Raw genomic sequence first — 223,549 nt, 5'->3', positions numbered from 1 at the left:
CCGCAGGAAGACGGCATCGGGCACCTGCGCCTGCGGGCGCGTGCGGCGCGTGCCGAGGATCACGTCCAGGATTACGCCGCCCTGCGCGTCCACCACGCGCAGCCGCGTGGCGGTGCTGCCCGGCGAGGTGGGGTCGTCCACGCCGAGGCGCGCATGCAAGGCCGGGTCGCTGGTGCGTTCCTCGACGAGGCGCAGTTCGCTCACGCCCGACAGCAACTCCCGCAGCTTGGGCACGCGCGCCGGGTAGAGGGCCAGTTCCTCCACCACCCAGCCCTCGCCCACGCGGAGCATCGTGCTGCGCTCGGCATTGCGGATGATCTCGACGCGAGCCGCCTGGGGCAGCCGCGTGGCCAGGTCCGGGAAGGCCGGCGCGCCGGGCGTGAAATGCCCCGGCCGCTCGCCCGCCGGTGCCAGCAGGATGGCGGTCGCCACGGCGGCGGCGCCAAGCCCGCCGATGACGAGGACGCTGCGCCGCCGCATCACGCGCGCGCCGCCGCGCGACGCCGCGCGCGCAGCAGCCCCAGCACGATGGCCAGCACCGTCAGCAGCAGCGGCACGGCGACGATGTTCAGGAGGCGCAGGTTGCGGTCCAGCGCCTCGATGTCCCGCCGCAGTTCGAGCTGCACCGCGCGCAGCTGTCGGCGCGTGGCCGCGATCTCCTCGCGCGCGTGCTCGATCTCGGCGCGCTGCGCCTCGGTGATGACCACCTGGTTGGTGTTGCGGGCCCCCTCGCCCGGCGTGCCCTGGCGGAGTTCGCGCAGGCGCCGTTCCGTGGCCTGGAGGCGTTCCGTCAGTTGCCGCTCGGTCTGGCGGAACTGCGCGTCGGCGCGGCGGCGGATGTCCTCCACCACCTCGAAGGGCCGCTGGCTTTCCCCGCGCGAACGCAGGCCGATCATGGCGTCGCTGCCCGAGAGGCTGTCGGCCAGGTTCACCACGAAGGGCCCGTTGTTGGAGAAGGGCGCGATGCTCTGCTGCCCGAAGAATTCCTGCACGCGCACCCAGAAGCGGTCTTCCAGAATGTCGCTGTCATGGATGACGACGAGGTTCGCGGGCCCGTTGCTGCGCGCCAGATGGGTGGGGAAACCCTCCGGCCGCGTGGCGCCTTCCGGCAGGGCCGGCGGCCCGTCCTGGAAGGCCGAGAGCAGATTGCCCCGGATGCGCGCCGCGATCACCCGGCGTTCCCCATCGGCGCGGAACTCCGCCAGGATGCGCGTGGGCGAAGGCTCGCGCCGCACCTGCGCCGCGTCCACCAGCATGGATTGCGCGGAGCTGGTCAGCAGCGGGATGAACTCGATGCCCGCACCCTGCCGCGGGCGCAGATGCCCGGCCGAGGCCACGCTCACCTGTTCCAGCAGCGCGGTGGATTGTTCCTCGCGGTTCAAGCTGTCGCCCTGCAGGTTGAACCAGGCCACATAGTCCACCGCCTGCACGCGCTCATTGGGGCCCGCGCGCACGCGCCAGGCGCCGCGCAGGTCGAGCACCACCTGGTCGGCCGGCGCCTCCACGCCCCAGGCTTCCAGCAGCCGGTCGAGGCGCGAGGCGGTGTCGGTCGGCGGCTGGCCGGTGGGGCCGGGGCGGGTCGCCTGCATCTCGCTGTGCGGGTCGATCATCACGATCAGCCGCCCGCCGCGCATGACGAACTGGTCCACGGCGTATTGCGCGGCCTCCGGCAGGTTCTGCGGATGGGCCAGCAGCAGCACCTGCACCTCGGCCGGGATCACCTGGGCGTCATAGCCCAGCTCCTGCACCGTATAGGCCTCGCGCAGCTGGCGGATCACGATTTGGGGTTGGGCGAGCTGCGGCTGGCGCATCATCATCGCGCGCGGATCGCCGCTCAGCGGCAGGGGCGACAGCACGCCCAGAACGGGCTTGGTCGGGTTCGACAATTCAAAGACCAGCCGCGTCAGATCCGCTTCCAAAAAGCGCTCGCGCTCGGGCTGGAAGAAGGGGATGGCGCGTTCGGTGTCCACGAGGTTCGCGCCGGCCACGCCGAAGAAGACCTGCTCACCGCCCTGGTCCAGCGGCACGCCTTGCAGGCCCAGCGCGATGGCGCGGTCCTCCGTCTCGGAGAAGGGCTCGGGGTCGTAGAGTTCCAGTCGCACCATCCCGCGCGAGGCGGCCACATATTCGCGCAGCATGTCGCGCACGCGCTCGGCATAGGCGCCGTATTGCGGGATCTCGGCGCCCAGGCGGCGCGAATAGAAGAAGCGCAGCGTCACCGGGTCGCGCAGCCCCTCCAGCACCTGCCGCGTGCCGGGCGAGAGGGTGTAGAGGCGGTTTTCCGTCAGATCGAGACGCGCGGAGGACAGCAGCCGGTCGGCCAGCAGATTGACGCCCACGGCCAGCAGCAGCGCGGCCAGCACGCCCAATGTCGAGAAGGCAAGACGGGTGCGGCGCATCAATCGGCCTTCCTGTGTTCGAGGATGGCGGCGTTCAGCAGCAGCCAGACCGCGATGAAGCTCGCGAAGAAGATGACATCCCGCGCCGCGATCACGCCGCGCGCGAAGCCCGAGAAACGCTCGGCGACACTGAGCGACCGCGCCACCTCCGCCAGCCAGGGGAGGTTGGTGGAGAGGAACTCCGTCACGATGGTCGAACCCGCCGCGGCGAACAGGAAGCACCCCGCCACGGCGAGGACGAAGGCGATGACCTGGTTGCGCGTCATGGCCGAGATGGCCGCCCCCACCGCGAGATAGGCGCCCGCCACCATCAGGCAGCCGAGATAGCCGGTCAGGATCACGCCATTGTCCGGCTCGCCCAGGTAGTTGACGGTGAGGACCAGCGGGAAGGTCAGCGCCAGCGCCACGGCGCAGAAGGCCCAGGCGGCGAGGAATTTCCCCACGACAGCCTGCCCGGCGGTGATGGGCAAGGTGAGCAGCAGTTCCACCGTGCCCAGGCGACGTTCCTCGGCCCAGAGCCGCATGGTCAGCGCCGGCACCAGGAACAGGAACAGCCAGGGCACGAAGTTGAAGAAGGGCAGCAAATCCGCCTGGCCGCGCGCGAAGAAGCCGCCCACGGTGAAGGTCAGCGTGCCCGACATCACCAGGAAGATCACGATGAAGACGGTGGCGACCGGGGTCGCGAAATAGGCGGCGAATTCGCGCCGCGCCACAGCCAGCATGGCCCTCATGCCGCATCCCTCATGGTCAGGTCCCGGAACACCTCGTCCAGGCTGCGGCCATCCGCCACCAGTTCGGCGGGCGTCGCATCGGCCAGCACCCGGCCGCGCGCGATGATGATGGCGCGGGTGCAGAGCGCGCCGACCTCTTCGAGAATGTGCGTCGAGATGATGATGGCCTTCTGCGGCGCCATCTCGCGGATCAGGCCGCGCACCTCATGCTTCTGGTTGGGGTCGAGGCCATCCGTCGGTTCGTCCAGCACCAGCACCGGCGGGTCATGCAGCAGGGATTGCGCGAGGCCCACGCGGCGCTTGAACCCCTTGGACAGCGTCTCGATGGGCTGGAGGCGCACGCCCTCCAGCTGCGTCAGCGCCATGGCGCGGTCCACCTCGGCCCGGCCCACGCCGCGAATCCGCGCGCAGAAGCGGAGAAAATCCTCGACGGCCATCTCGGGATAGGTGGGCGCGCCCTCCGGCAGGAAGCCCAGATGCCGCTTGGCGGCGACGGGGCGTTCCACCACATCCTCGCCGCAGATGCGCGCCGTGCCCTCGCTGGGCAGCATGAAGCCCGCCAGCATCCGCATGGTGGTGGATTTGCCGGCGCCGTTGGGGCCGAGGAAGCCCACCACCTCGCCCCGCGCCACGTTGAAGGACACGCCCTCCACGGCGGTGAAGCCACCGAAGCGTTTCGTCAGGCCCTCGATCTCGATCAGTGCGGTCACGATGCCCCCTGCATACTCCGGCGCCTCGATTTAAAAGCCTGGGGCGGCAATGCAACCCATGCGGCCGGCCTCACCCCGCGGCCAGATAGGCCGCCGCCTCCTCCTTGCCGAACAGCGCCAGCAGGGTGCGGGCGGCCTGGCCGCGCGGGGTGGTCAGGCCGGGGTCGCGGTGCAGCAGCAATTCGGCGTCCTGCGCGGCCATGGCGATCAGGTCCCGCATGCGGGAGGCGGCGCGCTGGGCCGCGGCCTCGTCCTCGCCGCGCAGGGCCAGTCGGTAGAGAAGCTGGCCGGCCTGGCGGGTGCCCAGCGCATCGCCGCCGCCGCGAATCCGCAAATCCTCCTCCGCGATCACGAAGCCGTCCTCGGTGTCGCGGAGGATGAGCAGGCGTTCCTTCTCCCGCTCGGACAATGCCTCGGAATGGACAAGCAGGCAGGAGGAAGGCCGCGACCCCCGCCCCACCCGTCCGCGCAGCTGGTGCAGGGCGGACAGGCCGAAGCGTTCCGCCTGCTCGATGAGGATGATGGTCGCCTCGGGCACGTCCACGCCGACCTCGATGACGGTGGTCGCCACCAGGATCTGCGTGCGCCCGGCCGCGAAATCGGCGAGCGCGCCTTCGCGGAGCGGCATGTCCAGCTCGCCATGCGCCAGGCCCACGCGGCCCGGAAAACGTTCGGAAAGTTCCGCGAAGCGGGTTTCGGCGGCGATGCTGTCGTCATGCTCGCCGCCGGTGATGGCGCGGACCACCCAATAGGCGCGCTCCCCCCGCGCGAGCGCGGCGTCGAGGCGTTCGATCACGTCAGGCAGCCGGGCGGCGCTGACGACGCGCGTCGCAATCGGCTGCCGCCCGCGCGGCTTTTCCGAAATGCGCGAGACCTGCATCTCGCCCCACATGGTCAATTGCAGGGTGCGGGGGATGGGGGTGGCCGTCATCACCAGCATGTCCGCCCGCACCCCCTTGGCGGCCAGTTCCAGGCGCTGGGCCACGCCGAAGCGGTGCTGTTCGTCCACCACGGCCAGGCCGAGGTCGTGGAACTCCACCCCCTCCTGGAACAGCGCATGGGTGCCGATGGCGAGCTTGATGGACCCGTCCGCGAAGCCGGCCAGCACCCGCCGCCGCTCCGCCCCCTTCACGCTGCCGGCGAGCAGGGCGACGGGCACGGGGCTCAGCGCCTCCAGGGTGCGGAGGTGCTGCCGCGCCAGGATTTCCGTGGGAGCCATCAGCGCGGCCTGGGCCCCGGCCTCGACGGCCTGGAGCATGGCCAGCACCGCCACCAGCGTTTTCCCCGAGCCCACATCGCCCTGCAGCAGGCGCAGCATGCGGTGCGGGGCTTCCATGTCGGCGCCGATCTCGGCCAGCGCCATGGCCTGCCCGGGCGTGGGTTCATGGCCGAAGCGGGCGAGGGCCTGGGCGCGGAGACTGCCATCCCCCCGCAGCGCGCGCCCCGGCACGGCACGGTTGCGTCGCCGCAGCAGGGCCAGGGCCAGTTGGTCCGCCAGCACCTCGTCATAGGCCAGGCGTTCCCAGGGGGCCGCGCCAGGACGGCGCTCGGGCAGGTGCAGGGCGCGGAGGGCAGAGGCAAAATCCGGCCATTTCTCGCGGGCCAGCAGGGGGGCGTCGTGCCATTCGGGCAGGCCGGGCAGCAAGGCGAGCGCGGCACGGATCGCGGGGGCCAGGTGGCCGCGCTTCAGCCCCTCGGTCAGCGGCCAGATGGCCTCCAGGGTCGGCAGGGCGGCCGGGTCCGCCGCCACCTCGGGGTTGATGCAGGAAAACCCCTCCCCCTCCGGCCGGATTCGCCCCGCGATCCAGCGGGGCAGGCCGCGCGGCAATTGCCGCTCCACCGTGCCCAGGAAGCCGCCCATGAAGCGCAGGGTGACGCCCTGTTCGGTGCGGACCTCGATATAGCGGCGGCGGGTGGCGCGGCTTTGCGCGGCGCGGGCGGCCAGCGGCGTCACGGCCAGGATGGCGTCCACCCCCTCCGGCGCCTCCTCCGGCCGGGCCACGGCCACACGTTCGGTGATCCGCTCCGGCAAATGGAACACCAGGTCCAGCACCCGCCCGCCGCCGGCCGCCTTCTCGATCAGCGCCGCGCGCGCGGGCCCGACCCCGGGCAGCGAAGCCAGGGGCGCAAACAGGGCAGAGAGGCTGACAGGATTGAGCACAGGGTCCTATATGCCACCCGTGACCCCGACTGACGAAACCCCCGAGCTTCCGCCCCGCGAACGCCGCCTCCTGTTCCGCGCCTTGCACCGCGGCACGAAGGAATGCGACCTGATGCTGGGCGGCTTCGTCCGCCGCCATATCGCGAGCCTGGACGCGGCCGCGCTGGAGGAGCTGGAGGCCATCCTGGAAATGCCCGATGTGGATTTGGCGGACTGGCTCTCCGGCCGCCGCCCCATCCCGGCCGAGGCCCAGGGGCCGCTGCTGCTGCGAATCGCCGCCGAATCGGCCACGCCCGGCGCCGGCAAGCCGGACCATCTGCGATGACGCTGGACGTCCATGGCACGCCCGAGGGCTATGACGCCCTGCTGATCCGGGCGCGCCGGGCGGAAAGCCAGGCGCCGGTCCTGCATGTGTGCCGGGACGACGCCCGCATGGCGCGCCTCGCGGACGCCTTGGGCTTCTTCATGCCCGAGGCCGAGATCCTGCGCCTGCCGGCCTGGGATTGCCTGCCCTATGACCGCGTCTCGCCCAACCCCGAGATCGTGGCGGAACGGGTGGCCACCTTGGCCGAACTGGCGGCCCCCGCCGCCCGCCCGCGCATCGTGCTGACCACGGTGAACGCGCTGGTGCAGCGGGTGCCGCCCCGCGCGGTCTTCGCGGGTGCCGCGCTGAACCTCCGCAAGGGCGGGCGCGTGGCGATCGAAGCCGTCACGGGCTTCCTGGAAACCAATGGCTACAACCGCACCGGCACCGTGATGGAGCCCGGCGAATACGCGGTGCGCGGCGGCATCCTGGACCTGTTCCCCTCGGGCGAGGCGGAGCCGCTGCGCATTGATTTCTTCGGCGACGAGATCGAGAGCCTGCGCCGCCTCGACACCGGCACCCAGCGCTCCGGCGCCCAGGTGGACCGGCTGACCTTGCGCCCGGTGGGCGAGGTGTTTCTGGACCCCGCCTCCATCGAGCGCTTCCGCGTCGGCTACCGGGAATTGTTCGGCAACGCCTCGGCCGAGGACCCGCTCTACGCCTCCATCAGCGCCGGGCGCCGCCACCCGGGCATGGAGCATTGGGCCGGGCTGTTCCATGACGGCATGGAGACGCTGCTGGACTACCTCCCCGGCGCCAGCGTCAGCCTGGACCACCAGGCGGAGGATGCGCTGGCCGCGCGCCTGGAAATGATCGCGGACCATTACGAGGCCCGCCGCACCCCCTCGCGCCTCAACGAGAACGAGGTGCCCTACCGGCCCGCCCCGCCGCGCCTGCTGTATCTGGACCGGCGCGGCTGGGACGCCATGCTGGACGGGCTGCAGGTGCTGCGTTTCTCGCCCTTCGCCCAGGCCTCGGGCGCCGCGGGCATGGATGCCGGCGGGCGTCCCGGCCGCCTCTTCGTGGACATCCGCCAGGCGGGGGAAAACGTCTTCCGCGCCTATGCCGCCCATGCCGAGACCGAGCAGGGCCGCGGCCGCCGCCCCATGCTGGCCGCCTGGACCCGCGGCTCGCGCGAGCGCCTCGTGACCCTGCTGCGCGAGAACCGCGTGGCCGCCGAGCCGGTGGAGGATTGGTACGCCTTCCAGAAGCTCGCCCCCGGCGTGGTGGGCGTCGGCATCCTTGGCCTGGAACGCGGCTTCATCGCGGATGGCCTCTCCATCACGGCCGAGCAGGATCTGCTGGGCGAGCGCATCGCCCGCCCCGCCCGCCGCCGCAAGCGCGCCGACCAGTTCATCGCCGACGCCACGCAGATCGAGGTGGGCGACCTGCTGGTCCATGCCGACCACGGCATCGGCCGCTATGACGGTCTGGCGACACTCGACGTCGGCAACGCCCCGCATGACTGCCTGCGGCTGATCTATGATGGCGGCGACAAGCTGTTCGTCCCCGTCGAGAACATCGAGATCCTCTCGCGCTTCGGCACCGAGACGGCGGGTGTCGCGCTGGACAAGCTGGGCGGCGCCTCCTGGCAGGCGCGCAAGGCCAAGGCCAAGCAGCGCATCGCGGACATGGCCGCGGGCCTCATCCGCATCGCCGCCGAACGCCAGACGCGCGAAGCCCCCGTCATTGCGCCCCCCGAGGGCAGCTATGACGAATTCTGCGCCCGCTTCCCCTATGCCGAAACCGAGGACCAGGGCCGCGCCATCGCCGATGTGCTGGAAGACCTCGCCGCCGGCCGCCCCATGGACCGGCTGATCTGCGGCGATGTCGGCTTCGGCAAGACGGAGGTGGCGCTGCGCGCCGCCTTCACCGTCGCCATGGCCGGGTCGCAGGTGGCAGTGGTGGTGCCGACCACGCTGCTGGCCCGCCAGCACTACCGCACCTTCACCGCCCGCTTCCAGGGCCTGCCCGTTCGCATCGCGCAGCTCTCGCGCATGGTGACGGCGAAGGAGGCGGCCGAGGTGAAGGCCGCACTCGCCGATGGCACGGTGAACATCGTCGTCGGCACGCACGCGCTGCTGGGCAAGGGGATCACCTTCGCCGATCTCGGCCTCGTCATCGTGGATGAGGAGCAGCATTTCGGCGTGAAGCACAAGGAACGCCTGAAGGAACTCGAAGCCGGCGTGCATGTGCTGACGCTGACCGCCACCCCCATCCCGCGCACCCTGCAACTGGCGCTGTCCGGCGTGCGCGAGATGAGCGTGATCGCGACCCCGCCCGTGGACCGCCTGGCCGTGCGCACCTTCATCATGCCCTGGGACGGGCTGGTGCTGCGCGAGGCCATCCAGCGCGAACGCTTCCGCGGCGGCCAGATCTTCTGCGTGGTGCCGCGCATCGAGGACATGGCCCGCATGGCCGAACGCCTCGCGGAAATCGCGCCCGAGACGCGCGTGGTCCAGGCGCATGGCCGCCTTTCCGCCACCGAGCTCGAACAGGTGATGACCGAGTTCGCGGATGGCAAATACGACATCCTCCTCGCCACCAACATCGTGGAATCCGGCCTCGACATGCCGGCGGTGAACACGCTCATCATCCACCGCGCGGACATGTTCGGCCTCGGCCAGCTCTACCAGCTGCGCGGCCGCGTGGGGCGCGGCAAGCAGCGCGGCTATGCCTACCTGACCTGGCCCGCGCATCATCGCCTGGCGCCCACCTCGCAGAAGCGGCTGGAGGTGATGCAGACGCTGGACAATCTCGGCGCCGGCTTCACCCTCGCCAGCCACGACCTCGACATCCGCGGCGCGGGCAATTTGCTGGGCGAGGAACAGTCCGGCCAGATCCGCGAGGTCGGCATCGAGCTCTACCAGGAGATGCTGGAGGAGGCGGTGGCCGATCTGCGCGCCGGCTCGCGCGCCAAGCGCGAGTCCGAGGGCAATTTCACGCCGCAGATCAACCTCGGCCTCGCCGTGCTGATCCCGGAGAACTACGCGAATTGCCGCTTGGCCTCTACCGCCGCATCGGCAGCCTCGCCACCGAGGGCGAGGTGGAGGCCATGGCCGCCGAACTGGCCGACCGCTTCGGCCCCATCCCGCCCGAGGTGGAGAACCTCTTGCAGGTGGTGGCGCTGAAGCTCGCCTGCCGCGCGGCGGGCGTGGAGAAGGTGGATGCCGGCCCCAAGGGCGTGGTGCTGGCCTTCCACAAGGGCCGCTTCGCCAATCCGGGCGGGCTGGTGAACTGGGTCCAGGCGCAGAAGGGCGTGGTGGTGCTGCGCCCGGACGGGAAGATGGTGCTGGCCCGCGAACTGCCCTTCGACGCGCGGATCAAGGCCGCGCGCGGGCTGGTGTCCAACGTGCTGAAGGTGGCGAAGCAGGCGGCGTAGCGGCCGATCGCCGGAGGCGTAAATCGGCCGCCACGAGGCCGCCCGCGCGCCCTCAGCACTCCAGCTTCGCCGCCAAATCCACGAAGCTCTCCGCCACGCAATCCCACGGGTCCTCGGCCACGAGGTCCGTGCCCTGCGCCGGCCCATGCTCCGTCGGCCGCGCCACAAAGGCGGTGGCGAGGCCCGCCTTCCGCGCCGCGCGCAGGTCCCCATTGTGCGCGGCCACCAGGCAGACCTGGTGCGGCGCCATGCCGAGGATTTCGGCCGTGCGCGTATAGGCCTCGCGCTGCGGCTTGTAGGCCTGGGTGGCCTCGGCCCCCAGCACCGCATCCCAGGGAATGCCGGCGCGCTTGGCCATGTTCGCCAGCAGCAGGATGTTCCCGTTGGACGCCGGCGCCAGGAAGTATTTGCGCCGTAGCCGCGACAGACCGAGCAGCACATCCGGCCAGGGGTCGAGCCGATGCCAGGCGCGGTTCAAATGGTCCAGGTCCGCCTCCGAACAGGAAGCGAGGTCGATGCCATGATCCTTCAGCACCAGCTCCAGGTTTTCCCGGTGCAGCACGTCCAGCCGCGTGAAGGGGCGGCGCCCGGCGCGGCATTCCTCCATGGCGGGCTGGTAGCGGCGGCGCCAGGCATCGGCCACCGCGAAGGGGTCGAGATGCGCGCCGCCCCGCGCGGGCAGGAAATCCGCCAGCGCGCGGGCCACGCCGCTGCGCCAGTCCACGACGGTGCCGAACACGTCGAACACCAGGGCCTGCACCTCCTTCATGGCGCGTTCTCCGTCACGGGTGGGCGCTGGTCGAATGCCGCCTTGGGGGCTGGTTGGGCCATGGGTGTTCCTCCTGCGGGGCATACTCCCCCGTCATCCCCGCGTGCGGAAGCCCCGCGGCTGTGGCAAGCTGCGCGCAACACGACAGGAGGACACGATGCCCGAAGGTTCCATGACCCTGCCCGCCCTCGCCGCCATCGAGGCCGTGGTCCGCACCTATCTGGACGGGTTGCATGAGGGCGATGCCGACAAGATCGCCGCCGCCTTCCACCCCTGCGCCCATCTCTACAGCGCGCCCAAGGGCGAGGTGGTGGACTTCCCCCGCGCCGATTGGCTGAAAGCCATCAAGTCCCGCCCCTCGCCGCAGTCGCAGGGGCTGGCGCGGGAGGACCGCATCCTCGCCATTGACATGGCGGGCGATGACGCGGCCTGCGTGAAGGTGCATTGCTGCATCCCGCCGCGCTACTTCACCGATTTTCTGCTGCTGCTGAAGACCAGCGAGGGCTGGCGGATCGTGGCCAAGAGCTTTCACACGGAGCTGCGCTCCTAGTTTTTTTGCCCTCAAGCGCCGGGCGCGGCCTCCGGCCGCTTGGCTTGCGCGCCGCCACGGGGGCGCGGGCCGTGCGGTTGGTCTGGGCGCGGCGCCGGCCTTGCCGGCGCATTCTCGCAGGGCGGCAGTGATTTTTTGCGCCCTCAAGCGCCGGGCGCGGCCTCCGGCCGCTTGGCTTGCGCGCCGCCACAGGTGCGCGGGCCGTGCGGTTGGTCTGGGCGCGGCGCCGGCCTTGCCGGCGCATTCTCACGGGGCAGCGCCGCCATGGGGCGAAGGCGGCCACAGGCCGGTCTAAATTTTCTTGACTTTTCAAATGCTTTCTGGCATGTGGCTAGGCCCTGCGGGACGGCCGCCTGCGACTGAACCTCCTCTGCGGTAAGATAGTAAGATGGTAAGATAGTAAGACGGCAGCGATCGTCCCCCGCCCTCAGGCGCCCGGTGCCGCCTCCAGCACAAACGGCACTCCCGCCCGCGCCGCGATCTCCCGCACATGCCGCTCCAGGCTGGCCGGAATGGGGATGCCCGTCTCCAGCCGCTCCGCGCGGGAAAAATCCTCCGGGTCGCCCGGGATCAGGACGGGTTCGTCCGGATTGGCGGGGCGGGCGCCGCGCAGCACCTCCACCACGCCTTCCATGTCGGCCGTGTAGGCGTCCATGTCGCGGAAGGCGCGCGGATCCAGCGCCAGCATCATGTGGCCGATATTGTTGGGCTCGTCCGCGCGCTGGCTCCGGTTGCGGATGGGCGAGAAGCTGGCCCCCACCATCGTCCCCGCCAGGATATGGACCATCAGCGCCAAGCCGTAGCCCTTGTGCTCGCCCAAGGGCGTCAGCCCGCCTTCCTTGCGCTTGAAGACGTAGTCGTTGGCCGCCGCGTGGTCGGTCACGGGGTTGCCCGCGCCATCCACCACCCAGCCGGGCGGCACGTCCTTCTCCTTCAAGTGATAGACCTTCACCTTGTTCGCCGCGACGGTGGTGGTGGCCATGTCGAGCACCACCGGCTGGCCTTCCCCGTTGGGCGCGGCGAAGGCGATGGGGTTGGTGCCCAGGATGGGCTCGGCGGCGCGGGGCGGGACCATGCTGATGCCGCGCGTAGAGGAGAACACCATCCCCACGAAGCCCGACGCCGCCGCCATCCGCGCGTAATAGCCCGCCGCGCCGAAATGGTGGCTGTTCACCACCCCCACCGCGCCGATGCCATGGATGCGCGCCTTCTCCACCGCCATCCGCATGGCCATGACGGCGGGCGGGTGGCCCAGCGCGTCGCCGCCATCCACCAGGGCCGTGGCACCGAATTCGCGCACGACGCGCGGCTGGCCGGCGATGCGCAGCTGCCCGAGGCGCAGCAATTCCTCATAGCCCATCAGCATCGAGATGCCGTGGCTGTCCACGCCCATCAAATCCGTCTCGGTCATCACCTCGGCCGTGGTCTCGGCCAGCGCGGCGGGGCTGCCCCAGGCGAGCAGGATGGCGGTGATCTGCGCGCGGACGGATTGGTGCGTGGCGTTCATGGCGTGTCCCCTTGTCCCTGCATGGACCTTCCGCGCGGTGGGCGGCCGGGTCAACGGCTTCACGCGCGCGCGGCTTTGGGCAAGCATCCCTCCCATGGAACCTCCGCAACATGTGATCATCGTGGGCGCCGGCATCGTCGGCCTCTGCGTGGGCTGGCACCTGGCGCGCGGAGGGGCCCAAGTCACGCTGCTGGACCGTGATGGACCTGGCGAAGGCACCTCCTCCGGCAATGCGGGGGCCATCTCGGCGGGCTCGGTCGCGCCGCTCGCCATGCCGGGGGTGCTGAAGCAGGTGCCGGGGATGCTGCTGGACCCCAAGGGCGCGCTGCACATCCCCGCCCGCTACTGGCCCGCCGCCTTGCCCTGGCTGTGGCGCTTCGTGCTGAGTGCGAAGCCCGAGCGCGTGCGCGAGATCGCCGCCGGCATGGCCACGCTGCTGCACGGCGCGGAGGAACGCCACCGCGAAATCCTCGCCGCCGAGGGCGCGCTGGACCTGATCCAGGACCACGGCCAGCTCTACCTCTACCGGGATGCGGAGCACCTCGCGAAGGACGACGCCGCCTGGGCGCTGCGCCGCGAATACGGCCAGGTGACGCAGAGGCTGGACCGCGCCGGCATCCTCGCCCTCGAACCCGGCGTGGCCGAGGCCTATCAGGTCGGCATCTTCCTCCCCGACCAGGGGCATTGCGTGAACCCGCTGCGCCACGCCCGCACCGTGGCGCGCGGGATCGAGCGCATGGGCGGCACGATCCGCCGCGCGACTGTCGAGGCGCTGGCCACCGAAGGCCCGCGCGTGGTGGGCGTGCGCGCCGGCGGCGAGACGCTGCTGGCCGACCGCGTGGTGCTGGCCGCCGGCGCCTGGTCGGCGCGGCTGCTGGCGCCTTTAGGCATTCGCATCCCGCTGGAGAGCCAGCGCGGCTATCACGTCATGCTGCCCGACCCCGGCATCATGCCGACGCGCCCCCTGGTCCCCGCCGACCGCAAGGCCTTCATCACCCCCATGGAGGGCGGGCTGCGCATCGCCGGCACGGTCGAGTTCGGCGGCACCGAGGCGCCCCCCACCGCGGCCCGCGCCGCCCTGCTGCTGGAGGATCTGCGGAAGGTCTACCCGCAGGCCCGCACGGAGGGCGCTGAGCCGCACTGGATGGGCCACCGCCCCTGCCTGCCCGACACCTTGCCCGTGATAGGGAAGGTGGCCGCGCATCCCGGCCTGTGGTGCGCCTTCGGGCATGGGCATCTGGGGCTGACGGCCTCGGCGCCCACCGGCGCGCTGATCGCCGGGGCCATGCTGGGGCCCAGGCCGAACACAGACCTCTCGCCCTTCGCGGCCGAGCGCTTCCAGTGAGGCCCTCCGCGCGCGAACTGGCCCGGCGCATCCTGGCGCTGGCGGCGCCGACCACCCTGCTCTCGGCGCTGCAGGTGGTCGCGCTGCTGATCGAGACCTGGATCGCGGCGCGGCTGGGGCGCGAGGCGCTGGCGGGCTGGGCGGTGGTGCTGCCCTTCGCGCTGCTGCTGGGACAGATGTCGGCGGGCGCGATGGGCGGCGGCGTGGTCAGCGCCATCGCCCGCGCGCTGGGGGCGAAGCAGCCGGAGGAAGCGGCGGCGCTCGCCTTGCACGCGCTGCTGATCGCGCTGGGCTTCGCCATGATGTTCGTGGTGGTGCTGGCGGTGTTTCCCTGGACGGTGCTGGGCTGGATCGGCGGGCCTGTCGCGGCCGCGGCCGGCGCGCCCTATGCGGCGGTGATGTTCGGGCTGGGGGCCGTTCCGGCTTGGCTCGCCAATACGCTGGCCTCCATCCTGCGGGGCGGCGGGCGGCATGGGCTGGCGGCGCGGGTGCTGAACCTGGCCTGGCTGGCCTACCCCGCGCTGGGCTTCCTGCTGGCGGACACGCTGGGGATGGGGCTGGTGGGGCTGGGGCTGTCCTTCGCGCTGTGCTTCTGGGTGGCGGCGGGGGTGATGGCGGCGGTGGTGGCGAGCGGGGCCGCGGGCTTCGCCGTGAAGCTGCGGGTGCCGCTGCGCTGGGCGCGGTTCAGGCGCATCCTGGCGGTGGGGGCCACGGCCTGTTTGCTGGCCTTCGTGGCGAACATGACGACCATCCTCGTCACGGCGCAGCTGGCGGTGCATGGCGCGGCGGCGGTGGCGGCCTATGGCGTGGCGGCGCGGCTGGAATTCATGATGATCCCGCTGGCCTTCGGCGTCGGCTCGGCCTTGACCGCCCTGGTGGGGCGCGCGGTGGGCGGGGGCGATTGGGAGACGGCGCGGCGCACGGCCTGGGTGGGCGGGGGCATGGCGCTGGCGCTGTGCTCGGCCATCGGAGTGAGTGTCGCGGTGTGGCCGATGGGGTTCGCGATGCTGTTTGCCTCGGACGCCGAGGTGGCGCGCATCGCGGCGGAGGCGCTGCGCTGGATCGGCCCGGCCTTTGGCGGCTTCGGCCTGGGCATGGCGATGTATTTCGCCGCCATGGGCGCGGGGAAGATGGGCTGGCCGGTGGTGGCCGGCTTTTCCCGGCTGGGGATTGCCGTGGTGGGCGGCTGGCTGCTGAGCGACGTGCTGGGGATGGGGATGGCGGGGCAGTTTTTGGCGGTGGCGTTGGGAATCACGGCTTATGGGGTGTTGGCGGCGGGGGCGGTGAGGAGGGGGGTTTGGGGGTGAGGCGCAACATCTGAGTTAAATTTTCTGGACTTTAAAATTTTTGATATGCATTCTCCGTGGTATCATAATTTCGGCAGGCATCCCGTGACCAAACAAATATGCCTTTTTAACCACAAAGGCGGCGTGAGCAAAACAACGTCGGCGTTTAATCTCGGGTGGATTTTGGCGTCACGCGGGAAAAAGGTAATACTAGTTGATTGTGATCCCCAATGCAATTTGACCGGCATGTTCTTTGGGTTGAGCGGAGTTGACGATTTAGAATCAATTTACCTTGGTGATGGAAATTCAATAACAAATATTAGAGATGGTCTATCACCAGCCTTTGATTCGAAGCCCATTCAAATAACCCCTGTAAATTGTCCACCAATGAAAGGACAAAAAAACCTACGCATCTTGCCTGGTCACATCGGCTTATCTGAGTATGAAACCACACTTGGAATTGCTCAGGAATTATCTGGTTCAGTTGTTACCCTTCAAAATCTTCCTGGAGCAATGCATCATCTCTTTCAGGTTACCGCCAGCAAGTATAAGGCGGACTACATATTAATTGATATGAGTCCGAGCTTGGGACCAGTAAATCAAAACATCCTTGCGACAAGCGATTATTTCTTGGTGCCCATGGCTCCTGACTATTTCTCAGTTATGGCCCTAGATTCTTTGAGTTCTGTATTGCCAAAATGGAAATCTTGGGCAAATAAAGCGTCATCTCAAGATATTCTTAAGAACGCAACTTATCCTTTACCCAATTGCGACCCCAAATTTCTAGGCGCCATTATTCAGCGATACAGAATTCGCAAAAAAGGAGTGCCTGCCGCAGCATTTCAAAAATGGATTAGTGATTTAAATGTAAAAACAGAGAATACATTACTTCCAGCCCTGCGCGATGCTGGCATGCTTTTGCCAGAAGAAAAATATGCAGCAGCTAAAAGCAGGCCAGAAGTTCCGCTTTTACAAATGTCTGATTTTAATGGCTTAATTGCGCTATCGCAAAAATTTAGCGCTCCGGTGTTCGCCCTTACTGATGACCAGTTAGGCCAAACAGGAATCGTTCTTGAAAGAACAAAGAAGTCTATGCACGAATTTCGACGCTTATTTGATGACGCGGCAACAAAAATAATAGCGCTCACAAAATAATGTCGGACGCTCTGGCTGCATTCAAGGAAACAATGTCTCGCCTGCGCGCGATGCATGGAGTTTATCTGAGTATTAGATCATCGACAACATCTGCGCTTGATCTTTCGGATTTTTTACGAAGTGAGATTGTATTAGCAGTATCTGCCCTAGATTTTTTTATTCATCGAATAGTGTTGGAAGGAATGTTGGAGATATTTGATGGAAATCGTCCAAATACAAGTGGTTATTCAAAGTTTGGGATGCCTATTTTGTCGGTTAGAAATAAAACAGACGAAGAAATTAGATCTTCATTTAGTATAGAAGTTCAACAATCTCATTCTTTCTTGTCGTTCCAGCGGCCTGATAAAATTGCAGACGCGGTTCGCAAGTTCAGTTCAATTGAACTCTGGAATAGTGTTGGTGTCTATCTCGGCAAATCCCCTAAAGATGTAAAAATGTCTCTTGAATTGCTTGTCGACAGAAGAAATAAAATTGCTCATGAGGCTGATATTGACCCTACATTTGGCGCGAGTCGCTGGACTATTTCAGAGGAAGACGTGACTCGCTCGATTGATTTGGTCGAAGAAATATGTGTCGCCATTTATCAAGTTACTCGATAGATAAACTAGTTCGAATGTTATCAATCAACCTCACACTCCCCAACCAAGCCGCCCCCAACACCCGCGCAGCCCCCTCCAACCGCTCCAACTCCGAAAAATCCCCCTCCCGCCGAACCGCCACATAATCCACACGGTCAAACCCCGCCTCCAGCAGCCGCTTCTCCGCCGCCGCGCAGGCCTCGCCCGCCGTCTCGCCCGCGCGCATCCGCTCCGCCGCGAAGACCAGCGCCGCATGCAGCGCCACCGCCTTCGCCCGCGCGCCCGCATCCAGGTAGGCATTGCGCGAGGACAGGGCCAAGCCATCCGCCGCGCGCACGGTGGGCACGGTCACGATCTCGATGGGCAGCGCCAGGTCCGCCACCACGCGGCGGATCACCATCACCTGCTGCCAGTCCTTCTCGCCGAAGACGCCCACATCCGCCCGCGTCAGGCCGAACAGCCGGGTGCAGACCAGCGCCACGCCGCCGAACATCTGCGGGCGGTGCGTGCCCTCCAGCCCCAGGGCCGGGCCTTCCATGGCAATGCGCGTGGCGAAGCCGGGCGGGTAGACCACCTCCACCGGCGGCGCGAAGAGCAGGTCGCACCCCGCCGCCTCCAGCTTCGCGATATCCCCCCCTCGTCGCGCGGATAGCGGCCGAGGTCCTCATGCGGGGCGAATTGCGTCGGGTTGACGAAGATGGTCGCGACCACGCGCGGGGCCAGTTCCCGCGCGCGCGCCACCAGGGCCAGGTGCCCTTCGTGCAGGTAGCCCATGGTGGGCACCACGGCCACGCGCTGCCCCGCCTGGCGCCATTCCCCCACGGCGGCGGCCAGCGCCGCCGCATCCCGCACCACCTTCATGGCGTCCTCCCCAGCGTGTTGATGGGGGGCGGCCCACGCCGCCCCGGTAGCTCAGACCGTCAGCGACATGCCGATGGGCGGCACCGCATCCTCGGGCAGCGGGCAGTGATAGACGCCGCCCGTCTTGGCGTGGTGCTCGGCCTTGGCGGCGGCGATGATCTCGGGGCGCTTCAGCGCGTCCACCGCCGTGCCGGCCATCACCTTGGCCACATGCACCATGCCCTTGTGGGCGTGGGGCAGCTTGCCCTGCGCCGTCGCCTGCCAGGAATGCAGCGCGGTGCCGATGGCGTGGGTCGCGCCGCGCGCCTGCACGGTCGGCACCTTCCAGGACACATCGCCCACATCCGTGCTGCCCACCATGGGCGCGCGCGGGCTGTCGAGCGGCACGATGCGGTCGGCCAGCGGCGAATCGGTGCGCGGCATGCCCACCTTGCGATAGGCGCTCTCGATGTCCTCCTCGCTCAGCGTCGCCTGGAATTCCGCGGCGCGCTTCATGTCCTCGGCGTCGAAGGGGGGCGGGCCGAGGCGGTCCAGGCTGTCCTGCATCAGCCGCTCCAGCGGCGTGTTGCCGAGCAGGTTGGACACGGCGGAGATCACCTGCGTCTCCACCCGCGTCTCGGTCATCAACGCGGCCCCGTCCGCGATCTTGCGGACGCGCGTCACCAGGCGGTTCAGGCTCTGCACATCGGCGGCGCGGATCAGGTAGCGCACCTTCGCCTTGGCCTGCACCACGTTGGGCGCCACGCCGCCGGCGTCGAGATAGGCGTAGTGGATGCGGCTTTCGGAGGGGATGTGCTCACGCAGGTAGTTCACGCCCACGCTCATCAGCTCCACGGCATCGAGGGCGGAACGGCCGAGATGCGGCGCGGCGGCGGCGTGGCTGGCGCGGCCGTGGAAGGTGAAGTCAATGCGCGTGTTGGCGAGCGAGATGGGCTCATTCACCCCGGCGAAGGCCGAAGGGTGCCAGGAGATGGCGATGTCCACATCGTCGAACAGGCCGGCGCGGGCCATGAAGCCCTTGGCGGCGCCGCCTTCCTCGGCCGGGCAGCCATAGTAGCGCACGCGGCCCTTGATGCCGTTGGCGGCGAGGTAGTCCTTCACGGCGGTGGCGGCGAGCAGGCTGGCCGCGCCGAGCAAATTGTGGCCGCAGGCATGGCCGTTGCCGTCGCCGGGGACGGGCTTGTGCTCGGCGATGCCGGCCTCGTTGGACAGGCCCGGCAGCGCGTCGAACTCGCCCAGGATGGCGATGACGGGGCCTTCCTCGCCGGCCTCGCCCATCATGGCGGTGGGGATGCCGGCGAGCTGCTCCGTCACGCGGAAGCCTTCGGCCTTCAGATAGGCGGTGTGTTCGGCGGCGGAGCGGTGCTCGTTGTAGGCCAGCTCGGGCATGCCCCAGACGCGGTCCGACAGCTCGATGGCGGGGCCCGCCTTCTCATCCACATGGCGCCAGACGGGTTCGCTGTTCTGCATCGGTCAAATTCCTGAGACGGGTGGTAGAGTGGCCTGGAAGGCGGGGCGTCGTGCCGCCGCCTCGAACCAGGGCGCCAGCGATGGGTTCGCCGCGCGCCAGTTCCAGACGGTGTGACGGCGTTCGCCATAGCCCAAGGTGGCGGCGAGGGCGATGCCCTCGGGGCTGCCTGGATCATGCTGGGCGGGGTCGAGGCTGGCCAGGATGCGGTCGGCGCGGGTGGCTTCCAGCGCGATGACGCCGGGGGCGCGTTCGGTCGGGACGCGGCGGAGTTCGCGGTTCCACACCGCGATGCCGTCCAGCATGCCCATGATGCGGCCGAGGCGGGCCATGCCGGCATTGTCGCGCGGCAGCCAGCCCTGGTGCGCGAGGATCAGCAGGGTTTCCGACAGCAGCGTGCCATCGGCCAGCAGCAGCGAGGGCACGCGGCCCACCGGGTTGTGCGGCAACAGGGCGGAGGCGGGGTCGCGCAGCGTCACTTCCTGTTCGGTCAGCGCCGGCCCGCGCTCGCGCCACAGCATGCGGATGATGCGGGCATAGGGGCTGCCCGGGTGGAAGAAGAGGGTCATGGCCGCAGCGAGGCGATATAGGCCACCAGCGCGTCCAGCTCGGCGCGGGTCAGGTTGTGGTCGGGCATGTTGGCGTGGGGCTGGCTGAGGAAGGCGCGCAGGGCGGCGTCGGTGGCGCCGCGGCGTGCCACGGCGGGCAGGCTGGGCGCGGCATCGCCCATGGGCGGCTGCTGCCCGGGCGCGATGGCGTGGCAATTGGCGCACCATTGCTGGGCCAGGCGGGCGCCCTCCTCGGCCAGGGGCGTCGGCTGGGCCAGCGCGGGCATGGCCATGGCGGTGAGGGCGCAGATCAGGAATGCCCGGCGCATCGTCTTCTCCCTTGCGGTGGCCGAAGGGTGGACCCGTCGCGCGCGGCTGGGCAAGCCCGGGGCTGAGAGGGCGATTCACCGCTCCGGCGCTGCCGCCTTCGCGAATCGCGCTCTACCGCCGAAAACTGTCCCGCACGTCGCGCGAGAGGCGGCGCAGCGTGGGCGCCAGCCAGCCGAAGCTGGCGACATGGCGCAATGGCGTGGTCATGTTGAACCCCGCCCGGATGCGGGCGGCGAGGCCAGGGTCTGGCGCCACCACCGCCTCGCCACGGGCATAGACGCAAGTGGTCCGCTCGCGCGGGAAGCGAGGGTCGGGCACCAGGCCGGCCTGGGCGGCCAGCAGGTCCAGCGTTTCGGGCACGAAGCCATGGACATGGGCGAAGTGCAGCCGGTCGAAGGCGGGGCGGCGGTTGGGGCCCATGTCAGGTACCGAGAGATAGACCACCCCCTCCGGCTTCAACGCCGCGACCAGTTCGCGCAGCACCGCCAGCGGGTCGCGCAGATGCTCGAAGACATGGTGCGCGGTGATGGCGTCGAAGGGGCCGGCCTCGGGCGGCAGGCGGGGATGGACCACGGCGCCCTGGCCGCGGGCATGGGTGGAATAGGCCTCGCCGGGCTCCACGCCTTCCATGCGCCAGCCGGCGCGCGCGCCCGCCTCCAGGAACTCGCCCGAGCCCGAGCCATAGTCCAGCACATGCGCCCCCGCCGGCAGGCCCAGCAAGGCCACGCGGCGGGCGGCCTCGGCCCGGGTGCGGGCCAGGTGGCGGCGCGGTGGCTTCGTGCCCACCAACTGGTAGTCGGCGCGGTAATGGTGGCGGTAATAGTCGGCCAGCTCGGCCTCGGTGGGCATGGGGTCGGTGCGAAGCAGCCCGCAGCCCGCGCAGATGACGGTGGTGAGGCGCTTCAGCCGCCGGTCATGCGCCGAAAGGGGCAGGGTGTCCCGGGCGCCGCACAGGCAGCACGCCTCGGCGCGGCCCTGATAGGCATAGGGGGTGAAGGGGACGAAACCGGCGGCGAGGCGCGCGAGGGAGGCCATGCGCGCTGATACCGAACTTGCGGTTGCGCGCAAAGCGGCCCTTGATGATAATGCCTCGCAATATCATAATGAAGAAATGGTCATCCCCCGCCGCGCGGCCCTGGGCGCCGCCCTCCTTCTCCCCCTGGCCGCGCCCGCGCTGGCGCAGGGCCGCCCCATGCGCCTCATCGTCGCCTCGGCGGCGGGGGCCAATGCGGATGTCGTCGCCCGCCTGCTCGCCGCCGAGGCCGAGGGCGTGCTGGAACGGCGCATCCTGGTGGAGAACATGCCCGCCGCCTCGGGCATGCGCGCCGTGGAGGCGGTGGCCAACGCCGCGCCCGATGGCGAGACGCTGCTCTTCGGGACCGCCTCGCAACTGGTGATGAACCTGGCGCTGTTCCCGAACCCGCCGGTGGACGTCGCCACGGCCATCCGCGGCATCGCCATGGTGAACCGCGTGCCCATGGTGCTGTGCGTCTCGGGCACCGACCCGGCCCGGAACCTGCCCGAATTGCTGGGACGGCTGCGCCAGGGGGGCCCCGTGCAATATGGCTCCGGCCCCATCGGCACCACCACGCACATCGTGGGCGCGCGCTTCGTCGAACAGGCGGGGCTGGCGCGGGGCGACCTGGTGCATGCGCCCTACCCCTCCAGCGCCCAGGCTCTGACCGACCTGATCGCCGGGCGGCTCACCTTCATGTTCGACGCGGCGCTGACCGCCCTGCCGCATCACCGTGCCGGGCGCATCCGCATCCTGGGTGTCGCGGCCGAGACGCGGCTGCCCGCCGCGCCCGACTTGCCCACGATGATCGAGGCCGGGATGGACGGTTTCACCGGCAGCACCTGGAACAGCATCGCGGGGCCGGCCGCCTTGCCCGCGCCGCGCCTGGCGGCGCTGGCCGAGGGCTTCAACACCGCGCTCGCCCGCCCCGGCCTGCGCCAGCGCCTGGCCGAGATGGGCAGCGAGTTGCCCGACGGCCCGCCCAGCCCCGAGCAGGTGGACGCCTTCTACGCCCGCGAACGCGAGACCTGGCTGCCCCTGCTGCGCGCCACGCCGATGAGCAACTAATCAAGCCGCAAGGCCGCCCGCATCTCGATCGCGCCGGCCGGGTCCAGCTGGAAGGCCAGGCGCTGCGCCGCCAGCCGCGCCACGCGCAGCGTCAGGGCCTTGCGGCGCGCGGCCGGCAGTGGCGCGCAGGCGCCGTCACGCAGCAGCGCGGCCTCGCGGTCATCGGTGAGCAGCAGGCCGACCTCGGGCGGGATCAGCTCCCGCGGGAAGTCGGCGTCCACGGCGAAGAGGAAGGCGTCGGCCCAGGCGCAGTAATCCTGCCATTTCGCATCCGTCAGGTAGTCCCGCGCGCAGGACTTCACCTCCAGGATGACGATGCCGCCATCGGGGCGCAGCGCCAGTACATCGGCGCGGCGGCCATCGGGCAGCGGCACCTCCGTCACCGGCGCCCAGCCTTGCGCCAGGCAGAAGCGGGTGGCGGCGCGGGTGACGCGGAGCGTGCGCTGGGGGGCGTCCAGCGTCAGCACAGCGCGTCAATGCTCCGCGCCAGCTTCACATCGCGCGCGGACAGCCCGCTTGCGTCATGGGTGGTGAGCGTGATCTCGACGCGGTTGTAGACATTGGACCATTCGGGGTGGTGGTCCTGCGCCTCGGCCAGCAGGGCCACGCGCGACATGAAGCCCCAGGCCGCGCTGAAATCCTGGAAGCGGAAGGCGCGGGTGATGGCGTCGCGCCCCTCCACCAGGCGCCATTCGGGCAGTTCGGTGGCCAGCGCGGCACGCGCCGCGGCATCGAGCTTCTCGACCATGCATCCCTTCCTGTGCCAAAGCGGGCGCATGCGCCCCACCACGCCCCCGACGACCGAGGACATCCTGGAAATGGCGGAGGATGCGCTCGCGGCCATCCCCCAGCCGCTGCGCGACATGGTGCGCGGCACCGCCATTGTGGTCGAGGAGGTGGCCGATGACGAGACCATCTCCGACATGGAACTGGACAGCCCCTGGGAGCTGACGGGCCTGTATCGCGGCGTGCCGCTGACGCAGAAATCGAGCCTGGACACCCCGCGCGAGCCGGACACCATCTTCCTCTACCGCGAACCCATCCTGCTGGAATGGATCGAGACGGGCGAGGATCTCTTCGCCCTGGTCCGCAACGTGCTGATCCATGAGATCGCGCATCATTTCGGCCTCTCGGACGAGGACATCGAGAGGCTGGAGGGCGAGGAGTAGCGTCCTTCCGCGATCGGGATATCGTGGCGGTTCCTCGAAGGGAACCGACCGCCATGCGCCGCCTGATCCTGGCCGCCCTCCTGCTGCTGGCGGCCCCCGCCGCAGTGGTTCCCTTGGCGGCTTCCGCCGCGGCGGAGCCCGCCCGCGCCACACGCCAGATGGCCGCCACCGCCAGCCCGCACGCCACGGCGGCGGCGCTGACGATGCTGCGCGCCGGCGGGTCCGCGGTGGATGCGGCCATCGCGGCGCAGGCGGCGCTCTCCGTGGTGGAGCCCCATGCCAGCGGGCTGCTCGGCGGCGCCTTCGTCATGGTCTGGGACCAGGCGGCCGGCCGGCTGCGCTATTACGAGGGCATCGCCAGCGCGCCCGCCGCCAGCGCGGACCGGCTGGTGGCGGGCGGCATCGGCCCGGCCACCGCGGCACGCTCCGGCCGCGCGGTGGCGGTGCCCGGCGCGGTGGCGGCGCTGGCCATGGCCCATGCGGCGCATGGCCGCCTGCCCTGGGCCGACCTCTTCGCCCCGGCCATCGCGCTGGCCGAGAACGGCTTCCCGCTGCCGCCCTATCTGCACCAGGTCTTGCGCAACCGGGCGGCGGAACTGGCCCGCGTGCCAGCCATCCGCGCCCTGTATTTCGACGCGGAGGGCCAGCCGCTGCCCGCCGGCGCGCCCTTCCGCAATCCGGAGCAGGCGCGGGCGCTGCGCCTGCTGGCCAGCGAAGGCCCCGCCACGCTCCATGGCGGCACGCTGGGCCGGGTCGTGGTCGAGGCCGTGCAGGCCCATGCCGTGCCGGGCTGGATGACCCTGGAGGACCTGGCTTCCTACCGCGCCATGGAGCGGGAGCCGCTTTGCGCCGAGGCCTTCGCGCGGCGCATCTGCACGGCCTCGGCCCCTTCCTCCGGCGGCATCGCCGTGTTGCAGACACTGGCCCTGGCGGAGCGGCTGGGCATGGCGCGGGCGGAGCGGGACAGCGCCGCCGCCGCGCACATCTTCATCGAAGCCAGCCGCATGGCGGCCGCCGACCGGCGCCGCTGGGTGGGTGACCCGGACAGGGTGGCGGTGCCCCAGGCGGGCCTTCTGGCGCGCGACTACCTGGACGCGCGCGCCGCCCTGGCCAGTCCGGCGCGGGCGATGGAGAATGTGGCACCCGGCACGCCGGCCGAACGCCACGGCGCCCTGCCCGCGCCCGGCGACCCCTGGGCGGAGGCGGCGACGACGCATCTCTCCATCATGGACGCCGCCGGCAATGCGGTGGCCTTCACCACCACCAACAACCTGAATTTCGGCGCCGAGCTGCTGGCCATGGGCGTCACGCTCAACAACGGCATGACCAATTTCGCCGCCAATCCCGGCACGGCGGAAGCGCCGGCGCAGAACCGCATGGCGCCCGGCAGGCGGCCCGTCACCACCATGGCGCCGACCCTGGTGTTCGGCGCCGATGGACGGCCGGAACTCGTCCTCGGCGCGGGCGGCGGTTCACGCATTCCGGATGCGGTGGCGGCCGCGGTGATCGAGGTGCTGGTCTTCGGCGGCGACGCGCAACGCGCCACGGCCCGCCCGCGCCTCGGCGCGCAGAACCAGGCGGTGGAGCTGGAACAGGGCACTCCGGCGGCGGAGCTGGCGCCGGCCCTACAGGCGCTGGGCCATGCGCCGCGCGTGGTGGTGATGAACACCGGGTTGCAGGTGCTGCGCCGGCTGCCCGACGGCACGCTGGAAGGGGCCGCCGATCCGCGCCGGGACGGAACGGCGGCGGGCGACTGAGCCGGTCAGCCCGCCAGGAACTCCATCATCACGGGGTTGAAGGCATCGGGGTCTTCCACGGTGCAGGCATGGGCGCCGTGGTCGGTCAGCCAAAGGGTCGCGTTGGGCAGGCCGGCGGCCAGGGCTTCGGAGGCCGTCCAGGGCACCAGCAGATCATCCTTCGCGGCCGCCACCAGGGTGGGGGCGGTGATGCGCGGCAAATCCGCCGTGGCGTCGAAGGCACGCAGGGCCGCGATGCGCTTCTTCAGCGTGTCCTCGCCCTGGAAGCTTTCCGTGCCATGGGCGATCTCGGCCAGGATTTTTTCGTGATGCGCCGAGGCATAGGCCGCGCTGTGCAGGAAGAGCGGCTGCGCGGCCACATAGGCGGCCGGCCCCTGCGCGGCCAGGATGCCCAGCCGCACGTCGAAGCAGCGCGCCGTGTGGCGGTCGGCCTTGGCCCAGGCATTGACCAGCACCAGCTTGCCCACGCGCTCCGGCACGCAGCGGGCCATTTCCAGCCCCACCAGCCCGCCCAGCGCATGGCCCAGGATGTGCGCGCGGGCGATGCCGGCCTCGTCCATGATCTCGGCCACGTCGCGCGCCATGTGGGCGATGCTGTAGCTCTCGGGCAGCGCCTCGCGGTTGGCGCCGGTGCCGCGGTGGTCGTAGTGCAGCACGCGATAGCACTGTTCCAGCGCGGGCACCTGCGGCGCCCAGAAGGCGGCGGCGCCGCCGAGGCCGGCGGAGAGGACCACGACCTCCCCGCCCGCCTGCCCGGTGAGGCGATACTTCACTTGGCGATATGCGCGATGGAGGCGATCTCGACGACCGCGCCGGGCTTCACCAGGCCGCATTGGATGCAGTAGCGCGCGGGCTTGTCGCCCGGGAAATACTCCGCATAGACGGCGTTCATGGGCGCGTAGTGCTTCCAGTCGCTCAGGAAGATGTGGTTGAAGGCGACGTCCGCCATGGAACCGCCCGCCGTCTCGAGCACCGACTTGATGGTCTCCAGCACATGGCGCGTCTGGGCCGTGGCGTCGTCGGGCGCCACGACGTCATTGTTCTTGTCGAGCGCCAGCGTGCCCGAGACATAGACCACGCCATCGGCGGTGGCGCCGGGGGAATAGGGGGCGAGCGGCTTGCCGGAACCGGCGGGGATGACGGGCTTGAAGGGCATTGAGCTATTCCTCGCGTTGTCCGATGGCGCCGCAGAAATCCGCGACGGTGGAGACCCATCCGAAGAAGGTCTCGATGTTGTAGAGCGCGGCCTTCTGGGCGAAGTCCGGGCCGGCCGCGTGGGTCGCATCCTCCAGCACGATGCCGAAGTATTCCAGGTGGAAGGCGTCGCGCAGCGAGGATTCCACGCAGACATTGGTGGCGATGCCGGTGAAGACGATGTTGCGGATGCCGCGCGCGCGCAGCAGGCTGTCAATGTTGGTGTTGAAGAAGCCGGAATAGCGCGTCTTGGGCACCACGATGTCGCCGGGCTGGGGCGCCAGCGCCTCCACCAGCGCATAATCCCAGCCGCCCTTGGCCAGCAGCTTGCCCTGGAGTTCGGGCTTCTTCCGCATGGTCTTCAGCGCGTTGGACTTGTGCCAGTTGGGCGAGCCGGGGCCACCGGCCTCGGTGTATTCGGGGTCCCAGCCATTCTGGAAATAGAGCACCGGCATGCCGGCCTTGCGCGCGGCGTCGGCCGCGGTGGCGATGCGGCTGATGCAGGCGGCCGCCCCCGCGATGTCGAAGCCCGCGATGTCCAGATACCCCCCGGCGAGGCATAGGCGTTCTGCATGTCCACGATGATGAGCGCGGTCTCGGCCGGGTTCAGCCGGATGGGCTCGGGGCGGGCGGGCAGGATGAAGGGGCTGCGCGTGGGGGCGGCGGGGGCGTAGCCGGCGGGTGAATCAGTCATCACGCGGCCTCCTTCGCGATGTGCTGGCGGCAGCGCATCAGCGGTTGGATGCGCGTGCCGAAATCCTCGACCCCCTTCAGGAAGTCGTCGAAGGTGAGCAGCACGCCGCCCGTGCCCGGCACCTCCGCCACCTCGTCCAGCATCCGCGCCACGCTGGCATAGCTGCCGATGAAGGTGCTCATGTTGATGTTCACCGCGCTGGTGGCGTCGGCGAGCTGGCGGACATTGGTGTCGGCGTTGGGGCGGGCATCGGCGGCGGCCTGGCCCTGCATCCAGCGGATCGCCTCATGGTCGGCGCCGGATTTGATGTGTTCCCAGCGCGCCCAGGCCTCCTCATCCGTCTCGGCGGCGATGACCATGGAGAGGACGAAGGTCTCCACCGGCCGTCCCGTCTCGGCGGCGAATTCCTGCATGCGCGCGGCCACGGGCGCGAAGGCCGTGGGGCTGTTGATGCCCTTGCCCAGGCAGAAACTGTAGTCCGCGTGCTTGGCCGTGAAGCGCAGCCCCTCGGTGGAGGAACCCGCGCAGATCATCTTGATGGGCACGGAGGGGCGCGGCGACAGGACGCATTTGTCCATGGTGAAGAAATCGCCCTTCAGGTCGCTTTCGCCCTTCTCCCACAGCTCGCGCAGGATGGTGGCGTATTCGTCCAGCATCTCGTAGCGGCGGGAGAAATGGCTCTCGCCCGGCCAGAGGCCCATCTGGTCATACTCGGCCTTCTGCCAGCCGGTGACGAGGTTCAGCCCGAAGCGCCCTTTCGAGATGCTGTCGATGGTCACCGACATGCGCGCCGCGATGGCGGGCGGGATGGTGAGCGTGGCCACGCTGGCGAACAGCTTGATGCGCGTGGTGACGGCGGCGAGGCCGGCCATCAGCGTGAAGCTCTCCAGCCCATGGTCCCAGAATTGCGTCTTCCCGCCGAAGCCATGCAGCTTGATCATGGACAGCACGAAGTCCAGCCCATGCCGCTCCGCCGCCAGGGTGATGTCGCGGTTGAGATCGAAGCTCGGCATGTATTGCGGCGCCGTTTCGGACAGCAGCCAGCCATTGTTGTTGATGGGAATGAACACGCCGATCTGCATGGGCACCAACTCCTCTCCGGCCCCTTTATGTCGCAACCCCCGGCGCGGCCTGCCACGGGTGAAGCGCGACGCGCGCGGCGGCGCGGCGCGATGAACGCCTGATCAAGAGGCAAGCGGCGGCGCATCTGCCCGCGGAAGCGGCGAAGCGGCGCGCGCGGCCGCGCGCGGGCCCGCCTTCGCCCTTGCCGCGCCCCGGTCCACCTCGCCAATTTCCGGGACAGTCGCGCGGCTCGATCACGGGCCGGAGAACAGGAGCATTTCATGACGCTGCGTCTCACCCGCCGGGCCGCGCTCGGCGCCGGCACGGGCCTGTTGGCCGCCCCGCATGTGGCGAAGGCCCAGGCGCGCCCCACCGTGCGCTTCGCCTATGACTGGATCCTGAACGGCCCCTACGCCTTCGGCATCGCGGGTGAGCGCCAGGGCTTCTTCCGCGAGGCGGGCATCGACATCACCATCCAGCGCGGCTTCGGCTCGGCCCGCATTCCGCTGGACATGGCGGCCGGCACCTTCGACATCGCGATGTGCGACCCCACGCCCACGCTGCGCTTCATGTCGCAGAACCCCAACAACGACCTGATCGCGGTGGGCCTGCTGTGGGACCAGGCGCCGACGGCCGTGACCGTGCGCGCCGATGGCCCCATCAACAGCATCGCCGACCTGGCGGGCAAGACGCTGGCCGCGCCGGAATTCGACGGCGGGCGCCAGGTCTTCCCGGCCTTCGCCGCGGTGAACAACATCCCGCTCAGCTCCATCACCTGGATGAGCGTGGCGCCCGAGCTGCGCGAGACCATGCTGGTGCAGCGCCGCGCCGACGGCATCACGGGCTTCGTCACCTCCACCGCGCTGTCGCTGCGCGCGCTGGGCATGGACCTGCCGGCGCAGCGCATCTTCCGCTACCGCGAGCATGGGCTGGACTTCTTCTATGGCTCGGTGCTGCTGACCACGCGGCGCTACATGGACGCGAACCCCGACGCGGTGCGCGCCGTGGTGCATGGCATGATCCGCTCGCTGCGCTGGTCCTTCGCCAACCGCCCCGCCGCCATCCAGGCGCTGCGCGCGCGGGAGGCGCTGACGGATGTCGCCATCGAGACCATTCGCCAGGACATGGCGATGGCCGAGCTGGTGGACAGCCCGAACGTCCGCCGCCTGGGCCTGGGCGTGATGGAGGCCCCGCGCTTCCAGCGGCAGATCGAGGCGGTGAAGGCGGCCTTCAGCCTGGGCGACATGCCCACGCCCGACCGCTTCTTCACCGACCGCTTCCTGCCGCCGGCGGCGGAGCGCCAGCTGGGCTGAGGCGCCCGCCGCGCCCGGGAGGTGTACTGTTGAGCGGCTGATTCACGGCTTCGGTTCCACCGAAGCCGATCAGACGCTAGCCGAACATGTCCCGGGTGATGCTGGCATACCAGGCATCGGCGTACAGCGCCTCGAGCCGGCGCTGCTCCGGGTGGTGGCCGCGTGGCGAGACGCCGCCCGATTGCGGCGTCTCGACGAAGCCGCTGCCATCGGGGTTGGGGCGGAACACGCCCACGATCGAGATGCCGTAATCCTCGCCCACATGGCTGTAGCAGGTGTTGAAGTAGACGGGCGCGGGCGGCGGCGCCTCGCCACGCAGCAGGGCGGCCACGCTCGTCACCGCCTGCTTGGCCGTGCTGTTCGCCACATAGCCCGACTTGGGCATGGGCGGCGCGATGTTGGCATCGCCGATCACATGGATGCCCGGCGCCTGGCGGGATTCGAAGGTCAGCGGGTCCACGGGCACCCAGCCGCTGGCATTGGCGAGCCCCGCCTCGATGGCGATGCGCGCGGCCGATTGCGGCGGGATGACGTTGCCCACATCCACCTTGTGGCGCGTGCCGAACTCGCTTTCGAACTCGCGCGCGCCGGGGTCCACGCGGGTGATGCGGCCATCCTGGTTCGCCGGCACCCATTCGATCATGCCGGGATAGAGCTCATTCCAGGCGTCCTGGAACAGGCCCTGCTTGCTGAAGGCGTTCTTCGCGTCGAAGGCCAGGATCTTGGCGCGCGGATTGTGCCGCTTGAGATGCGCCGCGATCATGCTGATCCGCTCATAGGGGCCGGGCGGGCAGCGGAAGGGGTTGTCGGGGATGGCGAGGCCCACCACGCCGCCCTCGGGCAGGGCCTCGATCTGGCGGCGCAGCAGGGCGGTCTGCGCGCCCTCGCCGGGGACCCAGGCATGGGGGAAGATTTCGGACGCGGCCTCGTCATAGCCGGGCAGCGCATCCCAGCGCAGGGCGATGCCGGGCGAGAGGATCAGCCGGTCATAGGAGAGGGTGGCGCCGCCCCGCAGGCGCAGGCTGCGCGCGGCGGGGTCGATGCCCGCCACCCAGTCATGCACCACGTTGATGCCGCGCGCGCGCAGCCCGTCATAGCCATGGCTGATCTGCTCCAGCCGGCGCGCCCCGGCCAGGACCAGATTGCCATAGGGGCAGGTGACGAAGCGCGTCTTGGGCTCGATCAGCGTGACCTCGAGCCACGGGTAGGTCATGCGCGCGAAGCGGGCGGCGGAGGCGCCGCCGAAGCCGCCCCCCACCACCACGAGGCGCGCCTGGCCCTGGTTCTGCGCGAGGGCGGGGGCGGCGATCAGCGCCGGGGCGGCGCCCAGCAGGGCGCGGCGGGTGGTCTGGGTCATGGTCGGGACGCCTCTCAGCGGGCTTGGGCGAGATAGGCGGCGACGGCCGTGATTTCCTCAGGCGTGTAGCCGCGGGCGATGCGGCCCATGATGGTGCCGGGCCGTTCATTGGCGCGGAACTGGGTCATCTGCGCCACCAGCTCCGGCGCCGGGCGGCCGGCGATGGCGGGCACGCCATCCTGCCCCGCGGCACCCGGCCCATGGCAGCCCAGGCAGGCCTGCGCCAGCAGCGGGCCATTGGCGGCGGGCTGCGCGAGGGCGGGCCCGGCCAGCAGCAGCGGCAGGGCCAGGGTCAGGCGACGGAGGCTTGGCATGGGATGGTGGTTCCGGCTGTCAGGCGATGGTGACCCGCGCGGTGGCGCGCACGCTGCGGCCCCCCTCGTCGGACCAGATGAACTCGATCTCGCTGCTGCGCTCCAGGCGCAGGAAGAAGACGTGGTAGGGGTTGGCGGCGGTGCCGTTGCGCAGCGTGGCGTCCAGCGCGACCTCGCCCTCCACCCGCACCAGCAGGCGGTTGAGCATGTCGCGGGGCGGGGCATCCGGCCGCAGCCCCGTCTCCATGGGGTGTGTCATGAGGCAGCGGATCTCGAAGGCCTCGCCGCGGCGGGCGCTGCGGGGCACGCGAAGCCGCGGGGTGGCCAGCGGCGCGCTCATGACAGGCACCCCCCGGTCGAGACCCGTGCCTCGGCCACCGCGCGGCGGCGGGTGCCGTCGCTCATCACCGCGATGGCGATGACCTGCTGATGCTCGGCCAGGCGGATGCGTGTCTGCAGCTCGGCCCGGGCCACGAGCGGCGTCAGGCGGAAGCTGGCCACGCCCGGCGTCGGGTTGCGGGTGGCGAAGAGGTGGATGGCGGTGACGTGCAGCGCCGGCGTCTGGGGGCTTTCCACCTGGACGGTGAGTGGAACCTGGCCGCCATTCTCGGCGGTGGCGGGCAGGGTGAGGGTGATGCCGGATTCGGTGAATTCGCCCTCGCCCACCGCGTCGCGGATGGCGTCCTGCAGGCCGGAGGCCATGGCTGGCCAGGGCAGGGCGATCAGGGCGAGGATTGCGCGACGGCGGAGGCGGGAATTCTGCATGACCCTGCCGTCGTATTTGAACGATTTTATCTTGTCAATTATGCGTTCAGCTATCCACGAATTTCATGAGTTTGAGTCCCACCCAATTCCCAACCAGGGCCGGCACAATCCACACCCAGCCATGCAGGCTGCCCGAGGCGATGCCCGCCACATAGGCGCTGATGTTGCACCCCGTCGCCAGCACCGCGCCCACGCCCAGCAGCAAGCCGCCGGTGATGGCCGTGGCCACCTCGCGCGGGCGCGGCAGGCGCCAGCCGGCGGCGCGCCCGGCCAGCCCCGCCGCCAGGAAGGCGCCGGCCATGAGTCCCAGGTTCATCAAGGTGATACGGTCGGTCCACACGGGGCGCAGCCAGGCTTCGACGCGGGTGGGGTCTTCCCAGTAGGTCCAGAAGGAGGGGTCGTCCCAGCCCAGCGCCTCGACCAGGCTGGAACCCCAGAGGGGAAAGGCCGCGGTGATGGCCCAGGGCCGCCCCGCCGCCACCAGCGTGGCGATACCCAGCACGGCCAGCACCACGGCGCCCCAGGCCAGGGGCCAGGGGCCGCGCAGCGCATCACCGCCGCGCCAGACCAGGGGTTCCACGCGGCCATGTCGGGATTTCTCCACGCGGCGCGAGACCCACGCGACCAGCCCCAGCACGGCCAGGCTCAGCGCCAGCGCCGGCCAGAGCCCCAGCGTGGCGGGAAGCGAGAAGGCCGGCAGCGCCGCCCAGCCCAGCCAGAGATCGGCCTGCCAGGCCGCCAGAGTCGCGCCGGCCACGAAGGCGGCCAGCGTGATCCACATCCGCACCGCCCCGCCGCCCGCCGTGTAGAGCGTGCCCGAGGCGCAGCCGCCCCCCATCTGCATACCCACGCCAAAGAGGAAGGCGCCCAGCAGCAGCGCCCATCCCACGGGAAAGACGAAGCCGCGCACCGGCGCGCCCAGCACTTCGCCAGCGTCCAGCGCCGGCAGGAAGAAGATGACCAGCAGGGCCAGCAGCAGCATCTGGGCGCGCAGCCCGGCGCCCTTGCCCTCGGCCAGCAGGCGGCGGAAGGCGCCGGCGAAGCCGAAGCTGGCATGGAACAGCGCCACGCCCAGCCCCGCGCCGATCAGCCAGAGCAGGGCCACCCGGCCGCCCTGGGACATCCCCAGGGCCACGGCACCACCGCCCAGCAGCAGCAGGCCCAGCAGCACATTCACGCGCAACGACATACGGCCCCGCCTCGGAATATCCGGGCGGGGCATATGCACATTCTTATCGCGTGAAAAGGGGGCGGTCAGTCCGCCCGGATACCCGCCACGCGCACGGTCTCGCTGAGGCGCGCCACCTCGGAGGCGATGAAGGCGCGGAACTCCGCCCCGTCCATGGGGCGCGGGATGCTGCCACTGCCGCGGATGCGCGTGGCCACGGCCTCGTCGCGCACGGCGGCCAGGGCCTCACGCTCCAGCACCGCCACGCGGTCCGCCGGGGTACCGCGCCCGGCGAAAAGGCCGAACCAACCGACCGACACCAGGTCCACCCCCGCCTCGCGCAGGGTCGGCACCTCGTCGAAGCCCGGCGCGCGTTCGGCGCTGGTCACGGCCAACGCCTTCATCCGGCCCGAGCGCACCAGGTCGGCGGCGGCGGCGATGGTCTGGAACATGACCTCCACCCGGCCCGCGATCACGTCGGTATTGGCCGCGCCCGTCTCGCGGTAGGGCACATGGTCCATCTCCACCCCGGCCGCGATGGCGAATTGCGCCCCCGCCAGGTGCAGCGAGGTGCCATTGCCGATGGAGGCGTAGTTCAGCCGCCGCGTGCGCGCCAAGGCCACGAATTCCGCCACGCTGTTCACCGGCAGGCTGTTGGGCACCACCATGATGTTGGGCGACAGCGCGATCATCGCCACCGGCACGAGGTCCGCATCGGGGTCGAAGGGCAGGCGGGCGAAGAGGAAGCGGTTCACCGCCACCGGCACGCCGTTCAGCAGCAGGGTGTGGCCGTCGCGCTCGGCCGCCAGGGCGGCGGCGGTGCCGATATTGCCGCCAGCGCCGCTGCGGTTCTCGATGGTGACGGGCTGGCCCACCCCGCGCGACAGGCGCTCGCCCACCACCCGGCCCAGGAAGTCGGCCGCGCCGCCGGGCGGGAAGGGCACGACGAGGCGCAGCGGGCGGTCGGGGAAGGATTGGGCCCGCGCCGCCGCGAGGGGCAGCACAGCGGGCAAGGCCAGAATACCACGACGAAGCATGAAAAACCCTCCGGTTCCCAGAGGGTTATGCAAGCGCCATGCCGCCCGTCTTTGCCATGGACTCCCGCCCCGCCGGGCGCCACGCTTCGGGCAATCATAAACCGGAGCGTCCATCCATGTCCGTCATCACCCGGCGCAAGGCGGCCCGCCTCGCCGCGCCGCTTCTCCTGCTGGGGCCCGGCATCGCCCGGGCCCAGGCCTGGCCCGCGCGGCCCGTGCGCTTCGTCGTCGGCTTCGCGCCCGGTGGCGTGAACGACATCATGGCGCGCCTCATCGCGGCCAAGCTGACCGAGAAGATGCAGGGCGCCAGCTTCATCGTGGAGAACCGCCCCGGCGCCAGCACCCAGGTCGCGGCCGACCATGTGGCGCGGGCGGCGCCGGACGGGCTGACCTTCCTCTACACCTCGCCCTCCACCCTCATCAGCGTGCTGGTGAACCGCACCGCGACCATTGACCCGATGCGGGCGCTGGCGCCGGTCATCATGGCGCAGTCCGCGCCGCTCGCCCTCATCAGCCGGGCGGATTTCCCGGCGCGGACGGTGCCGGAATTCCTGGAACTGGCGCGGGCGCGCGGCCAGGCGCTGACCGTCTCCCACCCCGGCACCGGCGCCATCAACCACCTGGCCATGGTGCTGCTGGCGCGGCAGACGGGCATTGACCCGACGCTGGTGCCCTATACCGGCAACCAGCCTTCCATCACGGCGCTGATGCGCGGCGAGGTGGATTTGGCGCATGACGGGCTTTCCACCCCGCGCCCGCAATTGCTGGAGGGAAGGCTGCGCGCCATCGCCGTCACCAGCGCCGAACGCCTGCCGACGCACCCGGACATCCCCACCTTCGCGGAGACCGTGCCGGGGCACGAGGTCATCTTCTGGGGCGGTCTGCTGGCGCCCGCCGCAACGCCGCCCGCCATCCTGGACCGCCTGGCCGAGGAGGTGGAAGCGGTGCTGCGCCAGCAGGATGTGATTGACCGCATCCGCGGCTTCGGCGGCGAGCCCGGCCAGGGCGGCCGCGCCGCCTTCGCCCGCGCCTATGCCGCCGACTGGGAGAAATGGGGCCGCGTGGTGCGGGAAAATGGAATTCAGACGGGGTAAGCCACGGCGGGGGCCGGAGCGGCTGATTCACCGCTCCGGCGTTCCGCCTCCGCGGATCAGACGCTACAGCCCAGCGGCTGATTCACCGCTCCGGCGTTCCGCCTCCGCGGATCAGACGCTACAGCCCCGCCTGCTCCAGCCGCAGCACCGCCCGCGCCATCGCCTGGGCGCGGGGCACGAAGCTGCTGATTTCCAGGTATTCCTCCGGGCTGTGCGCCAGCCCGCCCACCGGCCCCACGGCGCAGATGGTGGGCGCGCCCTGCTGGGCGGTGAAGCCGCTGTCGGCGCAGCCGCCCGAGAACTCGCCCTCCACCTTCAACCCGGCCTCGGCCGCCGCGCCCTGGTAGAGGCCGAACAGCTTCTTCGCCGCCGCGTCCTGCGTCAGCGCGTTGAACTCGCCCTTGATCGTCAGCTTCGCCTTGGTGCCGGGGACGTAGCTCTTGCCGATGATCTCATGGATCTTGGCCATCACCTCCTCGCGGTCCTCGGGCTTCACATAGCGCAGGTCAATCTGGCCGCGCGCCCAGGGGGCCACGGTGTTCACGCTCTGCCCGCCCTCGACGAGGCCGACGTTCAGGGTGATGCCGCGCTCCAGGTCGGTCAGGGCATGGATGGCCACGATCTTGTGCGCGAGTTCACCGATGGCCGAGATGCCGGCCTGGAAATTGCCGCCGGAATGGCTGGCCTTGCCCTCGATGTCGAACACCATGAACACGCCGCCCTTGCGGCCGGTGACGACATTGCCGGAGGGGCGGCCCGGTTCGGAATTGAACACCACGCGGGCGCCGCGCGCCTCCTCCTCGATCACGGCGCGGCCCTCGGGGCTGCCGATCTCCTCATCGCCGGTGAACAGGCCCACCATCGGACCCGGCGCCCCGCCGAACTTCGCGAAGGCGGCCAGGACGAACATGTTCATCACCAGCCCGGCCTTCATGTCGGCCACGCCGGGCCCATAGGCCCGGCCATCCTTGATGGTGAAGGGGCGGCGCTCCGGCTCGCCCTTGGGAAAGACGGTGTCGCGGTGGCCCATCAGCACGATGTTGGCGGCGTGGTTGCCGCGGGTTGGCGCGGTGCCTTCGTGCGGCAGGATGGCGCGGAGGCAATCGCCGAAGCGCTCGCCCTTCACCGTCTCGACCTTCAGGCCGTGGCTTTCGCAAAATGCCTTGATGCGCGCGCCGACCGCGTCCACGCCCGCCTTGTCGTAGCTGCCGCCATCGGTGTTCACGAGGTCGGCCAGCACATCCAGCATCGCCTGCTGCTGGGTGGCGAGCCAGGCGGTGATCTTGGCTTCGATGCTTTCGGTGTTCATGCGCGGGCTCCATCCCTCAACAAGGCGATGAGGGATGCGACCACGGGAAAGGGCCGCCCGCAACCACGGGCGGCCCCTTTTGTCAGCGCGACGGCGCCGGCGCGGCCAGGCGCAGCGGCACGAAGCGCTGGCCCTGCTGGCTCTCGATTAGGAACAGGGCGGTGGCGCGGTTCTGGCGGCGCAGCCGCTCGATCCGCTCCTGCAGCTCCTGCGCCGTGGTCACGCGCTCCTGCTGGACTTCCAGCACGATGTCGCCGGGGCGGATTTCCCGCTCGGCGGCAGGGGAGCCGCCGGTGACGTCCACCACCACCACGCCGCGCGCCTCGGGGCGGAGGCGGAAGCGTTCCCGCAGCTCCGGCGTCACGCCGGCCACCCGCATGCCGAGGCCGGCCAGTTCCACCGGCTGGTCGGGGCGGGCCGGCTCCGGCGTCGCGCCGGCCTGGGCCTGCTCCGAGGGCAGTTCGCCCAGCGTGACCTCGACCGTCACCTCGCGGCCATCGCGCCACACCACCACCGGCACGCGGCTGCCCACGGCGGTGTCGGCCACGATGCGCGGCAGGGTGCGCATCTCGCGCACCTCCTGGTTGTTGAAGCGCAGCACCACGTCGCCGGCGCGCAGGCCCGCGGCGGCGGCGGGGCCACCTTCCTGCGCGCGGGCGATCAGCGCGCCGCGGGTGCCGTTGCGCAGCTGCAGGCTCTCGGCGATCTCATCCGTCACCTGCTGGATGTTCACGCCCAGCCAGCCACGCCGCACCCGGCCCCCATCGGCCAGCTGCCGCACGATGCCGCGCGCCAGGTTGGAGGGGATGGAGAAGCCGATGCCGATGGAACCACCCGTCGGCGAATAGATGGCGGTGTTGATGCCCACCACCTCGCCGCGCAGGTTGAACAGCGGGCCGCCCGAATTGCCGCGGTTGATGGCGGCGTCGGTCTGGATGAAGTCGTCGAAGGGGCCCTGGCGGATGTCACGGCCGCGCGCCGAGACGATGCCCGCCGTCACCGTGCCGCCCAGGCCGAAGGGGTTGCCGATGGCCAGCACCCAGTCGCCCACCTCGGCCGTGTCGGAATCGCCCCAGGCCACATAGGGCAGCGGCGCGGAGTGGCTGACGCGCAGCACGGCCAGGTCGGTGCGCGGGTCGGTGCCCAGCAGCGTGGCGCGCAGCGTCGTGTTGTCCTGGAGGATGACGTTGATCTCGTCCGCGCCCTCGATGACGTGGTTGTTCGTGATGACGATGCCCGAGGCATCCACCACGAAGCCCGAGCCGAGCGACTGCGCGCGGCGCTGCGGCCCGCCCTGGGGCGGCCGGCCCGGGGCGGGCGGCGCCTCACCCTGGGGGCCGGGGCGCTGGCGGTTGAAGAAGTCGCGGAAGAATTCCTCGAAGGGCGAGCCGGGCGGGGCCTGGGGCGCGGGCGCGTCCGGGCGGCCGCCGGGTCCGGGGCGCGCCCCCACATTCTGCGTGGTGGAGATGTTCACCACGGCGGGCAGCAGGCGGCGCACCAGCGGCGCGAAGCTTTCGGGCGCGCCGGGGGCGGGCTGGCCGGGCCGGTCGTGCCCGGGGCGGGGGTCGCCTCGGGTGCCGGTGTGGCCTGCGGCGCTGGGGTGGGCGCCTGCTGCGCCGCCACTGGCAGCGCGCCCAGGAGGAAGATGGCCAGGAAGAGACGACGCATGCGGCGGAACCTCATCATTGTTCGGCAACGGGGGGCCGGGCCGGGAGCCCAGGATGTGTCACGACGGCACCGCACCGCAACAGCCGTGGGGTGGGGAAGTTGCGAGGGTTGCAACTTGTCCCCTTCGGACACCGGCGGTTACACGCCGCCGGTGCCGCAAGGCCAGCGCGCAATCAGCGCTGGACCGGGGTCATCCCGGGCATATCCCGGAAGAAGCGGAAGAAATCGCTGTCCGGGGTGAGCACGAGGCGCGCCTCGCCCTCGCCGAACACCGTGCGATAGGCCTGCATGGTGCGCCAGAACTGGAAGAATTCCGGGTCACGGCTGAAGGCCTCGGCGAAGATGCCGATCGCTTCCTGCTCACCGGCACCGCGGAGGATGGCGGAATTCGCCTCCGCCTCGGCCAGCAGAACGGTGCGGTCACGCTCGGCCTGGGCGCGGATGCGCTGGGCCTGTTCCGCGCCTTCCGCGCGGGCCTCGCGCGCCACGCGCTCACGCTCGGACTGCATGCGCGCCAGGATGGCCTGGGTGTTCTCCTCCGGCAGGTCGGCGCGGCGGATGCGGACATCCGTCACCACGATGCCGAAGCGCGAGGCCTCGTCATTCACCTGGTCGCGGATGGCGGCCATGATGCGCGGCCGGTCGGCCGAGAGCATGGACAGCAGCGACTCGCTGCCCAGCACGCGGCGCATGGACGATGACACGATGGAGTTCAGCCGGCCCCGGATGCCCTGTTCGGTGGCACCCACCGTCTGGAAGAACAGCAGCGGGTCGGTGATGCGGTAGCGGGTGAAGCTGTCCACGATGACGCGGCGCTGGTCACCCAGGATCACCTCCTCGCCCCCGCCCTCGAAGTCGAGCAGGCGGCGGTCGAAGGTGATGACGTTCTGCACGAAGGGCAGCTTCACGTTCAGCCCCGGCTCGCGGATCACGCGGACGGGCTCGCCGAACTGCGTGATCAGCACCTGCTGGGTCTGGTGCACGGTGAAGAGCGTGCTGGCCAGGGTGATGAGGGCGACGAAGACGACGCCGCCCAAAATCGCGAGCCGGTTCATCGGGTGCCTCCCTGGTTGGCGGGCCTTTGCTGCGGGTTCATCATCGGCGCCATGACGGCCGGCGAGAGCTGCTGCTGCGCCTGCGGCGGACGGGTGCCGCCCTGCCCGCGCGCCTGCTGCCCGCCTTCGAGCTGAAGGAAGGGCACCAGGCCCTGCAGCCGGTCATCCACCAGGATCATGTTGTTGCGACGGAGGATTTCCTCCATCGTCTCCAGATAGATACGCCGCGTCGTCACGTCCTGCGCGAGGGTATAGGCACCGAGCACGGCGTTGAACCGGCCGGCCTCGCCTCGGGCGCGGGCGATCTGGCTGTCACGGAAACCGGTCGCTTCCTGCACCATCCGTTCGGCCTCGCCTCGGGCGCGGGGGATGATGTCGTTGCGGAAGCTCTCGGCTTCGTTGCGCAGGCGTTCGCGGTCGGTGTTGGCGCGCTGCACGTCGCGGAAGGCCTCGATGACGGCCGCCGGCGGGTCCACCTTCAGCAGCTGCACCTGGGTGATTTCCACGCCCGAGCCATACTGGTCCATCATCGCCTGGGTCAGGCGACGGACCTCCTGCTCGATGGCGGCGCGCGCCTCGGTCAGGGCGGGCTGGATGGGGGTGCGGCCGATGACCTCACGCATCACGCTCTCGCCGGCGGACTTCACCGTCTCTTCCGGGTTGCGCGTGTTGAAGAGGAACTCGCCCGCGTCGCGGATGCGCCAGAACACCGAGAAATCCACGTCAATGATGTTCTCGTCGCCCGTCAGCATCAGGCTTTCGGCCAGCACGTCGCGCGCGGGGATGATGCGGCCCGTGTTGTCCGCCCCGGCGCGGAAGCCCACATCGGCGCGGTTGATGCGGGTGACGCGCGGCGTGGACACCTGCTCGACCGGCCAGGGGATGGCGTAGTTCAGGCCGGGCGGGGTAGTGCGGTTGAAGGCGCCGAAGCGCATGACCACGCCCAGCTCATCCGGCTGCACACGGTAGAAACCCGATGCGCCCCAGATCGCGACCACGATCAGCAGCACGGCGCCGATGGCGCGCCCGCCGCCCGTGCCGCGCGGCAGGAAGCGCCGCACCGCATTCTGGGCGTTGCGGATCATGTCCTCGATGTCGGGCCCCTGGCCGGGACCGCGGCCACCGCCGCCACCCCCGCCACCGCCCTGTGGCGGACCGCCCCAGGGCCCCCCGCCGCCGGGACGGGGATTGCCCCAAGGGCTGGGGCCGCCATTGTTCCACGCCATCTCTGTGGTGATCTCCCGTCTGGCGCGCGACTGTGCGCGCGGCCTCCTTATATGTCCTACAAATGCCCCGCAGGGGGTGGCTGCACAACCCGCCTTGTCCTGCATATGAGGACGCGAAGGGCTCAAGGAAAGGTCAACCGCATGTCCGAAACCATCGTGGATGGGGTGAAGCGCGCCCTTCGCGCCGTGCGTGACCCGAAGACCGGCCAAAGCGTGATCGAGAACGGAATGGTCGAAACCGTCAGCGTGCGCGACGGGCTGGTGCAGTTCGCCCTGGCCGTGCCGCGGGAGCGCGCGCGGGAACTGGAATCGTTGCGCCAGGCGGCCGAACGCGCCGCCGCCACGGTGCCCGGCGTGCTGTCGGCCACGGTGGTGATGACGGCGCACCGCGAGGTGCAGACCCCCGCCGGCCCCGCCACCGCCACACGCCCGCCGCCCGGCCCGGGCGGCCAGGTGCTGCTGCCGGGGGTGCGGCGCATCGTGGCCGTCGCTTCCGGCAAGGGCGGCGTGGGCAAATCCACCACGGCGGTGAACCTCGCCGTGGCGCTGGCCGCGCAGGGGCTGCGCGTGGGGCTGCTGGACGCCGACATCTACGGCCCCTCCCTGCCCTTGATGCTGGGCACCCAGGAAAAGCCCCGCGCGGTGGAGAACCGCATCCAGCCCATCGCGCGCTGGGGGCTGAAGGCCATGTCCATCGGCTTCCTGGTGGAGCAGGAGACGGCGATGATCTGGCGCGGCCCCATGGTGATGGGCGCGCTGGAACAGATGATGGGCCAGGTGGAGTGGGGCGAGCTGGACGTGATGGTGGTGGACATGCCCCCCGGCACCGGCGACGCGCAGCTCACCATGTCGCAGCGCGTGCCTTTGGCCGGTGCGGTCATCGTCTCCACCCCGCAGGACATGGCGCTGACCGATGCGCGGCGCGGCGTGAAGATGTTCGAGAAGGTGAATGTTCCGGTCCTGGGGCTGATCGAGAACATGAGCTTCTTCTGCTGCCCGCAATGCGGCCACCGCAGCGACATCTTCGGCCATGGCGGGGCGCGGGCGGAGGCCGCGCGGCTCGGCCTCGACTTCCTGGGGGAATTGCCGCTGAAGCTGGCCATCCGCGAGACTTCGGATGCCGGCACGCCCATCGTGCTCGCCGCGCCCGAAAGCGAGGAGGCGGGCCTCTACCGCGCCATCGCCGCGCGCCTCTGGAACAAGCTGGAGGCGGGCGTGGCCCCCGCCGGGCCGCGCATCGTGATGGAATGAGGGCACGGCCTCAGGGCCGCAGCAGGCCCTCTTCCATGGCGCGGGTGTAGAGCGCCTCGATCATCGGCGCGAAGGGCGGGCCGAGGTCGAGCGCCGGCTGCATCCGCTTCAGGCTGCGCGCGCGGGTCAGGCCCACTTCCTTCCAGGCGGGCGCGCCGCAATCCACCTGCTGCGCGAAGCCCTGCAGCCGGTCGCAGCCCATGGCGAATCGGGCATCGGGGGTGTCCTGGGCCTCGAACTCGGCCCAGAGGATGGAAAGCCGCGCGGCGAGATCGGGCGGCAAAGTGCCGAAGATGCGCGCCGCCGCCGCCTGTTCGCGCGCCTGCTGGGTGAGGAGGCCCGCCTCGTCGAAGGCGAAGGTGTCGCCGGCCTCGATCTCGATCACGTCATGCACCGCGATCATGGACAGCACGCGGGCCAGGTCGGGGCGGGGGTCCACCTCCTCGGCCAGCAGGACGGCGATCATCGCCACATGCCAGGCGTGTTCGGCGCTGTTCTCCAGCCTTCCCTGGGTGCGGGCGGCGCGGTGGACGTGCTTCAGCCGGTCGCACAGGTTCAGGAAGCCCTGGATGGCGGCCAGCCGGTCAGCCATCCGCGCGGCCCAGGGTTTCCATCAATTCGCGCCATTCGCGCTTGGACAACCCGCTGGTGGGCTGCGTCACCGCCTCGCCCGCCAGCATGCGCTTCACGATGGCCAGCATCTGCGCCGAGAGCGTGACGGCGCCCATGCGGTAGTCCGCGAAGGCCTCATAGCTGTGCGGCACCCAGGCGCGCACCGTGTCCAGCATGGCCTCGGCATAGACGCGGATCTCATACTGGGCATGGGCGTCGGCGCGCAGGCTGAGGAAGTGCAGCAGATTGTGCAGATCCGTCTTCCAGTACCACTGGGTGTAGGCGTTGAGGGTGAGGTTCATCCGCGCCAGTTCGCGGGCGAGGCCGGAGCGGGATTCGTCCTGGACGTTCCCCGCCTCGTCCTCGTTCAGCATCCAGGCATAGTGGTCGTAGTTGCGGGCGGCGTCCTCGCGCAGCAGGCGCAGCACTTCCTCAGCCTCCGCGCCTTGCAGCACGTCGCCGCGGCCCTGGCGGTTGCTGGAGGATTGCGCGGCGAGCTGCTCCGGCGCCGGGATGTAGAATTCCCGGTCCATCACGGAATAGCGCGCCGAATACTCATTCACATTGGCCGTGCGGTGCCGGATCCATTGCCGCGCCACGAAGATGGGCAGCTTCACGTGATATTTGATCTCGCACATCTCGAAGGGGGTCGAGTGGCGGTGGCGCATGAGGTAGCGGATCAGCCCGCGGTCCTCATTGGCGGCCTTGGTGCCGCGGCCGTAGGAGACGCGGGCCGACTGCACCACGGCGCCGTCATCGCCCATGTAGTCCACGACGCGCACGAAGCCGTGGTCGAGCACGGGGATGGGCGTGAAGAGCATGGCCTCCAGCGCGGGCACGGTGGCGCGGCGCGTCTCGTGGCGCGCGGCCTGGGCTTCCGTCAGTTCGGCCCGCTGGGCCTCGGTCAATGGCATGGTTCGCCCTCAAATCCCGCAGGGATTTGAACGGAGGAGCCGAGGGGCGCAAGGGTGCGCCTGCGCGCATGGGTGCGTCTGCTGCGGCGCATGCGCGCACCCTGGCAATCACAGCCCCGATGGCCTACATATCGAGGTGCCGCTTGCGGCTATGGCGATAAACGTTGCGTGGAATAATCGTTACGGACCCGGGGGCAGTGCCCGGCGTCTCCACCACTCCAACCGCCTTTATCGGGGCGCGTGGCACGGGGACGAAACAGGCTCGACGTGCGTGGTAAAGACGCAGCTTTTGCCCGGCATTGTACCGCCGTTATCGGGCTAAATCACAAGTGCCAACGATAACGTCCGCGAGGACGTGGCGCTCGCTGCCTAGGAATAGGTAAGCGCGGTTTGGGGGGCACCGGGCAACAGAAGCCCCCCGCCTGACCCAGGGATCGCAGCCCAGCGGGCTGCGATCCCTGGGTCAGGCTTTTTTTGTGCCCTCAGGCGCCGGGCGCCGCCTCCGGCGGCTTGGCTTCCGGGCCCTGATCGGGCCCGCCGGCCGCCGTGCGGCCGGAGCGTGGGGAAGGCGTATGATTGCCCTCAGGCGCCGGGCGCCGCCTCCGGCGGCTTGGCTTCCGGGCCCTGGTCGGGCCCGCCGGCCGCCGTGCGGCCGGATACTCGTGCGGCGGCACTGACCGATCAGGGCGCGCTTGCGGCCCGCTCCCCTCCCCTTCCTTCCCTTGCGCCCTCACCCGCCATATGGTGCAGCGCCAGGAATAGCCGATGACAGACACGAACACCCCCAGCCTGCTCCCCTACGAAGCCTGGGCCACGCGCGCGCTGCGCTCGGTGGCCGTGGACGCGCTCGAACACGCGGCGCGCGAAGGCCTGCCGGGTGAGCACCATTTCTACATCTCCTTCCGCACGGACCACCCGGGCACCTCGGTCCCAGCGTTCCTGAAGGCGAAGTACCCGCATGAGATCACCATCGTGATCCAGCACCGCTTCTGGGACCTGAAGGTGGACCGCGTCGCGCAGCGCTTCTCGGTGGGGCTGTCCTTCTCGGGCATTCCGGCCTCGCTCGTCGTGCCCTTCGCGGCGCTGACCGCCTTCCAGGACCCGCACGCCCAGTTCGGCCTGCGCTTCCAGCCCGAATATGACGGCGAGGAGGACGCGGCCGACCTGCCGCCGCCCGAAACCGCCGCCACCGCGGCCGCCGAAGAAGACCCCGCACCCGCCCCCCAGCCACAGGTCGTCAGCCTCGACGCCTTCCGCCGCAAGCGCGACTGACACCCCGCCCGGAGCCCCGCACCTTGCTCGACAGCGCCACCCCCGCCCGCCCCGAAGGCTTCCACTACAGCCCGACCTTCCCCCTCGCCGAGGACAAGACGCCCTATCGCCGCCTGCCCATCGAGGGCGTGAAGGTCATCGAGGTGGACGGCAAGCGCGTGCTGAAGGTGCCGCCCAAGGCGCTGGAGGAGCTGGCCTTCGCCGCCTGCCGCGACGTGTCGCACCTGCTGCGCCCCGGCCACCTGGCGCAGCTCTCCTCCATCCTGAAGGACCCGGAGGCCAGCGCGAATGACCGCTTCGTGGCGCTGGACCTGCTGAAGAACGCCAACATCGCCGCCGGCGGCAAGCTGCCCATGTGCCAGGACACCGGCACCGCCATCGTCTTCGGCAAGAAGGGCCAGCGCGTCTGGGTCGAGGGCAATGAGGAGGAGGCGCTGTCCTACGGCGTCGCCCGCACCTACACCGAGACCAACCTGCGCTATTCCATGATGGCGCCGCTCTCCATGTTCGACGAGGCGAACACCGGCAACAACATGCCGGTGGAGTTCACCATCCTGGCCTCGCCCGGCGAGGACCATGCCGACGAATTCCACCTGATGTTCGTGCTGAAGGGCGGCGGTTCGGCGAACAAGACCTTCCTCTACCAGCAGACGCGCGCGGTGCTGAACAAGCCCAAGCTGCTGGCCTTCATCGAGGAGAAGGTGAAGACGCTGGGCACCTCCGCCTGCCCGCCCTACCACCTGGCCATCGCCATCGGCGGGACGAGTGCGGAGGCCAATCTCAAGGCCGTGAAGCTGGCCTCCACACGCTACCTGGATGGGCTGCCCGAGACGGGCGACAAATCCGGCCACGCCATCCGCGACCGCGCGCTGGAGGCCGAGATCCACAAGCTGACGCAGAATCTCGGTATCGGCGCGCAGTTCGGCGGCAAGTATTTTTGCCATGACGTGCGCGTGGTGCGGATGGCGCGGCATGGGGCGTCGCTGCCCATCGGTATCGGCGTCTCCTGCTCCGCCGACCGGCAGATCAAGGCCAAGATCACGGCGGACGGCGTGTTCCTGGAGGAGCTGGAGCACGACCCGGCGAAGTATCTGCCGGAAGCCACCGACGAGATCCTGGGCGGGGAGGTGGTGAAGCTCGACCTCAACCGCCCCATGGACGCCATCCGTGCGGAGCTGTCGAAGCATCCGGTGAAGACCCGCGTCTCGCTGACCGGCACCATCGTCGTCGCGCGCGACATCGCGCACGCGAAGCTGCAGGAGCGGCTGGACCGCGGCGAGGGCCTGCCCGACTACATCAAGAACCACCCCGTCTATTACGCGGGCCCCGCCAAGACGCCGACGGGCATGGCCACCGGCAGCTTCGGCCCCACCACGGCCGGGCGCATGGACAGCTATGTCGCGGCCTTCCAGGCGGCGGGCGGTTCGCTGGTGATGCTGGCCAAGGGCAACCGCTCCCGCGCCGTGCGCGAGGCCTGCCAGAAGCATGGCGGCTTCTACCTCGGTTCCGTGGGTGGCCCGGCGGCGCGTCTGGCGCAGGACTGCATCCGCAAGGTCGAGGTGCTGGAATACCCGGAACTCGGCATGGAGGCGGTGTGGCGGATCGAGGTGGAGGATTTCCCGGCCTTCATCGTGGTGGACGATAAGGGCAACGATTTCTACGAAGGCCTCGAGTGACCGACCGACGCCTGCCCGCCCGCTACACCCTGCCGGTCACAGGCTTCTTCCTGACGGCGATCATGACCTTCGTGATCTCCGGCATCTCGACCCTCATGGCGCTGGGGCCCACCCAGGCCATGTTGGCCGCCTGGCCGCCGGCCTGGCTCACCTCCTGGGTCTTCGCCTTTCCCACCGTGCTCGTCGTGCTGCCGCTGGTGCGGCGGCTGGTGGCACGCCTCGTCGCCCCCGTCTGAGGATCACTCCCATGACCCGTCGCCTCATCTCCTCCGGCTCGAAATTCGAGGAAGAGATCGGCTATTCGCGCGCCGTGGTGGATGGGGACTTCATCTTCCTCTCCGGCACCACCGGCTATGACTACGCCACCATGACCATCCAGGACGACGTGGCCGCGCAGTGCGAGCAGACGCTGAAGAACATCAGCGCCGCCCTCGCCCAGGCCGATGCCACGCTGGCCGATGTCGTCCGCATGCTGGTCATCGTCCCGCGCCGCGAGGACTGGGCCCCCTGCTGGCCCATCCTGAAAAAGTATTTCGGCGAGACGCGCCCCGCCTCCACCCTCATCCACGCGCAGCTGCAGACCGATGCCATGCGCATCGAGATCGAGGTCACCGCGCGGCGCCAGCCCCGCCAGTAAGGACCGCACAGCATGCGCTTCGCCGTGGACCGCCTCGACCACCTGGTCATGACCTGCAAGGACGTGGAGATCACGGCCGCCTGGTATCAGCGCGTGCTGGGCATGGAACGGGCCGAATTCGGCCCGCACCGCCGCACCACCCTGCGCTTCGGCGGGCAGAAGATGAATTTGCGCCCGGTCGAGGCCACGCAGTCCGAATGGTTCTCGGGCGTGGCGACGGCGCCGGGCGGGCAGGATCTCTGCTTCATCGTCACCGTCAGCGCCTTGCAGGTGGTGGAGCATCTGCACCGCTGCGGCGTCATGGTGGAACAGGGGCCGGTGCCGAAGGATGGCGCGCTGGGGCCCATCACCAGCGTCTATTGCCGCGACCCGGACCAGAACCTGATCGAGATCGCCACCTACTCCGACTGAAAACCGGCGCCTGCCGTCATCCGCGCGCCCCTCTCGCGCGTTTGGCGCGCGGGTGGGGGTGCCGTGCTATTCTCCGCCCCACCACAAGGGGTTGAGGCCATATGACCACGCGCACCGAAACCGACAGCCTCGGCACGGTCGAGATTCCCGCCGAGCGCCTCTGGGGCCCGCAGACCGAACGCGCCCGCCACCTCTTCGCCATCGGAACCGAGCGTTTTCCGCCCCTGCTGCTGCGCGCGCTGGGCCAGCAGAAATGGGCGGCGGCGGAGGCCAATGCGCGGCTAGACGAATTGCCGCGCCATTTGACGGACGCCATCCAGCAGGCCGCGCAGGAGATCATCTCCGGCCAGCGCGACGCGGATTTCCCGCTGACCATCTGGCAGACGGGCTCCGGCACGCAGACCAACATGAACGCGAACGAGGTCATCGCGAACCGGGCCAACCAGCTGCTGGGCGCGAAGCTCGGCGCGCGCGCGCCGGTGCATCCCAATGACCATGTGAACCGCGGCCAATCCTCCAATGACAGCTTCCCGACGGTGATGCACCTCGCCGCCGCCGAGGCCGCGCAGCGCCGCCTGAAGCCCGCGCTGGAACTGCTCGCCGCCAGCCTGAACGCGCGGGCCGAGCAATGGGCCGGCATCATCAAGATGGGCCGCACCCATCTGATGGACGCGGTGCCCGTCACGCTGGGCGGTGAATTCGCCACCTGGGCGCGGCAGGTGATCCATGGCGTGGCGCGGCTCGATGCCGCCATGCCGCGGCTGCTGCAACTGCCCCAGGGCGGCACCGCGGCCGGCACGGGGCTGAACCGCCACCCCGATTTCGACCGCGTCTTCTGCGAGGTGGTGGCCACCCGCACCGGCCTGCCCTTCACGCCCAACCCCGACAAGTCCGAGGGCATGGCCGCGCATGACGCGCTGCTGGAACTGCACGGGGCGATGAACACCATCGCGGCCTCGCTGATGAAGATCGGCAATGACATCCGCCTGCTGGGCAGCGGCCCGCGCGCGGGGCTGGCGGAACTCATCATCCCCGATGATGGGCTGTCTTCCAGCATCATGCCCGGCAAGACCAACCCCACCCAGAGCGAGGCGCTGACCATGGTCTGCGCGCAGGTCATGGGCAATCAGGTGACCGTCACCATCGGCGCGTCCCAGGGGCATCTGGAACTCAACACCTTCAAGCCCGTCATCATCCAGGCCGTGCTGCAATCCGCGACACTGATGGCCGAGGCCGCCACCAGCTTCGCCCACCACATGGTGGACAAGCTGGAACCCAACCATGCGCGCCTGGCCGAGAGCCTGGCGAAGTCGCTGATGCTCGCCACCGCGCTGAACCCGCATATCGGCTATGACCGGGCGGTCGCCATCGCCAAGCGCGCCTTGCATGAGGATGTGACGCTGCGCGAGGCCGCCGAACGCGAAGGCGTGGCGGGCGAGGATTTCGACGCCTGGGTCAAACCCGAAGCGATGCTGAGGCCGTGACGGGGCATCTGGTCAAACGCAGCCTGCGGCTGGCGGGCCACGGCACCTCCATCGCGCTGGAGCCCGCCTTCTGGGCCGCGCTGGAGGAGGAGGCCGCGCGCCGCGCCATGCCGCTGGCCGCCCTCATCGCCGAGCAGGACGCGGCGCGCGCCGATGCGGCGGAACCGCTGACCAGCCGGCTGCGCGTCTTCGCCCTGGAATGCGCGCGGCGCGCGGCACGCGGCTGAGACGGGGCGCCTGGAGCGGGATGCGTTGAGGTGGAATCACCGAGGACGCAGAATCCCGCTCTCAACAAAGGTTAGAAACGCATGTGAACGCAGCATGCTCTAGGTGCTGTAGGTGCGGGGCCCGCTGCCGCGGCCCCGGCCCACCGGGTCATGCGGGTCGCTGTCGGTCGGGCCTTGCGGCCGCTGCCCGCCGCGGCCGCGTCCCGGCGGGTCATTCGGATCGGCATCGGTCACGCCGCCACGCCCGCCACCGCGCCCACGCCCCACCGGATCATCGGGGTCGGAATCGGTCACGCCACGCCCGCCACCGCGCCCACGCCCCACCGGGTCGTCCGGGTCGGAATCGGTCACGCCACGCCCGCCACCGCCCCGCCCGCGCCCCACCGGGTCATTGGGGTCGGAATCGGTCACGCCGCCGCGCCCGCCGCCTCCCCGCCCCTGGCCGTGCGGGTCGGACGGGTCGGAATCGGTGACCGGCGGCGGGGCGCGCCGAGGCTCCGGCGGCGCCTTCGGCGCGGGCTCGGGCGGGGCCGGCGTCTTCTGCGCCAGGGCCGCGCCGGCCGGCAGCAGCAAGGCGGTCGCGACCGGCACCCGCAAGATCAGCAGCCGCCGCTTCAGCCGCCCGTGTTCATCCATGTCCGTTCCCTCCGCGTTCCGGAGCGCCAGGGGCGGCGCCGTCCCGGCCCGATCCTCGTCAACGCCGCACCACCATCATCGGATGGAGGCCGCGCGGTCCAGCGCCGCGAGCGCATCGGCCGCGCCCAGCAGCCGCACCTGGCCCTGCAGCCGCAGGCAGACACCCAGCACCAGGCCGCGCGCCAGCAGGCGTTCGGCGCAGGCCTCGCCGTGATCCAGCGCCTCGGCCACCAGCGCCGGGGGCAATTCGCCCACATGCGTGGTCACGGGCAGGTCGCGCAAATCGCTGTCGGGGTCCAGGCTTTCCGCCGGGGCGCGGAGGATGGCCGGGTGGTCCACATCCACCGCATTGGCGATGATGGTGGCGGCGGCGTCGGCCTCGGGCGCGCGGTCGGCCAGCACGGTCACCGCATCGGCGATCCCGCGCGAGAAGCTGCGGCCGCGCCAGCCGGAGGTCGCGATGCCCCGCACCCCATCCCGCCCGCGGATCACGGCCAGCCCATCGGGCACGCCCGCCTCCGGCCCTTCCACCAGCCCCACCCGCAGCGTGCTGGCGGGGGAGAGATGCAGCGCGATGTCGCCGCCATTGTTCACATGCGCGAGCTGCACGCCCGGCACGGCCGCGATGGCGGCCAGCACATGCTCGGCCACGGCACCCGCCACCGCCGCCATGGGGGTGATGAAGATGGCGCGGTGCGGCCAGGCGGCCTCGGCCATGCGGCGGGCGACGGGGTGGCGGAAGCTGGGCATCCGGCCCAGCAGGGGTGTCCGCAGCAGCGGCAATTCCAGCGCCAGGGCGGGCAGCAGGCCGGTCAGCGCCGCGGCCGCGGCCTCCCGCGCCTGGAGCACGGCGGGGCGCAACCCCTCGATGCCGATGACGAGGTCTATGGGCCCGTCCTGCAGATGCAGCCGCCCATCGGGCAGCATGGCGCGCCGGGGCGCGGGCCAATCGCTCATGAAGGCGCGTCGGGCCAGGGGTTGGCGCGGGGCCAGGGGGCGTTCACCGCAGCTTCCGCATGGCGGGAGAGCAGGGTGTCGAGGGCGATGGCCTGGTCCACATGCCCTCCAAGTGCGGCGTAAAGCCCCGCGCGCAAGGTGAATTCGATGGGCGCCACCAAGGCGGGCGTGGGGACATAACCAAAGGCGTTGTCCGGGATGGCCAGCACATCGGCCATGATGGTGATGCCCCCGCCGGGCCAGAGGGTGCAGGGGGCCCCGCCCATGGTCACGCGCACCTCGCCCGCCTGGACGCTGCGCGTGAGCAGGATGGGGTTTTCCGTGACACCCGCGCGCAGCGACCCGCCGGCACCCGCCATGAAGAGGATGGAGGTCAGCGCCGGTTCGCAATTCTCGCCGATGCGGGCGACCGTCTGGGCCACGGCGTCGGGCATCGGCGCCGCCACGGGGCGCAGCGCCTCATCCAGTTCCAGCCAGAGGCTGTCCTCGCCCGTGGTGCTGGTCATCAGCACGCGCATCCCGGGCCAGGCGAGCTTGGCGTCAATGCTCTCGATCAGCGTCAGCGGGTCCGTCACATCGGTCCCGCCCCAGCCGGTGCCGGGGTGGGCCACCTGGAAATAGCGGCCGGGGGTGGAGCGGCGGCCGCGCACGCGCAGGCCGGAGGGGCGCATGTTCAGGCAGCGCCCCGCCTGGTGTTCGGTGAGAACCCCGGTGATGTGGTCGTCCACCACCACCACCTCATCCACATGGCCCTGCCATTGCTGGGCGAAGATGCCGACCGCGGCGCTGCCGCAGCCCACCCGCATGCGCGTCTCGGCCACGCCGTTCACGATGGGCGCGGCCCCGGCCTGGAGCGTGACGCGCGAGCCGCCCGGGATGGTCACCTCGATCGCCTGCTTGCGGCACAGCGCCAGCATGGCCGCGCAGGTGACCTGCCCCTCGCGCTTGGAGCCGCCGGTCAAATGCCGCACCCCGCCGAGGGAGAGCATCTGCGAGCCATATTCGGCGGTGGTGACATGGCCGATCTGCTCGCCCTCATGCATCACCGGCGCGCATTCGGGGCCGAGGTGGCGGTCGGTGTCGATCTTCACCTTCAGCCCGCAATAGCTGAAGATTCCCTCGGTCACGACGGTGACGGTGTCCACGCCCTCATGCTTCTGGGCCACGATGAAGGGGGCGGGCTTGTAGTCCGGATAGGTGGTGCCGGCGCCGATGGCCGTCACGAAGACCTGGGGCGCGGGGGTGACGCCGCCCGCCCAATCCTCGGCGGCGTCGAGGAAGGGCACGATCGGCGCGCCCTCCTCCACCGCCTGGTGCAGCAGCACCAGCGGGTCGGTGCGGATGAGGCGGCCATCCTCATTTGCGTAACGGTGGCAGGCCCCGGCGCGGCCGGGGCGGATGCGGCAGAGCACGGGGCAGGCGTCGCAGCGGACGATGCCCTCATTCCCCTCGCGGGCGCCGAATTGCTCGGTCCGGTCGGTCATGGGCGGGCCGCCAGGTGGGGGTGTCGCAAATCCTGCCTCCGTCATCGCAACGGATTGTGCTTTCCCTTGGCGACACGCTCAATCGGAAACTAGGCTGGGATATCAGGCGCAAGGGGGATTGGATGGCGCGGGTTCTGGTGCGTGGCATTGGAGTTTTCTTCACGGGCGAGATGGAGACCCCCCTCCGGGACGCCGACGCCCTGCTGATCGAGGGCGGGAAGGTGGCCGGCATCGGCCGTGCGGCGGATTTCGACGCGGAAGGCGCCACGGTCATTGACGCCAAGGGCTGCGCCGTGATGCCGGGCCTGATCGACAACCATGTCCACCCCGCATTCGGCGACTGGACGCCGCGCCAGAACCAGCTGGGCTGGATCGAGGCCATGGTGCATGGCGGCACCACCACCCTGATCTCGGCCGGCGAGGTCCATCTGCCCGGCCGCCCCAAGGACCCGGTGGGGGTGAAGGCGCTGGCCATCGCGGCGCAGCGCTGCTTCAGCGCCTTCCGTCCCATGGGCGCGCGGGTGCTGGCCGGCGCCCCGGTGCCCGAGCGCGGCCTGACCGCCGCCGACTATGCCGAGATGGCCGCCGCCGGCGTGCGCTTCGTGGGCGAGTTCGGCCTGGGCACCGTCAAGGACGAGGCCGAGGTGGTGGAGGTGATGGGCCATGTCCGCGCCGCCGGGCTGAATGCCATGATCCATTGCGGCGGGCCCTCCATCGCGGGCTCGAACCTCATGCAGGCGCCGGTGGTGATCGCGGCCGATGCGGACATCGTGGCGCATATCAATGGCGGGCCGACCAGCCTGCCGGCGGCGGAGCTGACCAAGGTGATCGAGGGCACGAAGCGCGCCATCGAGGTGGTCCACAACGGCAACCCGCGCAACGCCATCCACGCCATGAACGTGCTGCGCGAGATGGGCCGGCTCGACCGGCTGGTGCTGGGCACGGACAGCCCGGCGGGGTCGGGCGTGCAGCCCTTGGGTGTCATGCGGACCATCTCGCTGCTGTGCAGCCTGGGCGGGCTCGATCCGGCCGTTGCGATTGCCGCCGCGGGCGGCAACACGGCGCGCTGGCGGGGCATCGAGGCCGGGACCATCGCGGTGGGGCGCGCGGCGGATTTGGTGTTCCTGGACGCCCCCATCGGCGGGGCGGGCAGCGATGCGGCCCAGGCCTTCAGCTTCGGCGAATTGCCCGGCATCGGCATGGTGATGGTGGATGGCGAGGTGAAGACCGGGCGCAGCCGCAACACGCCCCCCGCCGCGCGCATCCCGGAGGTGCTGGCATGATCATCCGGAAATACCTCTCGCTGGTGGAGGAGGTGGCGCTGGAACAGGGCCGGGAGGTCACGCCCCCCATCCGCCGCGCCGTCGCCGCCTGCGTGCTGCAGAACCCCTTCGCGGGGCGCTATGTCGAGGACCTCGCGCCCCTGATCGAGGCGGGAGAGGCGCTGGGCGCCGAACTCGCCGCCCGCGCGGTGGCCGCGCTGGGCATTCCGGGCGAGGCGGTCCACAGCTTCGGCAAGGCCGCCGTGGTGGGCGAGGGGGGCGAGCTGGAACACGCCGCCGCCCTGCTTCACCCGAAGATGGGCGCGCCGGTGCGCGCCGCGCTGGGCAAGGGGCCGGCGCTGATTCCCTCGGCCAAGAAGCGGGGCGGGATGGGCACGGCCATTGATATCCCGCTCGGCCACAAGGATGCGGCCTTTGTCCGCTCGCATTTCGACGCCATCGAGTTCCGCTGCACCGATGCGCCCATGGCCGGCGAAATCCTGCTCTGCCTCGCGCTGACCACCGGGGGGCGGCCGCTGCCGCGCATCGGCGGGCTCGAGGTGAAAAACATTGTGGGGATGGATGGTTTGCGATGACACTGGAGGAAGGTTGAACTCCCGCCGGCCACACCATGGATGACCAGCTTCGCCTCGTCCTGAACGGGGCGCCCCGCACCCTGCCCCGCCACCAGAGCCCCACCACCACCCTGCTGGACTGGCTGCGCGCCGAAGGGCTGACCGGCGCCAAGGAAGGCTGCGCCGAGGGCGATTGCGGCGCCTGCACCGTGGTGCTGGAGGGCTCCGATGGCGCCCGCACGCCCGTGAATGCCTGTCTCTGCGTGCTGGGCCAGCTGCATGGCCGCGCCATCCGCACCGTGGAGGGGCTGGGGCCGCAGCACACCGTCCCGCGCGCCCTGGCCGAGGCGGATGCCACCCAATGCGGCTTCTGCACACCCGGCATCGTCATGTCCGCCTGGGCCCATACGCGCGAGGGCGGGGACCCGCATGAGGCGCTGGCGGGAAATCTCTGCCGCTGCACGGGCTACCGCCCCATCCTGGACGCCATGGCCCGCATGCAGGATGACGGCGCGGCGCCGCCCGCCCTTCCGGCGCCGGACAGCGCGAAATTCGGCGGGTTCCACTTGCCGGCCTCGCTGGACGAGGCGCTGGCGCTGCGCGCCGTGCGGCCGGAGGCCGTGGTGCTGATGGGTGGCACCGATCTCGGCCTGCGCTTTTCCGAGCATCGGGAGCATCCGGCCCAAGTGCTCTGCCTGCTGAACGTGGCCGAGATGCAGGGGGTGGAGGTGCGCGCCACCGGGCTGCGCATCGGCGCCGCCGCAAGCTATGCCGAATGGCTGCGCGCCTGCCGCGCCGACCCTGTCTGGGCGCCGCTGGTGCCCTATCTGTCGCGGCTGGGCTCACGGCAGATCCGGGGGCTGGGGACGGTGGCGGGCAATCTCGGCACGGCCTCGCCCATCGGGGATGCGCTGCCGGTGCTGCTGGCCTTGGGCGCGGTGGTGGAGGTGGCGCAGTTGCGCGGCGTGCGGCACATCCCGGTGGGGGAGTTCCTGACGGGCTATCGCCGCAACGCCCTGGCGCCGGAGGAGCTGATCGTCGCCATCCACCTGCCCCGCCCGCCGAAGGGCGCCTTCCTGGCGGCGGAGAAGCTCTCGCGCCGGCATGACCAGGACATCAGCGCCGTGTCCCTCGCCGCCCTCATCACCTTCGAGGACGGCGTGGTGCGCGAGGCGCGGCTCGCCTTCGGCGGCATGGACGCGACCGCCCGCCGCTGCGCCCCCGCCGAGGCCGCCTTGCGCGGCCGGGTGCTGGATGACGGCGCGCTGGCCGGCGCGGGCCAGGCGCTGGACTTCACGCCCATGGCCGATTGGCGCGGCAGCGCCGAGTTCCGGATGGAGGCCGCGCGCGGGCTGCTGCGGCGCCTGGCACTTCGCCATGCCGGGCTGCCCGCGGAGGTCTTCGCATGATGGACGGCAGCAGCTTCCGCCTGAAGCATGCTGGCCAGGCCATGCGCCATGACAGCGCGCTGAAGCATGCGACGGGCGAGGCGCGCTTCCTGGACGACATGCCCGAACCCGCGGGGCTGCTGCATGCGGCGCTGGTGCTCTCGCCCGTGGCGCATGGGAAGCTGGACGCGCTGCACATGGCCGCCGCCGTCGCCATGCCGGGCGTGGTGCGGATCATCACGCCCGCGGACATTCCGGGCGAGAACGACATCGCCCCCATCGCGGCCGGTGAAGTGATGCTGGCCGAGGAATTGGTGGAGCATCATGGCCAGGCGCTGGCCATCGTGGTCGCCCACACCCGCGACGAGGCGCTGCGCGCGGCCGCCGCCGTCGCGGCCGCGATCACGCCCCTGCCGCCCGTGCTCAGCATCGAGGAAGGGCTGGCGCGGGAGGCCTGGATCGTGAAGCCGCAGACCATGGTGGCGGGCGATGCGGCCGCCGCGCTGGAGGCCGCGCCGCACCGCCTTTCCGGCGAGTTCCATGTGGGCGGGCAGGAGCATTTCTACCTGGAAGGGCAGATCGCGCTGGCCATCCCGGGCGAGGAGGAGGAGATGCTGGTGCATTCCTCCACCCAGCACCCGACCGAGGTGCAGCACATCGTGGCCCGGGTGCTGGGCGTGCCCTATCACCGCGTCACGGTGCAATGCCGCCGCATGGGCGGCGCCTTCGGCGGCAAGGAGAGCAATGCGAGCTGGATCGCCGCCGCCGCCGCCGTGGCCGCCCGGCTGACGGGCCGCCCCGTGAAGCTGCGCCTGCCCCGCCGCGCCGACATGGCGGCCACGGGCAAGCGCCACCCCTTCCTCTATCGCTGGCAGGTGGGGTTCGACGATGCGGGACGGCTGCTCGGCCTCGATGCGCTGCTGGCGGGGGATGGCGGGCATTCGGTGGACATGTCGGCCGGCGTGGTGTTCCGCGCCCTGACCCATGCGCTGAACTGCTATGGCGTGCCGGCGCACCGCATCACGGCCTGCGCGGTGAAGACCAACCATGTCAGCAACACCGCCTTCCGCGGCTTCGGCGGCCCCCAGGGCGCCTTGCTGATGGAGGAGGTGCTGCACGCCGTGGCCCGCCACCTGAGCCTGGATGTGGATGCGGTGCGCGACGCCAACTTCGCCAGCCGCACCCCCTATGGCCAAGCGCTGGACCCGAGCCTGACGCGCCGCGTCCTGGCCGAGGCGAAGCAGGATGCGGGCTGGGAAGCGAAGCGCGCCGAGATCGCGGCCTTCAACGCCGCCCATCCCACGCTGCGGCGGGGGCTTGGTTCCTTCGTCTGCGCCTTCGGCATCAGCTTCGGCATCGTCCACCTGAACCAGGCCGGCGCGCTGGTGCATGTCTACACCGATGGCTCCATCCGCCTCGCCCATGGCGGGACGGAGATGGGCCAGGGGCTGTTCATCAAGGTGGCGCAGGTGGTGGCGGAGGTGTTCTCCGTGCCGGTCGAGAGCGTGGGCATCAGCGCCACCTCCACCGCCGAGATCCCCAACACCAGCGCCACCGCCGCCAGCACCGGCAGCGACCTGAATGGCTGGGCCGCGCACGCGGCCGCGACCACGCTGCGCGAACGCATGGCGGAGGTGGCGGCGCAGCATTTCGGCTGCCCCGTGCAGGAGGTCGTCTTCGAGGATGGCCAGGTCTTCCCGGGCGGCGCCGGCAGCAACAAGCGCCTGACCTTCGGGGAGCTGGCGAAGCTGTGCTGGAAGGCCCGCGTCAGCCTTTCCGCCACCGGCTTCTACAAGACGCCGGACATCCACTGGGATGCCGAGTCGCTGAAGGGCGAACCCTTCCATTATTTCACCTATGGCGCCGCGGTGGCGGAGGTGATGCTGGACACGCTGACGGGGGAGCATCGCTGCCTCTCCGCGCATCTGGTCCAGGATTGCGGGCGCAGCCTGAACCCGGCCATCGACCTCGGCCAGATCGAGGGCGGATTCGTGCAGGGTATGGGCTGGCTCACCACCGAGGAATTGTGGTGGGACGCCCAGGGGCGGCAGCGCACGCTGGGGCCCTCCACCTACAAGATTCCGGGCTCCCGCGATGTGCCGCCGGTGCTGCACACGCGGTTGCTGGCGGGCTCCGCCGGGCGGGCGCGGACGCTGTTCCGCTCCAAGGCCGTGGGGGAGCCGCCCCTGCTGCTGGCCACCGCCGTGGTCAATGCGCTGCGCGACGCCGCGGGGCTGGTCCACCTCGATCTGCCGGCCACGCCGGAGCGGCTTCTGCTCAATTTGAAGGCAATAAAATCGGGTCCGTAAAGGCGCTTGCATGTCGCTGCGGGCTTGGCCATACAGGCATGGCTGGGCTGCGCAATAAGCAACCCGGCAGGGACAGAAGCCGCCGGGGCCAACCCCGGATCAACAATGGCGTGGGGGACGGATCCGGGTGAGCGACATCATCCTTCAGACGGAGAATCTGACGAAGGAGTTCCGCGGCTTTCTGGCCGTCCAGGACGTCAACATCAATGTGCAGCGGGGCACCATCCATGGGCTGATCGGGCCCAATGGCGCGGGCAAGACCACCTGCTTCAACCTTCTCACGAAATTCCTGATCCCGACGCGCGGGACCATCACCTATGACGGGCGCGACATCACGCGGATGAAGCCCGCGGAGGTGGCGCGGCTCGGCCTCGTGCGGTCCTTCCAGATCTCGGCGGTCTTCGCGAACCTCTCGGTGCTGGAGAATGTCCGCATGGCGTTGCAGCGCCAGCGTGGCGCCAGCTTCGACTTCTGGCGCTCGGAGAAGGTGCTGCGGCAATATGACGACCGCGCGCATGAATTGCTGGCCGATGTGGGGCTGACCGAATACGCCGATCTGCGCGCCGGCCAGTTGCCCTATGGCCGCAAGCGCGCGCTGGAGATCGCCACCACGCTCGCGATGGACCCCGCGATGATGCTGCTGGACGAGCCCACCGCCGGCATGACGCATGAGGATGTGGACCGCATCGTCACCCTGGTGAAGCGCGTCTCGGCGGGCCGCACGGTGCTGCTGGTGGAGCACAACCTCAAGGTCGTGGAGGGCCTCTGCGACCGCATCACGGTGCTGGCCCGCGGCCAGATCCTGGCCGAGGGCGACTACGCCGCCGTCAGCCGCAACCCGGAGGTGCAGGCGGCCTATCTCGGCACCGACCCCTCCTCCGTCGGCGTTCCGGAGGGCGCGCACCATGGCTGACGCGCCGCTGCTCCAGGTGAAGGGCCTCGAGGCCTGGTATGGCGAGAGCCACGTGCTGCATGGCGTGGACATCCACATCAATGCCGGCGAGGTGGTGACACTGCTCGGCCGCAACGGCGCGGGCAAGACCTCCACGCTGCGCTCCATCATGGGGCTGGTGGGGCGCCGCGCGGGCTCGGTGAAGTATGAGGGGCGGGAGCTGATCGGCGCGCGCTCCGACATCATCGCGCGCGCGGGCATCGGCTATGTGCCGGAGGAGCGGGGGATCTTCGCCTCGCTCTCGGTTTACGAGAACCTGATGCTGCCGCCCGAGGTGCTGCCGGGCGGCCTCTCCGTGCCCACCATCTATGAGCTGTTCCCGAACTTGCAGGAGCGCCGCAACAGCCCGGGCACCAAGCTCTCGGGCGGCGAGCAGCAGATGCTGGCCATCGGCCGCATCCTGCGCACGGGTGCCAAGCTGCTGCTGCTGGACGAGCCTTCGGAAGGGCTTGCCCCCGTCATCGTGCAGCAGATCGGCCGCACCATCCGCGAGCTGAAGAGCCGCGGCTTCACGGTGCTGCTGGTCGAGCAGAATTTCCGCTTCGCGCAGACGGTGGCGGACCGCCACTACGTCATGGAGCACGGGCGGGTCGTGGACATGGTCAGCAATGCGGAGCTGAACGCCTCCATGGACCGCCTCCACGAATATCTGGGCGTCTGAGACCGACAAGAAGCGGCCGGACCGGAAACCCCAAGGAAGGAAACCCAAGAAAATGACCACCACCACCCGCCGCACCTTACTCGGGGCCGCCGCCACCGCGCCGGCCTGGGGTGCGCTGCCGATGTCGCGCGCCCGCGCGCAGGCGGCCAACACCATCCGCATCGGCGTGCTGACCGACATGTCCGGCACCTTCCGTGACCTGAACGGGCCGAACACGGTGGCGGCCACGCGGCTCGCCATCCAGGAATTCGCGGGCCGCGGCTTCAACGTGGAAATGGTGGTGGCCGACCACCAGAACCGCCCCGATGTCGCCACGGCCACCGCCCGCCAGTGGTTCGACCGCGACAATGTGGACGTGGTCAGCAGCCTGGCCGCCTCCTCCGTGGCGCTGGCCGTGGCGGACCTGGCGCGCGAGCGCAACAAGGTGGCCATCGCCACCTCCACCGCCACCTCGGACCTGACGGGCCGGGCGTGCAGCCCCAACACCGTCCACTGGGTGTATGACACCTACATGCTCTCCAAGGTGGCGGGTGCCGCCATGGTGCGCGCGGGCGGCGACACCTGGTTCTTCCTGACCGCGGACTACGCCTTCGGCCATGCGCTGGAACGCGACACCACGGGCTTCGTGCGCGCCGCCGGCGGCCGTGTGCTGGGCAGCGTCCGCACGCCCTTCCCCGGCACGACCGACTTCAGCTCCTTCCTGCTCCAGGCCCAGGCCAGCCGCGCGAAGGTGATCGGGCTGGCCAATGCCGGCGTGGACACCATCAACTCCATCAAGCAGGCGGCGGAATTCGGCATCACGCGGCGCGGCACCAAGATCGCCTCGCTGCTGCTGTTCATCACCGACGTGCACGCGCTGGGGCTGGAGGTGGCGCAGGGCCTGGTCTGCGCCAACACCTTCTACTGGGATTTGAACGACGGCACGCGCGACGTGTCGCGGCGCATCCTGGCGCTGGCCGGCGGCGACATGCCGGTGGCGATGAGCCATGCGGGCGACTACGCGGCCAACCTGCACTACCTCAAGGCCGTGGCCGACATGGGGGTGGCCGCCGCCAAGGCCAGCGGGCGCGACGCCGTGGCGCGCATGAAGGCCATGCCGACCAATGACCTGGCCTTCGGCGAGGGCCGCATCCGCGAGGATGGCCGCAAGCTGAACCGCGCCTACCTCTTCGAGGTGAAGACCCCGGCCGAAAGCCGCGGCCGGCACGACTACTACAAGCTGCTGCAGTCCACCGACGCCGAGGAGCCCTGGCGGCCCCTGGCCGAGGGCGGCTGCGGCTTCATCCGCAGCTGAAGCGGCCAAGCGCAACAGAGGAAGGAGTTCCCCCATGAGCACCACTTCCCGCCGCACCCTGCTCGGAGCCGCCGCCACGGCGCCCGTGTGGGGCGCGCTGCCCTATCGCTCGGCCCGCGCCCAGGCGGCCAACACCATCCGCATCGGCGTGATGAACGACCAGTCGGGCCTCTACCGCGACCTCTCGGGGCCGGGCTCCACCCAGGCCGTGCGCCTCGCGGTGCAGGAAAGCGGCATCACCCAGCGCGGCGTCACTGTCGAGGTCATCCAGGCGGACCACCAGAACCGCCCGGATGTCGGCTCCACCGTGGTGCGGCAATGGATCGACCGCGACAATGTGGACGTGATCGTGGACGTGCCCACCAGCTCGGTGGCGCTGGCCGTCAACACCATCGTGCGCGAGCGCAACAAGGTGTTCCTGAACAGCGGTGCCGCGACCTCCGACCTGACGGGCGCGCAGTGCAGCCCCAACACCATCCACTGGACCTATGACACCTGGATGCTGGCCAACAGCACCGGGGGCGCGATGGTGGCCGCCGGCGGCCAGACCTGGTTCTTCATCACGGCCGACTACGCCTTCGGCCATGCGCTGGAGCGCGACACCGGCGCCTTCGTCCGCCAGGCCGGCGGCCGCATCCTGGGCAATGTCCGCACGCCCTTCCCCGGCACGACGGATTTCAGCAGCTTCCTGCTGCAGGCCCAGGCCTCCCGCGCGCAGGTGATCGGGCTGGCCAATGCGGGCGGCGACACCATCAACTCCATCAAGCAGGCCGCCGAATTCGGCATCACGCGGCGCGGCGTGCGGCTGGCGGGGCTGCTGGTCTTCGCGACCGACGTGCATGCGCTGGGCCTGCAGACGGCGCAGGGCCTCGTGCTGACCGAGACCTTCTACTGGGATCTGAACGACAAGACCCGCGCCTTCACCCAGCGCCTGGGCCCGATGCCCAATGACACCCGCCCCTCCATGGTGCAGGCCGGCTGCTATTCCTCCGTGCTGCACTACCTGAAGGCGGTGGGCGAGATGGGCGTGGCCGCGGCCAAGGCGAATGGCGCCGAGGCGGTGGCCCGCATGAAGGCCATGCCGACCAGCGATGACGCCTTCGGCGAGGGCACCATCCGCGCCGATGGCCGCAAGCTGCACCCCGCCTACCTGTTCCAGGTGAAGACGCCCGAAGAGAGCCGCGGCGCCTGGGACTACTACAAGCTGCTGCAGACCGTGCCCGCCGACCAGGCCTTCCGCCCCATGGCCGCCGGCAATTGCGCGCTCGTCCGCAGCTGAACTGACGCGTGAGGGGGCGGGGGCAACAACCCCGCCCCCGCCTGCCTTGCCTGCACCTCCCGGGAGAAACGAAAAATGTCCCAATTCCATCGCCGCGCGCTGCTGGGCGGCGCGGCCGCCACCGCCGCCTTTGGCGCCCTGCCCGCCCATGTGGCGCGGGCCCAGGCCGCGAACACCGTCCGCATCGGCATCCTCAACGACCAGTCGGGCCTCTATCGCGACGTGAACGGCCCGGGCTCGGTCGCCTGCGTGCGCCAGGCCATCCAGGATTCCGGCGTGGCCGCGCGCGGCGTCAATGTCGAGGTGGTGGTGGGTGACCACCAGAACCGCCCCGATGTCGGCTCCACCATCACGCGCCAATGGATCGACCGCGACAATGTGGACGTGATCCTGGACGTGCCGACCAGCTCCGTCGCGCTCGCCGTCAACACCATCGTGCGCGAGCGGAACAAGATCTTCCTCAACTCCAGCGCCGCGACCAGCGACCTGACGGGCGCGCAGTGCAGCCCCAACACCATCCACTGGACCTATGACACCTACATGCTCGCCAAGAGCACGGGTGGCGCCATGGTGCGGGCGGGGGGCGACACCTGGTTCTTCATCACGGCCGACTACGCCTTCGGCCATGCGCTGGAGCGCGACACGGCGGGCTTCGTGCGCGCGGCCGGCGGGCGGGTGCTGGGCCAGGTCCGCACGCCCTTCCCGGGCACGACGGATTTCAGCTCCTTCCTCGTGCAGGCGCAGTCCAGCCGCGCCAAGGTGATCGGGCTGGCGAATGCCGGCGGCGACACCATCAACTCCATCAAGCAGGCCGCCGAATTCGGCGTGACGCGCCGCGGCACCAAGCTCGCCGCGCTGCTGATGTTCATCAGCGACGTGCACAGCCTGGGGCTGGAGACGGCGCAGGGCCTCGTCTGCACCGAGAGCTTCTACTGGGACCTGAACGACCGCACCCGCGCCTTCACCCAGCGCGTGCTGCCCTCGATGCCGGGCGGGCTGCGCCCGGGCATGGGCCAGGCGGGCTGCTACTCGGCCATCATGCATTACCTCAAGACGGTGGCGGAGATGGGCGTGCCGGCGGCGCGCGCCAGCGGCGTCGAGACCGTGAACCGCATGAAGGCCCAGCCCACCAATGACGACGCGATGGGCGAGGGCACGATCCGCCCCGATGGCCGCCGCATCCAGCCCGTCTACCTCTTCGAGGTGAAGACGCCGGCCGAAAGCCGCGGCGCCTGGGACTACTACAAGCTGCTGCAGACCACCCCGGCCGCCGAGGCCTTCCGCCCGGTGGGCGAGGGCAACTGCGCCCTGGTCCGCAGCTGAGGAATACCCCCGGGCCGGCCGGCCCGGGGGCGCGTGTGACTTCACCGGGGCACGGCCGCCCCGCCCTGCCCGGCACGGTTGCGCCGGGCGTGGTGGGGCGGCCGAACCCTTGCCAGGGATGACTGATTCCGATGGACGAGATCTTCGGCATACCCGCGCCATTGCTGTTCGGCCAGCTTCTGCTGGGGCTGATCAACGGGGCCTTCTACGCCCTGCTGTCGCTCGGCCTCGCCGTCATCTTCGGCATGCTGAACGTGATCAACTTCACCCACGGCGCCCAGTTCATGATGGGCGCCTTCGTGGCCTGGATGCTGCTGCACTATCTCGGCATCGGCTACTGGTGGGCCCTGCTGCTGGCGCCATTGATCGTGGGCTTCACCGGCGTGGTCATTGAGAAAACAATGATCAGTCGATTGTACAAACTGGACCACCTCTACGGGCTGCTGCTGACCTTCGGCGTGGGCCTCATCATCGAGGGGCTGTTCCGCAACCAGTATGGCAGCTCCGGCATGCCCTACCGCATCCCGCCGGAATTGCAGGGCGCCTGGGACCTCGGCTTCATGTTCATGCCGGTCTATCGCGGCTGGGTCGTGATCGTGGCCATCGTCGCCTGCCTCGCCACCTGGCTGGTCATCGAGAAGACCAAGCTCGGCTCCTACCTGCGCGCGGCGACCGAGAACCCGGCGCTGGTGCAGGCCTTCGGCATCAACGTGCCGCGGATGATGACGCTGACCTACGGCGCGGGCGTGGCGCTGGCGGCCTTCGCGGGGGTGCTGGCGGCGCCGATCTACTCGGTGAACCCGCAGATGGGCGCCAACCTCATCATCATCGTCTTCGCGGTCGTCGTCATCGGCGGCATGGGTTCCATCCTCGGCTCCGTCGTCACGGGCTTCGCGCTCGGCGTCATCGAGGGCTTCACCAGGGTCTTCTATCCGGAGGCATCCGCAACCGTGATCTTCGTCGTCATGGCCATCGTGCTGCTGCTGCGGCCCGCCGGCCTGTTCGGGAGGGCCTGAGCCATGGCCGGTCCCGGTTTCTCCGGAGGGGATTTCAAGCACGAGGAACAGGTGTTCTTCGGCTTCACCCGCACCCAGCTCATCGCCTTCCTGGTGATGGTGGCGCTGGTCGTCATCAGCCCCTTCTTCCTCTACCCCGTCTTCCTGATGAAGGTGTTGTGCTTCGCGCTCTTCGCCTGCGCCTTCAACCTGCTGATCGGCTATGTGGGGCTGCTCAGCTTCGGGCATGCGGCCTATTTCGGCATGGGCGGCTACCTGGCCGGCCACGCGGCCAAGGAATGGGGCCTGCCGCCCGAGATCGCGATCCTGATCGGCGGGGCCACGGGCGCGATCCTGGGCCTGGTCATCGGCGCCATCGCCATCCGGCGCCAGGGCATCTACTTCGCCATGATCACCCTGGCCTTCGCGCAGATGGTCTACTTCTTCTGCCTCCAGGCGCCCTTCACGGGCGGCGAGGACGGCATCCAGTCCATCCCACGCGGGGTGCTGTTCGGGGTGTTCAACCTGAACTCCGACATGACGATGTACTGGCTGACGGCGGGCGTCTTCCTCATCGGCTTCCTGCTGGTGCACCGCATCGTCCACTCGCCCTTCGGCATGGTGCTGAAATCCATCCGCGAGAACGAGCCGCGCGCCACCTCGCTCGGCTACCGCACGGATGACTACAAGCTGATGGCCTTCGTTCTGTCCGCCGCGCTGTCGGGCGTGGCGGGTGGCACCAAGTCCATCGTCTTCGGCATCGCGACCCTGACCGACGTGTTCTGGACCATGTCGGGCGAGGTGGTGCTGATGTCGCTGGTGGGGGGCCTGGGCACCATCTTCGGCCCGGTGATGGGGGCCGTCGTCATCATCACCATGCAGAACTACCTGGCCGAGTTCGGCGCCTGGGTGACGGTGATCCAGGGCGTGATCTTCGTGCTCTGCGTGCTGGCCTTCCGGCGCGGCATCGTGGGCGAGATCGGCAACTGGCTGAAGGTGCGGCTGTAGGCCCCACCTCAAGGCGCCGCCCCGTGCGGGCGGTGCCACCCGCCGGCTGTTGCCGCCCTTCCCGAAAACACGACACATTGCGCGCCGGCCCGCCACTTCAGGCAGGCCGGAGATGAGGAACCCCATGCCCACCCGCCTCTTCGCCGTCGCCCTCTGCGCGGCCCTCGCCATCCCCACCGCCCTGCCCGCCCAGCACGCGGGCCATGCGGGGCACACCGAGCTCACCACCATCAACGGCGTCGCGCCGCGCGGCGTCTATCGCCCGCTGGAGGAGGTGGTGGTGCTGCTCGACGTCACGGCCTCGGACGGGCAGCGCCTGGTGGTCACGCGCGGCATCCGGCGCGCGGGCACGCGGGCGCCCATCCATGTGCACGAGCATGGCGGGCACACCTGCGTGCTGTCGGGCACCATCACGGATTTCGTGGAAGGCCACCCGGACACGGTCTGGCCGGCCGGCAGCTGCTACTACATGCCGGCGAACACGCCGATGACGGCGGCCAATCTCGGCACCGAGGACGCGGTGCTGATGGACACCTTCAAGCTGCCGCCCGGCGCGCCCACCATCACCATCGTGGAGCAGGGCCTGCCGCGCTGAGCGGCCCCTTTGCTCAGCCGAACCCAGGCGCGCGGGATGGCGCGCCCCAGCCCTGCACAATCTTCTCCACGGCCCGGCCCGCGCGCAGCACCAGCGCGTCCTCGAAGGGCCGCCCGACAAGCTGGGCGGACAGCGGCAGCCCCTCCGGCGACAGCCCGGCCGGCATGGAGAGCGCCGGGTTGCCCGTCACGTTGAAGGGCATGGTCTGGATCTGCGCGGGCCCCGGCATGTCCGGCGGGAAGGCGGAGAAGGGCGGCGCGGGCGTCAGCGCGCAGGCGGTCAGCAGCAGGTCATGCTGGCGCAGGGCCACGCGGTTCACCGCCTCCGACAATTCGCGCCGCAGCCGCTGCGCCTGCACATAGTCGGCGGCGCTGAGCGTGGCCCCCACGGCGAGGCGCATGAAGAAGATCTCGCCGTAATCCTGCGGGCGCGCGCGCAGGTCCTGTTCATGGATGGCGAAGGCCTCGGACAGCAGGATCACGCGGCCGCAGGCGTTGAACAGCGCGTAGTCCGGCAGGGTCACGTCCTCGACGATGGCGCCCGCATCGGCCAGGGCCTCGGCCAGGCGGTCCAGCGCGGCGATGGTCTCGGGCGTCACGCCCTCGGCCTCCAGGTAGAAATGGCGCGGCCGGCCGATCCGCAGCCCCGCCACGCCCTCCTCCAGCCCCGAGAGGAAGTCCGGCACCGGCAGCGTGGCGCTGGCGGGGTCCGCGGGGTCGTGCCCGGCGATGACCTGCATGGCGATGGCGGCATCCTCCACGGTGGCGGAGAGCGGCCCGCAATGGTCCAGCGTGTAGGAAAGCGGAAAGACGCCGCGCCGGCTGACCAGCCCATAGGTCGGCTTCAGCCCCACCGTGCCGCAATAGGCGGCCGGCCCGCGGATGGAGCCGCCCGTGTCCGACCCCATGGCCATCCGCACCAGCCGCGCCGCCACCGCCGCGCCCGAGCCGGAGGAGGAACCGCCCGTGACATGCGCCGTGTTCCAGGGGTTGCGGGCGGGCGGCCAGGGCAGGTCGAAGCTCGGCCCGCCCATGGCGAATTCATGGGTGGCGAGCTTGCCCAGCAGCACGGCGCCGCCCTGGGCCAGCTTCTCGGCCACCACGCAATCCTCGGCGGGGATGTGGTCCCGCAGCAGCCTGGAATGGCAGGTGGTGGCGATGCCGGCCGTGCCGTAGATGTCCTTCAGCGCATGCGGAATGCCGTGCATGGGCCCGCGATCCCGGCCCGAGGCCAGCTCCGCATCGGCCCGCGCCGCGTCCTCCAGCGCGCGTTCCTTCGTGACCAGGATGAAGCTGTGCAGCGCCCCGTCATGCGCCGCGATGCGCGCCAGCGCGTGCTCGGTGAGCTGGACGGAGGTCAGGCGGCCATCGCGCAGCCGCGCGCCGGCCTCGGCGATGGACAAATCCTCCAGCGCCGTCATGCGCCGCGGTCCCGCGTGATGTTGTCGAAGCTGTAGATGCCCGCGGGTTCCGCCGCCGCATCGCGCGGGCCGCGCAGCAGGGGCAGCATCGGCCGCAAATCCCGGTAGGCCGCCAGCAGGCCGCGCATCCGCCCGGGTGGTGGCGTGATGCCGGCGCGGGCCAGCGCCGCCTCGAGTTCGCGTTCATCGTCTTCGGGCATCTCTGCGTCCTTCGCTTACCCATCGCCGCGCGCGAGCGTGGCGATGATCTCGTCGGCCGTCTGCACATCGCCGAAGGCCAGGTAGAAGCTGATGAGGGCGGCGTTGTGCTCGGCATCGGTCATGGCGGCATTGGCGTCGGCCACCATGATGGTGCGGAAGTTCAGCATCATGGCGTCGCGTGCCGTGGACTCGCAGCACACATTGGTCAGCGTGCCCGTGATCAGCAGCGTGTCGATGCCGCGCGCGCGCAGCCTCTCCTCCAGGTCGGAGGCGCCGCGGATGAAGGCGCTGTAGCGATACTTGGCCACCACCATGTCGGCCGCCCGGATGTCCAGCTCCGGCCAGAAGGCGTGGCCCTCCGTGCCCGGCGAGACGGAGCGGATGCGCGCGGCGCGGCGCTGCGGGCTCGCCTGCTCCTCCAGCACGGACCATTCCCGGCGCGAGCGTTCGTCCGTCGCGTTCTGCACCCAGGCCACATGCCCGCCCGCCCCGCGCAGCGCCGCGGCGAGGTCGTTGATGGCGGGCACGATGCCCGGCGCGGTGGGCACGCAGGAATGCCCCACATCGGCGCGCATGTAGCCATTCTGCATGTCAATGACGAGCAGCGCCGTGCGGGCGGGAACCAGCGCCGCGAAGGGATGCGGCGTGCCGCAGCGCGCGACGACGCGGCGGATGACATCCTCGGGGATGTGGATCGCGTGGCGCATCAGGCGGGTTCGGCCACGGGCGCGGGCACGCGCAGGCAGCGCACCTGCCGCCCCGGCGCGGGCGCCACCGGCGGCGGCGGCCCCACATCGCAATCCGGCCCGGCCAGGGCGCAGCGCGGCGCGAAGCTGCAACCGGGCGGCAGGCGCCGCATGTCCGGCGGCGCGCCGGGAATGGTCGGCAAATCCTGGTCGCGCGGCTGGTCATGCACGGTGGAGGTGAGCAGCCCCGCCGTGTAGGGGTGCAGCGGCCGGCGCAGCAAATCCCGCACCGGCCCCGTCTCCACCACGCGCCCCGCATACATCACCGCCACGCGGTCCGCGACCTCGGCCGCCACGCCGAGGTCATGCGTGACGATGATCACGGACATGCCCAGCTCCTGCTGGAGGCGGCGCAGCAGGATCAGCACCTGGATCTGCACTGTGGCGTCCAGCGCCGTGGTCGGTTCGTCCGCCAGCAGCAGCTTGGGCTCGCAGGAGAGCGCGAGCGCGATCATCGCCCGCTGCCGCAACCCGCCCGAGAGTTCGTGCGGATAGGCATCGAGGCGGCGCTGCGCGGAGGGAATGCGCACCAGGTCGAAGAGTTCCAGCGCCCGCTGCCGGCCCTGGCGATGACTCACCCCGCGATGCAGCGCCACCACCTCCGCGATCTGGTCGCCCACGCGCACCACGGGATCGAAGGCCGTCATCGGCTCCTGGAAGATCATGGAGACGGTGCTGCCGCGCATGCGGCCGAGTGCCGCGTCGTCCATCGCCAGCACATCCTGCCCCGCGATGCGCACGCGGCCCTGGATCACGCTGCGGCCGCGCGGCAGCAGGCGCATCAGCGCGCGCATGGTGACGCTCTTGCCGGAACCGCTTTCGCCCAGCATGCACATCACCTCGCCGGGCATCATGGTGAAGCTGACGCCGTTCACCGCACGGACATTGCTCTCGCGCGTGACGAAGTTGACGGAAAGGTCCTCGACCTCGACCAGCGGCGTCATGCGGTGGCCCTCGCCTGGCTGTGGCCTGATTTCGGGTCGTGCATGTGGCAGGCCACCAGGTGCTCGCCCGCGAAGGGGTCGGCCAAACTGGGGGCGCGGGTGGCGCACATGGCCTCGGCCATGGGGCAGCGCGTGTGGAAGCGGCAGCCGGAGGGCGGGTTGATGGGGTTGGGCGGGTCGCCGCTGACGGGGGGTTCCTCGCGCCGCCGATCGGGGTCGAGCGCAGGGCGCGAGGCGAGCAGCGCGCGCGTGTAGGGATGACGTGGGGCGTTGTAGAGATCGTCGGCGGGGCCGATCTCCACGATCTCGCCCAGATACATCACCATCACGCGGTCACTGATCCAGCGCACCACGCCGAGATCGTGGCTGATGAACACATAGGTCAGGTTGAAGTCGCGCTTCAGCGCCTGGAGCAGGTTCAGCACCTGCGCCTCCACGCTCTTGTCCAGTGCCGAGACGGCCTCATCCAGGATAATCATGCGCGGGTCCAGCGCCAGCGCGCGCGCGATGTTCACGCGCTGCTTCTGCCCGCCCGAGAGCTCATGCGGGTAGCGCCCGCCGAACAGCGCGGGGTCGAGGCCCACCTTCTCCAGCAGCGCCCGCGCCTGGGCGATGGCCGTCTCGCGCTTCGTGCCGAAGGCGATGGGGCCGAAGGCGACGGAGCCCTGCACCGGCATGCGCGGATTGAGCGAGGAGGAGCTGTCCTGGAACACCATCTGCACCTGGCGGCGCATCTGCGGGACGCTGATGCCGCCCTGCTCGCCCACCGCGTCGCCGTCGAAGACCTGCTCGCCGGCATCGGGCACGACGAGGCGCATCAGCAGCCGCGCGAGGGTGGACTTGCCGCAGCCGGACTCGCCCACCACGCCCAGCGTCTCGCCCTTGCGCACGGTGAAGGAGACACCGTCCACCGCGCGCACATGGGCCGAGACGCGGCCGAAGATGCCGCCGCGGATGGGGAAGTGCTTCCTGAGGCCCTTCACCAGCAGCAGCGGCTGTTCGGGCCCGCCGCGGTCGCGCGGGTCCATGGCGAGGGTCCTGGGGCTTCGCATGAGCATGGGCGTCAGCTCCGCACATCCATGGCCGCGCGCAGCCCGTCGCTGACCATGTTCATGCTGATGGAGGTCAGAAGGATCGCGACACCCGGCATCGCGGCGATCATCGGGTTCACGTAGATGGCCTGGCGCAGCGCGTTCAGCATCAGGCCCCAGTCCGGGTCGGGCGGTGTCACGCCCAGCCCCAGGAAGGAGAGGCCCGAGGCCAGGATGATGCAGACCGAGACCAGGCTGGAGGCGTAGATCAGGATCGGCCCCAGCACATTGCCCAGCACATGGTGGCGCAGCACCAGGAAGAAGGGCGCGCCCGTCGCGCGCGCCGCGTCCACATAGTCGAGGTTGCGGACCTGCGTCGTCGCCGTCTCCGCCACGCGGCAGAGCGGCGGGATGAAGACCAGCGTCAGCGCCACCATCCCGTTGAAGGCGCCGCCGCCCATCGCGCCCGAGATGGCGACGGCCAGCAGCACGGAGGGGAAGGCGTAGAACACGTCCATCGTCCGCATGATGAGGGCGTTCACTAGCCCGCCCGCGAAGCCGGCCACGATGCCCAGGCCGCCGCCGATCAGCGTGGCCACCAGCACGGGCAGGATGCCCATGGTCAGGGTGATGCGCCCGCCATGCAGCAGCCGGCTGAGCATGTCGCGCCCCAGCTCGTCGGTGCCGAGGGGATAGCCCGGATGACCGACCGGCCGCAGGCGGCGGATGATGCTTTCCTGGAAGGGGTCATGCGGCGCGATCCAGGGCGCGAAGATCGCCGAGAGCAGGATCAGCAGCAGCAACGCCCCGAAGAAGAGCGTCACCGGATCATGCCGCAGGCGGTAGCCCACGGTGCCCCAGTAGCCGCGCTGCGGCGGGAGGGCGGGCAAGGCGGCGGCGGTGCCGAGAGTGGCTGACATGGGCGCCTCCTTTCGTCTCAACCGCGCCGGATGCGGGGGTCGAGGGTGGACTGGAAGAGATCCACGAGCAGGTTCGTCAGCACGAAGATCATGGCCAGCACGAGGATGGTGCCCTGCAGCACCGGGATGTCGCGCGTCAGGATCGCGCGGCTCAGCAGGAAGCCGCTGCCGGGCCAGGAGAAGACGGTCTCCACCAGGATGGAGCCGCCCATCAGCGTGCCGAACTGCAGCCCCATCACCGCCAGCACGGGCGGCAGCGCGTTCTTCAGCACGTGCTTCAGCACGCGCCATTCGGGCAGGCCGTTCGCGCGCAGCGTCACCACGAATTCCTGGTTCATCACCTCCGACACCGCCGAGCGCGTGGTGCGCGCGATAATGCCCACCGGAATCAGCGACAGGGTGAAGGCCGGCAGGATGAGGTATTGCAGATGTTCCCAGTTCGTCGGGTCGAACTGGTCATCGGCCATGCCCGAGGCCGGCAGCAGCATCAGCTCCACCGAGAAGATGATGACCAGCACGATGCCCAGCCAGTAGTTCGGCACCGAGACGCCCAGCACCGCCGTGCCGGTCACCACCCGGTCCAGCCAGCTGCCCGGCTTGCGGCCCGCGATGGTGCCCATGACGAAGGCGATGCTGAAGGCGAAGAGAACCGACACCGTGGCGAGCAGCACCGTGTTGCCGAGCGAGCGGAAGATCTCGTCCGCCACCGGCCGGCCATTGGCGATGGAGCGGCCGAAATCCCCGCTGATCACGCGCCAGAGCCAGTCGAGATATTGCAGCACCAGGGGCCGGTCGAGGCCATAGAGGCGCATCAGCCGGTCCACGGTCTCCGCATCCGCATCGGGCGGGAGCAGCGTCTGGATGGGATCGCCCGGCGCCAGGTAGACCAGCGCGAAGCAGACGATGGACACGCCGAGCGCGATGGGCACCGCGGACAGCAGCCGCCGGACGACATAACCGAACATGCTCCCGCTCCGCCTCAGCGCGCCGCGACGGTGACGGGCGTCAGGTCCTGGAACCAGCTCTGCGCCTGCACGAAGCCGCGCACGCGCGGCGACATGGCACGCGGGTTGAGGTCATGCACCACCCACAGCATCACCGCGTCCTCGCTCATCAGCTCATGGATCTGGGTGAGGATGGGCAGGCGCTCGGCCGGGTCGAAGGTGGCGAGCGCGCGGTCAATCAGCGCGTCCATGGCCGGGTTGCTGTAGTGCCCCCAGTTGGAGCCACGCGGCGTGTGCTGCGCGGTCCAGGTGAAGCGCAGCATCCCGTTGAAGGGGTCCTGGAGCGAGCGGCTGATGTTGATGCCGTGCACGCCGCGGTGGCGTTCCCGCCCCTCCCGGCCCACCTGGAGCAGCGCGTTCCAGTCCATGGTCTGGAAGGTCACCTGGAAGCCCGCCGCCTCCAGCTGCGCCTTCACCAGCTCGTTCATCGGCAAGGGCTGCATCTGGCCGGAGCCGGAGGTGGAGATGGCGAGCGTGATGCGGCAGGGCAGGCACCCGGCCTCCTGCAACAGGGCACGGGCGCGGGCGGGGTCGAACTCATACCGCCGTGGGTTGCCGAAATAGGCGGTGGAGGGCGGCATGTTGGCGTACCCCTCCAGCGCCAGCCCGCCCAGCATCTCGCGGAAATCGGGGCGGTTCAGCGCGTGGTTGGCCGCGCGGCGCACCCGCACATCGGCGAAGGGGCCATCCACGAAGTTCAGCTGGTAGGCCCAGTTGTGCGGGTAGGAGTTGGTGACGATCTGCATGCGCGAGGAGCGCAGGCGCGGAATGGCGTCGGGCGCCGGCGCCTCGATCCAGTCCACCTGGCCCGAGAGAAGCGCGGCCGTGCGGGTGGAGGCCTCGGGCATGGGCAGCAGCACCAGCCGGTCATGCCGGGGCACGCGCGCCTGGTCCCAGTAGTCGGGGTTGCGCACCAGCTCCAGCCGCTCGCCCGGCACCATGCGGCCGAAACGGTAGGGGCCCGTGCCGGAGGGGTTGCGCGCGAAGGCGTCGGCATCGTGGTTGACCTCGGCCGAGCGGCGCGGGCTCACCATCATCAGGAAGCTGACATTGTAGGGGAAGAGGCTGTCCGGCTGCCGCGTGGTCAGCGCCACGGTGTAGTCGTCCACCACCTCCGCGCTTTCGAAATTGCCGAGATAGGCGCGGGCGAAGGCGAATTGCCGCGCGTTGAACTGCGGCGCGCTCTCCTTGGTGAAGCGGTCGAAGTTCCAGACGATGTCGGCGGCCGTCAGCGGCGAGCCATCATGGAAGCGCACGCCGCGGCGGATGGTGAACAGCCAGCGGCGGTTGTTCCCGGGGTCTATGCGCCATTCGGTGGCGAGGCCGGGGCGGATGTCCGCCACCACGTCGCTGCGCGAGAGATCCCACAGCGTCAGCGAGTCGTAGAGGTTGTAGCCGACGAAGCGCCAGCCCTCGAAACCCTGGTCGGGGATGCCGGCGGTGAGCGGGATGTCGCCCGCCGTCATCGCGACACGCAGCACGGTTTCCCGCTGCGCCAGGGCCGGCGTGGCCATCATGAAGGAAAGGGCCGCGAAGCCGGCGCACAGCGAAGCGAGGCGTCTCTTCATGTCATCTCCTCAACGACCGCCGTCCGGCGTGCCGATGATTGGGTGGAGTGACTGTCGGCCCTTCCCACTGCCCCCTTTGACGGGGCTGGGAGGAAGCCTAGGAGCCGCGCGCGCTGCGGCGCAACATGAAAATCAATGGCGCCGGAATCATGGGGGTGACCCGGCGCGCGTCCTCACCCGCGAAGGGGTCCCGCAGCGCGATGGTGTCGTCGCGGTCGGGCGAGGTGGAGAGCATCATCACCGGCGCCTCCACCAGCTCCTCGATGCGGCGCACATACTTCACCGCCTGGGCCGGCAGGTCGGCATAGCTGCGCGCACCGCGGGTGGAGCCGGACCAGCCCTCCATCACCTCGAAGATGGGCTCGGCGCGGGCCTGGGCGCGCATGGCGGCGGGCAGGCGCTTCATCACCTCCCCATCCACGCGGTAGCCGGTGCAGAGCTTCAGCTCCGGCAGCCCGTCCAGCACGTCCAGCTTGGTCAGCACCAGGCCCTGCACGCCGCCGATCTTGACCGCCTGGCGCACCATGGCGGCGTCGAACCAGCCGCAACGACGGGGGCGGCCGGTGACGGTGCCGAATTCATGCCCGCGCTCACCCAGCAGGCGGCCCGTCTCGTCATGCAGCTCCGAGGGGAAGGGGCCGGAGCCCACCCGCGTCGCATAGGCCTTGGCGATGCCGAGCACGAGGCCCACCGCATCCGGCCCCACGCCCGCGCCGGCGGCCGCATTGCCGGCCACGGTGTTGGAGCTGGTCACATAGGGGTAGGTGCCGTGGTCCACATCCAGCATGACCGCCTGCGCGCCCTCGAACAGCACGCGCTTGCCCTCGTGGCGGGCGGCGTCCAGCCTTTCCCAGACGGGTTCCGCATAGGGCAGCAGCTTGGGCGCGAGCGCCAGCAGCTGGTCCAGCAGGGCCTGCTTGCTGAACTCCTCGGCGCCCAGGCCGCGCAGCAGGGAATTGTGGTGCAGCAGCAGCTCATCGAGCTTGGCCGACAGCGTCTCCGGCTCGGAGAGATCACAGAGACGAACCGAGCGCCGGCCCACCTTGTCCTCATAGGCGGGGCCGATGCCGCGCCCGGTGGTGCCGATCTTGTCCTCGCCGCGCGCCGCCTCGCGCGCGCGGTCCAGGGCCGGGTGCAGCGGCAGGATCAGCGGGACGTTCTCCGCGATGCGGAGATTGTGCGGGCCCACGTCGAGGCCCTGCGCGCGCACCTTGCTGATCTCGGCCAGCAGCGCGTCCGGGTCCAGCACCACGCCATTGCCGATGACGCCGAGCTTGCCGCGCACGATGCCCGAGGGCAGCAGCGACAGCTTGTAGGTGTTGCTGCCCACCACGAGCGTATGGCCCGCATTGTGCCCACCCTGGAAGCGCACGACGATGTCGGCCCGGCTGGCCAGCCAGTCCACCACCTTGCCCTTGCCCTCATCGCCCCACTGGGCGCCGATCACGGTGACATTGGCCATCAGACGGAACTTTCCTCGGTAACGGGAACGGGCGCGGTGCCGTCCCAGACATGGCTGCACCGCAGCGCGGCCGGCGCGTCGGCGGCCGAGAGGGCGGCGATGGTGGCGAAGCCCTGGCGCCGCAGCCCCTCGCCCACCGCGGGCGCGGTGCCGATGGGCAGGAAGCAGCGCGGGCGGCTGGCGGGCTTGGGCGCGGCGCGCAGCACGGCGTCGGGGTAGAGCGTCATGCCCGTGGCCGGCTCGTCATTCGCGGATTGGTAGCGGCCGCCGCGCGCCATCTCGCCCGTGGCACCCGGCCCGTAGATGGTGAAGGCCACGCCCACATGATAGCGGAAGCCGCGGAACTCCACGGGGTCCAGCGTGACGCGCAGCGAAGGCGCGCGGGCGGCGATGGCGGCGATGACCAGCGCCGCGTTCTCCGCGATGGCGCGCGCGGCCATGGGCAGGTCGAGGCCACGCAGGACCGCCAGCGCGCCCTCGGCCGGGCCGGCGGCGGCGAGCAGCGGCGGCAGCAGCGCGGCCACGGGGCCGGCGTCGCGCGCCAGGGTGGCCACGGCGGCGGCGTCCTTGCGGTCCAGCGCGCGGATCAAGCGGCGGGCCACCGCGTCTTCCAGCCCCGCCGCCTCCAGCAGGGCCTGGGCCATGCGCGGGAGCGTGATGTCCAGGGTAATGCCGGTGACGCCCACACGTGCCAGGGCCTCGGCGGCCACCAGGGCCACTTCCGCATCGGCCTCGGGTGCCGCGCCGCCAATGAGTTCGATGCCGGCCTGGGCCAATTGCCGCGCCGGCGCCAATTCGCTGCCGCGCACGCGCAGCACCGGGCCTTCGTAGCAGAGGCGCAGCGGGCGGGGCTGCGCGCCAAGGCGCGTCGCTGCGATGCGCGAGACCTGGGGCGTGGTGTCCGCCCGCAAGCCCATCATGCGCTGGCTGACCGGGTCCATCAGGCGAAAAATCTGTTCGGAGACGGCGGCCCCCGAGCCGGCCAGCAGCCCGTCCTCGAATTCCAGCAATGGGGGCTTCACGCGCTCATAGCCGTGGCGGGCGAAACCCTCCATCAGCGCCTCGACGAGCGCGGCCTCGCGCTCCGCCGCCGGCGGGAGCACGTCCATCAGGCCCGCGGGCAGCAGCCCGGGCGGAGGGGAGAAGGCGTCGTTCATGCCCCGGCTGTGTGGCAGGGGGGCGGGGTGGGGGCAAGATGGGGTGGGCTTGTGGCGCCATGCGCCCAGGGCCATCTGCGCCGCCATGATGGATGCCAAGACGCTGCTCGAACAATTCCTGGGAAGGGGTGGCCCCGCGCAGGGCGGCAGCCCCTGGCAGATCCCGCCCGGCAAGGCGCCGGCAAAGGCACAGTCGCCCTGGCCCGCCCAGTGGCCGAGCGCCCCTCCGCAGACCAAGCCCGCCCCGCAAGGCCAGGGCAGCCTGACCGACCGTGCGCGGGACCTGCTGGCCGGCGCCGGGCCTGGCGGGGCGGCGCTGGGCGGGCTGGCCGCCGGTGGCCTGCTGGGCACGCTGTTCGGCGGCAAGCGCAGCGCGGCACGCAGCGTGCTGACCCATGGCGGGGCGGCGGCGCTGGGCGCGCTGGCCTATCGCGCCTGGCAGAACTGGCAGGCGGGGCAGCAGCCGGCCTCGGCGCCCCCGGCGGCGCCGCCCGATGCCGCGGCCGATGCCGCCTTCATCCCTGGCGCCACCGAGGCCGCGGCGGGCGAGCCCTTCGAGCTGTCGCTGATCCGCGCCATGATCGGCGCCGCCCAGGCCGATGGGCATATTGACGCCCCCGAACGCGCGAAGATCTTCGAACAGGTGGAGCGTTCCTCGCTGGACCCCGCCGCCAAGGGCTTCGTCTTCACCCTGCTGAACCAGCGCATCGGCGTGGAGCAGGTGGCGGCTGCCGCCAATTCGCCCGAGCAGGCGGCGGAACTCTGGCTGGCCTCGCGCCTCGCCATGGACCCCGACCAGCCGGCCGAGCGGGTCTATCTGGACGCGCTGGCCCACAGGCTCGGCATCCCGGCCGAGCTGGTGGCGCATCTGGAACGCCAGGTGGTGGCGGCCGCCGCCACCTGAAGCGGCCGATTCACGCCTCCGGCGATCCCGCCGAAGGCGATCGGACGCTAGCAGGCATGAAAGCCGCCCCCGGGGATAGGGGCGAATTCCACGATGCCGTGCAGCCGAAAACCCTCAGGGCCCAGCGGCTCCACCACCAGCGCGCCGCCTTCGGGGAAGGCGCGCCCGGCCACCGGGTCGCCCATGATCATGATGGGGGGCGTTCGGTGGCCCACCAGCACGCGGTTCAGCCCCGGCGGCGGGATTTCGGCCAGCAGGCGGCGGTGCTGGTCCAGCACCCAGGCGAGGCGCGGTCCGGAATAGTCATCGGCCAGCAGGCCTTCCGTCACCACCACGTTCTCGGCGCCGAAGGCATGTTCCGCCGTGTCGCGCGCGCGATAGACGGGGCCGGCCAGCACGGGCAGGGCCACCGGCACGCCCAGTTCTCGCAACCTTTCACCGATCCGGGCCGATTGCGCCCGGCCGCGCGGGGAGATGTTGCGCTGCCCCGCCCGGTCGCCCACGCGGAAGCTCCGGTCGCAGGGTTCGCCGGCGGTGTCGGCGTGGCGGAAGAACAGGGTGTGCCCGCCGGCGCGCAGCCGGGCCAGCAGGGGCGCGGCCTCTGGCGAAGTGGCCTCCAGCGGCGAGAGGCGCTGGGCCAGGGCCGGGGTTGCGAGCAACAGGGCGGGCAAGGCGCGGCGGACGATCATGCCCGGCAGATAGGGCCGCCCTGCCCCATCCGGAAGGTTCAGCCGCGCTTGGCGGCACCCCAGGCCGCGTCCAGCCAAGGCAGGACCGCCGCCACGTCGGATGCCTCGACCGTCGCGCCGCACCACAGGCGCAGCCCCGGCGGTGCGTCGCGGTAATGGGCGGCGTCCAGCGCCACGCCCTCGGCCTCCAGATAGGTCACCATGCGCTGCGCGATCTCGGCCTGGTGCTCGGGCGCCAGGTCCCGGAAGCGCAGGCAGATGGAGGTGCAGGAGCGCGTGGCGGGGTCTTCGGCCAGGAATTCCGCCCATTTGCTGCGCGCCACCCAGTCGGCCACCAGCTTGAGATTGCCCTCGGCCCGCGCCACCAGCCCCTTCAGCCCGCCCACGCTCTCCGCCCAGCGCAGCCCGTCCAGCGCATCCTCGACACAGAGCATGGACGGGGTGTTGATGGTGTCGCCCTTGAAGATGCCCTCGATGAGCTTGCCGCCCTTGGTCAGGCGAAACACCTTGGGCAGGGGCCAGGCGGGCGTATGGCTTTCCAGCCGCGCCACGGCGCGGGGCGAGAGCGCCAGCATGCCATGCGCGGCCTCACCCCCCAGCACCTTCTGCCAGGACCAGGTCACGACATCGAGCTTGTCCCAGGGCATGTCCATGGCGAAGGCCGCCGAGGTGGCGTCGCAGATGGCCAGGCCCTCGCGGTCGGGCGCGATCCAGTCCCCATGGGGCAGCCGCACGCCCGAGGTGGTGCCGTTCCAGACGAAGACGCAATCCCGCGCCCAGTCCACGGCGCCGAGGTCGGGCAGCTTGCCATAGGGCGCCTTCAGCAGCCGCACATCGGGCAGCTTCAGGGCCTGGGTGATGTCATTCGCCCATTCGGCGGAAAAGCTCTCCCAGGCCAGCACATCCACCCCGCGCGGCCCCAGCAGGGACCACAGCGCCATCTCGACCGCCCCGGTGTCCGAGGCGGGCACGATGCCCAGCCGCCAATCCGCCGGCATGCCGAGGATGGCGCGGGAGCGTTCGATCACCTCGGCCATGCGGGCGCGGGAGGCGGGGGCGCGGTGACTGCGCCCCAGCAGCGCCCCCTCCAGCGCGGACAGCGAGAAGCCCGGCCGCTTCGCGCAGGGGCCGGAGGAGAAATACGGGCGTTCGGGCTTCAGCATCGGCGGGATTCTCAGACGGGGGCGGCGCGGGCGATGGCCAGGAAATCCTCGGCGACGAGGCTGGCGCCCCCCACCAGGGCGCCGTCCACCTCGGGCAGGGCCAGGATGGATTTCGCGTTGCCCGGCTTCACCGAGCCGCCATAGAGCAGCCGCGTGGTCCGCGCGGCGGGGCCGAAGCGTTCCACCAGGGCGGCGCGCATGGTGGCGTGGATGGCCGTGATGTCGTCCTCGGTCGGCGTGCGGCCGGTGCCGATGGCCCAGACGGGCTCATAGGCCACGATGCCGCCGGCGGTCACGAAACCATAGGGGATGGACCCCTCCAGCTGGCCGCGCACCACCGATTCCGCGAGGCCGCCCAGGCGCTCGGCCTCGGTCTCGCCCACGCAGACGATGGGAATGAGGCCCGCGGCCAGCGCCGCCTTGGTCTTGGCCAGCACGACGGCGTCATTCTCGGCATGGTCGGCCCGGCGCTCGGAATGGCCGAGGATGACATGGGTGGCGCCCACATCGCGCAGCATGGCCGCGCTCACATCGCCGGTATGGGCGCCCTTGGCGGCGGCGTGGCAATCCTGCCCGCCCACCGCGACGCGCCCGCCCAGCAGCACCACCGACACGGTGTGGAGATGGGGGAAGGGCGGGCAGACCAGCAGGTCCACGCCCTCCACCCCCTCGCGCACCGCCTCGGCGAGGCGCGCGGCCTCGCGCACGGTCCCGTGCATCTTCCAGTTGCCGGCGATGAGGGGACGAATCCCTGGGGTCATGGGCCTGCTTCCTTCTTTGCGGGGGAGGGATAGCCGAGGCCGGTGTTTGGCAACAGCCCGTGGGCGCGCTATGCGCGCGGGATGATCACCTTCATGCGCCGCATGGCCGCGACCTGGGCCGCCAAGGTCCTTTTCATCCTCCTGATCCTCTCCTTCGCCGTCTGGGGGATCGAGGACATGATCCGCGGCATCGGCCGGGACGACAGCGTCGCCCGCGTCTCGGGCCAGGCCATCGAGGCGCCCGAGGCGCAGGAGGCCGCGCGGCGCGAGTTGCAGCGCATCAGCCGCGCGCTCCAGGGCCGGTTCGAGCCGGACGCCGCCATGCGCCGCGCCGTGGCCGAGCAGGTGGTGGAGGGCCTGGTCCTCGACCGCGTGCTCCAGCAGGAGGCGGCGCGGATGGGCGTGGTGGTGCCCGATGACGCGGTGCGCGACTATGTGTTCCGCATCCCCGGCTTCCAGGGGGCGGATGGCCGCTTCTCGCGCGAGATCTTCAACAGCTTCCTGCGCAACAACGACATGAGCGAGCCCTTCTTCCTGGGCCTGCTCCGCACCGACCTCGCCCGGCAGCAGATGTCGGGCGCGGTGCGGGCGGGCGCCGCCCTGCCGGAGACGGCCGGGCGCCGCCTGCTGGGCTGGTCGCTGGAACGGCGCAGCGTGACGCTGGTGGAACTGCCCTTCGCCCAGGCGCCGGAGCCCGAGGCGCCGACCGAGGCGCAGCTCGCCCGCTTCCACGAGAACAACCCGGCCCTGTTCTCCACCCCCGAATTCCGCGACGTCAGCGTCATCACCATGAACGCCGAGCGGCTGATGGCCGCGGTGGAGGTGAGCGAGCGCGAGATCGAGGACGCCTACGCCGCCGCCCGCGACCGCTTCGAGGTGGCCGAGCGCCGGCGCATCCAGCAGGTGATCGTGCAGGAGGAGGCCCAGGCCCGCGCCCTGGCCGAGGCCTGGGCCGCCGCCCCCGACTTCGCCACCTTCCAGGCCGCCGCCCGCGCCGAGGGCGCCGCCGCCAGCGAATTGCCGCCCACCACCCAGGCCGAGCTGCCCATCGCCACCCTGGGCGATGCCGCCTTCGCCCTGGCGCCGGACACCATCTCCGCCCCCATCCAGTCGCCCTTCGGCTGGCATGTGCTGCGGGTGGTGGAGGTGACGCCGCCCAGCCGGCGTGAACTGGCCGAAGTGCGGGACGAACTCCGCAACGAGATCGCGGCCGAGCGCGCCGCCGATGTCGCCTTCGACCGCGCCAACCGCATCGAGGATGCGCTGGCCGGGCGCGTGGGGCTGGCCGACATCGCCCAGCGCTATGACCTGGCCTATGCGCGCGTGCGGATGGACGCGACGGGCCAGACGCCCGAGGGCACGCCCGCCGAACTGCCCGTGGCGGACGCGGCGCGCGAGGCCGCCATCCGCGCCATCTTCGCCCAGGCGCCCAACGCCGATGTGCGCCTGCAGGAGGGCGATTGGGGCTTCATGGCCGCCCAGGTGAACGAGGTGATCGCCCCCAGCCTCATCCCGCTCGAGGAGGTGCGCGAGGAGGTGGTGGCGGCCTACATGGCCGATGCCCGCCGCCGCGCCCAGGATGCGCGCGCCGCCGCCCTGCTGGCCGCGGTGCGGGGCGGCCAGACCCTGGCCGCCGCCGCCGAGGCCGCCGGCATCACCGCCGAGGCGCTCGGTCCCTTCGGGCGCGAGCCGGGCGGCGGCAACCCCATGCCGCGCGACCTGCTGGCGCCCACCTTCGAGCTGGCGGCCAATGGCGTGACCATGGTGGAGCTGCCGCAATCCTTCGCCGTGATCCAGCTGACGGGCGTGACGCCGGCCGACCTGACGGGCCAGGAGCAGCCCATCGCCGCCGTGCGCGCCACGGGCGCCCAGCGCATGGCCGACGACATCGAGCGGCAATACCAGGCGGCGCTGCGCGCGCGCGCCGATGTGCGGATCAACCCGCGCATGATGGACCGCGTGGCGGGGAATTCGCTGCCATGAGCGGCCCGGACAGCGCCTTCCGCGACGCCTATGCGCGCGGCGAGAACCAGCTTCTCTGGCGCGAGCGCGTGGCGGACCTGGAGACGCCTGTGGGCGTCTTCCTGAAGCTTGCCCACGGCAAGCCGCATTCCTTCCTGCTGGAGAGCGTGGAAGGCGGGGCCGCGCGGGGCCGCTTCTCGGCCGTCGGCATGGCGCCGGACCTGGTGTGGCGCTGCCGCGACGGGGTGGCGGAGTGCAACACCCAGGCCCTTTCCGCGCCCCATGCCTTCGTGCCGGAGGAGGCGCCGGCGCTGGAGGCCCTGCGTGCCCGCGTCGAGGCGCTGCGGATGCCCCTGCCCCCCGGCATGCCGCCCATCGCGGCGGGGCTGTTCGGCTATCTCGGCTACGACATGGTGCGTCTGATGGAGCGCCTGCCCAGCACCAACCCCGACGTGCTGGGCATCCCCGACGCCATCATGATCCGGCCCACGCTGGTGGCCGTCTTCGACCATGTCCGCGACGCGCTGACGCTGGTGACACCCGTCTGGGCCGAGGCCGGCGGCGATGCCGAAGCCGCCTGGTCCGAGGCGCAGGCGCGGCTGGACGAGGCCGAGGCCGCCCTGGCCCGCCCCCTGCCCCGCCCCGCGCCCCCGCGAAGCTGGCGCCGCAGCCCGCCCCCGTGTCGAACTTCACGCCCGAGGGCTACATGGCGGCCGTGGAGCGCGCGCGGGAATACATCCGCGCGGGTGATGCCTTCCAGATCGTGCCCTCGCAGCGCTTCACGGCGCCCTTCGCCCTGCCGCCCTTCGCCCTCTATCGCGCGCTGCGGCGGATCAACCCCGCGCCCTATTTGTTCTTCTTCGACCATGGCGGGTTTGCCGTGGTGGGGGCCTCGCCCGAAATCCTGGTCAGCGCCAAGGATGGCGAGGTGACGATCCGCCCGCTCGCCGGCACGCGCCGCCGCGGCGCCACGCCCGAGGAGGATGCGGCGCTGGAGGCCGAGCTTCTGGCGGACCCCAAGGAGCGGGCGGAGCATTTGATGCTGCTCGACCTCGGGCGGAACGATGTGGGGCGGGTGGCCGCCATCGGCTCGGTCCGCGTCACGGCGCAGTTCCGCATCGAGCGCTATTCCCAGGTGATGCACATCGCCTCCGAGGTGCGGGGGCGGCTGCGGCCGGGGCTTTCGGCGCTGGACGCGCTGCAGGCGGGCTTCCCGGCGGGCACGCTGTCGGGGGCGCCCAAGGTGCGCGCCATGGAGATCATCGAGGAGCTGGAGCCCTCGCGCCGCGGCCTTTACGCGGGCGGCGTGGGCTATTTCGGCGTGGACGGCAACATGGACATCTGCATCGCGCTGCGCACGGCGCTGGTGAAGGAAGGCCAGCTGCACGTCCAGGCCGGCGCCGGCGTGGTGGCCGACAGCGACCCCCGCGCCGAGCATGAGGAATGCATCGCCAAGGCCCGCGCGCTGTTCCGCGCGGCGGAGGAGGCGGTGAGGTTCGCGGCGGGGGGCGGGTAGGCCCCCCGTCCGATCGTCGTCGGCGCAGCCGGCGGCGTAAATCGGCCGGGTAGCGCCGTCCGATCGTCCCGGCGCAGCCGGGGCGTGAATCGGCCGGGCGGAAAAGCTACCTCCGCTTTTCCTCGATCGCGTCCCAGATGGCGCGTTCCAGGTGGATGCCGTCGAAGCGCGCCAGCTCCTGCAGGCCGGTGGGCGAGGTGACGTTGATTTCGGTGAGGTAGCCGCCGATCACGTCAATGCCCACGAAGATCATCCCGCGCTTCTTCAGCTCCGGCCCGATGCGGGCGCAGATTTCCCGCTCGCGGTCGGTCAGCTGCGTGGGTTCGGCGCGGCCGCCGACGTGCATGTTGCTGCGCGCCTCGCCCTCGGCGGGCACGCGGTTGATGGCGCCCATGGCCACGCCGTCAATCAGGATCACGCGCTTGTCGCCCAGGCGCACGGCGGGGAGGTATTGCTGGACCACCAGGGGTTCGCGCGAGCGTTCGGTGAACATCTCCACCAGCGAGTTCAGGTTGGGGTCATCCGGGCGCAGGTGGAAGACGCCCGCGCCGCCATTGCCGAAGAGCGGCTTGACGATGATGTCGCCATGCTTCGCGCGGAACTTCGCGATCTGCCGCGTGTCGGCCGTCACCAGCGTCTCGGGCATCAGCTCCGGGAAATGGGTGACGAAGAGCTTTTCCGGCGCGTTGCGGACCTGGGCGGGGTCGTTCACCACCAGCGTCTTGGGGTGGATGTGTTCCAGGATGTGCGTGGCCGTGATGTAGGCCATGTCGAAGGGCGGGTCCTGGCGCATCAGCACCACATCCACGTCGCGGCCGAGGTCGAGTTCCACCGGCTCACCGAAGACGTAGTGGTCGCCCTTGGCGCGCTTCACCGTGACGGGGTGCGCCTGGGCCAGCACGCGGCCCGCGTTCAGCGAGAGGTGGCGCACATGGTAGTGCCAGAGCGTGTGGCCGCGCGCCTGGGCTTCCAGCATCATGGCGAAGGTGCTGTCGCCATCGATGTTGATGCTCTCGATCGGGTCCATCTGGACGGCGACGCGCAGCGCCATGGTCAAGCTCCTTGCTCATTGTCGAGCGGCTGATTCACGGCTTCGGCAAGATGGCCGAAGCCGATCAGACGCTGTGATGTGCCACGCGCGGGCGCGTCAGGCCAGCAGGCTGCGCCCGGTCATGGCGGCGGGCTGGGGCAGGCCCATCAGCGCCAGCAGGGTGGGCGCGATGTCGCCCAGCCGCCCCTCGCGCAGCACCGCCCCCTCCGGCCCGCCCATCAGCAGTACGGGCACGGGGTTGGTGGTGTGGGAGGTGTGCGGGCCGTCATTGGCCGGGTCGCGCATCAGCTCGGCATTGCCGTGGTCGGCCGTCACCATCAGGGCACCGCCCTGGGCGCGGATGGCATCCGCGATGGCGCCGAGGCCGCGGTCCACCGCCTCGCAGGCGCGGATGGCGGCGGAAAGGCTGCCGGTGTGGCCCACCATGTCGGCATTGGCGAAGTTCAGCACGATCAAATCATGCGCGCCGGAGGCGATGGCCTCCACCGCCTTTTCCGTGAGTTCCGGCGCGCTCATCTCCGGCTGGAGGTCATAGGTCGCGACCTTGGGCGAGGGCACCATGATGCGCGTCTCGCCCGCGAAGGCCACCTCCTCGCCGCCGTTCAGGAAGTAGGTGACGTGGGGGTATTTCTCCGTCTCGGCCATGTGCAGCTGGGTGCGGCCTGCGGCACTCACCACCGCGCCCAGGATGTCCTCCATGGATTGCGGCGGGAAGATCGTGCCGATCAGCGGGTTCAGCTCGCGGGCGTATTCCACCAGGCCCAGGCTGGCCGCGAAGCGTGGCGAACGGGGACGGGCGAAGCCCGTGAAGCCCGGGTCCAGCAGGGCCGCCAGGATCTGCCGCACGCGGTCGGCGCGGAAATTGAAGCAGAGGATACCGTCGCCATCCGCCATGCCCCCATGGCCGGGCAGGACGGAGGCGGGCAGGAATTCATCATGCTTGTCGGCGGCGTAGCAGGCGCGGATGGCGGCGTCGGCGCTCTCGGCCTGGTTGCCCTCGGCCAGGACCATGGCGCGCCAGGCCTGCTCCACCCGCTCCCAGCGGTGGTCGCGGTCCATGGCGAAGTAGCGGCCGGTGATGGTGGCGATGCGCGCCCGCTTCAGCGCGCCGAATTCCTGTTCCACCACGGCCAGCGAATCGCCGGCCGCGCGCGGCGCGGTGTCGCGCCCATCGGTCCAGGCATGCAGCGCGACCGGGATGCCCGCCTGGTCCAGGATTCGGGCCAGGGCCAGGGCATGGCGCTGGTGCGAATGCACCCCGCCCGCCGAGATCAGCCCCACCAGATGCGCGGTGCCACCGCTGGCCTGCATGGCGGCGACGAAGTCGGCCAGCGGCGCCATGCCCTCCAGGCTGCCATCGGCGATGGCGGCATCAATGCGCGGCAGGTCCTGCATCACCACCCGGCCGGCGCCGATGTTCAGGTGCCCCACCTCGCTATTGCCCATCTGCCCCTCCGGCAGCCCGACATCGAGGCCCGAGGTGCGGAGGTGGTTGCGCGGGCAGGTGGCCCAGAGCGCGTCGAAATTGGGCGTCCGGGCCAAGGCCACGGCATTGTCCACGCTCTCGGCGCGATGGCCCCAGCCATCCAGGATCACCAGCATCACGGGCTTGGTCATGCGCAACTCCCTCTCCGCGCCCAAGGCCTTACGGCGGAACGGGCGGGCTGTCAGCCGGGGGGGTTGAGCAGGCGGGTGATGAGTTCTTCGTCCGCCGGCAGGGCGCCGTCCAGCATCAGGTGCGCCAGGCCATGCACCATGCCCCAGGCGCGCAGCGCGGCATCGGGTGAGGGCGCGGCGGCGTAGAGCCCCGCCAGCGCGGCGTCGGACGCCTGGGCCAGCGCCGGGTGCTGCCGGGACCGTTGCAGCAGGGGGCCGAACATCAGCCGGAAGCGGCCAGGCCGGGCGAGGGCGAAGCGGAGGTAGGCGGGGCCCATCTCGGCCAGCGGCCGCCCGCCGAGGGCCGCGCCGAACTGCGCGAAGTGTCGCGCGGCGAGGGCGGCCAGCAGCGCCTCCTTGTCCGCGAAATGCCGGTAGGCGGCGGTGGGGGAGACGCCGGCCATGCGCGCCACCTCGCGCAGCGACACCGCGCCATCCCCGCCCTGGTCCAGCAGCGTGTCGGCGGCATCGAGCAGGGCGGCGCGCAGATCGCCATGGTGATAGGGCTTTTCTGATGTTGACACCGCTCACATTCCCGCTATGTTCACATCGTCAACATAAGGGGTGCGGGCGTCATGTCCATGCTGCAAGTGCATCTTTGGTCCTCGCTGCTGGCCGCGGCGCTCATTCTCTCGGTGCTCGCGCTGCCCAAGGGCACGGCGCGGCACCGAATGGCCGGAAGGGTGGCGGTGGGGGCCTGGGCGCTGGCCGCCCTCTCCTCCTTCGGGCTGCCGGCCTTCGGCACCCTCACGCCCATCCATGCGCTGACCTTGCTGACGCTGGTGATGCTGCCGCTGGGCATCCACTACGCGCGGCAGGGGCGCATCGCGGCGCACCGCACCACCATGCTGGCCACCGCGGGCGGGCTGCTGACGGCGGGCGTCTTCGCCACCGTCATCCCGGGCCGCTACCTCTATGGCGTGGTCTTCGGCTGAGCCTCGCGCAGGGCCGCCACCTCGGCCCGCAGCGCGCGGATTTCGCGCAGCAGGGCGTGCTGCTCCTCCTCCACCTCGCGGGTATGGGCGTCGGCCGCGACCGTGGCGGGGTCGCTCGCCTCGCGCTGCTTCCGCAACGTCTGGATGCTGTCCACGATCACGCCGATGAACAGGTTCAGCACCACGAAGGTCGCGATCAGGATGAAGGGCACGAAGAACATCCAGGCCAGCGGCTGGTGCTCCAGGATCGGGCGGACATTGGCCTCGGACCAGGATTCCAGCGTCATCATCTGGAACAGCGTGTAGAGGCTCGATCCCAGCGTGCCGAAGCGGTCTGGCAGGATCTCGCCGTAGAGCTTCGTCGCCATCACCGCGAAGACGTAGAAGATCAGGCCCATCAGCATCACGATGGAGCCCATGCCCGGCAGGGCGTGCAGCATGGCCTCCACCACCAGCCGCATGCTGGGCACGACCGAGACCAGGCGCAGCACGCGCAGGATTCGCAGCGCCCGCAGCACCGACAGCGGCCCCGTGGCCGGCAGCCAGGCGATGGTGATGATGGCCAGGTCGAACAGCCCCCAGGGGTCGCGGAAGAAGCGGCCACGGAAGGCGTAGATCCGCAGCGCCACCTCCAGGGTGAAGATCACCAGCAGCGCCCGGTCCAGCACCGCCAGCACCCCGCCCCAGCGGGCGGAGATGCTGTCGCTGGTCTCCAGCCCCAGCGTCACGGCGTTGAACAGGATCAGCCCGATCACGACCTTCTGGAACAGCGGCTCCATGACCAGGCGCGCGGCGCGCGCGCGCAGGTCGCTGCCGGAATCGGCGCTGGTGAGGGCTTCCTGCATGTGGGGCAATGTCCTGTTGGTGCGCGCATGGAATGGGCGCGCGCCATACCGGGATCAAGCCCCGCAGGTCAAAGGGGAATTGCCGGATATCCGAAGAGCCAGGGATGGGCGATGAGGAAGACCAGCCAGGCCAAGGCCCCGCCCGCCCAGACGACGACCGGGATTTCCGCCAGCACCAACCGGTTCCGCCCCGCCAGGATGGCGCCGAAAGGCAGGATGGAGGTGACGGGGCCGAGCCGCGCCCACATCTCCGGGCTCCGCGCCGCCACCTTCCGGTCAATGGAGGGCATGCCGACCAGCGCCGTCACCAGGAAGGCGCCGAAGAAGAAGACGCCGCCCAGGCTGCCCTTCGCGATCAGGTGGATCAGCCCCCACAGCGCGAAGGACCACAGCATGGGGTGGCGGGTGATGCGCTGGATGCCGCGCGGCTCGGGTGTGGTCAGCTTGCCACCCACCACGGTGGGGTTGGGCGTGGCGACCGAGGCCACGAACAGCACGAAGGCCGGCAGCATCAGCAGCGCCAGCACCCAGCGCAGCCAGTCCGGCGTCAGCCACAACCCCACATAGGGGGCCGCGCCCCAGGCCTGCACGAGCAGGATGATGGCCAGGACCGACAGCAGGGAATAGCCGATGGTGAAGCCGCGCTCGCCCAGCCGCGCGGCCAGCTGCCCGCGCACCGCCGTGCCCGCGATGCCGAAATGCACCCCCACCCAGAGGCAGGAGGCCAGGATCAGGAGGAACATGCTCATCCGCGCAGCTTAGGCGGGTCTCCACCTGCGGTGGTAGGGATGATTCGCGCGGATGCACTGGGCGCGGAACAGCTGTTCGGCCAGCAGCGCCCGCACCAGCAGGTGCGGCCAGGTGAGCGGGCCGAGCGAGAGCACATGCTCCGCCCGCGCGGTGACGGCGCCATCCAGCCCTTCGGCGCCGCCGATGGCGAAGGCGATGGGGCGGGCGGTCTGTTCCCAGCGTTCGGTCAGCGCGGCCAGGGCTTCGGAGGAAGGCGCGGGGCCACCCAGGTCCAGCGCCACCAGCAGGCCATTGGCCGGCAGGACGGCCAGCAGCGCCGCCCCTTCCCGCGCGCGGATCTCGCCCGCGCTGCCGCGTGCCTCGGGCAGTTCCACGAGGTCGAGCGGCGGGCGCAGCCGGGCGTTGTATTGGGCGAAGAGCGCGCCCTCCGCCCCCGACTTGAACCGGCCGATGGCCAGCAGCCGCGCCTTCAAATGGGCGATTGCTCGCCGGGGGCCGCTTCGCCCAGCGGGCTGTCGGGACCCCACATCTTCTCCAGGTCATAGGCCTGGCGCGCTTCGGGCTTGAACAGATGGATGACGAGGTCGCCCGCGTCGATCAGCACCCAGTCCTCGCTGCCCTGGATGGCGTCGCGCTTCAGGCGCAGGCCTTCCTTGCCCAGGTTTTCCACGAGGTGCGCGGCCATGGCCTCGATCTGCCGCTCCACGAGGCCGGTGGCGATCACCATGCGGTCGGTGAAGCTGGCGCGGCCGGTGACGTCGAGCACCACCACATCCTCCGCCTTGTCATCCTCCAGGCTCTTCACCGCGACGGCGACCAGCGCGGCCAGGCGGTCCCGGTCCATCGGCACGCGCTTGCCCGCCTTGCGGCGCGGGGCGATGGGGCGGGGCTTGGCGGCGGCGTCGGGCTTGGCCTCGCCGGCGGCGCGCTTGGGCGTCGCGCCGGAGGCGCGCGGGGCAGACGTCGCGCCGGAGGCGCGCGGGGCGGACGTCGCGCCGGAGGCGCGCGAGGCCGACGTCCCGGAGGAAGAGCGTTTGGGTGACGCAGCGCTGGAAGCGCGCGCGGCGGCACCCGTGGCGCGCGGCTTCACCGTTCCGGCGGCGGCGCGCGGCGTCGCGGCGGAGGTGCCGCGCGGCGTGGCGCGCACATTGGCCGTGGTGCCGCGCTTGGCCGGCATGGGCTCGGGCGTCGCGGCACGGCGACGTGGGGCGGGCTTGGCGGCCGGCGTCGCGGCGGCGCGCCGGGCGGGAGCCGGCGCTTCGGCACGGGGGCGGCGGGCCGGGCTGGCCTCGGCGGGGGCGGCACGCTTGCGCGCGGGCGCCTGTGCCTCGGACCGCGCGGCGCGGGGGGCCTTCCCGGCGGTGGGGGCGCGGGTCGGCGTCGTCTTGCCGCCGGCGCGCGGCTTGGTGTCGCCGCCATCCCGGGTGGCGGTCGTCCGGGCCGCGCCACGCGGGGCCGATGGCTTTGCCGCGCCTCGCGGGGCTGCCGTCCTGGCACCGCCACGCGGGGCGACCGGCTTGGCATCGCCGCGCGGCGCCGCCTTCTTCGAGGCGTCCCGCTGCGGGGCCTTCGCCGCCGCTTCGCGCACCGGGGGCTTGGCCCGGGTGCTGGGCTTCGTCGTCCGGGCCGCGGGCTTGCGGGCGGGCTTCTTCGTGTCGTCGGGTGTCCGCGCCATGTCCTGAACTCTAGCTCCTCGCCCCCGCGCGGATCGCGGTGGCGGAAATGGATCGCTCGGCGGCCGGGATGAAGCACCATGCCCCCTCCCCCGCTTGCAGCAACCCGTCCTGTGGGGTCAACGCCAAAAGCCCGCCGGCGTCGCGGCGGGTGTGGCGCAGCACGCTGGCCGCGCGCCCACGCAGCGCCATCCGGCTGTAGCCCGGACGCGGCAGGACCGCCAGCGCCGTTTGGCGCGCGATCTCCCGCCAGCGCCGCCAGCGCGGCAATTGCAGCAGATTGTCCGCGCCCAGCACCAGCACGAAAGCCACGCGGCGGAAGCGCACACGCAGCAGCGCCAGGGTGCGGAAGGTGTAGCGCGAGCCCAGGCGGGCCTCGATGTCGGTCGCGACCACCCGCACGCCATCGGCCACGCGGCGCGCGCTGGCCAGGCGTTCGGCGAAGGGGGCCATGCCGGCGCTGGGCTTCAGCGGATTGCCGGGCGAGACCAGCATCCACACCTGGTCGAGCCGCAGCGCCCGCAGCGCCACCTCCGCCACATGGCGGTGGCCCTCATGCGCCGGGTTGAAGCTGCCGCCCAGCAGGCCGATCCGCGCGCGACGCCCATCGCCGGCCGGGCCGGGGGCGGCGCGCGAAGGGCGCGCGGGGATGGTCTTGGCGTTCCTCACGCGGGCAGCCTAGCCCGCGCGGCACGGAAAGGAAGCGCGTTCAGCCCCGCACCTGCCCCGTGCCGGTGATGCGATAGCGATAGGTGCAAAGCTGCTCCAGCCCCACCGGGCCGCGCGCGTGCATCCGGCCCGTGGCGATGCCGATCTCGGCGCCGAAGCCGAACTCGCCCCCGTCGCAGAACTGGGTGGAGGCGTTCCACAGCCCCACCGCCGAATCGATCCCGGCCAGGAATTCCTCCGCGGCGGCGGCGTCCTCGGTGATGATGGCTTCCGTGTGCTCGCTGCCGAAGCGGCGGATATGGGCGAGCGCCCCCTCCACCCCGTCCACCACCGCGATGCTCAGCATGGCGTCCAGCCATTCCGTGGCGAAATCCTGCTCGGTCGCGGCGGGCAGTTCGGGACAGATGGCGCGGGCGCGTTCATCGGCGCGGAAGCCGCAGCCCTTGGCCGCCAGGTCCGCCACCAGCAGGGGCAGCAGGGAGGGCGCGATGGCGGCGTCCACCAGCAAAGTCTCGGTGGCGCCGCAGACGCCGGTGCGGCGCAGCTTGGCGTCCAGCAGCACCGTGCGCGCCATGTCCGGGTTCGCCGCCGCATGGACGAAGCTGTGGCAGAGCCCCTCGGCATGGGCCAGCACGGGCACCCGCGCCTCCTCCAGCACGCGCGTCACCAGCCCCTTGCCGCCGCGCGGGATGATGAGGTCCACCAGGCCCGACCCGCGCAGCATGGCGCCCACGAAGGCGCGGTCCTGGGTGGGGGCGAGCTGGATCACATCCTCGGGCAAGCCGACCTCCGCCAGGCCCGCGCGCAGGCAGGCGGCGATGGCGCGGGCGGAATGGGCGCTCTCGCTGCCGCCGCGCAGGATGACGGCGGAGCCGGCCTTGAGGCAGAGCGCCCCGGCATCAGCGGTCACGTTGGGGCGGCTCTCGAAGATCATGCCGATGACGCCGAGCGGCTGCGCCACGCGGGCGAAGCGCAGCCCGTTGGGGCGCGTCCATTCGGCCAGCACGCGGCCCACGGGGTCCGGCAGGGCGGCGACTTCCTCCAGCCCCTTCGCCATGGCCTCGATTCGGGCGGGGTTGAGCACCAGCCGGTCGCGGAAGGCGGCGGTGAGGCCGGGGGCGGCGTCCAGGTCGGCCGCATTGGCGGCGAGGATGGCCGCCGCCTCGGCGCGCAGCCGTGCCGCCGCCGCGCGCAGCGCCGCATCCTTCACCGGGCCTGGCGCGCGCGCGACGAGGGCGGCGGCGGCGCGGGCGGCGCGGCCGGCGGTGTCGAACAGGCGGGCGGCATCATCGGTGACGGCGTTCACGGGACCCTCATCTTTCGCGCGCATCCATGGCAGGCGCGCCACACCTTGTCGGGTGTCGCGACCGTTACGGCAAGGCTTTGCTTGCGCGGGGCTGCCGTGCGGGCATAGTGTCCGGGCGCTGGCGTCCGGCCGGTCCAACTGGCCGGCACGCCGCAGACTAAGTCCGCACGGGGCACCGCCCCGCGTCGGGCACTCGTAATCTTGCCGCTTTCGTCGCGTGCCATGGGGGTGGCTGTGTCGGGGGGCCGGGGTGAAGCCCGGGACGGCAAGGCCGATTGGGGGAGTTTTCGGGGATGATCTTTCAACCCATGGCACGCGCCCGCCGCCTGTCCGCGCCCGTGTTGGCGCTGGCCGCGCTGGGCGTGCTGGCGGCTTGCGGATCGCAGCAGCAGGCGCGCACGCCCGCCGCCAGTTCCACGCAAATCCGCAGCACCACGCCGCCGGGCCCGCCCGGCGACCCCTGGGGCCCCTGGATCCGTGAGGCCTCGGCCCGGTTCGACGTGCCCGAGGCCTGGATCCGCGAGGTGATGCGCCAGGAATCCGGCGGCCGCGCGCATGTCACCTCGCGCGCCGGCGCCATGGGGCTGATGCAGGTGATGCCGGCCACCTATCGCGAATTGCAGGCCCGCCACGGGCTGGGGGATGACCCCTACCACCCCTATGACAGCATCATGGCCGGCACCGCCTATCTCCGGCAGATGTATGACCTCTTCGGCTCGCCCGCCTTCCTGGCCGCCTACAACGCGGGGCCAGGCCGGCTGGAGGGCTTCCTCTACAACCGCCGCGGCCTGCCGCCCGAGACGCGCAACTACGTCGCCCGCGTGGGCCCCGGCGTGATCCGCCACAGCCCGAGCCGCCGCGCGCCGGCCGAGATCTACGCCGCCGCCGAAATCCCGCTGCAGGTGCCGCCCGGCCCGCGCCGGATGGACGCCGCCACGCGCCTCGCCCTCGCCGAGCAGCGCCAGATCCGCGAGCAGGGCGCCATGTTCGCCAGCCGCACGCCCGCCCCGGCCCCCGCGCCAGCGGCCGCGGCGCCGCCGGTGGTGCTGGCCTCGGCGCCCGCCCCCGCGCCGGTGATCTCGCCCAGCGGCGGGCGGGTGCTGCCCGACGGACGCATCGTCGTCGCCGCCATGGACCCCATCCCGGATGGCTCCACGCCCGAGGGCGCGGCGCGGCTGGCCGAGTCGCAGGGCGCGCTGCCGCCGCTGTCGGACTCCACGCCGCCGGCTCTGCCGGTGGCCGCCGCCCCGGCGCGCGGCCTGGGGCTGATCGGCACGGCGCAGGCCAGCACCCTGCCCGCGAGCTTCCGCCAGGCGCCGCGCCCGGCCAGCGCCCTCGTCGCGCCCGTGCTGGCCGCGCCGACCCGCACCGCGTCCACCCTTGCCGCGCCCACCCTCACCGCCCCGGCCCGCGCCACGCCCGTGGCGATGGCCCGCCCCTCCGCGCCGGCCGCGAGCTGGGGTGTGCAGGTGGGTGCCTTCCGCTCGCCCGAGCAGGCGCGCCGCGCGGCCGCGAACGCCCAGACCCAGGCGCGCAGCGGCGGCATGGTGCAGGTGATGGCGGTGCAGGTGTCGCAGGGCACGCTGTTCCGCGCGCGCATCACGGGGCTGAACCAGGCCGCCGCGCAGCAGGCCTGCGCGCGGCTGAGCGGCGGCTGCGCGGTCGTCGCGCCCGAATAAGGGAACCCGGGTAGGGAAATGGCTGCCGGGTTCAGCCCGGCAGCTTCACCTGGCCGCCCCATTCGCTGAGCAGGGCGGTCAGGCGCGGGTCCACATCCCGCGCCATCACCACATCGGGGCGCAGCAGGCGCAGCGTGTCCTCATGGCCGGCGCCGGCGCCCACGGCGACCAGGTCCACCTCCGGCCGCTCGGCCATCTCGCCGGCCCAGATGCTCTCATCCTCGACGCCCACCAGCAGGCGGTCGCACCAGCGGCGCGCCTCCTGGGTGATGGTCTCGGGGCAGGGGCTGCCATTGGCGGGCAGGAAGCCGATGCGCCAGCCGCGATGGCGCCAGCGCTCGATCACCTCGACGGCCAGCGGCAGGGAGACCAGCTTGCGGGCCGCGCCCCGGCCGGGGGTCAGCCCCTCCAGCAGCTCATCCGTGCGGACCACGGCGATGCCGGATTTCCGGCTGACGATGCCGAGCGAGAGCGCCGCCAACCTCGCGCAGCCCGCGAGCGACAGCCCCGAGGCCAGCCCCGCCGCCACCGCCGCCACCACGGCATCGCCGCCGCCCGCGGGGTCATGCACCTCGGACGCCTCGGCGCGGAAATGGCGCACCGTCTCGCTGCCATCGGCTTCCACCTGCAGCAGCGTCAGCCCGTCCGGCACGCGGGGCACCAGCACCGCGCCGAAACCATGCTTGCGGCTGAGGATGGAGGCGGCGATGGCCGCACTCGTCTCGTCATTCACGGCCATGCCGGTCTCGCCCGCCAGCTCATCGGGCTCGGGCATGATGAGGTCGGCGCCGGCGAAGCGCGCATGGTCGCCGCCCTTGGGGTCCACCACCACGCGGCGGCCGGAGGCACGGGCGGCGGCGATGAGCCGCGCGGGAATGTCGCCCGCCAGCACGCCCTTGCCGTAGTCGGACAGCACCACGGTGCTGGTGGCCGCCACCGCGTCGGTCGCGATCTTGATGAGGCGGTCGGCGAGGCGGGGATGGATGGGCTGGGATTCCTCGCGATCGGCGCGGAGCATGTGCTGCCCGCCGGCCAGGAAGCGCGTCTTGGTGGTGGTGGTGCGGCCGCCCTGCACCAGCAGCCAGGGCTCCACCCGCAACTGCCCGCCGATGAGGCCCGTCAGGTCGCTGCCCGCCGCGTCATCGCCCACCAGCGAGACGAAGGCGACGGCCGCCCCCAGCGCGGTGAGGTTGCGCACCACATTCCCCGCGCCGCCGGGAAGCGCCACCTCGCGGTCAATGTTGAGGACGGGCACCGGGGCCTCGGGGCTGACGCGGCCCACGGTGCCGAAGATGTAGCGGTCCACCATGGCGTCGCCCACCACCAGCACGGCGGTGCGGGAGAGGTTGTTCACGGCCTCCGCCAGTTCGGCGGGGCTGACCGCATCGCGTCCGGCTTGGGACATCGGGTCAAAAACCATGGATTTTCCTAACCCGCCGGGAGGTGGCAGCGCAACATATAGTGACGAAACATGTCCGCCGGGCGGCGGCACGTTTCCTTAACGACTTTCGCAGACAAAGGGTGCGGGCAGAAGGCCCGCGCGACGGATGAGCCGCCGCGCCACCGACGGGGCATCCACCATGGCGCCACCGAAATCCGGACGCGACGCCCGCCGCGCGTCGTGGGCATGAAACCCGCCATCAGCGATGTGCGGGCAACGCTGCGCGCGCTGCCGCCGGACAGCCTGGTGCTGGCCATGCCCGACCTGCCCGACCCGATGGCGCGGCGCATCGCCCTCGCCTTCCTGGAGGACGCGGCGGCGCAGGGGGTGGCCATGTCATGCCATGGCCGCGCGCGCAGTTGCTGCTGGGCGCCGCGCCCGGCGCCGCCGCCAGGGCCGGCGAGGCGCTGCACCGGCTCATCGGCACCCGCCCCACCACCTGGACCCTGCCCAGCGAGGCCGCCGAGCTGGACGACTGGCTGGACCGGCTGCCCGCCCCCCTCCCCAGCCCACGAGCCTTGTGGCGCTGGAGGCGCATTGCGCCGCCCTGCCGATGGAGGAGGTCGCGCGGCTCACCTTCTTCGCCGAGGGGCCGGACCCCCGGGCCGTGGCGCAGCGGCTGGCGCCGGCCGACCTGCCCCTGGAAGATCCCGATTTGCGCGCCCAGGCGCGCGCCCTGCTCTGCCGCCGCGTGCTGGCGGCGCTGACGGACCCTGCGCTGCGGAGCCGGCTGCCGGCAATGCGCCCCGGGCTGCGCCTGCTGCTCGACCTGCCACTGGCGGGATTGCCGGGCAGTCGGATGGTGGGCGGCGGCAGGAGTGGGCGGGCTACCCCCATCGCGCTGCTGCCGCTGGCCGCCCTGGCGGAGCCGCGCTTTCCCGCCCTCGCGCAGGGGCTGGCGGCGGCGGGCTGGCACACGGGCTTCGTCAGCAAGGATATGGAGGCGGCGGGGCTGCTCGTGGGCGGCGGATATGTGCTGGCCGCCCCTCCACCCGCGGCGCCGCCAGCCCTGCCACCCCTGGGGGATGCGCCGCGCTTCATCGCCCTCGGCCGCGACATCCCCGCCTGGTGCCGCGTGCCGGGCCAGTTGTGGGAGGTGCCGGCATGAGCATGGCCCTGAGCGGCCCCGAGGTCGGGCCCCAGGCCGAGGCGCTGGCTCTGGCCGCCCTGGTGCGCGACTGCGTGACCTCGGGCGTCGAACGGCGGGTGTTGCATCTGCGCCTCTCCGCCCTGCCCGAGGCGCTGCGCGAAACCCGGCACCGCCAGATGATCGACGAGGTGCTGGCCCCGGTCATGCGCCCCACCCGCGCCCGCCGCTTCGAACTGCCGGGCGGGGACCTCGTCATCGTCTCGCCCCCGCCCGGCCAGCACCTGGAGGAGGTGCACGCCGCCCTTTCCCGCCTGCTGCCGGAGGCGCCGGACGGGCCGCTCTCCACCACGATGCGGCTGCCAGTGGAGGGGGCACGGCTGCTCTCCGTGGTCGAGGGCGCGATGGGGCTGGTTTTGCAACGCGAATCGGCCTCCCCCTCCACGGTCCTGCCGCTGCCCTCCGCCACCGACCTGGACGCCGCCTTGCGCGCCCTGGCGACGGCCGACCTCGCCGCCGCGCTCCGCAACCACCCCATCTGGCGCCTGGGCGATGGCCAGGCCACGCCCACCCCGCTCTGGACCGAGACGCGCGTCCACCTGCCGGACCTGATGGAGCGGCTGCTGCCGGGCGCCTCGCTGGCGGGCGCGCCGGCGCTGGGCCGCCTGTTCCGCCGCACGGCGGAGCGCCGCCTGCTGGCCGAGCTCGCCCGGCCGCAGGTGGCCCGCGCCATGGACCCGGCCTGCCTGCCGCTGAGCCTCGGTTCCGTGACGGAGACCGAGGGGCTGCGCTTCGACGCCGCGCTGGGGCCCGCGGGGCGGGAGCAGCTCGTGATCTGCGTGCCGCTCTCCGACGTGCTGGCCGACCCCGCGGGGGCGGCGCTGGCCGCGCGGCTGGCGCGGGAACGCGGCTGGACCCTCGGCCTGGACGAGCTGGAGCCGTGGCACCTCGCGCGGATTGACCTGCGTGCGCTCGACCCTGGGCTGGTGCGGCTGCGCTTCCGCGCCGAATGGCTGGCGGGCAGCGTCGCCGAACGCGCCGCCCTCGACGCTGCCCTGCCCAAGGACCGCGACCGGGTGGTGCTGATGGGCGCCGACGCGCCGGTGGCCATCGCCTGGGCCTGGCAGCGCGGCATCACGGCCTTCATGGGGAAGGTGCTGGACGCGCGGCGTTGACCTGCGCGGCAAGCATGCCCGGGGGGTGTGCCGCGGAGCATGTCGGCGCATATCTGGGGCGTGACCCATGCCCTCGTCGTCGAAAATCTCGTCAAGCGCTACGCCCCCGGCCGCCCCCCGGCCGTGGACGGGCTGAGCTTCACCCTGACCGCCGGCACCACGCTCGGGCTGCTGGGCGGCAATGGGGCGGGGAAGACCACCACCATCGCCATGCTGCTGGGGCTGCTGCTGCCGACCTCGGGACGTGTGGTGGCTCTGGGGCATGACATGGCGACGGACCGCTTCGCGGCGCTGGCGCGGATGAATTTTTCGTCCCCCTACATCTCCCTGCCGCACAAGCTGTCGGTGCGGGAGAATCTGAAGGTCTATGGGCATCTCTACGACGTGCGCGGGCTGGATGCGCGCATCGCCCGCCTCGCCGAGGAATTGCAGCTGACCGACTTCATTGACCGCCCGGCCGGTGATCTTTCCGCCGGCCAGAAGACGCGCGTCGCCTTGGCAAAGGCGCTGATCAACACGCCCGCCTTGCTGCTGCTGGACGAGCCCACCGCCAGCCTCGACCCCGACACCGGCGACTGGGTCCGCACCCGGCTGGAGCGGTATCGGGACGAGACCGGCTGCGCCATCCTGCTGGCCAGCCACAACATGGCGGAGGTGGAACGCCTCTGCGGCCATGTGCTGATGCTCAAGCAGGGGCGGGTGGTGGATGAGGGCAGCCCGGACGACCTCATCGCCCGCTATGGCCGCGACGACCTGGAACAGGTGTTTCTCGACATCGCCCGCGGCACCCGCGCGGAGGCCCTGGCATGAACGCCGCCTCGCTGCGTCGCGTCTGGGGGCTGGTCTACAGGCACCTGGCCCTGTTCCGGCGTTCGCCGCCGCGCATCATCGAGCTGATGTACTGGCCCGCGCTGCAGATGGTGGTGTGGGGCTTCGTCACCGCCTATCTGGCAGGCCTGCAGAATGACGTGACCAGCATCGCGGCCGGCGTGCTGATCGGCGGCGTGCTGCTGTGGGAGGCGGCGCTGCGGAGCCAGATGGGCTTCTCCATCTCCTTCCTCGAGGAGATCTGGTCGCGCAACCTGGGCCACATCTTCGTCTCGCCCATCCGCCCGGCCGAGATGGTGGCGGCGCTGATGACCATGAGCCTGCTGCGCGCCATGGTGGGCGTGATCCCGGCCATGGGGCTGGCCTGGGTGCTCTACGCCTTCAACATCTTCTCCATGGGGCCGGTGCTGGTGGCCTTCTTCGCCGCGCTGATCCTGATGGGCTGGGCGGTGGCGCTGGGCGTGACCTCGCTGATCCTGCGCTATGGCGCGGGGGCGGAGGCGCTGGCCTGGTCGGTGCTGTTCGGCATCACCCCTTTCGCCTGCGTCTTCTACCCGGTGGCGGTGCTGCCGGTGTGGCTGCAGCCCGTGGCGCTGATCCTGCCCGCCGCGCATGTCTTCGAGGGGATGCGCGCCGCGCTGACCCAGGGCGTCATCGCCTGGGACCATCTGGCGGCCGCCTATGCGCTGAACCTCATCTGGATCACGGGCATGGCGGCGCTGTTCATGGGGCAGCTGCGCGGCGCGCGGGTGCGGGGCGCGCTGCTGAACATCGGCGAGTGAGCCTCACATGCCGATCGTCACCTCGCGGTTCTGGCGCAGGGTCGCCGCCGTCTCGCTGACGGCGCGGCCCACGCGGGCGGCCAGCAGCTTGCGGTCGGGCACGGTCTCAGGCGCGAAGGGCGCGTGCATCACCACCGTGACGCGGGTGCCGGTGCGGCGCAGCAGGCGCCAGGCGTGGCTCGCCGTCTCCATGTCGCCATACCAGGCGAAGAGGGGGCGGTCCCGCCGCCCCACCGGCAGCCCGCCCAGCCGGTCATAGACCAGGGTCACGGGCTGCACCTGCTGCGCCGCATTGGCCACGGCGAAGAAGCTGGAGCGGAAGGGCAGCACGCGGGCGCCGTCGCTGGTGGTGCCCTCGGGGAAGAGGATGAGGCTGTCGCCCGCTTCCATCCGCGCGCGCATCTCCTGCGCCTCGCTGCCCGTGCGGCCGCGGGTGCGGCTGACGAAGACCGTGCGCCCCAGCTTCGCCACCCAGCCGATGACGGGCCAGGTGCCCACCTCGCTCTTGCTGACGAAGCGGGCATCCAGCGTGGCGCCCAGCACCAATATGTCCAGCCAGGAGGAGTGGTTGGACACATAGAGGGTGCGCGGCGCCCCCGCCGGCCGGCCGATGACGCGCAGCTTCAGGCCGATCAGCCAGCACAGGGTGCGGTGGTAGAAGCGCGGAAAGGCGCTCTTGGCCGGACCGGGCAAGAGCAGCAGCACCGCCTGGATGGGCATGCACAACAGGGTGAAGACCAGCGCGGTCACCATCCGGCGCATGGCGCGCAGCCGGCCGCCTTCGGGCCGCTCGCCCAGCACGTCGTTCCAGATCGGCCCGGGAAGGCGCGGGCGGAAGCGCAAGGGGCGGCCGCGCCGCAGCCGGCGCGCGCCCGGGGCTGGCGTGCCGGCGGGGGCGCCGGTGAAGGCCGTGGCGTCGGAGGTCATCCGGGCAGCTATCCGCATCCATGGGGTCAAGGCAATGACGGGATGGCGACAAGATGATGAAGCCTGCCACCGAACCCGGGGTTGTCGCGCCCGGCGCGCAGGCCGCAATGTCGCGCGATGGAACCGGCCGGGAAACCCCTGCGAGTCGCGGTGCTGGGCGCGGGGCCGGCGGGCACCGCCATGGCCGCCCTGGCGGCCGCGCGGGGGCATGAGGCGGTGCTGTGGTCGCCGCGCGGCGGCGGCACGCGGCACATCCTGGGTTCGGTGACGACGCGCGGCGCCCTGGCCGGGCGCTGGCCGGTGCGCGTGGCGGCCGATCTCGGCCGGGCCATGGAGGGCGCCGATGCGGTGCTGATCTGCCTGCCGCCCGCCGTGCTGCCGGGCGGCGTGGTGCGGATCGCGGGCGCGCTGCGGGGTGATCCGGCGCTGATCTTCGCGCCCTCGGGCGGGCTGGCCGCGCTGCTGCTGCAACGGGAATTGCTGGCGCGGGGCGGCGTGCCGCGTATCGGCGCCCTGCCCGCCCTGCCCCTGCTGGCGCAACGCCATGGCGATGGCAGCCTTTTGGTGACGGGGCAGCGGCCGCGCCTCTGGCTGGCCGGGCTGCCGGCCGCCGCGGCGCCGGCCCTGGCGGCGCTGACCGGGCGCATCTTCGCCGTGCCGGTGGACCCGCTGCCCGACATGCTGGCGGCGGGGCTGGCCGACCCCATGGCCTTGGTCGGCGCCGCGCGGCTGCTGGCCCCCGCGCGGATGGAGGAGGCCCCGCTCCGCCTGCTGGCCGCCTTCGGGCGGGAGCGCGACGCGCTGGCCGCCGCCTGCGGGCGCGTGCTGCCGGGCCTCGATGAGCTGCTGGCCGGCACGGGCGCCTTGGCCGACCCGCCCCTGGCCGAGACCTTGCACGGGCTGGAATTCCTGGCCGCCTTGGGCCGCGCCACGCGCACACCCCTGCCGCTGCTGGGCGGGGCGCTGGCCATCCTGAAGGCGGGCATGGGGGGCGGGGCGTCCCCCCACCCGGTGCTGGCGGCGCTGGACGGGCCGACGCTGGCCCGCGCCTTGGGTTAGATGCGGATCGTCGCGCCCTGCGCGATGTCACCGCCCGCGACCAGGGACGCGATGGCCTCGCCCACCGCCTCGGGCTGGCGGATGGAGGCCGGGTCCTCGCCCGGGAAGGCGAAGGAGCGCAGCTTGGTGTTCACCGGCCCCGGGTCCAGCAGCGCCACGCGCAGCGGGGTGCGGGCGACCTCGGCCGCCCAGCAGCCCACCAGATGCGCCGCCGCCGCCTTGGCCGCGCCATAGAGGCCCCAATAGGCCTGGTCCGCCTGGCCGTCGGTCAGGAACAGGGCGCGCCCGGCAGGCGCGGCGCGCAACGGCGGGTCGCAAGTGCGGATCAGGCGCCAAGCGGCGGTGGCGTTCACCGCCAGGCTGTCCGACCAGTCCTTGGGCACGATATGCGCGGCCGGCGTCAGGCGGGCGAGATGCCCCGCCGCATGCACCAGGATGTCCAGCCGGCCGAAGCGTTCCACCAGCGAGGGGCCGATGGCGTCCATCTGGTCGGCCTCGCGGATGAGGTCGAGCGGCAGCAGGGTCGCGCTGCCGCCGATGGCGCGGATGGCGTCATCCGCCTCCTCCAGCGCGCCCTGGGTGCGGGCGGTCAGCACCACATGGGCGCCGCGCGCGGCCAGTGCCAAGGCCGTGGCGCGGCCGATCCCGCGCGAGGCGCCGGTGACCAGCGCCACCTGCCCCTTCAGTGTCGTGTCGTTCATGCGGGGATGGCGGCCTTGGCCTTGGATTCGGGCGCGTTGGACCAATCGGTCAGCGGGATGGCGTAGTCGCCGGTGAAGCAGGCGTCGCAATAGGCCGGGCTCGCGGCGTCACGCCCCGGGCGGCCCAGGGCGCGATACAGCCCGTCCAGCGAGATGAAAGCGAGGCTGTCCACGCCGATCAGCTTGGCCATGGCCTCCAGGTCATGCTGGGCGGCGAGAAGCTGCGCGCGCTCCGGCGTATCAATCCCGTAGAAGCAGGAATGGGTGGTGGGCGGCGAGGAGATGCGCATGTGCACCTCGGCCGCGCCGGCGTTGCGGACCATCTCCACGATCTTCTTCGAGGTTGTGCCGCGCACGATGCTGTCATCCACCAGGATCACGCGCTTGCCCTCCAGCATGGCGCGGTTGGCGCTGTGCTTGAGCTTCACGCCCAGGTGGCGGATCTGGTCCGTCGGCTCGATGAAGGTGCGGCCCACATAATGGTTGCGGATGATGCCGAGCTCGAAGGGAACCCCCGCCTCGATGGCATAGCCCATGGCCGCCGGCACGCCGCTGTCGGGCACGGGCACGACCACATCGGCCGCCACATGGCTTTCGCGGGCCAGTTCGGCGCCGATGCGCTTGCGCGTCTCATAGACGGGCGTGCCCTCGACCACCGAATCCGGCCGGGCGAAGTAGATGTATTCGAAGATGCAGAAGCGCGACGGGGCGGGCTGCATGGGGTTGAGGCTGCGGATGCCCTCGTCGTTGATGACGACGATCTCGCCCGGCTCGATGTCGCGGACGAATTCGGCGCCCACGATGTCCAGCGCGCAGGTTTCGCTGGCCAGCACCCAGCCCTCGTTCAGCTTGCCCAGCACCAGGGGGCGCACGCCCAGCGGGTCCCGCGCGCCGATCAGCGCGCCATTGTGCAGCGCCACCAGCGAATAGGCGCCCTGGACCTGCTTCAGCGCGTCAATCAGCCGGTCCACCACGTTGGAATAGAGGCTGATGGCGATGAGGTGGACGAAGACCTCGCTGTCCGTGCTGGACTGGAAGAGGCAGCCGCGGCGGACCAGGGCGCGGCGCAACTGGCCGGCATTGGTCAGGTTGCCGTTATGCGCCACGGCGAGGCCGCCGAACTCGAAATCCGCGTAGAGGGGCTGGACGTTGCGCAGCGCCGTCTCGCCCGTGGTGGCGTAGCGGTTGTGGCCGCAGGCGGCGGTACCAGGGAGGCCCGCCATCACCTTGGCATCGCCGAAGATGTCGCCCACCAGGCCGAGGCCGCGATGGGAATGGAACTCGCCCTTCTCGCTCAGCGCCACGATGCCCGAGGCCTCCTGGCCCCGGTGCTGCAGCGCATGCAGGCCGAGCGCGGTCAGCGCCGCGGCGTCCTTGCCGTTCCAGACACCGATGACGCCGCATTCCTCGTGGAAATGGTCGTCGTCATTCCCCAGGCCGTGGGGAGAGGAGAGGGTTTCGGCTTGGGGCATGCGCATGACCTTCAGATGCGGTCGCGGGCGGGCGGGCGCAACAGGTCATCCTGCGTGGGCATGCGGCGCTCGGGCGGTTCTGCTATGCGCGGGCGATACTCCTGCGGGAGGCGGTCCGCAAGCCAGCGCGCGCCCTCGACCACATAGGGCAGGGCCATGGCGTCCCGCACCGGCTCCGGCCAGCGGTCCACCGCCGGCACGAAGAGCCCGGCGATGACATAGGCCAGCACCGCCAGGAAGGCGCCGCGCGCCAGGCCGAAGAGGAAGCCCAGCGAACGGTCCAGCCCGCCCAGCGCGCTGTCCTGCACCCGGCCGGCGATGGCGTGGATGACCAGCTTCAGCACGATCAGCACCACCAGGAAGGTGCCGCCGATGACGATGGCATCGGCCAGCCAGTCGGGCTCCACCACGCCGGCCAGCAGGGGCGTGAGGCTTTCCTGGAGCGCGAAGGCCGCGAAGGCCGCGCCGATCCAGGCGGCCACGCCCAGGAATTCCTGCACGAAACCGCGCAGGAGGGAGAGGATGGCGGAAATCACCATCACGAAGAGGAGGACGCCATCGACCCAGGTCATGATGCGGCGCGGTATAGCCGGGGCGTCACCCCGCGTCACCCTTGGCCCCGGAGCGGCGCCGCACCGTCTGCGCCGCGAAGGGCGCGACCAGGTCCGCCAAGTGCCCGATCTCGGTCAGCCGCAGCCCCTCCACCGGGGCGGGCTGCTTGGAACCGCGCGCCACACGGCGCGGCAGCACGGCCTGGCCGAAGCCCAGTTTCTGGGCCTCCCGCAGGCGCTGCTCGGCCTGGGAGACCTGCCGGACCTCGCCGGAGAGGCCCACCTCGCCGAAATAGACGGCATCGGGCTCCGTGGGCCGGTCGGTCATGGCGGAGACCAGGGCGGCGGCCACGGCCAGATCCGCCGCCGGCTCGTTGATGCGAAGCCCGCCCGCGATGTTCAGATAGACATCGGCCTGGGCGAAGGTGAGGTTGCAGCGCGCCTCCAGCACCGCCAGCAGCATGTTGAGCCGCCCGCCATCCCAGCCCACCACCTGCCGGCGCGGCGAGCCGCCCGAGGAAGGGGCCAGCAGCGCCTGCACCTCCACCAGCACGGGCCGCGTGCCCTCCAGCCCCGCGAAGACCGCGCTGCCCGAGATGTTGCCGCGCCGCTCGGCCAGGAAGAGGGCCGAGGGGTTGGGGACTTCCATCAGCCCGCCCTCGGTCATCTCGAAGACCCCGATCTCGTCCGTGGCGCCGAAGCGGTTCTTCACCGCGCGCAGGATGCGGAATTGATGCCCTCGGTCGCCTTCGAAATAGAGGGTGGCGTCCACCATGTGCTCCAGCACGCGGGGGCCGGCCAGGGTGCCCTCCTTCGTCACATGCCCCACCAGCACCAGCGCGAAACCGCGGGACTTCGCCAGCCGGATCAACTCGTTGGAGCAGGCGCGCACCTGGGCCACCGTGCCCGGCGCGGAATCCAGCGTGTCCAGCCACATGGTCTGGATGGAATCGATCACCACCAGCGCGGCCTCGCGCTCATGCTCCAGCGTGGCCGTGATGTCGCGCAGCGCACTGGCCGAGGCCAATCCCATCGGGCTGTCGGTGAGCCCCAGGCGCTGGGCGCGCAGCCGCACCTGCGCCACCGCCTCCTCGCCCGAGATGTAGAGGACGCGCTTGCCCGCGCCGGCCATCCGCGCCGCCGCCTGCAACAGGATGGTGGACTTGCCGATGCCCGGGTCCCCCCCACCAGCACGGCCGAGGCCGGGACGAAGCCGCCGCCCAGCACGCGGTCCAGCTCCGCGATGCCGGTCAGGTGGCGGGGCGGGGGCGCGGTCTCGCCCTGAAGCCCCAGGATGGTGATGCCCTTGCCAGGCGGCGCCTTGGCGCCGGGGCCGGGTCCGGTGCGGGCGGCTTCCTCGACCAGGGTGTTCCATTCGCCGCAGCCATCGCAGCGGCCCTGCCACTTGGGATGGACGGCGCCGCAGGACTGGCAGACGAAGCGGGTGCGTTCCTTCGCCATCAGGCTACCGGGCCGGCACGGGTCGGGGTCGTCGCATCATGCCATGGCTCCCAGGCGTTCGGTTCCAGCATCGCGGAAATTTGCGGATTCGTCTTGGCATGCCGGGCTTGCATCGGCCCTCGCCAGCGGCCAGCCTTCCGGACAATAAACCGGAGGAAAAATCATGTCCTTGACCCGCCGCGCGGCGCTGATCGCGCCTGCCGCCACCCTGCTGGCCGCCCCCGGCATCCTGCGCGCCCAATCGGGCACCATCCGCGTCGTGGTGGGTTTTCCCGCCGGCGGCGGCGTGGACGCCCTGGCCCGCCCCATCGCGCAGCGCTGGAGCGAGCGGCTGGGCCAGCCCGTCGTGATCGACAACCGCGCCGGCAACAATGGCAACATCGCCATGGATTTCGTCAGCAAGGCGCCGCCCGACGGCAACACCCTGTTCCAGGGCAATGTCGGCAACTTCGCCATGACGCATGCGCTGTTCCCCAACCTGACCTTCGACACCTCGCGCGATTTCCGTTTCGTGGGGCAGATCACCCTGGGCCCGCTGGTCTTCGTGGTGAATGCCGACAGCCCCATCCGCACCGTCCCGGACCTGATCGCGGCGGCGAGGGCGCGGCCGGGCGAGCTGAATTTCGGCTCCGGCGGCTCGGGCGGCGTGCCGCATCTGGCCTTCGAGGTGTGGAAGCGCCAGGCCCGCGTGGACATCGTGCATGTGCCCTATCGCGGCTCCGCCCCCGCCCTCCAGGACCTGCTGGGCGGCCGCACGCAGATGATGCTGGACGGCTACAGCGTGGTGCGCGGGGCGCATGAGGGCGGGCGCGTGCGCGTCATCGGCATCACCTCGGCCGAGCGCCACCCGCAATTGCCGGACGTGCCGACGGTGCGCGAACAGGGCATGGACTGGGTCTTCGCCAGCTGGCAGGGCATCGCGGCGCCCACCGCCACCCCGGCGCCCATCCGGCAGCGGCTGGAGGACAACCTCCGCTGGGTCTTCGAGAACACCGACCTGCCGCGGACGCTCACCAGCCTGGGCACCTTCCCGCGCTTCGCCCCGGGGGCGGAGCTGGATGCCAAGCTGCGCGAGGACCGCGCCATGTGGACCTCGCTGGTGCGCGAGGCCGGCATCACCGCCGATTGAGGGCGGCAAGGGCGGGGCATGGCGCCCCGCCCCCACGCATATCAGTCCGCGAACTGGCCCGCGGCCTGGATCACCGGGCGCCAGCGGGCGATGTCCGCCTGCCAGAACTCGCGGTGGGCGGCGGGCGTCGCGCGCTCCTGCGCCACCGGGGCGGTGCCCAGCGCGGCGAAGCGCTCGATCAGCGAGGGCTCGCGCAGCGCGGCCTGCAGGGCCTGGGACAGGCGCTCCACCACGGGCGCGGGCGTGCCGCGCGGGGCATACATGCCGTGCCACACGCTGACCTCGAAGCCCGGCAGCCCGGCCTCGGCGGCGGTGGGCAGGTCACCCAGGGCCGACACGCGCTCGCGCGTCGTCACGGCATAGGCGCGCACCTGGCCAGCCGAGATCTGCTGGGTGGTGTTGGTCGTCTGGTCGCAGAGGATGTCCACGCGGCCGCCCATCAGGTCCGCCATGGCCGGCGCCGTGCCGCGATAGGGCACCGTGGTCAGCGGCACGTTCAGCGCCGACTGGAACAGCAGGCCGCAGAGGTGCGAGGCCGCGCCGATGCCGGCATTGGCGAGGTTGATGCGCTCACGGTCGCGGCGCACCACCTCGATCAGTTCCTGGAGGTTGTTGGCCGGGAAATCGCGCCGCGCCACGATGGTCATGGGCACTTCGGTGATGAGGCCGATGGTCTCGAACCCGTTCACCGGGTCATAGGCCAGGCGGCGATACAGGGTGGGGATGGTGCTCATCCCGATGTGGTGGACCAGCAGGGAGTAGCCGTCGGGCCGCGCCTGGGCCGTGCGCTGGGCACCCAGCGAGCCGCCGGCGCCCGCCACATTCTCCACGATCACGTTCTGGCCGAGATTGGCCGTCATCCCCTGGGCCACCAGCCGCGCCACCGTGTCGGTCGGGCCACCGGCCGCGAAGGGCACCACGATGCTGAGGTTGCGCGTCGGGAAGGACTGGGCCGAGGCGATGGCAGGGGCGGCCAGCCCAAGACCGAGCGCCGGCAGGGCGCGGCGCGTGAATTGCGACATGGAGGTTTCTCCCGGGGGGATTTCGAGGATGACTGGGGATGTTTTGGTTTCGCCCCCCAGGTTTGCAATAGGGCGTTTCGCCGCGCATAGGATGACCCATGAAGATCACGGCCCAAGACCTGCTGCGCCGGGGCGCGGAACGCCACCGCGCCGGCAAGGTGGAGGAGGCGGAGAGCCTCTACCGCCGCGCGCTGCGCCTCGCCCCCGGCCACCCGGATGCGGAGAACCTGCTCTCCGTCTGCGCCCTGCAACGCGGCGACACGGCGGCGGCGGTGGAGCATTCCGCCCGGGCGCTGGCCGTGATGCCCGACAGCGCCATCTACCTGGCCAACCATGGCGCGGCCCTGGCGGCCCATGGGATGCTGCCCGAGGCCGTGGCCACCCTCCAGGCCGCGCTGGAACGCGAGCCCGATGACGTCACCAGCCTGCGGAATCTGGGCCAGGTGCTGACCGCGGGCGGGCAGCCGGAAGCGGCGCTGGGCCCGCTGCGCGAGGCGCACCGGCTCGCGCCCGCCTCGCCCGAGGTGGCGCTGACCCTGGCCCACGCCGCCCACCAGGCGGGCGAGGCGGAGGAGGCGCGCGCCGCCGCCCAGGCCGTGAAGGGGCCGCTCGCCGCCCAGGCCGGCTTCCTGCTGGCCGCGCTGGGCGAGGCCCCCCTGCCCCCGCGGGCCCCCGCCGCCTTCGTGCGCGAGATGTTCGACGCCTTCGCCCCCCGTTTCGACCAGGATTTGGCCGAGGCGCTGGACTACCAGACCCCCGCCCTGTTGGCGGCGCTGCTGCAACCCGGCGCGCGCGGCCGCGTGCTGGACCTGGGCTGCGGCACCGGGCTTTCGGGCGTCGCGCTCAAGCCTTTCGCGAAGCGGCTGGAGGGGCTGGACCTCTCGCCCCGGATGCTGGACCGCGCCCGGGCGCGCGGCCTCTACGATGCTGTGCACGAGGCGGATCTGCTGGACTTCCTGCCCCGCCGCGCCGCGGCCTATGACCTGATCACGGCCGCCGATGTGCTGAACTATTTGGGCGACCTCGCCCCCGCCCTGGCCGCCATCGCGGCCGCGCTGAAGCCGGGGGGCGAGGCGCTGTTCAGCATCGAGACGGGCGCGGCGCAGGTGGAGCTGGGCCAGGGGCTGCGCTTCCGGCACGACCCCGCGCATGTGGCATCCCTGGCCGAGGTGGCGGGCCTCACGCCGCTGCGGCGCGAACCTGCGGTGCTCCGCCAGGAGAAGGGCGCCCCGGTGGAGGGCGCGCTGTTCCTGTTGCGCCGGCAACCTGCCCCGGGCTGATCGGTTAGCTCCCGAGATGCGGCGGCCCTCCGTCGCGCCAATTCATCGGAGGCAGCACATGGCGCGTAAAGCCAAACCCCTGAACCAGCAGGTCATCGTCATCACCGGCGCGACCTCCGGCATCGGGCTCACCACCGCCTGCATGGCCGCGAAGCGCGGTGCGAAGGTGGTCATGGCCGCCCGCAACGAGGAAGCGCTGGAGACCGTCTGCTCCGCCATCAAGGCCGCCGGCGGGCAGTGCACCACGGTCGTGGCCGATGTGGGCGTGCGCGAGGATGTCGCGAAGATCGCGGAGGTGGCCAACACCACCTATGGCGGCTTCGACACCTGGGTGAACAATGCCGGCATCGGCGCCTATGCGAAGCTCGAGGAGATGTCCGACGAGGACCACCAGAAGCTGTTCCAGACGAACTACTGGGGCGTGGTCTATGGCTCCACCGAGGCGCTCAAGACGCTGAAGAAGCGCGGTGGCACGCTGATCAACATCGGCTCGATCTCGTCCGAGATGCCCTCGCCCATCCTCAGCGCCTACACGGCGTCGAAGTTCGCGGTGAAGGGTTTCACGGACAGCCTGCGCCTGGAGATGATCCATGAGGGCAGCCCCGCGCGCATCACGCTGATCCAGCCCTCGGGCATTGACACGCCCTTTGGCGAGCACGCGCAGAACTACATGGACGAGAAGAGCCAGGTGCCGCCGCCGGTCTACGCGCCGGAGGTGGTGGCCAAGGCCATCCTGCACGCCGCCGTCCACCCGACGCGGGACCTGGTGGTGGGCGGCTGGGGCCGCTTCATGATCGCGCTGACGCGCACCGTGCCGCTGCTGGCGGACCAGGTGTTCAGCTTCGCCTTCTTCCGCACGGCGCGGCAGCCGGGCGTGCCAAAGCGCGACACGCCCAAGAACCTGCACAGCGCGGGCGAGGACGGCAAGCGCTATGGCGACCAGGGGCACACCTTCAGCAACAGCCTCTACACCACCGCGAAGATGTATCCCGTCACGTCGCTGGCGCTGATGACGCTCGGCGTGCTGGGGATCGCGGCGCTGTGCCGCGGCACGGCGCGGGAGAGCTACTGGGATTATGCGCGGCGCATGGCGAACCACTACGGGCATGATGCGGGCCGCTATCTGAGCAGCCACGCCCATGATGCCGGGCGCTATGCCAGCAGCCATGCCCGCGATGCCGGCCGCTACCTGAGCGACTATGCGGCCGACCATGGCTGGGGCCGTCAACGCGGCTGGATGCCCCGCTGGGACAACCGAAGCTGGTTCGAACGTGGGTATGACAATGCCCGCGACGCCGCCCAGCGGCTGCGGCACAGCGTCGGGTTGTAACCTTGTCGGGGCGCCTGATTCACCGTGGCGGATCAGGCGCCAAGGCTCAGACCCGGCGCAGCGGCACCCGCCAGGCCATCACGGCGGCCAAGGCCATGATGGCGGCGGCCCCCGCGAACATCGCGCGGTAGCCGCCCGAGAGGCCCGCCGCCATGGCGGCCCTCTCCAGCACCGGCAGCGCGGCGAGTGCCTCCCGCCCGCCGCGCAGCACGGTGGCGAAGCGTTCGGCCAGGACGGCATCGGCCAAGGCGAAAGTGCCGAAAATGATGGTGCCGAGAATGGCCGTCCCGGCCGCCGAGCCCAGGTTCCGCATGAACTGCACCGAGGCAGTGGCGACACCCAGTTGCGCCGGCCCCGCCGCCACTTGCACCGTGGTCTGCACCACGGGGAAGGAGGTGCCGAAGCAGAAGCTCACCACCCCCAGCACCCAGGGCAGCCAGGCCAGCGGGATGTCTTGCCCCACAAAGGCCAGCCCCGAGAGCAGCACGGCCGAGGCCGTCAGCCCGATGGAGGGCAGCAGCATGTTCCGACCCGTGCGCGCCATGAACTGCCCGGAGATCAAGGCGCCCACCCCGCCGCCCACGCTCATCGGCAGCAGCAGCACGCCGACCGTGGCCAGCGGCACATCCCGCACCGCATAGAGATAGAGCGGCAGGAAGGAGATCAGCGCCACCAGTACCCCCTGCACGCAGGCCGACAGGATGGAGAGGCGCCAGATGGCCGGGTGCGCCAGCAGGGGCAAAGGCAGCAGCGGGTCCGGCATCCGTCGCTCGACCACGCCCAGCGCCAGCAGGGCGCCCAGCGCCACGACCCCGAACACCGCCGCCCACACCGCCGCATCCCAGCGCAGGGCCTGGATGCGGTCCAGCATCAGCACCAGGGTCAGCACGAAGACGGCGAAAAGGAGGGTGCCCGGCAGGTCGAAGCGGAAGCCGGCGCCGGAGATGGGCCGGCGCGGCAGGGTATAGGCCGCGACCGCGCCCAGGATCACCAGTGGCAGCCCGGCGAGGAAGACGGCCGGCCAGCCGAAGGCCTGGGTCAGCCACCCGCCCGCCAGCGGCCCGGTGGCCGAGGCGCTCATGAAGCAGGCCACCAGGTAGCCCTGGTAGCGGCCGCGCTCACGCGGGGGCAGGCTCTCGCCGATCAGGGCCATGGCCAGCGTCAGCAGGGCGCCGCCGCCGAAGCCCTGCAGCAGGCGGGCGGCCAGCAGCGCCTCGAAGCTGGGCGCGAGCCCCGCGGCCAGCATGCCCGCCCCCTGCATGACGAAACCCAGCATCAGCATGCGCCGGCGGCCGAAGGCATCGCCCAGCCGGCCAAAGACCGGGGCGGCGATGGTGGCGGCGATGAGGTAGGCCACCACCACCCAGGAAATGCGCTCCACCACCCCGAACTCCGCCGCCATGGCGGGCAGGGCGGTGGCGGTGATGGTGGTGTCGATGGCCGGGATGAAGATGGCCACCGCGATGGTGGGAAAGGCCCGCAGGAAGGACCGCCGGGCTTCGGCGGGGGAGAAGGCGGGCGGGGGGTCATGCCCTCAGGCTACCGCGCTTCGCCCCATTTCGAGAAATTTGTCGCGCCGCCGGGCCTTTAGCGTGGGTCCGTCCAGTTTCAGCAGGGGGTCCAGCGCCGCCGCCACCGCATCGCCCACGCTGGCGAGCGTGGCGGCGGTGTCGCGGTGGGCGCCGCCCAGCGGCTCCGTGATCACGGTGTCGATCAGGTTGAGGCGCTTGAGGTCCTCGGCCGTCAGCTTCAGTGCCTCGGCGGCCTGGGGGGCCAGGGTGGCGTCGCGCCACAGGATGCTGGCACAGCCCTCGGGGCTGATGACGGAATAGATGGCGTGCTCCAGCATCAGCACCCGGTCGGCGGTGGCCAGCGCGATGGCGCCGCCCGACCCCCCCTCGCCGATGATGGTGGCCACGAAGGGCACCGGCGCCTCCAGCCCCGCCTCGATGGAGCGGGCGATGGCTTCCGCCTGGCCGCGCGCCTCCGCCTCGATCCCCGGAAAGGCGCCGGAAGTGTCCACGAAGGAGAGAATCGGCAGGTTGAACCGCCCGGCCAGCTGCATGATGCGCCTGGCCTTCCGGTAGCCCTCGGGCTTGGCCATGCCGAAATTGTGCTTCACCCGGGTTTCGGTGTCATGGCCCTTCTCGGTGCCCAGCACGGCCACCGGGCGGCCACGGAACCGGCCCAACCCGCTGATGATGGCCGCGTCCTCCCCGAAGGCACGGTCGCCGGCCAGGGGCGTCCAATCCTCGATCAGGGCCTCCACATAGTGCAGGCATTTGGGCCGCTCGGGGTGGCGGGCCACCTGGGCCTTCTGCCAGGGGGTGAGCTTGGCATAGGTCGCGGCCAGCAGCTTTTCTGCCTTGTCGCGGAGCTTCTCGATCTCCTCGTGCAGGTCGAGCCCGCCCGCATCCGTGGTGCGGCGCAGCTCCTCGAGCTTGCCTTCCAGCTCGGCGATGGGTTTTTCGAAATCGAGGAAGTGGCGCATGGGGGTGCCGCTTAGCCGAAACCCCGCGCGGCGGAAACTGCCGCCCGCGTGGGGTTGCATTCCCGTGACGCAATGCCCCCGCATATTGGCGCGGCCCCGGCCCGGACCTAGGATGCGCCCGCCTTTCACACCGCTTCAGGAATTGACCATGCCCACCCTCGCCAGTCGCCTCGCCGATGTCCAGGTTTCCGCTTCCGTCGTCATGGGGATGAAGGCGCGGGAACTGGCCGCCCAGGGCATCAAGGTCATCGCGCTGAACTCCGGCGAGCCCGATTTCGCCACCCCCGCCCATGCCATCGAGGCCGCCCACCAGGCGGCGCTGAAGGGCGACACCAAATATCCGCCCCAGGGCGGCACGCCGGCCTTCAAGGCCGCCATCCGCCGGAAGTTCAAGCGCGACAACAACCTGGACTTCTCGGATGACGAGATCCTGGTGACCAATGGCGGCAAGCAGGCCATCTACAACGCGCTGATGGCGACCCTCGACCCGGGTGACGAGGTGGTGATCCCCGCCCCCTACTGGATCAGCTACGCGGACATGGCGAAGGTGGCGGGCGGCGTGCCGGTCACGGTGAACTGCCCGCAGAACAACGGTTTCAAGCTGCGCCCGGAGGATCTGGAGGCGGCCATCACCCCCAAGACCAAGTGGGTGATGCTGAACTTCCCCAACAACCCGACGGGTGCGGCCTGCTCGCGCGCCGAGATGAAGGCGCTGGCCGATGTGCTGATGCGCCACCCGCATGTCTGGGTCATGACCGACGACATGTATGAGCACCTCGTCTATGACGGGTTCGAGTTCTGCACGATCGCCGAGGTCGAGCCCGGCCTGCGCGACCGCACGCTGACGGTGAACGGCGCTTCCAAGACCTATGCCATGACGGGCTGGCGCATCGGCTTCTGCGGCGGGCCGAAGAACCTCATCAAGGCCATGTTCAACATGCAGGGCCAGGCGACCTCGGGCGTCTCCACCATCGGCCAGGCCGCCGCCGCCGCCGCGCTGGACGGCCCGCAGGATCTCGTGAAGGAGCGTGCGGCCGAATACCTGGCCCGCCGCGACTTCGTGGTGGATGCGCTGAACCAGTGCCCCGGGATTGTCTGCCACAAGCCCGAGGGCGCCTTCTACGTCTTCCCGAACGTCTCGGGCTGCCTGGGCAAGACGACCAAGGCCGGCACGAAGATCACGACCGACACCGAACTCGCCATGGCCCTGCTGGAGGAGGCGCATGTGACGGTGGTGCAGGGCAGCGCCTATGGCATGTCGCCCTATATCCGCATCAGCTACGCCACCAACATGGGCGAGCTGACCGAGGCGATGGCCCGCATCAAGGCCTTCTGCGAGGCACTGCGCTGAGCATGGGGGTCGCCATCCGTCCCGGCCGCGATGGCGACGCCGAGGCCTTCATCCGCCTGATCCGCGACGCCTGGGCGGAGTTCCCCGGCTGCATCTTCGACCTGGACGCGGAGCTGCCGGAGCTTCGCGCGCTCGCCACCTATTTCGCCGGCAGCGGCGGGGCGTTGTGGCTGAGCGAGGATGGGCAGGGCATGGTCGCCACCCGTCCGCTGGGCGCTGATGATGCCTGGGAGATCTGCCGGCTTTATGTGGATGCGGGGGCGCGGGGCAGCGGCCTCGCGCACCGGCTGCTGGACACGGCCGAGGCCCATGCCCGCGCGGCGGGGGCCGAGCGCCTGGTGCTCTGGACCGACACGCGCTTCGACGCGGCGCACGCCTTCTACGAGAAGCGCGGCTATGTGCGGTCGGGCGCCATCCGCATCCTGGATGACCTCTCGAAATCGCTGGAATTCCGCTACGGCAAGCCGCTGAAGGGCCTGGTGGTGGAGGCGCTGGACGCGGCCGCCGCCGCCAGCGCGGAACGGCGGCTGGCCGACATCCTGATCGGCTGCGTGGCGGAGGGGGCCTCCGTCTCCTTCCTGCCGCCCATGTCGCGCGAGAAGGCGCGGGGCTTCTGGAAGCGCGTCAGCACCGAGGTCGCGCAGAACCACCGGCTGCTGCTGGTGGCCTGGCTCGATGGCGTGCTGGCGGGGACGGTGCAGCTGCATCTGGAAAGCCAGGAGAACCAGCCCCACCGCGTGGAGGTGGAGAAGCTGCTGGTGGACCCGGCGCTGCGCCGGCGCGGCGTGGGCACCGCCCTGGTGCGCCGTGCCGAACAGGCGGCCGAGCGGCTGGGCCGGAAGCTGCTCACGCTCGACACCCGCGGCGGCGAGGCGGGCGAGGCGCTCTACCGCCGCCTGGGCTGGCGGGAGGCCGGGCGCATTCCACGCTGCGAACTGGATGCGCGGCGCGAGAAGCAGGACGTGGTCTTCTTCTTCAAGGAGGTCCCCGCATGATCAGCCCCGCCCATGTCCGCGCCATGGCGGCCTACAATGCGGAGATGAACCGCCGCCTCTACGACGCGGCCGCCACGCTGACGGACGCCCAGCGGCGCGAGGATGGCGGCATCTTTTTCGGCAGCATCCACGCCACGCTGTGCCACCTGCTCTGGGGCGACAGCATCTGGATGAGCCGCTTCGCCGGCTGGGACCGGCCGGCGGGTGGCATCGCGGAAAGCACGCGGCTGGTCGAGGAATGGGACGCGCTGCGGGCGGCGCGCGCCGCGATGGATGCGCGCATGCAGGGCTGGGCGGCCGCGCTGACGCCGGCCGATCTCGAAGGCGACCTGACCTGGTTCAGCGGCGCCACGGGCCGCGAGATGCGCCGGCCGCGCTGGCTGCTGGTGACGCATCTGTTCAACCACCAAACGCATCATCGCGGGCAGGTGCATGCGCTGCTGACGCGCTTCGGCGCGAAGACCCAGGACACGGATTTGCCCTGGGTGATCGCGGAAGCAGACTGGAGTTGAGCTTGGCGCGTGATTCACGCCTCCGGGCGTGCCGCCCTCCGACGATCACGCGCTACGGCGTCTTCAGCGTCAGCCCGCCATCCACGATGATCTCGGCGCCCGTGACGTATTTCGCCTCGTCCGAAGCCAGATACAGCGCCGCATAGGCGATGTCCCAGGCATCGCCCATCCGCCCCATCGGCGGCTGCGCGTTGCGCTTCGCGATGATGCCCGCCACATCGCCGCCCGTGCGCTGGCCGGCGAGGCGCGCCTCGACCAGCGGCGTGTGCATCAGCCCGGGTGTGACGACATTGCAGCGCACGCCCTGCGGCGCGTAGCGAACCGCGATCATCCGGCTCAGCGCCGTGACACCCGACTTCGATGCCGCATAGGCCATCAAATCATTGCCGATGTTCCGGTGCGCCGCGACCGAGGAGAGGTTCACGATCGCCCCGCCCCCCTGCTTCACCATGATGGGCAGGACCGCGCGGGTGGAGAGGTGCACATAGTGCAGGTTGTGGTGGAACTGCTTGTGCCACATCTCGGGCGTCAATTCCTCAGGCCCGCCGGGCACGCTGCCGCCCACATTGTTCACCAGGATGTCGATGCGCCCGAAGGCGGCCATGGTGGCCTCCATGATGCGCGTGATCTCGGCTTCCTGCGTGACGTCGGCGGCGAGGGCGAAGGCCTGCCCGCCCTCGGCCGCGATCATGGCGGTGGTCTCCTCCGCCGCCTCCATCCGGTAATCCACGCAGGCCACCTGCGCGCCCTCGCGCGCGAAGAGGATGGCCATGGCGCGGCCATTGCCGACGCCCACGCCGACCGAGCCCGCGCCCAGGATCAGGGCGCGCTTGCCCGCCAGCCGCCCGGCCATCACGCATTCCCCCCGCGAAGCCAGGCAATCAGGCGCCCCAGCCCCTCGCGCATGTCCACCTCGGGCTTCCAGCCGATGGCGGCCTGCGCCTTCTCATGCGCGATGCGGAAGGCGCCGCCGGAGGTCAGGCGCACCTTGCCCGGCTCCTCCCCCACGAAGCGCGGCGCGGGGCCGCCGCCGGCCAGTTCCGTCACCAGCTCCACCAGCTCCTTCGTCGTGATGGGCGCGGGGCCGGAGCAGTTCACCGCCACATCGCTGGCCGCACTCTCGAAGGCCATGCGGTTGGCGCGGGCGAGGTCGCCCACATAGACGAAGTGCTTCGTCTCGCTGCCATCGCCGAAGATTTCGGGCGGCTCGCCTTTGGCCAGCTTCTCCAGCGTCTCGATGATGTAGAGGGCGTTGGCGGCGCGGTGGTGCTGGCGCTCGCCATAGACCGTCGAATAGCGCAGCACGACATGCGGCAGGCCGTGCTTCCGCGTGTAGGTGCGGCAGAGCTGCTCGCCGATGATCTTGGTGGCGCCGTAGAGGATGGCGGCGGGCGGCGCGCCCTCGCTGAAGAAGGGCGTGGTCTCGACCAGGTCGCCCTTGATGCCCGGCCCATAGCCATAGACCGCGTTGGAGGAGGCGAAGACCACCTTCTTCACCCCGCGCGCCGAGGCCGCCTCCAGCGCGTTCTGCACGCCGCGGATGTTCACGTCCAACCCGCCCCAGGGGTCGCGGTCCATGTTCAGCGTCATGTAGGCGGCCAGCAGCAGGGCGCCGTCCATGCCCTCCATGGCGGCGAGCAAATCCGCCATGCGCATCACGTCACCGCGGATCACGGACAGGCGTGGGTTGTCACGCAGATGCGCCACGGCCGTCTCGGCGCCCATGGAGAAATTGTCGAAGAGGCGCACCTCGGCGGCACCCGCATCCAGCAGCTCCGCCGCCGTGGCGGACCCCACCAGGCTGCCGCCGCCGATGATCACGAAACGCCCGCCGGACACTGGCACAGAAGCCACGCTCTTCCTCCATCATTCCCTTGCTTGGCGGGAAGGATGGAACCGTTGCGGCCTCAGGGCAATGGCGCCTCGGCCCATTGCACCGCCCAGGAACGGCGGCGCGCGCAGACACCGGGCGCGGCAAAATCATAGAGGATGAGGGCATCGTAATGCTGCACGCTGTCATCCGCCCGCAGGACGTAGCTTGCGCGCCAGCGCACCAGCGCGGTCATGCCGGTGAAGTTCAGCACCTCCGTCATGCCCCGCATGTCGCGCTGCCCGCCGATCTGTTTTTCCAGATGCGCCAGGATGGCCGCGCGCCCACGCAGCGGGGCAAGCTGGGGCGAGGTGTAGTACTCGGCATCCTCGGCGAAGCGGCCCTCGAAGGCGTCCATCGCGCCCTCGGCCACGCCGCGCCGGATGGCGGCGAGGAATTCCTCCACCCAATCCGGCACCATCATCGCCAGTCCAGCGCGGGCAGGGAGACAAGCGGCATGCGCGCGGCCATCAGCCGGCGGTTCCGCAGCTCGATGGGCACGTCCAGGCGCGGCGGCCCGCCCTCGGGCGGGATGCGCGAGGTCAGCATCACCAGCGCTCGCAGCGGCCCCACCATGTCGGGGGACACCAGGCCGGATTCCGACAGCGTGCTGACCGCCTCGGCCGCATGGGTGACGGAGAGGCCGCCATAGCCCTCGGGCTGCAGGCTGCGGTCCAGGTTGAGCTGCCCGCTGAACTGCGCCACCACGCGGCCGCTGCGGAATTCCAGCCGGTCCACGCGCAGCTGCCCGCCCGCCGCCTTCCACTGCGCGGCCGTGCCTTGCAAGGGGACGTTCACCCGCGCCTCGATCCCCGCCTGCTCCACCGGCGGCAGGCCCGCAGCCTCGACACGCCCGGCCGCCAACTCCAGCCGCCCGCCCTCGATCCGCCCCGAGACCGCCTGGGCCGCCATGCCCGGCAAGGCGAGGCTTTCGGCCGCCACATCGGTCCCAGCATAGGGCAGGCGGGCGGAGAGGCGCAGCCCCTCGGTCACCACCGGCGTCACCCCGCCGGCATGGCGCAGCGCCTGCGCCCCCGCGAAATCCGCGCGCAGCACGCCCCAGGGCGTCACGCCGATGCGCAGCACCACCTGCTCGGCCTGCCAGCCCAGGCGCGAGGGCGCGTCCACCACCACGTCGCGCAGCCGCAGTTCGGCTTGCAGGGGAAAGCCGCCGCGCGTGGGGGCGGCGTGGCGGATGCGCCAGCCCTCGGCCTCGCGCGCCTGGCGCCAGGCGGTGAGTTCCGTCTCCAGCCGCGAGGTCGCGAGGTGCCAGGCCCCCGCGACCAGGCCCACCACCAGCACCGGCGCGACAGCGGCGCGCACCCACCATTTTCCTGCCATGGGTTTGGGCTTAACCCGGTCCCGTCCGACAAGCAAAGGCCGCGCCGCGGTGCAACACCTGCCGTTGGATGCCGATGGGCATCTGTATGTCTTCGCCTATGGCTCGCTCATCTGGCGGCCGGGGTTCGACCACCAGGGCGCGGAGCCCGCCCTGCTAAGGGGCTATCATCGCAGGTTCTGCCTGTGGTCGCGGCTGTATCGCGGCACGCCGGAGGTGCCGGGGCTGGTGCTGGGACTCGATCGCGGCGGGGCCTGCCGGGGCGTGGCCTTCCGGGTGGCCGCGGCCCATGCGGCGCCCGTGCTGGACTACCTGGACGCGCGCGAGAACCCGAACGGCTTCTACGTCTATGAACGCCGGTTGCTGCCACTCAGCCTGGCCTCCGGCCGGCAGGTGCGCGGCATCGCGTATGTGGCGGACCGGCGCCACCCCTCCTACGCCCGCCCCTGCGAGGACAGCACGGTGGCGGCCATCGCCCGCGGCCATGGCCAGGCGGGGCCAAACCGCGAATACCTGCTGAACACCGCGGCCCATCTGCGCGCCATGGGACTGCCGGACCGGCGGCTGGAACGCCTGGCGCGTTTGGTGGAACTTCAACTTCGTCCCCACGCGCAGGTGGAGCTGCCGTCCTCAGTGGGAGAAGCGCCGCGTGCCCCCATCCACATGGATGACCTGGCCGGTGATGTAGCGGGCGAGCGGTGAGCACAGGAAGGTGGCGATGACGGCCATGTCACGCGCCTCGCCGATATAGCCCACGGGCACTTCGCGCTCGGCCCAGGCACGGCGGGCTTCCTCGGTGGGCATGATGCGCTGGTCTATCTGCTCCGACCGGATGCGCCCAGGCGGCAGGCTGTTCACCGTGATGCCGTCCTTCCCCAGCACGCGCGACAGCGCCTTGGCCCAGATGTGCACCGCGCCGTTGGGCGCGTTCGCGGCGTTCACCATGAAGGGCTCGTCCTGGCCGGTCAGGTTGATGATGCGGCCCCATTTGTTCGCCTGCATCATCGGCACCAGCGCATGGGTGATGCGGCGGCCGGCGTGGAAGTTGATCTCCATCGCCTCCATCCAGACCTCGTCGCTGCCGAGGTCGGTCTGCGGGCGGCTGCTGCCGGCATTGTTCACCAGGATGTCGCAGCGGCCGAAGCGCGCCTGCATCGCGGCGCGCACCTTCTCGCCGGCATCCTTGGCGGTGAAGTCCTGTTCGATGATCAATGGCTCCGCGCTCGCGGGCAGTTCGGCGGCGAGTTCCTCCAGCAGCGGGCGCCGCCGTGCCAGCAGGGCCAGCTTGCAGCCCTCCGCCGCCAGCTCCTTCGCGATGGCGCGGCCCAGCCCCGCCGAGGCGCCCGTCACCAAGGCCACCTTGCCCGTCAGTTGCAGATCCATGCCGAACTCCCGCCCATGAGGAACGCCGCGGAGGTTACCCCCCGCGGCGTGAATTGCGGAAGCGGTCGCGCCCGCCTACTCGGCCAGCGCCTTGTCCTTGCCACGCCGCACCGCGGGCAGCAGCATCATCACCAGCGCCACCAGGCCGATCGCCAGCATGGTCGCGCTGATGGGGCGCTCCATGAAGACGAACCAGTCACCGCGCGAAAGCAGCATGGCGCGGCGCAGGTGCTCCTCCATCATCGGGCCCAGCACGAAGCCGATGAGCAGCGGCGCGGCCTCCAGCTGCAGCTTGGCGCAGATGTAGCCGAACACGGCAAACGCGATGGTCATGTAGACGTCGAAGACGTTGTTGCTGATCGAGTAGGTGCCGATGCAGCAGAACACCAGGATGGCCGGGAACAGGAACTTGTAGGGCACCTGGAGCAGCTTCACCCAGAGGCCGATCATGGGCAGGTTGATGACCAGCAGCATCACGTTGCCGATCCACATGGAGGCGATGAGCCCCCAGAAGAGGTCGGGCTGCTGCACCATCATCTGCGGGCCGGGCTGGATGCCCTGGATGATCAGCGCGCCCACCATCAGCGCCATCACCGCGTTGGACGGGATGCCCAGCGTCAGCAGCGGGATGAAGGCGGTCTGCGAGGCGGCGTTGTTGGCCGCTTCCGGCCCGGCGACGCCCTCGATGGCGCCCTTGCCGAAGAGGTGCCGGCCCTTCGACATCTTCCGCTCCATCATGAAGGAGCCGAAGGAGGCGAGTGCGGCGCCGCCGCCCGGCAGGATGCCCAGCACCGATCCCAACAGCGTGCCGCGCACGGCCGAGGGGGTGCCGCGCTTCCACTCCTCGCGGTTCAGCCAGAGGGAGCCCACCTTGGTCTTGAGCAGGGAACGCGCCTCGGGCCGCTCCAGGTTCAGCACGATTTCGGCGATGCCGAACATGCCCATCGCGATGGCCACGAAGCTGATGCCGTCCGAAAGCTCCGCGATGCCGAAGGTGAAGCGCTGCTGCCCGGTCTGCACGTCGGTGCCGACCATGCCGAGCCCCACGCCCAGGATCACCATGCCGACCGCACTTGATGGGCGAGCCCTGCGCCAGCACGCTGGCCACGATGAGGCCGAGCAGCATGAGGGAGAAATACTCGGCCGGGCCGAAGGACAGCGCCACGGCCGAGAGCGCGGGGCCCGAGGCCGCGACCAGCAGCGTGCCCACCGTGCCGCCCAGGAAGGAGGCGATGGCGGCCGTGGCCAGCGCGGCCCCCGCCCGCCCGTTCTGGGCCATCTTGTAGCCCTCGAGCGTGGTGACGACGGAGCTGACCTCGCCCGGCAGGTTCAGCAGGATGGCGGTGGTGGAGCCGCCATACTGCGCCCCGTAGAAGATGCCGGCCAGCATGATGATGGCCGTCGTCGGCGGGATGCCGAAGGTGATGGGCAGCAGGAGCGAGATGGTCGCCACCGGCCCGATGCCCGGCAGCACGCCGATGGCGGTGCCGATGAAGGCGCCCAGCAGGGCGAAGAGAAGGTTCTGGCCCGCGAAGGCGATGGTGAACCCGTGCGCCAGGTTCTCGATGAGGAATTGCATGTGGGCGGGCTCTCAGCTCGTCGGCCAGAGGTGGACGCGGATGTCGAGCTGGAGGATGAAGATCCACCAGCACAGGGCCAGCATGAAGACGATGAGGCCCAGCACGCCGAGCGGCTTGCGGAAGTGCTCACGCTCCGCCGCGCAGGACAGCAGGATGGTGCCCGTCAGCGCCGCGAAGAAGCCGATCTGCTCCAGCAGCAGGCCGAACACGGCCACGGAGGCCGAGATGAGCGCGATGAACCGCAGGTCTGGCGAAAGCGTCAGCACCAGCATTCCCGCCACGATCGCGATGCCGACGGCGTTGTAGCCGATCCCGAAGAAAGGAAGGATGGCAGGCGAAACGAGATAGACGACAGCCGATACAATGATCGCCCCGAACAGGCTCGCCAAATTGCGGCGCGACCAGTTGCCCACCGGGTTCGGCCCCGTAAAAAAGGCCGCGAGCGTCACGAAGGCACCAATACCAGTCAATCCAACAAAAGCGAGCATGGGCATGTAGCCTGGCCCCATGCGCCGCGCGGTGCCGATGGCGTGCTCCTGATTGAAATACAGACCCGCCAGACCTAACCCAAGTAAAATTAGTCCGGACAATACATCTCTCGTATTGATCCTATGGCCCACCTATACCTCCCTGCCCTGTATTCGTTTCCAGGGTGGGAACTTATGATGAAGTCACATGGAGGCCGCCCAACACGAAATATTAAAACGAATTTATTCCTAAATTACTTTACAGCTACCCGCGGCACGGCGCCCGGCCGCCCGTGTGGACAAGGGCGGCACCAGCGAGGACCATACGACATTACGTCAAAGAGACCGCGACATGCTCTCCAACAACCCCGAACAGCGCATCCGCGAACAGGCCGCCGCCCTTGAGCCGCGCCTGATCGAGATGCGGCGTGACATCCACGCCCACCCCGAACTCGCCTTCGAAGAGGTTCGGACCGCCGGCATCGTCGCTGCCGAACTCACGCGCATGGGCATCCCGCACCGCACGGGCGTGGGGCGCACGGGCGTGCTGGGCGTGATCGAGGGCGCGCGGCCCGGCCCCACGCTCGCGCTGCGCGCCGACATGGACGCGCTGCCCATCCATGAGGAAACCGGCCTGCCCTTTGCCAGCACCGTGGCCGGCAAGATGCACGCCTGCGGGCATGACATCCACACCGTCACGCTGCTGGGCGCCGCCGAAATCCTGAACGGGCTGCGCGAGAACCTGGCCGGCCGCATCGTGCTGGTCTTCCAGCCGGCCGAGGAGGTGCTGGAAGGCGCGCCGGCCATGATCGCCGATGGCGCGGCGGATGGCGTGGACATGGCCATCGGCTTCCACAACCACCCGGACAAGCCGGTCGGCACCTTCGGCTTCGTGCGCGGGCCGTCGCTCGCCGCCTCCGACCGCTTCGACATCCATCTGCGCGGCAGGTCGGGCCATGCCGCCCACCCCCATGCGGCGGTGGACCCCATCGTGGGCGCGGCGCAGATCGTCTCGCAATTGCAGACGGTCGTCAGCCGCGAGCAGATGCCGCTTCACCCCTGCGTGGTGACGGTGGGCATGTTCCAGGGCGGCACGACCTACAACATCATCCCCGAGCGCGTGCACCTGAAGGGCACCGTCCGCACCCTGCATGCCGAGGCGCGCGACGTGGCGGAGGCCGCCATCCGCCGCCTGGTGGAACACTCCGCCGCCGCGCTGCGGCTGGAGGCGACCATCGAATACCGCCGCATGGTGGCCTCGCTGGTGAGCGACGACCGCGTGCTGGACCCCGCCATCGCCAGCGTCCGCGCGCATTTCGGCGAGGTGGTGCATGAGGGCCAGCCCAGCATGGGCGCTGAGGATTTCGCCGCCTTCGCCGAGCGCGCGCCCGCCTTCCATCTGGGCATCGGCGCCGGGGCGCCTGGCCGTGACGACCGGCTGCACAACGCGAACTACCAGCCGGATGAGCGCTGCATCGCGCTCGGCGTGCAGGCGCTGAGCCGCATCGCGGTGGACATGCTGCGATGAGACTCGCGGAGCTTTCAGCACCCGAGGTCGCGCGGCGCCTCGCCGAGGGCCATGCCGTGCTGCTGCCGCTGGGCAGCCTGGAAACCCATGGCCCCGCCCTGCCCATGGGCGACTACCTGCTGGCCGAGGCCATCGCGCTGCGCATCGCGCAAGCCCATGGCCGCGCGCTGGTGGCCCCGCCCATCCCCTTCGGCGGCGCGGATTTCTTCCGGGGCGTACCCGGGGGCATCGCGCTCTCCACCGCCACGCTGACCGCCCTGCTGCGCGAGGTGCTGGAGGCGTTGGTCGAGGGCGGTGCCACGCGCATCCTCATCATCAACGGCCATGGCGGGAACATCCCGGCCGTCGAGGAGGCACAGCGCGGCCTGCGCGTCTCGCGCGGGCTCATCGCCCCCGTGCTGCATTTGTGGAAGAACGCCGGCGGCTGGCAGCAGGCCTTGGGCGGCGACCCCGCCGCGCTGGGCCATGGGGGCGACCCGGTGGCCTCGGTGGCGCTGCATCTGCGGCCCGATCTCTGCGCGCCGGAGCGCCTCGCGCCGCGTGAGGCACTGCCGCCCTTCCTCGGCCTGCCCATCAGTGGCTTCGGGACGCTGGCCGCCGCCGGCGCGGAGTTCGGTGTGCCGCTGAACCTGGACGAGGTCGCCCCCGGCGGCACCCAGGCCGCCGACCCGCGCGGCGCGAACGCGGCGCATGGTGCGCGCATCGTGGAGCGGCTGATGCAGGCGGGCAGGGCCATGCTCGGCGCCATGGAGAACACGCCATGAAGATCTGCGTCTTCGGCCCCGGCGCCATCGGCAGCCACATCGCCGCCCGCTTCGCCAAGGGCGGCCAGGCGGAGGTCAGTGTCCTGGCGCGCGGCGCGCAGTTGGAGGCCATCCGCGCGCGCGGCATCACCGTGCGCACGCCGGAGGAGGAGTTCATCGCCCGCCCCCGCGCCGAGGCCGATGCCGCCGCCATCGGCCCGCAGGATGCGGTGGTGGTGACGGTGAAGGCGCCCGCCGTGCCGGGCATCGCCGCCGCCATCGGCCCGCTGCTGCGCCCCGACACGCCCGTGGTCTTCGTGCTGAACGGCATTCCCTGGTGGTGGGAGGGCGCGCCGGACGTGCTGGACCCGGGCGGTGCCACCCGCGCCGCGGTGGGGCTGGAGCGCGCCGTGGGCGGCGTGGTCTGGTCCGCCTGCACCGTGACCGAGCCCGGCGTGGTGCAGGTGCAGACGGCGGCCAACCGCCTCATCATGGGCGAGCTTTCGGGCGAGGCCACGCCGCGCCTGCAAGCCCTGGCGGCGGCGCTGGCGGCGGGCGGCATGGGCGGCGTGGTCAGCCCCGCCATCCGCACCGAGATCTGGACCAAGCTGCTCAACAACCTGACCAACGGGCCCATCACCCTCATCACCCGGCAGGACATGCGGACCACCTTCAGCGACCCGGTGGTGATGGCCGCCGCGCGGGCGGTGATGCAGGAGGGCATGGCGATCGCCGCCGCGCTGGGCCACCCGCTCGGCCCGGAGATCGAGAAGAACGTGCTGCGCTCGGTCACGCTCGCGCACCGCCCCTCCATCCTGCAGGATTTCGAGGCGGGGCGCGCGCTGGAATTCGACGCGCTGCTGGAAGTGCCGCTGCAACTGGCCCGCGTGGCGGGCGTCTCCGCGCCCACGCTGGAATTGCTGGTGGCGCTGGCGCGGAAAACGGTGGGGCGGGGTTAGGTTCTACCGAGCTGCAGGTTCGCATCGCGCACGATGCCGCGGAACTTCTCCAGCTCCGCCGCCACGAAGGCGCGCGTCTGCTCGGGCGTGGAAGGGTCGGCGGGGTCAATGCCGGCCTGCACCATGCGGCGGCGCAGCTCAGGCTCGGCCAGCGCCTCCACCGCCGCGCGGTTCAGCCGCTCCACGATGGGCGCGGGGATGCCGCGCGGGCCTTGCAGCACGTTCCAGGTGATGATGTCGAAGCCCTCCATGCCCGTCTCGTGCAGCGAGGGCACGTCGGGCAGGGCCGGGTGGCGCGTGCGGCTGGTGACGGCGAGCGGGCGGGAGGAACCGTCGCGCAGATGCGGCAGGGCGCTGGCCATCACCTCGAAGGAGAAGCCCAGCTCGTTCTTCATCATCGCCTCCAGCACGGCCGCCCCGCCGCGATAGGGCACGTATTCGCCACGGATGCCGGCGCGCTGTGCGAAGGCCTCGCCCGTCAGATGGCCGATGCCGCCCACGCCGGAACTCCCCCAGAGCATGGGCGGGTTGGCCGTCCGCGCGGCGGCGATCAGTTCCGCGACGGTGCGGTGGGGCGAGGCGCGCGGCACCGCCACCACCAGCGGCCCACCGCCGACGATGGCGATGTGGGTGAAGTCCTCCACCGGGTTGTAGCGCACGGTGGCGGGCAGCGCGGCGGGGTTGGTGGCGTGGCCCGAGGCGGTGGAGAGCGTCAGCAGGTGGCCATCGGCCGGCTGGCGCGTGACATATTCGGCGCCCACGGAACCGCCCGCGCCGGGCCGGTTCTCCACGATCATGCGGGCATTGGGGCCGAGGCGCGGCGCCATGCGCTCGGCCAGCAGCCGCGCGCCCGTGTCGGTCGAGCCGCCCGGCAGGAAGCCCACCACGACGTTGATGGCACGCTCGGGGTAGTTGGCCTGGGCATGGGCGGGCAACGCCAGCAGCGCGGGCGCGGCGAGCAGGGACCGGCGGAACATGGTTTCTCTCCCGTGATGGACTTTACGGGAGATTGGCGCGGCCCGTGCGCGCCGTCCATGCCTGGCGCGGCGTTCAGAGCGAGGCCGGCTTCGGCCCGCCCGCCATCCAGTCCAGCAGTTCGACGGTGTGCACCACGGGCAGCGTATCGCCCCCCAGCTGCGTCATGCAGCCGATATTGCCGGCGGCGATGAGGTCGGGGCGCGTGCGCTGGATGTTCTCCAGCTTGCGCGCGCGCAGCTGCCCCGCGATCTCAGGCTGCATCAGATTGTAGGTGCCCGCGCTGCCGCAGCAGATATGACCCTCGGCCGGCTCCTTCACCGTGAAGCCGGCGCGGGTGAGCAGTTGCTTGGGCAGCGCCGTGATCTTCTGGCCGTGCTGGAGCGAGCAGGCGGAGTGGTAGGCCACCGTCAGCCCCGGCGCCTCGCGCGTGGGGGCGTAGCCGAATTTCTCCAGCACCTCGGTCACGTCCATGGCCAGCGCCGAAACGCGGGCGGCGGCCTCGGCCTCGGGCTCCGCACGGAACATGAAGCCGTAATCCTTGATGGTGGTGCCGCAGCCCGAGGTGTTCACCACGATGGCATCCAGCCCCTCGCCCGCCATCTCGGCGCCCCAGGCCGCGATGTTGGCGCGGGCGGCGGCCATGGCGGGGTCGTGCTGGCCCATGTGATGCGTCAGCGCGCCGCAGCAGCCCTGGCCCGGGGTGATGACGACGTCCAGGCCCATGCGCGTCAGCAGGCGGATGGTGGCCTCGTTGATGGTGGGGTTCAGCACCTTCTGGGCGCATCCGGTCAGCAGCCCCACGCGGCCGCGGCGCGTGCCTTCGGCGCGATGCACCTGTGCTTCCTGCGCGGCGCTTTTCGCCGGCAGCGAGGCGGGCGCCAGCTTCAGCATGGCGCGCAGGCGCTGCGCCGTCAGCGACTGGCCCGGCACCAGCGCACCCAAAGGCCGCGCCAGCCGCGCCGCCGTGAGTGCGGCGCGGAACAGGCCCGGCCGCGGCAGCACCGCGCCCAGCACGCGGCGCAGCATGCGTTCGGGGAAGGGCCTGGTGTAGGTCTCCTCGATGTGGCGGCGCGCATGGTCCACCAGGTGCATGTAGTGCACGCCCGAGGGGCAGGTCGTCATGCAGGACAGGCAGGAGAGGCAGCGGTCCACATGCCGGGCTTCCAGCTCGGTCGCGGGCCGGTTGTTCTCCAGCATGTCCTTGATGAGGTAGATGCGGCCCCTGGGGCTGTCCAGCTCATCGCCCAGCAGCAGGAAGGTCGGGCATGTGGCGGTGCACATGCCGCAATGCACGCAGCTGCGGAGGATCTTGTTGCTCTCCGCGGTGTCGGGGTCGCGGAGCTGCTCGGCGGTGAAGCTGGTCTGCAAGGTTCAGTGACTCCCGATTCCCGCCTGCGCCATGCCGACACCCACCAGCACCAGCGCGAGGCCCAGCTGCGCGGCCGCCACCTGGCGCGGCAGCGCCAGCGCGGGGCCGGAGAAGCGCAGCCGCAGCAGCAGGCCAAGCCCCACCACCGCCACCATCGCGCCCAGCACGGCGGCGATCATCAGCACGGCCATGAAGCTCCAGCCCGCCACCCAGGTGGCGAGCTGCCCGGGCCAGGACGCGCCGCCCAGCAGCGCGATGAGCCAGACGGCAATGAGCACGCCGGTCAGCACCGGCATGGCCAGCACCCGCTCCTTCAGCGAGCGCGTGGCCCAGTCCGGGTCCACCTCGTCGAAGAAGGCGGCGATGTAGATCGCGCTCACCAGCACCAGCGCCAGCAGCGCCAGGCCATCAGCCAGGGAACCCATGCTCGTCTCTCCTAGGGCTCAGGCGCGCAGGCGCCCGGGGTTGAGAATGCCGGCGGGGTCGAGCACCGATTTCACCCGCGCGCCGATGGCGGCGAGGGGCAGGGGCTCGGCGGGAAGGACGGGAACCGCGGCGCGCAGCGCGTCGGGCCCGCGGAACAGGGTGAAGCTGCCGCCGGCGGCGGCCTGCATGACGGCGCCATGCGCGGCCTCGGTCGCCGGGCCCGCCACCCAGACGAGGCCGCCACCCCAGTCCAGCAGCAGCTTCGCGTCAAAGGCCTGGCGCAGCGCGGCGCAGGCGGCGGGCGCGCGGGAGGGTGCCAGGGAGAGGCGCCACACCGCCTCCTCCGGCGCGGGGTTCAGCGGCGCGGCGTCACGGATGTCGCGCCACAGCGCCTCGGACGCCTCGCGGCCCAGCAGCGCAGCCTCGCCATGGGCGGCGAGTTCCGCGCGCAGCCGGTCCAGCCGGTAGGTCACGCTTTCGGCGAAATCCTCGATGCGCGCGATGGCGAGGCAGCCCTGCATCGCGCCATGGCCCTCGGGCAGCAGGGCCGCGCCGCTGACGCCATAGGGCGTGCCCAGCGCCGCGCTCAAGGCCCGCACGCCGGAAGCGATATCCGCCACGCGCAGCACCAGGCTGCCGGAGGATTCACCGCGCGGCAGCACCTTCAGCGTGATCTCGGTGAGCACGCCCAGCGTGCCATGCGCGCCGGTCAGCAGCTTGCACAGATCGAGGCCCGTCACGTTCTTGAGCACGCGCCCGCCGGACCGGAACACCTCGCCCGTGCCGTTCACGGCGCGGATGCCCAGCACATGGTCGCGCATGGCGCCCCAGGTGATGCGGCGCGGGCCGCTGAGATTGGCGCCCACCACGCCGCCCAGCGTGGCGGGTTCCTCCACGCCGAACAGGGCGCGCGTATCGGGCGGTTCGGCGATGAGCTGCTGGTTGTGCTCGGCGAGCGCGGCCTCGATCTCAGGGATGGGCGTGCCGGCGCGGGCGGAAATCACCAGCTCGGTCGGGCGGTACAGCGTGATGCCCGTCAGCCCGCGCGTGGACAGGGTGCGCGCGGCCTGCACCGGCCGCAGCATGGCGCGCTTGGTGCCACGCCCCTCGATGGCCAGCGGCTCCCGCGCCGCATGGGCGGCGCGGACGGCCTCGGCCACGCCCGCTTCATCACCCGGCGCGATCAAGCGGCGATCCTCGCATTGCCCTCGAGGGGAAAAACCTTGGCCGTGTTCAGCAGCCAGCCGGGGTCGAAGGCGGATTTGATGTCGCGCTGCAGGTCCAGTTCGCGCGCGGTGAACTGCGCCGTCATCAGGTCGCGCTTTTCCACGCCCACGCCATGCTCGCCGGTCAGGCAGCCGCCCACCTCGACGCAGAGCTTCAGGATGTCGGCGCCGAAGGCCTCGGCCTTGCGGAAGCTCTCGGGGTCGTTCGCGTCGAACATGATGAGCGGGTGCAGGTTGCCGTCGCCCGCGTGGAACACATTGGCCACGCCCAGCCCATATTGGGTGCTCATCTCGCCGATGCGGCGCAGCACGAAGGGCAGCTCGCCCGTCGGGATGGTGCCGTCCATGCAGAGATAATCCGGACTGATGCGCCCCACCGCCCCGAAGGCGCCCTTGCGGCCCTTCCAGATGGCGAGCGACTGCTCCGCGCTTTCGGCCAGCTTCATGGAGATGGGCTTGAACTGCGCGCAGATGTCGCGGATGCGGCCCAGCAGCATGTCCTGCTCGGCCTGGCTGCCCTCCACCTCGATGATGAGCATGGCCTCGGCGTCCAGCGGATAGCCGGCATGGGCGAAGGCCTCGCAGGCATGGATGCAGGGCTTGTCCATGAATTCGAGTGCCACCGGGATCACGCCCGCGCCGATGATGGCGTCCACCGCCTTGCCCGCCACCTCGACACTGTCGAAGGCGGCCAGCATGGCGCGCGCGCCCTCGGGGCCGCGCAGGATGCGGACGGTGACCTCGGTCACCATGCCGAGCTGCCCCTCGCTGCCGGTGATGAGGCCAAGCCAGTCATAGCCCGCGGCGTCCAGATGCGTGCCGCCGATCTCCACCACCTCGCCCTCGATGGTGACGAAGGTGACGCCCAGCAGGTTGTTGGCGGTCACGCCATATTTCAGGCAATGCGCCCCGCCGCTGTTCATCATCACATTCCCGCCGATCATGCAGGCAAGCTGGCTGGAGGGGTCGGGGGCGTAGAAGAAGCCCTCCCCCTCCACGGCCTTGGTGATGCCGATATTGGTCACACCCGCCTCGACGACGGCGTAGCGATCCTCGAAATTGATCTCGCGGATGCGGTTCATGCGCATGAGGCCGATGACCACCGCATCGGCCAGCGGCAGCGCCCCGCCGGAGAGACTGGTTCCCGCGCCGCGCGGCACAACGCGGATTTCGTTGGCGTGGCAGTACCGCAGCACCTCCGCCACCTCCTGCGTGGTGCGGGGCAGCACGACGGCGAGCGGCATCTGGCGATAGGCCGAGAGCCCGTCCGTCTCGTAGGGGCGCAGGCGGATCTCCTCGCCGATCACGGCATCCGCCGGCAACAGCCGCGCCAGATCCGCGAGGATGGAGGCGCGGCGCGCAAGGATCTCGGGCTTGGGCTCTGGCAGGCTGATCATGCTGGCTGTCCGCGAAACGTCCAGCCGCAACATGTCGTCGCACCCCGCCCGCCGCAAGGCGCAACTGCGCGATCAGGGATTCAGGAGGGGCGCGAGAAGCCCAGGCACCCTGCCGGCAGGCCCGGTCCCCCCACCAGCAGGGCGCCCTGCCCATAGAGGCGCCAGGCCTGGCGGGGGCGTGGCAGGTCCATCACCCAGACCTGTCCCGAGGCGTCGGACCAGACCAGGTTGGCCTCCAGCGCCGCCGCCGCGCCGAACGCGTCCGCACCGGAGGCGAAGACCGCCACCACTTGCCGGTCCTGCCCCCAGGGAAAGGCCGCCGCCGGACCGGCCAGGAGGACGGCGAGCACCAGCGCCACGGGCGCGGCACCGCCCCGGCGCGGCCGGCGCAGGAGGAAAGAGGCCGCCATCACGGGCAGCACCCCGAAGGCGATGGCCCAGCCGAGGTCCCACGGCAACGGGTTGGCCACATCCACACGAATGCGGTGCAGCCCCAGAAGCCAATGCACGAATACGGCATCCATCAGATGCCAGACACCGAAGCCCAGTAGCGCACCGCCCCAGAGCAGGCCCCGCGCACCGACCCGGGGCAAGGCCGAACGGCGGCGCCACAGCAGCCAGAGGCCAAGCGCGGCCAGCACATACATCACGGCATGGAACAGCCCGTCCGCCAAAACCTGGGTGCGCAGGTCCATGAAGGCTTCGCCTTCCAACTGGCTGAGCAGATGATGCCATTGGAGGATCTGGTGGAGGAGGATGCCATCGAAGAAGCCTCCCAACCCAAAGCCCAACAGGGCGCCGGGCAGCAAAAGGCCGCGCACCCCTGCGGGTGCGCGGCCCAATGCATCATCCGTCGTCCCGGCCGGAAGAGTAGGCCGGGGCATCGGATCAGTTGCCGACCGGGACGCGGCCGCCCGGCGTGCCAGGGTTGGAGGGGAAGGCGCCCTGCGGCGTGCCCACCATGCCTTGGTCGCGAATGCCGGTCTGGCCGACATTGGTCTGCGGCGAGCGATGCCCGTCCGGCGCCATGTCGCCCATGCCCGTGGCGCCCATGCGGCCACCCCTTGCGGTGGACTGCGGCACGCCATCGGCACGGAAGTCGGACGCCATGCCTGGCGCATCACCCGGCAGCGGCACAGGGCGGCCGTTTTCCAGGATCATGCCACCGCCCATATAGGCGCGGTCGGCGGGGTTGCGGGGCGCATCGGTGCGGCCATGCGCGCCGGCAGTGCCGCCGGCCGCCTGGCGACGCGGCATGGCATCAGCGCGCCCACCCGGGCCGGAACCGCCCGTGACATTCTGGCGAGAGGTGCCACGCTGCTGCTGCAGCCGCGGATCCTGCGCTTCCAGCGTGCGGTCAGGCGTCTGCTGGTTGGGCGAAGCCTGCAGGCCCGGCGGAATCGGCGCGGGCTGGTTCGTATTCTGCCCGGTCGGCAGGCGGCCCTGCGTCAGACGGGGGTCCTGGCCGCGCAGCGTGTTGTCGGGCGCATCGCCCGGCTGGCGCTGGAAGGGGCTTTCGGTCGCGCGCGGCATGGCGGCGCCATGCCGGTCCACGCCGGTGCCATGGGGCGAGGTCATGCCCTGCGCGGCCACGCCGCCGCTGATGAGAACGGCCCCGAGGCCGGCGATCCAAAGAGTTCGCATGTTCGGTCTCCTGTTCGGTGAATGCCGATGCCAGGAGAACCGCCGCCGGAGATGATGGTTGCAAACAAGAAAGCGCCGCCGGGCTTCCCCAGCGGCGCTGTCTTGTCATCGCAAGGCCCGGAGGCCGTGCAAGTTCAGCCCTGGCGGGCCTTCATCCGCGGGTTCTTCTTGTTGAGGACATACAGGCGACCGCGGCGACGCACGACCACGCAGTTCTTGTCCCGCAACTTGGCGGACTTCAGGCTGTTGCGGATTTTCATGGCACGGGACCCACTCGGCAAACGGAAACAGGGCGGCGCGAAGGAAGCCCTCGCACCGGGATGCGGCAGATAGGCGGGAGGGGTGGTTGGAGTCAACTCCCGCCACCATCCCTTCCCGCGCGGCTGCCGCCGCAACCATCTCTTCCCGCGCGGCTGCCGCCGCGCTAGGACCACCCACCGGACCGTCTGGCGCTCCCATGCGGCCCCTCCCCCGCCTTGGAAGGATGCCGCGGGCCCTCCCGACTTCGGGCCGCGCTTGATGACCGGATGCTGGAACGAATCGTGGCGGCCACAATCGCGGCCGCACTGAAGCTGATCGCCTGGGCCAGCCGTGCGCCTCTGCGCGCCGCCTTGCTGGTGGGGCTGGTGGCGGCGGGCGCCTTCCTGCCCGGCTATGCCACCCTGCCGCCCACCGACCGCGACGAAGGACGCTACACCCTGGCCACACGCCAGATGGTGGCCAGCGGCGACTATATCGACATCCGCAACCAGGACGAGCCGCGGCACAAGCAGCCCGCCGGTATCTACTGGCTGCAAGCGGCGGCGGTGCATCTGAGCGGCCAGGGCGATGCCGCGCCCATCGGCGTCTATCGCATCCCCTCGCTGATCGGCGCCGTGACGGGCACGGTGCTGACCTGGTGGGCCTTCCTGCCGTTGATCGGGCGGCGGGCGGCGCTGCTGGCGGGCGCGCTGATGGGGGTGACGCTGCTGCTGGGGGTGGAGGCCCGCATCGCCAAGACCGATGCCGTCCTGTTTGCCACCGTCATGGCGGCGACAGGCGTGCTGTTCCGCGCCTTCCTCGACCCCATGAAGCTGCGCGCCACCTGGCTGCCCTGGCTGTTCTGGGGGGCGCTCGGCGTCAGCAGCATGATCAAGGGGCCCATCGGGCTGCTGGTGGTCGCGGTGGCCGCCGTGGCGCTTTGCCTGCCGGCGCGGGGCGTGCGCTGGCTGGGTGCCCTGCGCCCGTGGCCGGGGGTGCTGCTGCTGCTGGCCATCGCCCTGCCCTGGTACATCGCCATCACCATCCGCACCGAGGGCGCCTTCTTCGCCACCGCGCTGGGCTGGAACGCGCTGGGCAAGGTGGCCGACGCCCATCAGGGCCATGGCGGACCGCCGGGCTTCTACCTGGCTTTGGTCTGGGTCACCTTCTGGCCGGCAGCCTCCCTGCTGGCCGCCCTGCTGCCCTGGATCTGGGCCGAGCGGCGGCGGCGCGAGGTCGTGGTGCTGCTCTGCCTCGTGGTGCCGATGTGGCTGATCTTCGAGATCGTCGCCACCAAGCTTCCCCACTACGTCCTGCCCACCTACCCGGCCCTGGCCGCGCTGGTGGCGCTGGCCGTGACCGAGATCGGCGTGCTGGCGCGCGGCTGGTGGTCGCGCCTGACGCTGCAAGGGCTCTGGCTGCTGCCGCTGGCTCTGCTTCTGGCCGGCGGCGGGGCCTTCTGGTTCTATGAGGGCTGGCTGCCACCCCTCTCCATCCTGGCGCTGCTGGGTGGCGTGGGGCTGGGGATGCTGGCGGTGGTGGTGGCGCATCGCTCCGCCGTGGCGACGGTGCCGGTGGTGGCGGCGGCCGCGCTGTTCACCTGGCTCGGCACCTGGCCGATGGTGGCGCGGATGGACAGCCTCTGGCTCTCCCCCCGCATGGCCGAGGCCATCCGCGCCCAGGCCCATTGCCCGGACCCCGCCATCGCCTCGGGCGGCTACCGGGAGCCGAGCTTCCCCTTCCTCACCCGCACCGACGCCCTGCTGACGGGCGGGCGAGAGGCCGCGGATTTCCTGGCGCTGGAGGGCTGCCGCGTGGCCTTCGTGGATGCGGCCCCCGGCCGGCGCGGCCAGCCCTCGCAGGAGGTGGCCTTCCTGGCGCGGCTGGAGGAGCTGGGCCTGCGCGCCGAACGCCTGACGATGGTGGAGGGCCGCAACATGAATGGTGGGCATTGGCGCCAGATGGTGCTGTGGCGGCGCCTGCCATGAGCCCGCGTCTCACCGTCCTGATCCCGGTCCGCAACGAGGCCGGGAACATCGCCCCCCTGGTGGCGGAGATCGAGGCCGCGCTGACCGGCGTGGTGGAATTCGAGATCCTCTATGTGAATGACGGCTCCACCGACGGCACGGTGGAGGAAATCCTCGCTTTGGCCGGCACGCGCCCGCACCTGCGCCTGCTGACCCTCGACGCCAATGCCGGCAAGGCCGAGGCGCTGCGGGCCGGCGCCCGGGCGGCGCGCGGGGCGCTGATCACGCTGATGGATGGCGACGGGCAGAACGACCCCGCCTATGTTCCCCGGCTTCTGGCCGCGCATGACGCGGCGGGCGCGCCGGTGCTGGTCATGGCGCAGCGCCTCGGCCGCAAGGACACGGCCTTCAAGCGCTGGCAGTCGCGGCTGGCCAATGGCGTGCGCAAGCGCATGCTGGGCGATGCGACGCGCGATGCCGGTTGCGGCTTCGCCCTGCTGCCGCGTGACGTGTTCCTGGCGCTGCCGCAATTCGACGGGCTGCATCGCTTCCTGCCCGCGCTGGTGAAGCGCGAGCGGCTGGGGGTGGTCTTCGTGGATGTGCGCGACCGGCCGCGCCAGGCGGGGGTGTCGAAATACGGCTTCTTCGACCGTCTCTGGGTCGGCATTGACGATATGCTGGGCGTCATGTGGCTGATCCGGCGGCGGAAGCGCGTGCCGGGCGCACGGGAGATGACCGGGGTCAGTCCGGTCCCACCGCCCGCCCCGCCCGGTGCCGGCGCATGAGCCAGATGCCCAGCACGACGCTCAGCAGCAGCAGCACGGCGGAAAGCCCCATTTGCCAGGCGCCGTCCACCCGGATGCCCTTGCCCAGCAGGGCGAAGACCACGGTCTGCGGCAGATAGCCCAGGGCCGAGGCCGCCAGGAAGGGCACCACCGCCACCCCCGTCAGCCCGGCCAGCGCGTTCATGGCCAGGTTGCTGCCCGCCGGGAATAGCCGCAGGGCGAGCGTGGTGCCGAAGGGGTTGTCGCGCATCACCTCCACCAGCGGGCGCAGGCGCGGCCCGAAGCGGCCGGACAGGCGGCGCTCGGCCCAGCCGCGCCCCACCGCGCGCGCCCAGCCATAGGCCAGCAGGCAACCCAGCAACTGCGCCGCCAGCGCCAGCGCGGTCCCCAGCACGGCCCCGAAGGCATAGCCCCCCAAAAAGGCCACGCCCTGCCGCGGCAGGCCCACCGCCGTCAGCGCGGCCCCCACCAGCACGAATACGAAATCGCCCGAAAGCCCCTGGCCGCGCAGGTTCCGGTCGGCCCAGTCGGTGCCGGGCAGCGCACCCCATTCGCGCAACAGCACGCCGGCCAGGGCGAGGCCCCCCACCAGCAGCGCGAGGCGCAGCCAGCCCGCGCGGGTCATGGAAGCCTGGAGGCGAACATGCGGGGGCGGTTACCAGCCGCCCCGTCGCCTCACAACCCCGCGGCGGGCCGGGTTCGCCAATGCGGCGGGACGCCCTATATCGCGCCCATGCCCTTCGACACGCCTCCCGCCGCCGCCCAATCCCGCCTGCGCCCCCGCACCGTGGCCTGGTGGCTGCTGTCGGTCGCGGGGCTGGTCTGGATCATGGTGGCCATCGGGGGGCCACGCGGCTGACGGGCTCGGGCCTGTCCATCATGGAATGGGCGCCGCTCTCAGGCACCCTGCCGCCCTTGAGCGAGGCCGAATGGCAGCGCCTCTACGACCTCTACCGCACCGTGCCGCAATACACGCTGCTCAATGCCGGCTTCGGCATGGAGGGGTTCAAGCAGATCTTCTGGCTGGAATGGCTGCACCGCTTCTGGGGGCGGCTGATCGGGCTGGCCTATTTGCTGCCCTTCCTGTGGCTGTGGGCGCGCGGCGCCATCCCGCGCGAGTTGATGCCCCGGCTTTGGCTGCTGTTTGCCCTGGGCGGGCTGCAGGGGGCCATCGGCTGGTTCATGGTGGCCTCGGGCTTCCAGGCGGACCGCACGGCCGTCTCGCCCTATCGGCTGGTGCTGCACCTCTCCATGGCCTTCCTGCTGTTCGGGCTGCTGGTCTGGACCGCGCTCGGCCTGCTGCGCCCGGCGCCGGCGGCGCTGCCGGCGGCGGAAGAGGCCCGGCGCGGCAAGGTGCGGCGGCAAGTGCAATGGGCCTTCTGGCTTGCGGCGGCCACCATGCTGGCGGGCGGCTTCGTGGCGGGGACGCGGGCGGGCTTCACCTATAATACATTCCCTCTCATGGATGGCGCGCTCATCCCCGCCGGCTACCTGGATCTTTCGCCCGCCTGGCTCAACCTGACCGAGAATCTCGCGGCGGTGCAATTCAACCACCGGCTGCTGGCCACGCTCACGGGGCTGGCGGCGGTGGGGGTCGGCGTGGCAGCCTTCCGCCACCTGCCATCCGGTTTCGCGCGCAGCGCGGCGCTGGTGATGGCCGCTTCGGTGGTGGCTCAATACGCGCTGGGGGTCCTGACCTTGGTCCATGTGGTTCCCGTCTCGCTCGGCACGCTGCACCAGACGGTGGCGGTGGGCGTGCTCGCGGCGGGGCTCTGCGCCTGGCACGGCCTGCGGGCCCCACCCCGATGAACGCCGAGGCCCCGCGCGACCCCCGCCCGGCCATCCTGGCCGCTCTGCCGGTCGCGCTGCTGGCCTTCGACGCCGAGGACCGGCTGATCCTCGCCAACCCCGCCCTGCACGGGCTGGTGGACACCGGCCCCGAGGTGCTGCGCCCGGGCCTGACCCGCGCCGAGGCGCTGCGGATCCTGGCCTTCGCCGGCCTGTTCGGCAGCGGCAACCCGACCGAGCTGGCCGCCCGGATGCTCGACGCCCCGGTGGGGCGCGGGGCCCGGCTGCGCACCGCCGGCGGGCGGCGGATGGAATGGGTGCAGGTGCCGCTCACACATGGCGGCTGCATCATCGCCCTGCCCGAGACGACCGAACTGGCCCAGGCGCTCGACAGCGCCCAGCGGGAGCTGCGCGACCTCAACGCCGTGCTCCAGCGCCTGTCCAGCGGCGTCGCGGTCTATGGCAACGACCAGCGGCTGCGCTTCACCAACACCGCCTTCCCCGCCCTGGTCGGGCTGCAGCCCAGCGAGGCCCTGCCCGGCGCGCACTTCCTCGAACTGAACGAGGCCCAGGCCCGCCGCGGCGAGCATCCGCACAATTGGCGGGAAGTGCTGCTCGAGCGGATGAAGGACCCCGACTGGCGCAACGCCCCGGCGTGGGAGCGGCGACGGCCCAACGGGCAGACCATCCGGTTCCGCAACCAGTTGCTGCCCGAGGGCGGTTGGCTGGCGGAAGTGACCGACATCACGAAGGAACGGGAGGCGGCCGAGGAAGCCCAGCGGCGCATCGCCTTGCAGGACGCGCTGCTGGAGGCCCTGCCCCTGGGGGTGGCGGTGTTCGGTCCCGACCGCGTGCTGCGCTACGTCAATCCCGCCTACCACAAGGTCTATGGCAACACCCAGGTGCGCGTGGGCGAGCATCTGCGCGACATCATGATGCGCCGCGCCCTGGCGGGCGAATTCGGCCCCGGTGATCCGGAGGAGGAGGTGGCCACGCGCCTCGCGCGTGTGACCCAGCACGTCAGCTTCGAGCGCGTCGTCAACGGCCGCACCACGGCCCATCGCAGCGTGCCCCTGCCCGATGGCGGCCATGTCGTGGTGGTGGCGGACGTCTCCGAGCTGAATGCCGCCCAGGCCGAGATCCTGGCGCGCGAGCAGTTGCTGACCACCACGCTGGAGGCCACGCGCCACGGCATCGTGATGTTCGACGACCAGTCGCGCGTGATCCTGGCGAACCGGCTGGCGGCGCATTTCTGCGGGCTGTCTCCGGAGGATTTCGCGCGCGGCACCCATGTCTCGGAACTGCGGCGCCGCCAATACGAGAAGAGCGGCGAGCACCAGCCGCGCGACCCGCAGCTGGCCAAGCGGCAGACCTCGCTGGAGGATTGGCTGAACGCGCCCCTCTTCGGCCCGCACCAGTACCGGCGGGCCGGTGAAAATGGCACGGTGGTCGAGGTCATCACCGACACATTGCCGGGCGGCGGCTTCGTCCGCAGCTACAGCGATGTGACCGCGCTGGCCCGCGCCGAGGCCGAGGCCACGTCACGCGCCGCCATGCTCCAGACCGTGCTGGACAGCATGCGCCACGGCGTCATCCTCTACGACCAGAAAGGCTATGTCCGCGTGGCCAACGCGCTGGGCGCCGCCCTGGCCGGGCTGCCGGTCGAGGCGTTGAAGCCCGGCGTGCATTTCGACACGCTGCGCGACATCCAGGCCGAACGTGGCGAGCACGGCCCCAATCTCAGCCCCGAGGAATACCGCCGCCGCCGCACGCCCGAGCCCTGGAAGGGCGACAGCACCTACACGCGCCAGCGGCCCGACGGCACCGTGGTCGAGGTCCGCACCGACGTGACGCCAGGCGGCGGCTGTGTCCGCACCTTTACCGACGTCACCGCACTGACGGAGGCCCAGGCCGAGGTCTCGCAGCGCAACGTGATGATGCAGGTGATGCTGGAAAACATGCGCCACGGCATCGCGATGTTCGACGCGGAACACCGGCTGCTGGTGGCCAATACGCTTTGCGCCCGGCTGAACGGCATCGAGGGGCTGCTGCATCCCGGCATGACGCGCAGCGAGATGGCGCGGCTGCAGGCCGCACAGGGTGAATTCGGCCCACCCGAACAGGCGGAGGAGACGCTGCGGCAGCTCAACGCCCGGGACTTCGACGCCCCCCAGGCCTGGCAGCGCCGGCGGCCGGACGGCACCGTGCTCGAGATCCGCACGAATCCGGTGCCCGGCGGCGGCTTCGTGCTGACGCTGACCGACGTGACCGAGCGCGTGCGGGCCCAGGAGGAGTCGCAGGCGCGGGCCACCGTGCTGACCGCCACGCTCAATGCCTCGCGCCACAGCATCACCCTCTTCGACGCCAATGGCCGGGTGGTCGCTTGCAACGACATGGCGGCGCAGCTTTCGGGCTTTCCTGACGCGCGGACGCCGGTGGGCCTGACCCATGCGGAGGTGATCGCGCAGGCGCGGCGCGCCCAGGGAGGCCCGCCCGACCTGCCTCCCAGCCTGGCCTTCAACGTCATTGACCGCAGCAAGCCCCATCGATACCAGCGCCGCGGATCGGACGGGCGGGTGCTGGACGTGGCCTCGGACCCGGTGCCGGGCGGCGGCTATGTCGTGACCATCGCCGACGTGACCGAGCTGTTCGAGGCGCGAGAGGAGGCGCAGCGCAGGGCCGGCGTCCTGGCGGCGGCGCTGAATGCCACGCGCCACACCATCACCCTCTACGATGCCGAGCATCGCGCCGTGGCCGCCAACCGCATCGCGGCCGAGCTGGCCGGCTATGCCGATGAGCGCGATCTGATCGGCCTGACCATCACCGAGATCCTGCGGCACCAGGCCGAGGCCCATTTCCCTGGCGACCTCGTCGCGCAGGCCGCCTTCATCGCGCAGTATGCCGGGCTCGATCGCACGAAATCCCTGCGCTACCAGCGCCGCCACCCCGATGGCCGTGTGTTGGATGTGCAGTCCGAGCCCACGCATGATGGCGGCTTCGCGATCTCGGTGGCCGATGTGACGGCGTTGGTGCAGGCGGAGGAGGAGGCGCAGCGAAGGGCCGGTGTGCTCCAGGCCATGCTCGACAACAACCGCCATGGCATCGTGCTCTATGATGCCGACCACCGCCTGGTGGCCGCCAACGCCCTCGCCGGCGAACTGATGGGAGTGGCGGACCTCCTGCAGAAGCCGGGCACCCCCCATGCCGAAATCCTGGCCGCCCAGCGCGCGCGCGGCATGTATGCCGACGAGGAGGACGGCAACCGGACAGAGCGCGACTTCCGCGACCTGGACCGCAGCAAGCCGCAACGCATGCAGCGCACGCTGCCCGACGGGCGGCGCTACGACATCGCCTCCGACCCCACACCCGATGGGGGCTTCGTCATCTCCGTGGCCGACGTGACGGCCCTGGCGCGCGCGGAAGAGGAGGCCGAGCATCGCGCCGGCATCATGCAGACCATGCTGGACAACATCAGCCTGGGCATCCTGCTCTACGACAAGGATCGTCGCCTGGTCGCGCTGAACGACCTGGCCACCAAGGCGCTCGGCCTGCCCGATCTGGCCGAGCTGCGCGGGCACAGCATGGAGGAGATTCTGCGGCGGCAGTTCGAGGCCGGCAATTTCGGCACGGGTGCCGTGGCCGAGGCGCTGCTGCGCCACCTGATCGAGCAGGATCGCAGCGTGCCGCAATTCCACCAGCGCGTGACGGCCGATGGGCGGGTGCTGAACAACGCCTCCCACCCCACACCCGATGGCGGCTATGTCGTCTCCATCACGGATGTGACGGCACTGGCCCAGGCGCAGGAGGAGGCCGACCGCAGGGCCACCATCCTGGGCGTGATGCTGGACAACATCCGCCACGGCATCGTGCTGTTCGACGGCGACGGGCTGCTGGTGGCCGCCAACCCCATGGTGTCGCGCATGCTGGACCTGCCGCCCGGGCTGCTGGCACCCGGCATGACCGTGAAGGACCTGGTGGAGACGCTGCACGCCCGCGGCGAATATGGCGAGGGCGAGGACGCCGAGCGCATCGCCGCATCCATCATCGTCCATCCGCGCGAGGCGCCCCGGCGCCAGGTCCGGCGGCGGCCCGACGGCGCCATCCTCGAGATCGTCTCCGACCCCACGCCCGATGGCGGCTTCGTGCTGACCTACACCGACGTCACCGACGACCGGCGCATCCGCGACGAGCTGGAACGCGCCCGCACCGCGGCCGAGGCGGCGAGCCTCGCCAAGTCGCGCTTCCTGGCCACCATGAGCCATGAGCTTCGCACGCCGCTGAATGCCGTCATCGGCTTCTCCGAGGTGTTGAGCGGCGATGCGCCGCGCGAGCAGACCCAGGAATTCGCCCGCGCCATCCAGGAGGCGGGGCGCCATCTGCTGACGCTGATCGACGACATCCTGGACGTGACCCGCGCCGAATCCGGCCATTTGCCCGTGACGCTGGAAACCCTCTCCCTGCCGCCGCTGCTGGAGGGTGTGGAGCGCATGATGCGGCCGACGGCGGAGGCCGGGCGGCTCACGCTCAGCCTCGTGCCGATGGGCCCGCTGCCGCGTCTGCGCGCGGATGAGCAGCGGCTGCGCCAGGTGCTGCTGAACCTCGTCACCAATGCGGTGAAGTTCACGCCGGCGGGCGGCCGCATCACGCTGACGGCGCGCGTCTGCGACAAGGGCCTGGAGATCGAGGTGCGCGACACCGGCATCGGCATCGCGGCTGATGATCTCTCGCGCGTCTTCGAGCCCTTCACCCAGATCGACAGCCAGCTGGCCCGCCGCTATCCGGGCGCGGGGCTCGGCCTCTACCTCTGCCGCGTGCTGACGGAAGCGCAAGGCGGCACCCTTACCCTCGACAGCGCCGAAGGCGAGGGAACGCGCGCGCTGCTGCGCTTCCCGCACGCCTCCCTCCTTCCCTGAACGGAGCCCCCATGCCCCTCGACAGCCCGCTCTCCATCACCGACCGCCTGTTCCACACCGAGCTGGACCCCGCCGCCGCGCTGGCCCGCCTGCGGGAGGCCACGCTGGGCTGCGAGGATGGCGAGCTGTTCCTGGAATACCGCGAGAGCGAGGCGATCAGCCTGGAGGATGGCCGCATCCGCTCGGCCAGCTATGACACCTCGCGCGGCTTCGGGCTGCGCGCCGTGCAGGGCGAGGCGGCGGGCTATGCCCATTCGGGCGAGATCACCGACGCGGCGCTGGCCCGCGCGGCCGAGACGGTGAAGGCGGTGCGGCAGGGACGTTCGGGCACGCTGGACCTGGCGCCGCGCGCCACCAACACGCGCCTCTACGAACCCGCCAACCCGCTGACCGCCATGGGCTTCGCGGAGAAGACCGCGCTGCTGCTGGAACTCGACGCTTATGCGCGCGCGCTGGACCGGCGTGTGGTGCAGGTGATGGCCTCGCTGACCGGCGAATGGCAGGCGGTGCAGATCGTCCGCCCCGATGGCGAGCGCGTGGCCGATATCCGCCCCCTGGTGCGCTTCGGCGTCAGCGTGGTGGTGGAACAGGATGGCCGGCGCGAGACGGGCAGCTTCGGCACCGGCGGCCGCTTCGCCTATGCCCGCGTGCTGGAGAATGGGGGCTGGCAGCGCGGCGTGGCGGAAGCCCTGCGCCAGGCGCTGGTGAACCTGGACAGCCAGCCCGCCCCGGCCGGCGAAACCGAGGTGGTGCTGGGCCCGGGCTGGCCCGGCATCCTGCTGCACGAGGCGATCGGCCACGGGCTGGAGGGCGACTTCAACCGGAAGAAGACCAGCGCCTTCGCCGGGCTGGTCGGCACGCGCATCGCGGCCCCCGGCGTCACGGTGGTGGATGACGGCACCATCCCCGACCGCCGCGGCAGCCTGACGGTGGATGACGAGGGCACGCCCTCCGGCCGCATGGTCATGATCGAGGATGGCTATCTGCGCGGCTTCATCCAGGACCGGCAGAATGCCCGCCTGATGGGTGTCGCCCCCACCGGCAATGGCCGGCGGCAATCCTATGCGCACAGCCCCATGCCGCGCATGACCAACACGCTGATGATGAATGGCGAATACGCGCCGGAGGAGATCATCCGCAGCGTGAAGCGCGGCATCTTTGCGGTGAATTTCGGCGGCGGGCAGGTGGACATCACCAGCGGGAAATTCGTGTTTTCCATGAGCGAGGCCTACCGCATCGAGGACGGCAGGATCGGCGCGCCGGTGAAGGGCGCCACCCTCATCGGCAACGGGCCGGACGCGCTGACCAAGATCAGCATGATCGGCAATGACACGGGCATGGACCCCGGCATCGGCACCTGCGGGAAGCAGGGGCAGGGCGTGCCGGTGGGCGTGGGCCAGCCCACGCTGAAGATGATGGGGCTGACGGTGGGCGGGACTTCCCTCTGACGCTCACCCGGGACCGGGCAGCCACACCCGGAAGGTGGCGCCCTGCCCCGGCGGGCTCTCGATGACCAGCGTGCCGCGGTGCCGGTTCAGAATGTGCTTCACAATGGCGAGGCCGAGGCCGGTATTCCCCGCCGCCCGCGCCCGCCCCGAATCCACGCGGTAGAAGCGCTCGGTCAGGCGGGGGATGTGTTCGGGCGGGATGCCCGGCCCGTCATCGCGCACCTGGAAGGCGACACCCGGGCGGCCTGCATGGCGGGCGGGGGCGGCCTGCATCACCACCTCCTCCTTCGCGTGGCGCAGCGCGTTGTCCAGCAGGTTGCGCGCCACCTGGGCGATCTGGTCGGCATCGGCGGGGTCGGCGGGAAGCGCGCCCTCGGGGAGGTCGAGACGCAGGCGCACCTTGCGCGCGGCGAAGAGGGGTTCCACCGCCGCCGCCTCGGCGCGCAGCACGGCCTGCACGTCGGCGCGGCCCTGCGGGGGCAGATGCTCCGTGGCCTCGACGCGGGAGAGGCCCAGAAGGTCATCCACCAGGCGGCGCATGCGGTCCGCCTGGTCGGCCATGATGCCCAGGAAGCGCTGCTGCGCCGGCGGGTCGTCGGCGGCCGGGCCGCGCAGGGTCTCGATGAAACCCATCAGGCTGGCCAGCGGGGTGCGGAGTTCGTGGCTGGCATTGGCCACGAAATCCACGCGCATGCGCTCCACCGCGCGGGCGGCGGTGCGGTCGGTCAGCACCACCACCAGCCTTCCGCCATCGGCCAAGGGCGGGTTCATCGGGATCACCTGGGCCGAAAGCTCCCGCGTGGCCTGGCCGGGCAGGGTCAGGTCCAGGGATTGCGGGCGGGCCTCGGTCATCGCCCGGTCCACGGCGCCGGCCAGCAGGGGGTGGCGCAGCAGGGCCAGCACATCGCCCTGGCGCGTCTCACCCTCCGCGCCCGCGATGCCGAAGAGGCGGCGTGCGGCCTGGTTGGCGCGCAGTGGCGCGCGGTCGGGGCCCAGCACCAGCAAGGGGTCGGGCAGGGCCTCGACGATGGCCTCGTCGGCGGCGCGGAGCTGGCCGACCAGGGCGGCGCGCACCTCCAGCGATCGCACCAGCCGCGCCAGCCCTTCCTCGATCTCGACCAGGGCCGGCAGGGGCGGCAGGGGGGGCATTTCGTGGCGGAGCGGCCCCTCCTCCTCCGCCGCCCGCCGCAGCGCGGCCGCGAGCCGCGTCACGGCCGAAATCCACAGCCAGGCCACCGCGAAGGCCGCCCCCAGGCAGATCAGCAGCGCCAGCAGCCCCGGCCCCACCGACACCGCCCCCGTCACCATCAGGACGAGCAGCACCAGCACCGGCGCCGCCCCGGTCAGCAGCGTTGCCGCCAGGAGGCGGGCGGGCGTCAGCTTCCGGCGCCGCCCGGCACCGGGGCGGGCGAGACGAGGCGCGGCTGACCGCCCGGCTGCAGCGCGAAGACCGCAAGCCCACGGCGCGTGACGCCTCCGGCATCGAGCTGGATGGGCCCATCCGCGCCCAGGAAGGCGCTGCCGACAGGCGGCGCCCCCTCGCGCGCGGTGCGCGCGGCCAGCGCCACCGCGTCATAGGCGGGGCCCGCGAGGCGCGAGGCGCGGGCCTCGAAGGCGGCCTCGAACTGCTGGTCGAAGCGGTCGCGGCCCGAGGGGTCCGGCCCGGGGAAGAGCGCCCCGGCCAAAGCGGGTTCATCTCCCAGATTGGGCTCGGCCGCCCAGAGGATCGTGCCCAGGATCAGGGGGCGGCTGCCGCCCTCGGCCAGGGCTTGCGCGGCGGTGCGGGCGCCGGCGCCGGCGAAGGCCACCAGCACCGCCTGCACATCCGCCGCGCGCAGCGCCTCGGCCTGGGCCGCGAATTCCGTCGTGCGCTGCGGCACCAGCTGGATGGCGGGCGCGGGCCAGCCGGCCTGGCGCGCGGCCTCCCGCATGGCGGTGGCGAGGCGCTGGCCGAAGGCGTCATTGGGCGCCAACAGGCCGAAGCGCTGGGCGCCCTGCTCGTTGGCGGCGCTCATCACGCGGCGGGCCTGCTGGGTGGGGGTAATGCCCAGCACCCAGACCCGCCCGCTGGCCTGCGCCTCGTCCGAGGTGAAGGCGAAGACGGGCACGCGGGTGGTCCGCGCCACGGCGGCCGTCTCGCCGAGCGTCAGCGGGCCGGCGATGGCCAGCGCGCCCTGGCTTTCGGCATCGCGCGCCGCCTCGGCCGCGCCGGAAGCGGTGCTGCGGGTGTCGCGGGGCAGCAATTCGATGCGCCGGTCGCCCTGGTCGAAGAGGGCAAGCTGCCCGGCGTTCAGCATGGCCTGGCCGAGGGCCGCATTGCCGCCGGTCAGCGGGAGCAACAGGCCGACGCGGCGCACCGGCTCGGGCTGGGCCTGGGGCATGGCAAAGGGTGTCACGGGGGCGGCGAAAGGCCTGGGCCCGGAAACCTGGGCTTGCGGGGCGCAGCCGATCAGCGGAAGGAAGAGGGCCGCGAGGGCCGCCTGCCATGGAATACGAAACCTCATTGAACTCCCCCCTTCCGGTGGATTGACACTCGTCGCCACCCCGATCGGCAACCTGGACGATTTCCCGCCCCGCGCGCGGGCGGCCCTGGAACAGGCGGCCGCCATCTTGTGCGAGGATACCAGGGTAACGTCCAGGCTGCTGGCCCGGCATAGCATTTCCGCGACAATGATCGCGCTGCACGACCACAATGAGGCCGAGATGGCCCCCCGCCTGGTCGCGCGGATGCAGGCGGGCGAGGCGCTGGCGCTGGTGAGCGATGCCGGCACGCCGCTGGTCAGCGACCCCGGCTACAGGCTGGCGCGGGCCGCCATCGCGGCGGGCGTGCCGGTCACGGCCATTCCGGGGCCGAACGCGGCGCTGATGGCGCTGACGCTCTCCGGCCTGCCGCCGCACCCCTTCCTGTTCCATGGCTTCCTGCCGCCCAAGGCGGCCGCCCGCGCGGCGGAGATCGCGCGGATGGCGGCGCTGGAGGCGGCGGGGCTCTCGGCCACGCTGATCTTCTATGAAGCGCCGCACCGCGCGGCGGAGGCGCTGGCGGCCCTGGCCGAGGGTCTGGGCGCCGACCGCCCGGCCGCCCTGGCCCGCGAACTCACCAAGCGCTTCGAGGAGGTGCGGCGCGGCACGCTGGGCGAACTCGCCGCCCACTACGCCACCCATGAGGCGCGGGGCGAGGTGGTGCTCTGCGTCGGCCCCGCGCCGCCACCGGCCGAGACGGCCGCCGAGACGCTGGACGCCACGCTGCGCGATGCCATGGCACGGATGTCGGTGCGCGACGCCGCCGCCGCGGTGGCCGCCGCCACAGGTCTGCCCCGCAAGCGCGTCTATGCCCGCGCGCTGGAGCTGTCGTCGGAGGCGGGCGGCTCGACGGCGTAGCGCGCCGGAACGGGCTGCACCACGCGCCGGCCCAGCGAGACGGCGCCGGCGGGCAATGCCGCGAACATGTCCTTCTCGGCCTCGACCAGGGCGACACCCGCCAGGCGCCGCGCCGCGACGCGGCCCACGCTTTCCCACAGCCGGGCGCCGCGCAGGGCGAAGCGCCAGGGGAAGGGCGGGACGAAGAGCGCTTCCTCGCGGCGCAGCACATGGAACATGCGGGACTCCAGAAGCCGGCTGAGCTGCCCGCGCGAATAGGGGCGGCCCTGGCCGAAGGGCGTGTGGTCGAACAACGCCCAGGGGCCCAGCCGGTTGGGGGCCACCACCAGAAGGCGCCCATCATCCCGCAATACCCGCCAGCACTCGCGCAGCAGCGGGCGCACATGCTCGCTGGCTTCCAGCCCATGGATCAGCAGGATGCGGTCCAGGCTGCGGTCGGGCAGGGGAAGATCATGGTCATCGGTCAGGGCCGTGCCGTGGACCGGGGTGAAGCAGGCGGGCACCAGGCTGATGCGCCTTCCGCGCTGCCCGGCCCAGATTCCCATATAGGGCGCCGCCCAGCCCAGCCCCAGCACGTCGAGCCCCGTGCAGTCTGGCCAGAGGGCGGAAAGCCGCATGCGGATCAGCCGTATCGCCACCTGGCCCGGGGGGCTGGCGTAGAATTCGGGCAGACCATGGACCTCGCCACTCATGCAGGGGATATAGGGCGGCCACACCGCCAGAGGGAGGCCGCCATGGCTTTGACCGTGAAGCCCATCGCCATTCTCGACGACAATTACGCCTGGTTCCTGCGCGACGAGGCCACGGGCATGACCGCCGTGGCCGATGCCGCCGAGGCCGCGCCCGTCATCGCCTTCGTGGAAAAGGAGGGCGGGCGGCTGGATTGGCTGCTCATCACCCACCACCACGGCGACCATGTGGCCGGCATCCCGGAGGTGCAGGCACGCTTCGGCGCGAAGGTGGCCGGCGCCGCGGCCGACGCGCACCGGCTGCCCAGGCTGGATGTGGCGCTGAAGCCGGGCGACAGCTTCCAGCTGGGCGAGGCGAAGGCACATATCCTCGACAGCCCCGGCCACACGCTGGGTGCCATCGCCTGGCATTTCCCGGACGGGCCGGCCGTGCTGTCGGGCGACACGATGTTCGCCGCCGGCTGCGGCCGCCTGCTGGAGGGCACGCCGGCCGACATGCACGGCGCGCTGCAGGCCCTGGGCGCCCTGCCCGGCGAGACGCTGGTCTGCTGCGGGCATGAATACACGCTGTCCAACATCAAGTTCGCGCTGAGCGTGGAGCCGGACAACGCCGCGCTTCAGGCATTCGCCACGAAGGCCAAGGCGCTGCGCGAGGCGGGCCAGCCCACCGTGCCCACCACCATCGCGGACGAGCACGAATTCAACCCCTTCCTGCGCGCAAGTGACGTGGCGGAGCTTGCGGCCCGGCGCGCAGCGAAGGACAATTTCCGCTGAAGCAACAGGAAACGTCTTCATGAAATTGCACTTTTCGGGCACCAGCCCCTATGTCCGCAAATGCGTGGCCGTGGCCAAGCACCATGGGCTGAGCATGGAGCATGTGCCCGCCAACCCGGCGCAGAACCCGGCCTCGCTGCTGGCGGACAACCCGCTGTGCAAGGTGCCCTCCTTCGTCACGGATGACGGGCTGGCGCTGAACGACAGCCCGGTGATCTGTGAATACCTGGATCACATCGGCAAGGGTGCGAAGCTGTTCCCGGCGCCCGGCCCCGCGCGCTGGAAGGCGCTGGCCATGGCCGTGCTGGCCGATGGCATCCTGGACGCCGCGGTGCCGCGCCGCGGCGCCTCCATGCTGCCGCAGGATGAGGGCCGCCAGGCCGCCGATGCGCGCTTCAAGGCCGCCATGACGCGGGCCGTGGATGCGCTGGAGGGCATGGACCTGTCCGGACCGCTGGATATCGGCAAGGTCGGCGTGGTGTGCGCGCTGGGCTATCTCGACTTCCGCTACGCGCATGAGCCCTGGCGCCCGGGCCACCCGAAGCTGGAAGCCTTCTACGAGGCGCAGATGCAGAACCCCATCTTCGCCGAGACGAAGCCCGGCTGATGAACCTGGCCGACCCCGCGCTGGACGCGCGCGAGATCGTCACCGCCCTCGGCATGCAGCCGCATCCCGAGGGGGGCTATTATCGCGAGATCTGGCGTGACCGGCCGGAAGATGGCGGGCGCGGGGCCAGCACGGCCATCTACTACCTGCTGGGCCCCGGCGATGTGAGCCACTGGCACCGCGTGGACGCCGACGAGGCCTGGCACTGGTATGGCGGCGGGCCGCTGGTGCTGACCATGTCGCCCGATGGGCATGACGCCTCCGCCCACCATCTCGGCCCCGATCTGGGCGCGGGGCAGCGGCCTTTCTTGATGGTGCCGCGCGGGGTGTGGCAGAGCGCCGCCTCGCTGGGGCGCTGGACGCTGGTGGGCTGCACCGTCTCCCCCGCCTTCGACTTCGCGGGCTTCGAGATGGCCCCGCCCGACTGGCGGCCCACGCCGCGCGCCCCTTCGGGCCGATGAGCACCTCGCTCGCCTGGGATGAGCGCTATCGCGGCGGCGGCTTCCAGTTCGGGGAGGCGCCGAATGACTATCTGCGCGCGCAATCCTGGCGCTGGCGGCCCGGAATGTCCGCGCTGTGCCTGGGGGATGGTGAGGGGCGCAACGGCGTCTTCCTCGCGGAGCAGGGCCTCAACGTCACCACCCTGGACTGGTCGGAGGTGGGGGTTTCCAAGGCCCGCGCCCTGGCCGCGCGGCGGGGAGTGGCGCTCGATGCCCGCGTGGCGGATGCCGCCGCCTGGACGTATCCGGAAGCCAGCTTCGACCTGATCGCCTGGATCTACCTGCACCTGCCGCCGGCTGACCGCCACGCCGCCGCCCAGGGCTGCCTGCGCGCGCTGAAGCCGGGCGGGCTGCTGGTGCTGGAATGTTTTTCCCCCGCGCAGGAGGGGCGGCGTTCCGGCGGGCCGAAGCTGCCCGAACTGCTCTGGTCCCGTGCCATCGCGGAGGCCGAGTTCGCCGCGCTGCAAACCCTGGAACTGACCGAGGGCGCCGTCCACCTCGACGAAGGCCCGCGCCACCAGGGCCTGGCCGAGGTCGTGCGTGGGGTCTGGCGGCGATAGCGCCGATGCAGCCCGTCTGCCTCACCTTCGACAATGGTCCTGAACCCGAGGCGACGCCGCTGGTGCTGGAGGTGCTGGCGCGGCGCGGCATCCAGGCGAGTTTCTTCCCCATCGGCACCAAGCTGCGTGACCCGGCGCGGCGCGCGCTGGCGGAACGCGCCCTGGCCGAGGGGCACCGCATCGGCAACCACACCCTGCACCATGGCACGCCGCTGGGCCTTCGCCCGGCCGGGGAGGCGGTGGCGGAAATCACCGGCGCCGAGGCCCTGCTGGATGGCCTGAACGCCCATCGCCTGTTCCGCCCCAATGGCGGCGGGGGACGGATCGGGCCGCATCTGCTCAACCGCGCGGCCTTGGACCACCTGGCGACCGAAGCCTATTCCTTGGTGCTGTGGAATGCCGTCCCGCGCGACTGGGACGACGCGGAGGGCTGGCCCGACCGCGCCCTGGCCGCCGTGCGGCAGGCCCATTCCCCCGTGCTGATGGTGCTGCACGACCTGCTGCCGGGCGCCATGGCCCATCTCGACCGGGTGCTGGGCCAATTGGCCGAGGAAGGCGCCCGCTTCACCCCGGACTTCCCCGCCGCCTGCCTGCCGCTGGTGGCCGGCCGGCCCGCGCCGGGCTACGAACTCACAAAAATCTGCCAGGAGGAAAACGCCACATGAACAGCACCACCCGCCGTGCCTTGCTGGGCGCGGGGCTCGCCGCCCCCGCCGTCATCGCCGCACCGGCCCGCGCGCAGGGCGCCTGGCCGCAGCGTCCCATCCGCCTGATCGTGCCCTTCGCGGCCGGCACCAGCACCGACATCGTGGGGCGGTTGATCGGCCAGCACCTCTCGCGCGGGCTCGACGGGCATGTGGTGGTGGTCGAGAACCGCGCCGGCGCGGGTGGCACCATCGGCGCGGCGGCGGTGGCGCAGGCCGCGCCCGATGGCCACACGCTGCTGCTGGGCGTGATCGGCACGCATGCGGTGAACCCGCATCTGATGCGGGGCCTGACCTATGACCCGGCGCGCGACTTCACGCCCATCCTGGCGCATTCCAAGACCAAGATCCTGCTGGTGGTGCCGCCCTCGCTCGGCGCGCGGAACCTCGCGGATTTCCTGGCGCTGGCGCGGCAGCGCACGATGAACATCGGCTCGGCCGGCACGGGCACCACGGGGCATCTCAACCAGGCGCTGCTGGCCAATCTCAGCGGCATCCCGATGAACCATGTGCCCTATCGCGATGGCGGCCAGGCGGTGACGGACCTCGTCTCCGGGCGGCTGGACGGCATGTTCTACCACACGCAATTCGTGCGGCCGCATGTGCAGCAGGGCACGATGATGGCGCTCGGCATCACGGGCACGGAGCGGTCGAACCTGATGCCGCAGGTGCCGAGCTTCGCGGAAGGCGGCTTCCCCGGCATCGCGGCCGAGGGTTGGTGGGCCATGTTCGGCCCGGCGCGGATGCCGGAGCCCATCGTCACCCGCGTGAACCGCATCCTGAACGAGGCGCTGCGCGACCAGGCGACGCTTTCGGTGCTGAACAACAGCGGCATCGAGCCCATCGGCGGCACGCCGGAGGAACTCAGCCGCTTCCAGCAGGAGGAATTCCAGCGCTGGGGCGAAGTGATCCGGCGGGCGGACATCCGGGTGGATTCGTAACGCGTGATCGCTGAAGGGCGGAACGCCCGAAGGCGTGAATCACGCGGCAATTGAGACCGCGGCTCAGCGCGGCGCACCCTCCAGCCACACCCTGCCCGCCGCCTCGGCCGGCAGCGGCGTGGCGGGGGCGGCCATGAAGGCGAGGAGGTCGCGCACCACCTCTTCGCGCACCGCGTCGCGCAGCAGCAGGTGCCAGCCTTCCGGGTAAAAGACCACGCGGGGCACGGCGGCGTCGCGCAGGGCGCGGCGGGCGGAGGCGGTCGGGATCACGCGGTCCTTGCCGCCCATCAGGAACAGGGTGGGCGTGGCGCGGCAGCAGCCGGGCAGGGCGGCGACGGCGTCGTCCATCAGGGCGACCAGCCCCTCCAGCATGTCCAGCCGGATGTGGCTCAGCGTCAGCGGGTCGTTCGCGAAGCGGCGCAGCGCGGCCGCATTGTCGCTGGCGGCGATCCCCCCCGCCACGGCGGGCGAGGCGAGCGGCCCCAGCACCGCCGCCCCCACCGCCAGCGGCGGGCGCAGGAACCAGGGGAAGTAATCACCGCCCCAGATGGCGGGCGAGGAGAGGATGAGGCCCGAAATTCCCTCGGGCTGCGCCAGCAGCGCGACGGCCCCGCCCAGGCTTTCGCCCAGCAGGAAGAAGGGCAGGCCCGGGTGGCGTTGGCGCAGCAGGGCGACGGCCGCGCGGGCATCGGCCACCATGCGATCCCGCCCCGCCCAGAGGCCCCGCGTGGCGGTCCAGCCGAAGCCGCGCTGGTCATAGGCGTAGACCAGCGCCCCACCGGCCGCGAGCTGCGGGCCGCTTTCCAGCAGGAAGTTGCCGCCATGGTCGCCCAGCCCGTGCAGGGCCAGCAGCACGACGCGCGGCGGGCCGTCGGGGCGCCAGGCGCGCAGGGGCAGGCGGGCGCCGTCCTCCATGACGAGGTCCGCCTCCGGGCGCGGGCCGGCGGGCTGGGGCCGGGGCGGCGAGACGTCCAGCAGATAGGCCGGGTGCGGCGCCCAGGGCAGCGGCCCGGCCTCAAAGGGCGCGATGGCCGGCCCGGCGACCACCGGCGGCAGGCGTTCGGACGGCACGCAGGCGCCCAGCGCCAGCAGCAACAGGAGGAGGAGACGACCCATGCCCCTGGCATATGGGGGAGGTTCCGTCTGGTCCATCCTCCGCCGCTTGGGTATGTTCGGGGGAAGCAAACGCCAGGACCCGACTTCGATGCGCGACCCGCAGATCACCGGCTATACCCCCGTCCTGACCGAGGGCGTCACCCCGCAGGAGGTCATCCTGGTGGAAACCCGCCAGGTGCGCTGCGATGGCGGCGGCGGCACGCTGGGCCACCCCTCCATCTTCATGCGCATCGAGCACGAGCAGGTGACCTGCCCCTATTGCTCCCGCACCTACCGCCTGAAGGACGGGGCGGGTGACGACCACGCCCATTGAGGGCGTGGCGGAGGCGTCGCGCCCCGTCCTGCCCGCCGAGGACCGCCACCTGATCCTGGTGGATGGCAGCGGCTACATCTTCCGCGCCTACCACGCCCTGCCACCCATGACGCGCCCGGATGGCACGCCGGTGAACGCGGTGTTCGGCTTCGCGCAGATGCTGGAGAAATTCCTCAGCCAGCATGTGGCGAGCCACATCGCCGTGGTGTTCGACAGCGCGCGCGAGACCTTCCGCAACGCGATCTACCCCGCCTACAAGGCGCACCGGCCGGAGCCGCCGGAAGAGCTGATCCCGCAATTCGCCCTGATTCGTGACGCCACCGATGCCTTCGGCGTCTGCCGCGTGGAACTGCCGGGCTTCGAGGCGGATGACCTGATCGCGAGCTATGCGCGCGAATTCGAGGCCGAGGGCGGGCGCGTCACCATCGTCTCCTCCGACAAGGATCTGATGCAGCTGATCCGCGACCGCGTGATCATGCTGGACCCCATCAAGCAGAAGCCCATCCGCGCGCCCGAGGTGCTGGAGAAATTCGGCGTGGCGCCGGAGAAGGTGGTCGAGGTCCAGGCGCTGGCCGGCGACGCCACCGACAATGTGCCGGGCGTGCCGGGCATCGGCATCAAGACCGCCGCGCAGCTCATCACCGAATATGGTGATTTGGAAACGCTGCTGGCCCGCGCGGGCGAGATCAAGCAGCCCAAGCGGCGCGAGGTGCTGCAAACCCATGCCGAGGCGGCGCGCATCTCCCGCCGCCTGGTGCAGCTCGACGCCAATGCCCCCCTGCCCTGCCCGGTCGAGGACATGCGCGCCCGCGCGCCCGAGCCCGCGCGGCTGCTGGCCTTTCTGCGCGAGAACAATTTCCGCTCGCTCCTGGCGCGGCTGGGCGAAGGGGATGGCGGGGCGCCGCATCGTCCGCGTCCCATGGCGGAAACCACCGAGGCGCCGGCCGAGGCCAAGCCCTTCGGCCCCTACACCACCATCACCGACCGCGCGACGCTCGACCTCTGGGTGGCGGAAGCCCGCACGGCCGGCGTGGTGGCGCTGGACACGGAGACGACCAGCCTCGATGCGCTGGCGGCCAGGCTGGTGGGCATCTGCATGGCCGTGGCCCCCGGGCGCGCGGCCTATATCCCGCTGGCCCATGAAGCGCCCGACATGCTGACGGAGACGCCCGCGCAACTGCCGCAGGCCGAGGCCGTTGAGGCGCTGCGGCCGCTCCTGGCCGACCCGGGCGTGCTCAAGGTGCTGCACAACGCGAAATACGACATCGAGGTGCTGGCCAACCCGGCCAATGGCGGGCTGCTGGTGGCGCCCGTCGACGACACCATGATGATCTCCTACGCGCTGGAGGCGGGGCTGCACGGGCATGGGATGGATGAGCTGTCGCAGCTCCATCTCGGCCACAAGCCCATCTCCTTCGACGAGGTCACGGGCACGGGCCGCGCGCGCATCAGCTTCGCGCAGGTGCCGCTGGACCGCGCCACCGCCTATGCCGCCGAGGATGCCGACGTCACGCTGCGGCTGTGGCACGCGCTGCGCCCACGCCTGCGCGCCGAGAAGGCGCTGGCCCTCTACGAGCAGGTGGAACGCCGGATGATCCCGGTGCTGGCCGCCATGGAGACGGCCGGCATCAAGGTGGATGGCGCGGAGCTTTCCCGCATCGGCCAGGATTTCGCCGAACGGCTGGTGGTGCTCGAGGCCGAGTGCCACCGCCTTGTGGGCCGCCCCTTCAACGTGGGCTCGCCCAAGCAGTTGGGCGAAATCCTGTTTCAGGAAATGGGCCTGAAGGGCGGCAAGAAGGGCAAGACCGGCGCCTATTCCACCGATGCCTCCGTGCTGGAGGAGATGGCGGCGCAGGGGGTGGAACTCGCCCGCGTGGTGCTGGACTGGCGGCAGCTCGCCAAGCTGAAATCCACCTATGTGGAGGGGCTGGCCGCGGCGCTGGCGCCGGATGGCCGGGTCCACACCTGCTTCTCGATGGCGATGACCAGCACGGGCCGGCTTTCCTCCACCGAGCCCAATTTGCAGAACATCCCGATCCGAACCGAGGAGGGCGTGCGCATCCGCCGCGCCTTCGTGGCCGAGCCCGGCCATGTGCTGTTGAGCGCCGACTACAGCCAGATCGAGCTGCGCCTGCTGGCGCATCTGGCCGACGTGCCGACGCTGCGCGAGGCCTTCGCCAATGGCGAGGACATCCACAGCCGCACGGCGGCGGAAATCTTCCACCTCGCGCCGGGGCAGGTGGACAAGGAGGCGCGGCGCCGCGCCAAGACCATCAATTTCGGCATCATCTACGGCATGTCCGCCTTCGGCCTCGCCGCCCGGCTGGGCATCGGCCCGGGCGAGGCGCGCGGCATCATCGACGCCTATTTCGCGCAATACCCCGGCATCCGCGCCGAGATGGAGCGCCTGAAGGACGAGGCGCGCATCCATGGCCATGTGCTGAGCCCCTTCGGGCGCCGCCTCTGGATCGCGGACATCAAGTCCAAGGACCCGGTGCGCCGCGGCGGGGCCGAGCGCCAGGCCATCAACGCCCCCTTCCAGGGGGGCGCGGCCGAGGTCATCAAGCGGGCCATGGTGCGCGTGCCCCAGGCGCTGCGCGAGGCGGGCCTCTCCGCCCGCATGCTGCTGCAGGTCCATGACGAACTGGTGCTGGAGGTGCCGGAGGCCGAGGTGGAGGCCACCGCCGCCACCCTGAAGTCCGTGATGGAGAGTGTGGCGCAACTTCGCGTGCCGCTGCTGGTCGAGGTGGGCCATGGCCGGTCCTGGGCGGAGGCGCACTGAGATGTCGGGCTTTTCCACCGCCGAGCGGCGCACGCTTTTCGCCATTTCCGGCGCGCATTTCGTCAGCCACCTGCACATCCTGGCCCTGCCGCCGCTCTTCCCGCTGCTGCGCGACGCGATGGGGGTGAGCTTCCTCGAACTCGGCCTCGCCTTGACCGTGTTCAACGTGGTCTCCTTCTTCACCCAGGCGCCCATGGGCTTCCTGGTGGACCGCTGGGGGCCGCACCGCGTGCTGGTGACGGGGATGATGCTGGGGGGCCTGGCGCTGGCACTCGCGGGCATCTTCCAGGAATATTCCTGGCTGCTGGCGGCCTCGGCGCTGCTGGGGCTGGCCAACAGCGTCTATCACCCGGCCGACTACGCCATCCTGGGCCGCGACGTGGCCGAGGACCATGTGGGCCGCGCCTTCTCCATCCACACCTTCGCGGGCTACCTGGGTGGCGCGGTGGCGCCGGCCTTCATGCTGGGCACGGCCTGGGTGTTCGGGCTGGGCGGGGCGCTGGTGGCGGCGGGGCTGCTGGGGCCGCTGCTGGCCCTGCCGCTGATCCGCCCGGCCCTGTCCGAACGCCCGGCGCCCCCACGGCCCAAGGCGGCGCCCGGCGCGCCCAGCGTGTTCAGCGCGGCGGTGCTGACGCTGACGGTGTTCTTCGTGCTGATCAGCCTCTCCGCGGGCGGCGTGCAGAGCTTCGCGGTCTCGGCCTGGGGGGCCTTCAGCGGGTTGTCGCTGGCCTCGGCCAACATCGCGCTCACGGCCTGGCTGGCGCTGAGCGCGGTGGGCGTGCTGGCCGGCGGCTTCATCGCCGACCGCACGCGCCGCCACGGGCTGGTGGCGGCGGCGGGCTTCGGCGGGGCGGCGCTGCTGATCCTGGTGGCGGGGCTGGTGCCCATGGGCGTGGTGCCGCTGACGCTGGTCATGGCGGCCTCGGGCTTCTTGACGGGCCTCATCATGCCCTCGCGCGACATGCTGGTGCGCGCGGCGGCACCTCCAGGGCAGGCGGGGGCGGTGTTCGGCATCGTCACCACCGGCTTCAACATCGGTGGCATCGCGGGGCCGCTGATGTTCGGCTTCCTGTTGGACAACGGCCAGCCCCAGGCGATCTTCGTCGCGGCGGCCGGGTTCATGGGCATCGCGGTGGCGATGGCGCTGTGGCAGGAGCAGAAGCGGTCGCGACGGGTATTGGCCGCGGCCGAGTAGGCTTCAGGCCGAGGCGTGCGCCTGGAGGTCTTCCAGCGCACAATAGCGCAGCGCCGCGATATTGGTCGCGGCGAGCACGACGCGCGGCGCGACGCCCGCCTGCCGTGCCTGTTCCCAGCGCATGGCGCAGAGGCACCATTGGTCTCCGGGCTTCAGGCCCGGGAAGTGATATTCCGGCCGCGGGGTGGACAGGTCATTGCCCACGCCGCGGGAGAATTCCAGGAACTCCGCCGTCATCACGGCGCAGACGGTGTGGCTGCCGTGGTCGTGCTCATCCGTCTTGCAGCAGCCATCGCGATACCATCCGGTCAGCGGGTCCATGCCGCACGGGACCAGCGCCCCGCCCAGCACGTTGCGGGCCTGCGGCCCGCGTCCGAACCCGCTGCCATCCGGCATGGCGTCAGGCCGCGGCCTTGATGGCGGCGGCCTTCACATCCTCGCTGACGGCGCCGGCGAAGGTCTCGAAGTTCTTCTCGAACCGCGCCACCAGCTCCGCCGCCGTGCGGTCATAGGCCGCCTTGTCGGCCCAGCTCTCGCGCGGGTTCAGCACCTCGGCCGGGATGCCGGGGACGCTCTTCGGGATCATCAGGCCGAAGAAGGGGTCCTGCACGAACTCCACCTTGGCCAGCGAACCGTCCAGCGCGGCGCGCAGCAGGGCGCGGGTGTGCTGGATGCTCATGCGCTTGCCCACGCCATAGGCGCCGCCCGTCCAGCCGGTGTTCACCAGCCAGCAATCGGCGCCGTCGCGCTGGATGCGCTCTTCCAGCATCCGGCCATAGACCTCGGGGTTGCGCGGCAGGAAGGGCGCGCCGAAGCAGGTGGAGAAGGTGGCCTGCGGTTCCTTGCCCAGCCCCTTCTCGGTGCCGGCCACGCGCGCCGTGTAGCCCGAGAGGAAGTGGTACATCGCCTGCGCCGGGGTCAGCTTCGAGATGGGCGGCAGCACGCCGAAGGCATCGGCGGTCAGCATCACCACATTCTTCGGCAGCCCCGCCTGGCCGCCCGGCGCCAGGCCGGGGATGTAGTTGATCGGGTAGCAGGACCGCGTGTTCTCGGTGTAGCGGTTGTCGTCGAGGTCGAGGTTGCCGCGCTCATCGGCCACCACATTCTCCAGCACGGTGCCGAAGCGGTGGGAGGCGTCCCAGATCTGCGGCTCCGCGTCGCGCGAGAGCTTGATGACCTTGGCGTAGCAGCCGCCCTCGAAGTTGAAGACGCCCTTGTCGGACCAGCCATGCTCGTCATCGCCGATCAGCGCGCGCTCGGGGTCGCTGCTCAGCGTGGTCTTGCCCGTGCCGGAGAGGCCGAAGAACAGCGCCACATCGCCATGCCGGCCCACATTGGCCGAGCAATGCATGGGCAGCACGCCGCGCGCCGGCAGCAGCCAGTTCATCACGGTGAAGATGCTCTTCTTGATCTCGCCGGCATAGCTCGTGCCCGCGATCAGGATGGTCTTGGCGGCGAAGGAGAGCGCGATGCAGGTGCCCGTGCGGCAGCCATCCACCGCCGGATCGGCCTCGTATTCCGGCGCGTGCAGGATGGTGAAGTCGGGCTCGAATTCCGGCAGGTCGCGGCGCAGCGGGCGGATGAACATGTTGCGCGCGAACAGCGCGTGCCAGGCGTTCGTCGTGACCAGCCGCACGCGGATGCGGTGCGCGGGGTCCGCACCCGCATAGAGGTCCTGGGTAAACAGCACCGGGCGCTCGCCAAGCCAGCCGCGCACCTTGGCGACCAGGCCCTGGAACTTCTCGGGCGCCATCTTCTGGTTGATTTTGCCCCACCAGATCTCGTTCGTGACCTCGGGGTCGTCCACCACGAACTTGTCCTGCACGGAACGGCCGGTGTGCTGGCCCGTCAGCGCCATGAAGGCGCCATCCGCCGAGAGCCGGCCCTCGCCCCGCACCAGCGCATGCTGCACCAGGCCCGGCGCGGTGAGGTTGGCATGGACGGGATGGCCCGTCGCGACACCGGTTCCGGACAGCGGATGATCACTCATGAAAAAAGCCTCCTTCGGGGGCGCACAGCAGACCGTTCACGCCTCCTGCAGGAAGCCATGCGATCATGATCTGGGCGGGAGATAGGGCCGAGCCGGGAAAAGCGTCAATCCTGAAAAGCCGTTCATTTCCAGGGCTTGCCCAAATCATTGTGCGGGCGTCATTGGTGCGATGCAGCACGGGCCGCGCGCGTCGCAAGTACCAGTTCCCGCCGAACCGAGTCCGCATCTGTGGCACCCGTTTGAAATTCCAGGCGAAGCACCCGCTCCCCCTCCACGAGGTCGCAACCTTCGGTGTCCACGGCCGCCAGCTTCCACACGCCGGGCCCGCCGCCGGGCAGATGCAGGGCGATGGCCGCGATGGCGTCGGCATGGTCCTCGTTCACATGCGCGATGATGTCGGGCTCGGCCGCCAGCAGCGCCGCCACATGGGCCGGGTCGGGTCGAAGGGCGGCTTCGCGCAACCGGTGGGCGCGGGCGAAACCCTCGACCATGAGCGCCCCCCGCGGCGCGATCCGCCACAGGCCGAAATCCGCGAAATCGGCGTAGAGGGCGGCGTAGGGGTGGCGGGCCAGCCAGCGCGCCTTCAACGCCGGGTCCTCCACCCGTTCCGCCAGGCCCGTCAGCGTCACGCGCGGGGCGGTCTGCGGGTTGGGGCCCTCGCCCGGCCCGGTGAAGAGCAGGGCGCAGCGGGGCTCGCGCTCGAGGTGGCGGGTGTGCTCCGACAGGCGGGAGAGCCAGAGCAGGGGCGAGAGGTCCGGCGCGCAGGCCGGGGTGACGAGGCTCGCGAAGGGCTGGCCGTCGAGCTGGGTGGCGAGGGTCGCGGCCCGCGCGGCACGGATCAGGCGGCGCGCGGCGAGGCCATGGTCTTCGGTCATCGGCGTGCCGATCCTCAGTGCGGGCGCGGCGGCGGAAAGGCCGCGTCGAGCAGGTGCAGGTGGGTGCCGGCGCGGATGGCTTCGGCGGTGTCGCTGTAAGCAGCCTCCAGCGGCGCCAACGGCAACGCGGCGACCACGCCACCCGAATCGAGCCGGGTTTGCAGGGTGGCGGCCGCCTCCGCGAGGCGCGCCGCGCCAAAATTGCCCGCCAGGCCCTTCAGCGAATGCGCCTCCCGCGCCAGGGCGGCGCCGTCATCGCGGTCACGCTGCGCGCGCAGGCGCACCAGGGCGTCATGCAGGCTGCGCAGGAATTCCTGATACATCTGGTCCACCGCATCGCGCGGCAGCCCCTCGAACATGCCGGCCAGCTGCGCGCGGTCCAGCACGGGGGCGCCATCGGCGGCGGGCGCGGCCTCGGTCGTGGCCTGGCCGGCCTGGGCCGCGGCGATGGCCTGGCGGATGGCCGCCCAGTCCAGCGGCTTGGTCAGGAAGCCGGTGAAGCCCGCCATGGCATATTCCGGGCTGGTGCGCGCGAAGACATCGGCCGTCAGCGCGTGCACCGGCACCCGCCCCGCCTCGTCCGGCAGGGCGCGGATGGCCGCGGTGGCGGCGATGCCGTCCATGCCCGGCATGTGCAGGTCCATCAGCACCAGGTCGAAGCGCGGGCCCTCGGCCACGCGGGCCACCGCCTCCTCACCCGTCGCGGCCAGCACGACCTGGTGCCCGTCCCGCTCCAGGATGGCGGAGACGACCTTGCGGTTCAGGGCCACGTCATCCACCACCAGCACCCGCGCGGGGGTGGGGCGCGGCGCGACGCGGGGCGGCGCGGGCAGGCGCAGCGGCAGGGAAAAGCGGAACAGCGCGCCCCCGCCTGGCGCATCCTCGCAGGCCACCTCGCCGCGCATCGCATGGGCCAGCTGGCGGCAGATGACGAGGCCAAGCCCCGTGCCGCCGGCGCGGCGCGAGGTGACCTCCTCCAGCGGTGTATAGGGCTGGAACAGCTCCGCCCGGCGTTCGGGCGGGATGCCGGGGCCGGTGTCCAGCACGTTCAGCACCAGCAGGGGTGCGCCATCCGGCCCCGCCTCCGTGCCCATCCGCACCTTGATCCCGCCCTCCCGGGTGAACTTCACGCCGTTGCTGAGCAGGTGGCCCAGCACCTGGCGCAACCGCTGCGCGTCGCCCAGCACCTGCGGCGGCATGTCCGGCGCCACCTCGACATGCAGGAACAGCCCCTGCCGGGCGGCCAGGGCGGCGAATTGCTCCGCCACCTCGCGCAGCAGCGCCGCGGGGTCGAAGGGCGCGTCGCGCAGTTCGAAATGGCCGGATTCGATCAGGGAGTAGTCCAATATGTCGTCCAGCACGCGCATCAGCGCCTCGGCCGAGCCGCGCAGGGCCTGCAGCCGGTCACGCGCCTCGGTCCCGTCCCCGCCATCCTCCATCAGGTCCAGCATGCCGAGCACGCCGGTCATGGGCGTCCGCAGCTCATGCGACATCATGGCCAGGAAACGGGCCTTGGTGCGGGCGGCGGCCTCGGCGTCGCGGCGTGCGCGTTCCGCCCGGTCCCGCGCGGCCGAGAGCGCCGCGCTGCGCTCCGACAGCTGGGCCGTCGCCGCGCGCAGATCCTGTTCCACCCGCTTGCGGTCCGTGATCTCGACCGTGACGGAGAGGACCCCCGGGCGCGGGTCGTGCAGGCCGCGCAGCGGGACCTTGCTGACCAGCATGGCGCGCGGGCCGCTTTGGGGCGAGGTGAAGGTCTGCTCCCTCTCGGTCTCGCTGGCCCGCCCCTCGATCAGCGCCTCCTCGTCGTGGCGCAGCTCATCGGCCAGGCGGGCGAAGGTCTTGGGGGAGAGGCAGGTCCCGTCCAGTTCCTCGAAGCGGCGGCCCAGCACCTCGGCCCGCCGCAAGGACAGGCTGGCCTCCCAGCAGCGGTTCACGAAGCGGTAGCGACGTTCGGAATCCTTGATGGAGACGGCGGCGGGGAGTTGGTCCATCACCGCCTGGAGAAGCTGGATGTCCAGGTCCACCCGCCGCCCCGTGGTGGGCAACCAGGTGGCCAGGGCCAAGCGGCCTTCCCGGCCTGGCTGGATGGTCAGCAGCAGCAGCCTGTCCTGGGCACGCGCGAGCACAAGCTGGATCGGGCCCTGTGCCTCGATCGCGGCCTGCAAAGCCGCCAGGTCCAGACCGAACCCCGCCTGCGCGGCCGCTTCCCGCAGCGCGTCCACCAGAGCCGTGGCGGCGCCCTCGCCGGGCGCGAGCTCCATCTCCAGCAGAAGATCGGCGGCGGTCGGGTGGGCGTCCGGCCCTGAATTCATCTCTGCTTGCACCCCAGCGCCAGGCGCGGGCTGGCGGACGCATGGTGAACCGGACGCAAGGGCGAAGGAAACCCCTCATCATCCTGGCAAATGTCTATTTGCATGAAGCGTAATCTGGTGTTGCGCATTTTCCCGAAGGCGCATCCCTGGGGCATGCGTGTCGCGGCGCCTCTGGCGTTCCCGGGCCCAAGGCTGTAGGAGGCGCAGATCATGACGACGATCCTGCTTATCCTGTTCCTGCTGGTCACCCTGGCGCTGATCGGGGTCATCCTCGTGCAGCGCAGCGAAGGGGGTGGCCTGGGCATTGGCGGGTCGAGCGGGGGCGGCATGGGCTCGATCATGGGCGGCCGCGGCACGGCGAACTTGCTGACGCGCACCACCGCCATCCTGGGCACCCTGTTCTTCGTGCTGGCGCTGACGCTGGCCCTGCTGGACCGTGGCACGGCGCTGAACCGCTCCATCCTGGACGCCCCCGCGATCGCGCCCACGGCCCCGGCGCTGCCCAGCGTTCCCACCAACTGAGCAACGCCGCGCGAACATAGGTGCCCGGCGCGACCGGGGGGCTGTAACACCGGCGCGGTTGCGGTTATCAGGACCCCCCATGGCGCGGTTCGTATTCATCACCGGCGGCGTGGTCTCCTCGCTTGGCAAGGGCATCGCGGCGGCTTCCCTCGGGGCCCTGTTGCAGTCACGCGGCTATCGCGTGCGGCTGCGCAAGCTCGACCCCTATCTCAACGTGGATCCGGGGACGATGTCCCCCTACCAGCATGGCGAGGTCTTCGTGACCGATGACGGGGCGGAAACCGACCTCGACCTCGGGCACTACGAACGCTTCACCGGCGTCCACGCCAACAAGGCCGACAACTGGACCACCGGCCGCCTTTATTCCGAGGTGATCGCGAAGGAGCGCCGCGGCGACTACCTGGGCGCCACCGTCCAGGTCATTCCCCACATCACCGACGCCATCAAGGCCGCGGTGCTGGCCGACACCGACAATTACGACTTCGTGCTGGTCGAGGTGGGCGGCACGGTGGGCGACATCGAGAGCCTGCCCTTCCTGGAGGCCATCCGGCAGCTCGCCAACGAACTCGGGCCGACGCGCAGCCTCTTCATCCACCTGACGCTGGTGCCCTACATCCCCTCGGCGGGCGAGCTGAAGACCAAGCCCACCCAGCATTCCGTGAAGGAATTGCTCGGCCTGGGCATCCAGCCGCACATCCTGCTGTGCCGTTGCGACCGCAAGATTCCCGAGAATGAGCGCCGCAAGATCGCGCTGTTCTGCAATGTGCGGCCGGAGAGCGTCATCCCGGCCTATGACGCCGCCAGCATCTATTCCGTGCCGCTGAGCTACCACGCCGAAGGGCTGGACCGCGAAGTGCTGCGCCACTTCAACCTGTCCATCTATGGCGAACCGGACCTTTCGGGCTGGCAGCGCATCACCGAGCGCATCACCGCGCCCGAGGGCGAGGTCACCATCGCCGTGGTGGGCAAGTACACGGGGCTGCTCGACGCCTACAAGTCGCTGAACGAGGCGCTGGCCCATGGTGGCATCGCGCACAACATGCGCGTGAAGCTGGACTGGGTGGACAGCGAGATCTTCGAGCGCGAGGAGGACCGCGTGGTGGGCCGCCTGGAGGGTGTCCATGGCATCCTGGTCCCCGGCGGCTTCGGCGAACGCGGCACGGGCGGCAAGATCGCGGCCGTGCGCTTCGCGCGCGAACGGAAAATTCCTTTCTTGGGCATTTGCTTCGGCATGCAGATGGCGGTGATCGAGGCGGCGCGGAACCTGCTGGACATGCAGGGCGCCTCCTCCACCGAATTCGGCCCCTGCGCGGAGCCGGTGGTGGGCCTGCTGACCGAATGGGTCCGCGGCAACCAGCGCGAGGTGCGCGAGGCCGGCGGCGATTTGGGCGGCACCATGCGGCTGGGCGCCTTCCCCGCCGTGCTGGCGCAGGATTCGCTGGTGGCCCGCGTCTATGGCGAAGCGCGCATCGAGGAACGCCACCGCCACCGCTACGAGGTGAATGTCGGCTACCGCGAGCGGCTGGAGGCGGCGGGGCTGCGCTTCTCCGGCATGTCGCCCGACGGGGTGCTGCCCGAGATCGTGGAATACCCGGACCATCCGTGGTTCATCGGCGTGCAGTTCCACCCGGAGCTGAAATCCAAGCCCTTCGCGCCGCACCCGCTGTTTGCGGGCTTCGTGGGCGCGGCGGTGGCGCAGGCGCGGCTGGTCTAGAGCATGCTGCGTTCACGCAGCCTGCTCTAACCTTTGTTGAGAGCGGGATTCAGCGTTCTCGGTGATTCCACCTCAACGCATCCCGCTCTAGGCCGCCTCAGGCGGCGGCGCGCCCGCCTGCCAGCGCGTCCAAGGTGGCGCGCAGGGTCGCGTCCAGCCCCAGCCCGGCCTGCCGGGCGGCCATCACGTCGCCCGCCAGCCCGGCGGCCTCCAGCCGGGCCGCCAGGGCGGAAAGGCGCCACGCGCCGAGCGTGGCCGCTGAGGATTTCAGCGCGTGGAACTCCCGCGCCACCGCCGCCAGGTCGCCCACCGCCAGCGCCGCACCGCCCCGCGCCACCCGGCTCTCGGAATCCTCGCGGAACAGGCGCGCGATCTCGGCCGAGGCGGCGGCGCCGACCACCTCCTCCAGCGCGGCGAGCGCGGAGAGATCGAGCAGGGGCTCCTCCGTCGCCATGGGTTCAGCCCACGCGGGCCAGGGCGGGCGCCACGATGCCGGCCCGGGCGTCCAGCCATTCCTGGAAGGCCTCTGCCGTCATGGGCTTGCCGATGCCATAGCCCTGCGCCACGTCGCAGCCCATCTCGCGCAGCATGTCCATGGCGGCCTCGGTCTCGACACCCTCGGCCACGGTGGTGAGGCCCAGCGTGTGCGCCAGGCCGATGATGGCCTTCACGATCACCCGCGCGTCGCGGTCCGTCTCCATGGTGCCGACGAAGGCGCGATCAATCTTCAGCTCGGAGAAGGGCATCCGGTGCAGCTCCACCAGCGAGGAAAAGCCGGTGCCGAAATCATCCAGCGAAAGATTCACCTTGCGGATGCGCAGCCGCGTCAGCATCGCGGCGACGGCGGCCGTATCGGCCATGGCGGCCGTCTCGGTGATTTCGAGGGTGAGGCTGGAAGGGTCCGCGCCGGTGCGGGCCAGGATGTCCCACACCCGGTCCGCGAATTCCGGATCGTCCAGGGAACGCGCGGAGACGTTCACCGCCACCGAAAGTCCGGGGTGCCGCTGGCGCCAGCTGGCCAGGTCGGTCATGGCGCGCTCGATCATCTGGTAGGTCAGCGGCGTGATGCTGGGGCCGGCCTCGACCAGGGGCAGGAAATGGCTGGGCGCGAGCAGCCCACGCGAGGGGTGTTGCCAGCGCACCAGCGCCTCGCACCCCACCGGCGCGCCATCGCTCAGCCGCACCTTGGGCTGATAGCGGGGCACGAGCTGGTGGCTGGCCAGCGCGTCCTGCACATCGGATTCGCGAATCGGCAGGACCATGGCGGCCGCGGCGGTCAGCCGCGCGCGCAAATCCTGCAATTGGAAGGGCTTGGCCAGCGGTTCCAGCATCTGCAGCCCAAGCGATCGGCCGATGCGGACGGCGGAGCCCACCAGCCGGTCCTCCAGGCCGCTCAGCACGATGATGGCGCAACGGCTGTTGAGCTTGGCCAGTGCCTCCAGCACGCCGATGCCGTCCTGCTCACCGATGGCGAGGTCGAGCAGGACGAGTTCCGGCGGGTCGCTGGCGGCGGCGGCCAGGAAGGCGGCCGGGGCATCGAAGCCCAGCGCCTCGAAACCCGCCGCCTCCGCGACGCGGCGGGCGATCTCGCGGATCGTGGGGTCGTCATCCACCACATGCAGTCTGGAGAGGCTCATGCGCGTCCCTTCAAGGAGGACGAGCATGGCCCCTCAGCCTTAGCGGAGCGTTAAGGCCCCGCCGCCCTCACACCGCGGCGAGGGATTCCCGCCGCAGCGTGACCGACAGCTCATCCAGCGCGGCGCCGAAGCGGGTCACCATGTCGGTGATCTCGGCCTCGGTGATGACCAGCGGCGGCGAGAAGGCGATGCTGTCATTGGGCAGGCTGCGCAGGATCAGCCCGTGGCTTTCCGCGATCTTCACCAGGCGCGGGGCGATCTTCATCGCCGGGTCGAAATTGGCGTGGGTCGCCTTGTCGGCCACGAGTTCCACCGCGCCGATCAGCCCCATGCCGCGCACCTCGCCCACCAGCGGGTGGCCGGAGAGGGCACGCAGCCCGTCCTGCATGGTGGGGGCAACGCGCTTCACATGGCCCACGATGTCGATCTCGTCATAGATCTTCAGCGTCTCCACCGCGACGGCGGCCGCCACCGGGTGGCCCGAATAGGTGAAGCCGTGCCCGAAGGTGCCCAGGCCCGCGCTGCCATCGGCCAGGCCCTCGAAGACCCGCTCATTCACCATGACGGCCGAGATGGGCAAATAGCTGGAGGACAGCGCCTTGGCGCAGGTCAGGATGTCCGGCCGCATGCCGAGGCTCTGGCTGCCCCAGTATTCGCCCGTCCGGCCGAAGCCGCAGATGACCTCGTCCGCCACCAGCAGCACGTCGTGCTTCTTGAGCACCGCCTGGATCTTTTCGAAGTAGGTGGCGGGCGGGAGGATGACGCCGCCGGCGCCCATGATGGGCTCCGCGAAGAAGGCGGCGACCGTGTCGGGGCCTTCCGACATGATCATCGCGTCCAGTTCCTCGGCGAGGCGGGTGGCGAATGCCTCCTCCGATTCGCCGGGATGGGCGTTGTGGTAGTGGTGCGGCGTGCCGGCATGCAGGATGCCCGCGATCGGCAGGTCGAAGAATTTGTGGTTGTAGGGCAACCCGGTCAGCGAGGCCGAGGCGATGGTCACGCCATGATAGCCCTTCAGCCGGCTGATGATCTTCTTCTTCTGCGGCCGGCCGATGGCGTTGTTGTAGTACCAGATCATCTTGATGGCGCTGTCATTCGCCTCGGAGCCCGAATTGGCGAAGAACACCTTGCTCATCGGCACCGGGGCGCGTTCCAGCAGCATCTCGGCCAGGTCCACCTGGGGTTCGTGCGTGCGGCCGGTGAAGCCATGGTAGAAGGGAAGCTGGCGCATCTGCTTCGTCGCCGCTTCCACCAGGCGTTCATTGTGGAAGCCCAGTGCCGCGCACCACAGCCCCGCCACCGTCTCGATATAGCTCTTCCCCTGGTCGTCGAAGACGCGCACGCCCTCGCCGCGGGTGATGACCAGCGGGCCGTTCTTCTGGTGCGCGCGGGCATCGGTGTAGGGGTGCAGCACGCTGGCGACGTCACGGATGGCGGTGGAGTTGCGCGGGGGAGTCATGGGATGGGTTCCTGCCTTGGCCTCAGTTCATGACAGTGTAGGCTCACAGATGGCAGCGCGTCACGGCATCGCTTGACGCATCCATCCGCCGCTCGCTTAACGCCTTACCGCCCCATCAGCCGGAGCCCCGCCCGCGATGACCGAGATCAAGCCGCACGCCGCCCATTGGGGCTTCTTCGACGCCGTGACCGAGAATGGGCGGCTGGTCGGCGTGCGCCCCTTCGCGCAGGACCCGGTGCCGGCGACCCTCATCGAGAGCATGCCGGAGACGGTCCACAGCGCCGCGCGTGTGGACCGCCCCTACATCCGCAAGGGCTGGCTGGAGGGGCGGCGGCGTGGCGCGCTGCGCGGCGGCGATGCCTTCGTCCCCGTCTCCTGGGACAAGGCCACGCGGCTGCTGGCCGAGGAAACCGCCCGCGTGCGCGCCGAGCATGGCGATGCCGCGATCTATGGCGGCTCCTATGGCTGGTCCTCCGCCGGGCGCTTCCACCACGCCAAGAGCCAGTTGCAGCGCTTCCTGGGCATGGGCGGCGGCTACACCTACAGCGTCAATGCCTATTCCTACGCCACCGCCCAGGCCCTGGTGCCGCACATCATGGGCACCAATGAGGTGGTGCTAGGCCGCATGACCGACTGGGCCGCCATCGCCCGCCACGCCAAGCTGATGCTGTGCTTCGGCGGGCTGGCGGCGAAGAACGGCTATGTCACCTCGGGCGGCGCGGCCATGACCTATGGGCCCAACATGCGGCGCGCGGCGGCGGCCGGCGTGCGGATGGTCAACATCTCGCCCTATCGCGGCGACACCGAGGATGCGCTGAACGCCGAATGGGTGCCCATCCGCCCCGGCACCGATGCCGCGCTGATGCTGGCCATGCTGCAGCACATCGTGGCCCTCGGCCGCGAGGACCGTGGCTTCCTCGCCACCCATTGCGTGGGCTGGGACAAGCTGCGCGCCACCCTCGATGACCGCACGCCCGAATGGGCCGAGGGCATCACCGGCGTGCCCGCCGCCACCATCCGCGACCTGGCGACGCGCTGCCTGGACAACCCGACCATGCTGACCGCCGCCTGGTCCCTGCAACGCGCCGATTATGGCGAGCAGCCCTATTGGGCGCTGGTGGCGCTGGCGGCCGCGCTGGGGAATATCGGCAAGCCGGGGCAGGGGGTGGCCTTCGGCTATGGTTCCTCCGGCGGCATCGGCAATCCGCGGCGGGAGATGCCCTCGCTCAGCCTGCCGGCCACGCGCAACCCCGTCTCGCACTTCATCCCGGTGGGGCGCATCTCGGAATTGCTGGAACGGCCGGGCGGGACGCTGACCTATAATGGGCGGGAGTTGCCCCTGCCCGACATCCGCATGGTCTGGTGGGCGGGCGGCAACCCCTTCCACCACCACCAGGACCTGAACCGGCTGCTGCGCGCCTGGTCCCACCCCGAGACCATCGTGGTCAGCGAACCCTGGTGGACCGCCGTGGCCCGCCATGCCGACATCGTGCTGCCCGCCACCACCACGCTGGAACGCAACGACATCGGCCATTCCTCGCGCGACCGCTTCCTGCGCGCCATGCACCAGGCCATCCCGCCCCAGGGCCAGGCGCGCAACGACCACGACATGCTGGCCGACATCGCCGATGCCGCCGGTTTCCGCGACCGCTTCACCGAGCAGCGTGACGAGGGCGCCTGGCTGCGCTTCCTCTACGACAAATGGCGCACGGCCTGCGGCCGGGTGGGCTTCGACGCGCCGGATTTCGACGCCTTCTGGGCGGCCGGCCATGTCGAGCTGCCCGAACTGCCGCCCGGCAAGGAATACACGCAATTCGCCGATTTCCGCGCCGACCCGGAGGAACACCCCCTCGACACGCCCTCCGGCAAGGTGGAGCTGTTCAGCGAGACCATCGCGGGCTTCGCCCTGCCCGACTGCCCGGGCCTGCCGACCTGGATCACGCCGCGGGAATGGCTGGGCGGCGCGGCAGAGGATGAGCTGCACCTTCTCAGCTACCAGCCGCCCACGCGGCTGCATTCCCAGCTCGACCCTGGGCCCATCGCCGCGCGCGACAAGATCCAGGGGCGCGAGCCCATCCTGATGCACCCCGAGGATGCCGCCGCGCGGGGCCTCACCGAAGGCCAGGTCCTGCGCGTCTTCAACGCGCGCGGCGCCTGCCTGGCGGGGCTGCGGCTGGATGACCGGCTGCTGCGCGGCGTGGTGCTGCTGGCCACCGGCGCCTGGTTCGACCCGCTGGAGCCCGGCGTGCCCGGCAGCCTCTGCGTCCATGGCAACCCCAACGTGCTGACGGCGGATGTGGCGACCTCCAGCCTCACCCAGGGCCTGTCGGCGCAATCCTGCCTGGTGCGCGTGGAGCCCTGGACGGGTGAATTGCCGCCGGTGCGCGCCCATATCCCCCCCGTCATCGAGGAAGCCGCCGCTTGATCCTTCGCCGCACCCTGCTCGCCACGCCGGCCCTGCTGCCGGCCGCCGCCCTCGCGCAAGCGCTGCCGCCGGTCGCCCAGGACGACAGCACCGCCCCGGGCTGGCGCCGCGCCACGCTGATCCGCTGGGGCGACCGCGTCACCTTCGACGCGCCCCCCTTCGACCCCGCGCGCCTCGACGCCGAGGGCGCGGGCACGCAGTTCGGCTGGGATGCGCGCATCGCCGCCCTAGTGGTGCCGCCCCCGGCCGCCGATGGCGTGCGCCGCGCCGTGCTGGCCGTGGCACACCCCACCGTGAACCCGGCCATGGCCTTCCCCGGCGGCGTGGACCGGCCCGAGGTCGCCGCCCGCATGCAGGGCGCCAGCCTGCTGAACCTGGAGCAGCAGGGCGGGCGCTGGATCATCGTGGATGGCGGCTTCCAGGCCCGGCGGCTGACGGCGGCGAACCTCTGCTCCACCAGCGGGCCCGGCGCCGAGATCCTGGGCGGTGCGGTGCGCGGCCTCCTGGCGCCGACGGGCGGTGCCGCGACACCCTGGGGCACCCTGCTGCTGACCGAGGGCGACCCCAGCCCCTGGGCCGGCCGCCTGCCCGAGTTCGGGCGGGGCGAGGCCTATGGCTGGGTGGTGGAGCTGGACGCGCTCGACCCGCAATCCATCCCGGTGAAGCAGACCGCACTCGGCCGTTTCCCCAAGGCCGATGCCGCCGCCGCCGCGAGCCGCGACGGCCGCGCCGTGGTCTTCCTGGCCGAGCAGGGGGCGGGCGGTTACCTGTTCCGCTTCGTCTCGGAAGGGCCAGCGGCGCCGGGGGCGCTGGCGCTCGGCACGCTTGCCGCCGCGCGGGTGCAGGGCGGGCGTCTCACCTGGCTGGCCCTGCCGCAAGCCGCCTATGCCAACCCGTCCGAGGCGGCGCGCCAGGCCGGCGCCACCGCCATGGACCGCCCCCAGGGGCTGGACTGGGATTCCCGCACCAACCGCCTGCTGGCCTGCGGCGATTTCGGCGCACTGGCCCTGACGCCGGATGGCGGTGACCCGGGCGCCGATTCCATGGCCGTGGGGCGCCTGGGCGGCCAGGGCATGGGCCGGCTGGGCAGCGTCAGCGCCGATCCGCGCGGCCGCGTGCTGCTGGGCGGCCTGGGCGAGGGCGTCGTGGGGGCCAACGCCCAGCCGCTCTGGCTGGCCGAAGGCGGGCGGGCCAATGCCATCTACGGCGCGCCCCGCGCGGCCGATGTGGGCGGCGCCGTGGCCAGCCCCGATGGCGGGACCATCTTCGCCGCCGTCCGCCGGCCGGGCGCCGAGCAGGGGTCGAGCTTCAACCGCCCCGCCACGCGCTGGCCGGAATTCGCGGCCGGGCAGCCGCCGCGTTCGGCCATCGTGGCACTCACGCGGGGATGATCCTGCCGGGGCCGCGCGTGCTGGCCACCATCACCCCCTCCGGCAACACGGTGGTGGAGGCGGTGACCCAGGCCATGCTGCGCGCGCGGCCCGACGTGCTGCCCATCTTTTCCCGGATTGCCGTGCATGGCGCGGTGGACCGCTTCCCGGACCGCTACGACCTGGAGGGCATGCTGGGCGCGGCCGAATTGCTGGCGCACGCGAAGCCCGATGCCATCGTCTGGAATGGCAGCAAGGGTGGGATCATCGGGCTGGAGCATGACCGTGACCTGGTGGCGCGCATCACCGCCGCCACGGGCGTGCCGGCCACGACCTCGGCGCTGGTGCTGGAGGCGCGGCTGGAGGCGCGCGGGCCGACGCGCCTCGGCCTCGTGACCCCCTACAGCGACGCCTACCAGGCGCGCCTGCTGCAAGCCTTCGCCGCGCGCGGCTGGGTGGTGGGGGCGGAAAGCCATCTGGGGCTGACCGACAACCTCTCCTACGCCGCGGTCCCGCTGGAGCGGCTGCGCGCGCAATGCGAGGCGGTGGCCCCGCATTGCGACGTGCTGCTAGGCTGGTGCACCAACTGCCCGGTCGCGGCACTGGGGCCGGAAGTGGCCGGGCGACCCTTGTGGGACGCCACGGCCTTGGGGGTGGAAGGCGGGCTCGCGCTTATTCCGCCGCCATCCGCTGCTGGCTGAGCACGGCCCAGACCTTCTCCGGCGTCACCGGCATGTCGATATGGGCCACGCCCAGCGCATCGCACACGGCGCTGACCACCGCCGGCGGCGCGCCACAGGAGCCGCCCTCGCCCGCGCCCTTCACGCCGAGGTCGTTCGACGGGCAGGGCACCACGTTCAGATCCACCTCAAGGTCCGGCAGGTCGCTCGCGCGCGGCATGCAGTAGTCCTGGAAGGTGGCCGTCAGGAACTGGCCGCTCTCGCTGTCATAGCGCGCATGTTCATACAGCGCCTGCCCGATGCCGGAGACGATGCCGCCATGGCATTGCCCATGCACCAGCAGCGGGTTCAGCGGCACGCCCACATCATCCACCGCGGCGTAGCGCACCACGGCCACTTCACCCGTGTCGGTGTCCACCTCCACCTCGGCGACGTGGCAGCCATTGGGGAAGTTGCACTCGGTGTTGCGCTTGTAGAGGAGTTCCTCGTCCAGCCCCGGCGTCTCGCCCGGGATTTCGGCCTGGGCGATGTCGGCCCAGGTGAGGGTGCGGTCGGTGCCGGCGATGCGGAAGATTTCGCCCTCATGCTCGATATCGGCCTCGGCGGCTTCCAGAATTAGGGCGGCCAGGCGCTTGGCCTTGGCCAGCACGAGTTCGGAGGCACGCGCCACCGCGACACCGCCCATCTGCGAGGAGCGCGAGCCACCCGTGCCGCCGCCCGCCGGCACCACGTCGGAATCGCCCTGGATCAGCCGCACCTTGTCGAAGGGAATGCCGAGCCGCGCGTGCAGCACCTGCGCGAAGGCCGTCTCATGCCCCTGGCCATGGCTGAAGGTGCCGACATGCACCAGCGCCTCGCCCTGCGCGTTGATGCGCACCCGCGCCCATTCGGCCGGCTGCCCGCCCGAGGCCTCGATGAAGAAGCCAAGCCCGCGCCCGCGCAGCTTGCCGCGCGCGCGGCTTTCAGCGGCGCGGGCTTCGAAGCCGTCCCAGTCCATCAAGGCCAGGGCCTGCTGCTGGGTTTCCTCGAAGCGACCGCTGTCGATCTCGTTGCCGGCGCAGTTCACGTAAGGGATCTGCTCGGGCTTCACGTAGTTGCGCGCGCGGATTTCCTCGCGGCTGATGCCGAAGGCCAGCGCGCCCTGGTCCAGCAGCCGCTCGATCACATAGGCCGTCTCGGGCCTTCCCGCGCCGCGATAGGCGTCGGTGGGCGCGGTGTTCGTGAACACGCACTTCACCCGCGTGCTGACGGCCTGCATGTCATACACCGTGCCCTGGATGCGGCCGCCGGCCACGGTCGGGATGCGCGGGCCGAAGTCGAAGAGATACCCGCCCATCGCCGCGATGGTCTCGACCTTCATGCCGAGGATTTTCCCGTCCGCATCGAAGGCCATCTCGGCATGGGTGACGTGGTCACGGCCATGCGGGTCGCACATGAAGGTCTCAGTGCGGTCCGAACGCCACTTCACCGGACGGCCCAGGCGCTTCGAGGCCCAGAGCACCATCGCACTTTCGGGAAAGAGCTTGCCGCGCAACCCAAAGCCGCCGCCCACATCGGGGCTGATGACGCGCATCTTCTCCTTGGGGATCTTGAAGATGTATTGCGCCAGGCCCTCACGCACGCGGACCACGCCCTGGGTGGGGCTGTGCAGCGTGTAGTGGTCCTTGGCCGCGTCGTATTCGCCCAGCGCCACGCGCGGTTCCATCGGGTTGCCGACGAGGCGGTTGTTCACCAGCTCGACGCTGACCGTGCGCGCGGCCTTGGCGAAGGCGGCTTCGGCCTGGGCTTCCTTCTTGTTCGACCAGTACACGCAGACATTGGAGCCGAGCTGCTCCCAGATCACCGGCGCATCCGGCGCGGCGGCGGCGGCGGTGTCGGTGACCGAGGGCAGGATGTCGTAATCCACCATCACCAACTCGGCAGCGTCCTGGGCCTGGGCGCGCGTCTCGGCCACCACCAGCACCACCGGGTCGCCCACGAAGCGCACGAAATCGGTCTGCAGCGTCTTGCGCGGCGGGCACCAGACGGGCTTGCCGTCGAGGCCCGGCACCTCGACCTGCACGGGGAACAGGCCCAAGCCATCGGCATCCGCGTCATGGCCCGTCAGCACCGCCAGCACGCCGGGCGCGGCTTTCGCGGCCTCGGTGTTAATGGAGAGGATGCGGGCATTGGCGTGCGGGCTGCGGAGCACCACCGCCCAGGCCTGGCCCTCGCGGTTGATGTCGTCGGTGTAGGTGCCCGCCCCCGTCAGGAGCCGCACATCCTCCTTGCGGCGCACAGGCTGGCCGATGCCGAACTGATCCATGAACATGTCTCCCCAAGGCTTCCTCGCAAACTAGGTGTGGGGGGTCGCCCTGGCAACGCGGGGCCGTTACGCTTCTTCCCGGAGGAGACAACATGCGTTTCGATCTGCCGGACACGCCCCCGGGCGCCGAGGCCCTGCGCGCCGAGCTGCGCGCCTTCCTGGCCGAGGCGGGCCGCGCCTGGACGCCCGAAATCCGCGCCCGTTCCTGGATGGGCTTCGACCGCGACTTTTCCCGTGAGGTCGGCGCGCGTGGCTGGATCGGGATGACCTGGCCCAAGGCCTATGGCGGGCATGAGCGTTCGGGCCTGGAGCGCGTGGTGGTGCTCGAGGAGATGCTGGCCGCCGGCGCCCCCGTGGGGGCCCACTGGATCGGCGACCGGCAATCGGGGCCGCTGATCCTGCGGCTGGGCACCGAGGAACAGCGCCGCCGCATCCTGCCCGGCATCGCGCGCGGCGAACTCGCCTTCTGCATCGGCCTTTCGGAGCCCGATGCGGGCAGCGACCTGGCCAACCTCCGCACCAAGGCCGAGCGCGTGCCAGGCGGCTGGAAGCTCAACGGCCGCAAGATCTGGACGACCTTCGCGCACAAGTCGGACTACATGATCGCGCTGGTGCGGACCTCGCCCGCGCCGGAGGGCGGGTCGCGCCATGCGGGCCTCTCGCAGTTCCTGGTGGACCTTCGCCTCTCGGGCATTTCCATCCGGCCGATCCGCGACCTGGCGGGGGCGGACAGCTTCAACGAAGTCACCTTCGACGACGTGATGCTGAAGGAAGATGACCTCGTCGGCGCCGAGGGCGCGGGCTGGGCCCAGGCCACCAGCGAACTCGCCTTTGAGCGGAGCGGACCGGACCGCTACCTCTCCTCCTATCCCGCCCTGTCGCTGGGCCTGGATGCGCTGGCCGCGAACCCGGTGCCGGGTGCCGAAGTGACGGTGGGCCGCATGGTGGCGCGGCTCTCCGCGCTGCGCGGCATGTCGCTCTCGGTGGGCGGCATGCTGGAGCGCGGCGAGGACCCGGCGGTGGAGGCGGCGTTGGTGAAGGATGTGGGCAATGTCTTCGAACAGGCGCTGCCCGAGCATCTGCGCGGCCTTCTCGACCCGGAGGACAGCCCGGCCGAGCTGCGCGCGCTGCTGGCCGCGCTGACGCAGCTGACGCCTACCTTCAGCCTGCGCGGCGGCACGCGGGAAATCCTGCGCGGGATCATCGCGCGCGATCTGGGTCTTCGCTGACATGAACGAACTTCGCGGCATCCTCGTCGAACAAGTGGAACGGCTGGTGGCGGACGCGGGCGGCGTCGCGCCGCTGCGCGAGGTGGAGGCGGGCGGCTTTCCGCAAGCCCTCTGGGACGGCTTGAGCGAACAGGGCCTCGCCCTGGCCCTGGTGCCGGAGGAGGCGGGCGGCGTCGGCCTCTCCTGGGGCGACGCGGCCGCCCTCTGGCAGGTGCTGGGCCAGCATGGTGCGCCCGTTCCCATGGCCGAGACGATGCTGGGCGCGGCCCTGCTCTCGGCGGCGGGCGTCGAGGTGCCGGATGGCGTGTTGGCGCTGGGCGAGAAGGGCGCGCCCTTCGGCCGCCATGCCACGAATGCCGTAAAGCTGGACGGCGCGCGGCTGACGCTGCACGCGGTGGAGGGCGCCACCCCCGGCGCCAATATCGGGCGCGAGCCGCGCGACGACCTGACGCTCGCGCCGCGCAGCGCCGCTGGCATCCTGCCCAACAGCCATGGTCCGCGCGCGCTGCGCCTGGGCCTCGCGCTGATCCGCGCCGCGCAGATCGCGGGGGCCATGGAGCGCATCCTGGCGCTGGCCGTGGATTGGGCGAACACGCGCAAGCAGTTCGGCCGGCCCATCGGCAAGTTCCAGGCGGTGCAGCAGCAATTGGCCGCCATGGCGGGCGAGGTCGCGGCCGTACAGGTCGCCGTCAGCAATGCCGCGCGCGCGGTGGATGCGCGGGGGCTGGCGGAAGCCGCCTTCGAGATCGGCTGCGCCAAGGTCGTGGCGGGCGAGGCCGCGACCTTCGGCGCCGCCACCGCGCACCAGGTCTTCGCCGCCATCGGCATCACCGAGGACCATGAGCTGCACCATTTCACCCGCCGCCTCTGGGCCTGGCGCGAGGAGGGCGGCACCGACCGCGCCTGGGCCGCCGAAATCGGCAAGCTCGCCCTCGCCCGCGGCGGCGCGAACCTCTGGCCGGATTTGACGGCGCGCGACGCCTGAAGGAACACCACCCATGACGAACTTCCTCAAGATCGAGCAGGACGGCCCTGTCGTCACGCTGACGCTGAACGCGCCGGACCGGCGCAACGCCATCTCCTCCTTCGAGGATTGCGCGGAAGTGGAGGACGCCTGCCGCCGCATCGCGCGCGACGACAGCCTGCGCTGCGTGATCCTGACCGGCGCCGACCCCGCCTTCTGTTCGGGCGGCGACCTGAAGGGCATGCGCGACCGCAAGGGCATCATGGCCGCCGACAGCCCGGCCGTGATGCGCGAGAACTACCGGCGCGGCATTCAGCGCATCCCCTTGGCGCTGTGGGAGCTCGACTTGCCCACCATCGCCGCCGTGAACGGGGCCGCCATCGGCGCGGGGCTCGACCTCGCCTGCATGTGCGACATGCGCGTGGCCAGCGAGAAGGCCATCTTCGCCGAAAGCTTCGTGCGCGTGGGCATCGTGCCCGGCGATGGCGGCGCCTGGCTGCTGCCGCGCGCGGTGGGCATGGCGATGGCGGCGGAAATGTCCTTCACCGGCGACCCGCTGGATGCCGGGCAGGCGCTGGCCGCACGCCTCGTTTCGCGCGTGGTGCCGCATGGCGAGCTGATGAGTGCCGCGCGTGAACTCGCCGCGCGCGTGGCGAAGAACCCGCCGCAGGTGCTGCGCATGACCAAGCGGCTGCTGCGCGAGGGGCAGCACATGTCGCTCGCTTCGCTGCTGGAAATGTCGGCGGCCTTCCAGGCCATCGCGCATGAGACGGCGGACCACAAGGAGGCGGTGAACGCCATGCTGGAAAAGCGCCAGGGCGTGTTCACGGGGCGATGAGCGACCCCGTCCCCGCCATCCGCGAGGCGGAGGCGACCGGCGAGATCGCTGAGATCTTCGCCGATATCCGCGCCACCTATCGCATCGGCGTGGTGAACCTGATCTGGCGGCACCTGGCGGTGTTCGAGGGCGCGCTGCCCTGGGCCTGGGGCAGCCTGAAGCCGCTCTATGTCGGCGGGCATGTGGCGGCAGCGGCGGCCGTGTTGCGCGCCGACCGCCCGCTGCCGGAGGCGCCGCGCGTGCCGGAGGCCGCCTGGGCCTGCATCGGCCTCGACCCCGCGCCGGTGCGCGACGTGATCGCGGCCTATGACCGCAGCAACCCCATGGCGCTGGCGGCCCTCACCCTGCTGCGCGAAAGCACGGCACCGGGCTTCGTGGCCGGCGGCGCGCCGCGTGCGCCGCTCTTCCCCGAGGAAGCGCCCATTCCGCTGCCCGCACTGCTGGCGCTGGACGAAATGCCGTCACACGCTGCGGAGATGGTGCTGGCGCTGAACGCCATGGGCAGCACGGCGGGACAGCCCATCCTGGCCAGCATGTATCGCCACATGGCGCATTGGCCGGGCGCGCTGTCTCTGGCGCATGGCGTGCTGGCGCCGCTGCACGCGCGGGGCGAATTGCAGGCCGCCATCGCCGCAACACGCGACCTGGCGCGGGAGGAAGCGGCGCGCATGGCGACCCTGCTGCCGCGCCTGCCGCCACCGCCCGATCTGCCGCCTGTGCAGGCGGCGCTGGACGTCTTCATCCAGGACGCCATCGGGCGCATGGTGGTGAATGGCGGCGTGCTGGGCGCGGCCTTCCGCGCCTGATCGTCGTTGCCGGAAGCGGCGATGAAGTGAATCAGCCCCGCCCTTCGAACGGCATCTTCGTCGCCTTGATGGTCATGAACAGCACGTTCGCATCGAGGGTCAGGCTGTCCATGTAGACGATGGCGTTGGCCACGTTCTGCACGTCCATGGTGGGTTCCACCATCATCTCGCCATTGGGCTGCTTCACGCCCTTGGTCATGCGCTGGGTCATGTTCGTGGCGGCGTTGCCGATGTCCACCTGGCCCGCGCAGATGTTGTATTTCCGCCCATCCAGCGCCAGCGACTTGGTCAGCCCCGTGATGGCGTGCTTGGTGGCGGTGTAGGCGATGCTGTCGGGCCGCGGCGCATGCGCGCTGATCGAGCCGTTGTTGATGATGCGCCCGCCCTGCGGCGACTGCTCCTTCATCATGCGGAAGGCCTGCTGCGCGCAGTAGAAGCTGCCATTGAGGTTGACGTTCACCACCTCCTGCCACTTCTCCACGGGCAGGTCCTCCAGCAGGAAGCCCTGCACGCCCATGCCGGCATTGTTGAACAGCAGGTCACAGCGGCCCCAGTTGGACTTCACCTTGGTGAAGACCGCGGCCACGCTCTCCGGGTCGCCCACATTGGTGGGCACGGGCATTGCGTTGCCGCTATTGGCGCCGGCCATCTGCGCGGTCTCCTCCAGGTCGGCCTGGCGGCGCGCCACCAGCGCCACGCGATAGCCCGCCTTTAACAAAGCGAGCGCCGCGGCCCGCCCGATGCCCGTGCTCGCCCCCGTCACCACCGCCACCTTGCTCATGCCGTCTCGCTCCCCTGGCTCGTTGCGGCGCAAGATTGCGCCGGGGGCGCGCGGGCCGCAATCTGGTGCCGTACCGGGGCGGCGGATTCACCGCTCCGGTGTTTCACCTCCGCGGATCCGACGCTCCATGAACCTGTCCTTCACCTGCGCCCCCGCGAACGCTCGCACCAACCCGCCGCGCCGCCGCGCGCCCGTGGGCGCCTGCGACAGCCACTTCCACATCTTCGGCCCCTATGACCGCTTTCCGCTGAGTGCGTCGCGGCCCTACACGCCGCCGCCCGCCTCGGTGGCGCACTACCTCGACATGGCGAACACCCTGGGCCTGACGCGGCGCGTCATCGTGCAGGCCAGCGTCTATGGCACCGACAATGCCGTGACGCTGGACGCGGTGCAGCAGCTCGGCCGGGCCGACAGCCGCGCCATCGTGGTGGTGGAAGATGACGCGCCCTTGCAGGCCATGGCCGATGCCGGGGCGGTGGGCGTGCGCTTCAACGCCGTCAGCGGCAATGGCGCGCCGCTGGAGCAGCTGGAAGCCCTGGCACGGCGCATCGCGCCCCTGGGCTGGCACATCCAGCTTTTCCTGAAGGCCGAGGCGCTGGTGGAATTGGCCCCACGCCTCGCTGGGCTGCCCGTGCCCGTGGTGCTGGACCACATGGCGGGCGCCCGCGCCGCCGATGGCGCCCAAAGCCCCGCCATGGACGCGGCATGCCGGCTGCTCGACACTGGCCGCGCCTGGGTGAAGCTCTGCGGCTATCGCGCCAGCCGCCCGCCCTATGACGACCTGGCGCCGCTGGCGCGCCGCTTCCTGGCCGCCGCGCCCGAACGCTGCGTCTGGGGCACCGACTGGCCGCACACGCAGTTCAGCACGCCGGAGCAGATGCTCGACGACGGGCTGCTGCTCGACTGGCTGGACGAATGGCTGCCCGACGAGGCCACGCGCCAGCGCGTCCTCGTGGACAATCCGGCCAGGCTCTACGACTTCCCGGCGTAGCTCTTCTCCATGCCGGCCGCGGGGTCCGATTGCGGGCCATAGGGCATGATGGGATAGCGCAGCCCGGCCTTGGACAGGCCGATCAGCCCCTCGATCCCGCGCGCGAAATCGGCCGGCGGGCAGGCCATCAGCATCTCGTCATCGGCCACGCCACCATAGCGGCGCTCGGCATAGCAGGGGATGGAGAGGCACACCGTCCGGTCGCGCAGCGCCCGGCCCCAGCTGTCCGCGCAGGCGCTCTCGCCGGTGATCGAGAAGTCATAGCGGCGGTAGTTGCGCCATTGCAGCCCGTTGATGAACAGGATCATCTGCGCCGGGTTGGCGTAGAACAGGCAGACATCCGGCGGGTTCAGCCGGCCCGAGCGCAGGGGCGAGACCACCAGCGCGTGGTATTCGGGCGGCACCCGCGGCATCTGCGCCTGGTGCGCGGCCGAGGCCTCCAGGTTCTCGAACCAGACGCCCTCCATCTTGCGGCCGGAGAGATACAGCTCCGAGGGCTGGTTCAGCCCGATCACGCCCCCGCAATTGGAGAATTCCGGCACGTTGTCGTGGGTGATGCCGAGCGTGAAGCCTGCGATGCGCGCCTGCGTCACCAGCTGGCAGGTGGAGAAGCGCTTGCCGGCCGGCGGGCGGCGCAACCCCTGCACGGCCTCCAGCTCGGCCGCGTCGCGCATCAGCTTCATGCCGAAGGGCAGGGTGCGGAGCTTCAGCAGCTCGGACAGTTGCGCGGCGAGCTGGACCAGCTCCGGCCCCGTCGGCGCGGGCTTCTCGGTGATGCCATCGGGCATGGTGCTTCCTCCTTTTTGGCCGGCCGATTCACGCCGCCGGCTACGCCGGCGACGATCGGACGGCGAGCTCCTTGCCGAACAGCGTGGCACGAATGCGCCGCCCCCCGGAAGCCGGCGGGTGACAGCGGCGCGCGCGCGTGGTGGTGTAGGGCGGACCCATGGACCAGCACGCCCCCCTCACCGCCTATGACCTGACGCGACCCGCCACGGCCCTCTGCCCGCTGGTCTTCACCTCGCCGCATTCAGGGCGGGACTATCCGCTGGAATTCCTGGACGCCGCGCGGCTGGACGCGCAATCCCTGCGCCGCAGCGAGGACGCCTTCGTGGACGACCTCTTCGCCGCCGCCCCGCGCCTCGGCGCCCCCCTGCTGGCCGCCCGCTTCCCCCGCGCCTGGTGCGACGCCAACCGCGAGCCCTGGGAGCTGGACCCGGGCATGTTCGATGCCCCCCTGCCGCCCTGGGTGAACAGCGGCAGCCCGCGCGTGGGGGCGGGGCTCGGCACCATCGCCCGCGTGGTGGCCTCGGGCGAGGCCATCTACCGCCGGCGCCTCTCCTTCCGCGAGGCGGAAAGCCGGGTGCGCAACTGCTGGGAACCTTTCCACACGGCGCTGGGCGACCTGATCGCCGAGACGCGGGTGCAGTTCGGCGCCTGCCTGCTGGTGGATTGCCATTCCATGCCGAGCCACCCCGCCCCGGGCGCCGACCAGCCCGACATCATCCTGGGCGACGCCCATGGCACCGCCTGCGCCCCTCGCGCGACGCGCCTCATCGAGGCCGCGCTGCAGCGCCAGGGCTACCGCGTGCGCCGCAACGACCCCTATGCCGGCGGCTATATCACCCGCCATTACGGCCGCCCGCGCGAGCGGGTGCACGCCATCCAGATCGAGATCGCCCGCAGCCTCTACATGGACGAGGCGCGGATCGAGCGCCACGCCGGCTTCGACCGGCTGCGCGCCAACCTGGCCGCCATCCTGGCCGGCCTGGCCCAGGAGGACTGGTCCTTCCTGTAGGGCGGGATGCGTCGAGGTGGAATCACCGAAGGCGCTGAATCCCGCCCTCAACAATGGCAGGAGCGGACGGCGTTCGCGCCGCGCGCTTCAGGAAGAGGAACGCCCGAGATGCCCGACGCCGTCCTGTTCGAGACCGTGGCCCCGCATGTGGCGCTGGTCACGCTGAACCGGCCCGAGGCGCGCAACGCCGTGAATGGTGCGCTGGCCGGGGCGCTCGACGCCGCCGTGGCGCGGGTGGAGGCGGAGGACGACATCCGCGTCGCCATCCTGACCGGCGCCGGCCCGCACGCCTTTTGCGCCGGGGCCGACCTGAAGGAGGTGGCGGCCGGCCGCGGGGCCGACCTCTACACCGAGCGTGGCGGCTTCGCCGGCTTCGTCCGCGCGCCCCGGAAAAAGCCCTGGGTCGCGGCGGCACAGGGCCATGCGCTGGCGGGCGGGCTGGAATTGCTGCTGGCCTGCGACATGGCGGTGGCGGCCGAGGGCGCCACCTTTGGCCTGCCCGAGGTGAAGCGCAGCTTGGTGGCCGCCGCCGGCGGCGTCTTCCGCCTGCCCCGCGCCCTGCCGCGCGCCATCGCCTTCGAGATGATCGCGACCGGCGAGCCCATCACCGGCACCCGCGCCGCGGCGCTGGGCCTGGTCAATGCCGCCGTGCCGGCCGAGCAGGTGATGGCGGCCGCCCTGGCGCTGGCCGCGCGCATCACGGTGAACGCCCCCATCGCCGTGCGGGAAAGCCTTGCCATCGCCCGCCGCGCGAACGACCTGGAGGATGACGCCCTCTGGACCCTGTGCGGCGAAGCGAGCCGCGCGATCCGGGAGACGGAGGATTTCCAGGAAGGCCCGCGGGCCTTCATCGAAAAGCGCGCCCCCCGCTGGGTGGGGCGCTGAGGGAGGAATGCCGATGATCCGCCGCCACCTGCTGCTGGGCGCGCTCGCCCTGCCCGCCCTTCCCGCGGCCAGCCAGGAGGGGCTTCGCGTGGAGGTCTGGCGCGACCCCTATTGCGGCTGCTGCGAGGGCTGGGTCGCGCATCTGCGGCAGGAGGGCTTCGCGGTCACGGACCGCGTGGTGCCAAGCGTGGGGCCCTTCCGCCGCGCGCTGGGCACGCCGTCCGACCTGCTCTCCTGCCATGCGGCGCGGGTGCAGGGGGTGGCGCTGGAGGGGCATGTGCCCGCCCACGCCATCCGCCGCTTCCTGGCGGAGCGCCCCGCGGGCTTCGTGGGGCTTTCGGTGCCGGCCATGCCCATCGGCACACCTGGCATGGAAGTGCCGGGGCGGGAGGCAGAGGTCTATGAGGTGGTCGCCTGGCGGCGGGATGGCAGCCACGCGCCCTGGCTGCGCATGCGGGGCGCGCTGCCGGTCTGAGGCGTGGCTATTCGGCCGCGCACTCGCAGCCCGGGGTCGGGCCTTCGGAGGCTCGGGTCACGTGATGGTCCACCCATTCGGCCACCAGCCGTCGCGCCTCGGCCACCGAGGCTTCGGGGTGATGGACGCGATAGAGCGTGGTGCAGGCCTGGAAGGCCGCCATGTCGTTCTGCCCCACATCGCGCAGTTCACGGTAGGCGGTGATGACCGCCCGTTCGCAGCGCCGGGCGATGTGGCTGTAGTCGCGGCCCATGAAACCCTCCAATTGCGAATCACTCGCAATGTCAGAGTACGATACCGACGTCTGAACGCCTGTTCAAGTGTTGTTCGCAGATGCGGGAGGGGGGGCTTGCGCCCCCTGGACCATGATCCCCCATGAGGGCTCATGGTCCAGCCTTTGCCGGGAGGACGATTCACCGCTCCGGCGTATCCGCCGTCGCGGATCGTGCTCCTGCCCATCAAGCGCGGGACACCGCCTCCGCGATGGCCTTGCCCACATCCACCGTGCCGGCCTGGCCGCCCAGGTCGCGGGTGCGGGGGCCGCCCTCGGCCAGCAGCTTTTCGATCGAATCGGTGATGGCGCGGGCGGCTTCGGTCTCGCCCAGATGCTCTAGCATCATGGCCCCGGACCAGATCTGGCCGATGGGGTTCGCGATCCATTTGCCGGCGATGTCCGGCGCGCTGCCGTGCACCGGCTCGAACATCGAGGGGAAGGCCTTTTCCGGGTTGATGTTGGCCGAGGCCGCCACGCCGATGGACCCCGCCACCGCCGGCCCCAGATCCGAAAGAATATCCCCGAACAGGTTGGACCCCACCACCACGTCGAACCAGTCCGGGTGCTGCACGAAATGGGCGCAGAGGATGTCAATGTGGAACTGGTCCGTCGTCACCTCGGGGTAGTTCTTCGCCATCTCGGCGAAGCGCTCATCCCAATAGGGCATGGTGAAGGTGATGCCGTTGGACTTGGTGGCGCTGGTCACCTTCTTGCGCGGCCGGGTCATCGCCAGTTCGAAGGCGTATTTGATGATGCGGTCGGTGCCGGTGCGGGTCAGGATGGATTGCTGGCTGACGAATTCGCGGTCGGTGCCGGGAAACATGCGGCCACCGACGCTGGAATATTCGCCTTCCGTGTTCTCGCGCACCACGTAGAAATCGATCTCGTGCGGCTCGCGGTTGGCCAGCGGCGTCTTCACGCCGGGCAGCAGCTTGCACGGGCGCAGCGAGACATACTGGTCGAAGCCGCGGCGAATCGGGATCAGCAGGCCCCAGAGCGAAGTGTGGTCCGGCACGCCCGGCCAGCCCACCGCGCCCAGGAAGACGCTGTCGCTGTCCTTCAGCTGGTCCAGCCCATCATCGGGCATCATCTTGCCGGTCTTGAGGTAGGTCTCGCAGGACCAGTCATATTCCGTCAGCTTCAGCTCGAAGCCGAAGCGGCGGGCGGCGGCGTCCAGGACGCGCAGCCCCTCGGGCGTGGTTTCCTTGCCGATGCCATCGCCCGGAATGACGGCGATGCGGTGCGTGCGGGCCATGGGATGTCCTTCCTCCGATGGCAAAATCCCTACGCCGCGCGCCGCGCGCCCACAAGCCGCCACACCCCCAGCAGCGCCACGAACCCGAGCCCAATCATGCCCGCCAGCACGGCCGGGCGCGGGCCGAAGGTGAGGTCGAGATTGGCCGCCGCCACCCGCGCGGCCGGCAGATTGGTGGCCAGGGCGTACCAGAGATATTCCACCGCCGCCGCGCCCAGCATCGCCGCCAGCGCAAGCCCCGCCAAAGCGCCGAGATGCCCCTGCAAGCGCGCCGGCAGTGCCCGCCAGCCGATCAGCCAGAGGAAGAGCGCGCTCAACAGCACCGCCTGGGACACATCGGACTTGGCCTGGATGAAGGCGTGCAGCAGCGCCAGCACCGCGATGGGAAAGACGAGGCGATGCAGCCGCTTCCAGCCCCGCCCCAGCCGGCGCATCCAGCCATCCGTGCTGGTCCAGCCCAGCACCGCCAGGCCGCACAAGGCCGCGAAGCCGATCAGCAAATAGGTGCGCTTCACGATCTCGCTGACCACGCGCGCCAGAACGAAATCCTGCTCGGCCACATAGAGGCCCAGATGCAGCACGGCCCAGGCCAAGGCGCCCAGCCCCAGCATCCGCCGGACCTGGAACAGGCGCGGCCAGGCAAGGATGCGGCCCAGCGGCGTCACCACCAGCGTCAGCAGCAGGAAGCGGATGGCCCAGCGGCCGGTTTCGTGCATGGCCTCCTCGATGGGCTCCGGCCCCAACGTGCCGGTGGCCCAGGGCCAGAGCAGAGGCAGCAGGGGCAGGCAGAGAAGCGCCAGCACCACCGCCCGCAGCCCCGAGAACCGGCCCTGGCGGTCCTGCCAGGGCAGGGCGAGGGTCACGCCCATCCGCGCGCCCGGATTTCGGCGGCGACGCGGGCGGTTTCGTCCAGGGCGGCGCGCGGAGGGGGCGGGGGGCCGCCCAGCGGCGCGGCCAAGCCCGCCGCGAACAGGCTGTCCGCCACCGCGCGGTGGCGCGGGCCGAGCCCGCCCGGGTCGGCGATGTGGAGCGGGGCAGGGGTCATCAGCGCCTCCGAGAGCATCGAGATGCTGTCACCGGTCACCACCAGCACATCCGACAGGGACAGGATTCCATGCAGCGGGTTCGCTCCACCCCCCCGAAAGGATACAGGTGGTGCGGCAGGCCTCGCAGCGCCCCGGCCAGGGCCGCCACGGCCGCCTCGCCGCTGCGACGGGAGGTGGTGGCCAGCACGGAGTTGCCAAGCCCGGCCGCCTGGTTGGCGATGCGGGCGGCGGTGCCGGGGTCCATGCCCTCCGCCCGCACCTTCCCGCCCAGCAACAGGCCCACGCGCGGGCGCGGCAGGGCGGCCAGTTCCGGGAAGGCGGTGGCGGCCGCCGCCAGCTTCGCAGGGGTGATGCGGTGGGTGGCGCCCTGGATTTCCAGCAGGTTGGCAGCCGCACGCGGCCGGTCATGCGCGCCGATCACCAGCAGGTCGAAATCCGCCGCACCCAGCCCGGGCCGCATGGCATGGACGGTCCGCGCGCCTCGCACCCGCAGCCAGCGCGACACCGGCGCGGCCCGCCGCCCGGCGGAAATGACCAGCCTGGGCCAGGGCGGGGCAAAGGCGCTCCGGTCGGCCAGGCCCAGCAGCGTGGGCAGGGGAAGGGGCAGCCGCGCCCAGGGGCTCCAGCGCAGGGGCACCACCCGGAAGGGCAGCCCCAGCCGCTCCGCGATGCCCAGCGCCTGGGCCGCCGTGCCCGCGCGCGGGTCCTCCAGCACCCAGATCGGCGCTTCGGTCATTGTCGCGCCCGCGCCTGGAGGTTACTGGGGCGCAGCACGATGAGGGTTCCCATGACGACGCACCACGCCTCGGAGTTCGATCGCGACGCGGCCCTGACCACCGCGCGCATCCTGCTGGAAATCAAGGCGGTGAATTTCCGCCCCGAGGAACCCTATACCCTGACCTCGGGCTGGAAGAGCCCCGTCTATATCGACTGCCGCAAGATCATCTCCTACCCGCGCGCCCGCACCCGCATCTGCGACCTGGGCGTGGAGAAGATCAACCGCGCGGTGGGCTTCGAGACCATCGAGAGCATCGCGGGCGGCGAGACGGCCGGCATTCCCTTCGCGGCCTGGATCAGCGACCGCATGAACCTGCCCATGGCCTATGTCCGCAAGAAGGCCAAGGGCTTCGGCCGCAACGCGCTGATCGAGGGCGACGTGCCCGTGGGCCGCGAGACGCTGCTGGTCGAGGATTTGACGACCGACGGCGCCAGCAAGATCCGCTTCGCCGAGGCCCTGCGCGAGGCGGGTGCCAAATGCGCCCACACCTTCGTGGTGTTCTACTACGGCGTCTTCCCCGGCAGCTTCGAGCAGATGAAGGCCATGGACCTCTCGCTGCATCATCTCGCCACCTGGTGGGACGTGCTGGAGGTGTGCCGGGAGCGCGACTACTTCCCGGAGGCGTCCCTCACCGGCGTGCGGAAGTTCCTGGAGGACCCCGTGGCCTGGTCGCGCGCGCATGGCGGCGTGGGCAGCCTGGATGAGGCTTTGGCGTTCAAGGGGAAGGGCGGCTAGCCTCGGCGCGGCCGCGCCAACCCGGCGCGGCCTCCGCAAGGAGCAGTGGATGGCCGCCCGTTTCCTGATCTGTCTTCTTCTCCTGGCCCTCCCCGCCCAGGCCCAGCCGCGCGACGCGCTGACCATCGGCATCACGCAGTACCCCTCCACGCTCCATCCCAATATCGAGAACATGGTGGCGAAATCCTATGTGCTGGGTTTCGCGCGCCGCCCCGTCACGGCCTATGACCCCGACTGGCGCCTCATCTGCCTGCTCTGCGAAACCATCCCCACGCTGGAGAACGGGCTGGCGGTGCGGGAAACCACGCCCGATGGCCGCCCCGGCCTGCGCGTGACCTGGGTGCTGCGCGAGGGGCTGCGCTGGGGCGATGGCACGCCCATCACCACCGCCGATCTGCGCTTCACCTATGACGCGGGGCGCGACGGGACCACCGGCATCGGCCCCGCCGAATTCTACCGCAGCGCCTATGAGTTCATCGCGGAGGATGAGCGCCGCTTCACCCTGCGCTTCGACCGCGTCACCTTCGAATTCGGCAGCCTGGGCGATTTCGCCCCCCTGCCCGCCCATCTGGAACGCGCCCGCTGGGAGCAGGAGCCACGCACCTACCGCACCCGCACCCTCTACGACACGGAGCCGACCAACCCCGGCCTCTGGAATGGCCCCTTCCGGGTGGCGCAGGTGCAGGCGGGGGCGGCGATCACGCTGGAGCGCAACCCGCACTGGTCCGGCCCCGCGCCGCATTTCCGGCGCATCACCATCCGCACGGTGGAGAACACGCCGGCGCTGGAGGCGCAGCTTCTGGCCGGCCAGGTGGACATGATCGCGGGCGAGCTCGGCCTGCCGGTGGAACAGGCCAGTGCCCTGGCCCGCCGCACCGGCACCCGCTTCCGCACCGAATTCCGCCCCGGCCTGGTCTATGAGCACATGGATTTGCGGATGGACCAGCCGCCGCTCGAGGACCGCCGGGTGCGCCAGGCCCTGCTGCACGCGCTGGACCGCGAGCAGATCGTGGCGCGCCTCTTCGAAGGCCGGCAGACCGTGGCCCACACCAGCGTGAACCCGCTGGATTGGCCGCATGACGAGAATGTGCGCCGCTACAACCACGACCCGGCCCGCGCCGCCGCCCTGCTGGAGGAGGCCGGCTGGACCATGGGCCCCGGCGGCATCCGCCGCAACGCGGCCGGCGAGCGCCTGTCCATCGAGCTGATGACCACGGCCGGCAACCGCTCGCGCGAGGCCACGCAGCAGGTGATCCAGGCGCAATGGCGCGCGGTGGGCGTCGAGGCGCGCATCCGCAACGAACCCCCCCGGGTGCTGTTCGGGGAAACCCTCTCGCGCCGCCGCTTCACCGGCGCTGTCCTCTTCGCCTGGGTGTCCGCGCCCGAGGGCGTGCCGCGCAGCTCTCTGCACAGCACCGAAATCCCGACGGCGGAACGCAACTGGTCCGGCCAGAACTACCCGGGCTTCCGCAACGCTGAGATGGACGCCCTGCTCGAAGCCCTGCCGCAGGAGCTGGACCGCGAACGGCGGCGGGCGATGTGGCACCGCCTCCAGGCCATCTATGCGGAGGAACTGCCCGCCCTGCCGCTCTGGTTCCGGCAGGACGCGCATGTCTGGCCGCAATGGCTGACGGGCGTGCGGCCCACCGGCCACCTGAACCCGTCGAGCCTCTGGGCCGAGCGGTGGGGCGTGCGATGATCCTGGACCATGTCTCCATCACGGTGAATGACCTCGCCACGGCCGCCCCCTTCTACGACGCCGTGATGGCCGCGCTGGAAGTGCCCTGCGTCTGGCGGAAGGCCGATGGCATCGGCTACGGCATCCGCAGCACGGAAGCGGCGGAGGCGGGCAGCTTCCTCACCCTCCTGCAGCGGCCCGGCGTGGTGGCGGATCGCCGACACTGGGCCTTCCGCGCGCGCAGCCGCGCCATGGTGCGCGCCTTCCACGCGGCGGGGCTGGCGGCCGGCGGGCGGGATGACGGCGCGCCCGGGCTTCGGCCGCATTACCACGCCGCCTATTACGGCGCCTTCCTGCTGGACCCGGACGGCAACCGCGTCGAGGCCGTCTGCAACCGCCCCGAACCATGACGCGCCTCATCCTCTCGCGCCTGGCGCAGATCGCGGTGATGACGGTGATCCTCTCGCTCTGTGCCTTCCTGCTGATCGGGCTGATGCCGGGCGACCCGATCGAGATGGCCATCGCGGGCGACCCGCGCCTGACCAGCGAGGACGCGGCCCGGCTGCGCGCGCTGCATGGCCTCGACCAGCCGCTGATGGCCCGCTACCTGGCCTGGGGGAGCGAGGTGCTGCGCGGCAATTTCGGCCACTCGCGCCTCTTCGCGCAGCCGGTGGCGCAGCTTTTGTGGCCGGCGCTGCTCTCCTCGCTGGAATTGCTGGCGCTGGCCATCGGCATCGCCATCACCCTGGGAGTGGGGCTGGGGGCGCTGGCGGCGGCGCGGCCGCGGCTGGCGCCCTTCGTGCAGGGGGTGGCGCTGGTGGCGCAGGCGACGCCCTCCTTCTGGCTCGGCATCCTGTTGATCATCCTCTTCGCCGTGCAGCTGGGCTGGCTGCCGGCGGGCGGGGCCGATGCGGGCTGGCGCTTCCTGGTGCTGCCGGTGGCGACGCTGGCCTTCGCCAACCTCGCGGCCTATGCGCGGCATTCCGCCGCGGCGCTCGGCGCCGCCCTGCAGGAGCCGCACATCCGCACCGCCCGTGCCAAGGGCGCCTCCGAGGCGCGGGTGTTGGCGCGCCACGCCCTGCCGAACGCCGCCGTGCCGCTGCTGACCATCGTCGCGCTCGATGCCGGGGCCATGGTCTCGGGCGCGCTGATCACCGAGACGGTCTTTGCCCGCCCCGGCATGGGCAAGCTGATCTACGACGCGGTGATGGGCAGCGACTTCAACCTGGCCCTGCTGGCGCTGCTGCTGGTGGCGGTGGTGACCATGCTGGCGACGCTGGCGGCCGACTTGGCGCAGCGCTGGCTGGACCCGCGGATCGCATGATGCGGGTGGGCCTCGCCCTGCTGGCGCTGCTGGCCCTGGCCGCGCTGGCCGCGCCGCTGGCCGGCTGGTGGCTCGGCCATGACGCCTTCGCGCCCGATCTGTTCAACCGCTTCGCCCCGCCCTCCGCCGAGCACCCGCTGGGCACGGACGATCTCGGCCGCGACGTGCTGCTGCGGCTGCTGCACGGGGCGCGGGTGTCGCTGACGGTGGGGCTGGCGGCGGCGCTGGCCGCCACCACCATCGGCACGGTGGTGGGCCTGCTCGCCGCCTGGCGCGGCGGCTGGCTGGATGCGGTGCTGATGCGCCTCGCCGACGGTATCCTCGCCTTGCCCGCCCTGCCGCTGCTGGTCATCCTGGCCGCGCTGGACCCCGCCATCATCGGCCTGCCGCGCGGCGAGGCCGGGGCCGACATGGTCCGCATCGCGGGGCTGCTCGCCGCCTTCGGCTGGGTGGGGGTGGCGCGGCTGGTGCGCGCCTCGGCGCTGTCGCTGCTGGCGCGGGATTTCGTGCGGGCGGCGCGGGCGCTGGGCGTTTCGGAACGGCGCGTGTTGATGCGCCATGTGCTGCCGAGCCTCGCGGCCCCCATCGCCATCGCCACGGCATTGGCCGTGGGCGGCGCCGTGCTGGCGGAAAGCGTGCTGAGCTTCCTGGGTCTGGGCATCGCCCCGCCCGCCCCCTCTTGGGGGAACATGCTGGCCAACGCGCAGGAACTGGTGTTCCAGGCACCGCTGGCCGCCTTCTGGCCGGGGCTCGCCATCATGCTGACGGTGCTGGCCTGCAACCTGCTGGCGGATGGGATCAGCCGCTCAAGGCGATAGCTTGCCCACCCGCCGCTCGAAGCTCGCGCGCACGGCCGCCGCGTGGTCGCGCATCACCTCGCGCAGCGCGGCCAAATCCGGCACCGCGTGGTGGACAAGGGTGGCCGCGGCCTCGCGCAGGGACTCCTCGACCGTGACGGGCAGGGTCGGGTCCTTCCATTGCCCCACCGTCAGGCGCATCACGCCCAGCAGGGTGCGCCACAGGCGCTCGGCCTGGATCAGGGTCGCAGCCTCGCGTTCCTCCAGGTATCCGGCGCGGCCCAGCGCGGCCAGCACCTCGCGCGTCGTGCCGCGCAGCAGGCGCGGGCGTTCGGGCGCATGGGCGACCGTCAGCGCCTGGGCGATGAACTCCACCTCGACCAACCCGCCGGGCATGGACTTGATGTCCCAGGGCCCGTCGCCCGGGATGTCGCGCAGCATGCGGGCGCGCATATGCGCCGCATCGGCCAGGGCGGCGGCGGGGTCGCGCGGCTTGGTCAACGCCGCGTCGCGCGCCGCCTGCACGGCCTTGCACAGCTCGGCCGGGCCGGCCACGGCGCGGGCGCGGGTCAGGGCCATGCGCTCCCAGGTCCAGGCCTCCTCGGCGTGGTAGCGCTGGAAGGCCGAGAGCCGCACCGCCACCGGCCCCTTGTTGCCCGAGGGGCGCAGCCGCATGTCCACCTCGAAGGCCCGCCCCTCCTTCCCCGGCGAGGTCAGCGCCGCCACCACCTGGTGCGCCAGGCGGATGAAGTATTCCGAAGGCGCGAGCGCCTTGGCCCCGCCCTCGCTGGCCTCGGCCTCGGGCGCGTGCTCATAGATCAGGATCAGGTCCAGGTCGCTGGCCGGCAGCATCTCCCGCCCGCCCAGCTTGCCCACCGCCAGCACCGCCATGCCGCCCCCCGCCACGCGGCCGAAGCGGCGGGCAAAGTCGCGCTCGACCGCGGGCAGCAGGGCGGAGATGGCGGCGTCCGCCACCTCGCTGCGCGCGAGCGCGGAGGCATCGGCGTCCATCCGGCCCTCCAGGCTCGCCGCATCCACCTCGAACATGCGTTCCGTGACGAGGCGGCGGGTGGCCTCCAGCGCCTCCTCCAGGTCGCGTGCCTCGCGCACCAGGGCGGGCAGGGCGGCGAGCGGCTTCTCGCCGGGCGCGGCATGGCTGCCGGCCAGCAGCCCGTCCAGCGCCACGGGCTGTCGCGCCAGGTGGTCCGCCAGTTGTGGCGCCGCGCCCAGCAGCCCGGCGAGCCGCCCCATCAGCGGCGGGTTGCGGTGCAGCAGCGACAGGAACTGCACCCCGGCCGATAACCGCCCCAGCAATTCCCCGAAGCGGATCAACGCCGCATCCGGCTCGCGCTGGCGGGCGAAGGCGGCCAGCAGGGCGGGCATGATCTCGGTCAGCAATTCGCGGGCGCGCTCGGTGCGGGTGGCGCGCGGGCGGCCATGGTGCCAGGAGCGGATCATGCCCGCGATGGAGGACACCTCGCGGTAGCCCATGCCGCGCAGGTTCTCGAGCGTGGCCGGGTCATCCTCCACGCCGGTGAAGACCAGGCTGCCGCCCTCGGTGGAGAGGGCGGGCGCGGCCTCGAACATGCGGCTGTAGTGCTGCTCCACCCGGCGCTGGTGCGCGGTCAGCGCCGCGCCGAATTCCGTGCCATCGGCGAAGCCCATGAAGCGGCCGATGCGGTCCAGCTCCTGCGGCGCCTCGGGCAGGCGGTGGGTCTGGCGGTCCTCCACCATCTGCAGCCGGTGCTCGGTGTTGCGCAGGAAGACATAGGCGTCCGCGAGGTCGGCCGCCGCGCGGCGGTCCATCTTGCCGGCCGCGGCCAGGGCCGCCAGCGCGCCCAGCGTGGTCTGGTCGCGCAGCGCCGGGTCGCGCCCACCCCAGATCAGTTGCAGCACCTGCACGCTGAACTCGATCTCGCGGATGCCGCCGCGGCCCAGCTTCACGTCATGGCCCGCCACCGCGATCTCGCCGCCCGCCCCACGCTCGCCCTTGTGGATGTGGATCTGCCGCTTGATGGAATGGATGTCGGCCACCGCGGCGAAATCCAAATGCCGCCGCCAGATGAAGGGGCGCAATTCGCGCAGGAAGGCCTCGGCCGGCGCGCGGTCGCCCGCCACGCAGCGCGCCTTGATCATGGCGGCGCGTTCCCAGTTCTGGCCCAGGCTTTCATAATAGCTCAGCGCCACCGGCACGGAGACGCAGAGCGGCGTGGCGTCCGGACGCAATCTCAGGTCGGTTCGGAAAACGTAACCCTCGCCCGTGCGTTCTTCCATCAGGCGAACGAGGTCCCGGGCGATGCGGATGTAGGGCGCGGGCCCATGTTCCTCGTGGTAGGAAGGCGAATCCGGGTCGTGCAGCAGCAGGAGATCGACATCCGAGGAGTAGTTCAGCTCGCGCGCGCCGAGCTTGCCCATGCCCAGCACGATCAGGCCCGAGCCCTTCGTGATCTGCCGCTTGTCGCCCTTTGTGCGCGGCAGCCGGATCTGGCCGCGCCGCGCGCCGTCCAGCAGCAAATGCGCGATGGCGAATTCGATGGTCTCGTCCGCCAGGTCGGACAGCGCGCCGGTCACGCGGTCCAGCGGCCACATGCCCATCAGGTCCGCCACGCCCGCCACCAGGGCGCCCTGGCGCTTGGCGCGGCGCAGCAGGCTCGCCACCGCATCGCGCGGGGAGGCGACATCGGCCGTGGAGAGGGGTTCCAGCACCGCCTGCATGGCGGCATCCGCCCCCCGGTCCAGCAGGCGGTGCAGCGTGGGCGCCTCGCGGAAGGCGAGGTCCGAGAGGAAGGGACTGTGCGCGCCCAGCACCTCCAGCACCGGCTCCGCCTCGGCGCGGCCGGCCAGCGCCTGCTGCGCGGCGTCGCCCTCCGCCAGGCGTGCGCGAAGCCGCGCGATTCCTTCGGGGTCGTGCAGGGGACGTGTCATGGGTGGGCAGGGGAACGCGCAGGGTGAAGCCTGGTCAAGCCCTTCGTTGGGGCCTCTCGCTGCTGCTCTTCCTGCCGCTGCTGGCCGGGCTGGCGCTGGGCGCGCTGGCCTGGCGGCTCTCCTCCGGACCCTGGGAATCGGCCTTCCTCGCCCGGCAGATCGAGCGCGCGGCCAATGCCGAGGGGGTGAACTGCGCCTCTCCGTCGGCCGCGCGGCCATCGCCTGGGAAGGCTTCCATGGCGGCTCGGCCCCCGTGGAGGTGCGCGTCTCCGGCGCCCGGTTGACCGATGCGGAGGGCGTGGTGGCCGGCGCCCTGCCCGATGCCGCCGTCACCTTCGCCCTGGCGCCTCTTTTGCGCGGAACCCTCGCCCCCGCGACGGTGGACCTCTTCGCCCCCGTCCTCAGCCTGCGGCGGGAGGCGGATGGCACGGTGGGCCTCGACCTGACGCCCCAGCCAGGCGCGGAGCCGGCGCCGGCGGACGGCACGCCCTCCGCCCTGCCCCAGCTCCTGGCCGACCTGATGCGCCCGCCGGAGGAACGCGCCGCCCACACCCTGCTGCGCCGCGTCCGCATCCTGGGCGGGCGCATCAGCCTGCGTGACGCGGCACTCGGCGCCACTTTCCATTTGCGCGAGATCCACCTGACCCTGCTGCGCGGCGGTGAGGGCGGGCTGGAGGCCGATGGCGAGGCCATGCTGGAGACGATCGGCGCCGATGGCATCGCCAAGCGCCTACCCGTCCATGTCTCCGCCCAGGCCGAGGGCGAGCCCACCCAGGTGCATCTGCGCCTCGACCTGCCGGTGCTGCGCCCGCCGGAGTTGGCCGCGGTTCTGCCCTTCCTCGCGCCGCTTACCATGCTGGACGCGCCGGTCGCGGTGCAGGCCAGCCTGAGCATGGATGGCGAGGGCCAGGTGCACGGGCTGGGCCTTGCGCTGCAAGCCGCCGAGGGCGGGAGGCTGCGCCCCGCGCCCGGCCTCGAACTCCCCTTCGATGCGCTGGAAGCGGAGGCATTGGCCACGCCGGACAGCCTCATTCTTGAACGCGCCATGCTGCGCCTGCCCGGCACCGCGGGCCAGCCCATCGAGGCCAGCGCGGAACTCCAGCGCAGGCCGCCGGGCTGGGGCGGACGGGCACGGCTGAACCTGGGCGAGCTGGACATCACCACCATCCCGCGCCTCTGGCCCGCCGAGCTCGCGCCCGAGGCGCGGGAGGCCACGCGGCTGGCGCTGCAGCGGGGCGTGCTGCGCGAGGCGGCGCTGCTTCTGGACGTGACCACCGCGCCCGACCTGACGCGCTGGGCCGTGGTGGGCGGCCGCGCGGACCTGGTGCTGGCGGAGGCCGAGGTGACGCCTCCGGGCATGGGCGCCCTCCAGGTCGCGGAGGCGGCGGTCAGCGCCTCGCTCGGCCCCGGCGCGGTGACGCTGGAGGCCTTGCACCTTGATCTGGCCGCCCCCGAGACAGGGGGCGCGGCCACGCGGCTGGCCGCCACGGGTGCGGCGCGCTTCGCCGAGGGGCGCTGGGCCAGCGAGGTCTCGCTCAGCCTGAACGACGCCCGCTTCGCGGAACTGCCCCGGCTCTGGCCCGAGGGCGTGGTCCGGGGCGCGCGGGACTGGATCACCACCAACATCACCGCCGGCACCCTGACCGAAGGGCGGTGGCGCATCGGCGTCTCGGCCAATGAAGCCCTGGGCGAGGCGCGGCTGGAGGCGCTGGAGGGCGAGGCAAGCGTGGAAGGCGCCACCGTCCACTACCTGCGCCCCATGCCCCCCGTCGCCGGCGTGACCGGCCGCGCCCGCTTCGCGCGGGATGGCGTGGTGGTGGAGACGCGCGGCGGCGCGCTGGCGGCCGAGGCCGGCGGCATCCAGGCGGGCGAGTCCACGCTGCGCTTCGCCTTCGCGCCGCCGGGCCAGCCGGACACGGCCGAGATGTCCTTCAACCTGTCCGGCCCCCTGACGGGGCTGGTGACGGTGCTGCGCCACCCGCGCCTTGCGCTGTTCGACCGCCGGCCCTTTCCGATCGACGTGCGGGGAGGACAGTTCAACGGGCGGCTGCAACTGGACTTCCCCCTGCTGGCGGACCTCCGCACCGAGCAGATGCAGCTGCGCGCCGAGGCGCGCCTGACCCAGGGGCGCGTCGCCTCCCTGCTGCTGGGGCGCGACCTGGAGGGGGCCACGGCGGAACTCACCACTGACATGCAGGGGCTGCGCGGCAGCGGCACCGGCACGCTGGCCGGCATCGCGCTGCGCTTCGGCGTGGAGCTGGACTACCGCGCCGGGCCGGCCACGCAGGTCGTCTCGCGCGAAACGCTGACGGCGCGACCCACGGCGGCGCAGCTGGCGGCACTCGGCCTCGATGCCGGGGCGCTGCTGCGCGGGCCCGTGGCCATCGAGGCGCGGGGCGAACGCCGGCGCAACGGCCAGGCCAGCTACGCGCTGACGGGCAATCTGCGCGATGCGGTGCTGGCCTTCCCGCCGCTGGGCTGGGAGAAGCCCGAGGGGAGCCCCGGCCAGGCCGAGGCGACGCTGCGCCTCAACAATGACCAGCTCACCAGCATCGAGGGCATCCGGATCGAGGCGCTGGAACTCGCGCTGCGCGCCCGCGCCGTGGCCCGCGCCAACCGTATCGAGCGGGTGGAGTTGCAGGAGACGGTGTTCGGCGCCTCGCGCCTGGTGGGCGATGCGCGGGCCGGCGCACGACCGAACGAACCCTGGAGCATCACGCTGCGTGGCCCCCTGCTCGACCTGCGGCCGGTGCTGGGGCCCAGCACGCCTTCCAGCGAGCGTCCCGCCCCCACCGAGGGCCAACAGCCGCCGCTGAACCTGGATTTGCGCTTCGACCAGGTGCTGGTCGGCCCCCAGCGCGAAATCTTCGCCGTGCAGGCCACGGGCCGGATGGATACGGCCGGCGTGCTGCGCCAGGCCACGCTGCGCGGCCGCACCGCGCGCGGCGGCGGCGCCTTCGAGGCGGCGCTGACACCCGGCCGCGGCAATGTCCGCCAGGTGCGGGCGGTGGCGGAGGATGGCGGCGCGGTGCTGCGGGCGCTGGGCATCACCACCTCGATCCGCGGCGGGCGGCTGGCGCTGACCGGGCAATACACCGAGACACGGCCCGGCGCGCCGCTCTCCGGCACGGCGGAGCTGGACAATTTCGTGGTGCGCGACGCGCCGGCGCTGGGCAAGCTGCTGCAGGCCATGACGCTGTTCGGCGTGCTGGAGGCCATGCAGGGGGGCAATGGCCTTGTCTTCACCCGCGCCGTGGTACCCTTCGTGCTGGAGCCGGACGTGCTGCGGGTGAACGAGGCGCGGGCCTTCTCCGCCTCGCTGGGGCTGACGGCGCAAGGGCGGCTGCTGCGGGAGCGCGCGGTGCTGGACATGGAGGGCACCATCGTGCCCGCCTATGTGTTCAACACGCTGCTGGGCAACCTGCCGTTGGTCGGCCGGCTGTTCAGCCCCGAGCGGGGCGGCGGGGTCTTCGCCGCCACCTTCCGCGCGCAGGGCCCACCGGAGGACCCTACCATCACGGTGAACCCGCTGGCCGCGCTGACGCCGGGCTTCCTGCGCGGCCTTTTCGACCTGGGCGGCGAGCCGGAGGCGCCAACGCGACGTTAAGCGCGGATTCAGGGACGCGGGGGCATGCTGCGGCGAAATAGCTGCAAGGTTCTCTCCATGAGCAAGTTGTTTGGCTCCGTCCGGACGCCGATTCTCGGGGTCAGTCTCGTGCTGGCCATCCTGGCGCTGATCCCGGCCACCTCCACCCTGCGTTCCTCTTGGACCTCCTGGGAGGAGCATCGGGCGGCCGCCGAGATGAACAAGGCCGCCGCGCGCCTGAACGAAGGCTTGTTCGAGCTGCTCCTGGAACGCGCCCAGAGCAATGCGGCGCTGGCCTCCACCACGCCCGTCGGTGACGCGGCGCGCGGCGTGATCGCGCGGCACCGCGGCGTGTTCCAGGCCAAGCTGGCGGAGGCGCTGGTCCACCTGCGCGAGGCCCGCCTGCCCGAGACCGTCCGCATGCTGCAGGAGCTGGAGGGCATGACCGCGCCGCTGGAGGCCCTGCGCCGCCGCGCCGACGCGCAGATGGCCCTGGCGGACGAGGCGCGCGACGCGGAATTCGCGCGCGGGGGGATGCACCGCGAACTCTCGCGCTTCGTGGCCGCGCAGCAGGGCATCTGGTCCTCGCTGTTGGCCGCCGCCGGCGAGCATGATCCGCTGATCGCGCGGCTGAACATGCTGAAGCAGGCGAGCTGGCTGGCGCGCGACGCCTCCGGGCAGGAACGCAGCACGGTGGCCGGCGCCATCGCCGCGAACCGTGGCCTGACGCCGCAGAACCAGGCGGCCGTCGCGCAGTCGCGCGGGGCGGTGGACTCCGCCTGGCGCCTGCTGGAGGCCGAGCCCGAAACCCGCACGGACCCGCGCCTCGCGGCCGCGGTGGCGGCGGCGCGGACCGCCTACTTCACCGAGTTCCGCGCGCTGAGCACGGCCCAGGCCGAGCCCTCGGCCGACCGTATGGCGGCGTCCGCCTTCATTGAGCGGACCACGCCGCAGATCGGCAGCCTGCTGCTGGTGCGCGACGCGGCGAGCCTGGTGACGCAGGAACGTGCGGACACGCTGATCGCGCAGGCGCGGGCCCAGTCCATCGCCGCCATCGCCGTGCTGGGGGGGACGCTGCTGTTCCTCGCCGTCGCGGTGTGGGTGGTGCTGCGCCGGGTGCTGGCGCCACTGGCCAGCCTGCAATCGGCCACCGGCCGCCTGGCCGCCGGCGCCTATGATGACCCTGTGCCCGCCACCGCGCGCACGGATGAATTCGGCGCCCTCGCCCGCGGCCTGGACACGCTGCGGCAGGAAGCCCTGCGCGCGCGTGCCCTGGAGGAGGCCGCGGCCGCCCAGCGCACCGCCACCGCCGAGGAGGCCCGCCGGGCGCGCGCCTCGGTGGCCCAGCAGATCGAGACGGCGCTGGGCACCGCGCTCGACACCATGGCCGACCGCGTGGAGGTGCTGCGCGGCGCCACCGCCGAACTGCGCGCCGGGGCGGGCCAGACCGCGCGCCTCGCCGATGCGGTGAACCAGGACGCGGACCAGGCCAGCCGCAATGTGCAGACCGTGGCCGCCGCGGCCGAGGAGCTTTCGGCCTCGGTCAGCGAGATCACCCGCCAGGTGGCCGAGGCCGCCCGCGTGGCCGGCCGCGCCATGGAGGAGACGCGCGCCACGGATGCCACCATGGCGGCCCTGACGGAGGCCGCCACCAAGATCGGCGAGGTGGTGCGCCTCATCAGCGACATCGCGGGCCAGACCAACCTGCTGGCGCTGAACGCGACCATCGAGGCGGCGCGGGCGGGTGAGGCCGGCAAGGGCTTCGCCGTGGTGGCCAGCGAGGTGAAGAGCCTCGCCGCCCAGACCGGCCGCGCCACCGGCGACATCGCGGCCCAGATCAGCGCCATCCAGGGTGCGGCGGAGGGGGCGGTGCGCTCCATCCAGGGCATCGGCACGGTGGTGGCCGAGATCAATGAGGTCGCCAACGCCATCGCCGCCGCGGTGGAGGAACAGGGGGCCGCCACGCGCGAAATCGCGCGCAACGTGGCCGAGGCCGCCACCGGCACCGACCGCGTGGCCGCCCGCATGGACGAGGTGGGCCAGGGCGCCCAGGCCGCCGAGGGCGCCCTGACCAGCCTGGCCGCCACCACCGACGACATCGCCCAGCAGGGCGAGGGGCTGCGGGGCGAGTTGAGCACCCTGCTGACCCAGATGCGCGCCGCCTGAGGCGAAACGGGCGCGGGCGGCAGCCGCCGCCCGTCCTGGCGGCGGCTGCGCGGCTTCGGTGATTCCACCGAAGCCGATCCGGGGCTAGTTTCGCCTCATGAACGCCATCAGCCTGTTCGGCCAATCCATCCGTCGCGTCGAGGATGCGCGCTTCCTCAAGGGCGAGGGGCGCTATGTGGACGACCTGGCGCAGCCGGGCGCGCTGCACGCCGTCTTCCTGCGCAGCCCGCACGCCCATGCGCGGCTCTTGGCATTGGATGTGACGGCGGCCCGCGCCGCCCCCGGGGTTCGCCTGGTGCTGACGGGCGCCATGCTGGCGGAGGCGGGCATCGGCGGCCTGCCCTGTTCCTCCGTGCTGGCGGCGGAGACGCCCTTGGTGAAGCCGGACCACCCGCCGCTCGCGCTGGACCGCGTGCGCCATGTGGGCGAGGCGGTGGCCTGTGTGGTGGCCGAGACGGCGCATCAGGCCGAGGACGCGGCGGAACTCATCCTCGCGGAATACGACATGCTGCCCGCCGTCACGGACCACGACGCGGCGCTGGCACCGGGCGCGCCCACCCTGCACGAACAGGCGCCGGGCAACCTCGCCTTCCTCTGGCACAAGGGCGACCGTGCGGCGGTGGAGGCCGCCTTCGCGGGGGCCGCCCATGTGGTCGAGGCGGACATCCCCAACCCCCGCGTCACCTGCGCGCCCATCGAGCCGCGGGCGGCCGTGGCGGTGCCGGAGGCCACGCGCCTCAGCCTCATCGTCAACGGGCAGAATGTGCATTCCATGCGTGGCCAGCTCTGCGCCGCCATGAAGCTGCCGCCCGAGGCGCTGCACCTGGTCGTGCCCGATGTGGGCGGCGGTTTCGGCGTGAAGAACGTGGCCTTTCCCGAGCATGTCTGCCTGCTGCACGCCGCCCGCGAACTGAGTGCGCCCGTGCGCTGGACGGCCCGCATCGGCGAGGATTACGCGGCCTCGGCCCATGGGCGCGGCCTGCACGGGCGGGGGCGGCTGGCGCTGGATGCGGAGGGGCGGTTCCTGGCGCTGGATTTCGACGGCGTGGCGGAGATGGGGGCCTATCTCTCGGCCAATGGCCCGCACTGCCCGACCAACGCGGCGGCCACCGCCATGGGTGGCGTCTATGCCATCCCCGCCATCCACATGACGGTGCGCGGCGCCTTCACCAACACGGCACCCATGGAGGCCTATCGCGGCGCGGGCAAGCCTGAGGCGAACTACATCATCGAGACGCTGATCGAGCACGCCGCCCGCGCCATGGGGCAGGATGCGGCCGCGCTGCGGGCGCGCAACATGATCGGTGAGTTCCCCTATCGCTCCGCGCTGGGCATGGAGCTGCGGGATGGCAACTTCGCCGCAAGGCTCACGGAATGCGCGGCGCTGGCAGACCGCGCGGGCTTCCCCGCCCGCCGCGCGGCCAGCGAAGCGCAGGGCAAGCGGCGCGGCTTCGGGCTCACGGCCTTCCTGGAAACCGCGCGCGGCGCCTTCGGCGAATGGGCGAAGCTGAGCGTGGACGCGGAGGGGGGTGTGACGCTCGCCATCGGCACCCAGTCCAACGGGCAGGGGCACGAGACGAGCTTCCCGCAATATGTGGCCCACCAGCTCGACCTGCCCATGGAGCGCATTGGCTACATCCAGGCCGACACGGACCTGGTGGCCTTCGGCAATGGCCATGGCGGCGCGCGCAGCCTGCACATGGGCGGCGAGGCCATGCGCCAGGCCGCGCACAACCTGCTGGCCGAGGCGCGCGGCCGCGCCGCGCGTCTGCTGCAGACCGCGCCCGAATCCCTGCACTATGCCGGCGGCCGCTTCGCCCTGGCCGATGGCGCGAGTGTGACACTGGCCGAACTCGCCGCCGAGGAACCGCCGCTGGAGGGCGAGGCGCGCCACGCGCTCGACCTCTGCACCTTCCCCAATGGCGCCCATGCCGCCGAGGTGGAGGTGGACCCGGAGACGGGCGAATGCACCCTCTGCGCCTACACCGCCGTGGATGATTATGGCCGCCTGCTGAACCCCATGCTGGCGCTGGGCCAGGTGCAGGGCGGCGTGGTGCAGGGCATCGGCCAGGCGCTGCTGGAGGCCATCCGCTATGACGCGGAGAGCGGCCAGCTTCTGACGGCGGGGCTGATGGATTACTGCCTGCCCCGCGCCTCCGATCTGCCGGCGCTGGACATCAGCTTGCGCGAGGATGCGCCGACCGAGGCGAACGGGCTGGGCGTGAAGGGCACGGGCCAGGCGGGCTGCATCGCGGCCCCCCAGGCCGTGATGGCCGCCATCCGTGACGCCGTGGGTGCGGAAATCACCATGCCGGCCACGCCGGAAAAGCTCTGGGCCGCGCTGCACGGGCGATGAGCACGCCGCTGCTCGACGCCACCGGTTTGGTGAAGCGCTTCGGCGCGCTCATCGCCAATGACCATGTGGATTTGCGCGTCATGCCCGGCGAGGCCCATGCGCTGCTGGGCGAGAATGGCGCGGGCAAGTCCACGCTTGTGAAGATGCTCTATGGGCTGTTGCAGCCGGAAGCCGGGCACATTGCCTGGGAAGGCCGCCCGGTCCACCTGCCCGAGCCGCGCGCGGCGCGGGCCCTGGGCATCGGCATGGTGTTCCAGCACTTCTCGCTGTTCGACAATCTGACCGTGGCGGAGAACGTGGCGCTGGCGCTGGACGCCGCCGAGCCCGTGCCGCGCATCGCCGCCCGCCTGGCGGAAGTTTCGCGCGCCTATGGCCTGCCGCTCGAACCCGCGCGCGAGGTGTGGCGGCTTTCGGTGGGGGAGCGGCAGCGCATCGAGATCGTGCGCTGCCTCATGCAGGACCCGCGTCTGCTGATCCTGGACGAACCCACCTCGGTGCTGACGCCGCAGGAGAGCGAGGGCCTCTTCGCCACGCTGGACCGCATCCGCGCGGAGGGGCGGGCCGTGCTCTACATCTCGCACAAGCTGGAGGAGGTGCGGCGCCTCTGCGAGACCGCCACCATCCTGCGCCATGGCCGGGTGGTGGCGCGCACCGACCCGCGCGCGGAAACGGCCGCGAGCCTCGCGCGCATGATGGTGGGCAGCGAGGTGGCCGCGCTGCGCCATGCCGCCGCACCGCCCGGGGGGCCGGTGCGGCTTTCCGTGCGCGGGCTGTCCGCACCAGCCGATGACCCGCATGGGGTAGGGCTGAAGGAGGTCTCGCTCGATCTGCGTCGCGGCGAGGTGCTGGGCATCGCGGGCGTGGCCGGCAATGGGCAGGAGGCGCTGTTCGCTGCCCTGTCCGGCGAGGTGCTGGCGCCGCGCGCGGAGCAGGTGGTGCTGGATGGCGCGGCGGTGGGCCGCGCCGACATCAACGCCCGCCGCCGCCGAGGCGCGGCCTTCGTGCCGGAGGAACGGCTGGGCCATGCCGCGGCACCGCGCCTGACACTGTCCGACAACGCCCTCGTCTCCGGCCATGCGGCCAGCGGCATGGTGCGCCACGGAATGCTGGATCGCGGGCGGATGCTGGGCTGGGTGGATGCGGTGACGCGCGCCTTCGACGTGCGGAAAGGCCCGCGCGACCCGGAGGCGCGGGCGCTTTCCGGCGGCAACTTGCAAAAATTCGTGGTGGGGCGGGAGGTGCTGCGCAAGCCTGGCCTGCTGGTGGTGTCGCAGCCCACCTGGGGGGTGGATGCGGGGGCGGCGGGGCTGATCCGCCAGGCGCTGCTGGACCTGGCGCGGGAGGGTTCGGCTGTGCTGGTCATCAGCCAGGATCTCGATGAACTGCTGGAGATGGCCGACCGCATCGCGGTGCTGTTCCACGGCCGGCTCTCGCCGGCCGAACCCGTGGGCGGCCTGACGCGCGAGGCCATAGGCCTGCGGATGGGGGGTGCCGCATGAGGCGCCTCGTCCTGGAACGCCGGGCCGAGACGCCATGGGCGCTGACCCTGGCCTCGCCTGTGCTGGCGGTGGGGCTGACGCTGGTTTCGGCCGTGCTGGTCTTCCTCGCCATGGGGCGCGACCCGCTGGAGGCGTTGTTCGTCTATTTCGTGATGCCCGTCTCCGACCTCTGGGGGTTGCAGGAGGTGGCGGTGAAGGCCACGCCCCTGGTGCTGATCGCGGTCGGGCTGGCGCTCTGCTACCGCTCGAACAACTGGAACATCGGCGCCGAGGGGCAGTTCCTCATGGGCGCCATGGCGGGCGGCTGGCTGGCCGTGGCCACGCATGGCGCGGGCGCCGGCGCCTGGGTGCTGCCCGCCATGCTGGTGATGGGCGCGCTGGGCGGCGCGCTCTTCGCCCTGATCCCGGCGCTGCTCAAGACGCGCTTCGGCGCCAATGAAATCCTGACCAGCCTGATGCTGGTCTATGTGGCCGAACTGTTGCTCGACTGGCTGGTGCGCGGCCCCTGGCGCGACCCGCAGGGCTTCAACATGCCCCAGACTGTCGTCTTCGCGCCCGAGGCCACCATCCCGCTGCTGATGGAGGGCGGAAGGCTGAACCTCGGCACGCCCATCATGTTGCTGGTGGTGGTGCTGGCGGCGGTGCTGGTGGCGCGCACGCTGAAGGGGTTCGAGATCACGCTGGTGGGCGAGGCGCCGCGCGCCGCGCGCTTCGCGGGCTTCGACGCGAAGCGCCTCACCTGGACGGTCTTTGCCATCGCGGGGGGCTTGGCCGGGCTGGCCGGCGTGCTGGAGGCCGCGGGGACGGTGCGGATGCTGCAGCCTGGGCTTTCGCCCGGCTATGGCTTCACGGCCATCATCGTGGCCTTCCTCGGCCGGCTGAATCCCGTGGGGTGCCTTGTCGCGGGCGTGTTCCTGGCCATCACCTTCATCGGCGGCGAGAACGCGCAGATCATGATGCAGATGCCGCTGGACGTGACGCGCGTCTTCCAGGGGCTGCTGCTGTTCTATGTGCTGGGCTGCGACACGCTGCTTCTGTATCGCGTGCGCTGGGTGCGAAGGGCGGAGGCATGACCGGGCAGGAGCGGAATCGCGCCACGAGTATCCGGCCGCAAAGCGCCCGGCGTTTGAGGGCGCAAGAATGACCCTTTTCGAAGCCATCCTCCTGACGGTCATCACCGCCTCCACGCCGCTGCTGATCGCCGCCATCGGCGAACTGGTCGTGGAACGCTCGGGCGTGCTGAACCTGGGCGTCGAGGGCATGATGATCATGGGCGCCGCGGTGGGCATCGCGGCCGCCATCACCACGGGGTCCAGCGCCTTCGGCGTGCTGGCGGCGGTGCTGGCGGGCATGGCCATGGCGGCGCTGTTCGCACTGCTGACGCTGGGGCTCGCCACCAACCAGGTGGCGGCGGGGCTGGCGCTCGCCATCTTCGGGCTGGGGCTTTCGGGCGTGGTGGGGGCGCCCTTCGTGGGGGTGCAGCGGGAGGGGATCGGGCAGGTCGCGATCCCCTATCTGTCGGACATTCCCTTCCTCGGCCCCGTGCTCTTCGCGCAGGACCCCTTCGTCTATGCCGCCTTCGCGCTGGTGGCCGGCGTCTCCTGGTTCCTGTTCCGCACGCGGGCGGGGCTGGTGCTGCGCGCCTGCGGCGAGAACCACGCCTCGGCCCATGCGCTGGGCCACCATGTGCTGCGGGTGCGCTTCCTGGCGGTGCTGTTCGGCGGCGCCTGCGCGGGGCTGGCGGGGGCCTATCTCTCGCTGGTCTACACGCCCTTCTGGACCTCGGGCATGACGGCCGGCCGCGGCTGGATCGCGCTGGCCATCGTGGTCTTCGCCTCCTGGCTGCCCTGGCGGGCGGCGGTGGGGGCCTATCTCTTCGGCGGCGTCACCATCCTGCAGCTGCACGCGCAATCGGCCGGGGTGCCGCTGCCGACGCAGCTTCTGGCGGCCATGCCCTACCTCATCACCATCCTCGTGCTGGTGCTGATCATGCGGCTGCGGCGCGGGGGGGCGGCCGGGCCGCAATCCCTGGGCCAGCCCTTCGTGCCGGACCGCTGATCATGGATGACAGGGGCGTCACGAATGTGTAGTGGCGCCCGCGAAGGAGACCCCCGCCCCATGACCCTGTCCCGCCGCAACATCCTGCTCGGCGGTGGCGCGCTTGCCGCCGCCACCTCCCCGGCCGCCGCCCAGGCGCCGCTGAACGTCGGCTTCATCCTGATCGGCCCCGTGGGCGATTTCGGCTGGTCCACCATGCACGACCAGGGCCGCCGCCGCATGCTGGAGGTGCTGGGCGACCGGGTGCGCGCCACCCAGGTCGAGGCCGTGGCCCCGCCCGATTTCGACCGCGTGGCGACGCAGCTGGTCCGCACGGGCTCGCGCCTCATCTTCACCACCAGCTTTTCCTATTTCCAGGCGACGCAGCGCGTGGCCGCGCAGAACCCCAACGTGTTCTGGGAGAGTGCGACCGGCACCGCCACCGCCCGCAACCTCGCCATCTACAACGCCCGCTTCTATGAGGGCCGCTACGTCCAGGGCGTGATCGCGGCCCGCAAGTCGCGCAGCAAGACCATCGGCTATGTCGCCTCCTTCCCGGTGCCGGAGGTGATCCACGCCATCAACACCGTCATGCGCGGCGCCTGGTCCGTGGACCCGCAGATGCGCATCCGCGTGGTCTGGGCCGGCGCCTGGTTCAACCCGGGCCGCGAGGCCGATGCCGCCCGCGCGCTCATCGACCAGGGCTGCGACGTGATCTGCCAGCACACGGACAGCCCCGCGCCGCTCCAGCTGGCCGAGCAGCGCGGCAATGTCTTCGGCTTCGGCCAGGCGTCCGACATGACGCGCTTCGCCCCGCGCGCGCACCTCACCAGCAGCGTGAACAATTGGGGCGACTACTACGTGGCCCGCGCCCGCGCGGTGCTGGACGGCAGCTGGCAGCCCAGCGACACCTGGGGCGGCCTCGATTCCGGCATGTTCCGCCTGGCGCCCTTCACCAACATGACGCCCGAGGAAGCGAGCGAGGCCGAGCGCATCCGCGACGCCCTGGCCGCCGGCACGCTGCACCCCTTCGAGGGTCCGATCACGCGGCAGGACGGCACCAGCGTCATCCCCGCCGGGCAGCGCCTGACCGACGACCAGATCCGCGCCCAAAACTACTTCTACCAGGGCATTGAGGTGCAGATGCCCTGAGCGGGGCCTATTCCCGCACGAAGTCCAAATCCGCCCCCAGGCCGAGCTTGCCCAACCCCTTCGCGATGCCGAAGCGGTGGCGCATCCAGGCCGAGGGCGGGCCGCGCCGCTTGAGCAGATAGAGCGGCGCGTGCACCGCCACCTGCGCCGCGCCAATGCCCCAGGCCATAGCCCAGGCGGCCCATTTCCGGTCGCTCACCGCCGCGCGGAACAGCGCCGAATGCCGCGCGCTGCGGGCCAGCCGCGCGCGCATGTAGTCGGGCGTCAGGCGCCCGCGCTGGTTCACCTCCTCGACCCGCGCATCGGGCGTCCAGATGAAGTGGCGCCCCTGCTTGGCCAGGGTGAAAAAGAGCAGCGTGTCCTCGCCGCCCGCCCGGCCCAGGGTTTCGTTGAATGGGGTTTCGCCCACCAGGCAGGTGGCGCGGCGCAGCAGGGAATTGCCCGTGCCCACGCCCCGCCCGCCGGCATGCCACCAGTCCAGCGGGTTCAGCCGCGTGTCGGGCGGCAGGGCCAGGTCGGTGCGGAAATACTCGCCCTCCGGGTCCCAGTCCGGCGCCGCGCCGCCCTCGAAGACCGGGAATTTGGGGCCGAAGCTGGCATCCGCCCCGGTGCGCTCCAGCGCGGCGAGATGCGCGGCCAGGCAGCCTTCCTCCGGCGCCTCGTCATCATCCACGAAGGCGATGAATTCCCCGCGCGCGGCCGCCACCCCCCGGTTGCGCGCGGCGGCGATGTTGCGGTGGGGCGTCGCGACCACATGGCGGAAGGGCACCGGCGCGGCGAAGCCCTCCACCAGCGGGCGGGCCAGGGCGTCGGGGTGGTTGTCGGCCACCACCACCTCCCATTCCGTGCCCTCCGGAAGGCGTTGCGCGGCCAGGGCGTCCAGCGTGCGCGCCAGCAGGTCCATGCGGTCATGGCAGGGGATGACGACGCTCAGGCGCGGGGGCGGCATGGCGCGCAGGATGTGGGGGCGCGCCCCGCGCGGCAAGCGGCGGTGGCCCCGCGCCGCTCCGGCCTGTAGAGGGGAGGGGTGCAACCCCCGGTCCGCCCTCCTCCATGCCCGCCCTGCCGCGCCTGCTGACGGGGCCGCGCGGGCGCACCCTGGCCGGCATCGCGGACCAGGCGGTGATCAGCCTCGCCAATTTCGCGGTGGCGCTGGCCGTGCTGCGCCTCGGCACGAAGGAGGAATTCGGCCTCTACGCGCTGGGCTACATGGCGGTGGTGGTGGCCAACAGCTTCGCCGGCGGCATGTTCGGCAGCCAGTTCATCGTGGCCCAGCACGGACGGCCCGAGGCCGCGCGGCCCGCCTTCGCCGCCGCCCTGCTGCTGGCGCAGGCGGGGGGCGTCTCGCTGGTCTGCCTGCTGGCGCTGGCCGCGCTGGTGGCGGCGGGCTGGGCCACGCCTTTCGTGACGGTGACGCTGCTCGTCATCCCGGCCGCGGTCGCGCAGGATTTCCTGCGCGTGCATCGCCTGGCGTTGCTGCGGCCCCAGGCGGCGCTGGCGCTGGATGGGCTGAACGCGCTGCTCTGGGCCGGCTTCGCCCTGGCCGGGCTGGCGCTCGGGCTCGCGGTGCCGGTGGCGGCGCTGGCCGGCCATGGCGCGGCTTGCGCGGTCACGGCGGTGGTCGCGGCCGCCACCGCCCGGCTGCCGCTGCGGCAGGGGCTGCGCGGCATGGGCGACGGGCTGCGGACGGTGTGGGACCAGGGGCGCTGGTCCGTTGGCGGGGTCGCGGTGACGCTGGCGCAGAACCAGGCGCATTTCTACATACTGGGCCTGCTGGCGGGCCTCGCCGCGGTGGCCGAGGTCAACGCCGCCCGCATGTTGCTCACCCCAGCCGCGCTGCTGCTGGTGGGGGTGAACCGCACCCTCATCCCCGGCTTCGCGCAGCTGCGCGCGGCGGGCGAAGCGCACCGCATCCGCCGCCAGGCCGTCATCGCGACCTTGGGGCTGCTGGGCGCGGTGCTGGCCTATGCGCTGCTGCTGGGCGGCGTGTGGGACATGGTCCGCCTGCATGTGCTCCAGGGGCGCTATGACGGAATCGGACCACTGGTCGCGCTCTGGACGCTGGTGATCGGGCTGCAGGCGGTGACGGAAATCGCCGCGGGGCAATTGCAGGCGGCTTCGCGGTTTCGTGCGCTGGCGCTGCGCATCGGCATCGTCGCGGGGCCGGTGGTGGTCGCGCTGGTGCCCATGATCCTGTGGCTGGGCGGGCCGGGCAGCCTGATGGTGCTGGCGGCGGGCCAGGCGGCGCTGGGCGCGCTGCTGTGGCGCGAGGTGGCACGCGAAACCTCCCCCGCGCGGCCAAGCTGCGCTACCACGGGGGCCTGATGTCGCTCGCGGTCTCCGCCCCCGTCGCCCGCCCCCGCGCCGCCGCCCCCGCCGAGGCGGAGCGCGCGGATGTGCTGGCGCTGCGCCGCCTCACGCCCGCGCAGTTGCTGGTGACGCTCTGGCTGCGGCGCTGGGTGCTGCTGCTGGCCTTCGGGCTTCCTGTCGCGGGCGGCCTGGCGCTCGCCCTCACCCGCCAGCCGGTCTTCGAGGCCGAGACCAGCATGCTCATCCAGGTGACGCGCGAGAGCGTGGGGGCCGCCGACCTCTCCGGCCTCGGCCCCACGGTGCAGACGGTGGAACAGCTGCGCGTCGTGCGCTCCGAGATGGAGATCGCCACCAGCCGCCCCGTGGCCCGCCGCGCGGTGGAACGGCTGGGGCCCGCCACCATCGCCCCCGGCCTCGCCAACCCCCGCCCCTGGCAGCGGGCGCTGACGCCGGAGGAACAGGTCGAGGCCGCGACGACGATGCTCGGCCGCGCACTGCGCGCGGACACCGAGCCCTCCACCAACATCCTTCGCCTGCGCTACCGTGCGACCGACCGCGCGCGGGCCACGCTGGTGCTGGAGGCGGTGCTGGAGGCCTATCTGCGCCAACGTTCGGAAACCGGGCAGGAGGGCGGGGCGCGGCTTCTCACCTCCGACCTCGCCCGCCAGCGCGAGGAGCTGCGCGGCATCGAGCGCGAGATCCAGGAGGCCCAGGCGCGCTTCGGCGTGATGGAGCTGGGACAGGACATCGCGCTGGCCAATGCACGGCTCAACGCCCTGCTGGAGCGTGAGAACAGCCTGCGCGAGCAGCGGGCGGCGGCGGCGGCGCAGCTCGCCTCCGCGCAGGAGCGTCTGGCGGCGGAGCCAGAGCGCGTCTTCGCCGGCAGCGAGGCCACGAACCTCGCCCCCAATGACGAGGCGCGGAACACCCTCGCCCGGCTGTTGCAGGAACGCCGCCACATCGCGACCCACTACGCCCCCGGCGCGCCCGAACTGCGGGAGCTGGACCAGCGCATCGCCAATGTCCGCCAGACGCTGGAACGCAATGAGCGCACGGCCTTCGCCACCCGCCGCGAAATCCGCAACCCCAACCGCGACGCGCTGGAAGCGCGCGTCATCGCGGCGCGCATCGAAATGGACAGCCTGACGCGCCAGCTGGAGGAGGTGCGCGTCCAGCGCGGCGAGGCCGAGGCGCGCGCCACCACCCTGCGCGGCGCCGATGCCGTGCTGCGCGACCTGTTCCGCCGGCGCGACGCGCTGGATGGCATCACCCGCACACTGGCCGCACGCGAGGCCGGCGTGCGGCTGGAGGAAAGCGCGCGGCGCGGGGGGGCCGCAGCGGTGCAGCTCGTGCAGCCCCCCACCGCGCCCTTCGAGGGCCGCAGCGGCGCCTTGCTCTTCGCCGCCGCCGGGCTGGTGGCGGGCTTCACCCTGGCCGGCGCCGGCCTCGTCCTGCTGACGCTGCTGCGCCGCACCCCCGCCACGCCGGGCGAGGCCGTGGCCAATCTCCGCCTGCCCGTGCTGGCCAGCTTCGCCCGGCCGGAGGAGGAGGCCCCGCTGGCCGACTTGGCAGGCTTGCTGCTGGACCAGGTGGGCCCTCGGCCAGTGCTGCACCTGGCGGGCGAAGGCGATGACGCGCGCGGCCTGCTGGCCCGCGCCCTGGCCGAGGAATTCGCCCGGCGCCGCGGGCGCACGGTGCTGCTGCTGGACCTGCAGACCGATGGCGCCGCGCATCTGCGCGCCCTGGGCGGCACGCCCGAGGCGGTGGAGCGCGTGGAGGGCCATGTCCTCGCCTTCCCCACCGCCCATGAGCGCCTCTGGGTGGCCTATGAATCCCAGCACAGCCAATTGACCGACCCGCGCGCCGGCGAGGCCGAGGCCGCGCGCATGCTGGCCCTGCTGAAGCGCGAATTCGACGTGATCCTGGTGGTGGGCGCCGATGGCTCGGGCTACGCCGCACGGCGCCTCGCGGGGCTGATGGACGCGAACCTGCTGGTGGTGCGGGGCGAGGTGACGACGCTGCGCGCCGCGCGCGCCCGGCGGGATGAGATCCTGGCGGCCGGCGGCGCGCTGCCGGGCCTGGCCTTCACCGGGCGGCGCCAAGTGCTGCCGGGGCCGCTGGCCGCGCTGGCGACCTAAAGCTCCGCCGCCCGCGCCTCCAGCGCGGCGAAGATCGCCTCGCGCGCCGGTGCGTCCAGCCCTTCGGTGGATTGCACGTCGGCGCCCAGATGGTGCGGCTCCAGCGCGGCGACGAAGCGCGCCACGCCCTCCGGGCTGTGCACGTCATGCCCCCAGGAGCTGTGGCAGAGCGAGCGCGATGAGGGCGCGTGCGGCATCGGGCAGAGCCCCGACCGCCCGGCATAGGCGCCGTAGAGGATGTATTCCGAGAATTGCCAGCGCCGCGCCAGCGCCCGCGTCCACGGCCTCCCGGCAACCGATTCCACGCGGGCCAGCAGGGCCCGCACGCTCTCCGGATTCCAGGTGATGAGCGAGCCGATATAGTCCGCGCCGAAATAGTCGCAGGGCGGCAGGCCCAGCAATTCGGCGGCTGCGGCGTGCCAGGGCAGGTGGGTGTCGAGCCGGCCCTCGCCGGGCAGGGCGTAGAGGCGCACCCGCCCCCCGGGCGCCAGGGAAGCGGGGTCGAGCGGACGGATCAGGCAGGTGTCGCTGTCGGCGTGGATCACGACGTCGCAGGGCATGGCCGCGGCCGCGGCGAACTTCACGATCTGCTGCATGATCCAGCCGCGCACGAGGCCGACGGGCGTCAGGTAGATTTCGCGCCGCAGCGCCGGGATGAAGCGCCGGATCGCGCCCGGCGGGCGCGGCAGGTTCAGGAAACCGCGCGGCAGCAGCGTCTCCTGCGCGATGATCTCGGTGCGCGGGCCGGCCAGCGACCCGAACAGCGCCAGGTCACGCCGCGGCACCACGATGCGGTGCAGGACGTCCGGCTCCGCGAAGCGCTCCACGCTGCGCGCCAGGGTGCGGCACAGGGGGAAATCGCCGGCGAAGGAACAGGTCAGGATGCCGATGCGCGGCGTGTCAGCGGGCAAGGCGGGCTTCCCTGGGTCGGGCGGCCAGGCCGGTGCGCATGGTCTGGATGCGGCCGGCGGCCTCTTGCGATTGCAGCGCCAGCGTCACCTCCGTGACGTGCAGGGCAAGGTCCGGCCCCATCAGCGACGGTGCCCCCTGCTCGACCTGGGCGGCCAGCTGGGCCACGCCGCGCAGGTAGTCCATGGGCGGGCGGCCCTTGGGGCGCGGGCGGTAGGGCACGGGCAGCGCACGGCCCAGGGTGACGCCGGGCAGGAAGGCGCCCAGCTTGAGTTCCAGCTTGCGCGCGGCCCGGTGCCGGAGCCCCTTGCCGGTGGGGCTGAGGCGCAGCCTGGCCCGGTTGTCCCAGACATCGGGGATGGTGGCGAAGCCCTGCGTGCCCACCACCCGCAGCAAGCGGTTATGGGGCGCGATGATGGACAGGCTGAGGCGCGCGACCACGCCATGGTCGAAGCGCAGCACGCCCACCGAGAAATCAGGGTTCATGGGGCCGAGCCCCTCGCCCTTTTCGGGCAGCAATTGCGCGGGCATGGCCACCACCTCCCGCACCGGGCCGAAGAGCGTGACCAGCGGGCCGATCTGGTAGCCCGCATGTTCGAGCACGCAGCCCATCTCGAACTCGTCGGCCGCGGGCCAGGGCGCGCCGGAGGCGCTGCGCCAGGCCTCGTGGCCTTGGAAGGGGATCAGCCCGTCATCCATCTCGGCCTGGGCCATGAGGGGGCGGCCCAGGCGCCCGGCCTCGACCAGCGCGGCCATTTCCTGCACCGGAGGGGCCAGGTGGTTGCAGGGGGCGGCGGCCAAGGCGAGGCCGCGTTCGGCGGCCAGCGCCACCAGCTCCTCGGCCTCGGCCATGGTCAGGGCCAGGGGTTTTTCGGAATAGACGTGCTTGCCGGCCAGCAGGGCGGCGCGGCTGACCTCCACATGGCTGCGCGGGTTGGTGAGGTTCACCACCAGCGCCACCTCGGGGTCCGCCAGCACGGCCTCCAGGCTGGGATAGGCGCGCGTGCCGTGGAAGCGCGCGAAGGCGTCCAGCCGTGTAGGGTTGCGGTCGAAGGCGCCCAGCAGCCGCAGCCCCGAATGGTCGGGGCACGAGGCCATGTAGTAGTCGGCCACGAAGCCGCAGCCGATGACGACGAAGTTCATGTGGCCCCCGCCCGTTGCGCCGCCTCGGCATGGTAGAGCGCCACGCGCCGCCACCAGGTCAGCTTGCCCAGCCCCGCCGCCGCCGCCAGCGCGGCCCGGCCGAAGCGGCCCCGCGCGTCGGGGAAGGGCCAGAGCAGCAGGGCCAGCAGCCCCATGGCCAGGAATTGCACCGCGCCGCGCAGGGTGGTGCCGCCACCGCCATGGCGCCGCGACAGGGCGGCGAAGACCTGTCCGCCGGAATAGGCCCGCAGCAGCGCATAGCGCAGGGCGAAGCGGCTGGCCGGCACCTTCTCCAGCGCCACGGCGTAGGGGCACCAGGCGAAGCGCCGCCCTGCCCGCTCCAGCCGCAGGAACAGCTCCAGATCCTCGCCGCCGCAGGCGCCGTAGCCGAGGTCGAAGGGCTCCGGCTCGGTGAAGCAGGTGGCGGCGCGCCAGAGGGAATTGCCGGCGCCCACCACGAAGTCCCGTGTGCGGGAAGGCCCGCCGGCGATGACGGGCGCGCCCTCGGGCATGGGGCTGAGGCGGCTGAACTGGCGGCTCTCCGGGTCCCAGGGGGCGGGGTCCACACCGGGCGGGAGCAGCGGCCGCACCGCACCCAGCACGGCATCGGCGCCCGTGCGCTCCAGCGTGTCCACCAGCGCGTCGAGCCAGCCGGGCTCCACCTCCTGGTCGTCGTCCAGGAAGGCCACCAGGGGGGCGCGGGCGGCGCGCAGCCCGGCATTGCGCGCCACCGAGATGTTGGGCGGCGAACAGGGCACCGCGCGCAGCGGCACATGGGGGTCGAGGCGCGCCAGCACCGCCGCCGCATGGCCATCCGGGCTGTTGTCGGCCACCACCACCTCGAACTCCAGGCCGCGCCGGGTGGCGTGGGCGAGGCAGGAACGCAGCGCGGCCTCCAGCAGCAGCGGCCGGCTGTGCGTGGTGATGACGATGCTGGCCACGGGCGTGCTCATGCGGCGCGAAGCCAGGCCGCGCCCTCGGCCCATCCTTGCGCGACGCTGATGGCGGGGTGCCAGCCCAAGCCCTCCGCCGCGGCCTCGATCGGGTAGGTGACGCGCTGGCGGAACAGCGCCAGCTCGCCACGCGCCGGGGCCTCCACCAAGGCGGGCAGGCGCGGGCGCAGCGCCGGGGCCGCGCGCGCCAAGGCCTTCAGGGGCAGGGACAGCCAGGCATTCCGCGCCACCCGCGCGGGCGAAAGGCGTGGCGCTTCGAGGCCCATCGCCGCCGCCAGCCCGGCGAAATAGGCGTTCCAGGTGAGGGGCGCCGCGCCGCTGATGTTGTAGGCGCCGGGCCTTCCGGTCAGCGCCGCCTCGGCCGCCGCCGCCACGTCCTCCACATGGACGGGGTTGCACCAGCCCTCGCCCGCCGCGCCCATCTCGCCCACCAGACCGTGGCGCAGCCGCGCGCCCATCTTGCCGACCCACAGGACGGAACCCGCGCCATGAACGATGGCGGGGCGCAGCAGCACGGTCTCGATGCCGGCGGCCTCGCATTCCCGCTCGGCGGCGGCCTTCCAATGGGCATAGCCGGCGCCTTCGGAGGTCACGCGCGGGCTGTCCTCGGCCAGGGCGCCCTCGGTCGCGGCATAGACGCTGACGGAGCTGAGATGCACGAAGCGCCGCACCCCCGCCGCGCGGGCGGCCGCCAGCAGGTGCCGCGTGCCGGCGATGGTGGTGGCCGCGTCGCCCACCGCGCAATGGATCACGGCGTCCACGCCGGCCAGCGCGGGGGGCAGGGTGGCGGGGTCCGTCAGGTCCAGCCGCGCGCCGCCCGGCAGGGCCCGTCGCGAGGCCGCCCGCACCGCCATATCCCCGCGCGCGCCCAGGCGCCGGGCGATGGCGCCGCCGATGAAGCCGCTGGCCCCGGTCACGAGAAGGGTTTGGACGCCCATGCAACCTGTTGTAGCGCAGCGGCACCGCGCCGCCAGCCGCGCGGCATTTGATTTCGCCCGGCCCCACCCGCTATGCGGGATGCAGGCGGGACACCACGGGAAGGCAGATGCGGGAATGTCGGCGCCGCTGGCGCGGGGAGAAGGCCCGATGAGCACGGCCCTCGCCGCCGCCCCGCCCCTGGCCGCCGCGCCGGGGCGGCTCGTGCTGGCCGTCATGGTCGTGGCGCTCTTCAACTACCTGGGCGCGCGGATTTCGCTGGCACCGCCCGACCCGGCCGCCATCCTCTCGGGCTCCAACCCGGTGAACACGGCCATCCAGGCGGCGGTGCTGCTGCTGGGCCTGGGCTTCGCCCTGCGGCATCCGGCGCGGGTGGCGCGGCTCGCCTTGGCGGCCTGGCCCTTCCTGTTGCTCTTCGCGCTGGCGGGCGCCTCCATCCTGTGGTCCCAGGCGCCGGGGCAGAGCCTGCGCCGCAGTGTCGCCGTGGCGGCGCAGATGCTGTTCCTCTTCCTGCTGTTCAGCGAGTTGGGACTGCACCGGGCCATGCGCCTCTTCCTGGGCGTGGTGCTGCTGACAGTGGCGCTGGGCTTGCTGGAAGCCCTGCTGCGGCCCGCCATCGGCTTCGACGAGGGGTTCTACAGCAACGCCATCCGCGGGGTGTTCCTTCAGAAGAACGGCTTCGGCACGGCGCTGCTGCACGGGATGCTGGCGCTGGGCTTTCTGATGCTCGCCGCCGGCCGGGTCACGGGGCGGCACATGGCCATCGCGCTGCTGTTGCTGGTGATGCTGGTGCTGGCGCGGTCCTCCACCGCGCTGGTGCTCGCGCTGCTGGTGCTGGGGCTGACCCTGGCCTGGCTGGCGGCGCGGGCGGGCGGCGCCTGGCTGGCGCTGCTGCTGCTGGGGGTGGGCGGGTTCACCGCCGCCGCGCTGGGCTTCGCCGGCGCCTTCGGCACCGAGGGCTTCTTCGACCTGCTGGGCAAGGAAGAGACGCTGACCGGCCGCACCGACATCTGGGCCAGCGTGGACCGCGCCATCGCGCAGCGCCCCTTGTTGGGCCACGGCTTCGCCGCCTTCTGGCTGCAGGGGCTGACGCCGGCTGAACTCATCTGGCTCGACCTGCAATGGCCCGCGCCCGATTCGCACAGCGGCTGGCGCGAGGTGGTGCTGCAACTGGGCTGGGTGGGCTTCGCGGTGCTGGCGGTGACGGCGGCGCTGACCCTGGCCGTGGCGCTGTGGCGGCTGGCGGGGAAGCGGCGCGCGCTGGGCTATTGGGTGCTGATGCTGCTGCTGGTGGGCGCCATCCATGCCAACACCGAGGCCGCGCTGCTGCGCGGCGACGGGCTGCTGATCCTGTGGGTGCTGGGCTGGCTCGGCCTTGTGGCACCGGAGGGCGCGCGGGAACTGGCACGCCCTGGTTGATCCGCGGTAAGCGGATGCATGCCTCCCTTGCCCTCCCGCCGCTGGGCCGACCTGGCCTGGACCGACTTCGCTGGCCTGCCGCCCGACACGGTGGCCGTGCTGCCGCTGGCCGCCACCGAACAGCATGGGCCGCATTTGCCGCTGTCGGTGGACACGCGCATCAACGAGGGCGTGCTGGACGCGGCGCTGGCCCGGCTGCCCGAGGATTTCCCGGTGCTGGTGCTGCCCATGCAGGCCATCGGCTGCTCGGTCGAGCATGGGCGGTTTCCGGGTTCGCTGACGGGCTCGCCCGAGACGCTGCTGGCGCTCTGGACCGAGATCGGGCACGGGGTGGCGCGTGCGGGGGTGAAGCGGCTGGTGCTGCTGAACACGCATGGCGGCAACCAGCAGATCATGGAGATCCTGGCGCGGCGGCTGCGGATCGAGGCGGGGCTCTTCGCCGTCGCCGCCAATCCGGGGCGGATGGGGAACCCACCCGGGCTGGTGGGCGCGGAGGAAGACCGCTTCGGCATCCATGCGGGCTTCGTGGAAACCAGCCTGATGCTGACGCTGGACCCCGCGCGGGTGCGGATGGAACAGGCGCGGGATTTCCGCTCGGCCTGGGCCGGGCTTGAGGCGCCGCTCGCGCCCGGCAGCGGGGCGGCGCCGGCCTGGCAGGCGCAGGATTTGCACCCCGCCGGCGCGGTGGGCGATGCGGCCGCCGCGACGGTGGAGGCCGGCGCCGCGATCCTGGACCACGCGGCCACGCGCGTCGCGGCGTTGCTGGAGGCGGTGCGCCGCTGCGACATCGCCGCTTGGCTCGAACAGACCCCCGAGGGATTGCCATGACCCATGACATCACGGGCCTGATGGCCGCCCTGCCCGGCCTCGACTGGATCACCGACCCCGCGCTGGTGCGCCAGAAAAGCCGCGACTTCTTCTGGTACAGCCCCGTGCTGAAGCGCCAGTTGAACGGCGCGCGCGCCGATGTGGTGGCCGTGCCGCGCAACGAGGAAGAGGTGATCCGGCTTCTGGCGGAATGCCACGCCCGGCGCATCCCCGTCACCACGCGCGGCGCGGGCACGGGCAATTACGGCCAGGCCATGCCGCTGCTGGGCGGGGTGGTGCTGGACATGTCGGCCATGGACGCCGTGCTCTGGGCGAAGCCCGGCCTCGTGCGCGCCCAGGCGGGTGCCAAGATCATCGACATGGACCGCCACACCCGCGCGGCGGTGGGGGGCGAGCTGCGCTTCCACCCCTCCACCAAGCGCACCGCCACCATCGGCGGCTTCATCGGCGGCGGGTCTTCCGGCATCGGCTCCTGCACCTGGGGCATCCTGCGCGAGCCGGGCAATGTGCTGGGGCTGCGCATGGTGACCATGGAAGCGACGCCGCGGGTGCTGGAACTGCGCGGGGCCGATCTCGATCTCGCCAACCACGCCTATGGCACGACGGGCATCATCACCGAGGTGGAGATGCCGCTGGCCCCCGCCGAGGATTGGCTGGACCTGACGCTGGCCTTTCCCTCGCTGATGGACGCGGCGCGCTTCGGCGATGCGCTGACCGCCATGGACGGCGTGGTGAAGAAGCTGGTCTGTGTGCTGGCCGCGCCCATCGCGCAGCAATATTTCAAGGGCTTCCCGGCATTGGGCGACACCGAGGCGGTGGTGCTGGCCATGGTGGCGCCGCCCTATCTCGACGCGCTGGCGCCACTGCTGGCACGGCATCGCGGCCGCGAGGTGGCGCGCCTCCGCACTGAGGACGCGCCCATCCCCGCCTATGAGTTCACCTGGAACCACACCACGCTCCAGGCGCTGAAGGTGGACCGTTCCATCACCTACCTCCAGACGCTGTTCCCCGCGCCGGATCACCTGGCGCTGATCGCGCGGATGGAACGCGAGTTCGGCGACGAGGTGCCCATCCACCTCGAATACGTGCGGCTCGGCGGGAAGGTGTGCTGCTTCGGGCTGCAACTGGTGCGCTTCACGACGGAGGAGCGCCTCGCCGAGATCATCCGCATCCATGAGGATTCCGGCGCGCCCATCTTCAACCCGCACGCCTTCACGCTGGAGGAAGGCGGCATGAAGCAGGTGGATGCCGCGCAGCTCGCCTTCAAGCGGCAGGCCGACCCGCTGGGCCTGCTCAACCCCGGCAAGATGCTGGCCTGGGACGATCCGGACTGGACGCCGGATCGGCCGGGCAAGGTCTACCTGTTCCCGGCATCCGACGACGAGGCCGAGTGATGCGCGTCCTGATGGTCTATTGCCACCCGCGCGCCGACAGTTTTTCCGCGGCTCTGCGGGACACGGCCCTGGAGGCGCTGCGGGCCCGCGGCCATGAGGTCGAACTGCGCGACCTCTATGCCGAGGGCTTCAACCCGGTGCTGAGTGCCGAGGAACGCGGCGTCTACAATGACGAGAGCGCGAACCAGGCGGGCATCGAGCACGAGATCGCGCAGCTGCGCCGGGCCGACGCCCTGCTGCTGGTCTACCCCACCTGGTGGTATGGCATGCCCGCGATGCTGAAGGGCTGGTTCGACCGCGTCTGGGTGCCAGGCGTCACCTTCACCTTCAGCGAGGGCGCCATCCAGCCCGCGCTGGGGAACATCAAGCGCATGGGGGTGGTGACGACCTATGGCTCGCCGCTCTGGCTGCTGCTGTTCCTGCTGTGGCCGGACCGGAGGGTGATCGCGGGCGGCATCCGGCGGCTTTGCGCGAAGGGTTGCCCGATCGATTGGCTCTATCTCACGCGAATGGACACGCGGGGCACGGCCGACCGCACGCGCTTCCTGGCGAAGGTGAAGGCGCGGCTGTCAGCCTGGTAGGCCGAGCGCTTCGTCCAGCTCCCGGTAATCGGGCGGGGTCGCGTCCAGCAAGCGGCCGGCGCGCAGCACGATGCGGTCGCTCTGCGGGCGGCTGAGCCATTCCGTCAGGCCGCGCGCGCGGAAGGCGATGAGGTCCGCCACCGCACCCACGCGGATCACCCCCGCCGCGATGCCCATGGCGCGCGCCGGGTTGGCGCCCGCCGCCGCCGCCCAGCCCGTGGGCGGGTGGTCCAGGTGCAGGATGCGCGTGGCCTCGCGCATCACTTCCACCATGTCGAGGTCGCCATAGGCGTAGAAGGGGTCGCGCGTGTTGTCCGAGGCGACGGAGACGTTCACGCCGGCCGCGCGCATCTCATGCACCAGCGTGACACCCCGCCAGCGCGGCGTGCGGCCGGCCACGCGGTCCTGGAGGTACATGTTGCACATGGGCAGCACGATGATGGAGATGCCGGCCTCGGCCACGCGCGCGATGGTCTCGCGCGCATAGGCGTCTGGCTGGAGCGAGAGCGAGCAGCAATGCCCGCACTGGATGCGCCCCTTGAAGCCGCGCCGCAACGCCGTGAGCGCGATTTCGCGGAGCGCGCGGGCGCCGGTCTCGCCGCTTTCATCCACATGCAGGTCAAGGTCGAGGCCACGCGCCTCGGCCAGGGCGAAGAAGTGGTCCAGCATGGGCTGGAAGTCGGGCGGCAGGTCCTCATGCACGCCGCCGGTCAGCCGCGTCACCATGCCCAGCACGCCGCCTGTGCGCGCCACGATATCGGCCAACTCCTCGCCCTCCGCGCTGGCGAAGCGGTCCAGCGGGCAGATGGAGGACATCTGCAATGTGATGCGCCCGGCCCAGGCCTCGCGCAGGCGGCGGAAGGCCTCCCAGGCGATGGGGGCATGGGGCATGTAGCTGTCGAGATGCGTGCGGATGGCGACCGTGCCATAGGCGTGGGCGCAGCGCAGGGCGAAATCGGCGCGGGCGGCGATGTCGCGTGCGGACCAGTTCGCGTCGCGGTCCGCCATGACGCTTTCCAGGGCGCCGGCGAAATCCCCGGTGGGGTTGGGGCGGCGCGGCCAGATGTGGCCCTTGTCGAGATGCGTGTGCCCGTCCACCAGGCCGGGCCAGAGCTGCCCGCCATCGAGCGACGGGCCTTCCGTCGCGGTGCCCAGGGGGGCAAGGGCGGTGATACGGCCGTCCTCGATCCGCACATCCAGCCGCAGCAGGTCCTGCGCGTCCGGGGCGCCAGGAGCGCCCTCGACCAGCGAGGCCGGCACGCGCGCGTCGCGCAGCCAGTAGCGCGCCCCTGCCCCGGCCAGCGTGGCCCGCAATGCCTGCATCATCGGTGTTCACCCGTATCGGCGCTTTCGTGCCAGCGCCGCAGAAGGAGGTGGGACAGCAGCGACAGCGCCATGAAGATGGCGATGCCCGTGCCGGAGACGAGCACGAGTGCCGCGAACATGCGCGGGATCTGCAACTGGTAGCCGGATTCCAGGATGCGATAGGCCAGGCCCGAGGCGGTGCCCCCCGTCCCCGCCACGAATTCCGCGACGATGGCGCCGATCAGCGCGAGCCCACCCGAAATCCGCAGCCCCGCCAGGAAATACGGCATGGCCGAGGGCAGCTTCAGCCGCCACAGCACCTGCCAGCGTGAGGCGCCGTAGAGGCGAAACAGGTCCAGCAGGTTCCGGTCCGTGCTTTGCAGTCCGACCGTCGTGTTGGACAGGATGGGGAAGAAGGCGACGATCCAGGCGCAGATCAGCAGCGCCGCCCGCACGTCATCCACCCAGATGATGATGAGCGGCGCGATGGCCACGATGGGCGTCACCTGCAGCACCACCGCATAGGGAAACAGGCTCATCTCGATCACGCGCGATTGCGCGAAGAGAATGGCCAGCAGCAGCCCCAGCGAGGCCGCGACGGCGAGTGCCGCGAAGGTGATCTGCACCGTCACCAGCAGGGAGACCGAGAGCGAATCCCAGTCACGCGCGAGGGTGCGCGCGATCTGCACGGGGCCCGGCAGGATGAAGGGCGGGATTTCCCGCGCCCAGACCACCCATTCCCAGGCGGCCAGCGCGAGAAAACCCAGCACCGCGGGGGCGAACCAGCGCAGCGCCTGCGCGCGCGAGATCACGCCACCTCCATCGCGGCGGCGAGCGCGTGGCTCACCTCGCGGCAATGCGCGGCATAGCTGGCGGAGGTGCGGAATTCCGGCGCGTCGCGGTCCTCGGCGGGCACGTGCAACTCCCGCACCACGCGGCCGGGGCGCGGCGCCATGACCATGATGCGCTCGGCGAGAAACACACTCTCGAAGACGGAATGGGTGACGAAGACCACGGTGAAGCGTTCATCCCGCCAGAGGTTCAGCAGATCATTGTTCAGACGGAACCGGGTGATCTCGTCGAGTGCGGCGAAGGGCTCGTCCATCAGCAGCAGGCGCGGCCTGGTCACCAGCGCGCGGGCGATGGAGACGCGCATCTTCATGCCGCCCGACAATGCACGCGGATAGGCATCCTCGAAGCCGGCCAGTTCCACGCGCGCCAGCATTTCCACAGCGCGGGCATGGGCCTCGCGCTTCGGCATGCCAGCCAGTTCCAGCGGCAGGGCGACGTTGCGTGCGGCTGTGGCCCAGGGCATCAGCGTCGGCTCCTGGAAGACGAAGCCGATGCCCTTGCGGGCCGCGGGGTCGGCGGGAAAGCTGATCTCGCCGGAAGAGGGCGGGATCAGCCCCGCGATCATCCGCAACAGGGTGGACTTCCCGCAGCCTGACGGCCCCAGCAGCGCGAGGAAATCCCCGCGCGCCAGCTCCATGTCCACCGCCTGCACGGCGAGCGTCCCGGTGCCGTAGCGCTTGGCGACGCCCTTCAGCGCAACGAGAGGCGGCGCGCTCAGGTCAGGCCCACCCGCTGGTTCACGAAGCGCAGGTCATAGGCCCGCTTGAAATCCATGTCCGCGGGATAGAGCCCCGCATCGCGGCAGGAATTATAGAAGCTTTCCCAGCGGGCGTCGGTCATGGCGCCGATGCCCAGGCGCTCGGCGTCGCCGCTCATGACGATGCCCATCTCGTTCATCACGCGGATGGCATAGGCGATGCGCTCGGCGTTCATCTCGGGGTTGTCGCGGATGATGGCGGCGTCGGCCGCCGCATTGTCGCGGCCCGCCATGTAGCCGGCCCAGCCCTCGATGCTGGCGGTCATGAAGCGCTGCAGCACCTCGCCCCGCTGGTCCACCATGCGGCGGCTGACCAGCACGGTGTTGTTGTAGTTCTCATACCCCGCATCGGCGATGAGGAAGACGCGCGGCCGCACGCCGGCCTGGATGGCGCTGAAGGGCTCGGAACTCAGGAAGCCCTGCTGGATGGCCATGCGGTCGGCCAGGAAGGGCTGGATGTTGAAGGTGTAGGGGCGGATCTGGTCATCGGTGAAGCCGAACCGCGCCTTGAGGAAGGGCCAGAAGGTGACGCGCCCCGCGGCGCCGATCAGCACCGGGCGGCCGCGCATCTCCTCAAAGCGCGTGATCCCGTTGCCCTCATGCGTCATGAGGATCTGCGGGTCCTTCTGGAAGATGGCGCCGACGCAGAGGAAGGGGATGTTCTCCCGCACGAAGTTCAACGCCTGGAAGCCGTTGCCCATGATGGCGTCCACGCGCCCGGCCAGCAGCAACTGCGCGGGGTTCTGCTGCGGCCCGCCCTGGCGGATTTCGCACTCGATCCCGTGGCGGCGGTAGATGCCGTCGGCCACCGCCTTGTAGAAGCCGCCATGCTCGGCCTGGGCGCGCCAATCGGTGTGGAAGATCACGCGGTCCAGGCTTTGCGCCACGCCCACCCGCGCGCCGGGCACCGCGGCCAGCGCGAGTGCCGCGCCGCCGCCAAGAAGCGCGCGCCGTTCGATCCTGTAGCGAGTCCGCATCTACCGCCTCCGACCATTCTGGGCACCGGACATGTTGGCGCCGGCGCGGGTTGCAACAGCAGGGATGCCGCGCCGGGCGGCGGGTTGCAAGCCTGAACATGCCCAAGGCAAGGGCGGCTCAGCCCAGCGCTGCCCGGATGTCCAGCAGGCTCTCCACGCGCTCGGCCACATGGGGGGTTTCGTCATGCGCCTCGCCCCAGGGGCCGCGCGGGAGGAAGAGGGGGCGCATCCCCGCGGCCCGCGCCGGAGCCACGTCATTGTCCAGCCGGTCGCCCACATAGACGATGCGCTCGGAGGGCGCCTGCGCGGCCTCCGTCACCCGGGCGAAGAAGCCGGAATCAGGTTTGGAAATGCCCCATTGCGCCGAGGTCGCGATGAAATCCGCACCCAGGTCCAGCGCAGTCAAAGCTTCGGCCACCCCTTCCGGCTGATTGCCCGCGATGCCGATGGCGAAGCCCGCCGCCCGCAGTTCGGCCAGGGCCTGGCGCACATCGGGGTAGAGGTCCTCCTCGCGCGGGATTTCCAGCTCGGCCAGGCGCTGGCGGTGGGCGCGGATG

Annotated in this window: 207 protein-coding genes, 1 other RNA gene and 6 pseudogenes (2 of these 214 cut by a window edge); 101 read left to right on the top strand and 113 right to left on the bottom strand. The window is 71.3% G+C overall.

What is annotated here, in order from left to right:
- From ICW72_RS14755 to recG, 5 genes are all read right to left on the bottom strand, one after another.
- Positions 1-480, bottom strand: the 5' portion of a protein-coding gene (locus ICW72_RS14755) for a DUF4340 domain-containing protein (RefSeq protein ID WP_191083406.1). Its footprint begins 513 nt before the window's first position; 480 of the gene's 993 nt are visible here — the first part of the coding sequence; its start codon is at positions 478-480; the stop codon falls past the left edge of the window.
- On the bottom strand, positions 480-2,399 hold the full coding sequence (locus ICW72_RS14750) for a GldG family protein (RefSeq protein WP_191083405.1): 1,920 nt from the start codon (positions 2,397-2,399) through the stop codon (positions 480-482). Before ICW72_RS14750 ends, ICW72_RS14755 begins: the two co-directional genes overlap by 1 nt.
- Positions 2,399-3,130, bottom strand: a complete 732-nt coding sequence (locus ICW72_RS14745) for an ABC transporter permease subunit (RefSeq protein ID WP_191083404.1) — start codon at positions 3,128-3,130, stop codon at positions 2,399-2,401. Before ICW72_RS14745 ends, ICW72_RS14750 begins: the two co-directional genes overlap by 1 nt.
- Positions 3,127-3,840 carry an ABC transporter ATP-binding protein gene (locus tag ICW72_RS14740; RefSeq protein WP_191083403.1) on the bottom strand — a complete coding sequence of 238 codons (714 nt, stop codon included), beginning with the start codon at positions 3,838-3,840 and terminating at the stop codon, positions 3,127-3,129. The genes ICW72_RS14745 and ICW72_RS14740 overlap by 4 nt, the downstream gene beginning before the upstream one ends.
- Positions 3,841-3,910: 70 nt before the next feature.
- Entirely contained in the window at positions 3,911-6,001 is a 2,091-nt protein-coding gene (gene recG / locus ICW72_RS14735) for an ATP-dependent DNA helicase RecG (RefSeq protein WP_191083402.1), read from the bottom strand.
- Between the two features lie 19 nt (positions 6,002-6,020).
- Here recG and ICW72_RS14730 point away from each other — a divergent pair, with 19 nt between their 5' ends.
- Together ICW72_RS14730 and mfd are read left to right on the top strand one after the other, a co-directional pair.
- The gene (locus ICW72_RS14730) at positions 6,021-6,326 is read left to right on the top strand and encodes an FAD assembly factor SdhE (protein WP_223880613.1); all 306 of its coding nucleotides are present in this window, start codon (positions 6,021-6,023) and stop codon (positions 6,324-6,326) included.
- Positions 6,323-9,747, top strand: a pseudogene (mfd, locus tag ICW72_RS14725) (transcription-repair coupling factor). The gene ICW72_RS14730 and the pseudogene mfd overlap by 4 nt, the downstream one beginning before the upstream one ends.
- Before the next feature lie 52 nt (positions 9,748-9,799).
- On the opposite strand, the gene ICW72_RS14720 reads toward mfd, so the two are convergent.
- Positions 9,800-10,516, bottom strand: coding sequence for a haloacid dehalogenase type II (locus tag ICW72_RS14720; RefSeq protein ID WP_191083400.1), 717 nt, complete (start codon positions 10,514-10,516; stop codon positions 9,800-9,802).
- 157 nt (positions 10,517-10,673) lie between these two features.
- Here ICW72_RS14720 and ICW72_RS14715 point away from each other — a divergent pair, with 157 nt between their 5' ends.
- Positions 10,674-11,066, top strand: coding sequence for a nuclear transport factor 2 family protein (locus ICW72_RS14715; RefSeq protein WP_191083399.1), 393 nt, complete (start codon positions 10,674-10,676; stop codon positions 11,064-11,066).
- A 427-nt stretch (positions 11,067-11,493) separates the two neighbouring features.
- Here the strand turns inward: ICW72_RS14715 and ICW72_RS14710 are convergent, their stop codons facing one another.
- Positions 11,494-12,573, bottom strand: coding sequence for an Ldh family oxidoreductase (locus ICW72_RS14710; protein ID WP_191083398.1), 1,080 nt, complete (start codon positions 12,571-12,573; stop codon positions 11,494-11,496).
- Positions 12,574-12,667: 94 nt separating this feature from the next.
- On the opposite strand from ICW72_RS14710, the gene ICW72_RS14705 reads away from it, so the two are divergent.
- From ICW72_RS14705 to ICW72_RS14690, 4 genes are read left to right on the top strand one after another with little or no spacing between them, the layout of a single operon-like run.
- Positions 12,668-13,918 (top strand): NAD(P)/FAD-dependent oxidoreductase, encoded by a 1,251-nt coding sequence (locus tag ICW72_RS14705; protein ID WP_191083397.1) that lies wholly within the window; start codon positions 12,668-12,670, stop codon positions 13,916-13,918.
- Positions 13,915-15,225, top strand: coding sequence for an MATE family efflux transporter (locus tag ICW72_RS14700; protein WP_191083396.1), 1,311 nt, complete (start codon positions 13,915-13,917; stop codon positions 15,223-15,225). Before ICW72_RS14705 ends, ICW72_RS14700 begins: the two co-directional genes overlap by 4 nt.
- A gap of 45 nt (positions 15,226-15,270) precedes the next feature.
- A complete protein-coding gene (locus ICW72_RS14695; RefSeq protein WP_223880612.1) occupies positions 15,271-16,359 on the top strand; it encodes a ParA family protein in 1,089 nt (362 codons plus the stop codon).
- Positions 16,359-16,958: a HEPN domain-containing protein gene (locus ICW72_RS14690; RefSeq protein ID WP_191083394.1), complete on the top strand. Its 600-nt coding sequence runs from the start codon at positions 16,359-16,361 to the stop codon at positions 16,956-16,958. Before ICW72_RS14695 ends, ICW72_RS14690 begins: the two co-directional genes overlap by 1 nt.
- On the opposite strand, the gene ICW72_RS14685 is transcribed toward ICW72_RS14690, so the two are convergent.
- The 6 genes and pseudogenes from ICW72_RS14685 to ICW72_RS14665 form a co-directional block, all read right to left on the bottom strand.
- On the bottom strand, positions 16,948-17,517 hold the full coding sequence (locus ICW72_RS14685; RefSeq protein ID WP_269749818.1) for a 4-phosphopantoate--beta-alanine ligase: 570 nt from the start codon (positions 17,515-17,517) through the stop codon (positions 16,948-16,950). The two genes, ICW72_RS14690 and ICW72_RS14685, sit on opposite strands and share 11 nt — an antisense overlap.
- A 119-nt stretch (positions 17,518-17,636) precedes the next feature.
- Positions 17,637-17,798, bottom strand: a pseudogene (locus ICW72_RS21105) (pantoate--beta-alanine ligase); the annotation flags it as partial.
- A 51-nt stretch (positions 17,799-17,849) separates the two neighbouring features.
- Positions 17,850-19,268: a M20 family metallopeptidase gene (locus tag ICW72_RS14680; RefSeq protein ID WP_191083393.1), complete on the bottom strand. Its 1,419-nt coding sequence runs from the start codon at positions 19,266-19,268 to the stop codon at positions 17,850-17,852.
- A 3-nt stretch (positions 19,269-19,271) separates the two neighbouring features.
- Entirely contained in the window at positions 19,272-19,835 is a 564-nt protein-coding gene (locus ICW72_RS14675) for a glutathione S-transferase family protein (RefSeq protein WP_191083392.1), read from the bottom strand.
- Entirely contained in the window at positions 19,832-20,143 is a 312-nt protein-coding gene (locus ICW72_RS14670; protein ID WP_191083391.1) for a c-type cytochrome, read from the bottom strand. The genes ICW72_RS14675 and ICW72_RS14670 overlap by 4 nt, the downstream gene beginning before the upstream one ends.
- A gap of 112 nt (positions 20,144-20,255) precedes the next feature.
- Positions 20,256-21,179: a class I SAM-dependent methyltransferase gene (locus ICW72_RS14665; RefSeq protein ID WP_191083390.1), complete on the bottom strand. Its 924-nt coding sequence runs from the start codon at positions 21,177-21,179 to the stop codon at positions 20,256-20,258.
- A gap of 76 nt (positions 21,180-21,255) precedes the next feature.
- On the opposite strand from ICW72_RS14665, the gene ICW72_RS14660 reads away from it, so the two are divergent.
- Positions 21,256-22,227: a Bug family tripartite tricarboxylate transporter substrate binding protein gene (locus ICW72_RS14660; protein WP_191083389.1), complete on the top strand. Its 972-nt coding sequence runs from the start codon at positions 21,256-21,258 to the stop codon at positions 22,225-22,227.
- Here the strand turns inward: ICW72_RS14660 and ICW72_RS14655 are convergent.
- The gene (locus ICW72_RS14655; RefSeq protein WP_223880611.1) at positions 22,224-22,694 is read right to left on the bottom strand and encodes an MmcB family DNA repair protein; all 471 of its coding nucleotides are present in this window, start codon (positions 22,692-22,694) and stop codon (positions 22,224-22,226) included. The genes ICW72_RS14660 and ICW72_RS14655 overlap by 4 nt on opposite strands.
- On the bottom strand, positions 22,688-22,975 hold the full coding sequence (locus ICW72_RS14650; RefSeq protein ID WP_191083388.1) for a 4a-hydroxytetrahydrobiopterin dehydratase: 288 nt from the start codon (positions 22,973-22,975) through the stop codon (positions 22,688-22,690). Before ICW72_RS14650 ends, ICW72_RS14655 begins: the two co-directional genes overlap by 7 nt.
- A 28-nt stretch (positions 22,976-23,003) precedes the next feature.
- On the opposite strand from ICW72_RS14650, the gene ICW72_RS14645 reads away from it, so the two are divergent.
- The gene (locus tag ICW72_RS14645; RefSeq protein ID WP_191083387.1) at positions 23,004-23,396 is read left to right on the top strand and encodes a metallopeptidase family protein; all 393 of its coding nucleotides are present in this window, start codon (positions 23,004-23,006) and stop codon (positions 23,394-23,396) included.
- Between the two features lie 53 nt (positions 23,397-23,449).
- Positions 23,450-25,153 carry a gamma-glutamyltransferase family protein gene (locus tag ICW72_RS14640; protein WP_191083386.1) on the top strand — a complete coding sequence of 568 codons (1,704 nt, stop codon included), beginning with the start codon at positions 23,450-23,452 and terminating at the stop codon, positions 25,151-25,153.
- Between the two features lie 5 nt (positions 25,154-25,158).
- On the opposite strand, the gene rutD is transcribed toward ICW72_RS14640, so the two are convergent.
- The 4 genes from rutD to rutA form a co-directional block, all read right to left on the bottom strand.
- Positions 25,159-25,926: a pyrimidine utilization protein D gene (rutD, locus tag ICW72_RS14635; RefSeq protein ID WP_223880610.1), complete on the bottom strand. Its 768-nt coding sequence runs from the start codon at positions 25,924-25,926 to the stop codon at positions 25,159-25,161.
- Positions 25,923-26,309 (bottom strand): pyrimidine utilization protein C, encoded by a 387-nt coding sequence (gene rutC / locus ICW72_RS14630; protein ID WP_191083384.1) that lies wholly within the window; start codon positions 26,307-26,309, stop codon positions 25,923-25,925. Before rutC ends, rutD begins: the two co-directional genes overlap by 4 nt.
- 4 nt (positions 26,310-26,313) lie before the next feature.
- Positions 26,314-26,868 carry an isochorismatase family protein gene (locus ICW72_RS14625; RefSeq protein ID WP_269749856.1) on the bottom strand — a complete coding sequence of 185 codons (555 nt, stop codon included), beginning with the start codon at positions 26,866-26,868 and terminating at the stop codon, positions 26,314-26,316.
- A gap of 172 nt (positions 26,869-27,040) precedes the next feature.
- Positions 27,041-28,123 (bottom strand): pyrimidine utilization protein A, encoded by a 1,083-nt coding sequence (rutA, locus tag ICW72_RS14620; RefSeq protein WP_191083383.1) that lies wholly within the window; start codon positions 28,121-28,123, stop codon positions 27,041-27,043.
- 261 nt (positions 28,124-28,384) lie between these two features.
- Between rutA and ICW72_RS14615 the strand changes: the two genes are divergently transcribed.
- A complete protein-coding gene (locus ICW72_RS14615; protein ID WP_191083382.1) occupies positions 28,385-29,416 on the top strand; it encodes an ABC transporter substrate-binding protein in 1,032 nt (343 codons plus the stop codon).
- Positions 29,417-29,492: 76 nt separating this feature from the next.
- Here the strand turns inward: ICW72_RS14615 and ICW72_RS14610 are convergent, their stop codons facing one another.
- From ICW72_RS14610 to ICW72_RS14585, 6 genes are all read right to left on the bottom strand, one after another.
- The gene (locus ICW72_RS14610; protein ID WP_191083381.1) at positions 29,493-30,773 is read right to left on the bottom strand and encodes an NAD(P)/FAD-dependent oxidoreductase; all 1,281 of its coding nucleotides are present in this window, start codon (positions 30,771-30,773) and stop codon (positions 29,493-29,495) included.
- A gap of 14 nt (positions 30,774-30,787) precedes the next feature.
- Positions 30,788-31,087, bottom strand: a complete 300-nt coding sequence (locus tag ICW72_RS14605) for a c-type cytochrome (RefSeq protein ID WP_191083380.1) — start codon at positions 31,085-31,087, stop codon at positions 30,788-30,790.
- A gap of 19 nt (positions 31,088-31,106) precedes the next feature.
- Positions 31,107-31,427, bottom strand: coding sequence for a thiosulfate oxidation carrier complex protein SoxZ (locus ICW72_RS14600; RefSeq protein WP_191083379.1), 321 nt, complete (start codon positions 31,425-31,427; stop codon positions 31,107-31,109).
- Complete coding sequence (locus ICW72_RS14595) at positions 31,424-31,852, bottom strand: thiosulfate oxidation carrier protein SoxY (RefSeq protein ID WP_191083378.1); 429 nt, start codon at positions 31,850-31,852, stop codon at positions 31,424-31,426. Before ICW72_RS14595 ends, ICW72_RS14600 begins: the two co-directional genes overlap by 4 nt.
- Before the next feature lie 46 nt (positions 31,853-31,898).
- Positions 31,899-33,041, bottom strand: coding sequence for a YeeE/YedE family protein (locus ICW72_RS14590; RefSeq protein WP_223880609.1), 1,143 nt, complete (start codon positions 33,039-33,041; stop codon positions 31,899-31,901).
- A gap of 65 nt (positions 33,042-33,106) precedes the next feature.
- Positions 33,107-34,057 (bottom strand): Bug family tripartite tricarboxylate transporter substrate binding protein, encoded by a 951-nt coding sequence (locus ICW72_RS14585; protein WP_191083376.1) that lies wholly within the window; start codon positions 34,055-34,057, stop codon positions 33,107-33,109.
- 116 nt (positions 34,058-34,173) lie between these two features.
- Here ICW72_RS14585 and ICW72_RS14580 point away from each other — a divergent pair, with 116 nt between their 5' ends.
- Positions 34,174-35,151, top strand: coding sequence for a Bug family tripartite tricarboxylate transporter substrate binding protein (locus ICW72_RS14580; RefSeq protein WP_191083375.1), 978 nt, complete (start codon positions 34,174-34,176; stop codon positions 35,149-35,151).
- 118 nt (positions 35,152-35,269) lie between these two features.
- Here the strand turns inward: ICW72_RS14580 and ICW72_RS14575 are convergent, their stop codons facing one another.
- From ICW72_RS14575 to hflK, 5 genes are all read right to left on the bottom strand, one after another.
- The gene (locus ICW72_RS14575) at positions 35,270-36,460 is read right to left on the bottom strand and encodes a M20 family metallopeptidase (RefSeq protein WP_191083374.1); all 1,191 of its coding nucleotides are present in this window, start codon (positions 36,458-36,460) and stop codon (positions 35,270-35,272) included.
- A gap of 82 nt (positions 36,461-36,542) precedes the next feature.
- The gene (locus ICW72_RS14570; protein ID WP_223880608.1) at positions 36,543-37,958 is read right to left on the bottom strand and encodes a Do family serine endopeptidase; all 1,416 of its coding nucleotides are present in this window, start codon (positions 37,956-37,958) and stop codon (positions 36,543-36,545) included.
- On the bottom strand, positions 37,931-38,128 hold the full coding sequence (locus ICW72_RS20760) for a hypothetical protein (protein WP_223880607.1): 198 nt from the start codon (positions 38,126-38,128) through the stop codon (positions 37,931-37,933). Before ICW72_RS20760 ends, ICW72_RS14570 begins: the two co-directional genes overlap by 28 nt.
- Before the next feature lie 173 nt (positions 38,129-38,301).
- Entirely contained in the window at positions 38,302-39,183 is an 882-nt protein-coding gene (hflC, locus tag ICW72_RS14565) for a protease modulator HflC (RefSeq protein WP_191083373.1), read from the bottom strand.
- Positions 39,180-40,268, bottom strand: a complete 1,089-nt coding sequence (hflK, locus tag ICW72_RS14560; protein ID WP_332308922.1) for an FtsH protease activity modulator HflK — start codon at positions 40,266-40,268, stop codon at positions 39,180-39,182. Before hflK ends, hflC begins: the two co-directional genes overlap by 4 nt.
- A 282-nt stretch (positions 40,269-40,550) precedes the next feature.
- On the opposite strand from hflK, the gene ICW72_RS14555 reads away from it, so the two are divergent.
- The gene (locus ICW72_RS14555) at positions 40,551-41,660 is read left to right on the top strand and encodes an Mrp/NBP35 family ATP-binding protein (RefSeq protein WP_191083371.1); all 1,110 of its coding nucleotides are present in this window, start codon (positions 40,551-40,553) and stop codon (positions 41,658-41,660) included.
- 10 nt (positions 41,661-41,670) lie between these two features.
- Here the strand turns inward: ICW72_RS14555 and ICW72_RS14550 are convergent, their stop codons facing one another.
- Positions 41,671-42,252 (bottom strand): HD domain-containing protein, encoded by a 582-nt coding sequence (locus tag ICW72_RS14550; protein WP_191083370.1) that lies wholly within the window; start codon positions 42,250-42,252, stop codon positions 41,671-41,673.
- Positions 42,245-43,186: an FAD-dependent thymidylate synthase gene (gene thyX / locus ICW72_RS14545; protein WP_191083369.1), complete on the bottom strand. Its 942-nt coding sequence runs from the start codon at positions 43,184-43,186 to the stop codon at positions 42,245-42,247. The genes ICW72_RS14550 and thyX overlap by 8 nt, the downstream gene beginning before the upstream one ends.
- Positions 43,187-43,284: 98 nt before the next feature.
- On the opposite strand from thyX, the gene ssrA reads away from it, so the two are divergent.
- The 8 genes from ssrA (at position 43,285) to ICW72_RS14505 (ending at position 48,893) form a co-directional block, all read left to right on the top strand.
- Positions 43,285-43,609: a transfer-messenger RNA gene (gene ssrA / locus ICW72_RS14540) on the top strand.
- Positions 43,610-43,951: 342 nt separating this feature from the next.
- Positions 43,952-44,458 (top strand): SspB family protein, encoded by a 507-nt coding sequence (locus ICW72_RS14535; protein WP_191083368.1) that lies wholly within the window; start codon positions 43,952-43,954, stop codon positions 44,456-44,458.
- A gap of 23 nt (positions 44,459-44,481) precedes the next feature.
- Complete coding sequence (locus ICW72_RS14530; RefSeq protein ID WP_191083367.1) at positions 44,482-46,134, top strand: fumarate hydratase; 1,653 nt, start codon at positions 44,482-44,484, stop codon at positions 46,132-46,134.
- Positions 46,131-46,370: a DUF2798 domain-containing protein gene (locus tag ICW72_RS14525; RefSeq protein WP_191083366.1), complete on the top strand. Its 240-nt coding sequence runs from the start codon at positions 46,131-46,133 to the stop codon at positions 46,368-46,370. The genes ICW72_RS14530 and ICW72_RS14525 overlap by 4 nt, the downstream gene beginning before the upstream one ends.
- A gap of 11 nt (positions 46,371-46,381) precedes the next feature.
- Positions 46,382-46,771, top strand: a complete 390-nt coding sequence (locus tag ICW72_RS14520) for a RidA family protein (RefSeq protein ID WP_191083365.1) — start codon at positions 46,382-46,384, stop codon at positions 46,769-46,771.
- A gap of 12 nt (positions 46,772-46,783) precedes the next feature.
- On the top strand, positions 46,784-47,182 hold the full coding sequence (locus ICW72_RS14515; RefSeq protein ID WP_191083364.1) for a VOC family protein: 399 nt from the start codon (positions 46,784-46,786) through the stop codon (positions 47,180-47,182).
- Between the two features lie 101 nt (positions 47,183-47,283).
- On the top strand, positions 47,284-48,666 hold the full coding sequence (locus ICW72_RS14510; protein WP_191083363.1) for a class II fumarate hydratase: 1,383 nt from the start codon (positions 47,284-47,286) through the stop codon (positions 48,664-48,666).
- On the top strand, positions 48,663-48,893 hold the full coding sequence (locus ICW72_RS14505; protein WP_191083362.1) for a ribbon-helix-helix domain-containing protein: 231 nt from the start codon (positions 48,663-48,665) through the stop codon (positions 48,891-48,893). Before ICW72_RS14510 ends, ICW72_RS14505 begins: the two co-directional genes overlap by 4 nt.
- 99 nt (positions 48,894-48,992) lie before the next feature.
- Here ICW72_RS14505 and ICW72_RS14500 read toward each other — a convergent pair whose 3' ends face one another.
- From ICW72_RS14500 to ICW72_RS14490, 3 genes are all read right to left on the bottom strand, one after another.
- On the bottom strand, positions 48,993-49,529 hold the full coding sequence (locus ICW72_RS14500; RefSeq protein WP_191083361.1) for a hypothetical protein: 537 nt from the start codon (positions 49,527-49,529) through the stop codon (positions 48,993-48,995).
- 75 nt (positions 49,530-49,604) lie between these two features.
- Positions 49,605-50,486, bottom strand: coding sequence for a UPF0280 family protein (locus ICW72_RS14495; RefSeq protein ID WP_191083360.1), 882 nt, complete (start codon positions 50,484-50,486; stop codon positions 49,605-49,607).
- Entirely contained in the window at positions 50,483-51,970 is a 1,488-nt protein-coding gene (locus ICW72_RS14490; RefSeq protein WP_191083359.1) for a 6-hydroxynicotinate reductase, read from the bottom strand. Before ICW72_RS14490 ends, ICW72_RS14495 begins: the two co-directional genes overlap by 4 nt.
- 170 nt (positions 51,971-52,140) lie before the next feature.
- Here ICW72_RS14490 and ICW72_RS14485 point away from each other — a divergent pair, with 170 nt between their 5' ends.
- The 12 genes from ICW72_RS14485 (at position 52,141) to ICW72_RS14430 (ending at position 65,611) form a co-directional block, all read left to right on the top strand.
- Positions 52,141-53,253 carry an amidohydrolase family protein gene (locus tag ICW72_RS14485; protein ID WP_223880606.1) on the top strand — a complete coding sequence of 371 codons (1,113 nt, stop codon included), beginning with the start codon at positions 52,141-52,143 and terminating at the stop codon, positions 53,251-53,253.
- On the top strand, positions 53,250-53,828 hold the full coding sequence (locus ICW72_RS14480; RefSeq protein WP_191083357.1) for an amino acid synthesis family protein: 579 nt from the start codon (positions 53,250-53,252) through the stop codon (positions 53,826-53,828). Before ICW72_RS14485 ends, ICW72_RS14480 begins: the two co-directional genes overlap by 4 nt.
- A 35-nt stretch (positions 53,829-53,863) precedes the next feature.
- Positions 53,864-55,216 (top strand): FAD binding domain-containing protein, encoded by a 1,353-nt coding sequence (locus ICW72_RS14475; protein ID WP_191083356.1) that lies wholly within the window; start codon positions 53,864-53,866, stop codon positions 55,214-55,216.
- Positions 55,213-57,504, top strand: a complete 2,292-nt coding sequence (xdhB, locus tag ICW72_RS14470; RefSeq protein WP_223880605.1) for a xanthine dehydrogenase molybdopterin binding subunit — start codon at positions 55,213-55,215, stop codon at positions 57,502-57,504. Before ICW72_RS14475 ends, xdhB begins: the two co-directional genes overlap by 4 nt.
- Before the next feature lie 127 nt (positions 57,505-57,631).
- Positions 57,632-58,417 carry an ABC transporter ATP-binding protein gene (locus ICW72_RS14465; protein WP_191083355.1) on the top strand — a complete coding sequence of 262 codons (786 nt, stop codon included), beginning with the start codon at positions 57,632-57,634 and terminating at the stop codon, positions 58,415-58,417.
- On the top strand, positions 58,410-59,117 hold the full coding sequence (locus tag ICW72_RS14460) for an ABC transporter ATP-binding protein (protein ID WP_191083354.1): 708 nt from the start codon (positions 58,410-58,412) through the stop codon (positions 59,115-59,117). The genes ICW72_RS14465 and ICW72_RS14460 overlap by 8 nt, the downstream gene beginning before the upstream one ends.
- A 52-nt stretch (positions 59,118-59,169) precedes the next feature.
- Complete coding sequence (locus ICW72_RS14455; RefSeq protein WP_191083353.1) at positions 59,170-60,411, top strand: ABC transporter substrate-binding protein; 1,242 nt, start codon at positions 59,170-59,172, stop codon at positions 60,409-60,411.
- Positions 60,412-60,445: 34 nt separating this feature from the next.
- Positions 60,446-61,690, top strand: coding sequence for an ABC transporter substrate-binding protein (locus tag ICW72_RS14450; RefSeq protein ID WP_191083352.1), 1,245 nt, complete (start codon positions 60,446-60,448; stop codon positions 61,688-61,690).
- A gap of 75 nt (positions 61,691-61,765) precedes the next feature.
- Complete coding sequence (locus ICW72_RS14445) at positions 61,766-63,013, top strand: ABC transporter substrate-binding protein (RefSeq protein ID WP_191083351.1); 1,248 nt, start codon at positions 61,766-61,768, stop codon at positions 63,011-63,013.
- Positions 63,014-63,144: 131 nt separating this feature from the next.
- Complete coding sequence (locus tag ICW72_RS14440; RefSeq protein ID WP_191083350.1) at positions 63,145-64,029, top strand: branched-chain amino acid ABC transporter permease; 885 nt, start codon at positions 63,145-63,147, stop codon at positions 64,027-64,029.
- Between the two features lie 3 nt (positions 64,030-64,032).
- The gene (locus ICW72_RS14435) at positions 64,033-65,016 is read left to right on the top strand and encodes a branched-chain amino acid ABC transporter permease (protein ID WP_191083349.1); all 984 of its coding nucleotides are present in this window, start codon (positions 64,033-64,035) and stop codon (positions 65,014-65,016) included.
- 124 nt (positions 65,017-65,140) lie between these two features.
- On the top strand, positions 65,141-65,611 hold the full coding sequence (locus ICW72_RS14430; protein ID WP_191083348.1) for a cupin domain-containing protein: 471 nt from the start codon (positions 65,141-65,143) through the stop codon (positions 65,609-65,611).
- Positions 65,612-65,624: 13 nt separating this feature from the next.
- Here the strand turns inward: ICW72_RS14430 and ICW72_RS14425 are convergent, their stop codons facing one another.
- The 10 genes and pseudogenes from ICW72_RS14425 to ICW72_RS14380 all read right to left on the bottom strand — a co-directional run bounded on the left by ICW72_RS14425 (position 65,625) and on the right by ICW72_RS14380 (position 76,064).
- The gene (locus ICW72_RS14425; protein ID WP_191083347.1) at positions 65,625-67,031 is read right to left on the bottom strand and encodes an amidase; all 1,407 of its coding nucleotides are present in this window, start codon (positions 67,029-67,031) and stop codon (positions 65,625-65,627) included.
- Complete coding sequence (locus tag ICW72_RS14420; RefSeq protein WP_191083346.1) at positions 67,028-67,231, bottom strand: hypothetical protein; 204 nt, start codon at positions 67,229-67,231, stop codon at positions 67,028-67,030. Before ICW72_RS14420 ends, ICW72_RS14425 begins: the two co-directional genes overlap by 4 nt.
- A gap of 15 nt (positions 67,232-67,246) precedes the next feature.
- Positions 67,247-67,939: an isochorismatase family protein gene (locus ICW72_RS14415; RefSeq protein WP_223880604.1), complete on the bottom strand. Its 693-nt coding sequence runs from the start codon at positions 67,937-67,939 to the stop codon at positions 67,247-67,249.
- Entirely contained in the window at positions 67,939-68,922 is a 984-nt protein-coding gene (locus tag ICW72_RS14410; RefSeq protein WP_191083345.1) for an ABC transporter ATP-binding protein, read from the bottom strand. Before ICW72_RS14410 ends, ICW72_RS14415 begins: the two co-directional genes overlap by 1 nt.
- On the bottom strand, positions 68,919-69,950 hold the full coding sequence (locus tag ICW72_RS14405) for an ABC transporter ATP-binding protein (protein ID WP_223880603.1): 1,032 nt from the start codon (positions 69,948-69,950) through the stop codon (positions 68,919-68,921). Before ICW72_RS14405 ends, ICW72_RS14410 begins: the two co-directional genes overlap by 4 nt.
- A gap of 35 nt (positions 69,951-69,985) precedes the next feature.
- The gene (locus tag ICW72_RS14400; protein ID WP_191083344.1) at positions 69,986-70,873 is read right to left on the bottom strand and encodes an ABC transporter permease; all 888 of its coding nucleotides are present in this window, start codon (positions 70,871-70,873) and stop codon (positions 69,986-69,988) included.
- 17 nt (positions 70,874-70,890) lie between these two features.
- Positions 70,891-71,838, bottom strand: coding sequence for an ABC transporter permease (locus tag ICW72_RS14395; protein WP_191083343.1), 948 nt, complete (start codon positions 71,836-71,838; stop codon positions 70,891-70,893).
- 14 nt (positions 71,839-71,852) lie between these two features.
- Positions 71,853-73,445, bottom strand: a complete 1,593-nt coding sequence (locus ICW72_RS14390; RefSeq protein WP_191083342.1) for an ABC transporter substrate-binding protein — start codon at positions 73,443-73,445, stop codon at positions 71,853-71,855.
- A gap of 181 nt (positions 73,446-73,626) precedes the next feature.
- Positions 73,627-74,907, bottom strand: a pseudogene (locus tag ICW72_RS14385) (adenylosuccinate synthase); the annotation flags it as partial.
- Positions 74,907-76,064: an ATP phosphoribosyltransferase regulatory subunit gene (locus ICW72_RS14380; protein ID WP_191083340.1), complete on the bottom strand. Its 1,158-nt coding sequence runs from the start codon at positions 76,062-76,064 to the stop codon at positions 74,907-74,909. The gene ICW72_RS14380 and the pseudogene ICW72_RS14385, both read right to left, overlap by 1 nt.
- Positions 76,065-76,149: 85 nt before the next feature.
- On the opposite strand from ICW72_RS14380, the gene ICW72_RS14375 reads away from it, so the two are divergent.
- Complete coding sequence (locus ICW72_RS14375) at positions 76,150-76,968, top strand: tellurite resistance TerB family protein (RefSeq protein ID WP_191083339.1); 819 nt, start codon at positions 76,150-76,152, stop codon at positions 76,966-76,968.
- A gap of 47 nt (positions 76,969-77,015) precedes the next feature.
- Here ICW72_RS14375 and ICW72_RS14370 read toward each other — a convergent pair whose 3' ends face one another.
- The 3 genes from ICW72_RS14370 to tpiA are packed head-to-tail and all read right to left on the bottom strand — an operon-like array spanning position 77,016 to position 79,569.
- Positions 77,016-77,657 (bottom strand): histidine phosphatase family protein, encoded by a 642-nt coding sequence (locus ICW72_RS14370; protein ID WP_191083338.1) that lies wholly within the window; start codon positions 77,655-77,657, stop codon positions 77,016-77,018.
- A gap of 38 nt (positions 77,658-77,695) precedes the next feature.
- Positions 77,696-78,820 (bottom strand): phosphoserine transaminase, encoded by a 1,125-nt coding sequence (locus ICW72_RS14365; RefSeq protein ID WP_191083337.1) that lies wholly within the window; start codon positions 78,818-78,820, stop codon positions 77,696-77,698.
- A gap of 11 nt (positions 78,821-78,831) precedes the next feature.
- A complete protein-coding gene (gene tpiA, locus ICW72_RS14360; RefSeq protein ID WP_223880982.1) occupies positions 78,832-79,569 on the bottom strand; it encodes a triose-phosphate isomerase in 738 nt (245 codons plus the stop codon).
- A gap of 93 nt (positions 79,570-79,662) precedes the next feature.
- On the opposite strand from tpiA, the gene ICW72_RS14355 reads away from it, so the two are divergent.
- Both ICW72_RS14355 and trpE read left to right on the top strand, forming a co-directional pair.
- Complete coding sequence (locus ICW72_RS14355) at positions 79,663-81,564, top strand: peptidylprolyl isomerase (protein WP_223880602.1); 1,902 nt, start codon at positions 79,663-79,665, stop codon at positions 81,562-81,564.
- A pseudogene (gene trpE / locus ICW72_RS14350) lies at positions 81,561-83,059 on the top strand (anthranilate synthase component I). The gene ICW72_RS14355 and the pseudogene trpE overlap by 4 nt, the downstream one beginning before the upstream one ends.
- A 106-nt stretch (positions 83,060-83,165) precedes the next feature.
- Here the strand turns inward: trpE and gshB are convergent.
- The 3 genes from gshB to ICW72_RS14335 form a co-directional block, all read right to left on the bottom strand.
- Positions 83,166-84,116 carry a glutathione synthase gene (gshB, locus tag ICW72_RS14345; protein WP_456300161.1) on the bottom strand — a complete coding sequence of 317 codons (951 nt, stop codon included), beginning with the start codon at positions 84,114-84,116 and terminating at the stop codon, positions 83,166-83,168.
- Between the two features lie 90 nt (positions 84,117-84,206).
- Positions 84,207-85,727 carry a 2,3-bisphosphoglycerate-independent phosphoglycerate mutase gene (gene gpmI, locus ICW72_RS14340; RefSeq protein ID WP_191083333.1) on the bottom strand — a complete coding sequence of 507 codons (1,521 nt, stop codon included), beginning with the start codon at positions 85,725-85,727 and terminating at the stop codon, positions 84,207-84,209.
- Positions 85,728-85,777: 50 nt separating this feature from the next.
- Positions 85,778-86,290 carry a TetR/AcrR family transcriptional regulator gene (locus tag ICW72_RS14335; protein WP_191083332.1) on the bottom strand — a complete coding sequence of 171 codons (513 nt, stop codon included), beginning with the start codon at positions 86,288-86,290 and terminating at the stop codon, positions 85,778-85,780.
- 51 nt (positions 86,291-86,341) lie between these two features.
- On the opposite strand from ICW72_RS14335, the gene ICW72_RS14330 reads away from it, so the two are divergent.
- Entirely contained in the window at positions 86,342-86,701 is a 360-nt protein-coding gene (locus ICW72_RS14330) for a DUF2306 domain-containing protein (protein ID WP_191083331.1), read from the top strand.
- Here the strand turns inward: ICW72_RS14330 and ICW72_RS14325 are convergent.
- The 6 genes from ICW72_RS14325 to ICW72_RS14300 all read right to left on the bottom strand — a co-directional run bounded on the left by ICW72_RS14325 (position 86,680) and on the right by ICW72_RS14300 (position 91,968).
- Positions 86,680-87,546, bottom strand: a complete 867-nt coding sequence (locus ICW72_RS14325) for an ion transporter (RefSeq protein WP_191083330.1) — start codon at positions 87,544-87,546, stop codon at positions 86,680-86,682. The two genes, ICW72_RS14330 and ICW72_RS14325, sit on opposite strands and share 22 nt — an antisense overlap.
- Positions 87,547-87,614: 68 nt before the next feature.
- Positions 87,615-88,295 (bottom strand): NnrU family protein, encoded by a 681-nt coding sequence (locus ICW72_RS14320; RefSeq protein WP_191083329.1) that lies wholly within the window; start codon positions 88,293-88,295, stop codon positions 87,615-87,617.
- 9 nt (positions 88,296-88,304) lie between these two features.
- Positions 88,305-88,769: a 23S rRNA (pseudouridine(1915)-N(3))-methyltransferase RlmH gene (locus ICW72_RS14315; RefSeq protein WP_223880601.1), complete on the bottom strand. Its 465-nt coding sequence runs from the start codon at positions 88,767-88,769 to the stop codon at positions 88,305-88,307.
- Positions 88,766-89,971, bottom strand: a complete 1,206-nt coding sequence (rsfS, locus tag ICW72_RS21355; RefSeq protein WP_408639211.1) for a ribosome silencing factor — start codon at positions 89,969-89,971, stop codon at positions 88,766-88,768. Before rsfS ends, ICW72_RS14315 begins: the two co-directional genes overlap by 4 nt.
- 10 nt (positions 89,972-89,981) lie before the next feature.
- On the bottom strand, positions 89,982-90,638 hold the full coding sequence (locus ICW72_RS14305) for a nicotinate-nucleotide adenylyltransferase (RefSeq protein ID WP_223880600.1): 657 nt from the start codon (positions 90,636-90,638) through the stop codon (positions 89,982-89,984).
- 40 nt (positions 90,639-90,678) lie between these two features.
- Positions 90,679-91,968: a glutamate-5-semialdehyde dehydrogenase gene (locus ICW72_RS14300; RefSeq protein ID WP_191083328.1), complete on the bottom strand. Its 1,290-nt coding sequence runs from the start codon at positions 91,966-91,968 to the stop codon at positions 90,679-90,681.
- A 284-nt stretch (positions 91,969-92,252) separates the two neighbouring features.
- Here ICW72_RS14300 and ICW72_RS14295 point away from each other — a divergent pair, with 284 nt between their 5' ends.
- Positions 92,253-93,623 (top strand): lytic transglycosylase domain-containing protein, encoded by a 1,371-nt coding sequence (locus ICW72_RS14295; protein WP_223880599.1) that lies wholly within the window; start codon positions 92,253-92,255, stop codon positions 93,621-93,623.
- Between the two features lie 31 nt (positions 93,624-93,654).
- Here the strand turns inward: ICW72_RS14295 and ICW72_RS14290 are convergent, their stop codons facing one another.
- A complete protein-coding gene (locus tag ICW72_RS14290; protein ID WP_191083326.1) occupies positions 93,655-95,028 on the bottom strand; it encodes a bifunctional heptose 7-phosphate kinase/heptose 1-phosphate adenyltransferase in 1,374 nt (457 codons plus the stop codon).
- Between the two features lie 556 nt (positions 95,029-95,584).
- Between ICW72_RS14290 and ICW72_RS14285 the strand changes: the two genes are divergently transcribed.
- Genes ICW72_RS14285 through ICW72_RS14270 form a run of 4 tightly spaced genes read left to right on the top strand, consistent with a single transcriptional unit; the run spans position 95,585 to position 98,936 of the window.
- On the top strand, positions 95,585-96,172 hold the full coding sequence (locus ICW72_RS14285) for a hypothetical protein (protein WP_191083325.1): 588 nt from the start codon (positions 95,585-95,587) through the stop codon (positions 96,170-96,172).
- Complete coding sequence (locus ICW72_RS14280; RefSeq protein ID WP_191083324.1) at positions 96,169-97,326, top strand: hypothetical protein; 1,158 nt, start codon at positions 96,169-96,171, stop codon at positions 97,324-97,326. Before ICW72_RS14285 ends, ICW72_RS14280 begins: the two co-directional genes overlap by 4 nt.
- Before the next feature lie 60 nt (positions 97,327-97,386).
- The gene (locus ICW72_RS14275; protein WP_223880598.1) at positions 97,387-98,136 is read left to right on the top strand and encodes an ABC transporter ATP-binding protein; all 750 of its coding nucleotides are present in this window, start codon (positions 97,387-97,389) and stop codon (positions 98,134-98,136) included.
- On the top strand, positions 98,133-98,936 hold the full coding sequence (locus tag ICW72_RS14270) for an ABC transporter permease (protein ID WP_191083322.1): 804 nt from the start codon (positions 98,133-98,135) through the stop codon (positions 98,934-98,936). The genes ICW72_RS14275 and ICW72_RS14270 overlap by 4 nt, the downstream gene beginning before the upstream one ends.
- 3 nt (positions 98,937-98,939) lie before the next feature.
- Here the strand turns inward: ICW72_RS14270 and ICW72_RS14265 are convergent, their stop codons facing one another.
- Positions 98,940-99,863 (bottom strand): lysophospholipid acyltransferase family protein, encoded by a 924-nt coding sequence (locus tag ICW72_RS14265; protein ID WP_191083321.1) that lies wholly within the window; start codon positions 99,861-99,863, stop codon positions 98,940-98,942.
- Between the two features lie 117 nt (positions 99,864-99,980).
- Between ICW72_RS14265 and ICW72_RS14260 the strand changes: the two genes are divergently transcribed.
- The gene (locus ICW72_RS14260; RefSeq protein WP_191083320.1) at positions 99,981-100,922 is read left to right on the top strand and encodes an NAD(P)-binding domain-containing protein; all 942 of its coding nucleotides are present in this window, start codon (positions 99,981-99,983) and stop codon (positions 100,920-100,922) included.
- Here ICW72_RS14260 and ICW72_RS14255 read toward each other — a convergent pair.
- The 4 genes and pseudogenes from ICW72_RS14255 to radA form a co-directional block, all read right to left on the bottom strand.
- Positions 100,919-101,623 (bottom strand): SDR family NAD(P)-dependent oxidoreductase, encoded by a 705-nt coding sequence (locus ICW72_RS14255; protein WP_191083319.1) that lies wholly within the window; start codon positions 101,621-101,623, stop codon positions 100,919-100,921. The genes ICW72_RS14260 and ICW72_RS14255 overlap by 4 nt on opposite strands.
- A complete protein-coding gene (gene purF / locus ICW72_RS14250; protein ID WP_191083318.1) occupies positions 101,620-103,101 on the bottom strand; it encodes an amidophosphoribosyltransferase in 1,482 nt (493 codons plus the stop codon). Before purF ends, ICW72_RS14255 begins: the two co-directional genes overlap by 4 nt.
- Before the next feature lie 5 nt (positions 103,102-103,106).
- Entirely contained in the window at positions 103,107-103,667 is a 561-nt protein-coding gene (locus ICW72_RS14245) for a CvpA family protein (RefSeq protein WP_191083317.1), read from the bottom strand.
- A 25-nt stretch (positions 103,668-103,692) separates the two neighbouring features.
- Positions 103,693-105,107 (bottom strand): annotated as a pseudogene (gene radA, locus ICW72_RS14240) (DNA repair protein RadA).
- 163 nt (positions 105,108-105,270) lie between these two features.
- Between radA and ICW72_RS14235 the strand changes: the two are divergent.
- Entirely contained in the window at positions 105,271-106,236 is a 966-nt protein-coding gene (locus ICW72_RS14235) for a Bug family tripartite tricarboxylate transporter substrate binding protein (RefSeq protein ID WP_191083316.1), read from the top strand.
- 41 nt (positions 106,237-106,277) lie between these two features.
- Here ICW72_RS14235 and ICW72_RS14230 read toward each other — a convergent pair whose 3' ends face one another.
- Positions 106,278-107,258, bottom strand: a complete 981-nt coding sequence (locus ICW72_RS14230; RefSeq protein ID WP_191083315.1) for a tripartite tricarboxylate transporter substrate binding protein BugD — start codon at positions 107,256-107,258, stop codon at positions 106,278-106,280.
- A gap of 98 nt (positions 107,259-107,356) precedes the next feature.
- On the opposite strand from ICW72_RS14230, the gene ICW72_RS14225 reads away from it, so the two are divergent.
- Both ICW72_RS14225 and ICW72_RS14220 read left to right on the top strand, forming a co-directional pair.
- A complete protein-coding gene (locus ICW72_RS14225; protein WP_191083314.1) occupies positions 107,357-108,538 on the top strand; it encodes a methyltransferase domain-containing protein in 1,182 nt (393 codons plus the stop codon).
- 58 nt (positions 108,539-108,596) lie between these two features.
- Positions 108,597-109,868: an SDR family oxidoreductase gene (locus ICW72_RS14220; protein ID WP_191083313.1), complete on the top strand. Its 1,272-nt coding sequence runs from the start codon at positions 108,597-108,599 to the stop codon at positions 109,866-109,868.
- A 46-nt stretch (positions 109,869-109,914) separates the two neighbouring features.
- On the opposite strand, the gene ICW72_RS14215 is transcribed toward ICW72_RS14220, so the two are convergent.
- A complete protein-coding gene (locus tag ICW72_RS14215; protein ID WP_191083312.1) occupies positions 109,915-111,327 on the bottom strand; it encodes an MFS transporter in 1,413 nt (470 codons plus the stop codon).
- A 75-nt stretch (positions 111,328-111,402) separates the two neighbouring features.
- On the bottom strand, positions 111,403-112,359 hold the full coding sequence (locus ICW72_RS14210) for an acetyl-CoA carboxylase carboxyltransferase subunit alpha (RefSeq protein ID WP_191083311.1): 957 nt from the start codon (positions 112,357-112,359) through the stop codon (positions 111,403-111,405).
- Positions 112,360-112,507: 148 nt separating this feature from the next.
- Between ICW72_RS14210 and ICW72_RS14205 the strand changes: the two genes are divergently transcribed.
- Genes ICW72_RS14205 through ICW72_RS14195 form a run of 3 tightly spaced genes read left to right on the top strand, consistent with a single transcriptional unit; the run spans position 112,508 to position 115,217 of the window.
- Positions 112,508-113,710 carry a pyridoxal phosphate-dependent aminotransferase gene (locus ICW72_RS14205; RefSeq protein ID WP_191083310.1) on the top strand — a complete coding sequence of 401 codons (1,203 nt, stop codon included), beginning with the start codon at positions 112,508-112,510 and terminating at the stop codon, positions 113,708-113,710.
- Positions 113,711-113,712: 2 nt separating this feature from the next.
- Positions 113,713-114,705: a GNAT family N-acetyltransferase gene (locus tag ICW72_RS14200; RefSeq protein ID WP_191083309.1), complete on the top strand. Its 993-nt coding sequence runs from the start codon at positions 113,713-113,715 to the stop codon at positions 114,703-114,705.
- Positions 114,702-115,217, top strand: a complete 516-nt coding sequence (locus tag ICW72_RS14195; RefSeq protein ID WP_191083308.1) for a DinB family protein — start codon at positions 114,702-114,704, stop codon at positions 115,215-115,217. Before ICW72_RS14200 ends, ICW72_RS14195 begins: the two co-directional genes overlap by 4 nt.
- A gap of 52 nt (positions 115,218-115,269) precedes the next feature.
- On the opposite strand, the gene ICW72_RS14190 is transcribed toward ICW72_RS14195, so the two are convergent.
- From ICW72_RS14190 to ICW72_RS14175, 4 genes are read right to left on the bottom strand one after another with little or no spacing between them, the layout of a single operon-like run.
- On the bottom strand, positions 115,270-116,070 hold the full coding sequence (locus ICW72_RS14190) for an SDR family NAD(P)-dependent oxidoreductase (protein WP_191083307.1): 801 nt from the start codon (positions 116,068-116,070) through the stop codon (positions 115,270-115,272).
- Positions 116,070-117,071: an NAD-dependent epimerase/dehydratase family protein gene (locus tag ICW72_RS14185; RefSeq protein WP_191083306.1), complete on the bottom strand. Its 1,002-nt coding sequence runs from the start codon at positions 117,069-117,071 to the stop codon at positions 116,070-116,072. The genes ICW72_RS14190 and ICW72_RS14185 overlap by 1 nt, the downstream gene beginning before the upstream one ends.
- A gap of 53 nt (positions 117,072-117,124) precedes the next feature.
- Positions 117,125-117,511, bottom strand: a complete 387-nt coding sequence (locus ICW72_RS14180) for a nuclear transport factor 2 family protein (RefSeq protein WP_191083305.1) — start codon at positions 117,509-117,511, stop codon at positions 117,125-117,127.
- Positions 117,508-118,410, bottom strand: coding sequence for a DUF2125 domain-containing protein (locus ICW72_RS14175; protein WP_191083304.1), 903 nt, complete (start codon positions 118,408-118,410; stop codon positions 117,508-117,510). The genes ICW72_RS14180 and ICW72_RS14175 overlap by 4 nt, the downstream gene beginning before the upstream one ends.
- 67 nt (positions 118,411-118,477) lie before the next feature.
- Between ICW72_RS14175 and ICW72_RS14170 the strand changes: the two genes are divergently transcribed.
- Positions 118,478-119,128 (top strand): gamma-glutamylcyclotransferase, encoded by a 651-nt coding sequence (locus ICW72_RS14170; protein WP_223880596.1) that lies wholly within the window; start codon positions 118,478-118,480, stop codon positions 119,126-119,128.
- Here ICW72_RS14170 and ICW72_RS14165 read toward each other — a convergent pair.
- The 4 genes and pseudogenes from ICW72_RS14165 to ICW72_RS14155 form a co-directional block, all read right to left on the bottom strand.
- Positions 119,057-119,809 carry an SDR family NAD(P)-dependent oxidoreductase gene (locus ICW72_RS14165; RefSeq protein WP_191083302.1) on the bottom strand — a complete coding sequence of 251 codons (753 nt, stop codon included), beginning with the start codon at positions 119,807-119,809 and terminating at the stop codon, positions 119,057-119,059. The genes ICW72_RS14170 and ICW72_RS14165 overlap by 72 nt on opposite strands.
- Before the next feature lie 75 nt (positions 119,810-119,884).
- The gene (locus ICW72_RS14160) at positions 119,885-120,871 is read right to left on the bottom strand and encodes a tripartite tricarboxylate transporter permease (protein WP_456300160.1); all 987 of its coding nucleotides are present in this window, start codon (positions 120,869-120,871) and stop codon (positions 119,885-119,887) included.
- Positions 120,872-120,953: 82 nt separating this feature from the next.
- A pseudogene (locus tag ICW72_RS21410) lies at positions 120,954-121,388 on the bottom strand (tripartite tricarboxylate transporter permease); the annotation flags it as partial.
- 12 nt (positions 121,389-121,400) lie between these two features.
- Positions 121,401-121,883 (bottom strand): hypothetical protein, encoded by a 483-nt coding sequence (locus tag ICW72_RS14155; protein ID WP_223880595.1) that lies wholly within the window; start codon positions 121,881-121,883, stop codon positions 121,401-121,403.
- A gap of 325 nt (positions 121,884-122,208) precedes the next feature.
- Between ICW72_RS14155 and ICW72_RS14150 the strand changes: the two genes are divergently transcribed.
- From ICW72_RS14150 to ICW72_RS14140, 3 genes are read left to right on the top strand one after another with little or no spacing between them, the layout of a single operon-like run.
- Complete coding sequence (locus tag ICW72_RS14150; RefSeq protein ID WP_191083300.1) at positions 122,209-123,384, top strand: M20 metallopeptidase family protein; 1,176 nt, start codon at positions 122,209-122,211, stop codon at positions 123,382-123,384.
- Entirely contained in the window at positions 123,381-124,148 is a 768-nt protein-coding gene (locus ICW72_RS14145; protein WP_191083299.1) for a creatininase family protein, read from the top strand. Before ICW72_RS14150 ends, ICW72_RS14145 begins: the two co-directional genes overlap by 4 nt.
- Positions 124,145-125,086: a ketopantoate reductase family protein gene (locus tag ICW72_RS14140; protein WP_191083298.1), complete on the top strand. Its 942-nt coding sequence runs from the start codon at positions 124,145-124,147 to the stop codon at positions 125,084-125,086. Before ICW72_RS14145 ends, ICW72_RS14140 begins: the two co-directional genes overlap by 4 nt.
- Here ICW72_RS14140 and ICW72_RS14135 read toward each other — a convergent pair.
- The 8 genes from ICW72_RS14135 to ykgO all read right to left on the bottom strand — a co-directional run bounded on the left by ICW72_RS14135 (position 125,083) and on the right by ykgO (position 132,386).
- The gene (locus tag ICW72_RS14135) at positions 125,083-126,063 is read right to left on the bottom strand and encodes a Bug family tripartite tricarboxylate transporter substrate binding protein (RefSeq protein WP_191083297.1); all 981 of its coding nucleotides are present in this window, start codon (positions 126,061-126,063) and stop codon (positions 125,083-125,085) included. The two genes, ICW72_RS14140 and ICW72_RS14135, sit on opposite strands and share 4 nt — an antisense overlap.
- Before the next feature lie 73 nt (positions 126,064-126,136).
- The gene (gene glcF / locus ICW72_RS14130; RefSeq protein WP_191083296.1) at positions 126,137-127,432 is read right to left on the bottom strand and encodes a glycolate oxidase subunit GlcF; all 1,296 of its coding nucleotides are present in this window, start codon (positions 127,430-127,432) and stop codon (positions 126,137-126,139) included.
- Between the two features lie 3 nt (positions 127,433-127,435).
- Positions 127,436-127,858, bottom strand: a complete 423-nt coding sequence (locus tag ICW72_RS14125) for a hypothetical protein (protein WP_191083295.1) — start codon at positions 127,856-127,858, stop codon at positions 127,436-127,438.
- 18 nt (positions 127,859-127,876) lie between these two features.
- Complete coding sequence (locus ICW72_RS14120) at positions 127,877-129,046, bottom strand: FAD-binding protein (protein WP_191083294.1); 1,170 nt, start codon at positions 129,044-129,046, stop codon at positions 127,877-127,879.
- Positions 129,043-130,482, bottom strand: coding sequence for an FAD-linked oxidase C-terminal domain-containing protein (locus ICW72_RS14115; protein ID WP_191083293.1), 1,440 nt, complete (start codon positions 130,480-130,482; stop codon positions 129,043-129,045). Before ICW72_RS14115 ends, ICW72_RS14120 begins: the two co-directional genes overlap by 4 nt.
- A gap of 80 nt (positions 130,483-130,562) precedes the next feature.
- Positions 130,563-131,366, bottom strand: coding sequence for a DUF2243 domain-containing protein (locus ICW72_RS14110; protein WP_191083292.1), 804 nt, complete (start codon positions 131,364-131,366; stop codon positions 130,563-130,565).
- A 4-nt stretch (positions 131,367-131,370) separates the two neighbouring features.
- On the bottom strand, positions 131,371-132,126 hold the full coding sequence (locus tag ICW72_RS14105) for a hypothetical protein (protein WP_191083291.1): 756 nt from the start codon (positions 132,124-132,126) through the stop codon (positions 131,371-131,373).
- A gap of 134 nt (positions 132,127-132,260) precedes the next feature.
- Complete coding sequence (gene ykgO, locus ICW72_RS14100) at positions 132,261-132,386, bottom strand: type B 50S ribosomal protein L36 (RefSeq protein ID WP_184382231.1); 126 nt, start codon at positions 132,384-132,386, stop codon at positions 132,261-132,263.
- Between the two features lie 267 nt (positions 132,387-132,653).
- On the opposite strand from ykgO, the gene ICW72_RS14095 reads away from it, so the two are divergent.
- Both ICW72_RS14095 and ICW72_RS14090 read left to right on the top strand, forming a co-directional pair.
- Positions 132,654-134,354 carry an ArnT family glycosyltransferase gene (locus ICW72_RS14095; protein WP_191083290.1) on the top strand — a complete coding sequence of 567 codons (1,701 nt, stop codon included), beginning with the start codon at positions 132,654-132,656 and terminating at the stop codon, positions 134,352-134,354.
- On the top strand, positions 134,351-135,118 hold the full coding sequence (locus ICW72_RS14090) for a glycosyltransferase (RefSeq protein ID WP_191083289.1): 768 nt from the start codon (positions 134,351-134,353) through the stop codon (positions 135,116-135,118). The genes ICW72_RS14095 and ICW72_RS14090 overlap by 4 nt, the downstream gene beginning before the upstream one ends.
- Here ICW72_RS14090 and ICW72_RS14085 read toward each other — a convergent pair.
- Positions 135,075-135,743, bottom strand: a complete 669-nt coding sequence (locus ICW72_RS14085) for a TVP38/TMEM64 family protein (RefSeq protein ID WP_191083288.1) — start codon at positions 135,741-135,743, stop codon at positions 135,075-135,077. The two genes, ICW72_RS14090 and ICW72_RS14085, sit on opposite strands and share 44 nt — an antisense overlap.
- A gap of 108 nt (positions 135,744-135,851) precedes the next feature.
- Between ICW72_RS14085 and ICW72_RS21350 the strand changes: the two genes are divergently transcribed.
- Genes ICW72_RS21350 through tldD form a run of 4 tightly spaced genes read left to right on the top strand, consistent with a single transcriptional unit; the run spans position 135,852 to position 143,267 of the window.
- Positions 135,852-135,977, top strand: coding sequence for a hypothetical protein (locus tag ICW72_RS21350; RefSeq protein WP_408639210.1), 126 nt, complete (start codon positions 135,852-135,854; stop codon positions 135,975-135,977).
- Positions 135,978-135,997: 20 nt separating this feature from the next.
- On the top strand, positions 135,998-136,927 hold the full coding sequence (locus tag ICW72_RS14080; RefSeq protein WP_408639209.1) for a COX15/CtaA family protein: 930 nt from the start codon (positions 135,998-136,000) through the stop codon (positions 136,925-136,927).
- Positions 136,924-141,819: a PAS-domain containing protein gene (locus ICW72_RS14075; protein WP_191083287.1), complete on the top strand. Its 4,896-nt coding sequence runs from the start codon at positions 136,924-136,926 to the stop codon at positions 141,817-141,819. Before ICW72_RS14080 ends, ICW72_RS14075 begins: the two co-directional genes overlap by 4 nt.
- 11 nt (positions 141,820-141,830) lie before the next feature.
- On the top strand, positions 141,831-143,267 hold the full coding sequence (gene tldD / locus ICW72_RS14070) for a metalloprotease TldD (protein WP_191083286.1): 1,437 nt from the start codon (positions 141,831-141,833) through the stop codon (positions 143,265-143,267).
- 3 nt (positions 143,268-143,270) lie between these two features.
- Here the strand turns inward: tldD and ICW72_RS14065 are convergent, their stop codons facing one another.
- Positions 143,271-144,596, bottom strand: a complete 1,326-nt coding sequence (locus tag ICW72_RS14065; RefSeq protein WP_223880594.1) for an ATP-binding protein — start codon at positions 144,594-144,596, stop codon at positions 143,271-143,273.
- Between the two features lie 47 nt (positions 144,597-144,643).
- The gene (locus ICW72_RS14060; protein ID WP_191083285.1) at positions 144,644-145,663 is read right to left on the bottom strand and encodes a penicillin-binding protein activator; all 1,020 of its coding nucleotides are present in this window, start codon (positions 145,661-145,663) and stop codon (positions 144,644-144,646) included.
- A 94-nt stretch (positions 145,664-145,757) separates the two neighbouring features.
- On the opposite strand from ICW72_RS14060, the gene rsmI reads away from it, so the two are divergent.
- Positions 145,758-146,645: a 16S rRNA (cytidine(1402)-2'-O)-methyltransferase gene (gene rsmI / locus ICW72_RS14055; protein ID WP_223880979.1), complete on the top strand. Its 888-nt coding sequence runs from the start codon at positions 145,758-145,760 to the stop codon at positions 146,643-146,645.
- On the opposite strand, the gene ICW72_RS14050 is transcribed toward rsmI, so the two are convergent.
- Positions 146,594-147,337 carry a methyltransferase domain-containing protein gene (locus ICW72_RS14050; protein WP_191083283.1) on the bottom strand — a complete coding sequence of 248 codons (744 nt, stop codon included), beginning with the start codon at positions 147,335-147,337 and terminating at the stop codon, positions 146,594-146,596. The genes rsmI and ICW72_RS14050 overlap by 52 nt on opposite strands.
- Before the next feature lie 42 nt (positions 147,338-147,379).
- Between ICW72_RS14050 and gloB the strand changes: the two genes are divergently transcribed.
- Genes gloB through ICW72_RS14020 form a run of 6 tightly spaced genes read left to right on the top strand, consistent with a single transcriptional unit; the run spans position 147,380 to position 151,420 of the window.
- Complete coding sequence (gloB, locus tag ICW72_RS14045; RefSeq protein ID WP_191083282.1) at positions 147,380-148,108, top strand: hydroxyacylglutathione hydrolase; 729 nt, start codon at positions 147,380-147,382, stop codon at positions 148,106-148,108.
- Between the two features lie 19 nt (positions 148,109-148,127).
- A complete protein-coding gene (locus ICW72_RS14040; RefSeq protein WP_191083281.1) occupies positions 148,128-148,715 on the top strand; it encodes a glutathione S-transferase N-terminal domain-containing protein in 588 nt (195 codons plus the stop codon).
- Positions 148,715-149,176 (top strand): cupin domain-containing protein, encoded by a 462-nt coding sequence (locus ICW72_RS14035; protein WP_191083280.1) that lies wholly within the window; start codon positions 148,715-148,717, stop codon positions 149,174-149,176. Before ICW72_RS14040 ends, ICW72_RS14035 begins: the two co-directional genes overlap by 1 nt.
- Positions 149,173-149,775 (top strand): class I SAM-dependent methyltransferase, encoded by a 603-nt coding sequence (locus ICW72_RS14030; RefSeq protein ID WP_191083279.1) that lies wholly within the window; start codon positions 149,173-149,175, stop codon positions 149,773-149,775. Before ICW72_RS14035 ends, ICW72_RS14030 begins: the two co-directional genes overlap by 4 nt.
- Before the next feature lie 5 nt (positions 149,776-149,780).
- Entirely contained in the window at positions 149,781-150,440 is a 660-nt protein-coding gene (locus tag ICW72_RS14025) for a polysaccharide deacetylase family protein (protein WP_191083278.1), read from the top strand.
- The gene (locus ICW72_RS14020) at positions 150,437-151,420 is read left to right on the top strand and encodes a Bug family tripartite tricarboxylate transporter substrate binding protein (RefSeq protein WP_191083277.1); all 984 of its coding nucleotides are present in this window, start codon (positions 150,437-150,439) and stop codon (positions 151,418-151,420) included. Before ICW72_RS14025 ends, ICW72_RS14020 begins: the two co-directional genes overlap by 4 nt.
- Before the next feature lie 63 nt (positions 151,421-151,483).
- Here ICW72_RS14020 and ICW72_RS14015 read toward each other — a convergent pair whose 3' ends face one another.
- Entirely contained in the window at positions 151,484-152,536 is a 1,053-nt protein-coding gene (locus ICW72_RS14015) for an alpha/beta fold hydrolase (protein WP_191083276.1), read from the bottom strand.
- 88 nt (positions 152,537-152,624) lie between these two features.
- Between ICW72_RS14015 and ICW72_RS14010 the strand changes: the two genes are divergently transcribed.
- The 3 genes from ICW72_RS14010 to ICW72_RS14000 are packed head-to-tail and all read left to right on the top strand — an operon-like array spanning position 152,625 to position 156,826.
- The gene (locus tag ICW72_RS14010; protein WP_191083275.1) at positions 152,625-152,849 is read left to right on the top strand and encodes a zinc-finger domain-containing protein; all 225 of its coding nucleotides are present in this window, start codon (positions 152,625-152,627) and stop codon (positions 152,847-152,849) included.
- Positions 152,830-155,631 carry a DNA polymerase I gene (polA, locus tag ICW72_RS14005; RefSeq protein WP_408639208.1) on the top strand — a complete coding sequence of 934 codons (2,802 nt, stop codon included), beginning with the start codon at positions 152,830-152,832 and terminating at the stop codon, positions 155,629-155,631. Before ICW72_RS14010 ends, polA begins: the two co-directional genes overlap by 20 nt.
- Before the next feature lies 1 nt (position 155,632).
- Positions 155,633-156,826, top strand: coding sequence for an MFS transporter (locus ICW72_RS14000; RefSeq protein ID WP_191083274.1), 1,194 nt, complete (start codon positions 155,633-155,635; stop codon positions 156,824-156,826).
- A 3-nt stretch (positions 156,827-156,829) separates the two neighbouring features.
- On the opposite strand, the gene ICW72_RS13995 is transcribed toward ICW72_RS14000, so the two are convergent.
- The 4 genes from ICW72_RS13995 to ICW72_RS13980 all read right to left on the bottom strand — a co-directional run bounded on the left by ICW72_RS13995 (position 156,830) and on the right by ICW72_RS13980 (position 162,003).
- Positions 156,830-157,222 (bottom strand): DUF2237 family protein, encoded by a 393-nt coding sequence (locus tag ICW72_RS13995; protein ID WP_191083273.1) that lies wholly within the window; start codon positions 157,220-157,222, stop codon positions 156,830-156,832.
- A gap of 4 nt (positions 157,223-157,226) precedes the next feature.
- Positions 157,227-158,816 (bottom strand): phosphoenolpyruvate carboxykinase, encoded by a 1,590-nt coding sequence (locus ICW72_RS13990; RefSeq protein WP_191083272.1) that lies wholly within the window; start codon positions 158,814-158,816, stop codon positions 157,227-157,229.
- A gap of 158 nt (positions 158,817-158,974) precedes the next feature.
- Positions 158,975-159,691, bottom strand: a complete 717-nt coding sequence (locus ICW72_RS13985; RefSeq protein ID WP_191083271.1) for a HugZ family pyridoxamine 5'-phosphate oxidase — start codon at positions 159,689-159,691, stop codon at positions 158,975-158,977.
- A 14-nt stretch (positions 159,692-159,705) separates the two neighbouring features.
- Complete coding sequence (locus ICW72_RS13980) at positions 159,706-162,003, bottom strand: ATP-binding protein (RefSeq protein WP_191083270.1); 2,298 nt, start codon at positions 162,001-162,003, stop codon at positions 159,706-159,708.
- Positions 162,004-162,213: 210 nt separating this feature from the next.
- Here ICW72_RS13980 and secG point away from each other — a divergent pair, with 210 nt between their 5' ends.
- Positions 162,214-162,525, top strand: coding sequence for a preprotein translocase subunit SecG (secG, locus tag ICW72_RS13975; protein ID WP_191083269.1), 312 nt, complete (start codon positions 162,214-162,216; stop codon positions 162,523-162,525).
- Positions 162,526-162,604: 79 nt separating this feature from the next.
- Positions 162,605-164,239, top strand: coding sequence for a CTP synthase (locus tag ICW72_RS13970; protein ID WP_191083268.1), 1,635 nt, complete (start codon positions 162,605-162,607; stop codon positions 164,237-164,239).
- A gap of 97 nt (positions 164,240-164,336) precedes the next feature.
- On the opposite strand, the gene ICW72_RS13965 is transcribed toward ICW72_RS13970, so the two are convergent.
- The 3 genes from ICW72_RS13965 to ICW72_RS13955 form a co-directional block, all read right to left on the bottom strand.
- Entirely contained in the window at positions 164,337-164,693 is a 357-nt protein-coding gene (locus tag ICW72_RS13965) for an Hpt domain-containing protein (RefSeq protein WP_191083267.1), read from the bottom strand.
- A gap of 4 nt (positions 164,694-164,697) precedes the next feature.
- A complete protein-coding gene (locus tag ICW72_RS13960) occupies positions 164,698-165,876 on the bottom strand; it encodes an EAL domain-containing response regulator (protein ID WP_191083266.1) in 1,179 nt (392 codons plus the stop codon).
- Between the two features lie 67 nt (positions 165,877-165,943).
- Positions 165,944-167,335 (bottom strand): aspartate aminotransferase family protein, encoded by a 1,392-nt coding sequence (locus ICW72_RS13955; protein WP_191083265.1) that lies wholly within the window; start codon positions 167,333-167,335, stop codon positions 165,944-165,946.
- 136 nt (positions 167,336-167,471) lie between these two features.
- Between ICW72_RS13955 and ICW72_RS13950 the strand changes: the two genes are divergently transcribed.
- From ICW72_RS13950 to ICW72_RS13940, 3 genes are read left to right on the top strand one after another with little or no spacing between them, the layout of a single operon-like run.
- Positions 167,472-169,760, top strand: coding sequence for a molybdopterin-dependent oxidoreductase (locus ICW72_RS13950; protein ID WP_191083264.1), 2,289 nt, complete (start codon positions 167,472-167,474; stop codon positions 169,758-169,760).
- Positions 169,757-171,151, top strand: coding sequence for an alkaline phosphatase PhoX (locus ICW72_RS13945; RefSeq protein ID WP_191083263.1), 1,395 nt, complete (start codon positions 169,757-169,759; stop codon positions 171,149-171,151). Before ICW72_RS13950 ends, ICW72_RS13945 begins: the two co-directional genes overlap by 4 nt.
- Positions 171,148-171,831, top strand: a complete 684-nt coding sequence (locus tag ICW72_RS13940; protein WP_191083262.1) for an aspartate racemase/maleate isomerase family protein — start codon at positions 171,148-171,150, stop codon at positions 171,829-171,831. Before ICW72_RS13945 ends, ICW72_RS13940 begins: the two co-directional genes overlap by 4 nt.
- Here the strand turns inward: ICW72_RS13940 and ICW72_RS13935 are convergent.
- Positions 171,803-174,115 (bottom strand): xanthine dehydrogenase family protein molybdopterin-binding subunit, encoded by a 2,313-nt coding sequence (locus ICW72_RS13935; RefSeq protein WP_191083261.1) that lies wholly within the window; start codon positions 174,113-174,115, stop codon positions 171,803-171,805. The two genes, ICW72_RS13940 and ICW72_RS13935, sit on opposite strands and share 29 nt — an antisense overlap.
- 92 nt (positions 174,116-174,207) lie before the next feature.
- Here ICW72_RS13935 and ICW72_RS13930 point away from each other — a divergent pair, with 92 nt between their 5' ends.
- Genes ICW72_RS13930 through ICW72_RS13915 form a run of 4 tightly spaced genes read left to right on the top strand, consistent with a single transcriptional unit; the run spans position 174,208 to position 177,952 of the window.
- On the top strand, positions 174,208-175,344 hold the full coding sequence (locus ICW72_RS13930) for an acyl-CoA dehydrogenase family protein (RefSeq protein ID WP_191083260.1): 1,137 nt from the start codon (positions 174,208-174,210) through the stop codon (positions 175,342-175,344).
- A gap of 1 nt (position 175,345) precedes the next feature.
- Positions 175,346-176,329 carry an acyl-CoA dehydrogenase gene (locus tag ICW72_RS13925; protein WP_191083259.1) on the top strand — a complete coding sequence of 328 codons (984 nt, stop codon included), beginning with the start codon at positions 175,346-175,348 and terminating at the stop codon, positions 176,327-176,329.
- Positions 176,330-176,342: 13 nt separating this feature from the next.
- Positions 176,343-177,146 (top strand): crotonase/enoyl-CoA hydratase family protein, encoded by an 804-nt coding sequence (locus ICW72_RS13920; RefSeq protein WP_191083258.1) that lies wholly within the window; start codon positions 176,343-176,345, stop codon positions 177,144-177,146.
- Positions 177,143-177,952 carry a hypothetical protein gene (locus ICW72_RS13915; protein ID WP_191083257.1) on the top strand — a complete coding sequence of 270 codons (810 nt, stop codon included), beginning with the start codon at positions 177,143-177,145 and terminating at the stop codon, positions 177,950-177,952. Before ICW72_RS13920 ends, ICW72_RS13915 begins: the two co-directional genes overlap by 4 nt.
- A 31-nt stretch (positions 177,953-177,983) precedes the next feature.
- Here the strand turns inward: ICW72_RS13915 and ICW72_RS13910 are convergent, their stop codons facing one another.
- Positions 177,984-178,733 (bottom strand): SDR family oxidoreductase, encoded by a 750-nt coding sequence (locus ICW72_RS13910; RefSeq protein ID WP_191083256.1) that lies wholly within the window; start codon positions 178,731-178,733, stop codon positions 177,984-177,986.
- Positions 178,734-178,860: 127 nt separating this feature from the next.
- On the opposite strand from ICW72_RS13910, the gene ICW72_RS13905 reads away from it, so the two are divergent.
- Positions 178,861-179,724: an amidohydrolase family protein gene (locus ICW72_RS13905; protein WP_191083255.1), complete on the top strand. Its 864-nt coding sequence runs from the start codon at positions 178,861-178,863 to the stop codon at positions 179,722-179,724.
- Here ICW72_RS13905 and ICW72_RS13900 read toward each other — a convergent pair.
- Positions 179,706-180,512, bottom strand: a complete 807-nt coding sequence (locus ICW72_RS13900) for a DUF169 domain-containing protein (protein ID WP_191083254.1) — start codon at positions 180,510-180,512, stop codon at positions 179,706-179,708. The two genes, ICW72_RS13905 and ICW72_RS13900, sit on opposite strands and share 19 nt — an antisense overlap.
- 158 nt (positions 180,513-180,670) lie before the next feature.
- Here ICW72_RS13900 and ICW72_RS13895 point away from each other — a divergent pair, with 158 nt between their 5' ends.
- The 3 genes from ICW72_RS13895 to ICW72_RS13885 all read left to right on the top strand — a co-directional run bounded on the left by ICW72_RS13895 (position 180,671) and on the right by ICW72_RS13885 (position 182,882).
- Positions 180,671-181,522, top strand: a complete 852-nt coding sequence (locus ICW72_RS13895) for an N-formylglutamate amidohydrolase (protein WP_191083253.1) — start codon at positions 180,671-180,673, stop codon at positions 181,520-181,522.
- Between the two features lie 108 nt (positions 181,523-181,630).
- Entirely contained in the window at positions 181,631-182,407 is a 777-nt protein-coding gene (locus ICW72_RS13890; RefSeq protein ID WP_191083252.1) for an enoyl-CoA hydratase-related protein, read from the top strand.
- Between the two features lie 13 nt (positions 182,408-182,420).
- Complete coding sequence (locus ICW72_RS13885; RefSeq protein WP_191083251.1) at positions 182,421-182,882, top strand: DUF411 domain-containing protein; 462 nt, start codon at positions 182,421-182,423, stop codon at positions 182,880-182,882.
- 7 nt (positions 182,883-182,889) lie between these two features.
- Here ICW72_RS13885 and ICW72_RS13880 read toward each other — a convergent pair whose 3' ends face one another.
- The 5 genes from ICW72_RS13880 to ICW72_RS13865 all read right to left on the bottom strand — a co-directional run bounded on the left by ICW72_RS13880 (position 182,890) and on the right by ICW72_RS13865 (position 186,193).
- Entirely contained in the window at positions 182,890-183,135 is a 246-nt protein-coding gene (locus ICW72_RS13880) for a hypothetical protein (RefSeq protein WP_191083250.1), read from the bottom strand.
- A gap of 205 nt (positions 183,136-183,340) precedes the next feature.
- Entirely contained in the window at positions 183,341-184,411 is a 1,071-nt protein-coding gene (locus tag ICW72_RS13875; protein WP_191083249.1) for a tartrate dehydrogenase, read from the bottom strand.
- A gap of 29 nt (positions 184,412-184,440) precedes the next feature.
- Positions 184,441-185,280, bottom strand: coding sequence for a protein-methionine-sulfoxide reductase heme-binding subunit MsrQ (locus tag ICW72_RS13870; RefSeq protein WP_191083248.1), 840 nt, complete (start codon positions 185,278-185,280; stop codon positions 184,441-184,443).
- A complete protein-coding gene (locus ICW72_RS21100) occupies positions 185,271-185,498 on the bottom strand; it encodes an ELM1/GtrOC1 family putative glycosyltransferase (RefSeq protein ID WP_332308919.1) in 228 nt (75 codons plus the stop codon). Before ICW72_RS21100 ends, ICW72_RS13870 begins: the two co-directional genes overlap by 10 nt.
- Positions 185,492-186,193: an ELM1/GtrOC1 family putative glycosyltransferase gene (locus ICW72_RS13865; protein WP_269749816.1), complete on the bottom strand. Its 702-nt coding sequence runs from the start codon at positions 186,191-186,193 to the stop codon at positions 185,492-185,494. The genes ICW72_RS21100 and ICW72_RS13865 overlap by 7 nt, the downstream gene beginning before the upstream one ends.
- A 51-nt stretch (positions 186,194-186,244) precedes the next feature.
- Here ICW72_RS13865 and ICW72_RS13860 point away from each other — a divergent pair, with 51 nt between their 5' ends.
- From ICW72_RS13860 to ICW72_RS13840, 5 genes are read left to right on the top strand one after another with little or no spacing between them, the layout of a single operon-like run.
- The gene (locus ICW72_RS13860; RefSeq protein WP_191083247.1) at positions 186,245-186,970 is read left to right on the top strand and encodes an orotate phosphoribosyltransferase; all 726 of its coding nucleotides are present in this window, start codon (positions 186,245-186,247) and stop codon (positions 186,968-186,970) included.
- Between the two features lie 49 nt (positions 186,971-187,019).
- Positions 187,020-188,669 carry a peptide ABC transporter substrate-binding protein gene (locus ICW72_RS13855; protein ID WP_191083246.1) on the top strand — a complete coding sequence of 550 codons (1,650 nt, stop codon included), beginning with the start codon at positions 187,020-187,022 and terminating at the stop codon, positions 188,667-188,669.
- Entirely contained in the window at positions 188,666-189,058 is a 393-nt protein-coding gene (locus ICW72_RS13850; RefSeq protein WP_191083245.1) for a VOC family protein, read from the top strand. Before ICW72_RS13855 ends, ICW72_RS13850 begins: the two co-directional genes overlap by 4 nt.
- Positions 189,055-189,972, top strand: coding sequence for an ABC transporter permease (locus ICW72_RS13845; protein ID WP_191083244.1), 918 nt, complete (start codon positions 189,055-189,057; stop codon positions 189,970-189,972). Before ICW72_RS13850 ends, ICW72_RS13845 begins: the two co-directional genes overlap by 4 nt.
- Complete coding sequence (locus ICW72_RS13840; protein ID WP_191083243.1) at positions 189,969-190,790, top strand: ABC transporter permease; 822 nt, start codon at positions 189,969-189,971, stop codon at positions 190,788-190,790. The genes ICW72_RS13845 and ICW72_RS13840 overlap by 4 nt, the downstream gene beginning before the upstream one ends.
- Here the strand turns inward: ICW72_RS13840 and ICW72_RS13835 are convergent.
- Entirely contained in the window at positions 190,779-193,694 is a 2,916-nt protein-coding gene (locus ICW72_RS13835) for a bifunctional [glutamine synthetase] adenylyltransferase/[glutamine synthetase]-adenylyl-L-tyrosine phosphorylase (protein ID WP_191083242.1), read from the bottom strand. The genes ICW72_RS13840 and ICW72_RS13835 overlap by 12 nt on opposite strands.
- Positions 193,695-193,717: 23 nt before the next feature.
- Here ICW72_RS13835 and ICW72_RS13830 point away from each other — a divergent pair, with 23 nt between their 5' ends.
- The 8 genes from ICW72_RS13830 (at position 193,718) to ICW72_RS13795 (ending at position 206,490) form a co-directional block, all read left to right on the top strand.
- On the top strand, positions 193,718-193,978 hold the full coding sequence (locus tag ICW72_RS13830; protein WP_191083241.1) for a hypothetical protein: 261 nt from the start codon (positions 193,718-193,720) through the stop codon (positions 193,976-193,978).
- Complete coding sequence (locus ICW72_RS13825; RefSeq protein WP_191083240.1) at positions 193,948-197,301, top strand: YhdP family protein; 3,354 nt, start codon at positions 193,948-193,950, stop codon at positions 197,299-197,301. The genes ICW72_RS13830 and ICW72_RS13825 overlap by 31 nt, the downstream gene beginning before the upstream one ends.
- A gap of 57 nt (positions 197,302-197,358) precedes the next feature.
- Positions 197,359-199,446 carry a methyl-accepting chemotaxis protein gene (locus tag ICW72_RS13820; protein WP_191083239.1) on the top strand — a complete coding sequence of 696 codons (2,088 nt, stop codon included), beginning with the start codon at positions 197,359-197,361 and terminating at the stop codon, positions 199,444-199,446.
- A 97-nt stretch (positions 199,447-199,543) separates the two neighbouring features.
- Positions 199,544-201,802, top strand: a complete 2,259-nt coding sequence (locus ICW72_RS13815; protein WP_191083238.1) for a xanthine dehydrogenase family protein molybdopterin-binding subunit — start codon at positions 199,544-199,546, stop codon at positions 201,800-201,802.
- Positions 201,799-203,301: an ABC transporter ATP-binding protein gene (locus ICW72_RS13810; RefSeq protein WP_191083237.1), complete on the top strand. Its 1,503-nt coding sequence runs from the start codon at positions 201,799-201,801 to the stop codon at positions 203,299-203,301. Before ICW72_RS13815 ends, ICW72_RS13810 begins: the two co-directional genes overlap by 4 nt.
- Positions 203,298-204,374, top strand: coding sequence for an ABC transporter permease (locus tag ICW72_RS13805; protein ID WP_191083236.1), 1,077 nt, complete (start codon positions 203,298-203,300; stop codon positions 204,372-204,374). Before ICW72_RS13810 ends, ICW72_RS13805 begins: the two co-directional genes overlap by 4 nt.
- Before the next feature lie 67 nt (positions 204,375-204,441).
- The gene (locus tag ICW72_RS13800; protein WP_191083235.1) at positions 204,442-205,359 is read left to right on the top strand and encodes an ABC transporter permease; all 918 of its coding nucleotides are present in this window, start codon (positions 204,442-204,444) and stop codon (positions 205,357-205,359) included.
- 60 nt (positions 205,360-205,419) lie between these two features.
- Positions 205,420-206,490 (top strand): BMP family ABC transporter substrate-binding protein, encoded by a 1,071-nt coding sequence (locus tag ICW72_RS13795; RefSeq protein ID WP_191083234.1) that lies wholly within the window; start codon positions 205,420-205,422, stop codon positions 206,488-206,490.
- A 7-nt stretch (positions 206,491-206,497) separates the two neighbouring features.
- On the opposite strand, the gene ICW72_RS13790 is transcribed toward ICW72_RS13795, so the two are convergent.
- Entirely contained in the window at positions 206,498-207,439 is a 942-nt protein-coding gene (locus ICW72_RS13790; RefSeq protein ID WP_191083233.1) for a glycosyltransferase family 2 protein, read from the bottom strand.
- Positions 207,440-207,543: 104 nt separating this feature from the next.
- On the opposite strand from ICW72_RS13790, the gene ICW72_RS13785 reads away from it, so the two are divergent.
- Together ICW72_RS13785 and ICW72_RS13780 are read left to right on the top strand one after the other, a co-directional pair.
- Positions 207,544-208,815, top strand: a complete 1,272-nt coding sequence (locus tag ICW72_RS13785; RefSeq protein ID WP_191083232.1) for an MATE family efflux transporter — start codon at positions 207,544-207,546, stop codon at positions 208,813-208,815.
- Complete coding sequence (locus ICW72_RS13780; RefSeq protein WP_191083231.1) at positions 208,815-210,938, top strand: GumC domain-containing protein; 2,124 nt, start codon at positions 208,815-208,817, stop codon at positions 210,936-210,938. Before ICW72_RS13785 ends, ICW72_RS13780 begins: the two co-directional genes overlap by 1 nt.
- Here ICW72_RS13780 and ICW72_RS13775 read toward each other — a convergent pair.
- From ICW72_RS13775 to ICW72_RS13760, 4 genes are read right to left on the bottom strand one after another with little or no spacing between them, the layout of a single operon-like run.
- Complete coding sequence (locus ICW72_RS13775) at positions 210,935-211,849, bottom strand: DUF6492 family protein (RefSeq protein ID WP_191083230.1); 915 nt, start codon at positions 211,847-211,849, stop codon at positions 210,935-210,937. The genes ICW72_RS13780 and ICW72_RS13775 overlap by 4 nt on opposite strands.
- Entirely contained in the window at positions 211,839-212,990 is a 1,152-nt protein-coding gene (locus ICW72_RS13770) for a Gfo/Idh/MocA family protein (protein WP_191083229.1), read from the bottom strand. Before ICW72_RS13770 ends, ICW72_RS13775 begins: the two co-directional genes overlap by 11 nt.
- Entirely contained in the window at positions 212,987-213,943 is a 957-nt protein-coding gene (locus ICW72_RS13765) for a glycosyltransferase family 2 protein (protein ID WP_191083228.1), read from the bottom strand. The genes ICW72_RS13770 and ICW72_RS13765 overlap by 4 nt, the downstream gene beginning before the upstream one ends.
- On the bottom strand, positions 213,940-214,860 hold the full coding sequence (locus ICW72_RS13760) for an NAD-dependent epimerase/dehydratase family protein (RefSeq protein WP_191083227.1): 921 nt from the start codon (positions 214,858-214,860) through the stop codon (positions 213,940-213,942). The genes ICW72_RS13765 and ICW72_RS13760 overlap by 4 nt, the downstream gene beginning before the upstream one ends.
- A 169-nt stretch (positions 214,861-215,029) precedes the next feature.
- Here ICW72_RS13760 and ICW72_RS13755 point away from each other — a divergent pair, with 169 nt between their 5' ends.
- Genes ICW72_RS13755 through ICW72_RS13740 form a run of 4 tightly spaced genes read left to right on the top strand, consistent with a single transcriptional unit; the run spans position 215,030 to position 219,101 of the window.
- The gene (locus tag ICW72_RS13755) at positions 215,030-216,298 is read left to right on the top strand and encodes an O-antigen ligase family protein (RefSeq protein WP_191083226.1); all 1,269 of its coding nucleotides are present in this window, start codon (positions 215,030-215,032) and stop codon (positions 216,296-216,298) included.
- 27 nt (positions 216,299-216,325) lie between these two features.
- Complete coding sequence (locus ICW72_RS13750) at positions 216,326-217,126, top strand: creatininase family protein (protein WP_223880591.1); 801 nt, start codon at positions 216,326-216,328, stop codon at positions 217,124-217,126.
- Positions 217,123-218,520, top strand: coding sequence for an FAD-binding oxidoreductase (locus ICW72_RS13745; protein ID WP_191083224.1), 1,398 nt, complete (start codon positions 217,123-217,125; stop codon positions 218,518-218,520). Before ICW72_RS13750 ends, ICW72_RS13745 begins: the two co-directional genes overlap by 4 nt.
- Positions 218,520-219,101: an NAD(P)H-dependent oxidoreductase gene (locus ICW72_RS13740; RefSeq protein WP_191083223.1), complete on the top strand. Its 582-nt coding sequence runs from the start codon at positions 218,520-218,522 to the stop codon at positions 219,099-219,101. Before ICW72_RS13745 ends, ICW72_RS13740 begins: the two co-directional genes overlap by 1 nt.
- Here the strand turns inward: ICW72_RS13740 and ICW72_RS13735 are convergent.
- The 5 genes from ICW72_RS13735 to ICW72_RS13715 form a co-directional block, all read right to left on the bottom strand.
- A complete protein-coding gene (locus ICW72_RS13735; RefSeq protein WP_191083222.1) occupies positions 219,090-220,427 on the bottom strand; it encodes a cytosine deaminase in 1,338 nt (445 codons plus the stop codon). The genes ICW72_RS13740 and ICW72_RS13735 overlap by 12 nt on opposite strands.
- Positions 220,424-221,215, bottom strand: coding sequence for an ABC transporter permease (locus ICW72_RS13730; protein WP_223880976.1), 792 nt, complete (start codon positions 221,213-221,215; stop codon positions 220,424-220,426). Before ICW72_RS13730 ends, ICW72_RS13735 begins: the two co-directional genes overlap by 4 nt.
- Positions 221,215-221,910, bottom strand: a complete 696-nt coding sequence (locus ICW72_RS13725; protein ID WP_223880590.1) for an ABC transporter ATP-binding protein — start codon at positions 221,908-221,910, stop codon at positions 221,215-221,217. Before ICW72_RS13725 ends, ICW72_RS13730 begins: the two co-directional genes overlap by 1 nt.
- A 62-nt stretch (positions 221,911-221,972) precedes the next feature.
- Positions 221,973-222,992: an ABC transporter substrate-binding protein gene (locus ICW72_RS13720; protein WP_191083220.1), complete on the bottom strand. Its 1,020-nt coding sequence runs from the start codon at positions 222,990-222,992 to the stop codon at positions 221,973-221,975.
- Positions 222,993-223,110: 118 nt separating this feature from the next.
- A protein-coding gene (locus ICW72_RS13715) for an HAD family hydrolase (RefSeq protein WP_191083219.1) crosses the window boundary here: on the bottom strand, positions 223,111-223,549 show its 3' portion. Its footprint extends 179 nt past the window's final position; the window shows 439 of its 618 coding nt (coding positions 180-618); its start codon lies off the right edge, out of view — the gene reads right to left on this strand; it ends in the stop codon at positions 223,111-223,113.

Origin of the sequence: Roseococcus microcysteis (assembly GCF_014764365.1) — a bacterium.
GTDB classification, from domain to species: Bacteria; Pseudomonadota; Alphaproteobacteria; order Acetobacterales; family Acetobacteraceae; genus Roseococcus; species Roseococcus microcysteis.
This window is presented reverse-complemented; position numbering and strand designations above follow the sequence as displayed.

Excerpts from the sequence above, each read along its gene's own strand:
- ICW72_RS14410 (WP_191083345.1), bottom strand. The coding sequence starts at position 68,922 with ATGACGCCGCTGGTCGAGGTCGAGGACCTTTCCGTCAACTTCGTCACG.
- ICW72_RS14230 (WP_191083315.1), bottom strand. The coding sequence starts at position 107,258 with ATGTCGCAATTCACGCGCCGCGCCCTGCCGGCGCTCGGTCTTGGGCTG.
- ICW72_RS14390 (WP_191083342.1), bottom strand. The coding sequence starts at position 73,445 with ATGAAGAGACGCCTCGCTTCGCTGTGCGCCGGCTTCGCGGCCCTTTCC.
- ICW72_RS13845 (WP_191083244.1), top strand. The coding sequence starts at position 189,055 with ATGACGCGCCTCATCCTCTCGCGCCTGGCGCAGATCGCGGTGATGACG.
- ICW72_RS14235 (WP_191083316.1), top strand. The coding sequence starts at position 105,271 with ATGTCCTTGACCCGCCGCGCGGCGCTGATCGCGCCTGCCGCCACCCTG.
- xdhB (WP_223880605.1), top strand. The coding sequence starts at position 55,213 with ATGATGGACGGCAGCAGCTTCCGCCTGAAGCATGCTGGCCAGGCCATG.
- ICW72_RS14615 (WP_191083382.1), top strand. The coding sequence starts at position 28,385 with ATGACGCTGCGTCTCACCCGCCGGGCCGCGCTCGGCGCCGGCACGGGC.
- ICW72_RS14605 (WP_191083380.1), bottom strand. The coding sequence starts at position 31,087 with ATGCCAAGCCTCCGTCGCCTGACCCTGGCCCTGCCGCTGCTGCTGGCC.
- ICW72_RS14455 (WP_191083353.1), top strand. The coding sequence starts at position 59,170 with ATGACCACCACCACCCGCCGCACCTTACTCGGGGCCGCCGCCACCGCG.
- ICW72_RS14135 (WP_191083297.1), bottom strand. The coding sequence starts at position 126,063 with ATGTTCCGCCGGTCCCTGCTCGCCGCGCCCGCGCTGCTGGCGTTGCCC.
- ICW72_RS13905 (WP_191083255.1), top strand. The coding sequence starts at position 178,861 with ATGAACCTGTCCTTCACCTGCGCCCCCGCGAACGCTCGCACCAACCCG.
- rutA (WP_191083383.1), bottom strand. The coding sequence starts at position 28,123 with ATGCAGATCGGCGTGTTCATTCCCATCAACAACAATGGCTGGCTGCTG.
- ICW72_RS13890 (WP_191083252.1), top strand. The coding sequence starts at position 181,631 with ATGCCCGACGCCGTCCTGTTCGAGACCGTGGCCCCGCATGTGGCGCTG.
- ICW72_RS13885 (WP_191083251.1), top strand. The coding sequence starts at position 182,421 with ATGATCCGCCGCCACCTGCTGCTGGGCGCGCTCGCCCTGCCCGCCCTT.
- ICW72_RS14265 (WP_191083321.1), bottom strand. The coding sequence starts at position 99,863 with ATGACCTCCGACGCCACGGCCTTCACCGGCGCCCCCGCCGGCACGCCA.
- ICW72_RS14270 (WP_191083322.1), top strand. The coding sequence starts at position 98,133 with ATGAACGCCGCCTCGCTGCGTCGCGTCTGGGGGCTGGTCTACAGGCAC.
- ICW72_RS14140 (WP_191083298.1), top strand. The coding sequence starts at position 124,145 with ATGAAGATCTGCGTCTTCGGCCCCGGCGCCATCGGCAGCCACATCGCC.
- ICW72_RS13970 (WP_191083268.1), top strand. The coding sequence starts at position 162,605 with ATGGCGCGGTTCGTATTCATCACCGGCGGCGTGGTCTCCTCGCTTGGC.
- ICW72_RS14490 (WP_191083359.1), bottom strand. The coding sequence starts at position 51,970 with ATGACCGACCGGACCGAGCAATTCGGCGCCCGCGAGGGGAATGAGGGC.
- ICW72_RS13795 (WP_191083234.1), top strand. The coding sequence starts at position 205,420 with ATGACCCTGTCCCGCCGCAACATCCTGCTCGGCGGTGGCGCGCTTGCC.
- ICW72_RS14705 (WP_191083397.1), top strand. The coding sequence starts at position 12,668 with ATGGAACCTCCGCAACATGTGATCATCGTGGGCGCCGGCATCGTCGGC.
- ICW72_RS20760 (WP_223880607.1), bottom strand. The coding sequence starts at position 38,128 with ATGCGTCGTCTCTTCCTGGCCATCTTCCTCCTGGGCGCGCTGCCAGTG.
- ICW72_RS14155 (WP_223880595.1), bottom strand. The coding sequence starts at position 121,883 with ATGCCCATGCTCGCTTTTGTTGGATTGACTGGTATTGGTGCCTTCGTG.
- ICW72_RS14150 (WP_191083300.1), top strand. The coding sequence starts at position 122,209 with ATGCTCTCCAACAACCCCGAACAGCGCATCCGCGAACAGGCCGCCGCC.
- ICW72_RS14210 (WP_191083311.1), bottom strand. The coding sequence starts at position 112,359 with ATGCGCCACTTCCTCGATTTCGAAAAACCCATCGCCGAGCTGGAAGGC.
- ICW72_RS13780 (WP_191083231.1), top strand. The coding sequence starts at position 208,815 with ATGTCGCTCGCGGTCTCCGCCCCCGTCGCCCGCCCCCGCGCCGCCGCC.
- ICW72_RS13900 (WP_191083254.1), bottom strand. The coding sequence starts at position 180,512 with ATGCCCGATGGCATCACCGAGAAGCCCGCGCCGACGGGGCCGGAGCTG.
- ICW72_RS13790 (WP_191083233.1), bottom strand. The coding sequence starts at position 207,439 with ATGCCGCCCCCGCGCCTGAGCGTCGTCATCCCCTGCCATGACCGCATG.
- ICW72_RS13990 (WP_191083272.1), bottom strand. The coding sequence starts at position 158,816 with ATGAGTGATCATCCGCTGTCCGGAACCGGTGTCGCGACGGGCCATCCC.
- ICW72_RS13835 (WP_191083242.1), bottom strand. The coding sequence starts at position 193,694 with ATGACACGTCCCCTGCACGACCCCGAAGGAATCGCGCGGCTTCGCGCA.
- ICW72_RS14255 (WP_191083319.1), bottom strand. The coding sequence starts at position 101,623 with ATGAACGACACGACACTGAAGGGGCAGGTGGCGCTGGTCACCGGCGCC.
- ICW72_RS13880 (WP_191083250.1), bottom strand. The coding sequence starts at position 183,135 with ATGGGCCGCGACTACAGCCACATCGCCCGGCGCTGCGAACGGGCGGTC.
- ICW72_RS13860 (WP_191083247.1), top strand. The coding sequence starts at position 186,245 with ATGACGACGCACCACGCCTCGGAGTTCGATCGCGACGCGGCCCTGACC.
- tldD (WP_191083286.1), top strand. The coding sequence starts at position 141,831 with ATGCCCCTCGACAGCCCGCTCTCCATCACCGACCGCCTGTTCCACACC.
- ICW72_RS14050 (WP_191083283.1), bottom strand. The coding sequence starts at position 147,337 with ATGAGTGGCGAGGTCCATGGTCTGCCCGAATTCTACGCCAGCCCCCCG.
- ICW72_RS21350 (WP_408639210.1), top strand. The coding sequence starts at position 135,852 with ATGCCCTTCGACACGCCTCCCGCCGCCGCCCAATCCCGCCTGCGCCCC.
- ICW72_RS14180 (WP_191083305.1), bottom strand. The coding sequence starts at position 117,511 with ATGATGGTGCCGGATTGGGTGGAGGAATTCCTCGCCGCCATCCGGCGC.
- ICW72_RS14715 (WP_191083399.1), top strand. The coding sequence starts at position 10,674 with ATGCCCGAAGGTTCCATGACCCTGCCCGCCCTCGCCGCCATCGAGGCC.
- ICW72_RS14610 (WP_191083381.1), bottom strand. The coding sequence starts at position 30,773 with ATGACCCAGACCACCCGCCGCGCCCTGCTGGGCGCCGCCCCGGCGCTG.
- ICW72_RS14075 (WP_191083287.1), top strand. The coding sequence starts at position 136,924 with ATGAACGCCGAGGCCCCGCGCGACCCCCGCCCGGCCATCCTGGCCGCT.
- ICW72_RS13920 (WP_191083258.1), top strand. The coding sequence starts at position 176,343 with ATGACGAACTTCCTCAAGATCGAGCAGGACGGCCCTGTCGTCACGCTG.
- rutC (WP_191083384.1), bottom strand. The coding sequence starts at position 26,309 with ATGCCCTTCAAGCCCGTCATCCCCGCCGGTTCCGGCAAGCCGCTCGCC.
- ICW72_RS13755 (WP_191083226.1), top strand. The coding sequence starts at position 215,030 with ATGAGCACGGCCCTCGCCGCCGCCCCGCCCCTGGCCGCCGCGCCGGGG.
- secG (WP_191083269.1), top strand. The coding sequence starts at position 162,214 with ATGACGACGATCCTGCTTATCCTGTTCCTGCTGGTCACCCTGGCGCTG.
- ICW72_RS13960 (WP_191083266.1), bottom strand. The coding sequence starts at position 165,876 with ATGAGCCTCTCCAGACTGCATGTGGTGGATGACGACCCCACGATCCGC.
- ykgO (WP_184382231.1), bottom strand. The coding sequence starts at position 132,386 with ATGAAAATCCGCAACAGCCTGAAGTCCGCCAAGTTGCGGGACAAGAAC.
- ICW72_RS14515 (WP_191083364.1), top strand. The coding sequence starts at position 46,784 with ATGCGCTTCGCCGTGGACCGCCTCGACCACCTGGTCATGACCTGCAAG.
- ICW72_RS14365 (WP_191083337.1), bottom strand. The coding sequence starts at position 78,820 with ATGCTGAAGCCCGAACGCCCGTATTTCTCCTCCGGCCCCTGCGCGAAG.
- ICW72_RS14015 (WP_191083276.1), bottom strand. The coding sequence starts at position 152,536 with ATGGGTCGTCTCCTCCTCCTGTTGCTGCTGGCGCTGGGCGCCTGCGTG.
- ICW72_RS14190 (WP_191083307.1), bottom strand. The coding sequence starts at position 116,070 with ATGGCCGGGCGGCTGGCGGGCAAGCGCGCCCTGATCCTGGGCGCGGGC.
- ICW72_RS14500 (WP_191083361.1), bottom strand. The coding sequence starts at position 49,529 with ATGGATGAACACGGGCGGCTGAAGCGGCGGCTGCTGATCTTGCGGGTG.
- ICW72_RS14680 (WP_191083393.1), bottom strand. The coding sequence starts at position 19,268 with ATGCAGAACAGCGAACCCGTCTGGCGCCATGTGGATGAGAAGGCGGGC.
- ICW72_RS13865 (WP_269749816.1), bottom strand. The coding sequence starts at position 186,193 with ATGACCGAAGCGCCGATCTGGGTGCTGGAGGACCCGCGCGCGGGCACG.
- ICW72_RS13850 (WP_191083245.1), top strand. The coding sequence starts at position 188,666 with ATGATCCTGGACCATGTCTCCATCACGGTGAATGACCTCGCCACGGCC.
- ICW72_RS14200 (WP_191083309.1), top strand. The coding sequence starts at position 113,713 with ATGGGGGTCGCCATCCGTCCCGGCCGCGATGGCGACGCCGAGGCCTTC.
- ICW72_RS14090 (WP_191083289.1), top strand. The coding sequence starts at position 134,351 with ATGAGCCCGCGTCTCACCGTCCTGATCCCGGTCCGCAACGAGGCCGGG.
- ICW72_RS13770 (WP_191083229.1), bottom strand. The coding sequence starts at position 212,990 with ATGAACTTCGTCGTCATCGGCTGCGGCTTCGTGGCCGACTACTACATG.
- ICW72_RS14095 (WP_191083290.1), top strand. The coding sequence starts at position 132,654 with ATGCTGGAACGAATCGTGGCGGCCACAATCGCGGCCGCACTGAAGCTG.
- ICW72_RS14480 (WP_191083357.1), top strand. The coding sequence starts at position 53,250 with ATGATCATCCGGAAATACCTCTCGCTGGTGGAGGAGGTGGCGCTGGAA.
- gpmI (WP_191083333.1), bottom strand. The coding sequence starts at position 85,727 with ATGACCAAGCCCGTGATGCTGGTGATCCTGGATGGCTGGGGCCATCGC.
- rsfS (WP_408639211.1), bottom strand. The coding sequence starts at position 89,971 with ATGGCGCGGACACCCGACGACACGAAGAAGCCCGCCCGCAAGCCCGCG.
- ICW72_RS14510 (WP_191083363.1), top strand. The coding sequence starts at position 47,284 with ATGACCACGCGCACCGAAACCGACAGCCTCGGCACGGTCGAGATTCCC.
- ICW72_RS13925 (WP_191083259.1), top strand. The coding sequence starts at position 175,346 with ATGAACGAACTTCGCGGCATCCTCGTCGAACAAGTGGAACGGCTGGTG.
- ICW72_RS13965 (WP_191083267.1), bottom strand. The coding sequence starts at position 164,693 with ATGGCGACGGAGGAGCCCCTGCTCGATCTCTCCGCGCTCGCCGCGCTG.
- ICW72_RS14590 (WP_223880609.1), bottom strand. The coding sequence starts at position 33,041 with ATGTCGTTGCGCGTGAATGTGCTGCTGGGCCTGCTGCTGCTGGGCGGT.
- ICW72_RS13895 (WP_191083253.1), top strand. The coding sequence starts at position 180,671 with ATGGACCAGCACGCCCCCCTCACCGCCTATGACCTGACGCGACCCGCC.
- ICW72_RS13875 (WP_191083249.1), bottom strand. The coding sequence starts at position 184,411 with ATGGCCCGCACGCACCGCATCGCCGTCATTCCGGGCGATGGCATCGGC.
- ICW72_RS14280 (WP_191083324.1), top strand. The coding sequence starts at position 96,169 with ATGAGCATGGCCCTGAGCGGCCCCGAGGTCGGGCCCCAGGCCGAGGCG.
- ICW72_RS14435 (WP_191083349.1), top strand. The coding sequence starts at position 64,033 with ATGGCCGGTCCCGGTTTCTCCGGAGGGGATTTCAAGCACGAGGAACAG.
- ICW72_RS14125 (WP_191083295.1), bottom strand. The coding sequence starts at position 127,858 with ATGGGTTCCCTGGCTGATGGCCTGGCGCTGCTGGCGCTGGTGCTGGTG.
- ICW72_RS14290 (WP_191083326.1), bottom strand. The coding sequence starts at position 95,028 with ATGTCCCAAGCCGGACGCGATGCGGTCAGCCCCGCCGAACTGGCGGAG.
- ICW72_RS14745 (WP_191083404.1), bottom strand. The coding sequence starts at position 3,130 with ATGAGGGCCATGCTGGCTGTGGCGCGGCGCGAATTCGCCGCCTATTTC.
- ICW72_RS14485 (WP_223880606.1), top strand. The coding sequence starts at position 52,141 with ATGGAGACCCCCCTCCGGGACGCCGACGCCCTGCTGATCGAGGGCGGG.
- ICW72_RS14195 (WP_191083308.1), top strand. The coding sequence starts at position 114,702 with ATGATCAGCCCCGCCCATGTCCGCGCCATGGCGGCCTACAATGCGGAG.
- ICW72_RS13910 (WP_191083256.1), bottom strand. The coding sequence starts at position 178,733 with ATGAGCAAGGTGGCGGTGGTGACGGGGGCGAGCACGGGCATCGGGCGG.
- ICW72_RS14325 (WP_191083330.1), bottom strand. The coding sequence starts at position 87,546 with ATGCAGGAAGCCCTCACCAGCGCCGATTCCGGCAGCGACCTGCGCGCG.
- ICW72_RS14300 (WP_191083328.1), bottom strand. The coding sequence starts at position 91,968 with ATGCGCGCGAAAGATGAGGGTCCCGTGAACGCCGTCACCGATGATGCC.
- ICW72_RS13740 (WP_191083223.1), top strand. The coding sequence starts at position 218,520 with ATGCGCGTCCTGATGGTCTATTGCCACCCGCGCGCCGACAGTTTTTCC.
- ICW72_RS14550 (WP_191083370.1), bottom strand. The coding sequence starts at position 42,252 with ATGGCTGACCGGCTGGCCGCCATCCAGGGCTTCCTGAACCTGTGCGAC.
- ICW72_RS14400 (WP_191083344.1), bottom strand. The coding sequence starts at position 70,873 with ATGTCAGCCACTCTCGGCACCGCCGCCGCCTTGCCCGCCCTCCCGCCG.
- ICW72_RS13785 (WP_191083232.1), top strand. The coding sequence starts at position 207,544 with ATGCCCGCCCTGCCGCGCCTGCTGACGGGGCCGCGCGGGCGCACCCTG.
- hflC (WP_191083373.1), bottom strand. The coding sequence starts at position 39,183 with ATGAACCGGCTCGCGATTTTGGGCGGCGTCGTCTTCGTCGCCCTCATC.
- ICW72_RS14440 (WP_191083350.1), top strand. The coding sequence starts at position 63,145 with ATGGACGAGATCTTCGGCATACCCGCGCCATTGCTGTTCGGCCAGCTT.
- ICW72_RS14665 (WP_191083390.1), bottom strand. The coding sequence starts at position 21,179 with ATGGCCTCCCTCGCGCGCCTCGCCGCCGGTTTCGTCCCCTTCACCCCC.
- ICW72_RS14030 (WP_191083279.1), top strand. The coding sequence starts at position 149,173 with ATGAGCACCTCGCTCGCCTGGGATGAGCGCTATCGCGGCGGCGGCTTC.
- ICW72_RS14585 (WP_191083376.1), bottom strand. The coding sequence starts at position 34,057 with ATGCTTCGTCGTGGTATTCTGGCCTTGCCCGCTGTGCTGCCCCTCGCG.
- ICW72_RS13950 (WP_191083264.1), top strand. The coding sequence starts at position 167,472 with ATGACCGAGATCAAGCCGCACGCCGCCCATTGGGGCTTCTTCGACGCC.
- ICW72_RS14475 (WP_191083356.1), top strand. The coding sequence starts at position 53,864 with ATGGATGACCAGCTTCGCCTCGTCCTGAACGGGGCGCCCCGCACCCTG.
- ICW72_RS14165 (WP_191083302.1), bottom strand. The coding sequence starts at position 119,809 with ATGGATCTGCAACTGACGGGCAAGGTGGCCTTGGTGACGGGCGCCTCG.
- ICW72_RS14535 (WP_191083368.1), top strand. The coding sequence starts at position 43,952 with ATGACAGACACGAACACCCCCAGCCTGCTCCCCTACGAAGCCTGGGCC.
- ICW72_RS14420 (WP_191083346.1), bottom strand. The coding sequence starts at position 67,231 with ATGCCCGAAGACGATGAACGCGAACTCGAGGCGGCGCTGGCCCGCGCC.
- ICW72_RS14695 (WP_223880612.1), top strand. The coding sequence starts at position 15,271 with ATGCATTCTCCGTGGTATCATAATTTCGGCAGGCATCCCGTGACCAAA.
- ICW72_RS14375 (WP_191083339.1), top strand. The coding sequence starts at position 76,150 with ATGATGGATGCCAAGACGCTGCTCGAACAATTCCTGGGAAGGGGTGGC.
- ICW72_RS14330 (WP_191083331.1), top strand. The coding sequence starts at position 86,342 with ATGTCCATGCTGCAAGTGCATCTTTGGTCCTCGCTGCTGGCCGCGGCG.
- thyX (WP_191083369.1), bottom strand. The coding sequence starts at position 43,186 with ATGCCATTGACCGAGGCCCAGCGGGCCGAACTGACGGAAGCCCAGGCC.
- ICW72_RS14580 (WP_191083375.1), top strand. The coding sequence starts at position 34,174 with ATGTCCGTCATCACCCGGCGCAAGGCGGCCCGCCTCGCCGCGCCGCTT.
- ICW72_RS13985 (WP_191083271.1), bottom strand. The coding sequence starts at position 159,691 with ATGACCGAAGACCATGGCCTCGCCGCGCGCCGCCTGATCCGTGCCGCG.
- ICW72_RS13855 (WP_191083246.1), top strand. The coding sequence starts at position 187,020 with ATGGCCGCCCGTTTCCTGATCTGTCTTCTTCTCCTGGCCCTCCCCGCC.
- ICW72_RS13870 (WP_191083248.1), bottom strand. The coding sequence starts at position 185,280 with ATGGGCGTGACCCTCGCCCTGCCCTGGCAGGACCGCCAGGGCCGGTTC.
- ICW72_RS14295 (WP_223880599.1), top strand. The coding sequence starts at position 92,253 with ATGGCACGCGCCCGCCGCCTGTCCGCGCCCGTGTTGGCGCTGGCCGCG.
- ICW72_RS14205 (WP_191083310.1), top strand. The coding sequence starts at position 112,508 with ATGCCCACCCTCGCCAGTCGCCTCGCCGATGTCCAGGTTTCCGCTTCC.
- ICW72_RS14575 (WP_191083374.1), bottom strand. The coding sequence starts at position 36,460 with ATGAACACCGAAAGCATCGAAGCCAAGATCACCGCCTGGCTCGCCACC.
- ICW72_RS14220 (WP_191083313.1), top strand. The coding sequence starts at position 108,597 with ATGGCGCGTAAAGCCAAACCCCTGAACCAGCAGGTCATCGTCATCACC.
- ICW72_RS14115 (WP_191083293.1), bottom strand. The coding sequence starts at position 130,482 with ATGATCAGCCTGCCAGAGCCCAAGCCCGAGATCCTTGCGCGCCGCGCC.
- ICW72_RS13735 (WP_191083222.1), bottom strand. The coding sequence starts at position 220,427 with ATGATGCAGGCATTGCGGGCCACGCTGGCCGGGGCAGGGGCGCGCTAC.
- ICW72_RS14040 (WP_191083281.1), top strand. The coding sequence starts at position 148,128 with ATGAAATTGCACTTTTCGGGCACCAGCCCCTATGTCCGCAAATGCGTG.
- ICW72_RS14105 (WP_191083291.1), bottom strand. The coding sequence starts at position 132,126 with ATGCGAACTCTTTGGATCGCCGGCCTCGGGGCCGTTCTCATCAGCGGC.
- ICW72_RS14035 (WP_191083280.1), top strand. The coding sequence starts at position 148,715 with ATGAACCTGGCCGACCCCGCGCTGGACGCGCGCGAGATCGTCACCGCC.
- ICW72_RS13815 (WP_191083238.1), top strand. The coding sequence starts at position 199,544 with ATGAACGCCATCAGCCTGTTCGGCCAATCCATCCGTCGCGTCGAGGAT.
- ICW72_RS13840 (WP_191083243.1), top strand. The coding sequence starts at position 189,969 with ATGATGCGGGTGGGCCTCGCCCTGCTGGCGCTGCTGGCCCTGGCCGCG.
- ICW72_RS13940 (WP_191083262.1), top strand. The coding sequence starts at position 171,148 with ATGATCCTGCCGGGGCCGCGCGTGCTGGCCACCATCACCCCCTCCGGC.
- ICW72_RS14225 (WP_191083314.1), top strand. The coding sequence starts at position 107,357 with ATGAAGATCACGGCCCAAGACCTGCTGCGCCGGGGCGCGGAACGCCAC.
- ICW72_RS14650 (WP_191083388.1), bottom strand. The coding sequence starts at position 22,975 with ATGGTCGAGAAGCTCGATGCCGCGGCGCGTGCCGCGCTGGCCACCGAA.
- ICW72_RS13915 (WP_191083257.1), top strand. The coding sequence starts at position 177,143 with ATGAGCGACCCCGTCCCCGCCATCCGCGAGGCGGAGGCGACCGGCGAG.
- ICW72_RS14260 (WP_191083320.1), top strand. The coding sequence starts at position 99,981 with ATGGAACCGGCCGGGAAACCCCTGCGAGTCGCGGTGCTGGGCGCGGGG.
- ICW72_RS14145 (WP_191083299.1), top strand. The coding sequence starts at position 123,381 with ATGAGACTCGCGGAGCTTTCAGCACCCGAGGTCGCGCGGCGCCTCGCC.
- ICW72_RS14645 (WP_191083387.1), top strand. The coding sequence starts at position 23,004 with ATGCGCCCCACCACGCCCCCGACGACCGAGGACATCCTGGAAATGGCG.
- ICW72_RS14450 (WP_191083352.1), top strand. The coding sequence starts at position 60,446 with ATGAGCACCACTTCCCGCCGCACCCTGCTCGGAGCCGCCGCCACGGCG.
- ICW72_RS14670 (WP_191083391.1), bottom strand. The coding sequence starts at position 20,143 with ATGCGCCGGGCATTCCTGATCTGCGCCCTCACCGCCATGGCCATGCCC.
- ICW72_RS13720 (WP_191083220.1), bottom strand. The coding sequence starts at position 222,992 with ATGCGGACTCGCTACAGGATCGAACGGCGCGCGCTTCTTGGCGGCGGC.
- ICW72_RS14710 (WP_191083398.1), bottom strand. The coding sequence starts at position 12,573 with ATGAACGCCACGCACCAATCCGTCCGCGCGCAGATCACCGCCATCCTG.
- ICW72_RS14020 (WP_191083277.1), top strand. The coding sequence starts at position 150,437 with ATGAACAGCACCACCCGCCGTGCCTTGCTGGGCGCGGGGCTCGCCGCC.
- ICW72_RS13955 (WP_191083265.1), bottom strand. The coding sequence starts at position 167,335 with ATGACTCCCCCGCGCAACTCCACCGCCATCCGTGACGTCGCCAGCGTG.
- ICW72_RS14640 (WP_191083386.1), top strand. The coding sequence starts at position 23,450 with ATGCGCCGCCTGATCCTGGCCGCCCTCCTGCTGCTGGCGGCCCCCGCC.
- ICW72_RS14405 (WP_223880603.1), bottom strand. The coding sequence starts at position 69,950 with ATGGACCCGCGCGACCGCGGCGGGCCCGAACAGCCGCTGCTGCTGGTG.
- ICW72_RS14110 (WP_191083292.1), bottom strand. The coding sequence starts at position 131,366 with ATGCCCCGGCCTACTCTTCCGGCCGGGACGACGGATGATGCATTGGGC.
- ICW72_RS13930 (WP_191083260.1), top strand. The coding sequence starts at position 174,208 with ATGCGTTTCGATCTGCCGGACACGCCCCCGGGCGCCGAGGCCCTGCGC.
- ICW72_RS14320 (WP_191083329.1), bottom strand. The coding sequence starts at position 88,295 with ATGAGCATGTTCCTCCTGATCCTGGCCTCCTGCCTCTGGGTGGGGGTG.
- ICW72_RS13820 (WP_191083239.1), top strand. The coding sequence starts at position 197,359 with ATGAGCAAGTTGTTTGGCTCCGTCCGGACGCCGATTCTCGGGGTCAGT.
- hflK (WP_332308922.1), bottom strand. The coding sequence starts at position 40,268 with ATGATCCGCAACGCCCAGAATGCGGTGCGGCGCTTCCTGCCGCGCGGC.
- ICW72_RS14085 (WP_191083288.1), bottom strand. The coding sequence starts at position 135,743 with ATGACCCGCGCGGGCTGGCTGCGCCTCGCGCTGCTGGTGGGGGGCCTC.
- ICW72_RS14430 (WP_191083348.1), top strand. The coding sequence starts at position 65,141 with ATGCCCACCCGCCTCTTCGCCGTCGCCCTCTGCGCGGCCCTCGCCATC.
- ICW72_RS14010 (WP_191083275.1), top strand. The coding sequence starts at position 152,625 with ATGCGCGACCCGCAGATCACCGGCTATACCCCCGTCCTGACCGAGGGC.
- ICW72_RS14415 (WP_223880604.1), bottom strand. The coding sequence starts at position 67,939 with ATGCGCCACGCGATCCACATCCCCGAGGATGTCATCCGCCGCGTCGTC.
- ICW72_RS14080 (WP_408639209.1), top strand. The coding sequence starts at position 135,998 with ATGGAATGGGCGCCGCTCTCAGGCACCCTGCCGCCCTTGAGCGAGGCC.
- gloB (WP_191083282.1), top strand. The coding sequence starts at position 147,380 with ATGGCTTTGACCGTGAAGCCCATCGCCATTCTCGACGACAATTACGCC.
- ICW72_RS14600 (WP_191083379.1), bottom strand. The coding sequence starts at position 31,427 with ATGAGCGCGCCGCTGGCCACCCCGCGGCTTCGCGTGCCCCGCAGCGCC.
- ICW72_RS14555 (WP_191083371.1), top strand. The coding sequence starts at position 40,551 with ATGTCCGAAACCATCGTGGATGGGGTGAAGCGCGCCCTTCGCGCCGTG.
- ICW72_RS14025 (WP_191083278.1), top strand. The coding sequence starts at position 149,781 with ATGCAGCCCGTCTGCCTCACCTTCGACAATGGTCCTGAACCCGAGGCG.
- ICW72_RS14000 (WP_191083274.1), top strand. The coding sequence starts at position 155,633 with ATGTCGGGCTTTTCCACCGCCGAGCGGCGCACGCTTTTCGCCATTTCC.
- ICW72_RS13805 (WP_191083236.1), top strand. The coding sequence starts at position 203,298 with ATGAGGCGCCTCGTCCTGGAACGCCGGGCCGAGACGCCATGGGCGCTG.
- ICW72_RS14750 (WP_191083405.1), bottom strand. The coding sequence starts at position 2,399 with ATGCGCCGCACCCGTCTTGCCTTCTCGACATTGGGCGTGCTGGCCGCG.
- purF (WP_191083318.1), bottom strand. The coding sequence starts at position 103,101 with ATGCGCATGCCCCAAGCCGAAACCCTCTCCTCTCCCCACGGCCTGGGG.
- ICW72_RS13765 (WP_191083228.1), bottom strand. The coding sequence starts at position 213,943 with ATGAGCACGCCCGTGGCCAGCATCGTCATCACCACGCACAGCCGGCCG.
- ICW72_RS13980 (WP_191083270.1), bottom strand. The coding sequence starts at position 162,003 with ATGAATTCAGGGCCGGACGCCCACCCGACCGCCGCCGATCTTCTGCTG.
- ICW72_RS14245 (WP_191083317.1), bottom strand. The coding sequence starts at position 103,667 with ATGACCTGGGTCGATGGCGTCCTCCTCTTCGTGATGGTGATTTCCGCC.
- ICW72_RS14380 (WP_191083340.1), bottom strand. The coding sequence starts at position 76,064 with ATGAACGACGCCTTCTCCCCTCCGCCCGGGCTGCTGCCCGCGGGCCTG.
- ICW72_RS14720 (WP_191083400.1), bottom strand. The coding sequence starts at position 10,516 with ATGAAGGAGGTGCAGGCCCTGGTGTTCGACGTGTTCGGCACCGTCGTG.
- ICW72_RS14460 (WP_191083354.1), top strand. The coding sequence starts at position 58,410 with ATGGCTGACGCGCCGCTGCTCCAGGTGAAGGGCCTCGAGGCCTGGTAT.
- ICW72_RS14690 (WP_191083394.1), top strand. The coding sequence starts at position 16,359 with ATGTCGGACGCTCTGGCTGCATTCAAGGAAACAATGTCTCGCCTGCGC.
- ICW72_RS14660 (WP_191083389.1), top strand. The coding sequence starts at position 21,256 with ATGGTCATCCCCCGCCGCGCGGCCCTGGGCGCCGCCCTCCTTCTCCCC.
- ICW72_RS14445 (WP_191083351.1), top strand. The coding sequence starts at position 61,766 with ATGTCCCAATTCCATCGCCGCGCGCTGCTGGGCGGCGCGGCCGCCACC.
- ICW72_RS13745 (WP_191083224.1), top strand. The coding sequence starts at position 217,123 with ATGACCCATGACATCACGGGCCTGATGGCCGCCCTGCCCGGCCTCGAC.
- ICW72_RS14395 (WP_191083343.1), bottom strand. The coding sequence starts at position 71,838 with ATGTTCGGTTATGTCGTCCGGCGGCTGCTGTCCGCGGTGCCCATCGCG.
- ICW72_RS14595 (WP_191083378.1), bottom strand. The coding sequence starts at position 31,852 with ATGCAGAATTCCCGCCTCCGCCGTCGCGCAATCCTCGCCCTGATCGCC.
- ICW72_RS14160 (WP_456300160.1), bottom strand. The coding sequence starts at position 120,871 with ATGGTGATCCTGGGCGTGGGGCTCGGCATGGTCGGCACCGACGTGCAG.
- ICW72_RS14675 (WP_191083392.1), bottom strand. The coding sequence starts at position 19,835 with ATGACCCTCTTCTTCCACCCGGGCAGCCCCTATGCCCGCATCATCCGC.
- ICW72_RS13810 (WP_191083237.1), top strand. The coding sequence starts at position 201,799 with ATGAGCACGCCGCTGCTCGACGCCACCGGTTTGGTGAAGCGCTTCGGC.
- ICW72_RS14355 (WP_223880602.1), top strand. The coding sequence starts at position 79,663 with ATGATCACCTTCATGCGCCGCATGGCCGCGACCTGGGCCGCCAAGGTC.
- ICW72_RS13995 (WP_191083273.1), bottom strand. The coding sequence starts at position 157,222 with ATGCCGGATGGCAGCGGGTTCGGACGCGGGCCGCAGGCCCGCAACGTG.
- ICW72_RS13935 (WP_191083261.1), bottom strand. The coding sequence starts at position 174,115 with ATGGATCAGTTCGGCATCGGCCAGCCTGTGCGCCGCAAGGAGGATGTG.
- ICW72_RS14520 (WP_191083365.1), top strand. The coding sequence starts at position 46,382 with ATGACCCGTCGCCTCATCTCCTCCGGCTCGAAATTCGAGGAAGAGATC.
- ICW72_RS14370 (WP_191083338.1), bottom strand. The coding sequence starts at position 77,657 with ATGATCGTCCGCCGCGCCTTGCCCGCCCTGTTGCTCGCAACCCCGGCC.
- ICW72_RS13800 (WP_191083235.1), top strand. The coding sequence starts at position 204,442 with ATGACCCTTTTCGAAGCCATCCTCCTGACGGTCATCACCGCCTCCACG.
- ICW72_RS14495 (WP_191083360.1), bottom strand. The coding sequence starts at position 50,486 with ATGAGCGATTGGCCCGCGCCCCGGCGCGCCATGCTGCCCGATGGGCGG.
- ICW72_RS14425 (WP_191083347.1), bottom strand. The coding sequence starts at position 67,031 with ATGACGGCGCTGGAGGATTTGTCCATCGCCGAGGCCGGCGCGCGGCTG.